Below are 226068 nucleotides of genomic sequence, written 5' to 3' on the forward strand. Positions count from 1 at the left end.
GCGAATGCGGCTGGCCGCAAAGGCCACGACGATATCGGCCAGGGTGTTCAGCACCACCGAGACGGTGCCCAGGGCCACGAATTGCAGCGCCACATTGCCCGCCGCGGTATCGATGAACTGGGGAATGAAGGCGAGGAAAAATGCTGCCGTCTTGGGATTGAGTGCTTCGACCAGCACCCCCTCGCGGAACGCCCGCCCGGCCCCGACCGCCGAAGCCACCAGCTCCCCGCCCAGTGCCACGCGGGCATCGCGCCGCGCCGCCTGGATGGTGCGAATGCCGATCCAGACCAGATAGGCCGCCCCGGCAAATTTCAGGGCGGTGAACAGCTCGGCGCTGGCCAGCACGATGGCCGATACGCCCAGCGCCCCAGCCAGAACATGCACCATGCCGCCCAGCCCATTGCCGAAGCTGGAGGCAATGCCCTCGGCGCGGCCGCCGGCCAGCGTGCGGGCGGCAACATAGAAAATACCCGGCCCCGGCGTGATCGCCAGCAACAGGCAGGCGCCGAAATAGAGGATCAATTGGCTGCTATCAGGCATGATTGGGTCCCGTCGGTATCATGGTGGCGACATCGCGGTCGCTGTTCCGCTCGCTGCCGGCAAGACCGGCCGCCACGCCGCTCCGGTCGGCCTCCGGGCGATTCTGGCTCATCTTGCGCTTGCCCTCGATACGGCTGATCGGCAAGCGCAGGCCGACAATGCCCCTCAACTGCGCGCGGATATATTCGGCGGGCGCATCGGTGACGGCCCAAGGCTTCTCTCGCGGCTGCTCATGCAGATGGGTGAGCCGGGAGACTGCGTCGAACAGGCGCGCTTCATCCTCGAAAAACTCGATCGGACCATGGGCGTGTACGGCCACGTAATTCCAGGTCGGAACGACTTTGCCATGTTCCTGCTTGGCGGCGTACCAGGACGGCGTGACATAGGCATCCGGCCCCGAAAAGATGACCAGCGCATCCCCGCTAACCGGCGCTTTCCACTGCAGGTTGGCCTTGGCCAAATGCCCATAAAGCACGCCATGCTCACCCTCATTCTCATCCAGAATAAGCGGTAGCGGCGTTGCCATCAGGCCCTCGGCCGTGGCGGTCACCAGCGTGGCAAGCCTGGTCTCGCGCATGATCTGGCGCAGGGCCTGGGGGTCGTCTTCACGAAAGGCGGGTGGTGTGTACATGCGGCAGCAATATCATCCCGGTTCGGCGTTCTCACGCGAAAAACGCGCAGAGCCGACATGCCCGCTCCGCGACATCGAAATGGACCAGGAATCAAAAAGCCGCGTAATCCAGAGATTACACGGCTTTTTTGAATATTTGGTGCGGTCGAGAAGACTCGAACTTCCACGCCCTTTCGGGCACAGCGACCTCAACGCTGCGCGTCTACCAATTCCGCCACGACCGCACGCTTGGTAGGCTCCGTTCCCGAAGGCCCGAAGCGAGTGGGGATGTAGCAAAGGTCTTACCCAACCTCAAGCGGTTAAATCGAGATTCCGCGAAAGCTGTGGATTGGGGGGCGCTCCGCCACCCTAGGCCGGCTGGCCGCTGGGCACGGGCTTGCTCAGCCTGATGGCCGCAACCGCCGCCAGCAGGCCCATGAACGAAGCCAGCAGCATCAGCCACAGCAGGAGCATGGGCGATGGCTGGCCGGACAATGCCAGCCCGGTCCCCGTCGTCATCAATGCCCCGCCCAGCACGGTCAGCGCGCCGATTATGCCCGCCGCGCTTCCCGCCAGCCGCGGCTGTACCGACATGGCTCCGGCATTACTGTTCGGCATGGTCATGCCATTGCCCAGGCCGACAAAGATCGTGGACCCGAAATAGAGGAGCGGCGACAGATGGCCCATAGCGACCAAGACCAGGCCCGCGGCAAGCCCCAGGCAGGCAAAGATCCGGCCCATCAGCATAATCGTCGCGGGCGAATACCGGCCGGCGAGACGCCCCGCCAGCCAAGCACCCGCGATGAAACCAGCCGTGATGCTGCCGACAAACATGCCGAGCTCGGCCGTGCCAATGCCGAAAACGGCGGTGGCAATCAGCGGGGCTCCGGCCAGGAATATGTAGAAGGCACCGGTCGAGAAGGCCGTGCATAGCGCATAGCTCCAGAACACTGGCTTGCCGAGCAGCGTGCTCAATCGTCTCTCGTCAGGCTTTGCAGAAGGCCGGATGGTTTCGCCCACATCTGTCCAGGCCAGGTATAGCAGCCCTGCCCCAGCTACGGCATAAAGCACGAAGATCATGCGCCAGCCGAAGGCTGCGTCCAGCACGCTGCCCAGCATCGGCCCCAACATGGGCGCCAGCGCCATGGCCATGCTGATGCGGCCCAGCAATCGCGCAGCATCGCTCCCTTCATTGGTGTCGCGAACGATCGCCAGCGACAGCACATAGCCAGACACCACCGCGGCCTGCAGCACGCGGAACGCCAGCAGCATCCACACATTCTGCACCATGGCACAGCCAAGCGAAGCGAGCGTGAACACGGCCAGCGCTACCAGCAAGACCGGCCGCCGGCCAATCCGGTCGGCAAGCGGTCCAACGCCGAGCTGGACGGCAGCCGTGACGGCGAGGTAGCCGCCTAGTGCGAGGCTGACCAGGGCATAGTCCGCATCCAGATCGCGCGCGATATTGGTCAGCGAGGGCACGATCATGTTCAGCGTTACCACGGAGGTCGCCGTGATCAGGATCAGCGTGGTCAGAGCCGGCGGGGCGCTTGCCTGGCGCATCGGTTTTCATCCTCCAAAAACAAAAAAGCCCCCGAACGATTGTTCGGGGGCGCATGGCGAACGGATATGGCTTCCGCTACCGGACCATGCACCTTTCACCTACGACGACGATATGGGATTGCAGCATCTGCGTATTTCCTTAAAGAGCCATCAAGCTAGTCCCGGACTGGCCCTGCGGCAAGTCCTAGCCCCGCTTGACGGCCTTTTGCGAGATCAGCACCCGCAGGTGGCCTTCTTCGACGCTGACCTCGCCATGGGCGATCAATGTGTTATTGGCGTAGATATTGAGCGGATCGTTTTCCATCGCGTCCAGCTCGATCACCGCGCCGCGGCCCATGCGCAGCAAATGGTGGATCGGCATGGTCGTCGCGCCAAGCTCGACGGTGATGTCCACTTCAATATTGTCTAATGTGCTCATAGATAAGTCAGCAACCTCGTCCGCAGCACGATAGGCGCGCGGAATCTCTGTCTCATGATCGTCAGGCATTTATGGTTATGGAAGCGTTAACGACACCTCCCGGCGGCTGCGAGAGCACCAGCAAACTCATCCGCGCCGACCACAAGCCGGTGGAATGGCTGATTTCGTCCGAACCCGTGCCCTATCCGGCAGCGCTTGCGGCCATGCAGGCTCGCGCCACGGCCATTGCAGCCGGCGAGGCGGGCGAAGCCGTGTGGCTGCTGGAGCACCCTGCCCTTTATACGGCCGGCACCTCGGCAGTGCCGGGCGATCTGCTGACGGACCGCCTGCCGGTCTATGATGCGGGGCGCGGCGGGCAATATACCTATCACGGTCCCGGCCAGCGCGTGGCCTATATCATGCTGGACCTGCGTGAACGCGGCCGCGATATCCGGTGCCTGGTGCAGGGGCTCGAGGGCTGGGTCATCGACACGCTGGCCGCCCACAATATTGCCGGCGAGCGCCGCGCGGGCCGCATCGGCGTCTGGGTCGACCGGCCGGACAAGGGCGCCGGCAAGGAAGACAAGATCGCCGCCATCGGCGTGCGCGTCTCCAAATGGGTGACCTTCCACGGCATTTCGCTCAATGTGGACCCTGATCTCACCCATTATGACGGCATCGTCCCCTGCGGCATTACCGACCAGGGCGTGACTAGCTTTGAGGATCTGGGTCAGCTCGTCTCCATGCCCGAAGTCGATTCGGTGCTGCGCCGGTGTTTCGAACAGCGCTTTGGGCCGACAATGAGTTCGGCAACGGAAAGCCTTGTTTCGGCTAGCTGACTTGCCCAAGTTGCGGTTAAGCTCGAATCGAGCCTCGGAAGGAGCCTGAAATGACCCTGGATGACCTGAAGCGCCTGTTTACGCGCCAAACCCTGTTCCGGCTCGACGCGATTCTGTCGCCAAAGCTGGTGCCGATTCTCTACGCATTGGGATTGGCCGGCATCCTGCTCTGGGCGGTCAGCCATTTGTTCTGGAGCTTCGGGTTCGGCTTCGGCAATGGCCTGTGGGGCCTGCTCGAGATCGCCGTGTTCGGCCTGCTCGCGCTGGTCAGCCTGCGCATTGCCTGCGAGGCGCTGCTGGTGTGGTTCAAGACCAATGAGGCGAGTGGAGAGACGGTCAATCGCTCGCGCTATTCGGCCTCGCTGCTCGATGAAGTGCGCGACGCCATTCGTGACCTCGCCGAGGAAGGCGAAGACGCCGACTATGCCGAGGCCGACGAATATATCACCCCGGCGACTGACCCGGCCCCCTATGTGCCGCCTGCGCAGCCCTCGCCCGATGCGCCCCGCGCACCGGCCACCAGCTCGGGCGAAGTGTTCAAGCCCCGCCGCACCGCCAAGCGCACCCCGCCGCCCAAGGATGCGAGCTAGAAGCGGAGTTCAAAGCACAAAAAACCCGCCGGGACCCATGTCCCGGCGGGTTTTTCATTACGTTTGCAAGCTTACTGCTTGTTGACGCTCCAGGCGCCCGGACCGGCAAAGACCAGATAGAGGAACACGAAGCAGAACAGGATTGCTGCATCGCCGCCATTGTTGACGGGGAAGAAGTTCATCGGCGCATGCACGATGAAATAGGCAAAAGCCATGGTGCCCGAAGCGATGAAGGCGGCCGGACGGGTGAAAAAGCCGATGGCAATCAGCACGCCGGTCACGATTTCGATGATCGCGGCAAACCAGAAGATCGAGAAAACGGGTGGGCTCATGTCGGTCGCGGGGAAACCCAGCAACTTCTGCGTGCCATGGGCGATAAACAACAGGGCGGCAATAATGCGCAGCACGGCGAGGGCCCGCGGCGCGTAGGCGGAGAGACGATCGAACATTCAGTGATCCTTGTGAGCGTTGAGTGCTGCGCAGGGAACGAATCCCGGTGACGCTTAGGCAAATTCTCCACTAACTCAACCGCTTGCAAGCGCAAACCCGAACAATGCCGGACGCACTGTTCACCTTTTCGCGTGTTCAAGATGCCGTGTTCGCCACGCCTGGCAGGTCAGCCCCGCGCGTGGCGAGGGACAGTCACATTGCGTAACCGTCAAACTTTCTATATGACGCGCCCAACAAATCCACGCATTGGAAATCCTGCTCACATGAGCCAAGCGCCAAAAATTGGCCTCGTCAGCCTCGGCTGCCCCAAAGCCCTCGTCGACAGCGAGCGCATCATGTCCACCCTGCGCTCGCAGGGTTATTCGTTTTCACGCGACTATGCCGGCGCCGATATCGTGCTGGTCAATACCTGCGGCTTCCTTGATTCCGCCAAGCAGGAATCGCTCGAAGCCATCGGGGAAGCGCTCAACGAAAACGGCCGCGTTATCGTCACCGGGTGTCTCGGCGTCGAAGAAGAGCTGATCCGAAAGACCCATCCGTCGGTGCTCGCCATTTCGGGCCCGCATCAATACGAAAACGTCGTCAACGCGGTGCATGAGCATCTGCCGCCGGTGCCGAACAAGTTCATCGACCTTGTTCCCGAGCAGGGCCTCAAGCTCACCCCGCGCCATTACGCGTATCTGAAGATTTCCGAAGGCTGCAACAATCGCTGCTCCTTCTGCATCATCCCCCAGATCCGTGGCGACCTGGCTTCCCGTCCCGCCGCCGGCATTCTCGGCGAGGCCGAAGGCCTGATCCGCGGCGGCGTCAAAGAACTCTTGGTCATCTCGCAGGATACCAGCGCCTATGGCGTCGATATCAAATACGCCGAGAGCAATTATCGCGGCCGCCCCGTCAAGGCCAAGTTCTACGACCTGGCCAAGGAACTCGGCCAGCTCGGCGCCTGGGTGCGCCTGCACTATGTCTATCCCTATCCGCATGTCGACGCGGTGATGGAGCTGATGGCCGAAGGCCTGGTTCTGCCCTATCTGGACATCCCCTTCCAGCACGCCTCCCCCAAGGTCCTCAAGGCCATGCGGCGCCCGGCGCATCAGGAAAAGACGCTGAATCGCATTCTCGACTGGAAGCGCCAAGTCCCTGATCTGACTGTGCGTTCCAACTTCATCGTCGGCTTCCCCGGCGAGACCGAGGACGATTTCGAGATGATGCTCGACTTCATCGAGGAAGCCGAGATTGATCGCGCCGGCTGCTTCAAATACGAGCCCGTGACAGGCGCCCCGGCCAATGAACTCGACGGCATCGTGCCGGACGACGTGGCGCAGGATCGCTGGGAACGGCTGATGGAAGTAGCGCAGAATGTCTCCGCCGGTCAGCTCGCCAAAAAGGTCAGCCGCACCATCGACGTGCTGGTCGACGACGTCGATCCCGACAATAACCGCGTTATCGCCCGCTCCAAGTGGGACGCCCCCGACATTGACGGCCAGGTCATCGTGGCCAAGGCCGATGGCATCAAGGTGGGCGATCTGGTTTCGGTGACGGTTACTGGTAGCGACGAATATGATTTGTTCGCTGAGCCAGCGAAAGTGCTGAACTAGCAGCGGGTTACGCTGGTTTTCGGACTCAAATGCAGAAGGCCGCTCCAGTCAGGAGCGGCTTTTTTCTATTTCTATCCGCCGCCACTGTGACGCCCACCCCACAGTGTCATTCCCGCGAAAGCGGGAACCTCCGTTCCGGGATGGTGAAGTAAACAGAGGTTCCCGCTTTCGCGGGAATGACACCACGTTGGGGGAAGCATCGGAGTGGAATGAGACCTCATGGTGAGCCCGTCGAACCACGAGGTCGCGCGAGTGGAGGCTTAGATGCCACGACCTCGTCCTTCGACAAGCTCAGGATGAGGTCTACTGGGAAGCTTCCACCAATTTCGCCAATTGCCCCATCACCGTCCCCCAGCCGTCATAAAACCCCATCTCGGCATGCATGTCCCGGTCGGCCCGGTCCTTGTGCATCACGTAGGACATATATTCCGTGCCCTCGGGATGATCGGCCAGGGTGATGATCGCGGTCATGAAGGGCTGCGCCGCCGGGCGCCAGCCATCCACCAGCGCATTGGTGAACACGATCCGCTTGCCCTCGTCCACCGCCAGAAAACACCCATTGATGTGAGCGCCAAACGCGGCGCCATCCTCGCTGATCTGCGTGGTGAACGCCCCGCCGGGCCGCAGGTCCATTGCCACCACTTTGCATAAGGCCGGCTCTGGCACCCACCATTTTTCAAAACGCGCCGGATCGGTCCAGGCGCGCCACACGGCGGCGCGCGGCGCCTTGATCACCCGCGTGATCGTCAGATCGAGTTCGGGGTTCTTTTTGCTCATTTTGCCTTGTCCTGTTCCGCGATAACAAATTGCTCCAGCCGGTCGGCGCGGCCTTCCCATAGCGCCCGCTGATCGGCCAACCAGGCCTCCACCGCCGCAAACTGCCGCTTGTCGATGGCGCAGGTGCGCACCCGCCCCGCCTTGTGGGTCTGGATCAGCCCGCTCCCCTCCAGAAACCGGATGTGCTTCATGAAGGAGGGCAGCGCCATGTCGAAGGGCCGCGCCAGATCGCTGATGCTCGCCGGCCCCTGCCCCAACCGGCTAAGCACCGCCCGCCGCGTCGGATCGGCCAATGCCTGAAAGATCCCATCGAGTTGCTGATAGTTTTCCATATGGCTAAGTATCATGGCGCGAACACTTAGCGCAAGAGCTAAGTATATACCGCTGGCGCCGCCCGCATCACCGGAACTTTATCGCGCCACTGACCACCGCTGCGCAACGTCTTTGCCCTACAGGACGAGGCTATAAATTACTGATCCAAACCAAGACTTTAGCCTTTGACGCCGCAATCGCTGCCATTGCATCAAACTGCCAATGCATACGCGCCTTTGGAGCTTCAGCGTCACATGAACAAGTTTCTCGCCACCGCCGTGGCCGTCCTGGCCCTCGGCGCGACCCCGACTTTCGCCCAGCCCACCGACATTCTCAACGCGTCCTATGACATTGCGCGCGAGCTGTTCGAGGCCGAAAACGCCGCCTATGCGGCCACGGGCGCCACGGTCACCGTCAACCAGTCCCATGCCGGCTCCTCCGCTCAGGCTCGCGCCGTGCTCGAAGGTCTTGCGGCTGACGTCGTCACCTTCAATCAGGTGACCGATATCCAGAAGCTCGTGGATGGCGGTTTCGTGGCGGCCGATTGGGCGACGCAGTTCCCCAATAATGCGGCGCCGTTCTATTCCTTCCCCGCCTTCCTCGTGCGTGCCGGTAATCCCAAGGGCATCAAGGACTGGGGCGATCTGGCCGCCGATGGCGTGCAGGTCATCTTCCCCAATCCCAAAACCTCCGGCAATGGCCGCTACACTTATCTCGCCGCCCGCGCCTGGGCGAATGAGGAATACAAGGGTGACGAAGCTCAGATCGAGGCGTTCCTCACCAAGCTGTTTAGCAATGTTCCGGTCTTCGAAACCGGCGGCCGCGCCGCAACCACCGCCTTCACCGAGCGCCAGCTGGGCGACGTGCTGGTCACCTTCGAGGCCGAAGTGCTCGGCGTGCGCAAGCAGCTTGGCGCAGACAAATATGATGCCGTGATCCCATCGGTCAGCTTCCTCTCCGAATTCCCCGTCGCCATCGTCGACAAGGTGGTCGATGCCCGCGGCAGCCGTGACCTCGCCAAGGCGTATCTGGATTTCCTCTTCACCCCCGAAGGCCAGGAAGTCGCCGCCGCCAATTTCCACCGTGTCCATAACGAAACAGTCGCCGCCGCCCACGCCGCCGACTTCCCCGCCATTCGCCTCGTCACTGTCGAAGACGCCTTTGGCGGCTGGGAAAAGGTTTCCGAGGAGCATTTCGCCGATGGCGGGCTGCTCGATAAGGTGTTCTTGAACCAGTAGGCATCGCCTCGCAGCTGCACAAATCCTGGCGTGGCCCCTTGCCACGCCAAAACCGTTTGAAGGACCAAGATGGCATCGCGACGCAGCAAGCACCTCCTGCCCGGCTTCGGGCTGACGCTGGGCGTCTCCATGCTTTATCTGACGATTATCATCGTGCTGCCGCTGCTGGCCATGCTGCTCAAGGTGGGCGGTATGGGGTGGCCCGAATTCTGGCGCATCGTCGCCTCCAACCGCTCGCTGGCCGCCTATCGCATCACGTTCAGTTCCGCGCTTGCCGCCACTGTTTTCAATGGCTTTTTTGGCCTGCTGCTGGCCTGGGTGCTCACCCGCTACAGCTTTCCCGGCAAGCGCCTGCTCGACGCCCTGGTCGACCTGCCCTTCGCCCTGCCCACCGCCGTTGCCGGGCTGGTCCTCGTGACGCTGTTCGCGCAAACCGGCTGGTATGGCCAATTCCTCGAACCCAACGGGTTCAAGGTCAATTACACCCAGCTTGGCATCATCATGGCCATGAGCTTCACCTCCATTCCCTTCGTGGTTCGCACCGTCCAGCCGGTGCTCGAAGACGTGGAAGCGGGCTATGAGGAAGCCGCCAAAACCTTGGGCGCCACCGGCTGGCAAGTCTTTGCTCGCGTCATCTGGCCCACCATCCTGCCCGCCTTCATGACCGGCTGTGTGCTCTCCTTCGCCCGCTCGCTCGGCGAATTCGGCGCCGTGGTTTTCATCGCCGGCAATCTGCCCGGCTTCACCGAAATCGTTTCTCTCTTGATCTTTATCCGCCTGGACGAATTCAATTATGAAGGCGCCGCCGCCTTGGCCTTCGTCCTGCTCCTCGCCGCCTTCCTGACACTGCTCGCCACCAATGCGCTGCAATCCTGGCAAGTGCGCTACGCCGACCGGAGCACGTGACCATGACAGTGCGCGTTCACACCCGCTCCCCTGCCGAAATTACCCTGATCAGCCTTGCCGTCGTTCTCTCGGCGCTGATCCTGGTGGTGCCGGTTGCGCTGATTTTCGCCTATGCCCTGCGCGAAGGCATTGGGGTCTATTTTGCCAATATCCTCGAGCGCACCACGCTGCACGCCATCGGCCTCACGGTGCTGACGGCGGTCATCGTCGTGCCGATCAATATCGTCATCGGCATCTGCGTGGCCTGGCTGGTGACTCGCTTCCGCTTTCGCGGACGGCAATTGATCATCACTATTATCGAGCTGCCCGCTTCGGTCAGCCCCATCGTGGCCGGCGTGGTCTATCTGTTCCTCTATGGCGGCCAGGGCCTGCTCGGGCCGGTGCTGCAAGGCATGGGCGTCCAGCTCATGTTCACTGTTGCGGCGATCGTGCTGGTCAGCCTGTTCGTCACCGCGCCGTTTGTGGCCCGCGAGCTCATCCCGCTGATGCAGCAGCAAGGCACCGAGGACGAGGAAGCCGCTCTCTCGCTGGGCGCCAATGGCTGGCAGATGTTCCGCTTCGTCACCCTGCCCAATATCCGCTGGGCGCTTCTTTATGGCGCGGTGCTGACCAATGCCCGGGTCATGGGCGAATTCGGCGCCGTCTCGGTCGTCTCCGGCTCCATTCGCGGCCAGACCAATACCCTGCCCCTGCAGATCAGCCAGTTGTTCAACGATTTCAACGTCACCGGCGCCTTCGCCGCCTCATCGACGCTCGCCCTCATCGCCGTGGTGACGCTGATTTTGAAGTCCACGCTGGAATCTCGCGGCTGGCAATGATGGCAGTGGGCGGCTAGGCTCCCGCTATGGCCGCTTCCGCATCCAGACCGCCCCGCATTGCCCGCCTCGTCACAGGCGTCGATGTCGTGTCACGCGCCAGAGTTGCATTGGCGGGCGGGGCCGAAATCATCGAAGTGGCGAGCGGGGACACGGCCAGCGTTCAGCGCGAGCTGGACTGCATTGTCCCGGCAATCGAGGCGTTAATCGCTGCAGGGATCGCAGCGCCAATCGCTATAGCCAGCCGCCGGGCCTTGGTGGTCGACCAGGCTATCGAAGCAGGCGCGACCCTTGTGTGTCCGCTGGAGGGTGAGGAAAGGGCCGAGATAGCCGAAATTGTCGCGCTGCATGGGGCCGAAGTGGTCGGCTAAGCCCGCAATGCATCCAGCACGGCTACGGCCGTGTCGAATTCGACCCGCCGCTGCGCCCGGCGGGCGGCTGCTTCCTCATCCTGGCCCCATAGGCCGATCTGGTAATCTTCATCGACATGCGCCGCCTGCCACACCTCGTCGGCGGTAAACAGCCGGTGCCACAGCCCGATGGCCAGTAGCCCCGATCCGGTGAGGCCGGTGACGTTGACCAGCGCGGTGAGGACAAAGAGATTTTCGCCATCCAGCGTCTCGGCCAACCGATCCAAACTCGCCTGCGGCTGGGCCTGATGGATGATGCCGATCGTGGGTTGGAACCGCACGCCGAAGTGCCGCGCCAGCTTGACCAGCGCCTTGTCCCACACCAATTCCTGCTCGCTGACCAATTCCTGCGGTGCATCGGCGCGATAGAGCATCAGATCGCTCGCGGCGAACTTGATGACCTCCTGGCGGAAGGCGGGAATGGTTTGCTCGCCACTTTCCACGGCCGAATTGATCAATCTGACCATGGGCATGGTCGCCGGATCAATGAATTCGCCCTGCGCCGCCCATTCTTCGGCCATCGTTGTAGCAATAGCCGCCGCGGGCACCACGACCGGCATTTTTCGGCCTGGCGTGTGCACCTGCCGGCCATCCAGCGTCACGACAAAGCCGCCATCGACCGGGGCTACGCCGACATCCTTGTAGAACCGCTTGGGCAGCTCCACCCGGTTGGCATGCTGCGCCCGGCCATAGCCGTCATCGATATGCTTGTGGGCATCTTCCAGCTGGTCGCGCATGGCCTACTCCAAAACCTTGCGGATCGCCGCATCAAGCTCGTCAAACCGGTCGATCATGATATCAGCGCCGGCCGCAATAAGCTCGGTCGGCTCATGATAGCCCCAGGTCACCCCAATGGCCCAGGCGCCCGCCGCCTTGCCCATTTCGATGTCGAATGTCGTATCGCCGATCATCACCGTCTCGGCCGGCAGCGCCCCGGTTTCGGCCATCGCGCGCAGCAACATGCCGGGATGCGGCTTGGACGGGTTGTGGTCCGGCGTCTGCAAGGTGACGAAGTAGTCGGCGATGTTGTGGTTACCGGTAATGCGGTGGACGCCGCTGAGGCCCTTGCCCGTGGCAATGCCCAAACGCATGCCATCCCACGTCCGCAGGCGCTGTAGCGCCTCCAGAGCGCCGGGAAACAGCCCTTCGCGGTCGCTATGCGTCAGCACGGAGGCGCGGTAATGGGTGCGATAGTCCTCGACAAGCTTGTCGATCAGCACCGGATCATCACTGCGCGCCAGCCGGGCCAAAGCCACCGGCAGCGACAGGCCGATAACCCGGCGCGACGCGGCGGGACTTGGTGCATCGAGCCCTGCCCCCTCAAAGGTCGTTGCCATATGCTCGGTGATCAGCGCCTGCGTATCGATCAGCGTGCCGTCCATGTCGAACATGACAAGCGTCATGCGCCGTCCTCCGGGTCCTTACTGACATCGAAGCGATCGGGGTCGAAGCCCAGGGCGTCAAAGCTCTCGCGCATATGCGGCGGCAGGGGCGCCGAAACATCGAGCCGCTTGCCATTGCGCAGCGGCAGGGCAATGCGGCGGGCATGCAGCTGCAGCCCTTCGCCCAGGCCGGGCGCACCCTGCCAGTTCTCGATATTAAAATAGCGCGGATCGCCAATGATCGGGGTGCCCAACTGGGCCATATGCACACGCAACTGGTGCGTGCGGCCGGTCACGGGCTTCAGCGTGACCCAGGCGAAGCGGCGGCTGGCCGTGTCGGTGGTCGAATAATAGCTCATCGAATGCTGGGCGCCCGGCGTGCCATTCTTGACCACCACCATCTGCTCGCCATCGGTCGTGGCCTGCTTGGCAAGGAAACACGAGATTTCGCCCTGGCGCGGGTTCGGATTGCCCGCCACGACAGCCCAATAAATCTTGCGCGCTGAACGCGAGCGGAACACTTCGCCAAAATGGCTGGCCGCCGACTGGGTCTTGGCAACCACGAGGCACCCGGAGGTGTCGCGGTCGAGACGATGGACCAGTCGCGGCGCCTCGCCAAGCTTGTTGGGCAGGCTTTTCAGCATGCCATCGAGATGGCGAAACGTGCCGCTGCCGCCCTGCACGGCCAGGCCATGGGGCTTGTTGAAGACGTAAATGTCCTCGTCTTCATAAAGGATGATGTCGCGCAGGAACTGCGCATCGCCCGAATTGACGCGCACCGGCTTGACCGTCTCGGCATCGTCGATCGGGGGAATGCGCACGGTCTGCCCGGCAGTCAGGCGCGTACTGGTCTGCACGCGGCCCTTGTCGACGCGCACTTCGCCATTGCGAATGAGCTTTTGCAGCCGCCCGAAACCGAGCTGCGGGAAATTCTGTGCGAACCAGCGATCGAGACGCATCCCGTCTTCGTCGCTGCTTACCTGCCGCTGTTGTACCGCACTCATGCCGGGCTGCCTCTGGTCACCAAAAGCCCGAGATAAAGGCCAATGAGACAAACCACAACCGACAACAGCACATAGAAGCCAGCTTGTACCATTTCGCCGCGCTCAATCAGCACGATTGTATCGAGCGAGAAGGAGGAAAACGTCGTGAAGCCGCCTAATACGCCTACGGCGACGAACAGCCGCGCCTCTGCCGCCCAGGGCGGCAGAGTGCGGGCGAGAATGCCGATGAGCAGGCCCATGGCGATGGAGCCGACAATGTTGATCAGCATCGTGCCGAGCGGAAAGCCATGCGGCCACACGCGCCCCACGCCGATGGACGCACCATAGCGCGCCATGGCGCCAATCGCGCCGCCCAGGCCGACAAGGAGGAAATTCTGCATGTGCCTGCCCTATTCCTCGCGCTTCTTCTCGGCCCGCAAGCGCTCGAAATAATCCATGCGCTTGCGCAGGTCGCGTTCAAAGCCGCGTTCGACCGGCTGATAAAATTGCTGCCGGCCGATCTTTTCCGGGAAATATTCCTGGCCCGAAAACGCCTCGGGCGTGTCGTGGTCATAGATATAGCCGTCACCATAGCCGGAGGTCTTCATCAGCTTGGTCGGCGCATTGAGGATGACCATGGGCGGGGTCGGCGAGCCGGTGGATTTGGCGATCGATGTAGCGCCCTTGAAGGCAGTGTAGACAGCGTTCGATTTGGGCGCGAGCGCCAGATAGACCACCACCTGCGCCAGGGCCAGTTCGCCCTCGGGCGAACCCAGCATCTGATAGGCATCGCGCCCGGCAACGGCCTGCGGCAGCGCCTGCGGATCGGCCAGGCCAATATCCTCCACAGCCATGCGGATCAGCCGGCGGGCGAGGAAGAGCGGATCTTCGCCGGCGTCGAGCATGCGGGCGAAATAATAGAGCGCCGCATCAGGATCGGAGCCGCGCACCGTCTTGTGCAGCGCCGAAATCAGATTGTAATGACCGTCCTGCGCCTTGTCATAGATCGGAGCACGGCGCTGGACCACGGTCAGCATGGTGGCGGCGTCGAGCACTTCGCCTTCCTTGGCCGAGGCCAGTACTTCCTCGACCAGCCCCAGCAAGGCGCGGCCGTCACCATCAGCCAGCGTCAGCAGCGTATGGCGGGCTTCGGGCTCAAGCGGTAGCGCGGCGCCAGTCAGTTCCTCGGCGCGCGTCACCAGCTTTTCCAGATCGTCCAGCGACAGCGACTCAAAACGCAATACCTGACTGCGCGACAACAAAGCCGCGTTCAGCTCAAAGGACGGATTTTCGGTGGTCGCCCCCACCAGCACCACCGTGCCGTCTTCCATCACCGGCAGGAAGCCATCCTGCTGTGCCCGATTGAAGCGGTGGATTTCGTCGACGAACAGCAGCGTCCGATGGCCGGACAGCCGCTCGAAGCGGGCCTTCTCGAACACCTTCTTGAGGTCGGCAACACCGGAGAACACCGCCGAAATCTGCTCGAACGTGTAGCCAATCTGATCGGCCAGAAGCCGCGCTACCGTAGTCTTGCCGGTGCCCGGCGGCCCCCACAGGATCAGCGAGCCCAGCCGGCCGGAGGCGATCATGCGGCGTAGCGTGCCTTCCGGCCCGAGCAGATGGCTCTGGCCGATCACCTCATCGAGCGAACGCGGCCGCAATTGATCGGCGAGCGGGCGCGCGCGGTCGGTTTCACTGGGGTCTGCGGCGAAAAGGTCAGCCATGCCTGATCAATCTCTGTGGAGGGCTCTGCCTAAGATAGGGCGGCGGCGCGAGCAACACAAACCGGCAGCGAATTGCCAAGACTGCGTTTGTCAGCATTAATGCGCGACCACAATTTCGAGGACGTTTCATGCATCGCTTCGCCACCGCATTCCTGCTCCTCGCCGCCATGGCGCTGCCGGCGAGCGCCCAGACCGACGCCATTGGTGCGCCGGGGCCGATTGTCTTCGAGGATGTCGAATTTGCCCTCGCCTGGACCAGCCACCCGGAAGAAACCTATTTCAAGCAGGAATATGTGCCGGCCGGCCAGACCGTCGAGCAGTTCGAAGACATGTTCATGATCGACGTGCTGACCAATGGCACCACGCCCGAAGCAGCGGCGGCCGTTATGATAAAGGGCCTTAGTGAGCGTAAAGGCAGCGATCCGGTGGTCAATTACGACGTGCTCCGCAACGAACAGACCGGCGAAATCATCCTCGACTTCCTGCTCAGCGATTCCAGCAGCGGCACCATGATCGTCGAATGGAACGCCTATCGCTATGCCCCGATCGAGGATGGCCTGGTGCTCTACGCCATCAGCCGGCGCGGCTATGGCGAAGAGGGTGCCAAGGCTCTGCTCACCGGTCTCAAGGAGCGGCGCCAGAGCGCGATCAACACCCTGGCGCAGATGGACGTGCCCGAAATCAGCCTCGACTAGCCGCTGACGATCGAGCGCGTCACGCGGCCGTCGCGCTGCAGGATGATCTGCCAGGTGCGGGCGCGCTGGCTTGCCGTCTGCGAGAATGCGGCGGCAGTGTCCATCGGTACGTCGTTGAGCGAGAGGATGATATCGTCCGTCTTAAGCCCCATCTGTTCGGCGGGCGAACCGGGCTCGACAGCGGTGACGATCACGCCCTTGGCGTCATAGGGCAGCCCCTTCATCTCGGCGAGTGCGGCATCAATCTGGCGCACGCTGGTGCCGGTGAAGCGCGATGAGCCGGTGATGGTGGCCACCATGTCGCCTGCCGCTACCGGCGCGGCTTCGATGGTGAAATTAACCACCTCGCTCTGCCCGGCACGGACGCGTTCAAGCGCCGTCACCTGCCCGATGGGCTTGGTGGCGAGGCGGAAATTGAAGGCGCTGGGGTCATCGACCGCCATGCCATCGACGCTCAGGATCACGTCGCCCGAGGCAAAGCCGGCGCGTTCTGCGGGACCGCCGGGCGCCACTTCAGTGATCAGCGCACCATGCGGCGCCGGCATGCCCAGGCTCTGGGCAATATCGGAATTGACCGCCTGCATCTTGGCGCCGAACCAGGGCCGCACGATCTGGCCGCCGCTGACGCCGGCCTGCGCCACCATCTTGGCCATATTGGCCGGAATGGCAAAGCCGATGCCGACCGAGCCGCCGGTTTGTGAATAAATGGCGGTATTAATGCCGACCAGATGCCCATCGAGATCGACCAGGGCGCCGCCCGAATTGCCGGGGTTGATCGCCGCGTCGGTCTGGATGAAGAATTCATAATCCGAGCTTTCCACACCGGTGCGGGCCAAGGCAGAGACGATGCCACTGGTCACCGTCTGGCCCACGCCAAACGGATTGCCAATGGCCAGCACCAGATCGCCCACTTCGAGGGAATCGGAATCGGCAAAGACGATGGCGGGGAAGACCGCATCGCCCGGCTGGCGCACGCGCAGCACGGCGAGATCGGTCTGCGCATCCTCGATGACGATATCGACGGCGAATTCGCGCCCGTCCGAAAGGGCGATGCGCACATCGGTCGCGCCTTCGATGACGTGGCGATTGGTGAGGATGACGCCGCCGGCATCCACGATCACGCCCGAGCCCAGCGATTGGGACTCGCGCGGCCGGCTCTGGAACTGGTTGCGCCCGAAGAAGCGGGAGAAGAACGGGTCATTGGCAAAAGGCGACACCGTCTGCTGCTCGATGCGGGTGGCGTAGACATTGACCACTGAGGGCGAGGCGGCTTTGACCACCGGGGAGAAGCTCAGCTTGATCTCGGCATCGCTGCGCGGCACTTCCACGGCTGGGGCCACCGGAGCGGGCGGCACGGGCGCGGGCGCCGTTACCTGGGCCAGGCTGGGCGCATTCCACGGCGAGAAGGCGAGCGTGCCTCCAACCGCCAGAACCGCCGCGGCACAGCTTGCCATAATCCATGAGCGCATCGACATCGAACCAACCTCCGGTCACCGCTTCTGCCCTGATGTGGCGTCCGCGCGGGGCAAGGCAAACGCCCGGATTCTGTCACGAAAAAGGCGTCACGCGCCCGTCGCAATTGGGGGCCAAATAAACGTTTGCGTGAGGGGGCACACGGCCCTATATGCAGCGCTCGTTTTCCGCATTTCTCCAGCCCCGAAAGGCAAGTCGTCCATGACCACTGAGCCGAAGCAGGTTTACCCGAATACCTCCGCACTCATAGCCGCGGAAGCCCCGGATTTCCCGGCTTTCCTGTTCTCCGAGCGCGAGCTGCACAAGGCCACAAAGGTGTTCAAGAAGGGCTTTGACGGGCTGTTGACCTATGCGGTCAAGTGCAATCCCTCACCGCACATCATCGCCCAGCTCCATCGCGAAGGTTTGAAGGCGTTCGACGTTGCCTCGAACACCGAAATGGAACTGGTGCGCGATCATGCGCCGGGCGCGGTGATGCATTACAACAACCCGATCAAGAACAAGCGCGAGATCGCTCGCGCCTATGAAGAGTTCGGCGTTCGCTCCTTCACCATCGACCATCCCCAGCAGCTCGACCAGCTGGCTTCCGTGGTCTCGCCTTCGCGCGACGTTGAAGTGACCACCCGCTTCAAGGCCGGCAAGGCGCTGAAATCCTATGATTTCGGCATCAAGTTCGGCGTCATGGAACAGGGCGCGGCCGAAATCGTCACCATGGTCGACCAGATGGGCTATACGCCCAGCCTGTGCTTCCATGTCGGCAGCCAGTGCGAAGACGCCTATGCCTATGAGCGCCACATCGCGGCGGCGTCCCGCATCGTCGAAGAGTCCAATATCCAGCTCAAGCGCCTCAATATCGGCGGCGGCTATCCGGCCCCCTACCCGACCAGCGAAGCGCCGCCGATGGACTATTATTTCGAGACCATCTCGACCGCAGTCAGCGACCATTTCGGCGACAAGAACAAGCCCGAACTGATCATCGAGCCCGGCCGGGCGCTGGTGACGTCGTCGACCTCGCTGCTGCTGCGCGTCAAGCATCAGCGCGGTGGGCAGTCGGTTTATGTCAATGACGGCGCCTATGGCAGCCTGATGGAAGTCAAGTTCATGCATTTCACCCCGCCCGTGCGGGTGTGGCGCGGTGCGCGGGTGCATGACAATGATGCTGAATTCTCCGAATTCACCATCTGGGGCCCCACTTGCGACAGCTATGACGTGCTGCCCCAGGTGTTCACCCTGCCGGCCGATATCGATGAAGACGACTGGATCGAGTTCGGCCTGATGGGCGCCTATACCCAGGCCTCGCTGACCCCGTTCAACGGCTTCGATCGCCGCGACCAATTCTGGGTCGACGAGGTCTATACCGGCAAGGATGTGCAGCCCGAATAGGCCTGCCGCCAGCTCGTAATCAGCTACTAATCCCCGCTACGGCGGGGATTTTTGTCTCTCCAACAAAGGATGCCGCCTGCCCTTCTTCGCTTTTCCACCCCGATCCCATCAAACCATATATCGGAACTGAAAATGCAGACCTTTCAACCACTTGCGACCTTCGGCCGCCGCATCGTCATCATGGGGCCAACCAATGCCGGCAAGTCGACGCTGGCCGTCGCCATCGGCAAGAAGCTCGATATTCCCGCCATTCATCTCGACCAATTGCGCCACTTGCCCAACACCGATTGGCAAGTCCGGCCCGATGCCGAATTCCATGCGTTGCATGACGCGGCAATCCTTGAGGCGGACTGGGTGATGGAGGGCAATTATTCCGTGCTCATGCCGCAGCGCTTTGCCCGGGCCACCGGAATCATTGTCGTGGACGACCATTACCTGCGCCGCTTCAGCCGGTATTTGCGGCGGACGCTGCTGGAAAAGCAGCGGGCCGGCCATCTTCCGGGCAATCGCGACAGCGTCAAATGGGAAATGATCAGCTGGATCTGGAAGACGCGGAACAGCGTCGGCCGCTACCACGGGTTTGCGAGACAAACTGATTTGCCGCTGGTTTTCTGTTCGTCGCTCCGTGAGGTGAAAGCGCTCGGACGGGCGTGGAATCTGTGAGCGGACTGCTAGCGTTGACGTGACATTTGGGCGCCAGAGGCTAGCGGACTGTTGGCATCGACCGCCGCGATTGCCCCATCACGCCATTCGGGCCTAAACTGGGTGCGAAGTGGAGGAGAGGATCATGCTGGGAGTGATGATGAAATCGCCGCGCCGTCGTCGGCTCGCCATGCTTTTGGTCGGACTGCTCTGCATGGGTCTGGGCGTGGCGCTGTTTTGGGGCGCGGTCTCCTGACCATGGGATGGGACGCACTTGGGCAATGGGGTGCCGATGCCGAACGCGTCGAGCGGCTGGCCGGTGGCTCTTCCAATGACGTGTGGAGCGTCCGTATCAACGGGCAGCTTGCCGTCGCTCGGCTGGGTAAGCGGAGCGATGCGGATCTGGCTTGGGAGGCCGCCCTGCTCCAGCATCTCGATCGGTCGGGTATGACTGTGCCGGTGCCGATCCCGACCATGGATGGCAGGCTGTTTGTCGACAGCCTGGTGGTGATGAAATATATGGAGGGCGGACCGCCCGAAACGGAGGCGGATTGGCGGCGTGTTGCCGATACGCTCCGGCAATTGCATCACCTGACGCAGGACTGGCCGCAGCGGCCGGGCTGGCGATCTTCAACTGACCTGTTGCAGGCCGATACGGGGACGCGGATCGACCTGACGGCAATGCCGGAAGAGGCCGTGGCGCGCTGCCGGGCGGCGTGGGCGCGGCTGGTCGGGCGGCAGAGCTGCGTGGTGCATGGCAATCCCACCAATCCCAGCAATATTCGCATGACTGCAGATCGGGTCGCGCTGATCGATTGGGACGAGGCACATGTCGATGTCCCGGAGCTTGACCTGGCCCTGCCCCACAATGCCGCCGGCTTTGATGCTGCAGAATTTGACATTGCGGCCCAAGCCTCGGCGGCATGGGAGGCTGCGGTCTGCTGGAAGGACGACTATTCCGTCGAACGGCTCGCCGAGGTTCGGGCGGTCTGAGCAAACGAAAAGGCGGCCCGCGTCGTCAAACGCGGACCGCCTTAAATCTTGAACCGAATATCGCTTACGCGGCTTCGGACTCGTCTTCGTCACGCACATGCACCGGGCCGCTATCGAGGCCCTTGGCATTGACGTCGCGATCGACGAACTCGATCACAGCCATCGGCGCATTGTCGCCATAGCGGAAGCCGGCCTTCATGATGCGGATATAGCCGCCCTGACGGTCCTTGTAGCGCGGGCCCAGAACTGCGAACAGCTTCTGCACCTGGCCTTCGTCGCGCATCTGAGCGATCGCCTGACGGCGAGCGTGCAGGTCGCCGCGCTTGCCCAGCGTGATCAGCTTCTCGACGATCGGACGCAGGTCCTTCGCCTTGGGCAGGGTGGTAACGATCTGCTCGTGCTTGATCAGCGCGGCGGACATATTGGCGAACATAGCCTTACGGTGGCTGGCGGTTCGGTTGAGCTTGCGGCCGGAATTACCGTGGCGCATGGTGGTCTCCTAAAGTGCTTGGCAGCGCGGGATCAATAGTGATCTTCGTAGCGCTTGGCGAGGTCATCGATATTCTCGGGTGGCCAGTTGTTGACGTCCATTCCGAGATGAAGCCCCATCTGTGCCAGGACCTCCTTGATTTCGTTGAGCGACTTGCGGCCGAAATTCGGGGTCCGCAGCATCTCGGCTTCCGTCTTCTGGATCAGATCGCCGATATAAACGATGTTGTCGTTCTTGAGGCAGTTGGCCGAACGCACCGAAAGCTCGAGTTCGTCGACCTTCTTGAGCAGCGCCGGGTTGAAGGCCAGTTCGGGAACGGCATCCTGTGCCTTTTCCTTGCTGGGCTCTTCGAAGTTCACGAACACCGACAGCTGGTCCTGGAGGATACGCGCAGCATAAGCCACGGCATCTTCCGGCGACACGGCGCCATTGGTTTCGACCTGCAGGGTCAGCTTGTCCTTGTCGAGGCTTTCACCCGCACGGGTGGCATCGACCTTGTAGCTGACGCGGCGAACCGGGGAGAACAGCGAGTCGACCGGGATATAGCCGATCGGTGCATCTTCCGGGCGGTTCTTGTCGGCGGCAACATAACCCTTGCCGGTATCGACGGTGAACTCGATATTGATTTCGGCGCCGTCGTCGAGATGGCAGATCACCAGCTCGGGGTTCAGCACTTCAATGTCGCCGGTGACCTTGATGTCACCAGCCGTCACGGCACCCGGACCCTGCTTGGTCAGGCCAAGGCGCTTGGGGCCTTCGCCGCCCATCTTCAACGCGATTTCCTTCACGTTGAGGACAAGGTCGGTCATGTCTTCACGCACGCCCGGAAGCGAGGAGAATTCATGCAGGATGCCGTCAATCTGGATTGCGGTAACTGCCGCGCCCTGAAGCGACGACAGCAGCACACGACGAAGAGCGTTACCCAGGGTAAGCCCATAACCGCGCTCAAGCGGCTCGGCAACTACCGAAGCCACGCGCGCGTTGTCGCTGCCCGAAACAATCTCCAGCTTGGTCGGCTTGATCAGTTCTTGCCAGTTCCTCTGGATCGTCACGGTAATGTCCTTTCAAAATCGCGGCTCCAGCCCGAGCCGCTCCGCCGCAAACGCAATAAGACTCCCGGCCCATTCAATCGGCCGGGAGCTCTTCAATCGCTCTAGATTAGACGCGGCGCCGCTTGCGAGGACGGCAGCCATTGTGCGGGATCGAGGTCACGTCACGGATCGAAGTAACGTTGAAGCCAGCAGCCTGGAGGGCACGCAGAGCCGATTCACGGCCCGAACCAGGACCACGCACTTCGACCTCAAGGGTCTTCATGCCGTGTTCCTGCGCCTTCTTTGCAGCATCTTCAGCAGCGACCTGAGCCGCATAGGGGGTCGACTTACGCGAGCCCTTGAAGCCCATGACACCCGAGGAGGACCACGAAATCGTGTTGCCCTGCATATCGGCAATGGTGATCATGGTGTTGTTGAACGAAGCATTCACGTGGGCAACGCCCGAAGTGATATTCTTGCGTTCCTTGCGCTTAACGCGCGTCGTTTCAGTCTTAGCCATTTAATTCCTCTGAACGATATCAGCGCTGCCGTCAGCCCTTTGGCCCCAGCAGCTACATCGAAGAACCCGAGACGGGTTCTTACTTCTTCTTGCCAGCGATTGGCTTTGCCGGACCCTTGCGAGTGCGGGCATTGGTGTGGGTACGCTGACCGCGCACCGGCAGGCCACGACGGTGGCGCAGGCCACGGTAGTTGCCCAGATCCATCAACCGCTTGATGTTCATCGCCACATTGCGGCGAAGATCACCTTCCACGACGTAGTCGCGGTCGATAGCTTCACGGATCAAAATCACTTCGGCGTCGGTCAACTCGTTGACACGGCGCTCGGCAGGAATGTTTGCCTTCTCAGTGATATCCTTGGCGAATTTCTCGCCAATCCCGTGGATATACTGCAGCGCGATGATCACGCGCTTATTGGTCGGGATATTGACGCCAGCAATACGAGCCACGTCTGCTCTCCTTCATTCAACACGGGTTACCATCAGGGGGCCGTGCCGTTAAACAACAAGGGACCGGATTTCGACCCCCAACACCTGGAGAACCGAATCCAGCCCAATAATCCATGAGACTGACGCGGTTCTTTAAGGACTAGATTCGGCAGAGTCAACTGCCAAACCCCTGCCCTGTTCTCAGCCTTCGATCGCAGACTTGATCGAAGAAGTGACTTTTTCGACCGGCTCCATGCCGTCGACTGCTTTGAGCAGACCCTTGTCGCTGTAGTAAGCGACGAGCGGAGCGGTCTGCTCCTTGTAGATATCGAGGCGCTTGCGCAGCACTTCCTCATTATCGTCGGCACGCGCGCCGCCGCTTTCCTTGCTGCGCTGGATCACCCGGCGCACCAATTCATCAGCATCGGCTTTGATCTCGATAACGGCGTCAAGCTTGACGCCCTTGTCGATCAGCATCTGGTCGAGCGCTGCGGCCTGCGCAATGGTGCGCGGAAAGCCATCGAGGATGAAGCCAGGCTTGCAATCCTCAGCGTCGAGACGTTCGGAGACGATACCGTTGACGATGGCGTCACTGACCAGATCCCCACGATCGACGATGGCCTTGGCTTCGAGACCCAGAGGGGTCTTGGCCGCAATGGCCGAGCGCAGGATATCGCCGGTCGAGAGCTGGGGAATACCATAGGCCTCGACAAGAATCTTGGCCTGAGTACCCTTCCCCGCTCCCGGCGGTCCGAGCAGAATTAGCCTCATCGACGCTTACCTCCCCCTAGACGGGACTTCTTCACGAGCCCCTCATATTGTTGCGCGATCAGGTGGCTCTGGATCTGGCTGACCGTATCGAGCGTCACCGTCACCATGATCAGCAGCGAGGTGCCGCCGATGAACTGGCTGACCGCCAGCTGGTTGTGGATGATCTCGGGAATCAGTGCCACCACCGTAAGATAGAGCGCACCGATAACAGTGATACGGGTCAACACATAGTCGATATGTGCCGCCGTCCGTTCGCCCGGACGAATGCCCGGAATGAAGCCGCCGGAGCGCTTGAGGTTATCAGCCGTCTCGGTCGGATTGAACACGATGGCCGTATAGAAGAAGGCGAAGAAGATGATGAAGAAGGCAAACAGCGCCAGATAAAGCGGCTGGCCGCGGCCCAGCAGAGCCGTAACCGTCTGCAGCCAGACCGGAGCGTTACCCTGCGCCGCAAAGGACGCAATGGTGGCCGGCAGCAGCAGCAGGGACGAGCCGAAAATCACCGGGATAACACCCGAGGTATTCAGCTTGAGCGGCAGATGCGAGCTTTCACCCTGGAACATCTTGTTGCCGACCTGGCGCTTTGGATACTGGATCAGCAGGCGTCGCTGGGCGCGTTCGAAGAACACAATGCCGGCGATGACCACGATGGACAGCACCACGATGCCAGCGGCAGCCAGCGGGGGCAGCGCGCCGGTACGGCTCAGCTCGAGCGTCTGCACGATGGTGGTGGGCAGATTGGCCACGATACCGGCAAAGATGATCAGCGAAATACCATTGCCGACGCCGCGCGTGGTGATCTGTTCACCCAGCCACATCAGGAACATGGTGCCGCCGACCAGCGTGATCACGGTCGAAATGCGGAAGAACCAGCCCGGATTGAGCACGACGCCCTGGCTCGCTTCCAGACCCACGGCAATGCCATAGGCCTGCACAGCGCAGAATACGACCGCCAGATAGCGGGTATACTGGTTCATCTTGCGACGACCGGCCTCGCCCTCTTTCTTGAGGGCTTCCAGACGCGGCGACGCGGTCGCAATGACCTGCACCACGATCGAGGCGGTGATGTAGGGGATCAGGTTCAGCGCAAAGATTGCCATGCGCTCGACAGCGCCACCGGCAAACATGTTGAACATGCCAATGATGCCCTGCTGCGACTGTTCGAACGTCGCGCGGAACGCATCGGGGTCAATGCCCGGAACCGGAATGAAAGTGCCCAGTCGATAGACAAGCAGCGCGCCCAGTGTGAACCAGATGCGCTGCTGCAGGGCTTTCGCCTTCGAGAAGGTCGAAAAATTGAGATTACGTGCCAGCTGTTCGGCTGCGGACGCCATGTATCGCTCCCTATGGCTTCAAGGCCAGGCGCGCTCGGAGCGGGTCGGACGCAGACCCGGCTGCAGCCCTAGCGCAACAAACCAAAAAAGGCGCACCCGACCAATGGCCGGGTGCGCCAAGCCGAAATTAACCGGCGTATGGGGTCTTCTTCCACGGCGCCTTTGCCGGGATGATATCGACCTTGCCACCAGCAGATTCAATAGCTGCAAGTGCGCCCTTGGTCGCATAATTGACGTTGAAGGTCACCTTCTTGGAGGTGAAGCCCTCAGAGCCGATCAGCCGGACGCCGTCCTTGGGACGACGGATCACGCGGGCAGCGATCAGCGCAGCAGCGTCGATCACCTTGGTCGCATCCAGCTTGCCAGCGTCGATATAGGCCTGCAGGCGATCGATGCGGACCTCGTTCCAGTTACCTGGATTGAGCGCATTGAAGCCACGCTTTGGCATACGCATGTGAAGGGGCATCTGGCCGCCTTCGAAGCCGTTGATTGCAACGCCGGAGCGTGCAGTCTGGCCCTTGCCGCCACGACCGCCGGTCTTGCCCTTACCGGAACCGATACCGCGGCCGATGCGGATACGGACCTTATTGGCGCCGGGATTGTCGCGAAGTTCGTTCAAACGGGTCATTTGAGGTTCTCTCTCACTCGCCGATGATACGGACGAGATGCGGCACCTTGTTGATCATACCACGCACTTCAGGCGTGTCGATCAGCTGACGCTGCTTGTTCATCTTGTTGAGCCCGAGACCGATCAGGGTCGCGCGCTGGCTCTTCTCACGGCGGATCGGCGAGCCGATCTGCTGCAGAGTAATGGTCTTTTGGGTAGCCATAATGCTTCTCCGTACCTGATCTATCAGGCTTCGACAGCAGTCTCGCCGCGGCGAGCTTGCAGTTCGGAAACCTTGAGACCGCGGCGGGCGGCAACCGAGCGGGGGCTATCAACGCGCTTCAGCGCATCGAAAGTGGCCCGCACCATGTTGTAGGGGTTAGCAGTCCCCTGCGACTTGGCAACGATGTCGTTGATGCCCAGCGTCTCGAAGACGGCGCGCATCGGGCCACCGGCGATGATGCCGGTACCGGGAACGGCGGCACGCAGGATGACCTTGCCGGCGCCGTGACGGCCCTGCACGTCGTGGTGCAACGTACGGGCATCGCGCAGCGGCACGCGGATCATGGTGCGCTTTGCAGCTTCGGTGGCCTTGCGGATCGCTTCTGGCACTTCACGGGCCTTACCGTGACCAAAGCCAACACGGCCCTTCTGGTCACCGACAACCACGAGTGCGGCAAAACCGAAACGACGGCCGCCCTTGACCACTTTGGCCACGCGGTTGATGTGGACCAGGCGATCGACGAATTCGCTGTCGCGTTCTTGAACGTCTCTGCTCATAATGTTTCTTTCCTTGTCCGTGCCTAGAACTGCAGGCCGCCCTCACGGGCAGCGTCTGCAAGGGCCTTCACACGGCCATGATAGATATACGCGCCGCGGTCGAAGATAACTTCGCCCACGCCCGCCTTGGTGCCGCGCTCTGCGATCAGCTTGCCGACCGTAGCAGCGGCCTCAGCCGAACCACCCTTGGTGGTGCCCTTGACGTCCTTGTCGAGGGTCGAAGCGGCGGCCAGCGTACGGCCGGTCGCATCGTCGATGATCTGAGCGTAGATATTCTTGTCCGAACGGAAAACCGACAGACGGGGACGACCGAAGGCACGAGCCTTGAGCGCCTTGCGGACACGAGCCTTGCGGCGGTCCGCACCTTTTGCACTGATAGCCATTGCAGGCGCTCCTTACTTCTTCTTGCCTTCTTTGCGGAAGACGAATTCGCCCGCATACCGAACGCCCTTGCCCTTGTAGGGCTCTGGCTTACGCCAAGCGCGGATGTTCGCCGCAACCTGGCCAACCTGCTGCTTGTCGGTGCCGGTGATGATGATTTCCGTCGGCGCCGGAACCGTCAGGGTGATGCCCTGAGGCGCCTGATAGATCACTTCGTGGCTGAAACCAAGCGACAGCTTGATATCCTTGCCCTGCATGGCAGCGCGATAACCAACGCCCTGGATCGCCAGCTTCTTTTCGAAGCCAGCCGAAACACCGGTGACCATGTTCTGGATCAGTGCACGGGTCGTGCCCCAGGCGGCGCGAGCCTCGCGGGTGTCATTGGCCGGCGTCACGACGAGACCGTCGGAGCCATTCTCCACATTGACAACATCCATGAGCTCGATGCTCAGTTCGCCCTTAGGGCCCTTTGCGGTGACGGTACGACCATTGATCGTGACCGTTACACCGCTTACCGGTGCAACCGGTTTCTTGCCAGTACGTGACATTCTAGTTCAATCCTTGAGTAATCGTCTTACCGCGTCTCTTAGAAGACGCGGCAGAGTACCTCGCCACCAACATTGGCAGCCTTGGCTTCGTGGTCCGCCATCACACCCTTGGGGGTGGAGAGGATCGACACACCGAGGCCATTGGCAACCTGCGGAATATTCTTGACGGAAGCGTAAACGCGACGGCCGGGACGCGAAACGCGCTCGATCGTGCGGATAACAGCCACGTCATCCGAGTACTTCAGTTCGATTTCGTACTCGGCAGCACCGTTTTCGAACTTGGTCTCCGAATAGCCGCGGATGAAACCCTCGGACTGGAGCACGTCCAGCACCCGACCACGAAGGGTCGAAGCCGGCGTCGAAACGGTATTCTTGCGGCGCATCTGTGCATTACGGATGCGGGTCAGCATATCGCCGATTGGATCGGAAAAGCTCATTTTCTGTTCTCCTTACCAGCTCGACTTAACCAAGCCCGGGATCAGACCCAGGTTACCCAGCTGACGCAGAGCGATACGGCTCAGCTTGAGCTTGCGATAATAGCCACGGGGACGACCCGAGACTTCGCAGCGATTGCGGACGCGAACCTTGGCCGAATTGCGCGGCAGTTCGGCCAGCTTGAGCTGAGCGGCGAAGCGCTGATCGGCCGGGATCGACTGATCCTTGGTCTGCGCCTTGAGCGCCGCACGCTTGCCAGCATACTGCTTGGCCAGAGCGGCGCGCTTGTTGTTTTTCTCGATGGAACTGGTCTTTGCCATATCCTGATCCTTTTTCCCTTCCCTATCCGCTTACGTGCGGAATGGGAAGTTGAATGCCTTGAGCAGCGCGCGCGCTTCATCATCGGTCTTGGCCGTCGTGGTGATCACGATGTCCATGCCCCAAACCTGATCGATCTGATCATAGTTGATTTCGGGGAAAATGATGTGTTCCTTGATGCCCATAGCATAATTGCCACGGCCGTCGAAGGAGTTCGGGTTCAGCCCGCGGAAGTCGCGAACGCGCGGCAGTGCGATATTCACCAGGCGGTCCAGGAATTCGTACATGCGCGTCTTGCGCAGCGTCACCTTGACGCCAAGCGGCATCTCTTCACGCACCTTGAAGCCAGCGATCGACTTACGAGCGTGGGTGATAACCGGCTTCTGGCCAGCGATCTTCTCCAGCTCGGCAGCAGCCGACTTGACCTTCTTGGTGTCGTTGACGGCTTCGCCAACGCCCATGTTCAGCACGATCTTGTCGAGCTTGGGCAGTTCCATGGTGTTCTTGTAGGAGAATTGCTCCTGCAGAACCTTACGGATGTTCTCTTCGTACTCGGTACGAAGACGCGGAACGTAAGCTGTATCAGCCATCGATCGAATCTCCGGTCGACTTGGCGACGCGCGTCTTCACGCCGTCCTTGATCTGGAAACCAACACGGCTGGGCTTGCCATCCTTGTCGGCGATCGCGAGATTGGACAGATGGATCGGCGCTTCCTTGGTGAAGATGCCGGCATCGGTCGACGCGGTCTGCTTGGTGTGGCGCTTCACCAGGTTGATACCCTGGACAAGTGCCTTGGTTTCGGTCGGGATGACGGACAGGACCTGACCGGTCTTGCCCTTGTCCTTGCCGGCCAGGACGACGACTTTGTCGCCCTTCTTAATCTTGGCGGCCATTACAGCACCTCTGGTGCGAGCGAGATGATCTTCATGTGGTTCTTGGCGCGAAGTTCGCGCGGAACTGGTCCGAAGATACGAGTGCCGATCGGCTCTTTCTGATTGTTGATCAGAACCGCGGCGTTCTTGTCGAAGCGGATCACGGTGCCATCGGGGCGACGGATGTCGAACGCGGTCCGAACGACCACGGCCTTCATGACCTGGCCCTTCTTAACGCGACCGCGCGGAATGGCATCCTTGACCGACACGACGATGATGTCGCCGACCGAAGCGTACTTGCGGTGCGAACCGCCCAGCACCTTGATGCACATGACACGACGGGCGCCGGAATTATCGGCAACGTCGAGATTGGACTGCATCTGGATCATGACTGAGCGCCTTCCTGCTGAGCCGCACCAACAACAAGCGTCCAGCGCTTATTCTTGGAGATTGGCGCACATTCTTCGATCCAGACGATCTGACCGACCTTCGCCACATTAGCTTCATCGTGCGCATGGTACTTCTTGGACCGGCGCACGGTCTTCTTCATCACCGGATGCGTGAAACGGCGCTCAACGCGCACCACGACCGTCTTTTCATTGGCGTCGGAGACAACAGTCCCCTGCAAAACGCGCTTTGGCATGGTCGCGGCTCCTTACTTCGCTGCGTTCTTTTCGCCAAGGATCGTCTTGATCCGCGCGATATCGCGGCGGACCCTTTTGACCTCGGTCGGCTTTTCCAGCTGCTGGGTAGCACGCTGGAAACGCAGGTTGAACTGTTCTTTCTTCAGGTCGACGAGCTGATCTTTCAGTTCGTCTGCGGTCTTAGCCCGCACATCACTGGCTTTCATGCTCGTGTTCCTTAGTCGGCAATGCGGGTAACAACCCGCGTCATGATCGGGAGCTTCATTGCGCCGAGGCGCAGGGCTTCCTTGGCAACGTCCTCGGGGACGCCGTCGATCTCGAATACGATACGGCCCGGCTTAACACGGGCGGCCCAGAATTCAACAGAACCCTTGCCCTTACCCATACGCACTTCGGTCGGCTTCTTGGAAACCGGCACGTCCGGGAAAATACGGATCCATACCCGGCCCTGGCGCTTCATCTCGCGAGTGATCGCGCGGCGAGCCGCTTCGATCTGGCGAGCAGTGACGCGCTCGGGTTCGGTTGCCTTGAGGGCATACTGGCCGAATGCCAGATCTGTACCGCCCTTGGCAACGCCATGGATACGGCCCTTATGGGCCTTGCGGAACTTGGTCTTCTTAGGTTGCAGCATAATGAACTAACCTTCTTATGCGCGTTCGCGGTCACGGTCGCCGCGCTCACGGCGCGGTTCACGTTCAGCGCGCTGACCGCCCTGATCGGCACCTTCGGTTGCGCGACGTTCGTGCGCAGTCGGATCATGCTCAAGGACTTCGCCCTTGAAGATCCAGACCTTGATACCAATGATGCCATACGTGGTTTCGGCTTCGGCAGTGCCGTAGTCGATATCAGCACGCAGGGTGTGCAGCGGGACGCGGCCTTCGCGGTACCATTCGGTACGAGCGATATCGGCACCGCCGAGACGACCACCAACATTGACGCGGATACCACCGGCGCCCATGCGGATTGCGGTCTGCACGGCACGCTTCATGGCGCGACGGAAGGCCACGCGGCGTTCCAGCTGCTGGGCAATGCCCTGGGCAACCAGCGTCGCATCGGTTTCCGGCTTGCGCACTTCAACGATGTTGATGTGCACTTCGCTGTCGGTGAACTTCTTCACCTTGGCGCGGATCTTGTCGATGTCAGCGCCCTTCTTGCCGATCACGATGCCCGGACGGGCGGTGTGGATCGACACGCGGCACTTGCGGTGCGGACGCTCGATGACGATCTTGGACACCGCAGCGGCCTTGAGGTCTTCCAGAAGAGCCGTACGGATCTTCAGGTCTTCCTGCAGCAGCGTGCCGTATTCGCCCTTATTGGCGTACCAGCGGCTGTCCCACGTACGGTTGATGCCGAGGCGGAAGCCGATTGGATTGATCTTCTGGCCCATTATGCGGCCTCCTCAACTTGCCGCACGACGATCGTCAGATGCGAGAACGGCTTTTCGATGCGCGACGACTTGCCACGACCACGAGCGGTGAACCGCTTCATGACCAGCGAGTTGCCGACAAAGGCTTCAGCAACGACCAGGGCATCGGTATCGAGGCCATGGTTGTTTTCGGCGTTCGCGATGGCGCTTTCCAGCACCTTCTTGACCTGGCCGGAGATCCGCTTGTGGCTGAATTCGAGATCGGCCAAAGCCTTCTCGACCTTCTTGCCACGGATCAACTGCGCGACGAGGTTCAGCTTCTGAGGGCTGATGCGCAGCATGCGCAGCACAGCCTTAGCCTCGTTGTCCTTGAGAGCGCGCTCAGTTTTCGGCTTGCTCATATTACTTCCTCTTGGCCTTCTTGTCGGCCGCATGACCGTAATAGGTACGGGTCGGTGCGAATTCGCCGAACTTGTGACCGATCATGTCTTCGGTAACGCTTACCGGGACGTGCTTGTGGCCATTGTGGACGCCGAAGGTGATACCCACGAACTGCGGCAGGATGGTCGAACGGCGGCTCCAGATCTTGACCACATCGTTGCGGCCAGACGAGAGGGCCTTCTCGGCCTTCTTGAGCATGTAGCCGTCGACAAACGGCCCCTTCCAGATTGAACGGGTCATGGCTTACCTGCCCTTCTTCACGTGACGGCTGCGAACGATGAACTTGTCCGTTGCCTTATTGCTGCGGGTCTTCTTGCCCTTGGTCGGCTTACCCCAAGGAGTAACCGGGTGACGGCCACCAGACGTACGACCTTCACCACCACCGTGGGGGTGATCGATCGGGTTCATGGCCACGCCGCGGGTGACGGGCTTGCGACCCAGCCAACGGCTACGACCGGCCTTGCCGAGCGAGGTGTTGGAGTGATCCTGGTTCGAAACGGCACCAACGGTTGCAAGGCAAGTGCCATGCACACGACGCTGCTCGCCCGAGTTCAGGCGAAGGATCGCCCAACCGGAGTCACGACCGACATACTGGGCATAAGCACCAGCCGAACGGGCAACCTGGCCACCCTTGCGGGGCTTCAGCTCGATATTGTGCACGATCGTACCGACCGGCATGCGCTCGAGCGGCATGGCATTGCCCGGCTTCACGTCGACGGTATTCATCGACGAGATGACCTTGTCGCCAGCCGACAAACGCTGCGGCGCAACGATGTAAGCCAGTTCACCGTCTTCGTACTTGATCAAAGCGATCCAGGCCGTACGGTTGGGGTCATATTCCAGGCGCTCGACGGTGCCAACCGCGTCAAACTTGACGCGCTTGAAATCGATCAGGCGATAGGTGCGCTTATGACCGCCACCACGATGGAAGGCAGTGATGCGACCACGATTATTGCGGCCACCGGACTTGGAGAGACCTTCGGTCAGAGTCTTGACCGGAGCACCCTTCCAGAGTTCCGAACGGTCAGTCGTCACGAGCTGGCGACGGCCTTCGGAGGTGGGATTGTAAGTTTTAAGAGCCATTTTTGTCTCTGTCCCTTAGAGGCCGGTCGAAATATCGATCGACTGGCCGTCGACGAGGGTAACAACGGCCTTCTTGACGTCGTTGCGCGTACCGATGTGACCACGGAACCGCTTCACCTTGCCCTTGCGGACCAGGGTGTTCACGGCCTTGACCTTGACCGAGAAGAGCTGCTCGACGGCAGCCTTGATCTCGGTCTTGTTGGCATCGATCGCCACGTCGAAAACGACCTGGTTATGTTCCGAAGCCATCGTCGACTTTTCGGTCACGACGGGGTTACGGACGATGTCATAAGCGCTGAGCTTGTTCATGCGAACCTCGCTTCCAGCGCTTCGAGCGCTGCCTTGGTCAGGACGAGCTTGTTGCGCTTGAGGATCGAAACAACGTTGATCCCCTGCACCGGCAGCACGTCGATATGCGGGATGTTGCGAGCGGCCAGAGCGAAGTTCTGGTCGACAGCAGCACCGTCGATGATCAGCGCGTTCAGCCATTCGAGCTTGCCGAAAGTGGTGCGCAGGGTCGCGGTCTTCGGAGCCGAAGTCGTGACGCTGTCCAGCACGATCAGCTCGCCGGCTGCGGCCTTGGCCGACAGGGCGTGCTTGAGAGCCAGAGCGCGAACCTTCTTGGGAAGATCAATCGCATGGCTGCGCGGGGTCGGACCGAATGCACGGCCACCACCACGGAACTGGGGAGCCTTGCGATCGCCGTGACGAGCGCCGCCGCCCTTTTGCTTCTTGAACTTCTTGCCGGTGCGAACGCCTTCCGAACGATTCTTGACGTCGTGCGTGCCGGACATTGCCTTCAGCTGCTGGTAACGAACCATGCGGTGCAGGATGTCCTGACGGACTTCCAAACCGAACACGTCATCAGCCAGCTCGATCTTGCCGACGGACTTGCCGTCGAGACTTGTAACCTGGAGTTCCATTATTTCGCTTCCCCTGCAACGTCTGCAGCGGCCTTGAACGAACCCGGGAACTGGGCGTCCTTGGGAGCAGGCTTCTTGACAGCGTCCTTGACCATGATCCAGGCGCCCTTGGCGCCGGGAACCGAACCCTGGATCATGATCAGGCCACGCTCGATGTCGGTCTTGACGACCTTCACGTTCTGCGTGGTGATGCGACGATCGCCCATGTGGCCCGGCATCTTCTTGTTCTTGAAGGTACGACCAGGGTCCTGACGACCACCGGTAGAACCGATCGAGCGGTGCGACACCGACACGCCGTGCGTTGCACGCAGGCCGCCGAAGTTCCAGCGCTTCATACCGCCGGCAAAACCCTTACCGATCGAAGTACCGGTGACGTCCACCAGCTGGCCTTCGACGAAATGGTCGGCCTGGAGCGTTGCACCGACCTCAATGAGGTTGGCTTCGTCTACGCGGAATTCAGCGACATGGCGCTTGGGCTCGACCTTGGCAACGGCGAACTGGCCGCGCTCTGCCTTGGTCGTGTTCTTGGCCTTGGCCTGTCCAGCGCCGAGCTGCAGCGCGACATAGCCGTCTTTATCAGCGGTCCGCTGGCCTACCACCTGGCAGTTCTGCAAGCTCAGCACGGTCACAGGAACGTGCGAGCCGTCCTCTGCGAAAATGCGGGTCATGCCCAGCTTCTGTGCGATCAATCCAGAACGCATCGGTTATTACCTTCTCTCTTGGCGCTGCACCGGGTCATGGCTTCAGAGGACCCTTTATTTGGTGAGCGCGGAAACTCTTAGTTTTAGAGCTTGATTTCGACGTCGACGCCGGCGGCGAGATCGAGCTTCATCAAAGCATCGACGGTCTGGGGAGTCGGGTCCACGATGTCCAGAAGACGCTTGTGGGTCCGAATCTCGAACTGCTCGCGTGCCTTCTTATCGATATGCGGCGAGCGGTTCACGGTAAATTTGTCGATTCGCGTCGGCAGCGGGATCGGCCCGCGAACCTGCGCGCCCGTACGCTTGGCCGTCGACACGATCTCGCGCGTGGAAGCGTCGAGAACGCGATGGTCAAACGCCTTAAGGCGGATGCGAATATTCTGACCGTTCATCTTGTAAATCCTGACGAAAATGGATCGCGGCGCGCGTTCATCCGCGCGCCGCGAATATCTTTATGGGCTTACTTCAGGATCTTCGCGACGACGCCGGCGCCGACAGTGCGGCCACCTTCACGGATAGCGAAGCGGAGCTTCTCTTCCATGGCGATCGGAACGATGAGCTGAACGTTCATGTTGATGTTGTCGCCCGGCATCACCATTTCCGTGCCTTCAGGCAGGGTCACGATGCCCGTCACGTCAGTCGTACGGAAGTAGAACTGGGGACGGTAATTGCCGAAGAACGGGGTGTGACGACCGCCTTCTTCCTTGGTGAGGATATAGGCCTCAGCAACGAAGTCGGTGTGCGGGGTCACGGAACCGGGCTTGCAGAGAACCTGGCCGCGCTCAACCTGAGTGCGATCGATACCACGGATCAGTGCGCCGATGTTGTCGCCAGCCTGGCCCGAGTCGAGCAGCTTGCGGAACATTTCGACACCGGTCACGGTGGTCTTCTGGGTTGCCTTGATGCCGACGATTTCGACTTCTTCGCCAACCTTGACGATACCGCGCTCGACACGACCGGTCACAACCGTACCGCGACCCGAGATCGAGAACACGTCTTCGATCGGGAGCAGGAAGGGCTGGTCAACCGGACGTTCCGGCTGCGGGATGTACGAGTCAACGGCAGCCATCAGCTCGAGAACGGCGTCGTGGCCGAGCTTCTTGTCCGAATCTTCGAGAGCGGCGAGAGCCGAGCCCTTGATGATCGGGATATCGTCGCCCGGGAATTCGTAGGACGACAGCAGCTCGCGGACTTCCAGCTCAACGAGCTCGAGCAGTTCCGGATCGTCGACCATGTCGCACTTGTTCAGGAACACGACCAGAGCCGGCACGCCAACCTGACGAGCGAGCAGGATGTGCTCACGGGTCTGGGGCATCGGGCCGTCAGCAGCCGACACGACCAGGATCGCGCCGTCCATCTGGGCAGCGCCGGTGATCATGTTCTTCACATAGTCGGCGTGGCCAGGGCAGTCCACGTGAGCGTAGTGACGATTGGTCGTCTCGTACTCGACGTGAGCCGTGTTGATGGTGATGCCGCGGGCCTTCTCTTCGGGGGCCGCGTCGATTTGGTCGTACGCCTTGAAGGTCGCGCCACCGGTCTCAGCCAGCACCTTGGTGATCGCTGCAGTCAGCGAGGTCTTGCCATGGTCAACGTGACCGATGGTGCCGATGTTGCAGTGAGGCTTATTGCGGGAAAACTTTTCCTTGCCCATCGCTTCTCTCCGTATTCGTTAGCCGCTCGGCCAACCTTGAGTTTCAGTTTATTATTTAGGCGTACTTGGCCTGGACTTCGTCGGCGACTGCCTGCGGAACCTGCTCGTAATGGTCGAACGTCATCGAGTACTGCGCACGACCCTGGCTCATGGAGCGCAGCGAGTTCACATACCCGAACATGTTCGCGAGCGGGACATAGGCATTCACAACCTGGAGGATGCCGCGGCTTTCAGTGCCGTGGATCTGACCGCGTCGGGAATTCAGGTCACCGATGACGTCGCCCATGTAGTCTTCCGGCGTCACAACTTCAACCTTCATGATCGGCTCCAGGATCTTGGGAGCCGCCTTGCGAAGGCCTTCGTTGAAACCTGCACGGCCGGCGATTTCGAATGCCAGCACCGAGGAGTCAACGTCGTGGTAGGCGCCTTCAGTCAGCGTCACCTTGACGTCAACGATCGGGAACCCGATCAGCGGACCGGCCGACATCACCGACTTCACGCCCTTTTCGACGCCCGGGATATATTCCTTGGGCACCGAACCGCCGACGACGGCGTTCACGAATTCCAGACCCTTGCCGACTTCGCTGGGCTCAACAGTGAGCTTGACGCGAGCGAACTGGCCCGAACCACCCGACTGCTTCTTGTGGGTATAGTCCACGGAAGCCGACTTGGTGATGGTTTCGCGATAAGCCACCTGCGGCTGACCGATATTGGCCTCGACCTTGAACTCGCGACGCATACGGTCGACGAGGATGTCGAGGTGAAGTTCGCCCATGCCCGAAATAATGGTCTGGCCGGATTCTTCGTCGGTCTTGACGCGGAACGTCGGATCTTCGGCAGCCAGGCGGTTGAGCGCGAGGCCCATCTTTTCCTGGTCGGCCTTGGACTTGGGTTCCACCGAGATGTCGATAACCGGCTCAGGGAAGATCATGCGTTCAAGGATGACCTGTGCGTTCTGCGGGCAGAGCGTGTCACCGGTCGTGGTGTCCTTGAGGCCAACGATAGCCACGATGTCGCCTGCATAGGCTTCCGTGATCTGCTCGCGGCTATTCGCATGCATCTGGAACAGGCGACCAACGCGCTCGCGCTTTTCCTTGACGGTATTCTCAAGCATCATGCCCTGCTCGAGCTTGCCCGAGTAGATGCGGCAGAAGGTCAGCGTACCCATGTGCGGGTCGTTGGCGATCTTGAATGCCAGCATGGCCAGCGGCTCGCTGTCGTCGGCATGACGCTCGATCGGCTGTTCCGTACGGGCATCGATGCCCTGGATGGCCGGAACGTCGCCGGGCGACGGCAGGAAGTCGATAACGCCATCGAGCAGGGGCTGCACGCCCTTGTTCTTGAAGGCCGAACCAGCGAACACCAGGAAGAACTTGGTGTCGATCGTGCCACGGCGCAGCAGGCGGCGGATGGTGTCATTGTTCGGCAGATCGCCGTTCAAATAGGCTTCCATCGCGTCGTCATCGATTTCGACGGCGGCTTCGATCATCTTTTCGCGGTATTCAGCAGCACGTTCCTTGAGATCTTCAGGGATCTCAACCACGTCCCACTGCGCGCCTAGCTCTTCGTTGCGCCAGACCAGAGCGTTCATCTCGATCAGATCGACAACGCCCTTGAACTCGTTCTCAGCGCCGATCGGCAGCTGAACGGGAACGGCCTTGGCGCCGAGGCGCGAGCCGATCATTTCCACGCAGCGGTAGAAGTCGGCGCCGATCTTGTCCATCTTGTTGACGAAGATCATGCGCGGAACGTCATACTTGTCGGCCTGGCGCCAGACGGTCTCGGTCTGGGGCTCAACACCGGCATTGGCGTCGAGCAGCGCTACCGCACCGTCGAGCACGCGCAGCGAACGTTCGACTTCGATGGTGAAGTCCACGTGGCCGGGGGTGTCGATGATGTTGAAGCGGTGCATCGTGCCATTACGATCCTTCCAGAAGGTCGTGGTGGCAGCAGACGTGATGGTGATACCGCGTTCCTGCTCCTGCTCCATCCAGTCCATGGTCGCGGCGCCGTCATGGACTTCGCCGATCTTATGGGACTTGCCGGTATAGTAGAGGATGCGTTCAGTCGTGGTCGTCTTGCCAGCATCAATGTGAGCCATGATGCCGAAGTTACGATACAGATTGATCGGATATTCGCGTGCCATAAAGCTCTCCTACTACCAGCGGTAGTGCGAGAAGGCACGGTTGGCGTCAGCCATACGGTGCGTATCTTCGCGCTTCTTGACGGCCTGGCCGCGACCATTGAGGGCATCCATGAGCTCGCCCGACAGGCGTTCACGCATGGTGTTCTCACCGCGCTTGCGGGCGGATTCGATCAGCCAGCGAATGGCCAGGGCCTGCTGACGATCGGTGCGAACTTCAACCGGGACCTGATAGGTGGCGCCGCCAACACGACGCGAACGAACTTCAACCGCCGGGCGGATGTTGTCGAGCGCGGTGTGGAACACCGTGATGGGGTCCTGCTTGGACTTGGCTTCGACGATATCGAAGGCACCGTAAACGATGCTTTCGGCAGCCGACTTCTTGCCGTCCTTCATGAGCGAGTTCATGAACTTGGTAAGGACCAGATCGCCAAACTTGGCGTCCGGGATAACGTCGCGTTTTTCTGCGCGGTGACGACGGGACATATCTCGATCTCCTTACTTCGGACGCTTCGCGCCGTACTTCGAACGGCGTTGCTTGCGGTCCTTGACGCTCTGCGTGTCGAGAACGCCGCGGAGCACGTGATAACGAACGCCGGGAAGGTCGCGAACGCGGCCGCCACGGATCAGGACCACGGAGTGCTCCTGCAGGTTGTGGCCTTCACCCGGAATATACGAGATCACTTCGCGCTGATTGGTCAGGCGAACCTTGGCAACCTTGCGCAGAGCCGAGTTCGGCTTCTTCGGGGTCGTCGTATACACACGAGAACAAACGCCGCGCTTCTGCGGGTTTGCTTCCATGGCCGGAACCTTGTTCCGCTTTGGCTTGCTGGCGCGTGGTTTGCGGATCAGCTGATTAATGGTGGGCATTGCGCTCTTTCCATCGTCCAAAATAGTTTTCGGTCTAGACAAGCAAACCAAAACGGCGCTCATCCGACCCCAATCAGGGGATACGGCGGCGCCTTTATTGCAGCGGACCACAGACCGAAACCGGCCGCAGTCATGCGCACAAGGATTTGCTTCGTCTAACTACCCGACAGTGTGTTTGAGTGTCCTGGATTCCCGCGCTAGATGGCAGGGACCCGGTGTGACATTCACGACCGACCGCTAAGGTAGGGGCTGTTTAGAGCCGATGACTCGCCCCGTCAAGGATTCTTTCATGAAAAATCCGTGGTGGAGCTATGCGCAGGCTTGCAATGGTTTGGCGTCCGTGACTGGGCGAATGAAAATCCATCCCTGCCCTGCCCCGGGTCAGCATTTTACCAAACGGTCATTTTCGGGTCACAACGAAACGTGTAGCATCCCCGCTTGATCGATATCGATCCCATTGAATCGCCGGCCGAACAGAGAGCCGGACAAGGGAGACTGCCATGAAATTTACCTCGATGATCGCCGGCACGGCCCTCGGCCTGGCTCTGACTGCGTCGGCGCAGGCCCAGGCGGTGACGGGCGCCAATACCGATGAAATCCTCAGCATCGCCAAGAACTATGGCGACGCCTCGATGACCAAGCAGTCCAATGGCGATCCGCAGATCACCGGCGAGATCAACGGGGTCGCCTATCAGGTCTATTTCCGCAATTGCACCAACAACAAGAATTGCGAAGACCTCAACTTCTATCTCGGCTTCCTCGATATCAAGCCGAGCCTGGAACAGATCAACGACTGGAACTTCAACAAGCGCTTCAGCCGCGCCTATCTCGACCAGGACAAGGACGCCTGCGTCGAAATGGACCTCGACCTGGTCCAGGGCGTCAGCGCCAAATACCTCGATTCCCAGTTCTCGCTGTGGAAGATGGTGGTCGAGCAGTTTGCCGACCATGTCGGCTATAAGAGCTGACCTCTCCGGCATAGCGACCAACGAAAAGGGGCCTTTCGGCCCCTTTTGCATTTTTGGCGCGCGCGGTGCGCTTACTCGGCTTTGAGGAAGTCGGCGACGTCGAGCAGGATATATTCGTTGTCGTCGGCACGGCCGGCTTCGCGGCCGGTCGAGCCGGGGTAGTTGTTGTCATTGGCGACGATGATCGTGGTCGGATCGACCAGGTCGACGTCTTCGATGGTGACGAAGGGGAAGGTGAATACGCCATCCTTGGTGCCGCGCGGCGCGATGCCATCGGGGTCCTTGATCGCCATCAGGTCGATATAGGCCAGCTTTTCCAGCACGCCATTGGCATCGGTCTTGGCCAGATCAACGAGATAGATGCGCTTGAAGGCAGCGGCCTTTTCGCGACCGTCGTCGCCTTCTCCATTGTCGCGTTCGATGATCAGCCCGCGGGTGCCATCAATGATGTTGAAATCGCCGATCGCGTGGGTGGCGTCGTCGAGCGGGTAGTAGCGAACCTTGTCATTCCAGCTGGCACTGGCGACGTCGAATTCCAGCATGCGCAGGACCGGCTTGCCGTCGATCAGTTCGAGAGCCTTGGCCTCTTCGTCGTAGAACGGCTTTTCCAGCAGCGGATAAAGCGTCTTGCCATCGATCGACTGGGCCATGCCTTCATAGCCGCCCGAGCGGCCGGTGTTCACGCCGGTCGGAACAGCGCCTGCAGCCGGGGTCGAGACGAACTGGTTGTCGGGCGACTTGTAATCAACGCCGCCCGGATTGGTGGCGATGACCTGCAGCACGACGCCGTTCGCATCGACTTCGATCAGCCAGGGGCCGAACTCCTCGCCGATCCAGTAGTTTTCGCCAACCGGCTGGATGGACTCCGGGTCGAAATCGGCGCCGGTCAGATAGCGGCTGTCGCTATGCTCGGTGACGATCGGGAATGGCACGACGCGGTTGGGATCCTTGAGGAATACGGTGCGTTCGATGCCGACTTTGCCGGTTTTCCAGTCCATCTTCAGGATGTTGAACATCAGCATGGCGTCGGACGAATTGGCCTTGTTGCCGAAGCCATTGTCGGTCAGCAGCAGGAAGCGATCATCGCCCAGCGAGCGGACGCCCGACATGCCTTGCAGCGGCTGGCCGGGAAACGGCATGGCAATGCCGGAGGCCGGATTGGCCCAGCCATAGGGCGTTTCGACCCGTGTGCCGGAGGTGAAGCGGCCCGACATGTTGAGGCTATGGGGCGCATCGGCCGGAGCCGGCACGAAAGTCTGCGCCGGCAACTCGGCGTGCGCCTTGAGGGTCGCGTCGAACTGGGTCTGGGCGAAGGCAGAGGTTGAAAGCATCGCGACGGCCAGCGCGGCAAGCAGCGTTTTCGTGGACATGGATCATCTCCGGAATAAGGAAGTGATCCGCTGCTAGCGCGGCTACGTGTCGGTCCGGCTACGGGCAAATGGCAGTTTGTTGACAATGCACAGGCCCAAAAGAAAAGGGAGCCTTGCGGCCCCCTTCCCTCAATTCACATATACCGCGTCGCTTATTCGGCGGCGGTCGGAGCCGGGATCGCCTGGGTGTTGGCCTGGCGGCGGCGCTCGTCGAGGATCAGGTCGTCGCGCTTGGTGGCGATCAACTTGGCCGACGAAATGCCAGCACCGGTACCAGCCGGGATCAGGCGGCCGACGATGACGTTCTCCTTGAGACCTTCGAGCAGATCGGCCTTGCCGGACACTGCCGCTTCCGTGAGGACGCGGGTGGTTTCCTGGAATGAAGCAGCCGAGATGAACGAACGGGTCTGCAGCGATGCCTTGGTGATGCCCAGCAGCACCGGATTGGCCGTCGCAGGCTTCTTGCCTTCAGCGACCAGAGCATCGTTGAGCTCGTCAAAGTCCAGCTTGTCGAGCTGCTCGTCCTTGAGCAGGCCAGACTCACCTGGATCCACGATCTCGACCTTCTGCAGCATCTGGCGAACGATCACCTCGATGTGCTTGTCGTTGATCAACACGCCCTGCAGACGGTAGACCTCCTGGATTTCATTGACGAGGTAACGAGCAAGCTCTTCCACGCCCTTGATGGCCAGAATGTCGTGCGGCGCCGGGTTGCCGTCGAGGATGTATTCGCCCTTTTCGATCGGGTCGCCTTCCTGAAGATGGAAGGGCTTGCCCTTCGGGATCAGGTATTCAACCGGATCTGCACCTTCTTCGTTCGGCTCGATGATGACGCGACGCTTGTTCTTGTAGTCGCGACCGAAACGGATCGTACCATCGATCTCGGCGATGATGGCGTGATCCTTGGGACGGCGCGCTTCGAACAATTCAGCCACGCGCGGCAGGCCGCCCGTGATGTCCTTGGTCTTGGCCGATTCCAGCGGAATACGGGCCAGCACGTCGCCGGGCGCGACCTTCTCGCCGGGCTCCACGTTGATAACGGCATCGACCGAGAGCAGGTACCGGGCGTCGCCGCCACGATCCACCTTGGCAACCACACCGCCGCGAGCAATCGCGAGGGCTGGCTTGAGGCCGTCACCACGCTGATTGGTGCGCCAATCGATGACAACGCGCTTGGTGAAGCCCGTTGCCTCGTCGGTGTTTTCCGCAACCGATGCGCCGTCAACGAGATCCTCGAACACGACCTCACCCTCGACTTCAGCGAGGATCGGACGGGTGTAGGGGTCCCATTCGGCAAGACGCTGGCCACGGCGAACCATGTCGCCTTCCTTGACCAGCAGCTTGGAACCATAGGTCACCTTGTGGGTGGTGCGTTCCTTGCCGTCGGCATCGAGAATGGCGAGCGACACGTTACGGGCCATGACGACAAGCTTGCCGCCCTCGACCTTGGCAACGTTGGGGTTGCGGATGGCGATCTTGCCTTCAGCACCCGATTCCAGGAACGAGCTGTCGACCACCTGAGCCGTACCACCGATGTGGAACGTGCGCATGGTGAGCTGCGTGCCGGGTTCACCGATCGACTGAGCGGCGATAACGCCGACAGCTTCACCCATGTTCACGGGCGTACCGCGAGCAAGGTCACGGCCATAGCAGGCCGCGCAGGTACCCTGGCGCATATCGCAAGTCAGCGGGGAGCGGATTCGGATCGACTGGATCCGGGCTTCCTCGATGATGTCGACATGCTTTTCTTCCAGCAACGTCCCCTTGGCAGCGATCAGATCGCCGGTCAGCGGATGGTTGATGTCGTCAGCTGCCGTACGGCCCAGCACGCGCTGGCCGATCGAAGCAACGATCTGGCCGGCATCGACGATGGGCTCCATGGTCAGGCCACGCTCGGTGCCGCAATCGGTGGCCACGATGATGGCGTCCTGCGCCACGTCCACGAGACGACGGGTCAGGTAACCCGAGTTCGCAGTCTTGAGCGCGGTGTCAGCCAGACCCTTACGGGCACCGTGGGTCGAGTTGAAGTACTCCAGAACGTTCAGGCCTTCCTTGAAGTTAGCCGTGATCGGGGTCTCGATGATCGAGCCGTCGGGACGCGCCATCAGGCCGCGCATACCAGCAAGCTGCTTCATCTGGGCCGGTGAACCACGGGCACCCGAATGGCTCATCATGTAAACCGAGTTGATCGGCTTTTGACGACCGGTTTCCTTGTCGATCTGAACGGCAGCAATGCCCTTCATCATCTCTTCGGCAACCTTGTCACCACACTTGGCCCAGGCGTCGACCACCTTGTTGTACTTTTCGCCCTGAGTGATCAGGCCGTCATTGTACTGCTGCTCGAACTCTTCGACCTGCTTACGGGCGGCTTCCACGATCGTGTACTTGGACGGCGGGATAACCATGTCGTCCTTGCCGAACGAGATGCCGGCGTCACACGCGTTCTTGAAGCCGAGCTGCATCACGCGGTCACAGAAGATCACGGTCTCTTTCTGACCGCAGCCACGGTAAACCGTGTCGATCATCTTGGAGATCATCTTCTTGGTCATCAGCTGGTTGGCCGTGGAGAACGGCACAGCAGGATGCTTGGGAAGAATCTGACCGATCAGCATACGGCCCGGGGTCGTCTCGACGATCTCGGTGGTCTGCTTGCCTTCCGCGTCAAAGGACACAACGCGGCCTTTGATCTTGGTGTGGAGCGTGACGACCTTGTTGTCGAGCGCGTGCTCGAGCTCAGCGTAGGAGCCGAACACCATGCCCTCGCCCGGCTCTTTCTCGTTCATGAGAGAGAGATAGTAGAGGCCCAACACGATATCTTGGGACGGCACGATGATCGGCTGGCCGTTTGCAGGGTGCAGGATGTTGTTGGTCGACATCATCAGGACGCGCGCTTCCAGCTGCGCTTCAAGCGACAGCGGAACGTGCACGGCCATCTGGTCACCGTCGAAGTCGGCGTTGAAAGCCGAGCAGACGAGCGGATGCAGACGGATTGCCTTGCCTTCGATCAGGATCGGCTCGAACGCCTGGATGCCCAGACGGTGAAGGGTCGGAGCGCGGTTCAGCAGAACCGGGTGCTCACGGATCACTTCGTCCAGGATATCCCAAACCTCGGGCTTTTCCTTCTCGACGAGCTTCTTGGCCTGCTTGACGGTCGAAGAGAAACCCTTCGCTTCAAGGCGGCTATAGATGAACGGCTTGAACAGCTCGAGCGCCATCTTCTTGGGCAGGCCGCACTGGTGCAGCTTGAGGTTCGGACCCACGGTGATAACCGAACGACCCGAATAGTCGACGCGCTTGCCGAGCAGGTTCTGGCGGAAGCGGCCCTGCTTGCCCTTGAGCATGTCGGACAGCGACTTCAGCGGACGCTTGTTGGCACCGGTGATGGTGCGGCCACGGCGACCATTGTCGAACAGCGCGTCCACAGCTTCCTGCAGCATGCGCTTTTCGTTGCGGATGATGATGTCAGGCGCACGCAGCTCGATCAGGCGCTTCAACCGGTTGTTGCGGTTGATCACGCGGCGATACAGATCGTTCAGATCGGACGTGGCAAAGCGGCCACCATCCAGCGGCACCAGCGGGCGCAGCTCGGGCGGAATGACCGGAATGACGGTCATGATCATCCATTCGGGCTTGTTGCCCGAAACGATGAACTGCTCGACGATCTTCAACCGCTTGGCGAGCTTCTTGGGCTTAAGTTCCGTGGTGGACTCAGCAATTTCCACGCGCAGGTCGGCCGCGATCTTTTCGAGATCGAGCGCGATCAGGATGTCGCGGATAGCCTCGGCGCCGATCTTGGCGGTGAAGCTGTCAGCGCCATATTCGTCCTGGGCGTCGAGGAACTGCTCTTCAGTCAGCAATTCATGCTGGGTGAAGGGGGTCAGGCCCGCATCGAGAACGACGTAGTTCTCGAAGTACAGGATGCGCTCGATGTCCTTCAGCGTCATATCGAGCAACAGCGCGATACGCGACGGCAGGGACTTCAGGAACCAGATGTGAGCAACCGGCGCAGCCAGTTCGATATGGCCCATGCGCTCGCGGCGAACGCGGCTCAGGGTGACTTCGACACCGCACTTTTCGCAGATGACGCCCTTGAACTTCATGCGCTTGTACTTGCCGCACAAGCATTCATAGTCCTTCACAGGGCCAAAGATGCGCGCGCAGAACAGGCCATCGCGTTCGGGCTTGAACGTACGATAGTTGATGGTTTCCGGCTTTTTGATCTCGCCGTAGGACCAGGACAGGATCTTTTCCGGACTCGCAATGGAGATCTTCATCTGATCGAAGGTCTGCACCGGAACGGCCGGATTGAACGGGTCCATGACGTGGGAATGATGGTTCATCAATTCTCTCCTCTTTCCATCGGGAGCGGGCTGCCGCCCGGCTCCCTCAGGAAGTGAATGGGGGTAGGAAGTGCCGGATTATTCCGCCGCTTCCTGAGGAGGTGCGAGCTCCGCTTCAGCTTCGCTGTTGAGGTCTTCGATCTCCCGGTTCTCAAGCTCGACATTGAGCCCGAGCGACCGGATTTCCTTGACCAGAACGTTGAAGCTTTCGGGGATACCCGCCTCGAAAGTATCGTCGCCACGCACGATGGCTTCGTAGACCTTGGTACGACCTGCAACGTCGTCCGACTTGATGGTGAGCATTTCCTGGAGCGTGTAAGCCGCGCCATAGGCCTCGAGAGCCCACACTTCCATCTCGCCGAAGCGCTGACCGCCGAACTGGGCCTTGCCGCCCAGCGGCTGCTGGGTGACCAGCGAGTACGGACCGATCGAACGGGCGTGGATCTTGTTGTCCACAAGGTGGTCCAGCTTGAGCATATAGATATACCCAACCGTCACCTGCCGATCGAACTGCTCGCCGGAACGACCGTCGAACACGGTGGACTGGCCGGAGGCCTTGAGGCCCGCCTTTTCCAGCATCACCACGATATCGGCTTCCTTGGCGCCGTCGAACACCGGGGTCGCGATCGACACGCCCTTGGAGAGGTGTTCGCCCAGACGCACCAGACCGTCATCGTCGAGGTCGGTGATGGATTCATCACCGGCAAACAGGTCCTGCACTTCCAGACGCAGCGGCTTCAGATCGCCATTGCGCTGATAGGCGCGAACCATCTCGTCGATCTTCTTGCCCATGCCGGCGCAAGCCCAGCCCAGGTGCGTCTCGAGGATCTGGCCCACATTCATGCGCGACGGCACGCCCAGTGGGTTCAGCACGATATCAACCGACGTACCGTCTTCGAGGTACGGCATGTCTTCCACGGGAACGATGCGCGAAACCACACCCTTGTTACCGTGGCGGCCGGCCATCTTGTCGCCCGGCTGGATCTTGCGCTTGGTCGCGATGAAGACCTTGACCATCTTCATTACGCCCGGCGGAAGTTCATCACCGCGCTGCAGCTTGTCGACCTTGTCGATGAAGCGCTGTTCGAGCAGCTTGCGGCTCTCTTCATACTGAGCATGAAGAGCTTCCATCTCGGTCATGACCTTGTCGTCATCGACCGCGAACTGCCACCACTTCGAACGGGGCTGAGCCTCGAACATCTGGTCATTGAGCTTGGTGCCAACGACATAGCCCTTCGGACCTGCCGTAGCGGCCTTGCCGAACAGCATTTCCTTGAGGCGAGCATAGACGTTACGGTCGAGGATCGACTGTTCGTCGTCACGGTCCTTGGCAAGACGCTCGATTTCCTCGCGCTCGATAGCCATGGCGCGCTCGTCCTTGTCGATGCCGTGGCGATTGAACACGCGCACTTCAACAACAGTACCAGCATCGCCCGGCGGCACGCGCAGGGAGGTGTCACGAACGTCCGAGGCCTTCTCGCCGAAGATGGCGCGGAGGAGCTTTTCTTCCGGCGTCATCGGCGATTCACCCTTGGGGGTGATCTTGCCAACGAGGATGTCGCCCGGCGCCACTTCGGCACCGATGTGCACGATACCGGCTTCGTCGAGGTTCTTCAGCGCTTCTTCCGAAACGTTCGGAATATCGCGCGTGATTTCCTCGGGGCCAAGCTTGGTATCGCGGGCCATCACTTCATATTCCTCGATATGGATCGAGGTGAAGACGTCCTGCATGGCGATCTTCTCGCTGAGCAGGATGGAGTCTTCGAAGTTGTAGCCATTCCAGGGCATGAACGCGACGAGCACGTTGCGGCCGAGAGCCAGATCGCCCAGCTCGGTCGAGGGGCCATCGGCAATGATGTCGCCCTGATTGACGTGATCGCCAACCACAACCAGCGGACGCTGATTGATGCAGGTCGACTGGTTCGACCGCTGGAACTTCATCAGATTGTAGATGTCGACGCCCGACTTGGACGCATCGGTTTCTTCGGTTGCACGAATAACGATACGGGTGGCGTCCACCTGGTCGACGATGCCCTTGCGCTTGGCAACGATAGCAGCGCCGGAGTCACGGGCCACGATCGCTTCCATGCCCGTGCCCACGAAGGGAGCATGAGCGCGCAGCAACGGCACAGCCTGACGCTGCATGTTCGAGCCCATGAGAGCACGGTTGGCGTCGTCGTTTTCGAGGAACGGGATCAGCGAGGCGGCAACGGACACCATCTGCTTGGGGGAAACGTCCATAAGGTCGACGTTTTCCTTGGGCGTCAGACCGTTGTCACCGGCGTGGCGAGCCACCACCAGATCGTCCTGCAGCGTGCCGTCCTTGTTGAACTGCACGTTGGCCTGGGCGACGTAGTGCTTGGCCTCTTCCATGGCGGAGAGGTACACCACGTCCTCGGTCAGCACGCCGTCCACGATCTTGCGGTACGGGGTCTCGATGAAACCGTACTTGTTGACGCGGGCGAAGGTCGACAGCGAGTTGATCAGACCGATATTCGGGCCTTCCGGCGTCTCGATCGGGCAGATACGGCCGTAATGGGTCGGATGCACGTCACGGACTTCAAAGCCGGCACGCTCGCGGGTGAGACCACCAGGCCCAAGCGCCGACAGGCGACGCTTGTGGGTGATTTCCGAGAGCGGATTGGTCTGATCCATGAACTGGGACAGCTGGCTGGAACCAAAGAATTCGCGCACAGCGGCAGCAGCCGGCTTGGCGTTGATCAGGTCCTGCGGCATCACCGTGTCGATTTCGACCGAGCTCATGCGCTCCTTGATGGCGCGTTCCATGCGGAGCAAGCCAAGGCGATAGGAGTTTTCCATGAGTTCGCCGACCGAGCGAACGCGGCGGTTGCCCAGATTGTCGATGTCGTCGATTTCGCCACGGCCATCGCGCAGGTCGACCAGCGTGCGGACGACTTCGACGATATCTTCCTTGCGCAGCGTGCGCATGGTGTCGGGCGCATCGAGCTCGAGGCGCATGTTCATCTTGACGCGGCCAACGGCGGACAGGTCATAGCGCTCGCTGTCGAAGAACAGCGACTGGAACATGGCTTCGGCGGTATCGACGGTCGGCGGCTCGCCGGGACGCATGACGCGGTAGATATCGAACAGCGCGTCTTCACGCGTCTCGTTCTTGTCCACGGCCAGCGTGTTGCGGATATAGGCGCCGATGGTGATGTGATCGATGTCGAGCAGCGGCAGCTCGTCAAAACCCAGCTCAAGCAGCTTGGTCAGGTTCTTTTCGTCGATCTCGTCACCTGCCTCCATGTAGACCTCGCCGGTCTTCATGTTGATCAGGTCTTCGGCGACATACATGCCATAGAGGTCTTCATTGACCGCCAGCAGGTGCGTCAGGCCGTTCTCGGCCAGCTTCTTGGCCTGGCGAGCGGACAGCTTCTTGCCACCCTCATGGACGACGTCGCCAGTCTTGGCGTCGATCAGGTCCATGGTCGGCTTGGCATTCTTCATCTTTTCCGCGTCGTATGGCTTCTGCCAGCCGGTCGCGGTCTTCTCGTAGGTCAGCTTGTTGTAATAGGTCTCGAGGATTTCCTCGGTATCCATGCCAAGCGCCTTGAGCAGGCTGGTGACCGGAATCTTGCGGCGACGATCGATACGGGCAAACACCACGTCCTTGGCGTCGAACTCGATATCGAGCCAGGAGCCGCGGTACGGAATGATGCGGCCGGCGAACAGCAGCTTGCCGGACGAATGGGTCTTGCCCTTGTCGTGGTCGAAGAACACGCCAGGCGAACGGTGCATCTGCGAAACGATGACGCGCTCGGTGCCGTTGACGATGAACGTGCCATTGGACGTCATGAAGGGCATGTCGCCCATATAGACGTCCTGCTCCTTGATGTCCTTGACGGAGCGGGCGCCGGTTTCTTCGTCCACTTCAAACACGATCAGGCGCAACGTCACCTTGAGCGGGGCAGCGAACGTGATGTCGCGCGCACGGCACTCGTCGATGTCGTATTTCGGCTGCTCGAATTCGTACTTCACAAATTCGAGAGAGGCCGTGTTGGAAAAGTCGGTGATCGGGAAGACCGAACGGAAGACGGACTGAAGCCCTTCGTCGGGACGCCCGCCCTTGGGCTCGTCCACGAGGAGGAACTGATCATAGGAGGCCTTCTGGACCTCGATCAGGTTGGGCATCTCCGTGACTTCGCGAATGGAACCGAAGGATTTACGAACCTTGCGGCGGCCGTTGAACGTGGTAGCCATGAAAGCTCCTGTTTGTGCGCTTTTTATATGCCGCGCCAGACGGAAAAGCGGGGGACGCTCTTCCACCAAACGCTGCAGTGCGATTGTCTCGGAGGCAGATATCCAAAAATCCGACTATCAGCCGTCGGGTCTCGGGATATATGCCTTGTTAGGCAGTTAGTGGGCTCAGCGACGCCTGTTGACCTTCCCCAGCCAAGGGAAGGAGGGCCAGAAACGCCAAACACCCCATGGTCAACAACCATGAGGTTTCGTGGACGTCAGCGTGCCTCAGACATCGAAATCGTCATATATTCCGCTAATTGGCGCCAGGGACCCATCCAATCGGTCCGGCGAATCGTCTCGTGAAAACGAGGATGCGAAATGGCACATAGCGCGCCATTTCGCAAATTTCAAGGGTCGAGACGAACTTACTTGAGTTCGACCTTGGCGCCGGCAGCTTCCAGCTTGGTCTTGATGTCAGCAGCTTCGGCCTTCGAAGCGCCTTCCTTGATTGCCTTGGGAGCAGCTTCGACCAGTGCCTTGGCTTCGCCCAGGCCCAGACCGGTGATGGCACGGACTTCCTTGATGACGTTGATCTTGTTCTCGCCGAACGAGGCAAGGATCACGTCAAATTCAGTCTTTTCCTCAACAGCAGCAGCCGGAGCACCGGCGGCAGCAGCAGCAGCAACCGGAGCGGCGGCGGAAACGCCCCACTTTTCTTCCAGCAGCTTGGAAAGCTCAGAAGCTTCCAGGACGGTCAGGGCAGACAGGTCGTCTACGAGTTTGGCGAGATCAGCCATTTGATAAATCTCTCTTTTTCAGGTGTTCAGTTTAAACCAGGATGGCCCCCACAAAGGGACCGATGGGGTTACGCTGCTTCGTTGCTCTTTTCCGCGTGAGCGGCCAACACACGAGCGATGCCACCAGCCGGCGCAACGATGACCGAAGCGATACGGGTCGCAGGCTGCTTGAGCATCCCGGCGAGCGTAGCGCGCAGTTCGTTGAGCGAAGGCATGGTCGCCAGCGCCTTGACGTTATTCGCGTCAAGCGCGGTCTTGCCCATGGCGCCACCAAGAACGACGTATTTCGCGTTCTTTTCAGCAAATTTCTGCGCCAGCTTCGGCGCAGTCATGGGGTCGGCCGCATAAGCGATGACGATCGGCCCGGTAAACAGGGCCGACATGTCCGCATTGTCGGTTTCTTTAAGAGCAAGCTTGGCAAGACGGTTTTTCGCGATCTTGACCTGACCACCGGCAGCCTTCACCTCACGGCGAAGCACTTCCAGATTGGCCACGGTCAGACCGGCATTTTGCGCGAGGACGATCGATCCAGCGCCCGAGAGGGCTGACTGAAGCGATGCGACAAGCTCACGCTTTTCCGCTCTTTCCACTGCTAGTCTCCACATTGAGCCCGACAAAAGTGCTGCCGGGCCATTGCCAATTGCTGCCCTCCGATCTCCCGAAGGAGGAGAGGAGCAACGGTTACATGCCTGTCAACCGTGCTGCCCAAAGGGCAACTGGCCTGGTTCAAACCGCAATCACCCTGCCCTATCAGGCAGGAAAACTTGGGTCTGCACCCCATCTATGCTGGCGTCTTGCGACATTAAGCTGAACCAGATCGTTCAGCACCGGCAGTCTCGGACAGGACTTATGCTCCCCTTGCGGGAAGCAATCCGGGCGGCTTGCGGCCGCCCGAAATTCTTACAGCGCCGAAGCGGGCTCGACGTGAACGCCAGGACCCATGGTCGAAGACACGGCAACGCGCTTCACATAGGTGCCCTTGGCGCCAGCGGGCTTGGACTTCTGCACGGCGTCGGTGAACGCCTTGATATTCTGCAGCAGGGCTTCGTCCGAGAACGACACCTTGCCAATACCAGCATGCAGGATACCGGCCTTCTCGACGCGATACTCGACAGCGCCGCCCTTGGCAGCCTTGACGGCACCAGCGACGTCGGGCGTAACCGTGCCAACCTTGGGGTTTGGCATCAGGTTGCGGGGCCCGAGGATCTTACCCAGGCGACCAACCAGCGGCATCATGTCCGGGGTGGCAATGCAGCGATCGAAATCGATCTTGCCAGCCTGGATCTGTTCCATCAGGTCTTCGGCGCCAACGATATCGGCACCAGCCTTGCGGGCTTCGTCTGCCTTGGCATCCTTGGCGAACACTGCCACGCGCACGGTCTTGCCGGTGCCGTTGGGCAGGCTCACCACGCCACGGACCATCTGGTCGGCGTGACGCGGATCGACGCCGAGATTGATGGCGATTTCGATGGTTTCGTCGAACTTGGCCGAGGCGCGAGCCTTGACCATCTTCACCGCTTCATCAAGCTTGTACAGCTTGTTGCGGTCGATGCCCTCACGGGCCTTGGTGATCTTCTTACCGACGTGTGCCATCTATCAGCCCTCGACCTGAATGCCCATGGAACGGGCAGAGCCGGCGATCATCGACACAGCAGCGTCGATATTGTCGGCGTTGAGATCCTTCATCTTCTTTTCGGCGATATCACGCAGCTGAGCCGTCGTGATGGTGCCGGCCGATTCCTTGCCGGGGAGCTTGGAGCCCGACTTCAGGTTCACGGCCTTCTTGATGAAGTAGGTCACCGGCGGCTGCTTCATCTCGAAAGTGAAGCTCTTGTCGGCATAGGCGGTGATCACGACTGGAATGGGCGAACCCTTTTCCATTTCCTGCGTGGCGGCATTGAACGCCTTGCAGAATTCCATGATGTTCAGACCGCGCTGACCCAGTGCGGGGCCAATCGGCGGGGAAGGCGTTGCGGAGCCCGCGGGCACCTGCAGCTTTACGTAGCCAACGATTTTCTTTGCCATAATCGTCCTATCTAGTTGCGCCCGCTGTCATGCGGACCGTTTGACGCTGTGGTAGGAGGTTTTCCCGGCAGCTTGGCAGCCACCGCCCTCTCCCACAGATTTCACCCGACCTAAAGCCGGGCGTATCTGGCTTACGCCAGAATTTTGTAATGGTTAGACCTTCTCGACCTGACCATATTCGAGCTCCACCGGGGTGGGACGCCCGAAAATCGACACTTCCACCTTGAGGCGGGCGCGTTCCTCGTCGACCTCTTCCACCACGCCATTGAAGCTGGCGAAGGGACCGTCCGACACGCGGACATTCTCGCCCACTTCGAAGCTGACGGAGGGCTTGGGATGCTCCACGCCTTCCTGCACCTGCTGCAGGATGGACATGGCTTCCTTCTCCGAGATCGGCATCGGCTTGTTGTCCGAACCGAGGAAACCGGTAACCTTGGGCGTATTCTTGATCAGATGGAACGCCTCGTCGGTCATATCCATCTTGACCAGGACATAGCCCGGGAAGAACTTGCGTTCGGCATCGACCTTGCGGCCGCGACGGATCTCGACGACCTTTTCGGTCGGAACGATCACGTCTTCAAACAAATGCTCGAGCTTTTTCTGCGCAACCTTCTGGCGAATGTCTTCCGCCACCTTGCGCTCGAAATTGCTGTAAGCCTGAACGATGTACCAGCGCTTGGCCATGCCGCGTCGCCGCTCCTAGTCTTGTGTCCGTGACCCGCTCAGCGGATCGAAAGCATCAGGCCCACGCCCCAGGAAATAACCTGGTCGGCCAGCAGGAAGAACAGGCTCGCCGCCGTAACCAGCACGAGAACCATGACCGTCGAGATCAGGACTTCGTTCCGGCTAGGCCAGGTAACCTTGGATGTTTCCTGCCGCACTTGCTGCAGAAACTGGATTGGGTTCGGTCGGGCCATAGGCGAATCTACTCTGGTGTTTTGGTGCAAAACCAAAGGCCGCGCAGGAATCCCGCACGGCTGGAATGCCGGTATCTATTCAATATGGGCAACGATTGCAACAGGCCGGGGCAAGAATCTGGACCAGGGCTTTGCGGACCACCGGACCCGTGGCCATTAACGACGAGTGTAAACATCGTGGTTTGTTGTTGCATCCCCGCTTGCAATGGCATTTGATCCAATTGCGACCAAAAAGTGGCAGCGGGAGGCTGGCACCATGGCATATAGTAATGCGTTGTTCGAGGTCAAAGCCTGCGAGGTCCGCTATTACGGCCCGCACAAGACGATTGCCGGCCGGGTAACCGGTGTCGTGCGCGTTACCATTCACGAGCGCTTCATGGGCAATGACACGACCTATCACCTGGACCTCAAGGTGCGGGCCGATGTGGGATCGGTCTCCTCAGCCGAGGTGCGTACCGCCCTGCTCGCTCACGCGGCCCATCAGCTCAATCGCCTCAAGGCACGCCATACCGACAAACTGCCCATGGCCGCCGAATAGGCACTTGTCTCAAGCGTGACTTGTGAATAGGCGCTGCGACCTCCATCTATAAGGACAGGAGGACGGCATGTTCAAATCCATCGCCCTGGCGACCGGCATTATCATCATCTCGACCGGACTGGCCCAGGCCGCCTGCCCCAGCCGCGTACCCGGCTCGACGCCCGACGCAATCGCCGCCAACCAGCAGCGCATTGCCTGCCTGCAGGATGAGGCGCGCCAGACTGGCCAGCAGCAGAACTACGATATCCAGCTCAAAAGCATGCAGAACACGCTCCGCGACATGCAATTGCAGCAGCGGCTGGACAGCCTGCCCAAATTCACGCCGCCGGTATTTCAGCCCAGGCCGACGTTTCCGAACAATTAGTGTCGCTGAGGCCGCATTCAAAGCAGATTGTCTGCCATGAACTTTACGAAGGCTTGCACCTTCGGGGAGAGATGGCGGCTGGAGGGCCAGAGAATGCGGAATTCACCGGCATCCTCCACATAATCTTCCAGGACGGAAACCAGCCGTCCATCGGCGATATGTTGTCCCACCGTGAAAAGCGGCAGGCACGCAATACCGAGCCCGGCTTCGGCAATGCTGATCAGGGGCTCCAGGGTGCTGGCCATCGATGATATCGGCAGGTCCAGCTTGCCTGCCGCAATGTCGTGACGCAGCGGCCAGCGCTCCAGCTTGCCCGACGAGGGATATTTGTGGTGCAGGCAGACATGCGCCGAAAGATCCTGCGGCTTTTCCGGCACACCGAACCGGGTGAAATAATCTCTCGACCCCACGATGCGATGCGAGAACTTGCCCAGGGTGCGCATCATCAGGCGGCTGTCGCTGACGTCCCCCGTGCGCACCACCGCGTCGAACCCCTCCTCAACAACATCGACCAGCCGATCCGTGAAATCGAGGTCGATCGTGATGTCGGGAAACATCTGCATGAACTTGGTGATCGTGGGCATGAAGAGCATGCCGGCCAGCGGCAGGCTCACGCGGATCCTGCCGCGCGGCGCCGCCATGGTCTGCGACAGTTCCCGCTCGGCAGCTTCTAGTTCGTCGAAAATACGCCGACACCGCTCCAGAAACATGGCGCCCTCGGCGGTGATCGCAATGCTGCGGGTGTTGCGATGAAACAGCCGTACGCCCAGACGCTGCTCAAGGCGAGCGATCGTCTTGCCAATGGCGGACGAGGACACCCCCAGCGCCTCGCCGGCCCGCACGAAACTACGCGCTTCGGCCGCGACGACGAAGGCATTCAAAGACCCGATGCTATCCATGCGGCGGCCTCCATTGCGGACATAAATGTCCGATATGTTTGGAGCATTAGCCTGTTTTTTCCGCCGCTGTCGCCGGCTAACTCTCAAGCCGCTGGCAGATCCCGCCGGCGACTTTGATTGGATATCTCATGACCTCTGCCCCTAAGGCCGAATTTGCCTTCGCTCCCCAGCCCACCGTGTTCGTCGTCAATGTCATCCATGCTCATCCCGGCAAGCAGGAGGAAGCATTCAGGATCATCCAGGACGTCGTGCACTATGTCGCGGAGCGAAAGGAGGGATTTTTGTGGAGCAGTTTGTCCAAGAGCACGGACGGCAAAACCGTGGTGAATATCGAGGCGATCCGCGATGAGAACAATGTCGACGAATTCTTCGCCGACCCGGCTTTCGTCGAGAAGTTCAAGATGCTGGATGCCGTCGCGGACAGCGAATTCCACATCTATAAGGTCAACGACCTTGTGCTTCCACGCCCGCTGAACGGGTGAATAGCTGAACGGGGGCGGCTTAAGTCATGGCGGCCCGCCATACGCCGCCACCCCACCAAAACAAAAAACCACCGGGCGATGAACGCGCCGGTGGCTCCTGATCGGTTGCGACCGCCATTGGCGGGCGCGATCCTTGAATTCGCTTAGAGCAGCGTCAGGTTCGTGGCCGAAACCTTGCCATCGCGGCCGGTCTCGAGCTCGTACGTCACCTTGTCGCCCTCATACAGGCCCTGCAGGCCCGACTTCTGCACAGCGGAGATGTGGACAAAAGCGTCCTTTTCGCCATTTTCGGGCGAAATGAAGCCGAAGCCCTTGGTGGTGTTGAAGAATTTTACGGTGCCAGTAGTGGCCATGTGTGTCGTTCTGCCATTTAAGGCCCATCCGCATATGCGTCCGGGCGGAGTTTCCCCAAGCAACATGCTTAGGGGAACCATAAATCGCAAATTATTGACCCGGAGTCAAACGGGGCCACGAGCAAAACGCCCGGCTGGCAGGGTACCGGGCGAAAAATAGTTCTAAATCAATGATTACGCCTGGCAGGGGCTGGGGGACTCGAACCCACGACCCTCGGTTTTGGAGACCGATGCTCTACCAACTGAGCTAAACCCCTGTAGGCGTGCGGCAGTGTCTAATGGCAAAGATCGCTTCGCGCAAGTACCTCAAGCAGGTTCATGACCAGATGTGTGGAACCAGTGGCACAGCCATCATCAGGCAGCCGAGCAAGCCCGCCAGGAAACACACGGAACGCCAGGGCGACAGGCCTTTTAGATAGCAATACAGATGGGCCGCGCGCGCCAGGAAATAGAGCCCGGCGCCGACCAGCGAGGCCCAGCCTTGCTCATTGTAGATGATGGACAGCACGGCCAGTGTCAGGAAAATGGGCAGCGTTTCCTGCAAGTTTGCCAGGGCTCGGCGCGAGCGGCCCAGCTCCTGCGTCGGCTCAGGCAGATCGTCACGCGGCCCGATCCGCGCCGCGACGCCCACCTGCTTGGTGAGGTAGCTGCCGGGCAATTGTACCGCCACGACCAGCAGTGCCAGCACCAGGAAAATCATCAGCAGCATTTGTTTTCGCCTCTTCTGTGGTGGGCCGGTGGTAGCGCGAATCCGTTTACAAACGCCGCCGCACAGCAATAAATACCCTTGCGAGTTACAGGAAGCGCCTCAGGCGGAAACGATCACTCAAGGGGCGGCGTCCCCGGAAGGATGACGATGCGTCTTATCATTGCCCTGGCCATATTGGTCCTCAGCCCCAGCCTCGCCTTTGCCCATACAGGGGTCGGCCACACGGCCGGGTTCTTCCATGGTTTTGAGCACCCGATCGGCGGGCTCGACCATATTCTGGCAATGGTGGCGGTCGGCGTGTTTGCCTATGTGCTGGGCGGCCGCGCCCTATGGCTGGTACCGCTGTCCTTTGTCGGGATGATGATTGTCGGCTTCATCCTGGGTGCGGCGCAGATCGATCTACCCTTCGTTGAGCTGGGCATTGCGCTGTCGAGCGTTGTCATCGGCGCAGCGGCGGCCTGGGGCCGGCCGATGCCGGTAGCAGCAGCCATGGCGCTGGTTGGCGTTTTCGCCGTGTTCCACGGTCATGCCCATGGGGCGGAAATGCCAGCGGATTCGAGCGGCATCGCCTATGCAGCGGGCTTCGCGGTTTCGACCGCCCTGCTCCATCTGGCTGGTATCGCGGCGGCTTTCGGCATTGCCCGCCTGATCGGCCGGCATGGCAAGCTCGCGGCACAGGTTGCGGGCGGCGCCTTCGCTATTGGCGGCGTTGGAATCCTGGCCGGCTGGCTCTGACCTTTCCAGGCTTTTTCGTGGCACGGCCCGCACCGTCAAGGCGCGGGCCGATTTGTTTTCTACAAGCCCTATTCGGAATCAAAGCTGCAGCTTTGCTCGGCAAATCCTTGTAATATTTCATTTTATTGACAGCTGCCGAACGTGCCGGACGCATGCGCTGGTCGCAGACCTGTTCCCCGGCCACTCGTATTGACCCCTTCCATCACGCCCGCGTTAACTAGCGCCACTGCTTCGACCGCCGCCTTCGGGTGGCCCCGGAGGGCGCAGTGTGCCCTTCGCCGTAAACCGAGTCACAGAAGTGATGACCGCTCGCGATCCGTCGCGGGCAGCAGCCTTGAATGAGCGCAAGTTGATAAAACTGACCTGGTGCATGGAGCGCTGCGAGGCCTAGGCCGCCTCAAATGCGCAACCCAGTGCCAGCGAGAGCCGGAATCGCGATCCATTCCTGGATCGTGGCGGGCCGGCAGGCAGGAGACGCAACGTTGCTAAGGGTACTTTACCTGGTTCCCAACCTGGCCGACCCAGCGGTCGGCCGCCGTATTGGCATGCTGAAGACAGGCGGCGCGGAAATCGCCGCTGCCGGCTTCCGCCGCTCCGGCGTCGCCATGCCCGATCTGCCGGTCACCCACGCCGTGCAATTGGGTGAAACCTTCGATGCGCGGTTCGCCCAGCGCATCATGGCGGTGGTGGGAGCGGCCATGTCGATCGTGCGGCGGCTGGCGCATTTGCCGCCGCCTGACGTCATCATCGCGCGCAACCTCGAAATGCTGCCGCTGGCCGGACGGCTGCAGGCGCATTGGGGCGGTACGATCCCAATCGTCTATGAATGTCTCGATATTCACCGCCTGTTGCTGCGCACCGACCTGATCGGCCAGGCCATGCGGGGCGCGGAACGGCGCTGGGCGCAGCCGGCATCCCTGCTGATGACCAGCTCGCCTGCCTTCATTTCCAACCATCTTGGCGGATTGGGCCCCCTGCCCGCGCTGCTGGTGGAAAACAAGGTGCCGCACAGCACCGAGCGCGGCAGCAATCCGGCGCTGGGATTGCCCGACAGCGGCGTGATCAAGATCGGCTGGTTCGGCGCGCTGCGCTGTCGCCGGTCGCTGGACGCGCTAGCGACCTTCTCCCGGGCGATGAGCGGGCGCGTGCAGGTGATCCTGCGCGGCCGTCCGGCGCTCAGTGAGTTCGAGGATTTCCACGGCTTTGTGGACGCCGAGCCATATCTGAGGTTCGACGGCGAATATCGCAATCCCGACGACCTGGCCTCGATCTATTCGGATGTGCACCTGGCCTGGGCCATCGACTTTTTCGAGGCCGGCAAGAATTCGCAATGGCTGCTGCCCAACCGCATCTACGAGGGCAGCTTTCACGGCGCCATCCCGGTGACGCTGGCCGGCACCGAAACCTCGGCCTTCACCCAGCGGCTGGGTATCGGCATCACCGTGCCCGATATCGAAGCGGGCACACTGGCCTCGGCCTTGGGCGAACTCGACGCAACCCGTCTGCAGGCGCTGGCTTCGGCCGTGTTGGAGCAGGACCCGGCCAATTTCTCGTTTCACGACGCCGATTGCCGCCAATTGGTGGAACGGCTGCAACAGCTTGGCAGCAACGCGCAGCCAGAACAGGAAGCCGCATGAGCTTGCCCACCGGCAAATGCCTGATCGCCGTGCCCACGCTCAATGAGGCCAAGCACATTGCCCACCTGCTCGAACAATTGCTGGTGGAAGCCAAGGCAATGGATTGGCCGGTGGTGGTAATTGACGGTGGCAGCACTGACGGCACGCCGGCCATTGTCGAGAGCTTCATCGCCCGGGGCGAGCCGGTGCAGCTGGCGCACAATCCCAAGCGCATCCAGAGCGCGGCGATGAACCAGGCGGTGGCGCAGTTCGGCGATGGGCTCGATTATGTGATCCGCATCGATGCACATGGCGAGTATCCGGCGGACTATTGCCGCGCCTTGGTGCTGGAGGCACAGACCATCGGCGCCGATAGCGTGGTGGTGCCGATGACCACGGTGGGCCAAAACACCTTTCAGCGGGCGGTGGCGACGGCGCAGAATTCGCTGGTCGGCACAGGCGGCTCTGCCCACCGCACGGGCAAGGGCGGCGCCTTTGTCGACCATGGGCACCATGCCCTGATGAGCATTCCGGCCTATTGCGCGGTCGGCGGCTATGACGAGACCTTCCGGCACAACGAGGATGCCGAACTCGACCACCGCCTGCGGCTGGCCGGCTATCGCATCTGGCTGACCGACGCGACCGAGATGACCTATTATCCGCGCTCGACCCCCTCGGGCCTGTTCAAGCAATATTTCGGCTATGGCCGCGGGCGGGCGCGCAATGTGCTCAAGCACCGCGTCATTCCGCGTATCCGCCAGATGCTGCCACTGGCCATCCTCCCAGCAGTGGTGCTGGCGGCGTTGAGTTTCGTGCATTGGGTGGCGCTGATCCCGCTATTGGCCTGGTGTGCGCTCTGTCTGGCCATGGGCTTTGTCGCCACGCGCAAGCATTTTGACGAATATGGCCTGCCCATGAGCGGCGCGCCGCTGGTGGGCTTTGCCGCCATGATCATGCACCTGGCCTGGTCCTCGGGCTTCTGGCTGCACCTGGCGCAAGCCGCCACTTCAGGTTTTGGAGCCAAGCGCGCATGACCAGCGTCGACATCTGCATCTGCACCTATCGCCGCCCCTATCTGGCCGAGACCCTGGCTTCGGTCGCCAGGATCGCAACCAATGGCGCCCGCATTCGCGTGATTGTCTCGGACAATGACACGACGCCATCGGCCGGCGCGATGGTCGCGGCGCTAGCGGCGGATTTCCCGTTCCCGATCCATTATGTGCATAGCCCCGCCTCCAATATCTCGATTGCCCGCAATGCGTGCCTCGATGCGGCGGACGCCGATTTCATCGCCTTTGTCGATGATGACGAGTTGGTCACCGAACACTGGCTGACGGCCCTGTTGGCGACAGCCGAGGCGGAAAAGGCCGATGTCGTGCTCGGCCCGGTTGAGGCCATCTATGGCGAAGACGCGCCGCAATGGATGGTCGAGGGGGATTTCCACTCCACACTGCCCGTCTATGTCGATGGACAAATCCGTACCGGCTATACCTGCAACGCCCTGATCCGCTGGATCGCGCCCTATAAATCGTTGCGCTTCGATCTGGCGCTCGGCCGCTCGGGCGGTGAAGACACCCAGTTTTTCTACGCCCTTTCCGGCATAGGTGGCCGTATCGCCTTTGCGCCCGACGCGCTGGTCACCGAGATTGTGCCGCCCAATCGCGCCGCCATGGGCTGGCTGGTGCAGCGCCGGTTCCGGGCCGGGCAAACCCACGGCACTCACCTAAGCCAAGGCGTCGTGGCCAATATCAAAGCTGCCGCGATTGCATCAGGCAAAGCGGCGTTTTGCGGGGTCATGACCATTTTGACCCTATTCTCGCCATCGCGCTGGAGGAAAAACCTGCTGCGCGGCGCCCTGCATGTCGGCGTCATCGGCGGCATTTTTGGCGCCAAACAGGCCGCTCTCTACGGCCAGCCAACGGAAGGAAGCCAGTCACATGCTTGAACGGAGCCAGTTGCCGGCCATGTCCGACCCTCACAGCTCCGATCGCGGGCTGCTCGATGTCGATCGCCTGTTCTCAATCCTGCGCCGGCAGTTGCGCGTGCTGCTGCTCTGCCTGGGACTGGGCCTGATGCTGGCGGTGATCTACCTGATGCTGGCGCCTAAGAGCTATGTGGCGACCAGCCAGATCCTGCTCGACAAGAATTTAAAGGATTCGGTCAGCGACATCGCGCCCCAGACCAGCGCCGTGGACCTTGAATCCGAAGTGCTCAACCAGATCGAGGTGATGCGCTCGAGCCGGATTGCCACTGCGGTGGCGCAAGCGGAAAACCTGATGACGGATCGGGAATTCCTCAATCCGCCGCCCTCATTCAGCGGACGGGTCAAGGGCATGCTGCTTGGCCTGCTGAGCCCGATCCTGGGTTCGCCCGAGGCTGACCCGGACGATTTGCAGGCCACGCCCGAGGAAGCCGCCGGCGCCTTGCGCGCCAATATGTTCGTCGAGCGTGTCGGCCGCAGCGCGGTGATCCGCGTCGGGTACGAGGCATCGAGCCCCGAACTGGCCCAGCGCATCGCCGCTGCCTATGCCAATGTCTTCGTGCAGGACCAGCTCAACGCCGATATCGACGCCACCAAGCAGGCCGCCGACTGGCTGCAGCAGCGGCTGACCGAACTGGGCGACAACCAGCGCCAGGCCACGCTTGCCGTCGAGGAATACCGCCAGCAGAGCGGCCTTTCGACCAGCGAGGACGAAAATCTCAGCAACCAGCGGCTGCAGGCGCTAACCGCCCAATTGGTCACGGCCCAGGCCGAAAGCGCTCGCGTTAACGCGCTGGCCGTGCAGCTGCAGGCCACGATCGACGCCGGGCCATCGGCTGCCGGCGCCAGCATTGCGCTGCTCAGCGGCTCGGGCGTTGACGACAAAACCATATCCGATCTGCGCATCCGCTATGCCTCGATCCAGAGCCGCATCAACGAAGTGTCGGCCACCTATGGCGAAGACCACCCGCAGGTGACCGCGCTCAAGGCGGAAAACCAGGCGCTGCAGGCCCAGATTTTTGCCCAGCTACAGGGGCTGAACGAGCAGTATCAGAGCCAGCTGACCATTGCCCAGCGGCAGGAAGCGAGCCTGCGCGACGCCATCGAGACCGAAGGCCAGCTCGCCTCCCAGACCAATCAGGCGCAGGTCAAGCTCACCGAATTGCAGCAACGTTCGACCACGCTGGGCGTGATCTACAATTCCTTCCTGTCGCGCTACGAAGAAGCGGTGCAGCGCCAGTCCTTCCCCATTCCCTCGGCTCGCATCATCACCGTGGCGCAGGCGCCCGAAAGCGCCTCGGGTCCGCGCACCCTGTTCGTGGCGGCCGGCGGCGTCATTTTCGGGCTGTTCCTGGGGCTGATGTTCGGCACGTTCAACGAATTGCGCGAACGCACCTTCCGCATTGGCGATCAGGTCGGGAACGAGCTGGGCCTGCGCTTCCTGGGCTATCTGCCCCGGCTGGGCCCCGATGCGCACAAGGGGAGTCGCGGCGATCAGACCAAGGCTGCTCTCGCCCTGCATGGCATGATCAAGAAGCAGGTGGAAGAACGCCGCGCCAACCGGCCGACCACGGCCTTTGTCGAAACGCTGAAATCGGCCAAGCTGGTGATGCGGGCGCGCGGTAAGCCGGACCGCAGCGCCGTTATCGGCGTGGTCTCGGTATTGCCGGGCGAAGGCAAGACCACCTATTCGGTCGCGCTGGCCGAAATGCTGGCCACCGATGGCGAGCGGGTATTGCTGATCGACGCCGATTTGCGCCAGGCCGCCTCGACGCGCCTGGTAGCACCCGGCGCCACCAGCGGGCTGATGGATATTGGCGGGACGATATCCTGGCGCGATGTCGTGCTGGCTGATCCGCGCAGTGGCCTGCATATCCTGCCCGCGCTGTCCTCCTCCGGCCAGAGCAGCGATTTCCTCTCCTCGGATGGCATGCAAAGCCTGCTCGAAGAGGCGCGGCAGAGCTACGACTATGTCGTCATCGACCTGCCCCCGCTCGGCCCGGTCATGGATGCCCGCGCCGTGCTGCCCTGGACCGATGGTTTTATCCTCGTCACCGAATGGGGCCGCACCCCGCGCCGGCTCGTCCGCTCGCTGATCGAGCACGAGCCCGAACTGGCCGAGGACATTGTCGGTGTCGTGCTCAACAAGGTCGATTTCCGCAAGCTCGCCCAATATAGCGATCCGGGCGGCGCCGAGCGCTATATGGGCTCCTATAGCCGCTATTATCAGGTGGACGCGACCGAGAAGGTCTGAGTGCCTGGGCTGTTGTCGATCTGACCCCTCCCCCTGCGGGAGGGGGACGATGGCTCTCAGTCCGAAGGGCCAGGCTGCTTGCGCAGGATCTTTTCCATGGGTCGGCCCTTGGCGAGTTCGTCGATCAGCTTGTCGAGATAGCGCAGTTCGCGCATGAGCGGTTCTTCGATGTCCTCCACGCGGTAACCGCAGATCATTCCGGTGATCAGTGTCCGGGCCGGGTTCAGCCTGGGCGCTTGCCCGAAGAAATCCTCGAAGCTGGTTTGCTTTGCCAGTTCCTCATCCAGCGTCTGTTGGCTATGCCCGGTCAGCCAGCAAATGATTTCGTCGACCTCGGCTTTGGTGCGCCCCTTTTTCTCTGCCTTGGCCAGATAGTGCGGATAGACGCTCGCGACGCTGATTGCGTAAACGCGGTGCTTTTTCATGCGCCCTCCCTGGCGGCACAACGGAGCGGTCTGCACCACGATAGCCGATGCGATCGGACCGAAAAAGGGGTTCAAACCGCCGCTTGGTACGTGGCGGCACCGGCACTGTGATCGCGCAGAATGTTTGTCGGATAAAGTAACCAGAAATACATAACTCTATTCATCAACTTTCAACTGATCTCGGGATAAAGGCGTACGTACGCCAACCTAAGCCGGCGAAGATTGTCGAAAGTTCAAACGACCATGATGACTGTGCTGGGCTGCGTATTTTATGACCACAATGTCTGGTTGGTGGCCGTAGCGGCACTGGTCTGCCTGGCCGGCTCTTCGGCCACTATTCGCCTGTTCAATCGCGCCGCCAATACCACCGGCCTGCAGCGGGCCGGCTGGCATTTCCTGACCGCGGTGGCGGCGGGTTCGGCGATCTGGTGCACCCATTTCATTGCCATGCTCGCCTATGATCCCGGCGCCCCGGTCGGCTTTGATCCGGTCATGACCATTGTATCGCTGCTGATCGCCATGCTGGGCGTGCAGCTGGGGTTTATCCTGGCGGCAAGCGGTTTAACGCGGCAGGCGCCGGCGCTGGGTGGAGCGGTTGTCGGGGCCGCAATTGTCGCGATGCACTATACCGGCATGATGGCCTATCGCGTGCAGGGTCTGGTGTCGTGGGACGTGGACTATCTAGTGGCCTCGATCGTGCTGTCAGTGGTGTTTTCCGCGCTGGCATTGCACCTGGCGATGCGGCGCGTCTCCTGGGCGGACAAGTATCTGGCAACAGGCGTGCTGGTGCTGGCGATTGTCAGCCTGCATTTTACCGGCATGACCGCGTTCCAGGTCTCCCCGATGCTGATCGACGGATCCTTCTCCAATCCGTCCGCCTTGCAGGCCCTGGCAATTGCCGTGGCGGGCGTCGCGCTGGTCATTCTGGGAGCGGGCGCGGCCAGCTACCTGATCGATGGCAGCATGCGTGCCGAATCCTACGAACAACTGCGCCATATGGCGATGAGCGACAGCCTTACCGGCCTGCCGAACCGGGCCAGCTTCAACGATCATCTCGACCACGAAATCGATCTGGCGGCCGAAACCGGCGGCAAGGTCGCCTTGATCGGCATTGATCTGGATCGCTTCAAGGAGATCAACGATCTGCACGGCCACGGCACCGGCGACGAAGTGCTGCAGGTGCTGGCGCGGCGCATGAACAAGCTGCTGGGCGAGGGCGAGTTTGCAGCCCGGCTCGGCGGCGATGAATTCGCAGCGATCTATCGCATGCAGGGACCGGCCGAGCTGCCCAATTTCCTGTCGCGGCTTGAGATGGCCCTGTTCAAGCCCATTCGTCTCGATGATTTCGAGGTCATTCCCGGCGCCAGCATGGGCGTGGCCATCTATCCCGATAATGCGGCCGACAAAGAAGCGCTGGTCAACAATGCCGATCTGGCCATGTATCGCGCCAAGGCCGATATCACCCGCGCCGTCTGCTTTTACGAGCGGTCCATGGACGAAATGGTCAGGGCGCGCCGCAATCTGGCAGGCGAATTGCGCGAGGCGCTGGAGAGCAACCAACTCGACGTGCACTATCAGGTGCAGACTTCGCTGACGACCGGCGAAATCCGCGGCTACGAAGCGTTGCTGCGTTGGGAGCATCCGCAGCGGGGCTTTATTCCACCGACCGAGTTCATTCCGCTGGCCGAGGAAAACGGGCTTATCCTGCAGATGGGCGAATGGGTATTGCGCACCGCCTGCGCCAAGGCCGCCTCATGGGAGCCGCCCTACAAGGTGGCGGTCAATCTTTCCCCGGTGCAGTTTGCCCATACCGACCTGCCCAAGCTGGTCATGGAAGTGCTGCGCGAAACCGGGCTGGCGCCGGACCGGCTGGAACTGGAACTGACCGAGTCGACGATCTTTGCCGACAAGGAACGTTCACTGCATATGCTGCGCCAGATCAAGGAATTGGGCGTGAACATCGCGCTCGACGATTTCGGCACCGGCTATTCATCGCTCGACACGCTGCGAGCTTTTCCCTTCGACAAGATCAAGCTCGATCGCTCATTCATGAGCGAGGTGGAATCGAGCCCCCAGGCCAAGGCCATTATTCGCGCCGTGCTGGCACTGGGCAAAAGCCTCGAAATTCCGGTTCTGGCCGAGGGTATCGAGACGCATGGTCAATTGGCGCTACTGACAACCGAGGGCTGCGATGAGGCGCAAGGCTATCTGTTTGGCCGCCCTGCCCCGCTGCAGCAGATCGTTACCAGCGGCCAGTTGACCCTGACCGGGCAGAACATGGCGGCACAGGCCGTCGTGGTGGTCCGCGCCGAGACCGTAGAAATGAATTTGATCGCTCGTTCGGCCTGATTTCATCTGATCCTTGGGGGTATCTGCATGACTTTGAACGCGACTGAACCTGGGCTCCAGCGAGGGCGACTTGAGAATGGTTTCATCGCCCTGCTCTGGATCATTCCGGTGCTGCTGGCAGGCCTGAACTGGCTGATCGGGGGCCCGCTGCCTTCGCTCCTCATGCTGGCAGGCGGCCTCCTAGCGGCTGCCTTGCCAACCTTCTACTGGCGCCGGCGGCGGCAGAATAACGCCGTGCCGGTAGTTTCCAGCATGGCACTGGCCGCTCAGATCGCGCTGCTGACCATGACCACCCTGCCGCTCCACCCCGAGGGCCTGCAGCTCTATAAGGACATGCATTTCTGGTTCTTTGCGGGGCTATGCCTGTGTGCATGCTGGCTCGACCGGCGCGCCGTGCTGGGCTTTTTCGGCATCGCTATTCTCTACCAACTCGCCGCCTATTGGCTGCTGGCGAATTTCTGGTTTGCCGCCGAAGACGACGTGGCACCGCAGTTCGTGCGGCTTGGCATATTCGTAGCTACGGCCGCAGCATTGTTCCTCCTGACATCACGCTGGGGCGCCAGCCGGTATCGCCAGCGAAACGCTTGACGGCCCGCTATCGGCCTCCGCCATGCCTGTCAGGCGCTGAGGCCGTTAAACGCGGTTCAGCTTAATTCTCCCAAGAATCTTCCAATGGGCACGGCGTTTTTCTACACGTCGGTGACCAACTAGAAAATTCGTTTGACACATCCTAGAGCAATGACAATTCTAAATATGCATAATGAGGTTATTACAGCACTGAACTGATATGACCGCTTACACCGCACCGCTACGAGAACTCGAAGAGCGCCTGAGGCAAGATCTAGGCTGGCTCAACCTGCCGGCCAAGCCTTGGGTTCCAGCCCGCGTGGAACGCGGCGAGCGAGTTCTTGACGTGGCGGTGATCGGTGCCGGCATGTTGGGCTTGGTTACCACTGCTGCGCTGCGCAATATCGGCGTTGATGCCGTTCAAGCCTTCGATCGCGCACCTGCCGGCCAGGAAGGTCCCTGGATCACCTCCGCCCGCATGGAAACGCTTCGCACCCGCAAGGATGCGGCCGGCCCGGCCCTCGGTGTGCCATCCCTCACCTTCCGTGCCTGGTTCGAGGCACAGTATGGCGCCCAGGCCTTCACAGATATGAGCCTCATTCCGCGCCCTATGTGGATGGAATACTTGGTTTGGTACCGGCAAGTGCTCGGCTTGCCGGTGCAAAACGATACCGCCATTACCGCCGTGACTCTGCGTGATGATGGCCTTGTCGCCTTGACGCTAGATAGAGCCGGCAGGCCAGATACCCTCCTCGCTCGGCGCGTCGTGCTTGCAACGGGCATCGACGGGCTGGGCACGCCTGGGCTGCCCGAGGTGGCAAAAGACCTGAAGGCCCGCTACCACGCCCACAGTTCCGAACGCATCGACATGGCGGCACTCAAGGGAAAGCGTGTCGCTGTAGTGGGCGCCGGCGCCTCCGCCATGGACAACGCAGCAGCTGCCTTGGAGGCGGGTGCGGCGCGAGTGGATATCTTCATCCGCCGTGCCGACATTCCGCGCGTGGACAAATTCAGCGGCGTCGGCAGCCGGGGCATGACCTATGGCTATCTCGGCCTGCCTGACGCGGCCAAATGGGCCTATGTGGTCGAAGGCGAGCGCGCCCAGATCCCCCCGCCGCGCCATAGCGTCTTGCGGGTCACCCGCCATTCCAACGCCCACTTCCATCTGGCGAGCCCCATTGAAAAGCTCGAAGAACATGGCGGGATGGTGGAAATCACCACTCCCAAGGGCAAGTACGCGACGGATTTCATCATTTTCGCCACCGGCTTTGCCGTCGATTTCGCCAGCCGGCCGGAATTTGCCACCATAGCGCCCTTCATTCGGCGCTGGGCAGACGCTTACCGGCCACCGGCCGGTGAGGCGCATCCCGGCCTTGCGGCCATGCCCTATCTCGGCCCAGGCTTCCAATTCCTGCCGCGCGACAACGCGCCGCCCGCCATTTCCAACATCTTCTGCTTTGCCTATCCGGCGGTTCTCACCCACGGCAAGATTACCAGCGGCATTCCGTCAATCGGCGAAGGCGCCACTCGTCTCGCCCAAGCGATCGCCCGCTCGCTCTTTATCGAAGACCGCGCCGTGCACCTGCAGGCGTTTCGCGACTTTGCCGTGCCCGAGCTGCTCGGTGACGAATGGATTGACGCTGATGAGGAGGTGCTGTCCGCATGAGCGAACCAGCCCTGCAGATATTTTACGGCATTTCCTCGCCCTGGGCCTATTTCGGCGCCCAGCGCGCCAAAAACATTGCCGAGGCGGCCGGCGCCAAATTGGTGCTGCGCCCCATCCGCATCATCGAGGCCAATGGCGGCATTCCACTGCGCACCAGGCCTGACAGCCGGCAGAACTACCACGCGGTCGAACTCGATCGTTGGCGCAAATTCCTCGATATTCCGCTCAACCTGACGCCCAGATTCTATCCCTGCCGCACCGTCGAGCCGGCCGCCCAGGCGGTGATATCAGCGCAGCAGGCGGGGCTGGATGCGTTTGCCTTCTCCTTCGCCATCCAGCGCGGCCTATGGGCCGAAGACCGCGACATTGCCGATCTCGATACCCTGCGCGAGCTGGCCCGGGCCACCATCGGGGCCGAAGGGGCCGCGTTGGTGCGAGACCCGCAACCCGAGGCCATCATTGCGCAGTGGCACGGCAATCTCGCCGAGGCCGAACGGCGCGGCATTTTCGGCACGCCGACCTATATGGTGGGCGACGAACTGTTCTGGGGCCAGGACCGGCTGGACTTTGTCGCCCGCGCTCTGGGCGCCACACAGCATTCCAAGGAAACCGTCTGATGAGCCAAGTCCCCGAACAAGCCCAAGCCCTGCATGATCGCTCGATCATCGTCGATGGCCTGCAGACCTCGCTCTGGGGCCGGCCGATCTTTGAGGAAATGCGCGCCGGCGGGCTCACCGCGGTCAATGTCTCGACTGTGCTGTGGGAGAATTTCCGCGAAGGCATCGACTATGTTTCGCAGTGGAAGCACTTCCTGCGCGAGCATGCCGATATCATCCGCCCGGTGCGCAGCGTAGCCGATATCCACGCCGCCAAGGCCGAGAACAAGACCGGCATCATCATCGGCTGGCAGAACACCTCCCCCCTCGAAGACAAGCTCGACTATGTCGAGATCTTCAAGGATCTGGGCGTCGGCATCATGCAGCTGACCTATAATACCCAGAACTATTCCGGCGCCGGCTATCTCGAAGAGAACGACAGCGGTCTCACCGGCTTTGGTCGCGAAGTGCTCGACGAAATGGGCCGCGTCGGCGTGCTGTGTGATCTCAGCCATGTCGGCGACAAGACCAGCGCCGATGCTATCGCCTATGCCAAGGGGCCGGTCTGCATTTCCCACGTGCTGCCGCGCGCCCTGCACAATGTGAAGCGCAACAAGCCCGATCACCTGTTCCAGGCCTGCGCCGAAAAGGGCGGCCTTGTCGGCATCAGCCTCTTCGCCCCCGGCCTTGCCGCCGGCAATGACGCCACGGTCGAAGACGTGCTCGACGCGATGGAGCATGTGATCAATCTGATCGGGGAAGATCATGTCGGCATTGGCACCGACTTCTCCCTCGATCGGCCCCGCCCCAGCGACTGGCTGCTCTGGGCCAATCGCGACAAGGGTACAGCCCGCACGCTGACCGAATTTGGCTCAGTCAAGATCAACAAGCCCGAGGGCATCCGCCGGATGACCGACATGCCCAATCTAACCGCCCGTATGCTGGCGCGCGGCTGGAGCGAGGCGACCATCGCAAAGCTGCTCGGCGGCAATTGGCTGCGCGTTCTCGGCGCGGCCTGGACACCACGCGGCTAACTGACATCCCTTGGAGACGACATCATGACCCGACCGACCATCCGCCACCTGACTGCCATCCTCGCCGCGGCAACCGCCTTCACCCTCGGCGGCATCGCCATGGCGCAGGACGCCACCACTGGCAGCGTCCACATTGTGGGCTTTTCAGGCGTCTTCGCCGACAATTATCAGAAGTTCATCATCGAGCCGTTCAAGGCCCAGCATCCGGGCATTGAAGTCACCTATGAGCAGTCCAAGAATTCGGCTGAAACGCTGGCCCTGCTGACCCTGCAAAAGGCCGACCCGACCGTCGACGTGGCGCTAATCGACGTTGCCGTCGCCATCAAGGGCAATGCCGAAGGCCTGTTTGCTCCGCTCGACCCGGCTGTGGTCACCAACCTTGCCGACACACCCGATTGGGCCCGGATCGGGGAAGACCGCAATATCGCCTTCTCGCAGGACAATCTGGTCATCCTCTACAATACCCAGACCGTCTCCGAGCCGCCCACCAGCTGGACCGATCTCAAGGACCCCAAATATCAGGGCCGTATTGCTGCGCGCCTCGCCGATACCCGTGGCGTGATCCTGATCCCCATTCTCGATAAGATTGCTGGCACCGATTACAAAGAAAGCATCGATCCGGCCATTGCCGCCATCAATGAATTTGCGCCCAATGTGCTGACCTGGGACCCGGCGCCCGATTGCTATGCCGTGGTCCAGAGCGGCGAAGTCGATCTCTCCATCTGCTGGAACGGCCGGGCCCAATATCTGCATGATACCCAGGGCGGCATTATCGGCATTTCCGCTCCCAAGGAAGGCAGCATCGGCCAGACCAATACGATCAATCTGGTCGAAGGCTCCAAGAACGCTGAAGCCGCCCAGCTCTTCATCAATTATGCGCTGAGCGCCGAAGCCCAGGCCACCTTTGCCGAACAGAGCTTCTATGGTCCGGTCAATTCCAAGGTGGAACTGACCGACGCAGTGGCCGCCCGCATCTATGGCAGCAAGGAAGCCCAGGCCGCCCAGACCAGCCTCGACTGGCCCTATATCGCCACGGTCTATTCGGACTGGATCCAGCGCATCAACCGCGAAGTCATCGCGTTTAACTAGGACTATTGAGCCGATGCCCGATTCCCACCTCATCGTCGAAAGCCTGACGAAGACCTATCCGGGCAGCACGGCCTCGTCGGTCGATCATGTCGACTTCAACCTGCAGAAGGGCGAAATGCTCGCCCTTCTCGGCCCTTCGGGCTGCGGCAAGACCACGATATTGCGCATGGTGGCCGGGCTCATCGCGCCCAGTTCAGGCCGCATCCTGCTCGAAGGGCGCGACATCGCCCAGTTGCCGGTCTATCGGCGCAATATGGGCATGGTGTTCCAGTCCTACGCGCTGTTTCCGCATATGAACGTGGCCGAAAATGTCGCTTTCGGCCTCGAAATGCGGGGCGTGCCCAAAGCCGAACGCGCCGACCGGGTGGCTCGGGCGCTCGATCTGGTCAAGCTTGCCGGCTATGGGGAACGCCGCATCACCCAGCTCTCGGGCGGTCAGCAACAGCGCTGCGCCATTGCCCGCTCGCTGGTCATCGAACCCGATCTGCTGCTGCTCGACGAGCCGCTGTCCAATCTCGACGCCAAGCTGCGCGAGGAAATGCGCGACGAAATCCGCGACATCCAGGCGCGCACCGGCGTCACCTCCATTTTCGTCACCCACGATCAGGACGAAGCGCTCTCCATGGCCGACCGCATGGCGGTGATGTCGGCCGGCCGTATCGAGCAGATCGGTACCCCGCGCGAAGTGTTTGACCGCCCCGCCACCGAATTCGTCGCCGGCTTTATCGGCGCCGGCAATTTCTTCTCCGGCAGCGCCAGCGATGGTCGGGCCGAGATCCCCGGCTTCGGCCGCCTCGCCTTTAGCGAGGCCGCTCCCGCCGGGTCGTCCGTGCGCTTGCTGGTCCGGCCCCACCGCATTGTGCTGGGCGACCAAGGTCCGAACCATTTCAGCGGCGTGGTTGAACATCTGGTCTATCGCGGCCAGTTGCTGACCCTCACCGTTCGGGTCGGCGAGCGCACCATCGTCGCTGACCTGCCCACCCATGCCGGCAAGCTGCCTGCGCTGGGCGAAACCGTGTCCCTCTCCATCGCGCCCGACGATGTGACCCTGATTGGCGAGGCGGCTTCGTGACCGGCAAAGCATCGCATCGCGGGCTGCTGCTCTGGCTCCTCTTGCCGGGCCTTCTGGCACTCGGCGTCAGCTTCATAATGCCCATGCTCTGGCTGCTGCGGGCCTCTTTTTCGACTTCGGCGTTTGGCGGGCCGAACGGGGAATGGACGCTGGCCAATTACAGCACGGTGATCTTCGACCCGTTCTATTGGCGGGTGGCGACCAATACACTGACCTATGGCCTGTCCGTCACCTTCTTCGCCGTGCTGCTCTCCTACCCCATCGCCCTGTTTCTTGCCCGCACCACCAGCCGATGGCGCGGCCTACTTACCGCCCTCGCCATCGCGCCGCTGCTCACGTCCGGCGTGGTGCGCACCTATGGCTGGATGGTGATCCTGGGTGATCGCGGCGTCATCAACGGCAGCTTGCAGGCGCTGGCGCTAACCGACGCGCCCATTCGCCTCGCCAATAATTTCCTCGGCGCTACCATCGCCATGATCGAAATCCTGATGCCCTACGCCATCCTCGCCATTCTCTCGGGCCTGGGCCGGCTCAATGCCCAGCTTGAAGAAGCCGCCGCCATGCTGGGCGCCAATCGTCTGAAGGTGTTCTGGCGCATCATCCTGCCGCTCAGCCTACCCGGCGTGCTGACCGCGGCTTTGCTGGTCTTCGTGCTCGCCATTTCCGGTTTCGTCACCCCGCGCCTGATGGGCGGCGGCCGCGTGTTCGTGCTGGGTACCGAGGTCTTCTCGGAAGCCACTGTGACGCTCAACTGGCCACTGGCCGCCGCTCTGGCGCTGTTACTGCTGATCATTTTCAGCTCGGTCATCATCCTCTATCGCCGCGCTTTGCGGGCTCTGGGGGCCTGAGATGAACCAGACCTCCCTGCTCGCTCGCTGGTCCTGGCGCATCCTGATCGCCGCGATCTACCTCTTCCTGCTCGCGCCCATCCTGATCGTCTTCATCGTCTCCTTCGACACGCGGCAATATCTGGCCTTCCCCCCGGAAAGCTATTCCCTGGGCTCCTATGCCCTGGTGTTCCAGAACGCCACGTTCATCGGCGCCTTCTGGCGCAGCCTGGGCATTGGCATCGTGGTCGGCTTCGGCGCCGTGGCGATCGGAACGCTGCTTTCGCTGGCATTGACCCGGCATCGCTTCCGGGGCGAAGGGGCGGTCAACTTCCTCGTCATCGCGCCCTTCATCGTGCCCAATATCGTGCTCGGTGTGGGACTGGTGCTGGTGCTGGCCAATTTCGGCCTGCTCGATTCCTATCCCGGTATTATCCTCGCCCATCTGGGCGTCACCATTCCCTATACGGTGCGCACGGTCAGCATGAGCCTGTCTTCGGTCGACCGACGCGTCGAGGAAGCTGCCATGGTGCACGGGGCTTCGCCGCTCAAGGTATTCTGGCGCATCACCCTGCCCCTGATCCGCCCCGGCCTCATTGCCGGATGGGTGATCGCCTTCCTCATCTCGTTCGACGAGACCACGATTTCGCTGTTCCTCGTCTCGGTCAAAGCCTCGACCCTGCCAACAGAGATTTATCGCTATCTCGAATATTCCACCGATCCGCAGGTTGCCGCGCTTTCGGTGATCCTGATCCTGATTTCGCTTGTCGTGGTGATCGCGCTCGAGCGCCTGATCGGGCTGCGCAAGGCCGTATAGGGAACCGCCAATGACCATGCTTACCCTGCCGGGCGGCACGATCGAAGGACTGGCCGAAAACGGCTACCTCTCCTTTCTCTCGGTGCCTTACGCCGCCCCGGTCACCCCGGCGCGCCGCTTCCTCGCGCCGCAGCCGGTCGAGCCCTGGTCCGGCATCCGCGACGCGACCAAGTTGGGGCCGGTCTGCCCGCAAATCGCCACCTATGGCCCGGTGGGGCGCAATGCCACGTCGGGCCTCGCCCATGGCATCGATTTTCTGACCCTCAATATCCGCACGCCTTCGCTTGATGGCGCCGCCCCGGTGCTGGTCTGGGTGCATGGCGGCGGCTATGCCGTGGGCTCGGCCAATGAACCGATCCTGCAAAGCGGCGCCTTCGCCGCCAGCGGCATAGTCGAAGTCACCGTCAATTACCGGCTCGGCGCACTGGGTTTTCTGCATATCCCGGAGCAACCCGACAATCGCGGCCTGCTCGACCTGCTCGCGGCGCTGAGCTGGGTGCGTGACAATATCGCCAGCTTCGGCGGCGATCCCGAGCGCGTCACCTTCGCTGGCCGCTCGGCCGGCGGTTTTGCCATTGCCGCCGTGATGGCCATGCCGGCTGCACGGGGTCTCTTCGCCCGCGCCATGCCGCAAAGCGGCGCCAGCACCGCTATTGCCACCATGGTTGACGCGCAAAAGCTCACCGCCCGCATGTGCGCGGCCCTGGGCACCAGTCCCGAGGGCCTGGTGAACATTCCCATCAATGACCTGCTGGTCGCCCAGCGCGATCTCTGCAACCAGAGCTACGAGCACCACGATTTCGACCGCGACGGTGCCGCCGCCATGCTGGGCGTGCCCTTCGTGCCCATCATCGATGGCATCACCCTGCTCGAACATCCCGAAACCGCCGCCGCTGCGGGAAGAACAGCCCGTGTGCCCATGATGATCGGCTGCACGAGCGCGGAATATCTCACCCATTCCAGCGTCCTGCCCGCAGAACTCGACTATGCCGGCGCCGCAAGCCTGCTGCATGAGCGCGTCCGCCCGCTGGGCCTGACCGGAGCGGACATTGTCGAGCGCTATCGCGCCGCCCTGCCCGCTCATTCCGCCCACGGCATCTGGCGGGCTGTCGCCGGAGATCTCGTCTTTCAGAATCCGGCCAGCCGCCTTGCGCGGCTCTGTTCCGCCCACCAGCCGGTGTGGAAATATCTCTATGGTCCAATCGCCGCCGACGAGACCGGAGCCGCTCATGGCGCCGAACTGGGCGCCGTCTGGTATCGCGATGGCATGGATCTGTCCCGCCAACCCGAGCGCCAGCGCGTCACCGATCCGGACTTCGCCGATCAGGTGCACGAAATCTGGCGCGCGTTCATTGCCGGCGCGGTGCCGGACGACTGGCCGCGCTTCTCCGCCGACAACCAGGTGGTGCTGCACGTGGCGCAGGGCGCAGTTGGCGTGCAAGCGGACATGTTTGCGGCGAGGCTGGGACTCTGGCAAAGGCCGTAGCAGGAGGGCGCAGACGATGAAATATTTCGAAACCAAACAGCTCGAGGCATTTTCTGCTGTCGTGTCTATCGGCAGCATGACCGGCGCCGCCAAGGCCATCGGCCGCTCGCAGCCTGTCATCACCCGGCTTATCCAGGATCTTGAGGCGGAAGTCGGTTTTGCCCTCCTCCATCGCAATGGCCCGCGCATCTCGCCCACGGCACAGGGCCTGGCCTTTTCAGAGCAGGTCGAAGTGTTTCTCTCCGGCCTGCGCGCTATCGGGGACCGCGCCGAGGCAATCGAAAAATCGGAACAGCTTCCTATTCAGATCGCTGCGGTACCCGCTCTGGCCAGTAGCCTGCTGCCCAGCACATTGGCCAACATTCCGCCAGACTTGCTACCCAACAAGATTCACATCCAGAGCATCTCGTCGGAGAACGTCGTTCAGGCCGTGATTGCGCGCACAGCTGAGATAGGCGTCGCAAGCTGGCCGCTCGACAATCCGGGCATCGAAGTACACTGGCAGGCGGAAGTCCAATGCAATGCTGTGGTCTCGGTCGATCACCCGCTGGCGGGCTTGTCGGCTATCGCCGCCACCGACCTCAAGAACCAACGCCTGATCGTCGCGGCCAATCCGTATCGCCTGAGAATGCCGATCGAGGAGGCCCTGACCGCACATAACATCGGCATGTCCTCGGTCATCGACTGCAACGCCACCTATGTGTCTTTGTCCCTCGCCCGCAAAAACCTTGGCGTCGCCATCGTCGAACCCCTGACCGCCATCGGACTCCCGCTAGATGGCGTCAGGGTCATTCCGCTCACCTTCCGAATACCGTTCCGCTGGAGCGTCATTACCGCAATCGGCCGGCCACTCTCGGCCGCCACCGAAGTGATTATCCGTGAAATGCGAAAAACCGCTCTCGCCGAAGTGCCGAGCGTCGTCACGATAGATTAATTGCAGGCACCCCCACATTGCTCCCTGCCATCGATCACGAATAGCGAATGCGTGGATCGAGCCAGGCGAGAAGCAGATCGGACAGCAGCGTTCCGATCACGGTGAGCACGCTCAGCATCATGATGAAACTGCCGGCCAGATACATGTCCTGGCTGATTAGCGCCTGCAGCAGCAGCGGGCCGGTCATGGGCAAATTGAGCACAACGGCAGTGATGGTCGCGCCGGACACCAGCGTGGGCAACACCCAACCCACGGTCGAAATGAACGGGTTGAGCGCGATGCGCACCGGATATTTCAGCAGCAACCGGTTCTCGGACAGGCCATAGGCGCGTGCGGTGACGACATAGGGCTTACCCAATTCGTCCAGCAGATTGGCCCGCAGGATACGGATCAGCGAGGCAGTGCCGCTGGTGCCGAGCACGATCGTCGGAATGATCAGGTGCGTTCCCAGATCGACGAGCTTGCCCCAACTCCAGGGCGCATTCTCATATTCAGGGGAGAACAGCCCGCCAATGCCGGTATTGAAATAGCGAAACGAGAAATACATCAGCACCAGTGCGAACAGGAAGTTGGGGATGGCCAGCCCTAGCACCCCCACGAAAGTCGCCAGATAATCCCCGATCGAGTTCTTGCGCACTGCGCTGTAAATGCCGATTGGCAGCGAGATCGCCCAGATGAAAAGCAGGGTGATCAGCGCCAGCACGAAGGTGAGGCCAAGCCGGTTCCAGAGCAGGTCCGCAACAGGCCGACGCCATTCCAGCGAATAGCCGAAGTCGCCGGCGAAGATGATGTTGGAAATCCACTTCCAATATTGCACATGCACTGGGTCATCTAGGCCGTAACGGGCCCGCAATGCCGCCATTTCAGCGGGATCGACAGTGGTCCCCTGCAGGTTGAGCTGGGCCACCATGGCCGTCACATAGTCGCCGGGTGGCAATTGGATGATGATGAAGGTCATGACCGAAATGGCCGCGATAGTCACCAGCATGTAGAACAAGCGGCGGGCGATAAAGGCGGTCATTTGGGTCATACTCCAGCAAAGCACCACCCGGCCCCGTGGGCCGGATGGCGGGATCGGGAGGGTTACGGGGCGGCGTAGTAGAACTGTTCAGGATTGGCAGCGCCTGGATGGGCATATTCGCTGCTGGCGAGCAGCACGCCTGGGAAATTGGCCATCCGCTTGTTGACGATGCCGTAGTCCGAAGTCGGCTGCATGACACCGATCGTATAGAATTCCTCTGCCGAGATCGCGAGCAGGTCCTTCATCAACGCCAGGCGTTTAGGAACATCGGTCGTGGCAAACACTTCCTGATAGAGCGCCATCTGTTTTTTGGCCGCCTCGGGCGGCTCTTCCGGATTGGTGTCCTTGGTGAACCACTGTCCCCACGTGGTGGCGTAGAACGCCGCCCATGACGAGGGGAAGTAGTATTTGGGATCGAACAGGGAGTCCGGGCCGCCAGAGGCCGACCAGACGGCCGAGTCATGCTCATTGGATTCGATACGCTGGTTGAGCGCGGTCGTGTCGGAGGTGTTGATCAGCAGGTCGACACCGATCTGCTTCCAATATCCCTTGATCAACTCGGCGCTATCGATCCAGGGCTGGCGGATTACCGAGATGTCCATGGTGAACTGCAACGGCCGGCCATCGGACAGCAGCCGAATGCCATTGCCATCCTTTTCCGTCAGTCCGATCCCGTCGAGCATTTCATTGGCTTTGGCAATGTCGAACTGGGTGAACTGGGTTGCCATTTCCTCGTCGAACAGCGGGGATTCTGGTCGCTCCACTGTCTGGTAGGGCAGCCCCTGCCCCAGCCAGACCAGTTCGATAACCTCGTCGCGGTTGATGGCCGTGGACAAGGCCTGGCGGAACGTCTTGTTGCCGAACACTTCGCGCAGGACCGGGTCCTTGTGCGTCATATTCAGCGAGATGATCATCAGGTTGGCACGGTTGGGCAGCACTTCGTAGAACTCGTAGCCACCGGATTCCTGGTTGTCGAAGAAGGTGCCCCGGTTTTCCGGAGTGGCGACGAAGCCGACATAGGAATCCAACATGTCAAAGTCGCCATTGGCGGCCTTGAGCAGGGTGACCTGGGGATCGGTGATGATGTCGACGGTGACCCCATCCATATAGGGCAGTTGATTGCCCGCGCTATCGACCTTGAAGTAATAGGGATTACGCTCGGCGATCACCTGAGCGCCGCTGCCTTGGCCGATGCCCTGGGTAATGATCCATGCATGCAGCCGTGGCAGCTCCGGGTTGCGCCACATGTCGGCTTTAGCGTGGAAATTCTGCACCCATTCAGCGCCGGCAGCAGCTTCATTATAGGTGGGATGGAACTGCTCGAGATAATGCCGCGGATACGCGAAGGGCTGGTTCTGCTCGGCGTCATTCGATGGCGTTGCCATATACTGAAGAAGCAGGCCATTGGGTCCGCCGAAGATGAACTTGACGGTCGTTTCGTCGATCTTCTCGACCACCAGAGGCTTGTCATTGCGCACCGACCATGTCGGCTTTGCCGGGAACAGTTCGGTGTTTGAGTAGACGTCGGTGTACCAGAACATCACATCGTCGGCCGTGTAGGGCTCACCGTCACTCCATTTGTGGCCCTTACGCAGGTGAAAGGTGTATTCCGATCCATCTTCATTGACGTCGACGCTTTCGGCGACGTTCATGATCACGTCCGGCACAATGTCGGCCTGCTCGACATCGGGCTGCCAGGTCACCGAGCGGACAAAATTCTCGTAGCCGATGGTGCGGGCCAGCGTGCCGATGTCGCTGGGCGAGCTCATCACCAGGCGCCAGGTGCCACCATATTGCCCAACGCTTTCGAACGGCTCGACCACCATCGGGGTTTCCGGCAGCCGGTCGGCCACTGGGGGCAAAGTGCCCGCAGCGACCTGGTCGGCCAATATGGGGGCTTCCTTGTAGTCCTGTGCGACGACGACGGCCGTGGACAGCAGGATTGCTGCGACGCCGACGAAGGGCGATAACCAACGTGAAGTCAGTGCGGCTTGCATGGGTTCTTCCTCCTCTAGCTTTATCCGGGCCGCGGCTTGTCGCCGCTTTGGTCCCGGCGCGAAAAAAAATCAGGCCGTCGTGAACTGGATTGCTTCGAATGCCTCGACGGGCGGCAGGGCGTACCAGACATAGCCGTCCTGATCGGCTTCCCCTTCGGGCATGATCGTCTTGCCAGACACCAGCGCGATTGCCTCGCCCTGCACACCACGCATAGCCAGCCGCAGGCCGTGTAGCGCGGGCGCATCTTCGTAGAGGTTGTTGCGCTGCCCGCCATAATTGACGAGGTGAACCAGCGTCTTGCCAGTGCCGGGCTGAGCCTGGATGGTCACTTCCAGCGCGCCGCGGCCTTCAACCTTGACCGGCGAAGCCGGTATGTTGCGGACCACGAGGTCCGTCAGGAAGGTGCGGGTATGGGGAAGGCTGTCGCGGTAGTAAAGCGCGTCGGCGTGCCAAGGCACGTAGATCGCCTTGCCCTTGCCGTGAGCGCCTGTGACGGCCCCCGGCAGGACGCTTTCATAATCGGGGAAGCACAATTCGGGCGGGCCGAAGCGTTGCGGAGGCAATAAAGTCAGCAGCGTTTCGGCGCCCTGCTTTGCCTGGGCCACATAATAGGTGTGGTCAAGCATCAGCAGCTTCACCTCGTCGCCAATGGGCAATTCGCCCGGCCGGACGCGGAAATATGAACCCTTCATATTTTGGCGCGGCATGGGCTTTCCGATGATCGGCAGGCTTTGCAGAACCGGTTTGTTCCGCGCCACGCCCTTTTCATCATAGAACCCGGTTTCGCCGGTCGCCAACAAGACGCCGCCTGCCTCAACCCAGGCATCGATGACTTTGGCCTCGGCATCGGAGAGACAGGTGACATTGGGCATGAACAGCGCTTCATACTGAGCAAGCACCTTGGCGCCATCCTTGCCAGTGATGACTTCGTCCACCACCAGATCGAACGGCAGGCGTGCTTCGAGCAAAGCGCGATATGCGCCACGGAATGCGGCCTCCGCGTGCTTGCCGCTGGCCGGGCGCTTGGAATAGCCCCCGGCACCATGTCCGGGCACCACGGCATGGGAATGATAGAGCGCGATCTTGGAAGCGGGCTTCAGCCCCGCATAGTTTCGCTCATTGGCTTTGTGCCACTGGAACAGTTTGGACGTGTCGGCAAAGGCCGATTTGTCGTCCTGATCCATTACCCCCAGCAGATAGAAGTCGAGCGTGGCCCCACTGGCCAATTGCTGGGCCGCGCGGGCGAGCTGATAGGCGCCGGTTTCCGACACGAAGCGCCAGGCAAAATCGATGAAATTGGCCGAGGTAGACGAGACGGTCTTGCCCTGGCCATAGGCCTGGCCCCAGCGTGCCTGCTCGCCGGCCTGATAGGGCCATTCCGGCTGCGGCCGATCCACTGCGCGCTGCGTTTCCATGCGGATCAGGTCGCTATCGCCGCGGTGCCCGGTCATCGCCACTTTCGGCGCGACCTGCTTGATGTGCTTATAAACCTTGGACCGCAACTCAAGCGACGTGCGATCCTTGAATTCCAGATAATCCGCATAGGACGGGTCGGAAAAGTCTTCTTTAAGCGGCAGCGGCTTGCCGTACATGTCGTGGAAACGGCGGCGGCAATTGTCGCACACGCAGGTGCCGAAATAATGCCCCGAATAGGTGAAGTTGGTATAGCCGAACATGTTGAAGAACACGCCGTCCACATCGTACTTGCCCAGGGACTCGCTGATGATGTCGCGCGCATAATCCTGATACCAGCCGCCATTAACGCAGGCCTGATAGGTCCCGTTGTATTCGAGAGCCTCGCCCTTGGCATTGTGCACGAACCACTCGGGATGTGCCTCATAGCCAAGCCGAGTTGCCTTGGACATGTCGAAGCGGCCAACCAATGCGATGCCTTCGGCATGCGCGGCTTCGATTGCATCGCCCAGCGCATCACCCTTCATCATCGGGTTTATGGCCTGCAGCGGCAGTTTGGTGGGATAGAAGGCGTAGATGCCGCCGATATTGTAGAGCAGCACATCGGCGCCGAATGCCTTGATCTCCTGCGCCAGCTTGCGCTGATCGTAAAGCGCATCGGGTTGTCGCAGGTTCGTCTGCACCATGCGGTATGGCCGCTGCCACCAGGTCTTGGTGTCAGTGGCGCCTGACGCCGAGCTCGGTTCATGGTCATGCAGCATCGGCGTTCACTCCCTTAAGATCGAGGCTGTCGGCAAAATGGCAGGCCACATCGGACGAGCCGACCGAGCGCAATTGCGGGTCTTCGGCGCGGCAAAGGTCCGTGGCGAATGGGCAGCGTGGATGAAAGGCACAGCCGCTGGGGCGATTGGCCGGATCAGCCACTTCCCCCTTGAGCCGCATATGCTTGCGCATCCGGGCACTGCGCGGATCGGGCCGAGGCACCGAGGCCAGCAGCGCGGCGGTATAGGGGTGGCGTGGCTTGGCAAAGAGCGGTTCGGTGTCGCTCAACTCGACGATCCGCCCAGCATACATCACCGCCACACGGTCGGAGATATATTCGACCACGCTCAGATCGTGGCTGATGAAGACGTAGGTGAGCGCAAACTCTTCCTGCAGATCCTGCATCAGATTGAGCGTCTGGGCCTGAATGGAAACGTCGAGGGCCGAAACGCACTCATCGGCAACAACAAGCCGCGGATGAACCGCCAGTGCCCTGGCAATGCCGATGCGCTGCCGTTCGCCACCCGAAAAGGCATAGGGATAGCGGCTCATATATTCGGGCCGCAGGCCGACCTTCCGGAGCAGCGTGGCGACGCGGGCCTCCACATCACGCTCGTCGGTCACGCCAAAATTGCGCAGCGATTCCCCGATAATGTCGACGACGCGCCGCCGCGGATTGAGCGACGCGAACGGATCCTGAAAGATCATGCGGATATCGGAACGGTAGCGCCGCAATTCGGTTTCCCCGAGATGGGCGATATCGGCAGGCCCTTCGCCTACCTTGCGATATTCGATACTCCCAGCGGTGGGCTCGAGCACGCGCACCAGCGCCTGTCCCAACGTAGTCTTGCCGCAGCCGCTCTCGCCCACAATGCTGAGCGTCTCGCCCGAACGTATGTCGAGACTGACACCATCGACAGCCCGGACATGGCCAACCGTGCGCTTGAGCACGCCACGCTTGATCGGGAAATGCACCTTGAGGTCACGCGCCCGCATGAGCAGGCCGCCTTCGTCTGCCGGCGTAACGCTCATGCCAACACCTCGGTCCGCAGTTGCGCCACTTCGGGATCCCGCATGTGGCAAGCGACGAAATGGCCCGGCTCCAATTGCAAATTGCGCGGATCAACGACGTCGCACAGCCCTGCCCTTGCCTCCGGGCAGCGCGTATTGAACGGACAACCCGCTGGACGGTTGAGTGGATGGGGCACCATGCCCTCGATCGCGTGCAGGCGCTGCCCCTTGGCCCGGCGGGCTCCGAGCTTTGGGATCGAAGATAACAAAGCCAGCGTATAGGGGTGCTGCGGATTGTAGAAAATATCGTCGACGCTGCCGCGTTCGACGACGCGACCCAGATAGACGACCGCGACCTCATCGGCGATTTCGGCCACGACGCCGAGATCGTGCGTGATGAAAATTACGCCCATGCCGAACTCGTCCTGCAAGCCGGCAATCAGATCGAGAATATTGGCCTGGGTGGTGACGTCGAGCGCCGTTGTGGGTTCGTCGGCTATGAGCAGGGCCGGCTGGCAAGCCAGCGCCATGGCAATCATGACGCGCTGCCGCATGCCGCCGCTCAGCTCGAACGGATAATTGACCAATCGCTGCTTGGGATTGGGGATGCCAACCTTATCCAGCGCATCGACGGCACGATCGATTGCGGCCTTCTGACCGATCTTATGATGCAGCAGGATTTTCTCGACGAGTTGATCGCCAATGCTGTGGACCGGCGACAGCGAATTCATCGGTTCCTGGAAGATCATCGCGATATCGCGGCCCCGAATGGCCCGGATCGGCTTTCCCTTCGGATCGAGCTTGGCAATGTCCACCGGCGCCTGACCGGGGCGGCGGAACATGATTTCGCCGCTGGTCACCCGACCGGGCGGGGAAACGATCTGCAGGATCGAGCGGGCCAGCATCGACTTGCCCGACCCGCTCTCGCCCACGATACACAGCGTCTTGCCTGCATGCGCCTCAACATCGACGCCATCCACCGCTCGGATCAGCCCTTCGCGCAGTTTGAAGTGCACGTTGAGGCCACGAATGCTCAAAAGGGGGTCGGTACTCATGAATAGGGGTCCGCCGCGTCGCGAAGGCCATCGCCAAGGAAATTAAGGGCAAGCACGGTGATGATGACGAGTACGCCGGGCGCCAGCAGCCAGGGTGCTTCCGCCAGCGAGCGAATGTTTTGCGCCTCCTGCAGCAGCACACCCCAGCTCACGACCGGCGGCCGCAGCCCAATGCCCAAGAAGGACAATGAGGTTTCGGCAATGATCATGGCCGGTATGGCCAGCGTTACCGACGCGATGATGTGCGAAATGAAGCCCGGGACAAGATGACGTCCGATGATCGTCATCTGACTGGTGCCATCGAGCCGAGCAGCTGTGACGAATGGCTCGTTCCGCCAGGACATGAAGCGCCCGCGCACCTCACGCGCCAGCGAGGTCCAGCCGATCAGCGAGATGATCATGGTTATGATGAGATAAACCAGCACCGGAGACCAGGTCACCGGGATCGCCGCCGCCAGGCCCATCCACAATGGAATTGTGGGCACCGACATGATGAATTCAATCACGCGCTGGATGAGGTTATCGACCACACCGCCAAAATAGCCAGAAATACCGCCCAGGATCACGCCAAGCACGAGGCTGACGGCAACTCCGATCAGGCCGATGGAGGTCGATATGCGGGTCCCGTAGATCACCCGGCTGAGCACATCACGACCCATGCGATCCGAGCCCAGCAGATAGAATGGCTGGGCAGGATCGACCGGCCCAATCAGATGGATATCACCCGGAATGAAGCCCCACATCCGATAGGGCTGCCCCTTTACGAAGAACGATACCGGCACACGGATCGATTCATCGGCCGTGAACACGCGGCGGAGCGTTGCCGGGTCGCGTTGCGATGAAAAGCCGGTGACGTGCAGGCCGAACTGAGTGGCGCCGTTCTCATCGGTATAGAAGAACTTCAGTGGCTGAGGCGCCAGCATTGTATAGGCGGAATCGTAGTGGTCCGGTGTGCGGGGTGCCACGAACTCGCAAAATGCGCCGATCAGATAAATGAGCGCGATAACCACAAGGCTGACCACGGCCGGTTTGTGCTCGGTAAATTTGAGCCACACCAGCTGGCGCTGACTGGCCAGACCCACCTGGTCTGCGGCCGGCACTTTTGCAGCCTGCTGGACCTCAACAATGGCCATGCGCTCTCAACCCTCGCCCTTCGGCGAGTCCCTCCCCTGCCGGCAAGTTAACCTTGCCTCCGCATTAAAAGTGCGTTGTTATCTCTTTTGTTATCCAAACTGACCATACGAAAACACGAAGGTCAACCCATAATTTTTGTTGTTTGTTTTGCATCTTCAAAACGACTTTAGGAGAACGAACCCGACAATACTTTGAATTTCAAAGAGATTTTGAAGGTGACAAGCCTGCCAAGCAATCTCAAAAGGCTACAAAACGGACGATAGAGAGCAATTCACATTGACACTGCAAAAGGCGCAGCCTAACAAAAATAAAAATAACGAGAGGATGTGCCTTCGGGCGCGCGCCATGAAGCGGGTAACGATCCAGCAAATTGCCGACCATTTGGGTATTTCCAAATTTGCCGTTTCCCGCGCGCTGAGTGGGAAGCCCGGGGTGAGCGAGCCGACGCGGCACCTGATCGTGGATACGGCTGCCGCCCTTGGCTACAACGCCCGACGCCAAGGTGCCGGCCAGAACATTGAGGTGATCTTCAAGAACCGGGCGACAGCCAGCCGGGAATTATGGGTCGACGTACAGAACGGCATCGACCACGAAGCGACCGCCCACGGTTGTGTCATGTCGGTGCGTTGGTTGGATGATCCAGCCGAGCTACCGCGCATTGAGAACGGCGCCATTGGCTATATCCTGGTGGGACCGCAGACGCCGGCGATGCTTGAGACGGCCCTGAGCAGCGCGCTACCGGCCGTGGTGGTCAATCACATCGTTCCGCCCTTGTGGCAGAAGGATCAGGTGAGCGCGGCGGACGTAGAAGCAGGTGTTTACGTTGCGCACCATTTGCAATCCCTGGGCCACCGCCGCGTCGTCTACGCGCATGGACGGCTGGGATATCCGGGGCGGCTGGCGCGCCTCGCCGGCTTTGCCGATGCAATCGCTGAAGTAGAAGACATGGAGCTGCGTGAGATTGGCTTCTCTGACGATCGGGCGGCCGGCGACCTGCGCGAGGCTGTAACCGCCATGGCGGCAGCCGGTTTTGAGCCCACGGCGTTCTTTTGCGGCAGCGACATTGTCGCCGTGACGGTAGTGTCCGAACTGATGCGGCTTGGACTACGCATTCCAGAGGATGTCTCCGTCGTTGGTCATGCCGATTATGCGATCGCCACGCAGATATCGCCCCAGCTGACCACCGTACACATGCCCCACCGCGAAATGGGTATTGCAGCGGTCAGAGTGTTGCTGTCCCGCGCGGGGCAGTCGCCATTCATGAATGAATTGCCACCCCAGCGGATCAACCTTGTCCCCCATCTGGTCGAGCGGCAATCAAGTGGCCCGGCAAGTCATGAATCATGGCGGCACCGTTTGCGCGGAGCGCCCAGCTCTGCATGAGGCCGCCCCGCCCGCTGGGCGTTCGGCAATGTGCGGCCCGCCGCATTCCCTAAATGGAGACCATTGTGAACACTTCTGGAGCGCCTGAGGCGGCCCGTCTCTTACTGGATGCCCGCCAAACGGGAACGACGCTGCCACACTTGCCCGAGCATTTGCGGCCACGATCGCAGGCCGATGCCCACCGCATTCAGGATGCGATTATCGCCCAGCTTGGCCCGGTGGGAGGCTGGAAGATATTTGCTGGTGATGAACCGGCGCCCTTTCTGTCGCCTCTGCCAGCACGTCTGGTCTTTGACCAGGGCCATCAGGCACCCAAGAGCCCGTTGCCGATTGTCCTTGTCGAGCTGGAAATCGCCCTCACTCTTGGCCAGGATCTGCCAGCGAGGGACATTCCCTATGATGTCCCAACCGTCCGCGAGGCCATTGCAAGCTTTCACCCCCTGCTCGAACTCATCTCCTTTAGTTGGACGGACCGGGACCAGGTAGACAGGCTGACACAGCTGAGCGACCTGCAGAATAGCGCCGGCTTCGTCGTTGGTGACGGGAGGGCGGACTGGCAGGCTTTCGACCCGGCCGGCGCCGGATCAGCGCTGCAGCTCGATGGCGTCGAAGTGGCTACGACCTCGACCGGCTGCGACCTTCACACCATCCTGCGCACATTGGCGTTGTTGGCAAATCATGCCGCTACACGTGGCGTCTCCTTGCGCAAGGGACAGGTGATTACGACAGGCTCGCGCTTAGTCGCACCAATCGGCCGCGCCAAATCTATCCATGGCGAAATCGGCGGCCTTGGCTCCGTCTGGGCCGCGCTCACCTAATTTCCCCTCAGACCCTGATGCGGCTTAGCGGAATGCCGGGATGACTTCGCGGCCGTAGCGGGAGATGATTTCTTCCTCATCACCGGAGTCGAGATAGATGTTGAACTGGGTGACGCCGGCCGCTTCGAGGTCACGGATCTTGGCGATGTGGTCCTGCGGTTCGCCCAGCACGCAGAAGCTTTCCACGATGTCATCGGTGATGAAATCAAGGAACGGGTTATCGGCCTGGCCGTGTTTGGAATAGTCGTAGCCACGGCGCTTTTCGACATAGCTGGTGAGGCTTTTGGGCACCTGATCGGAATCGGCGCCGTATTTTTCGACGATATCAGCGACGTGATTGCCAACCATGGCGGGGAACCATTTGACCGCCTCGATCGCCTTTTTCTTGTCGCCGAAATAGGCGGGGGCCGCCGCCATTGAGCGGAAATTGGACATGTCCTTGCCGGCAGCCTTGCCCCCTTCGAGGCACTGGTCGGTAAACCATTTGCAGAGGCCCGGATCGGCAATCTGCAAGACCACGCCATCGGCAGATTCGCCGGCGGTCTTGAGCGCCAGCGGGCCATAGGCGGCAATCCAGCTGGGGATTTCGTGGCCGACGGCCCAGGGAAATTTCACCGGCGCGGGGATTTCGCCATAGGAAACTTCCTCGCCGCGGATCATGGCTTTGGTCTTGGTGATGAAATCGGCGACGCGGGCCAGGGTCGCGGGCTTCTTGCCCATGACGCGCATCGAGCTATCGCCGCGCCCGACAGCAAGATCGAAGCGCCCGCCGCTCTGTTTGGACAGCGAGCCGAAGATGGAGGCTGCGACCGACCAGTCGCGCACATCGGGATTGGTGACCAGCGGGCCGAAGCGCATCTGCTCGGTATGTTCCATGCACATGGCGATGGCGGCGTAGCAATCGCGCCAGAGAATGTGGGAATCGTAGAACCAGCAATAGGTAAAGCCGGCATATTCGGCCGCTCGCACCAGATATCGAGCCCGCTCGGCGTCGACAAAGCCTTTGAAAGTAATCCCGAATTCCATGGCTGCGCGCTCCCCGCACTGAAATTTGACCAGACGATCAAATTTTGGCTGACAGCTCGCTATTGTCAATCGGAATTGACGGCGGAATCGTAAATGACGATGGGATAGTCCCTGCCAGGCACGTTCACGATCGTCGACTGCACGCCATAGACCCGCAACAGCAGGTCCGGGGCCAGCACATCAGCCGGTGTCCCCTCGGCTGCTGTCCGTCCACTATCGAGCACCACGAGATGATCGCAATAGCGGGCGGCCAGATTGAGATCATGCATGGCCACGAGGATGGTACAGCCTGCCTGGGCCCGCTGCCGCAAGACTTCCAGCACCAGCAATTGCGCCTTGATATCGAGATGGCTGGTCGGCTCGTCGAGCAGCAGGAGCTGCGGTTCCTGCGCCAGCGCCCGGGCGATCTGGATACGCTGTTGCTCGCCGCCTGACAGCCGGTGGTAGAGCCGGTCGCCGAAGGCGGACATGCCCAGAGCCTCGATCGCGTCCGTCACCATGACGTCGTCATGGGACGAGGGCACGGCCTGCCAGTCTGACTGAAAGGGCACGCGGCCCAGGGCCACCACATCGCGCACGCTGAGCCGCTCGGTGGTGGTGGCGAATTGTTCGACATGGGCGCATAGCCTGGCCCGCTCGGCGGCTCGCGTTCCGGGCAGGTCAATGCCATCAAAGGCAATCGTGCCACCGGACAGACGCCGCTGGCCCATCACGGCGGCAATCAGGGTCGACTTGCCTGCGCCATTGGGGCCGATCAGCCCGGTGACGGCACCAGCGGGGGCCGAAAAACTGGCATCGGCCAAAATGGTCCGTTCGCCTGCCCGTACAATGGCGTTCTTGATGATCAGCCCACTCATGTCACCCGCCGGTAGCGTAGCAGGATGAGCAGGAATGCCGGCGCGCCCACCAGCGCGGTGACGATGCCGACTGGCAGTTCACGCGGATCGAACAGGCTGCGCGCGGCAGTGTCGCTCCACAGCATGAAAATGGCGCCGACCAGCATCGACATGGGCAGCAGCACGCGGTGGCGCGAGCCCACGGCAAGCCGGACCGCGTGGGGGACGACAAGGCCGACAAACCCGATGGCGCCGCCGATGGCGACCATGACGCCGGTCAGGAGCGCCGTCGCGGCCAAAAGCGTCCAGCGCTGCCTTGTGACATCGATGCCCAGGCCGGCAGCGGCCGTCTCGCCGAAGGCAAAGGCATCAAGCCCTCGCCCGGACAGCAGGATGACGGGCGCGCAGAGCAGGAGTCCCAGGGCCACCAGGCCCGTATCGCTCCAGGAGGTGCCGCTCAGTGAGCCCATGAGCCAGCTCAGGATTTCGCGGTAGGAATCCCCCGTTGCCGACCAAAAGATCAGCAGCGAAGTGCCCGCCGAGGCGAGCGCGGCAATGCAAATGCCGGCGAGAATGGCGCGCGATGGTGTAGCGCCACCCAATAATCTGGCGATCAACAGGGCCAAAGCGAGCGCGGTAAGGCTACCGATAAAGGCGCCCAGCGGCATGAGCAGCGCCGCTCCGGCGAGCAGGAAAATCACCGCGCCTAGTGCCGCGCCGGAGGACAGGCCCAAAAGATAGGGGTCCGCCAGCGGATTGCGGGTCAACACCTGCATCACCGTACCCGCCAGCGCCAACCCGGCGCCAACGCCTAGGGCGGCCAGCACGCGCGGCAACCGCAATTCCCAGACAATGGCGTCGCGCAGGCGCGATATCGTGCTCTCTCCGGCCAGCCCCAGATGGTGCAAAATGGTCTGCCAGACCTCACCGACCGAGATGTCAGCCGGCCCGAGAGTAACCGCGATAGCCACGCTGGCCAGCAACAGAACCCACAGGCCCGCATAGGCGAGACCATAGGATGCTCTGGGCGCCATCACGGGGTCGGCAGATCAAGCGCCGTCAGTTGGCGCGCCATGTCGAGCGTGGCCGGCACATTGCGCACGCCAGCCTCGGACGCCGGGAACGCAATGACGAGGTAGCGCTGGTTGATCACCGCATCGAGCTGGCTGGTGATCGGATTTTCCGCCAGCAGCTTCTTCTTCTGCGCGGCCGAATTCCACGCAGCATCGACCAGGACGATCACGTCGGGATTGGCATCGACGACGGCTTCCCAGCTCGCCGAAATCCAGCCGTCATCGACATCGCCAAAAATGTTCTTGAGGCCGAGCGCCTCCATCACCATGGCCGGGGCATTGTTGCCTGCGCCCACGTAGGGGGCCTTGGTGCCCGAGGAATACCACACGGCGGTGAGGCCGCGCGGACCGGGCTTTAGAGCGGCAAGGCTGGCCTTCTGGGCGTCGACCAGCGTGGTCGCGGCAGCTTCGACGTCAAAAATGGCGCCCATCTCTTCGAACTCGCCAAAGATGGCATCGAAGGTCAATTTCGGTGGCTTGACGCTGCGGCAGGCGGTTGGCGCCACGTAGCTGGCCACACCCAGAGCGGCCAGGGTCGGCCGCTCGCCGGCGCCATCGGCCGCGAAATTGCTTTCCCAGCCGCCATAGACAAAATCGGGCTCGGTCTCGAGCACCACTTCCTGGGATGGCAGCTTGTCCGACAGAACGCTCAGATGACCGCCCGCCGCAGCCAGCTCGTCAGGCAGGGGTCCATCCTGAAACCCGACGCCGACAATGCGATCAGCCAGGCCGAGCGACAGCAGCAGTTCGGTCGCGGTTGACTTGATACTGACGACGCGCGTGGGAGCTTTGTCGAAGGTCACGGCCATGCCGCAATTCTGCAGCGTCAGCGGATAGGTGGTGGCGGCGAGGGCCGGATTGACGGCCAATGCAGGCAAGACTGTGGCGAGTGCGAGCGCGAAAAGGCGCATGATCAATTTCCCTGTCTACCCGCGTGCGGCGTGGCGGCGGCGCCGCCCTCAAATTCCGCCCGCGCTGTGTCATAACCAAGCTGGTAGGCTTCCGCCGAACCGAAGCGGAACATGTCCTCCTCGAGCGAGCGCACGAGCGATCTCGCACCCGGCGCATCGAGCCCGGTGACCAGCCGATCCAGCCCGCGCACCACAGCAACCGGCAGGCCGCCGGCCTTGCCCTTGACCAGATCGGCGGCACCGGCGATTTCATCAGCCACCACGGCGATAGTGGCATGCAGCGGGCGTCCATTGGCGTCATTGCCGCCACGCATGTCTTCGGTCAATTGCAGGCCGGCCGCGCCGATGGCCACATCGGTCTGGCCGACGCGCCAGGGGCGGCCGAACGTGTCGGTGATGATGATGCCCAGCGAAATCCCCAGGCGCTCACGCAGGGCGGCGCAGAGCTGTCGCGCGGACAGGTCGGGGTCCTCGGGCAGGCGCAGCGCAAAGCCGTCCGGCACATTGGACATATCGATGCCCGCCGCTGCCATGATCAGCCCCTGCCGTGTTTCCACGATCCGCGTGACGCCACCGGCATGGACCCGCTCTGCCACGACACGGACGGTGTCTTCAGTGATCGCCTTTTCGCGGTCCGTCGCCGGGACCAGGCGCCCCTCCGCCTTGGCGATGATCTTGCTGGCGACGACAAGAATATCGCCCTCGGCGAGCGCGAGTTCGGCGTCGCCCAAGGCCTGCTTGTCCACTGCGTCGCAGATCAGTGTGGCCAGATCGTCGCCGTCGTGTACTTCGGGAATACCGGTCACGGCCCAGGCGGAAAAGCGCGGCAGCCTCATGATGGCGAGCCCGCCGTCAGCTGGCGCAAGCGCGGCAGGATTTCCTTGGCGTAAAGGGCAAGAAACCGGCTTTGGTCGGTGCCCGGCGCATGGAAGACCAGATGATCGAAGCCATAATCGATATAGGTCTTGATCGCGGCGACATGCTCGTCGGGATCGCTGGACACAATCCAGCGCTTGGCGACCCGCTCGACCGGCAATTCCAACGCCAGGCGTTCCATTTCAGCGGGGTCCTGCACCGAATGCTTTTCTTCGGCCGACAGGGAGAGCGCGGCCCAATGGCGCGTGTCATTCAAGGCCCGGTCGGGATCGGTATCGAACGACACCTTGACCTCGATCATGCGCTCGAAGGGTTTTCCCGCCAGCTCGGACTCGGCCCGGCCGATTTCGACATTGGGCAGCAGCTGATCGACATAAAGCTCGGGGCCCTTGCCGGACGTGCAGATAAAACCGTCGCCGGCCCGGCCTGCATATTTGGCGTTGAGCGGGCCACCGGCCGCGATATAGATCGGCACCGGCTCGGCCGGCTTGTCGTAGATCGTGGCGTTGACGGTCTTGTAATATTCGCCCTCAAAGCTCACGCGGTCCTCGCTCCAGAGCAAGCGGATCAGCTTGACCGCCTCGCGCAGGCGCGCCGAGCGCTCCTTGAGTTCGGGCCATTCGAGGCCAGTCGCCGGCACTTCATTGAGGGATTCACCCGTGCCGACGCCCAGGATCACCCGGCCGGGAAACATGGCGCCCAGCGTGCCGAAGGCATGCGCCACCACCGAGGGATGCATCCGAAAGGTCGGCGTCAGCACCGACGTGCCCAGCACGATGCGCTCGGTCCGCGCCAGCACTGCCGCAATCCAGGCCGGCGCAAACGGGGCATGGCCATCGGTATGTTTCCAGGGCTGGAAATGATCGCTGACGAAAACGCTGTCAAACCCGGCCTGCTCCGCCTCCACGGCGAAGCCAAGCAGGGCACTGGGAGCAAACTGCTCTGCCGATGCCTTATACCCGAAGCGCATGTTCAAAATTCTCCCACGACCCGTTTATTTGATCGTTTGGTCAAAATTCAAAGCAAGTCAATTGCCAATCGGAAAAGTCGCTCGCCGCCTTTCCGATTGCAGCCCAAACACGCGGGGCCTGATCAGCGGGCGGTGAGTTCAATCACCGGGATGATATCGCGGGTCGTCACTTCTTCGTATTTGGCGAATTGCGGAAAGCGGCGGGCCTGTTCGGCATAAATGGTGTCGCGTTCGCTGCCCTCGACAACCCGCGCACGGACCGGGATTTTCTCGATAGTCGTGCCATCGCCAACGGAGATTTCGACATCGGGGTGCGCCAGCAGGTTACGGAACCATGCGGGGTCTTTGGGGGCGCCGCCATAGGAGGCAAAAATATACCAGGGACCGTCGTTCTGCAGGCGAAGATACATGAGCGGCTGAACCCGCTCCAAGCCGGACTTGGCGCCGATAGCGTGCAGCAGCAGCACCGGAGCGCCCGCAAACATGCCACCGGGATGCCCCCCGTTCTGGTTGAAATCGGCAATCACCTGATCATTGAAGTCGCTCATGCTGTGCTCCTCTTGGGGTCCGCTTCGCCGTTTAAGTTGAATTCGGCTCGGCCGTTCCAGTGCCTCTAGACACGATCCATATAGGTATTCCGCCCATATAGGTATTCCGCGCCGCAGATCACCATGCCCCGCGCCAACACTTCGAGCAATGGCGGGTGGAAATAGGTTCCGTGCGGATTCACGCAGCAGGGGCGGCACGAAGCCGAGAAATCGCCACCCTTGGCCCACACCCGCTGGTGTGAAATTTTCACCTCCGCAAGGAATTGCAAAATAAATTACAGTCGATAGGCTCCGTACCATCCCCCACACACACTTTCGGAGCCGCCTCGTGCCAAAACAATGCCGCATCATCCTCGATGTCGACACCGGAATCGACGACGCCATGGCGATCCTCTATGCCGTCAATCGGCCCGGCATTACGCTTGAGGCGCTGACCACGACCTATGGTAATATTGACGTTGCCGCTGCGACGCGGAACAGCCTGCAAATTCTGGAAGCAGCAGGATGCCCGGAAATTCCCGTGGCCTCGGGTGCCTCGCGCGCCCTGACCCGCCCCTTCACCAAGCTCGGCAGTCGCATCCATGGGGCAAACGGCATCGGCAATGTCGAACTGCCCGCCCCCAAGGCCAAGGCGCTCGACATCTGGGCCCCCGATTTCATCATCGAGCTGGTCCGGGCCAGTCCAGGGGAATTGACCCTGGTCCCGGTGGGTCCAATGACAAATGTGGCCCATGCCCTGATGAAAGCACCCGATATTGCCGAAAAACTCGCCGGCATCGTGCTCATGGGTGGCACGATCTGGCATCCAGGGGTGCCCGGCATTCCGAGCCCTGTAGCAGACGCCAATTTCTTCAACGATCCTGAAGCCGCCCGCATCGTGCTCAAGTCCGGTGCCAAGATCACCATGGTTGGCATGGACGTCACCATGAAGACCAAGCTGACCGCTCCGATGATGGACGACATTGCCACCCGCGGCGGTCCGGCAGCCGGTATCGTTATGCAGGCAGCGCGCTTCTATCTGGCTGCCTATCAGGCGCAATATCCGGACATCACCTATTGCGCCCTGCACGATCCTCTGGCGGTGGCCGTGGCGGAATATCCCTCCATCGTGTCCCTCGAAGCCATGCAGGTCGATGTCGAATGCGTGGGCGAACTGACCCGCGGCCAAGTCATCCCCGATCGGCGGCGCACTGGCACGACGGTGCCCAATGCCGAGGTGGCCGTCGCCGTCGAGGCCGAAAAGTTCGAAGCCCTGTTTGTAGAAACCATGGTGATGGGTACCTGAAGCGCCTACCGACCTTCCGGCGTAATCAGCCAGGGATAGGCGAAGTCCGCAAATTTCTGCGCGGCATCCGCAGCACCCGGTGACTTGGCCGCCACCCCGGCAGCCAAGGCTTCGAGCATGGCGAGAATGGCAGTGTCCGAAGTCGAACTATAGGTGCGGCGGGCGCGCACATAGAGCGTGAGCGTACCCAACCGTGCCAGTGGCGAAGTCTGGTTGTCGGTAATCGAGAGGACAGGGATGGACCGCCGATGCGCGGCCGTTGCCAGTTCCACCGTCTCACGCATATAGCGCGGAAAAGCGATCGCGATGACCAGATCGTTCTCGTCGTAGTGCGAAAGTGCGCGCGAAGCCGACAGCATGCCGCCACCATTGTCGATCGTGCGGGCGTAGTGGCCAGCCAGTTCGAGCCGATGGGACATGACGTTGGCCAAGGCCGCCGCGGCATCGAAGGCGATGAAGAAGATGTTGCGCGCGGCCAAAATCATGTTGACGGCCTGCTCGATGCGCGTGGTGTCGAGCCCCTGCATGGTCTCACTGAGGTTGCGCAAGTCCTCCTCGAGAGAGGCCAACACCGCATCCTGTACGCTTGAGCCCTTCGACAGTGTCGTCCTCAGCCGTTCGACCGGCTCGAAGATGGACTCAAAACCTCGGATCACCTCCCCGCGAAACTGCGCATACCCCTCAAAGCCAAGCTTGCGCGCAAACCGGTTGGCCGTTGCCACCGAAACCCCGGTTGCCTGCACGGTCTCGTTGATCGACATATGGGCAATGCGGATTGGCTCACTCAGCACAAAATCTGCAAACGTCTGAAGGGCTTGCGACATCTCGGGATAAGCCGCCTCGATGCGCTCCGCCACGACCGAACCGGCGGGCAAATAGCCAGTTGCCGCTTTTTTATGCATCACCATTTTTTGCCTCAAAACAATCTTGTAAAAGATATTACGTGTGGTAGCGTCACTGTAACAAGAGATTGCAAGGGAAGAAACTTGCAAGCAGAGCGGGAGGTCAGTTGATGCCAAGGGAACGTCAAAAGTGCCGAAGAACAGGGATTTTGAACTAACCCGGCGCCACCTGCTAATGGCAGGGGCAGCGGGCCTTCTCGCTGGTGGGCTGCCCCGTCCGCTATTCGCCCAGGAAACAGCCGGTATCACCACCGCCTTTGGCTGGATCTCCAATGTTGAATATGCCGGCTTCTGGGCCGCGCTCGACCAGGGCTATTTCACCGAGGAGGGCCTGGATGCGCCCTACCTCGCCGGCGGACCCAACGCCCCTGACGTCCTGGTTTCCCTTGCCTCCGACGCGGCCCAAGTCGCCTTTGCCAATTGGATGCCCTTGCTTGACGCCATCGGCAAGGGCAACGATTTTCAAATTCTCGGTTCTGCCTGGGCAAAGAGCCCCTCGGGATTGCTGTCTCTCGCCGCTAACCCGGTGCGCACGCCGCAAGACCTCGTGGGCAAACGCATTCTCGCCCAGAACCCATCCGACACCTCCATCTTCGACGCAGTGCTGGCCAAGGCAGGCTTGCCGCTCGACTACGAAGTCATCCCCACGGGCTTCTCCCCCGAACCACTGCTGGCCGGCGATGGCGACGTCTATCTCTGCTTTGCTACCAACCAGCCGATCACGCTTGAAAATATGGGCATGGTGCAGGGCCAGGACTTCATCGTGACGCTCTTCGACGACATTGGCTATGTCGTGAAGGCTGGTCTAATGGTGGCCAAAAAGGACTACGTCGCGGAAAACCGCGAGACGCTGGTCAAATACACGCGTGCCATGATCAAGGGCTGGGAATACGCCTTTGCCGACCCCGCCTATGCGGCGCAGATCGTTGTTGACAATTACGGTGCCGATCTCGGCCTCGATCTGGCCCAGCAGACCCGTCAGATGGAACTCCAGATCCCGCTGATGAAGCCAGCGCCGGACTATAAGCTCTATCTGTTCGATCCCGCCGACATCACCGGCAACATGACGGAAGCCGCTCAAGCAGTCGGCCGTACGGTTCCGCCGCTTGCCGATCTCGTCGATTTCAGCATCGCCGAAGAGGCTTACGCGACGCTCTGATCTGCTGCTGGACAGGCCCATCGGCTCCTCTCCCCAAGCACGGGACGTTGAGGAAAATCGCCAAGAGGTCATCGCCATTCCGCCCAACGCCGTCCGGCATCCTCCGGACGGTCAATGCCTTCGCCTGTTCCAACGGAAATTCCGGAGTCTGCCACGATGCAAAGACGCACTCTGCTCAAATCCGCCGCCCTTGGCCTGGCTGCCGCCGGGCTTCCCCGAGGCCTCTTCGCTCAGGACTTGACGCCGCTGCGCGTGCAATTGGGCTGGATCTCCAATGTCGAATATGTCGACCATTGGCTCGCCCTCGAAAATGGCTATTTCGCCGAGGAGGGGCTCGACGTCACCGTCATGCCGGGCGGTCCCAACGCCCCCGATCCCTTGACCATGGTCGCCGCTGGCAGCGCAGAAATCGGCTATACGAGCTGGATGCCTTTCCTTGACGCCGTGGGCAAGGGCAATGACTTCGTCATCATTGCCGCGCGTATGCAGACCTCGCCACTTGGTATCATCTCGCTCGCTACCGCACCGATCCTCGAACCCAAGGACATCGTGGGCAAGAAAATCCTGGCCCAGGGTCCTGCCGAGCAGACCTCTATTGAGGCGACGCTGAGCCTCAATGGCCTGCCCAATGACTGGGAAATGGTCACCGCCGGCTTCTCGCCTGAGCCCTTGGTGGCCGGCGATGGACAAGGCTACACCGCCTTTGCCACGAACCAGACAATCACGCTCGAACAGATGGGCTTGGTGCGCGACAAGGACTTCTTCTTCCGGTCCTTCGACGAACTGGGCTTTCCCGGCTATGCCGGCATCGCTTTCGTCTCCCGGGCCTATCTCGAAGCCAATCGCGATGCGCTGGTCAAATATACCGCGGCCATCATCAAGGGCTTCAAGGCCGACGAGGCCGACCCCGCCCTTGGCGCCAAGATCACGGTCGACAAATATGGCGCCGATTTCGGCCTCGATGTCGATCAGCAGACCCGCCAGAACGAATTGCAAATCGGCTTCATGCGGCCCGGCGGCGATCCGGACTTCCCGCTCTACGCCCTCGACCCCGCCAAAATGGAAGGTCCGATGTATGACGCGGCGCGCGCTACCGGCCGCACCGACCTGCCGCCCATCGGCGACATCATCGACACATCGATCGTCGCAGACGCGCTCAAATTGGCCTGACCCTGCCGCCCGCGCCGGCATTCACGGCGCGGGTCTCTGCCTTTGATTTTAGGATTTTCAGATGACCCAGACCCAGGAACCCCAAGACGTCGACCTTCTCGTCACCGGCGCCAAAATCGTCACGCTCGACAAGGAGAACCGCGTCATCCGCGACGGCGCCATCGCCGTGGACGGCAACCGGATCGTCTGGATGGGCCCAACCAATGAAGCGGGGCGCTACAAGGGCAAGACGGTCATCAATGGCAATGGCCGCATCATCCTGCCGGGCCTAATCGACGCACATTTTCATACCGGCCAGCAATTGCTGCGCGGCAAGTTGCAGGACATTGCCCGCGGCCGCCCGCTCAAGCTGCCCGTCTGGAAGAACTATCTCATCCCATGGGAAAGCTGCCTCGACCCCGAAGACGTCTATCTCTCCGGCCTCGTGGCCTATTCCAACATGCTTCAGGTCGGCACCACCTGCTTTGCCGAAGCCGGCGGGCCGCATCCGGACGAAATGGGCCGCGCCGCCATGGACGTGGGCATTCGCGGCTTCATCGCGCTGTCCACGATCGACCAGAGCGAGACTATCGGCGCCGAAGTTCCGGCCAACATGCTGATGAGCCATGACGAAGCGCTGGAGCGCAATGTGGCGCTGGTCGAACGCTGGAAGAGCAATGGCCGCGTCTCGGCCTGGCTCTCGCTCCGCCAGGTGATCGTCTGCTCGCCTGACCTCATCCGCGACATTGCCGCAGCGTCGCGCACGCTCGATGTAAAGATCCACACCCACCTCTGCGAGGGCAGCTACGAGATCGACTACACGCTCGAAAAATTCGGCAAACGCCCCACCGAATGGCTCGACCAGATCGGTGTCCTCAGCCATCACCTCCATTGTGCCCATTCGGTCCTGCTCTCCCCCCGGGAGGTGGACCTTTACGAAAGGCACCGGCTTTCGGCCTGCCATTGCGGCTTCAACAATTATTCGATCGGCTCGCCCCGCCTCATCGAAATGTGGCGCCGTGGCATCGACATCGGCCTCGGCACGGACGGTCCCGGCGCGGGCGGTACGCTCGACATCTTTCAGGTCGCCCATGTGGCCCGCGTCGGCCAGCAGGCTGTCAACAGCGCCGTCTATCACGAACGCGAGCCGATTTCGGCCGAAGAACTACTCAAGATCGGCACCCAGGGTGGCGCACGGGCGCTCGGCATTTTCGATCAGGTCGGTAGTCTGGAAGTGGGCAAGAAGGCTGATTTTATCCTCTGCGACACCTCCATGATGGATGCGGCTCCCCTCTACGATCCCCTGTTCATAGCCGCGAGCGTATTGGTGGGCAGGGACGTCGAGACGGTCGTCGTCGACGGCAAGGTGGTGATGAAGGATCGGGAACTACAGGGGATCGATGCCGAAGCCATCAAGGCCAAGCTCAAGCAACGCCTGCCTGTAATAACCGAGCGCTTCGAAAAATTGGTGGCCTGACCATGACGAAATTCGAGACTATCCAAAGCAGGGGTCCCCTCCCCATCCGTGAGCCGGCGATCTTTCCGGTCCATGCCGGCAAGCGCTTCATTGTCACCGGCGCCGCAGGCGGCCTCGGTAAGGCCATTGCCAACCTCTTGATCGGACAAGGCGCAAAGGTCGTCGTCGTCGACCTCCGCCAGGATGCGGTCGATGCAGCGGTGACCGAACTGGGCGGCAGCACCAACAATGTCTTCGGCTATGCGCTCGATGTGGCCGACGAAGCTGCCAGTGCCCAATGTGCCTCCAAATCCATCGAATGGCTCGGCGGTTTGGACGGGCTCGTCAATTGCGCCGGCATTGTCCTGCATGCCGATCCGCTCGCCATTTCCCGCGCCGATTGGACCCGCCAGTTCGAAGTCAACCTCTTCGGCGCCTATGACCTCGCCCGGCTCGCTGCCCGGCAGATGATCGCCGACGGTGTTCGCGGCGCCATCGTCAATATCGCTTCGGAAGCGGGCAAGAAGGGCCATGTCGATTCCATGGCCTATAGCGCGAGCAAAGCGGCCTTGATCAACCTCACCCGGACCCTGGCCGAGGCGCTCGCGCCTTATGACATCAACGTCAACTGCGTCTGCCCCGGCGGCATGGCTACGCCGATGTTGCGCGAAGTGGCCGCTGTCTATTCCGGGCTCACCCAGACGCCCGCCGATGACGTCTTTGCCCAGATGCAGAGCGCAACCCTGGGGCGCCACACCGAACCGCGCGAAGTGGCGCGCATCGTGTCATTTCTGCTCACCGACGACGCCATGATGATCCGTGGCCAGGCGGTCAATGCCGATGCCGGCGACACCCCTTATTGAACTCGAGACGCCGATGAACGCTCCCATCTCCCCTGCCCCCACGTCTACCGTCGAAGCCTGGGCCATCAATGTCGATCACGTCGGCAAGACCTTCACGCTCGATGGCGGCCAGGAACTCAAGGCCATCGACGATGTCGACATCAAGATCGGGCAAGGCGAATTCGTCGCGTTGCTGGGCCCTTCCGGCTGCGGCAAGAGCACTATCCTGCGCCTCGTCGCAGCACTTGAAGATGCCAGCACCGGTCGCATTACCGTGGAAGGCAGCAATCCCACCGACCTGTCCAAGGCCCACCGCCTCGGCGTCGCCTTCCAGGACCATGCCCTGCTGCCCTGGCTGACGATCCGCGACAATATTGCCCTGCCCTATAAGGTCGCCGGCCGTCCGGTGGACGACAAGCGCATCGCCGAACTTCTGGCCCTTGTTGGACTGTCCGGCTTCGAAAAGGCCCGCCCCCGCCAGCTTTCGGGCGGCATGCGGCAACGCGTTTCCATCGCCCGTGCTCTGGCGCTCAAGCCCGACGTCCTGTTGCTCGACGAACCCTTCGGCGCCCTCGATGCCGTTACCCGGCGCCACATGAATGTCGAACTGCAGCGCATCTGGAGCGAGCAGCGGATCACCACGCTCCTCGTCACGCACTCGGTGGAAGAGGCGCTTTTCCTTGCCGACCGGGTGATCGTCATGAGCGGCCGCCCGGGCCGCATCATCAAGGAGCTTCAGGTGCCCTTCGCCCGGCCGCGCAGCCCCGATGTGCAGCGCACCACGGAGTTCCATCACCTGGCCGACGAACTCACCCTCGCCCTCGAACCTGAAGGGCACCATTGATGAAGATGACCGCCGAGCGCTGGCAATCGCTGACCTTGGGCATTGTCGGCATCGCCCTGTTCCTCGCAGCGTGGGAAACGATCGGCGCCAATCGCCTTGCTGGCCTGACCTGGCCGCCGCTGAGCGCGGTGTTCCAATTCATGTTCGAGCCTTCCCGCGCCCCGCTTTTCGGCCGGGCCATGGCAGCAAGCTTTACCATGGTGGCGCTGGGCTATGCTGCAGGCAGCGTTGCCGGCATCGGCTTTGCCGGTCTGGTCCATGTGCTGCCCGTCATGCGCCCTGGCATGGATCGGCTGGCCAGCGTCATCCACGCCATCCCGGCCATCGCGCTGGCCCCGCTCTTCATCGTGCTGATCAATCGCGAATTCACCGGCATGGCGATTGCCGCGCTCAACGTCTTCTTCATCCTCTATGTGTCGACGACCTCGGGCCTCAACAATTCGACCACCGGGCACCGGGATCTGTTCCAGGTTCTCGGCTCCAGCCGCATGACGCGTCTGCTCCGCCTCGATCTGCCCGCTGCCCTACCAGCCATCGTCAGCGGCCTGAAATACTCGGTGCCGGCGGCTTTCATCGGCGCCATCCTGGGCGAGTGGTTCGGCTCCTCGCGTGGCCTGGGCCTGCTCATGGTCAGCGCCATGCAGAATTTCCAGATTCCCCTGCTCTGGAGCGCCGTATTGATTGCCTCGACCGCCTCCCTGATCGTCTTCGGCCTCATGGGCCTGCTCGAACAGTTCGTTTACGGACGGTACAAATGAACCAGTTATCGCAAACCAAGGGCCCGCTCGACTGGGTAAAGACCCTCGTTTCCCGCTATTGGGGCGTCGCCGGCGTTCTCATCGCCTGGCAGGCATGGGTGACGATCACGGGCGTCAACTCCATCGTCATTCCGCACCCGATCAGCGTTGTGGGCGACATTGTCTTCAATCCGGGCGTTTATCTCGCCAATGCCGGCCAGACCCTGTTTCTGGCTGCAGCCGGTCTGATCCTGGGCATGGCGCTCGGCACCATGGTGGCGATCATCGCCTGGTCGTCGCGCATCCTGAGCGGCATTCTGGTGCCGCTCGGGCTAATCTTCTCATCCGTGCCCGTTGTCGCCTTGATCCCGGTTCTCGCCCGCCTGCTGGGCTATGACATGAAGACGGTACTGGGCATCGTCATCATCATTTCCTTTTTCCCCGCCTTCGTTTTCACCGCCGCCGGCCTCAACGCGCTTCCTGCCGGCAGCAGCGATCTCTTCAAGGTGCTCGGGGCCAATCGCTGGCGTCGGTTCGTCCATCTGGTCCTGCCTTCGGCGGTGCCCAACTGGATGATTGCCCTGCGTCTTTCGGCGCCGCCAGCGGTGCTTTCGGCCATGCTGGCCGAATTCCTGATGGGCAAGAGCGGCCTCGGCTTTCTTTTCCGCCAATCGGCGACCGAATTTGCGACGGAACGGGCCTTCGGCACCAGCGTCATCGCCACGGTAATCTCGGTGCTATGCTTCACCTCGGCGGTGGCCGCCGAGAAGTTCGTCAACGACAAGTGGAAATGAACCGATGCCGCACAAAATCGAAGACCTTAAACCCTGTATCGCCACCGTGCAGGTGGACAATGAACAGGTCAGGGTGACCCGCTATACCTTTCCACCCGGCACCGACACCGGCTGGCACACCCATGGCCATGACTATGTCGTTGTCCCAACCCGCGCCGGCACGCTGACCATCATCGACAAGGATGGCTCCACCCGCGACGTCGACTATGTCCCGAGCGAATCCTATTTTCGCACCCTCGGCGCCGAGCACGACGTCGCCAACCTCTCAGACAACACTGTCGAATTCGTCGAAATCGAACTCAAGTAGGACCCAGATGAGCACTAAAGTAACTCTCCCGCCCGATCCCTGGCAGAACGTCAAGACCTTGCATGGCCTGCCCGCCGACGAGGTGATCTCCGGCCTTCAGAAGAGCCTGCGGCGTGGCCTCTCCGAAACCGCCCTGCTCATCGCCTATGAGATGTACATGACGAGCGCGGAAATGGAGGAAATGCTCTGGTCCCGCCTTATCGTGATTGCGGTCGAAGACGTCGGCTACGGCAACAAGGACCTGATCGTCACCATCGACGCGCTCTATCGCAACCACGCGCGCTATCCGCGTCCGATCGGCGATCGCTTCCTTTTCGCCGCCCACGCCATTCGTCTGATCGCCGACAGTCCCAAGGATCGTACGACCGACGACATGGTCAATTTCGCCAAGCTCGAAAACCAGGTGCGCGGCAAGGGACCGGAGGTGCCGGACTTCGCCATCGACATGCACACCAAACGAGGCTGGGAAATGGGCCGGGGCTACGAGCACTTCATGAACGAAGCCAGCCGCGTCGAAAACAAGGTCACGGACGTCGACACCTCCTATCGCGACCGCATCATGGCGGCCATTGCTGCGGGTGAGCTTGCCTGATGAAAAAGGTTTATATTGCCGGTCCCGAAGTCTTCTTTTCGGATGGGGCCGACATCATCGCCCGCAAGGGTGCCTTGGCCCGACAATATGGGTTTGAAGCCAATAGCTTTGAATCGGGCGACTTTCCCGCAGAAAAGTTCGCCTTCGGCATGGCCATCAGCAAGGCCAATGAAGAGGTGATGCGCGGCTCCGATTTCGTTCTCGCCAATATGACGCCTTTTCGCGGGGTGTCGGCCGATGTCGGAACGGCCTACGAGATCGGCTTCATGTGCGCCCTGGGCAAGGATGCCTTCGCCTATACCAATGACCCACGCTATTACGATGTCCGTTTGACCCAAGACTATTATGCCGGTCAGGTCGGGCCGGCTGCCGACGGCATGGTGCGCGGTCATAGTGACGGCTGGATGGTCGAGGACCACGCCATGATGGACAACCTCATGCTTGACGGGGGGATCATCGCCCGCGGCGGCCTCGTCGCCCGCGCGCCCGCTGGTGCTGCCCTGCCCTGGAGTGACCTTTCGGTGTTCGAGTTGGCCCTCAAGGCCGCCCGGGATTGGTACGACAAAGCACCATGACCGTGAACAAGGATGCCACCGCACTCGCCGCGGACCTCGCGACGGGTGTGCTCTCGGCAAGGGACCTCACGGAAACAGCGATTGCCGCCATCGAGGCCAAGGACGGCGCCATAAATGCCGTGGTGGTCCACGACTTTGACCGCGCCCGCCGCGCCGCGGTAGAAGCCGACAAGCGCCTGGCCGCCGGCGAGCGCCTGCCGCTGTTGGGCGTACCCGTTACGATCAAGGAATCCTTCGACACCGCCGGTCTGCCAACCTCCTGGGGTCTCGAAGCCTTCCGCCACGCCATTGCGGCCGAAGACGCTGTTGTCGTCGGCCGCCTGCGCGCTGCCGGTGCGATTATTCTTGGCAAGACCAATGTGTCCGAGGGTCTGAGCGGCTGGAACGCCACCAATGCCGTCTATGGCCGTACCGACCATCCTCTTGCACCCGGCCACACGCCCGGCGGCTCGTCCTCGGGCGCCGCCGCCGCCATTGCTGCCGGTCTCTCCGCACTCGACATCGGCTCCGACCTTGGCGGGTCCATCCGCGGCCCCGCCCACTTCTGCGGCATCTTCGGGCACAATTCCACCGCCGGCCTGCTACCCCTGCGCGGGCATGTTCTCGCTGGGCGCAAGGCCCGCCTCGACATGTCGGCGCCTGGCCCCATGGCCAACAGTGCCCGCGACCTTGCGCTAGGCCTTTCCATCATGGCCGGTCCGGACCTTGACGAAGCCACCGGCTACCGCCTCGCTCTTCCCGCAGCCCGGCATGATACGGTTTCCGATTTCCGCGTCCTGGTGCTGCCCGAACATCCGCTCGTGCCCACCGAACCCTGCGTTCGCCAAGCCGTCGAAACCTTCGCCCTGGCCCTCGCCCGCCGCGGCGCCTCGGTACAATCGGCGCTCGGCATCATTCCCGATCCTGCCCAAAGCACATCCATCTACATGGCGCTGCTGGGCGGAGCCCTGGGCCTGGGGCAGACAGCAGAAGCGGCCGAACAAGGCCGCGCAAAAGTCGCGGCCCTCCTCCCCGAAGATCAATCCATATCTGCCATGCGCCTGCGTGCCAGCGTCATCTCGCATGCCGACTGGCTGGTGGCCAACGAAGCCCGCGTAAAATTGCGCCGGGCCTGGCGGGAACTCTTCAAGCCCTATGATGCCGTGATCTGTCCGCCCACCTCGGTCCCTGCCCTAACCCACGCCGACGCGGCCGCTACCCATATCGAGGTGGACGGACAAACGATCGACGCCGGAGATACCGTCGCCTGGGCGAGCCTTGCCACCGCCGCCGGCCTTCCGGCCACAGTGATGCCTGTCGGCAAAACCCCGGACGGCCGCCCGCTCGGGGTACAGATCATCGGCCCATATCTTGAAGACTACACACCGATCCGCCTTGCCGAACTGATGAGCCCTGCTGAAGCAAATTGAAACCATCGAACTATCGATGGCCAACTACCCCCGTGCAGATCACCACTGCGGCGTCCCTGCCAAAATCGTCTCCATCAATCGTACAACATTATTGTCTTTGGCTTTCGCCAAGCGAGGAGAACAAGGTATCGTTCGGCGTGGCCGGAGCTTGCAATCGGCCCTTCGTTTGAAAGGCCGCTGAGACCGTGATCAAAGTCGTTACCATTGGCGAAATCGTCGTCGAGATCATGGCCGTTGCGCCGGGCAAGGGTTTTCGCGAGCCCATCGAGTTGGTTGGTCCTTACCCCTCGGGAGCTCCAGCCATCTTTATCGACCAGCTTGCCAAACAGGGACAGCCCTGCGCCATGGTCAGTTGCGTAGGCAATGACGATTTCGGCTGGCTCAATATCGAGCGACTGCGGCAGGACGGGGTCGATGTCTCGGCTATTCGTGTGCATGAAGACGCGGTGACCGGCAGCGCTTTCGTGCGGTATCGCACGGATGGGCAGCGCGATTTCGTGTTCAACATCAAGCACAGTGCCAATGGACAGATCGGGCTGACGGAGGCGGCAAAGGCTGTCATCGCATCGGCGGGGCATTTGCATGTCATGGGGTCCTCGCTGGTGTCGCCGGGGATTATCGAGGCGGTTTTGTTCGCACTCGAACAGGTCAAGGTGCGCGGCGGCACGGTGTCGTTTGACCCCAATATCCGCAAGGAAATGCTGGGCTTTGCAGGGTTACGGGAGGCGCTGGACAAGGTGCTGGCGCAGACTGATTTGTTCATGCCGAGCGGGCCGGAAGTGCTGCTGTTTTCCCCGGAAACCACCGAAGAAGCAGCGGCCAACGACATTCTGGCACGCGGCGTTCGCGCCATCGTGCTCAAGCAGGGCGCTGCGGGGGCACGTTATCTGGATGGCAGGGACGATCTGTTCGTGCCAGCCTTCGCGGTCGAGGAGATCGACCCGACCGGTGCCGGTGACGCCTTTGGCGCAACCTTCCTTGCCGGCTGGCTGGCCGGTCTTGATGCGGAAACCAACCTGCGCCGCGCCAATGGTGCCGGCGCCCTGGCCGTGGGCCGCAAGGGGCCGATGGAAGGGACGTCCACCCGAGCCGAACTCGATGTTTTTCTCAGCCAACAGGTGGCTGCATGAGCACCGCAATCCTGTTGGACCTGCCCAGGCAACACCGCGCCGGCAAGCACGCCGGCATTGTATCGATCTGTTCGGCGCATCCCCTGGTGATCGAAAGCGCGCTGATTGCCGGCCGCGATAACCAGCAGGCGGTGCTGATCGAGGCCACCTGCAATCAGGTCAACCAGGATGGTGGCTATACCGGGATGACGCCGCTGGGCTTCCGACAATTTGTTGAGGGGATTGCTGCCAAGGTTGGCTTCGATCCGGGCAAGCTAATCCTGGGCGGGGACCATCTCGGGCCCAATCCCTGGAAGCACCTGCCCGCTGGCGAAGCGATGGAGAAATCGCGGGTAATGATCGCTGCTTTTGCTGCGGCCGGTTTTACCAAGCTGCATCTCGACACCAGCATGGGCTGCCGGGATGAGCCTGTCGCCCTGCCGGATGAGACCACTGCCGAACGTGCGGCGTTGCTGGCGCAAGCGGCCGAGGGCGCCCTGCCCGCTGGTGGCGACAAGCCGGTCTATATCATCGGCACCGAAGTGCCGGTCCCCGGTGGCGCGCTGGAAGCGCTGGACCATTTGCAGATCACCACGCCGTCGGCGGCGCTGGATACGATCGAGGTGCACCGCAAGGCATTCGCAGCGCGCAGCCTGGAGGATGCATTTGCCCGCGTGGTTGGGATCGTCGTGCAGCCGGGCGTCGAATTCGGCAATGAAGACCTTGTTGTCTATGATCCGGCTAAGGCGCAAGCGCTGAGCGCTGTGCTGCGCCAGGTGCCGCAATTCGTCTTCGAAGCCCATTCGACCGACTACCAGCCTGAGACAGCCCTGGCGGGTTTGGTGGCCGACGGATTTTCGATCCTCAAGGTTGGCCCGGCATTGACCTTTGTGCTGCGTGAAGCAATCTATGGACTTGACCAAATTGCCGTTGCACTGGGTCTGCTTGCCCCAAACCAGACGGTCGCCCTGGCGATGGAAGAGCTGATGCTGCGCGAGCCGCTGCACTGGCAAAAATACTATCACGGCGATGATACTGCCCTGCGGGTACAGCGCCATTTCAGCTATTCGGACCGCATCCGGTATTACTGGCCGCATCCCGACGCGATTGGGGCCGTGGACCGGCTCATGACCGCACTTGGGGAGCGCGAGATTCCCATGCCGCTGATTAGCCAGTTTCTTGGCACATTGCATGCGGCGGCGGCGAAAGGGCAAAAAACAGATGCCCGCTCACTGCTGCTGCTCGCCGTACGGCAACAGACGGCCCTCTATTCGCGCGCTGCCGGGGTACTGTAATCAGCGTACGGCAATGCCGGCGGTCAAACCACCATCGATGCGGTGGTCGGCCCCGGTGATGAAGGCGGCGCGGGACGAGGCGAGGAAGGCGACCAGCTCGGCGACTTCCTCGGGCTCGCCAATGCGGCCCAGCGGATGGGCGGCGCCGAAGCGGGCGAAGGCTGCTGCAATATCAACATCCTGGCCATCGCTGTGGCGCGCGGCGCGCTCGAGAATGGGCGTGCGGACCGAGCCGGGGCTGACCGAATTGACGCGGATATTGTCGCCGGCGAAGTCGAGCGCCATGGCGCGGGTCAGCGCATGGATGGCGCCTTTGGAGGCGGCATAGGCGGCCACGTTATTCTGGCTGGCATGGCCCTGGACGCTGGAGATACTGACGATACTGCCGCCGCCGCGCTGGCGCAGAAGCGGCACGCCGAAATGGGCGGTGAGGTGGATCGATCCGACATTGACGGCGAGGCATTGCGCGAAGGTTTGCGGGCTGGTCGTGACGCAATCGCCATAGGGATGGATGGCGGCGGAATTGACGATGATATCGAGGCCGCCGAAGCGGGCGACGGTTTCGGCGATGGCGGCTTGAACCTGTTCGGGCACGGAGACATCGGTCAGGCGCGTGGCGATGTTGGCGTGGGTGGCGAGCTCGGCATTGCCCGCTGTGTCTAGCCCCAAGGCCATGACCTGGGCGCCCTCGGCGGCGAGTTTGAGGGCGGTGGCCCGGCCAATGCCGGTGGTGCCGGTGACCAGTGCGACCTTGCCGGTGAAATCAGCCATTGCTTGGTTCCTTTATGATGAGGTCGGCAGCCTTTTCGGCGATGCAATAGGTGGCGGCGACCGTGTTGCCGGAGACGATTGTGGGCATGATCGAGGCGTCGACGACGCGCAAGCCGGTGACGCCGTGGACGCGTAGATTGGCTGGATCGACGACGGCGTCGGGGCCTGTGCCCATGGCGCAGGTGCCCACGGGGTGGAAGAGCGTGCCGACGCTGCGGCGTATGAAGGCGTCGAGGGCGCCATCGCTTTGCTCGTCCGGGCCGGGATCGACTTCGCGGTCCAGATGCGGGGCGAAGGGGGACTGGGCGATGATGGTGCGGGCGAGGCGGATGCCGGCGCGGAGACTGTCCATGGCGCCATCGTGGCGCAGGAAATTGTAGAGGATTGAGGGCTTGGCACGGGGATCGGCACTGGTGAGGCTGACGCGGCCGATGCTGCGGGGGCGGAGCTGGCAGACATGCATGAGAAAGCCGTGGCCGGTGAAACCGCCGGCGTTTTGCGTGTTGCCAACGGCCGTGCAGAAGAAGAGCTGGATATCGGGGCGGGATTGGCCGGGCACGGTTGAGATGAAGGCGCCGCCCTCCCCGGTGGTGGAGGCGAAGAGGCCGCGGCGGCGAAAGAGCCAGTCCAGGACGTGGAGGATATTGCGCGGGAGGGCGCGCCAGGAAATGCCATAGGGCGCGGTGGATTTGGCGCGATATTCCAGGGTGACGTCGAGATGATCCTGCAGGTTTTCGCCGACGCCGGGGAGGTGCTGGATGGGGGCGATGCCGTGGCGTTGCAGCTGGGCCGTGTCGCCTATGCCCGAGAGCAGGAGCAGATGGGGCGAGACGAAGGAGCCGGCGGAGAGGATGACTTCACGCGCGGGGAGAGTGCCCTGCCCTGATGCGCTGTCGTAGGCGATGCCGGTGGCGCGTTTGCCGTCGAACAGGATTTTGGTGACGGTGCGTTCGCTCAGGATGTGCAGATTGGGGCGGTGGCGGATGGGGTCGAGATAGGCGCCTTCGGCGGTGACGCGTTCGCCATTGCGCTGGGTGAAGGTGTAGAGGCCGGCGCCGGCTTGATTGGCACCGTTGAAATCGGGATTGAAGGGAATGCCGGCTTGGGCGGCGGCTGCGAGATAGACGCGGGCCATTGGGTTGACGCTGCGCAGGGGGGCGACGGTGAGGGGGCCATTGGTGCCGTGGAAGGCGGGATCGACCGGGCTGGTGGGATCGAGTTCGAAACGCTCGAGTTTGCGGAAATAGGGCAGTAGGTCGTCATAGCCCCAGCCGGGATTGCCCAGGTCGCGCCAGTGGTCGAAATCCTCGCGCTGGCCGCGGATGAATATCTGGCCATTGACATTGGTACTGCCGCCGCTGCCCTTGCCGCGCGGCAGGGCGATCTGGCGCCCTTGCAGGCCCGGCTCCGGGTCGGTGGTGAACCAGGACATGAATTTGGAGCCGCCGAGAAAGGCCAAAGCGGGGGCCATGAAGGTGACCATGGCCAGGGGCATGCGGATGATGGTTTTTCGCGCATTGTGATCGGGGCCGGCTTCGACCAACGCGACACGGACATTGGGGTCGGCGGAGAGCCGGTTGGCGAGCACGCAACCGGCGGCGCCGGCGCCCACGATGACGTAGTCGTAGGGCTGCATCAGATATCCTGGTTCTGCGGCAGGATGACCAGATCGCGGATGGTGACATGAGGCGGGCGGGTCAGCATGAAGAGCACGGCGTCGGCGACATCCTGCGAGCGCAGGCCCTCATGGGCGGCGACCTTGGCGTCGATCTCATTGGGATCGTCGTAGCCCCAGAGTTCGTTGAGCACGACGCCGGGCGCAACGGCGCCGACCCGCACATTGTCCGGCGCAACCTGGCGGCGCAGGCCATGCACGAAGGACTGAATGGCGTGTTTGGAGGCGGAATAGACCGGCTCCCACTGGATGGCTTGATGGCCGGAAATCGAGCTGGTGACGATGATATCGCCAGAGCGCTGGGCGATCATGCCGGGCAGCACGGCCCGGATCAGGCGGAAGACGCTGCTGACATTGACCTGCATCAGCTCGTCCCAGGCGTCGGCATCGCCATCGGCCACGTCGCCGGGAATGTAGAGGCCGGCATTGGCGAGCAGGATATCGACGCGGCGGAAATGGGCGAGGGTTTTGGCAGCGACGGTTTCGACGGCAGTTGCGTCAGCCAAATCGGCGGGGAGGACGAGGGCCGTGGGGCCGACGAGGTTGGCGACGTGTTGCAGGCGGTCTGCCGAGCGGCCGACCAGGGCGACGCTGGCGCCGGCCTCGGCAACGGAGAGCGCCAGGGCCCGGCCGATGCCGGAGCTGGCCCCGGTGACCAGCACGACCTTGCCGGCGAGATTTTGGCTCATGTGGTTCTCCCTGCCCGGCGCGTTGGTGCGCTTCTGGGTGGGATGACGGTAAGAGAGATTGCTTCGGCTCGTCAATATATATGTTTGCTTGCGTAAAAATTCTCGCTGAGCGGCCAGCTCTCACATCACCATGGCCGCCGCGCCGACCAGTCCTGCATTCTCCCCCAGCGCTGCCGGGACAATCGGGACATCACGAAACGCCGGCATGGCATTGGCCTGGACGCGTCGCCGAATACCCGGGAGTAGCAGCGAAAAACCGTTGGCTATACCGCCGCCGAGGATCACGGTTTGGGGGCTGAAGAGGTGGAGCAGGTTGGCGATGCCGATACCGAGCCAATCGGCCTCCTCAGTGACGAGTTGGAGGGCGAGGGGATTGCCTGAGGTAGCCGCGGTGAAGGCGGATTTGGGGTTGGGGAAATGGGGGGCGATGCGGCGGGCGAAGGCGGTACCGGAGGCGTAGGCTTCCCAGCAGCCGCGATTGCCGCAGGCGCAGGGGGCGCCGTCGCGGGCTACGGTCATGTGGCCGATATGGCCAGCCATGCCCATTCTCCCGTGCAGGACTTTGCCATCGAGGATGATGCCGCCGCCAATGCCGGTGCTGATGGTGACATAGACCAGATGGGAGAGGCCCTGCCCGGCGCCGAATTTCCATTCGCCGATGGCGGCGGCGATGGCGTCGTTTTCGAGGCGGACGGGTAGGCCCAGCGCGGTCTGGATCATGCCGGCGATGGGGATATCGGACCAACCGACGAGGGTTGGGACGCCCAGAGCCAGGCCGCGTTCGGTGTCGATGGGCCCGGGGGAGGAGATGCCGGTGCCGGTTATTCCGCTGCGGTCGGGGGCGATTTTGGCGACGAGGTCGGCGATCTGTTGGACGACGGCCTGGGGGCCGGCTTGCGCGAGGGTGGCGGTTTCTTCGCGGGCCAGGATGCGGCCGGAGCTGTCGACCAGGGCCGCGCGCAGGCTGGTGCCGCCGATATCGATGCCGATGGCGCGGGCGCTGGTCATGGCTAGAGCGCGTGTAGCCAGACCATGCGGGCGGCAAGGTCTGGCGCGCCGAAGGCTAGCGAGCCCAAGACGACAGTTTGTGCGCCGGCGGCGCGCAGCAGGGGGACGGTGGTGTCGCGAATGCCGCCATCGGCGGCGAGGACGATGTTGCGGTTCGATTGGGCGATCAGGGCTTTGGCCTCCTGCAGGCGGGGGCCGGCGGTGGGGTCGAGCCCCTGCCCTTTTACGCCGATGGCGGTGCCGAGTAGGGTCACGAAATCCAGGCCGTCGAGATAGGGCGCCAGATTGGCGACGGGGGTTTCGATGCGGGCGACCATGCCGCTGGCCACGTTGCGGCTGGCGAGCAGGGACAGGGCTGCGTCGGCCACGGCAGCGTTTTCGACGTGGATGCTGATCAGGTCGGCGCCGGCATCGGCGAATTGGGTGATCTGCTCGAGCAGGACGGCATCGGCCACCATGAGGTGGACATGGATGGGCCTGGTGGTGGCGCTGTGCATGCGGGCGACGAGGTCAGGGAAGAACAGGAGCGCGGGGGCGAAATGGCCGTCGGCTACGTCGATATGGAGCAGATCGGCATGGGGTTCGATGCGGGCCAGATCATCGGCAAGGCGAATGAGGTCGGCCGACCACATGGAATATTCGGCGAGGAGCCGATGGCGCGGCAGATCGGCAAGCCAGGTTGGGCTGGGCATTTCAGATTTCCTCGGAGAAGGCGGCGAGCGCGGTGTGAAGGTCGGCCAGATAGCCGGGTTTGTCGATGGATTTGGGTGTGGTTTCGAGCAATTTCGCGCCGGAAATGAGGACGGCAAGACGCTCTGCCATAGGCAAGGGGTGGATGGCGTCGTGCTGGGTGCCGATGACGAGAGTGGGCACGGTCAGCGCGGCCAAATCGGGCTCGGTGATGCCGGGGCCGTCGGCGGCGATGGCTTGCAGCAAGGCGGCAGTGGTGGCGATCGGTTGGCGCTCGAAGAAGCTGAGCAGGGAAGCGAGATTGTCGGGCGCGGTTTTGGCGAGATGATCGTAAGTGGGGCTGGCGTGGAAGGTGGCGCGGGCGGCGTCTGCGGGCATTTGGGCGAGGAGCGCACCGACCTCCGCATTGGGCTGCATATTGGGTGGCGCGGCAGCGGCGATCCAGGCGGGCCGGACTAGAGCGAGGGCGCGCACCAGATCGGGGCGGTGGACGGCGAGGCGCGTGGCGATGGCGGCGCCCATGGAGATGCCGCCGAGGATGATGGGGCCGAGGCCCAGTTCGGTGATGAGGGCGGCGATGTCAGCGGCGAAAGTGGCGATGGAGAGGTTTTCCAGCGGGCCGGCTTCGGAGGCGCCGTGGGCGCGGCATTCGAGAGTGATGAGGCGGAGGCCGGTGGGGATGGCTTCGCGGGTCTGGTTGATGTCGCCGCAGAGGCCGTGTTGGAAGAGAATGGGCGTGGCGGAGCCGCCGCTGTCGTACCAGGCGAGGGAGACGCCGTCGCGGACGAGGGTCTGGCGTTTCATGACAAGGCTTGTCGCAGGAAGGTGGCGACGGCGGAGGCTTCGTCCGCTTCGAGGCCGTGGGCGATCAGGTCGCCCCTAAAGCCGATGGCGCGGAGGCGGGCGATATAGTGGAGGTAGTCGAGGACGCCGGTGCCGGCTGTGGTGAAGGCGCCATCCACGGTGCGGTCTTTGGCGTGGCCCATGACGATGCGGTCGGCCAGAAGATCGACGGCATGGGCGATGATGTCGCGCTGTTCGGGCAGGGTTACGTGTTCGAACAGGTTCGCCGGATCGAGCACGATGGCGAGGGATGGGCTGGCGATGGCGTCGAGCAACTGGCGGGCGCGGACAGCCGAGTCCACGACATTGGCGAGTTCGGGCTCGATGCCGAGGCGGACATTGTAGCGCTCGGCAATGGCGGTGGCTTTTTCCATTTCGGTGAGCAGGTCGCGCCAAGCTTCGGGGCTGTCATTGTCGGGGTGGCGGCGCCATTGGTCGTGGGGGTCGCGGGTGCCAGTGCAGAGGGTGATCAGGGTGGTGCCCATGGCGGCGCTGGATGCGGCGAGGATTTCGAGGCGGGCTAGGCCCTTGGCGCGGATGGCGGGATCGGGGTGGATCATATTGTAGGTGCCCGAGACCGCGGCGATGGCGAGGCCGGTTTGCTCGGCAGCATGGTGGACGGCTTGGGCCTGTGCGGGGGTGATGGCGTCGGGCATCGAGGGGAGGCCCGAGCAGGCCATGTTGTATTGCACGGAGGCGAAGCCGGCAGCTTTGGCTTGGGCGAGGACCGTTATGGGATCGGCGCCGGGAAAGGTTTTGGCGAAGATGCCCAGGCGCATCAGAGGGCTCCCGCGACGTCGGCGAGGCGGACGGGCTGGCCTGACTTAACCGAGTGGGCGATGGCGACCATGGCGCGGACCGAGGCGATGCCGTCTTCGATATCGGCGCCGGTCTGGGGGGCGCCGGTCAGGATGGTATCGGCAAAGGCTTCGAGCTGGCGGCGGTAGAAATGGCCATCGGCGCCGAGGGTGCGCGAGCTGGCGCCGGTTGCTTCGTCGAAAATGTCGACCTCGCTGGTTTTATAATACCAGGGATTATAGGTCTTGCCGAGAATGGAGCCGTTTTCGCCATAGATCTGGAAGCCCTCGTGCCAGTCCATGCGGACGGCGACGGTGAGATCGAGATGGCCCAGCGTGCCATTGGCGAATTCGACATCGATGAACCAGCAGCGCATGCCGGCGCGATTGGAGAGGCGCGCATGGACGGCGGTGATTTCGCCGGCGAAGTAGCGGGCCGTGTCGACCAGATGGCTGCCATGGGCGAGCATGTAATAGCGGTCGAGATCGGCTTTGGGGTTTTCGGCGGGCTTCTTGGCGGCGGCGCTGGCGATGATCAGGGGCTGGACGGCGTCGGTCATAGGATAGCGATGGGTGCTGTCGCAATACCAGGCCTTGAGGGCGACGAGTTGGCCCATGCCATTGTCGATGAAGGATTTGGCGGCCTCCAGGCCCGCGTCGAAGCGTTTCATGTGGCCGACCTGGAGGCGTTTGCCTGAGGTGGCGACGGCGGCACGCAGGCTTTCGGCCTCCTCGATGGAGGTGGCGAGGGGCTTTTCGCAGAGCACATGCTTGCCGGCTTCGAGGGCGCGAAGGGCGGCGGGGACGTGGAAGGCATCGGAGGTGGCGATGATCACGGCTTCGAGGTCGGGATCGGCCAGCATGGCATCATAGTCGGAAAAGCTTTTTTTCGGGGCGTGGGTGGCTGCCATGCGGTTGCGCAAATCGTCGGCCACGTCGCAGATAGCGTAGAGCTCGGCGTTTGCCGCCTTGGTGCAGCTTTCGAAATGGGCTGCCTGGGCGATGGCGCCGCAGCCCAGCACGCCGACACGCAGCAGCCGCTCCTGCTTTTTGGGCATTTTCGATGTGCTCCCGCCGCTCGTCGAATACGCCATTGCCGGGCGGTTCGATAATTTGTTAACTTAAGAAACATAATGGCGACGGAGTTGTGCTGTCAACATGGCGCCGCTAGAGCTTGGTGAGTTTTACGCCGTTACGGAAACCGGAAATATGGCCAATCAGTCGCTGGTGCGGCACATCAATGAACGGCGGCTGCTCGGCATTTTGCGGGTCAGCGGGCCGGTGTCGCGGGCAGAACTGGCGCGGCGGCTATCCCTCACGCGGGCCTCGATCACCGGGATGATCGATGACCTGCTGGCGCGCGGCATGGTCAGCGAGAGGGCGCGCGAGGACAGTCCCGAGCGGCGCGATGTGGGGCGGCCGGGGATCGATATCGCGCTGGAGCCGAAAGGGGCTTATTTCTTCGGCGTGGAAATCGGGGTGGGCGTGCTGCGCTTTGCTCTGCTCGATCTGGCAGCGGGCGTGGCCGAGACTGACGAGATGCCGTTTGATCGGGGGCTGGCGCCGGACCAGGTGGTTGCGCTGGTGGCGGACAAGCTGGCGAGCCTGACGCTCTATCGCGACACTATCCGGGCGATGGGGGTGACCGTGCCGGGGCTGGTGCGGCGGGATGGGCATGTGATCAACCTGCCGATTCTGGGGTGGAAGGACGTGAACCTCGGGGCGCTGATTGCGGCGCGGATCGATTTGCCCTGCCATGTGGAGAACAATGCCAATGCGGCGGCGTTTGGGCATATTTATTCGGACCCAAGGCCGCATCATGGGGTGGTGGTTTACCTCAAGATCGGGACCGGTTGCGGCGGCGCGGTGATCATTGACGACAAGCTGCTGCGCGGGGGCAATGGGCTGGGGACGGAGTTCGGCCATTTGCGGATTGCGGCGGATGGGCCGCTGTGTAGCTGCGGGCAGCGCGGGTGCATGGAGACTTTTGTGAATTTGAAGGCGCTGCAGCGCTACGCGACCAATCAGGATGTCGATGAGGCGGCGACTGATCCGCAATTGCCGGCGCAGGTGGCGGCGGGGCTAGCCAAGGGGGACCCGGATGCCGAGCGGGCGGTGACCACGCTGGCGGGGCATTTGACCGAGGGACTGGTGGATATCACCAATATTTTTGACCCCGATGAGGTGGTGCTGGGAGGGGCCATGCTGCCGGTGCTGGATGCCGTGGTTGAGCGGGTGGCGGGGCCGCTGGGGCGGCGCATGGTGCCGGGGATGAGCCTGCCGCTGCTGACGGTGTCGCGGATTGGGGCGTTTGAATGTGCGATCGGGGCGGCGGCCTTGGCGCATCATGAGGAGTTTGATCTTTCCAACCTCGATTTGCGGACCTAACCCAAATCTTTCCTGTAAAAATTGTTCTTTGCCGCGCGTCAAACAAGATTTGACATGGCTGGCTGCTGGTGGCAGCAAGGAGCGGACAGTGCAGAGGAAAAACACAGATGACGCGCATGGCAATTCGGACGATGGAAGAGTTTGCCAAGGCGGTGGGGCTGTCGCGGCCGACGGTTTCGAAATATTTTCAGGACCCCAGCTCGGTGCGCGTCAAGGTGCGCGAGAAGATCGATGCGGGGCTGGCCGAGACCGGGTTCCGGCCCAATCTGTTTGCGGTCAATCTCAACCGGCGGCGGTCCAAGATTATCGGGCTGGTGTTTCCCAGCTCGCTCGACCCGTTTTACATGGGGCTGCGGCGGCGCATCGAGGCGGAGGCCACGGCCGCTGGATATTTGCCCTTTGTGTTCAGCTCGGACGGCCGCGGGGAGCTGGAGGCCGAGGCGATCGAGACGCTGACCTCGCTTAATGTGGCCGGAGTGATCATGGCGCCAGTGGGCGGGCACGGCGCACACCACGACAAGGTGCGGGCGCTGGCGCGCAATATTCCCATCGTATTCATCGACGCGCCATTTGACGCCGAGGAAGCGTTTGTCGGCACCAATAATGCGCAGAGCATAGCGCTGATTACCGACTATCTGACACGGTCGGGCGACAGGCCGGCCTATTTCGACATGCCGGTGGTGAACAGCAATACCATGGAGCGGCGCGCGAACTATATCGCCACGATGCAGCGGCGGGGCCTGGAGCCGTTGCTGATCCCGGTGGAGCGATCGGAGACCTGGGAATTTGAGCGCTATGCGTTCGAGCAGACCAATAAGGTGCTGGCAGCGGGCGGGTTTCCCAGCAAGACGGTGTTGTGCGGCAATGACCGGGTGGCGTTTGGCGTGTTGGCGGCGGTGAACCAGGCGGGGCTCAAGGTCGGGATCGGGCCGGATTGTGATCTACGGGTGGCGGGGCATGATGACCAACCGCTGAGCGAATATATCTGGCCGCCGCTGACCACCGTGTCGCAAAACACCACAGAGATGGGGCGGCTGGCGATTATGCTGCTGCTGTCGAAACTGGACAATTCGCGAGTGTTTGATGACCCCCGCATGCAGGGGCAGCATATTTTGTTGAATGCGGAACTGGTGTTGCGGGCTTCAGCTTAGACGGGGGGTTAGCCCCCCACCATCAGCTTGACCACCTCGTCGTGGGTTGTTTCCGAGATTTTGCGCTCGCCCGCCTGTACCCCGCGCCGCAGCACGACGATGCGGTCCGACACCGCAAAAATGTCCTGCAGATTGTGCGAGATGAAGATCACCCCCCTGCCCTGCGCCTTGAGTTGGTGGATCAGCGAGATGACCTTGCGCTGTTCGGGGACGCCGAGGGCGGCGGTGGGTTCGTCCATGATGAGGATTTGGGCGTCCCAATAGACGGCGCGGCCGATGGCGACGGCCTGGCGCTGGCCGCCGGAGAAATTGCTGACCGGGGCTTCCATGCGGTTCACATGGAAATCGAGCAGGGCCATGGTGGATTTGGCGGCGTCGGCCATTTTCTTGCGGTCGAGCACAGGCAGGAAGCCGAAGGCTTTGCGCATGGGTTCGCGGCCGAGAAAGATATTGGCGCCGATGGAAAGATTATCGGCCAAAGCCAGGTCCTGGTAGATGGTCTCGATGCCCTTGTCGCGCGCCTCTTGTGGGGTGGCGAAGCTGACGGGTTCGCCGCGCAGGCGGATTTCGCCTGAGGATGGCTTGTAGACGCCGGAAATGGCCTTGATCAGTGTGGTTTTGCCCGCGCCATTGTCGCCGGCCAGGGCCACGACTTCGCCGGGGCGGACCACCATGGAGAAGTCCTTGAGGGCCTGCACAGCGGCGAAGTTTTTCGAAAGATTGCGGACGTCGAGCAGGGGTTCGGCTGCATTATTCATCGATGCGCCCTCCGGTGAAGCGGCGTTGCGCCTGGTCGATGAGGACCGAGATGATGATGACGACGCCGACACTGATGAACTGCCAGAACGGTTCGACATTGACGAAAACCAGACCGTATTGAATGACCGCGATGACCAGCGCGCCGGCCACGGTGCCGAAAATGGTGCCCGAGCCGCCGAACAGGCTGGCGCCGCCAATGACCACGGCGGCCACGCAATCGAGCAGCAGGGGTTCGCCGGCCTGGGCGGCGCCGGCACTGAAGCGGGCGGAATAGACCACGCCAGCAAGGCCCGCGCACATGGCGGACAGGATATAGAGCCGCAGCAAGTGCCATTTGATGTCGATGCCGGCGCGGCGGGCCGCCTGGGCATTGGCGCCGATGGCGTAATTGTGCTGGCCGAAGCGGGTCTGGCTCAGCACGTAATGCATGGCGACCACGAAGATTGCCGTGATGATGACGATGTAGGGCACATTGAGGAACTTGCCATTGCCGATGGCGGCGAAGAACTCGTTGCGCACGGGAACGGTGGTGCCGCCGGCCAGCAGAAACGCGACGCCGCGGGCTACGCCGAACATGCCCAATGTGCCGATAAAGGGCGGCACGCGAAGGCGGGAGACGAGCAGGCCATTGACCACGCCCGGCAGGCCCGCGACGAGCACGGCGACCAGCGCGCCGAACAATACGGCGAGTGGGAAGCCCATGCCGGGCGTAGCCCAGTTGATGACATGGGCAGCAACAACCGCCGCCAGTCCCATGATGAAGCCCAGCGACAGATCGATGCCGCCCGAGATGATGACGAAGGTCTGCCCGGTGGCGAGCAGGAGCGGGGCGACCGCGAAAATAGCGATGGACTGGATGTTGAACGGATTGAGAATGAATGTGCCGCCGAAGCTGACACGGGCCCAGATTTCAAAGCCGATGATCAGCGCAGCAAGGAAGAGCCAGGCGCGCAGATTGGCGATGCGCTGCATCCAATTGAGCGCGCGTTCAGCGTGATCGGCTTGCGGGGCTATATGAGTGGAAGCAGACTGAGCCTGCGGAACTGAAGCGGTCATGGTGTCACCTGATCCGGCGTCGACGCAGGTTGCCCCGCGGACTGTGCGTTATGGCAAGGCGGCCCGCGGCATTGCCGCAGGCCGCCCCGGTGAGGCGTTACTCGTTGTAGAGATACTTGGCGATTTCAGGATCGGCGATATTGGCCTTGTCCATGATGGTAAAGCCGGTGCCGATCGAAACCGGGATTGACTGGCCCGTCAGATGGGCAAAGGCCGAGACCACGCCGTAATAGCCGATTTCGGCGGGGTGCTGGGCAATGGCCACGTCAACGAGCCCGGAATTGATGTTGTCGACGATGCTGACGGGGGCATCGAACGCCACCACCTTGATGGTGCCGCTCTGGCCGGCCTGCTGGACGCCATTGGCGGAGCCGAGGGCGGAGAACAGATTGGCCCCGAACACACCTTTGAGATCGGCATTACGGGCGAAGACGGCCTGCAATTGGCTGGCCGCATTATTGGCGTCGTTCTTGTTGAACTGGGTTTCGAGCACTTCCACTTTGGGGAAGTTCTCGGTCATTTCCAGCTTGAAGCCTTCCTCGCGCTGATCGGTGGTGGAAATGCCCGGATTGACGTTGGAAACGAAGACCTTGCCTTCCCCGCCAATGGCATTGGCGAGGGCACGGGCGGCGATGCGACCGCCAAGTACGTTGTCAGACGCGATGTAGGAGAGCGGGAAATCCGCGTCGCCAGCGCCGGTCTGGTAGGAGCCCGTACCAATGAAGGTATCGACCGTGATCACCGGAATGCCGGCTTCATTGGCCTTGCGCAGCGGTTCGATCAGCTGGGTCGTGTCGGTGGGGGCGATCAGAATGGCGTCGGGTGCGCGGGCGATGATGGCATCGAGCACCGGCACCTGGGTGACGGGGTTGAAATCGGGCGCGCCCTGAAACACCAGCTCTACGCCAAGGGCGTCAGCGGCCGCCTGGGCCCCTTTGCGCATGGTGATGTAGAAGCCATCAGTGGTCAGGCCCGGGATCAGCGCGATGGTGAATTTCTTGTCCTGGGCAAAGGACGGGCCGGCGGCCAGGCTGATCGTGGTGACCAGCGCGGCAGCGGCTACGGCCTTGAGAATAGAACGGCGCTCCATGGTTTTCCTCCCTCATTGAGCTGTTCGTTGACAGTCATTCGGCTGGCCAAACTGATTTGTTTGTCCAGTTAACATATCTCATCCCGACGCATCGAAACCGTCAAGTGAAATTTTCTTCTGCAATTTACTTCACACAAAGCAGCCGTCAAGACCTGTCGCATTTTGCGACGCCGGGCATGCGGATGATCGGTAAAGCTTCTGTCCTCCGCGGCTCCGGTTGTTCCGGATACCGCCCGTATAGACTTCACGGCAGGGCCGCCGTGTCAACACGGTTTAGGCGCGCAAATATCAATTTTTACGCGGAGAAAGATTAGAAGCCCGTTGCCACCACGTTTGCGGTCATTCCGGCGGGGGCCGGAATGACTTTGTGGATGGGACGGACTGGGAGTACTGCCCGAAGCGGAATCTAGCCCAGCGTATCGAGGATTGCTTCCGCCGTGCGGGCATCCGTGACCAGCGCGCTGATGAAGCCGGCTTTGGCGGCGCCGATGATGGCGCCGACTTTGTTTTCGCCGGCAGCGACGCCGATGACCAGGGGGGCGGCGCGGAGTTGGGCGGGGGAGGCCGCGATCATGCGGGACTCGCCTTCCCACTGGATCAGTTTGCCGTCGCGGTCGAAATAATGGCGGATCACGTCGCCAACGGCATTGCTCAGCGATTGCTCGCTGGGCGTGGCGGCGCTGGCTTCGGGGGCGTTGACGGCGTGCGGCAGGCCGACGCCGACAATGGCGGCGTCGATGCGGTCCCACAGGGCGACGCTATCGGCGATGGACGGATCGGCGAGGAAAGCAGCGCGGGTTTCGGCCGAGGGCAGATAGGGCGCGTGGATGAAATGGGGCGTGCCGCCCATGTGCCCGGCAGCGAGGCGGACGAATTCGTTGACCTGAAAATGCGACGCATGCTGCTGCATGCCGCCCGTCGCGGGCACGGTGATGATGCCCGGCAAGGGCGGAAGCCCAGCCTGCATGACGGCACTGACCGCCCTGCCCCAGCCGATGGCCAGCACGGAGCCGGCGCCCAGGCCCACTTCCTTGAGCAGATCACCCAGAGGTGTAGCCAAGGCTTCGAGCACGCCGGCGGCAGGAGCGTCGATAACAGCGGCCCGCTCGAGGCCCAGCCCGGCGATCAGCCGATCGCGCAGGGCTTCGGGGGCGACGATGTCGCGGATTTCGATGCGCACAATGCCTTCAACGCGGGCGCGCTGCAGCAGGCGTGAAATTGTGGCCGTCGACACGCCCATGCGCTTGGCGATGTCGACCTGGCTCATATCGCTCTCGTAATGCAGCTTGGCGACCGCATGCATCATGGAGCGGGAAACGCCTGCATCCCCGGACTGCGAAGACAGCTTGAAATTCCTTTCAGCAATGTGTTACATCGTCGGCAACGATAACCCTTATCGCCCAAACCCCGCTGTTAGGCAATTGCCGCGCAAAACACCGTTTTGCGTGACCGGAGCCTCTTTGTCGCAATTTATGAGGAGCATATTCGACATGGCACGCATGACCACCGCCGAAAAACGCGGCTACCACCAGATTTGTGGACAAGATGGCGCGATGATGGTGATCGCCTGCGACCAGCGCGGGGGTATGCGCACGCTGCTGGCGCCGGACACGGAGGCGCAGGCCAGGATCAGCAATGAAATGCTGGGCAATACCAAGGCCGATATCACGCGTTACCTGGCCAGCCAGGCGTCTTGCGTGCTAGTGGACCCGATCTGCGCGGTGCCGCAGGTGGTGGATGAGGGCGTGCTCTCGCGCGATACTGCACTGCTGATCGGGCTGGATGCATCGGGGTGGGATGTCTCGCCCGAAGGCTACCGGATTTCCAAAATGGTCGATGGTATCACGGCCCGCCGGGTGCGTGAGCTGGGCGGCACGGGCGGCAAGATCATGATCTATCTGCGCTCGGACACGCCGGCCGCCAACACACAGAACATGGCGACGCTGGAACGGGTTATTGCCGATTTCGCCAGCGAGGACCTGTTGCTGGTGGTGGAATTTCTGACCTATGCGTTCGAAGGGGAAAGCAAGGAGGCCTACGCGGCCAAGATTCCTGAGCTGATCCAGGGCGGCACGCGGCTTTGCCTCGATGTGGGTTCCAAGGTGCTCAAGCTCCCCTACCCCGGCTCGCCCGAATCCTGTGCTGAGGTCACCCGGCTGTGCGGGGAAGTGCCGTGGGCGATCCTGTCGGCGGGGGTGGATCACGCAACCTTCTTGCAACAGGTCGAGATCGCCATGCACAATGGCGCCTCGGGGGTGATTGCGGGGCGTTCCTTATGGAAAGACTGTATCTCGCTTGATCGGGCCGAGACCAAGCAGCGGCTGGAGACCATTGCCGTGCCACGCCTGCGCGAAATTCAGGCGGTGATTGCCCGCTATAGCGCCCATAAGACGCGGGTCGCCTGAGCGTTGGGAGCGTGCCATGGGGCAGACGGCTATTGGCGTCGATATCGGGGGCACGCATGTGCGCGCCGCCCGGGTCAGCAACAGCGGACAGATATTGGCCAGCGTGCGGGCGCCGAGTTCGGCTGATCCGCAACAGGTGCTGGCCACCACGATCGATCTGATCGGCCAATTGATGGTCGATGGCATTGCCGGCATTGGTGTCGGCGTGCCGGGGCGGGTCGATGGCAGCACGGGGACGGTGTTTTCGGGCGGCTATGTCGATCTGTCGAAGCTGCCCTTCGCGCAGCTATTGCGCGAGGCGACCGGGCAATTCGTGGCGCTGGAAAATGATTGCAGCATGGCGCTGCTCGGCGAGGCAGCGTTTGGCGCTGGGCAGGGCAAGCAGAACCTCGTCATGCTGACCATCGGCACCGGCATTGGCGGGGCCGCACTGGACCATGGGCATTTGCTGCGCGGGCGGAGTACGGCCGGGCAGTTCGGACATGTGGTGGTGGCGCCTGATGGGCTGCTCTGCGCTTGCGGGCGGCGGGGGTGTGTGGAGACACTGAGCTCCGGCACGGCGTTTGGCCGGCATGTCTGCGAGGCGGGGCTGCCGCCCGGCACCAATGCCGACACATTGCTGGAACGCCGCGACCAGGGCGATGCGCAGGCATCGGCGGTGTTGACTGCCTGGGCGGGGCCGCTGCGACGGGCCATTGATGGGCTGGTGGCGACGCTTGATCCTGATCTGGTGCTGCTGGGTGGTGGCATGGGCGGACGGGCTGTGGCGGCGCTGGCGGGGATTCCGGCGGAGAATTGCTGGTATCAGAGCCCCATTGTGGCGGCGCAATTGGGCGACGACGCTGGCGTGATCGGGGCGGCGCGTTGTGCCATGGACAGGTTTGCTGCGCGCGGGCGCAAGCGCGCCGTGCTGGTCAATGGCGTGCCGGCGAGCGGCAAGAGCCAGGTGGCGCATGCTTTGTCGGCACAAACCGGATGGCCGTTGCTGACGCTCGATACGGTCAAGAACCCGTTTCTTGAGGTGATCGAGGGGGTGGGCCGGGAGTTCAACCGCACGCTGGGCAAGGCGAGCTACAAGGCGATCTGGTCGCTGGTGGCCGATGCACCGGCGGGGACCACGGTGATCGTGGATGCCTGGTTCGGGTTTCAGCCGCGGGACTTGCTGGAGAGCCATCTGGCCATGGCGGGGGTGAGCGAGACGCTGGAAATCTGGTGTTCGGCACCGGCCGACGTGGTGGTGGAGCGCTATGCCAGCCGGTTGGAGGATCGGCTGCCGGGACATCCGGGGGCGGCATATTTGCCCGAATTAGCGGCGCTGGTGACACGGGCCGAACCCGTGGGGCGTGGACCAGTGTTTGACGTGGACACGACCAAGGCGACCGATATAGGGGCGATGGCGAGCTGGATTGCGGGGCATTGGCCGGAGGCGCTTTAGGTTTGTTTGATATTCGCGCGGAGCAGATTACCCGAGCAACGGCGCTTGTCGGTACCGCGACGGGTCGTCCTGATCGGGCAATATCTCCGCTCCCGCGATCGGCAGCACCACCCTCCGCCACTCCACGCCATTAGTGCTAGTCCTAAAGTTGATTTGCCGCCGCTTGTGGCGGGGCGGTGAACGCTATATAGCGTTTCTATTGTGTGAAGCCGCCAGAGCAATAAGGCGGTGAGGTTTTCGGTATTTTGTGCAAGTCGTGGCACTGGAAACGCTGTCGTGCGTTTACCAGTTGCTTGAACTCATCCATTGCTGAAAATTTCACTATAGACGTTAGGGTAGTTTTCCGAGGTTTGCGATAGACGGCGCGGAGTTGCCAGTATCGCAACGTTTGGGGCAGGAGCCAGAACATGAGCCAGGACGGACACGACAAGAAAGGCGCCGCAGAAAATGGCGTCGGGGCACCCGTCGCCAATCTTCGGAGCCAAATCTGGAGCCGTTGGCCTACTGGCATGACCGCGCTGGCCGTGATCGTCCTCGCCTGGGTCGGCGTCTACCTGCTGTGGAACGGCATTATCTTCGTCTTCGCGCGATAACCCTCCGCCTCCCATCCTGCCAATTGTGATCATCTCATGATCACGTGCCCGCATGACAGCCATGCGCGTACGCTGTTGCCTGCCCCACATAATCGTGATCATTTTGATCCCGCAAACATGCGCTTGATTTGCTTTTGAGCGAACCGCGCCTTTGCAGGACCAAACCGACAGAAGTCGGCAAACATCAAGCGTTTGCTACGAACCCTCGCAGCGGAGACATCCGGGCGGGACTGCGGTAATCACGGCCCCCCGCCCTGCGGCACCGGGGCATCATCGCAAACCATTACAGCTGGACACGAAAAGCACAGTAGCAACTCGAACTACGTTCAACATGGCGGGTGAACAAAAATGTCGATAGTCAACGCAGGCCTCGATCTCTCGGGCATCGAGACCCAAACCAAGTCGCCCAAGGGCGGCGCGCTGAAACGAGCATTCGATGTCACGATTGCATCCATCATGCTCTTTTGCGCGCTTCCGGCGATCTTTTTCATCATGGTCACCATGTTCTCGATTGATCGGGGACCGGTATTTTTCTCCCATGAACGGGTCGGACATCGCGGCAAAAAGTTCCGCTGCCTCAAGTTCCGTTCCATGATCGTCAATTCCAAAGAGGCGCTGGAACGGCACCTCGAAATGTTCCCGCTGGCCCGCGAAGAGTGGGAAGCGACCCAGAAGCTGCGCAACGATCCGCGCATTACACCGCTGGGCAAGTTCCTGCGCGACACCAGCCTCGACGAATTGCCCCAATTGATCAACATCATCCGCGGCGACATGAGCCTGGTGGGGCCCCGTCCCATCGTGCAGGACGAAATCGTTCGCTATGCCAATGACATCACCGCCTACGCCAGCATGCGTCCGGGTCTGACCGGCCTGTGGCAGGTTAGCGGCCGCAGCGACGTAGACTATGAACAGCGCGTCCGACTCGATGCCGAATATGCTCGTAACTGGTCCTTCATCGGTGACATTGTTATTATGCTGCGCACCGTCAAGGTCGTGCTGATGCGCACGGGCAGCCGCTAGACTACAGGAGGCGATGAATGGCTTCGATCCTTTCCGTCGGCACACGCCTCTTCCGCACCCGTGATCCTTCGCGCGACGCCAGCACCGACAAGGACCGTTTCATGACGGTTCGCCGCTCGCTGCTGGCGGCAATCGAGGGGGCCCAGCGGGAACGCGAAGGCCTGCAGACACGCCTCGACGTCTACTATGCCCAAGCCACCAATCTTATCGACAATTCGGGCGAGTTCGGCACCCGCTCGGAAGAAGACGAAGGCGCCATCGAGGATGCCGAGCGCAATGCCGCTGCGGCCCGCCTCAGGATCGGCCAGATCAGCGAGCATATGCAACAGCTCAAAACCGTGCTGGCCACTCTCGACGCTACGGCGCCGCAGGCCTGACGGGACAAGCCGGCGCCTCCTGGCGCCTGGCAATCTTTCGAACCGGAGCTCGCCATGCAGCCCACGCGCGCACAGCAGGGGATTCCGACGGTTTCCGTCATCATGGCGAATTACCGCGGCGGCGCGACATTGGCGCGTGCGCTGGAATCCGTGCTGGCCCAGACCATGGGCAATCTCGAAATCATCGTTGCAGACGACGCTTCGCCCGACGATAGCGTGTCGGTAGTAACCTCCATCATGGCGCGCGACGAGCGCGTGCGGCTGCTCGCCTCGCCGCAGAATGGCGGCCCGGCCCGCACGCGTAACCTGGCGCTGGCGCGGGCGCGCGGGCAATGGATCGCCATCGTTGACTCCGACGATATTGTGCACCCCGAGCGGCTCGAACGGCTGCTGGCAGCGGCGGAGCATTTCAGGGCCGATATCGTGGCCGATGACTTGTTGCATTTCCATGAGGACGGCAGCCCGCCGACCCTGCTGTTGGCCGACCACGACAAACCATTACCCGTCAGTGCCGAAGCCTGGGTGACCGCCGGCATGGACGGCAAGTTGCCCGCGCTCGGCTACCTCAAGCCGCTGATCCGTGCCGAGGCGCTGGGTCTGCTGCGCTATGACGAAACCCTGCGGATCGGGGAAGACTACGACTTGCTGCTGCGCACGCTGCTGGCCGGCGCCAGCATGTGGATCGTGCCCGAGCCCTGGTATCTTTATCGCCGCCATAGTGGTTCGATTTCTCACCGCCTATCGGCCAACGATGTTGACGCCATGCTGGCCAATCAGGCGCAATTGCTGGCTGGGATCAAGCCCGAGGCCGGCCTGGCCCACGCCTTTGCGCAGCGCCGCGATGCCTTGCAAGGCGCGCTGGATTTCGGCCGTCTGGTGGAGGCGATCAAGGCTCGTTCACCGGGCACCGTCCTCAAAATCATTGCGCGGCGCCCTGCCCTGTTGCGGCGGCTATGGAACTCGTTCACCCAAGGCCGGCAGCGCCGTGCTGCCACGCCGCAGATCGCGGCGAGCACCGGGCTGCTGAACCTCGATAAACATGCCGCCCTGCCGACCTACGTGCCGAGCCAGGATGTGGATTGGAGCTGCTTCCGGCGCGATCCGACTTGGCTGGCGCTCGCCACCCAAGGCGTAAGCGCTCACCAGATCATCGCCAAGGACGCTGCCGCCCGCTATGCCGCCGGATTCATTCCGGCGGCCGCTGCGCCCACGCCGATCCGTAACCAGCTCGCGACCAATGCGCCGGCGGTGGCGACATGACACGGCTACTGCGCCGCCGCGGCATTGCCGGGCCTCTGGTCGATATCGATCTTGCCGCCACCTTCACCGTGCTGGCCCTGTCCGGGCTGGTGCTGAACGCCTTGGTCGGCTCGTTAGCCGCCATGGCATTCCTCGGCTTTGGCGGGCTGCTGCTGATCAGCGACCCGCAGCAAAGCATCACGCTGATTGCCCGCTGGTGGTTCCTGCTGCTGCTGCCGGCCTATTGCATGCTGTCGACGTTGTGGTCGCAATATCCCGAGATCACGCTGCGGGCCTCGATCCAACTGATGATCACACTCGCCATCGCCGTAGTAATGGCCGGACGGGTTAAACCGACGACTCTCGTGCGAGCTCTCTTCGTCGTCTACGCCGTGGGGATATTGGCCAGCGTCACCATCGGCAATCGGCCGTCCGGGGCGCCCTGGCTGGGCATTTTTGGCAGCAAGAACGCCTTTGCGGCCCATATCGCCGTCTTCGCCTTGACCTCGCTGGCGGTCGTCGTCGATCGCCATGCCGGGCTTTTGCTGCGGCTGGGGGCTCTGGCCGGCCTGCTGATTTCCGGGCCTTTGATGGTCCTGGCGCAATCGGCTGGCGCCATCATGATGGTCGTGCCCTGCGTCGCCGTCATGGTGCTGCTGCTGCTGACGGGGCGCCTGACCGGCAACCAGAAGCTGTTCATGACGCTGGGCGTCATCATCGTCGGAGCGGCCTTGGGCCTGTTCATCATGGCCAATGGCCAGACGCTATTGTCGGAAATTCTCGAAGGTTCGGGCAAGGACCCCACGCTGACCGGACGTACGGACCTGTGGGCCACAGCCTTCACCTTCATCGCCGAGCGACCGCTGCAAGGCATTGGCTTCCGCGCCTTCTGGGTGGCCGGATTTGCGCCCGCCGAACAGCTCTGGGCCATGTTCCTCGTGCCCTCGGGTTCGGGCTTCAACTTCCACAACACCTATATTTCCAACGCCGTGGAAATCGGCCTGATCGGCGTCGGGCTGCAGGCTTTCCTCATCTATGGCGGCTTCCTGCTCATCATTGTGGCCACCATCCTGCGGCCCAATCCGCAAAACGCGTTTCTGGTCGGCCTGCAATTGCTGGTCATCCTGCGCAGCTTCATCGAGGTCGAAGTGTTCTTCGAGTTTTCGGTGCGCTCGATCCTGGTGGTCGTGACCTTCATCTATGGCGCCCAGGGCGTGCTGCATGAATTGCGCGCCAATCGCCGCTCTCCCCTGCCCGCGTCGCGGCAGGTGTATATTCGCCCCATCGGAGTCCAACCATGACTGAAACTAATTCCGGCCTGGTCCAGATTCGCACGCCCACCTACAAGCGCCCCGTCGCCCTGCAACGCGCGCTGCAATCTATGATCGACCAGACCTGGGCCAATTGGGTCTGCGATGTCTATGACGACGATGCCGCCCAGGCGGGCAAGGCAGCGTGCGAGAGCTTCAACGATCCGCGCATCCGCTATCACCACAATGCGCCGCAGCGCTTTGCCTCCAAGAATATCGACCACTGCTTCACGGCCGAAAATCCCAATGACGCCGACTATTTCTGCGTGGTGGAAGACGACAATCTCATCCTGCCGGATTTCCTCGCCGAAAACATGCGGATCTGCCGCGAGGACGGCGTCAATGTCGTGCTGCGCAACCAATATGTCGAGCACAAGAGCGGCACCACGGCGGCTCATTTGAGCGTCGGCGGCGTGCTCGATGACCTGTTCGTCGAAGGGCTCTACCAGCCCGACGAATTCCGCCTGTCGCTGCTGATGGGCATTGGCGTGTCCAATGGCGGGCTGTTCTGGTCGCGCAATACGGCATGCCAGCTCGAGATCGGCTTTGGCTGCACCGCGACACTGCAGGAATATATGCGGTCGTTCTCGATCGTCGAGCCGATCTATGTGGCTATGACGCCGCTGGCTGTGTGGGCGGAAAACGCCGAACAGACCACGCGTAATGCCGAACTCAAGGCCTCTTATCTGCGGCGCGAGCTTGATTTGAAGCGCTCGGTGCAGGAATTGCAGCGGCTGGCCTGGCAGACCGCCCCCAAGGGGCTGCGCGACGGCTTCATGACCAATCCAAAATGGGCAGCCCAGGCGCCGACGCGGGCCAGTGGCCTCGCCAAGGCGCTGATCATGGACGGCGCCTCATCGGCCATTGCCTTCAAGGACGCGCTGCGCCTGCGGGCGCGTGGCCTCGCCATACGCCTCTTCGGCCGCACCACACCGGATTTCCACGCCTTCGTGCAATCGCGGCTGCCGGCCGTGCAACGTTGAGTAATTCCGCCCCCACGGGCAGCAAATAACCGGCCCGTATCGAGTAAATATGAGTGTTACCAATGAGATCGGTCGCGGCCCTGTGCTCGACCATGTCCGCACCAACCGCTCCGGCGCAGCCATTCGTGGCGTGCTGTGGTCGGTGGTCAACAGCTTCGCGCCGGCCGCGCTGGGCATCCTGGTCTTCATGGCGACCTCGCGCGTGCTCTCGCCGGCCGAATTCGGCATTGTCTCCTATGCCGCCAGCATCGCCATGCTCGGCACCGCCATCGCCCCCGCCGGGTTCAGCGAAGCCATTATCCAGCGCAGCAAAATCGAGCCGCGCCATCTCGATACGGTGTTCTGGCTCTGCACCGGAGCGGCGCTGCTGATTTATGCCGGGCTGTGTTTTGCCGCCTTCCCGCTGGCCAATCAGCTCAACGAACCCATTCTCACCGCCCTCCTCCCCTTTATCGGCATCAGGGTGATTTTCGACATGGCGGCAGCGGTGCCCAATGCGCTGCTGGTCCGCTCCATGTCGTTCAAGAAGCTGGCGATGCGGACCACCGTCGCCTCGGTCGTGGCGGCGCTGCTGTGCCTGGCGCTGCTATGGCTGGGATTCGGTCTCTGGGCACTGGCTTTCTCCCAGCTCGCCACGGCCATCACCACCTGTATCGGCGCGCTGGTCTCAGTACGCTGGCTCCCCAAATTCCGCTTCAGCTTCCAGGCCCTGCGCGAGCTGGCCAGCTTTGGCCTCTTTGCCTCTGGCAATCGCATCATCACCCTGGTCAGCATCGATCAATTGCTGATCGGCACGTTACTCGGCCCCGCCGGGCTTGGCATTTACAGCTTTGCCCGCCGCATTTTCCAGATATTGACCGACCTCATCACCGGCGCGCTGAGCTCGGTGTCCTACGCGCTGCTATCCTCGCTGCAGAACGAGCGGGACAAGTTGCGCGAGGCCTATTTCCTCGGCACATTTGCTTCGTCGGTGCTGTCCTTCCCCGTCTTCATGGGCTTGGCACTGATCGCCGACGATTTCGTGCCCCTGGCCTTTGGGCACAATTGGGTGGAAGCGGTTCCTGCTGTGCAGGCCTTTTGCCTGCTGGGCCTGATCACCAGCATCGGCGTGCTGCAGTCCTCGCTGGTCAAGAGCCAGGGCCAGGCCGATTTGTGGTTCTATTACCTGATCGGCAAGCAGGTCACGACGGTGCTCTACGTCGTGCTGTTCTACAAATGGGGCGTCAACGCACTGACGCTGGCCCTTGTCATCCAGAACTTCATCATGTGGCCGCCCTCGGTGCACATGGTCATCCGCATCCTGCGGGTATCGGCCTGGGCCTATCTGGGGACCTTCGCCACGCCCGTGCTGGCGACAGCGCTGATGATCGGCGCGGGAATTTTTGTGAAGCTGGAGCTGGTCGACGCCCACCCCGTGCTGCGGCTGGCGGCAACAGTGGCCGTGTGCGCGGCAGTGTATGGCGGTGCAATCCTGGTGCTGGCCCGCAAGCGCCTGCTGGCGGTCAAGGGCATGGTGCTGAAGAAGCGCAAGGCGAAAGCGTAGGGGGAGCCCCGAGCTGCACCCTCCCCATCGAGGGGGAGGTGCTAGGCCGCGGGTAACCCAAGTTCCAGTTCTACTCACGGTGTCATTCCGGCGCAGGCCGGAATCCATGCTGAAGGCCCTCCACGGATAGCTGTAGTGGAGAGTTCACAGAATGGATTCCGGCCTGCGCCGGAATGACATTGTGGGTGGGGCGGTTGAGTGCCCCATTGTTAACGGCCCGTCGGCGTAGCTAGCGGTTTACCTAGCTCACCGCCAACCGCGACCGCACAAACCCGTCCACGGCCGCCGCGGCCTTCTCCGTCACCTCAGCAATCTTCGCATCACTGCTCAGCTGGGGCTCATACGTCGCCATTCTCTGCAGATGCCGGGCCGCCGAATGCGTCAAAAGCGCATTGGGGATCGCCGCCAATGGGCTGCGGCTCAGTGCGCCGATCTTGCCGGCGGGACCGCCGCGGCCGGTGCGGCCGATATAATATTCGAGCACGCTGGATGGCTTGAGTTCATGCATGCGCAGCTCGATATCGAGTGCGCCGGACCAATCGAGCCACTTCATATGATGCCCGGCAAAGATCGGCTTGGCGCCGATCCAGGGGGTACGCAGCGCGTCGGCCACGATGGCGCCATGCATGGCCTCGGTGATCAGCACGCGAGCGCCCTTGATCTCGGCAATGACTTTTTCGAGTGGATCGGTGGCGTCGATCAGCTTGATGCCGGCCAGCCGGCAGGCTTCGTCCCAAGGGCCGCGCTCGAGGCTTTCGTAATGCGGCATGAAGGCGACGTCGATGCCGGTCGCGGGTTTGGCCAGTTCCATCTGGCGTAGCAGGATGGCGCTGTCGCAAATGGCCAGATCAGGTGAAATCTTGAGCTTTTCGGCGGTCTTGGGACCGCGCACAAAGCGGATGTCCCAAGTGCCGTCATGCACATCGGGCAGGCCCATATAGCCGGCATAGCCCGAGCCCATCACGAACTTGCGGGACGTCTCGGGCAAATGCGTGCCGATGATCGAGCCGATGCCGACAAACAGCTCGCTTTCGTCTTCGTCCAGAAACCTTTCCGGCAAAATCTGTGGCCAGACATAGGTATTAAGCTCATCACCGAAATTCGGCACCTTGCCGCGGAAGAACACCAGCTTCATTCAAAATCCCTTTTCTGATTGGCCGGCGGCCAGCTATTGCAGCGCGCAAAGCACCGATTGCGGAAAAGCGCAGCTTTCGCCCTGCGCCGTGAAGGCAACCCAGTCCACGTCCATGGCGATCGGCCCGCTGGGCGGCGCGAACGAGCCCATCCACTCGCTCAGCGTATCGGTGCCCCACAGGCTGAAGAAAATGCGCATGGCATTGTTGGGCACCTGATAGCTTTCGGTCATGGTGCGAACGAGCTGGTTGTTGATGTAGTAATCCAGTCGTCCCGGCGTCCATGTGACAGCGAAATTGACGAAATCGGAGTCTGAACTATAGGGCAGCTGATGAGACATGCCGCTGCCCACTTCGCCGTCGCCGCTGACGCCATTGACGAAACTGGTGGTCTCGACAACGCTCGTGTCCTTGAGCAGGATTTCGAAATCCAGCTCATCATGCGGCTTGCCCTGTTGCGGGCCGATATAGGTGAAAAACGCGGCGTTGAGGCCAGAGCCGGCCGGCGTCTTGAGGCGGGCTTCGAACGTGCCGTAGCCGAACGCCGTCTTAGTCTGGATTTCCCCACAGGCATATTTGCGGCCACCAGCGCCGCTGCTCGGGGCAAAGCCCACCTTGAGCCTGCCGTCCTGCGTCTTCACCTGCCCGGCAGACCAGGTGCAATTCTGGTGCGCGCCATTGGCCCAGCCATCCGAAACATACCAACGCTGGCCATTGAGCGTATCAAAATCGTCAAAGAAGCTGGCGCTTTGGGCGAGAGCGGGCGTGGCAAGGCAACACAGAGCGACAATTGCGGAGGCTGCAAGGCGGCTGACGCTGGGCATGGGCTTTACTCCAATCACTAAAACGCAAAACTACTCGGCAACAATCAGGCGGACCTGGACGACATCGCCGGACAAAACCGGCGTCGACATTTCGGCGGGGATTTCCTCGCCGTCGCGGACAATGCTGTAGGTGTAGCTGGCGAGCGAGCCGGCCGTGCCCGGCGCAACGCCGGAATAGGCTACAGCCTCGCGCACCAGACCCTGCTGGGTGGCGAGCTTGAGATTGACCTCGGCCAATTGCGCCTCGACCTCCTGCCGCTCGACAGTGAGTTGGGAAGCGTGACTATCGGCCAGGTCGGTGCGGCGAATCTCGGCATCGCCAATGGCCTGCTGCGCCTGCAACTGGGCCATATCGATATCGAGCAGGCGCGTTTCGTAATCGGCCACGCTGGTTTCCAACGAAGCGACACGCGACACCACGGCCAGGCCGTCATTGGCCAACGAGCGCACATTGGTCAGTTGCTCCTGGGCCACCGACAATTGGCGTTCGGTGGCGGTTCGCTTTTGTCCAAAAGTCTCGATCTGCCGCTGCAGCACGGTGGTCTGGCTATCCAGCGCCGTGCTTTGCGAATTGAGTGCCTTGAGATTGGCTACCAGTACGGCTTGCTCGTCGGCCAGCAGCGGCTCGACGCCCTCGACCCCGGCGAACTGCTCGGGGGGCACGATCGTGTCCTGTCCGGCGAGTTCGGCATCGATGCGCGCCCGCTTGGCCAATAGCCGCAGTTGTTCATCCTGCAGCACCTGATAAGCGCCGCTAACGGTAAGCACATCGCGCTCGGCCCGGGAATTGGCATCGGCGCCGCGGCGCTCGCCCCCGGCAAGGCTGAGCGCCTTGATCAGGGTCAGTCCCGGCAGGAATTTGTATTCACCCGGCGCTTGCACATCGCCCGCCACATAGATCGGGGCGAACTCGGCAATTTCGATGCTCACATTGGGCGAGACCACCAAGCCAAGCGATTGCTTGAGGCCATCGGCCAATTCACGCGCCAGATCCTGCGAGGTTTTGCCGGCGCTTTCGACGTCCCCCACAAAGGGGAATGCAGTGGTGCCCGCTGGGCCCACGACATATTCCCCGCCCAGAGCCGTCCATTCCTCGAAGGTGGATTCGGCCGCCTTCCATTGGACCACGCGAACGTTGATCTTGTCGGAGACGTTGAGCGTGTAGGGTTCCGCAGCAGCGGACGCCGCACTCAGTGCGACGACCAAACCCATTGCCAGAGCGCCTCGGCGCAAGACATTGGGCCGGAACGGAGTCGCTTTCTTCATGGGCCAAGCCTCGTGATTGAGCTTCCGGAACGATCGGTAAAGGCCCTGTTTCCGGGCCGTACGCGCCAGCCTCTTCTTGGCTGCGGGGAGAACAACGGTGCCGCACACCGGTCCATCCCTAAAACGTTATCAGCACCCTAGCATGGTTCGCGCGCTTGGCTCGCCCGCCCGGCTCAACCCAGCCCTGCGCTCAAAGGGAAACTGCCGCCGCAAAAAAGCCGCGCTACGCAGGACGAAAACGGCGTGTTCGCTAAGCAACGCCAGGCAAAAGAAAATTTGCCGCCTGCGCAGGTTCTGGACTCATGGCCCAGCCTCGATTTAAGACAGTTCGCTGGCTTGATCGAGGCGTAACATGCGTATTCTGGTTGCCGTTTTGGCACTCGTTTTGTCCATTGGCCCGGCTTTTTCGGCCGGTTTCGCGCGTCAGGGCGCCTTCATCGTGCCCGGGGCCGGCTTCGATTTCGCCATTCTGGCGGGCGACATCAGCAATCAAACGCCCGACGACTTCAAGGCCGTGCTGGCCAGCCAGCCCAATATCAAGACGCTGGTACTCTCCAGCGACGGTGGCACCATGGCCGGAGCGCTATTGCTGGCGGACGAAGTCTACCGGCGCGGTATCAACACCTATATCCCGCCCAATTCCATCTGCCAGTCCAGTTGCGCCTACGTATTTCTCGCAGGGGCGGCGCGGCTCGATCAGGGCGAACTGGGCGTGCATCACTTCTACGGCGGGGACAGCAATGCCGCCTCCCAGCTCGGGGTGACCGACATTATGGGTATTCTGACCGGCTTCGGCACACCGCAAGCCGTCATCAACCGCATGCTGCGCACCCGCGCGGACCAGATATATGTCTTTAGCGCCGACGAGGTCGCGCAGCTGCGCATCGACCGCAATCCCAACCAGCTCGACACCACGCTCGCCCAGTTCCGCCAATTGCCGCAAGATGTGCTCACGGCCATAGGCACAAGCCCCCGCTCCGAGCCTGAAACCACCACGGCAAGCAGTGGCGGCGGCAATACGCCATCGCAAAGCGTAGCGCGCTTCGCCATCTATGAAGGCCTCGATTTCTATGGCGCCGATGTCGACAAGATTCGGGCCGAAACGCTCGAGCAATGCTTCCAGGCATGCGTCGACAACCAGCAATGCTCGGCCATGACCATCAATCTGAACCCCACCATCAAGACCGGCCCCAACTGCTTCCTCAAAAGCGGCATGGGCCGCACCGAGCCCTATGAACACGCCATTTCCGGCGCCTTCCTGGCGGCCGGCTTCGATGGCGTGCTTGATGTCAACGGCACCAAGGTGGCGCCGACCGAGGTGATCCCGCTGGAGTAGGCCATCACGGGGCTTGCCATTAAGCCCCCTGTCGGGCTAATCGATCACTGCTTCGGATCACTCCGACCGGGCGGGTATAGCTCAGTGGTAGAGCAGCAGCCTTCCAAGCTGAATATGCGGGTTCGATTCCCGCTACCCGCTCCAAAACTCCCCTCTTTACGCCCTGCCCGTTGCCGCTTTTGTGTGGCAAGAGTGCTGCATAGAGTCCGTGACGGATCGAGGAGGAAGCATGCAGGTCGGCATCAATTTGCTCTGCCTTAGCGGGTTTATCGAAGAGCAGCACCTGCCCCAGATTCGGCGGCTTAAAGAACTCGGCTATGATGGGGTGGAAATCCCGATCCTGCGCGGCAGCGTGGCGCATTACCAATGGCTCGGGCGCCAATTGGACGCTATCGGCCTGCGCCGCACCAGCACCTCGGTGATCCCCTCCATCGCCGCCAACCCGATCAGCAGCGATTCCGAGATCCGCAAGGCGGGCATGGACCATCTCGATTGGGCGCTGGACTGCGCCATTGCCCTGGGCTCCGAAAGCGTTGGCGGGCCGATCCACGCGCCGATCGGACATTTCACCGGCTTCGGGCCGACCGAGGATGAGCTGCGCTATGGCGCCGAGGCCCACCATGCCCTGGCCGACCGCGCCCGGGCCAATGGCGTCTATCTTAGCCTGGAACACCTCAACCGTTTCGAGACCTATTTCCTCAACACCATGGCCCAGGCCCGCGCCTATGTGGATAGAGTTGACCACCCCACCTTCCACATCATGTACGACACGTTCCACGCCAATATCGAGGAACAGAGCCAATCCCGCGCCATCGCCACGCTGGGCAAGCATATGGGCGTGCTGCATGTTTCCGAGAACGACCGGGGCATTCCCGGCCGCGGCCAGATCAACTTCGCCGAAGTCTTCACCGCCGTGCGCCAGACAGGCTTTGATGGCTGGGTCGTGCTGGAAGCTTTCGGCGCCGGCCTGCCCGAGCTCGCCGCCGCCACCCGCGTCTGGCGGCCGCTCTTCCCCGATTTCGAAACATTGTTCGCGGAAGGCGTGACGTTTATTCGCAAGAGCTGGGCGGCGGGGGCTTAGGAAGCATCCCCTGGAAAAATCAGATACTTTTCCCCTGCCTAACCGATTTCTTGCGGGCAATGGCGGAAGGGGTGTTGACACTGTTGTCACAGACCACCATAAACCGCCCGACGAAACGCCTAGCGCTTCGTTGTCCCGCTCGCGCGACGTTGTCAGTGGAGGGGTGGGAGAGTGGTTAAATCCATCAGACTGTAAATCTGACCGCTTAGCGTACACTGGTTCGAATCCAGTCCCCTCCACCAACGCCCCCCTCGAAAAACACACGGTTTAGAGCGCGCCGCGGCGCCCCGCTTGCTGGCGCGCCGCAAAGGCGATACCCCTGCCCTATGAGCATCAATAAATTTCCGCCAAAGCCGCGTTACAACCCTGATGACGGCCCGGTTTATCTCTATGGCCTGCACACGGTGCGCGCCGCGCTGGACAACAAGAATCGCATCAAGAAAGTGCTCTTGGCCACGCCCAATGCGCTGATGCGGCTCAAGGACACCGGCGAAATCGGCAAGGTGACCGTCAAGGAAACCACGCCCAAGGAGCTCGACCGCCTGCTGGGCGACGATGCCGTGCATCAGGGCGCAGCGCTCGAAGTCGATCCGGTGAGCCGGTTTGGCCTTGATGACATCAAGCCGCTCAGGCTCGTGGTCGTGCTCGACCAGATCACCGACCCGCATAATGTCGGCGCGATTCTGCGCACTGCCTGCGCCTTCGGCGCCGACGCCGTGATCACCACCGCCCGCCACTCGCCGCGCGAAACCGGCGTAATGGCCAAATCGGCCTCCGGCGCGCTTGATCTGGTGCCGATGATCGAGGTGCGCAACCTGGGTGACGCCCTGCAAAAGCTCAAGGATCGCGGTATGTTAGTGCTGGGTTTTGATTCTGAATCAGAACATCAGCTCAAGCCACGCAGTGGCGATCAGCCGCTGGCCATCGTGATGGGCGCCGAGGGCAAGGGGCTGCGCCAGCGCACTCGCGAACTCTGCGACGAAATGGTCAAGCTGGACATGCCCGGCCCGATCAAATCGCTGAACGTTTCCAACGCCGCCGCCATTGCTCTGTTTGCGGCCACTGCCGGACGATCCTGATGACTAGCTTCGAGCCCTTCGCCATCGCGCTGCGCCTGTCGGGCGTTACCGTCACGCAATACGAACTCGATGCGGCGCTCAAGCAATTGTGCACCCGCTTCGAGCCCGAGGACGCCGAAGACAGCCACTATGCCCAGGTGGATATCGCGGTCAAAAATCCGGTCCGTTCGCTGCTGGAACTGGCCGAGCGCTCCGGCCCCGCCATCGCCGCCATGCTGGACGACCGCCGCATCGGCAAGGCCGTGCTCGACATCGCCTTCGACTACCCCGAGAATGGCGAAGCCATGTCAGCCCGCCTGCCCGCCCACATGGCCGCAGCAATCGCCGCCTACGGCATCGACATCGAAATCTCGGTCTATCTCACCGATGTCGAGGACGACGAGGAATAGAGACTACTTGCAGGTGTTGCTAGCGATACGGATTTTCCAAAGCTTGCTCGCCTGTAACACATACTCGCAGTATTCAGAGGTTTAGGTCTGATTGGGTGTCCGTTGTGTCGATATCGGACCTGCCAAGTATCAAGTCGCAGGAGTAGCCCGTCTAGGGGGAAAATAGCTTGGGTAGCAGTTAAAACCTGCTGCCATTGGGCGCCTTTGGCCCGCGCATTGCCTACTTCCCGGCCGGCAGTACCCTGGCCCGGTGGTATCCGGCAGTACCCTGGCCCGGTGGTATATTGACATGCTCGAAGCCAAGGAAGACCCATCGCCGATTTCGATACGCGCCGCCAAGATGCCGAACAGGATGACGGGCTCGTTGACCGCTCCGACATTGAGGGCCCTCGTAGTCGGCCCTCCTCTGCGGGAGATGCTCGTCACCCCACTCCCGCTGATGATGCAATCGTGTTGTGCAGGGGTGAAATGCCGTGGATCGTAGTCCACTTCGCGGTGACCAATCTGCCGGCCTCGCAGGTCATAGTCGAGTGCGACAAGGTCATCGACTGACCTCCCTGTAATGGGCCGTACTGATTGCGACGCTGGAGACCAACAGGCTTGGAAAGCTCGGAAAGTGTGGTCGAAACGGCGCGCTATGAGGACGAGATGGCCGAAGGCCCAGCACGGGCGCGCAGGCGACCAACAAGGGCGAGAGGCAAGAGCGAAAGCGGGGGAGCCCCCACCCCAAGGGACGCCGAAAATCCACGCCTCCGGGTTCTCGGCGCCTCCTGCAACGGAGGCCAACGGCCGGAATGAAGGATGGAAAAAGGCCTTACGATTGAAGAAGGCATCTTCGTCTTCTGGAGGTCGGTCAGATCAACATGCAGAACGTGGGTTCACTCAGAACTCGTGTTATTCAAGGCTTGTACCTGTTCCATATGAGCAGCAACTAACTTGAAATTCGTCGACAGGAGTTGCCGGGAACGAATTTTGGGCTCAGCACGAAATCCTGCGGCGGGTCGATCGCGGCATCCGAATTGGTGATGCGGTGCAGCAGGCGGCGCGCGATGATGCCGCCGAGCTTGAGCGTGTCTTGCACCACCATGGTGATGCGCGGGGTGATGACATTGCTCCAGGCCACATCATCGATCATCGCCAGCGAAATATCGTTGGGGCAGTTGAAGCCCAGTTCCTGCATGGCCTGAAGGGCAGCCAGGGCGACGGCATTATTGGCGCCCAGGATTGCGGTGGGTCGCTCGGGCTGGATAAGCAGGCGCATGGCCGCGCCATAGCCCCCCGAGCGGGTGAACTGGCCGTCGACCACGTAATTGGGGTTCACCTCGACGCCGGCGCTGGCCATGGTCTCGGCAAAGCCGCGATAGCGCTCCGAAGCGGTGTGCATATGCTGCGGGCCGGCGATGAAGGCGATGCGCCGGTGGCCCAATTGCAGCAGGTGCTCAGTCAGCATGGCGCCGGCCAAGTAGTTATCCGAACCGACGAAATCGCGCTCAATGCCCGCGACCTTCTGGTCGAAGCAGACCATCGGCACCTTGAGGCTCTGGATGAAATTCACGTATTCCGGACCAAAGCTTGACGGCGCCAGCGCCAGACCGGCGATCTTGAGGCCGATGAGGTGCTCGACCAATGCCTGCTCGCGGTCTGGGTCACCCGAGGAATCGGTGATGAGCACGAAGTGGTTGTGTTCGAGGGCGTAGTTTTCGAGCTCCCGCCGGATGTCGCCGAAAAACGGATTGCCCACATTGCCGACGACGAAACCGATCATGCGGCTGCGGCCACGGGCCAGACTCTGAGCCAAAGGGTCGGCGACGTAGCCCACGGCGGCAACCGCCTGGCGAATACGCTCAAGGGTTTTCGCGCTGACGCGGCCCGGATTGCTGAGCGCCAAAGACACTGTCGAGACCGACACTTCGGCAAGTTTGGCAACATCTCGGATGGTGGCCATCGAATCTTTCTCGAACCGCTTCTACACTCCAAACCGTGCTCGCAGCATGGCTCTGTTGTCGTATCTCGTCGCAATAGCTACCATTTTTCGTCTCCTGCGCAATGCAAATGTAGCATCGCACCGGGTTAACGATTTTGGCTTGACTTCGGCGACCCATCAAAAGAGGATAATTATCGAACCGGTTCGATAATATCGGAAGAGGAGGAATCAACGTTGGATAGCGCTCTCACTTTTGGCGGTGGTATTGACACGACGCCGGGCAAGGCCTGGTTCACGGATGACCGTTTCGGAATGTTCATCCACTTTGGTCTCTACGCCTTGGGCGCGCGGCATGAATGGCTGCAGCATCGCGAGGAAATCGCCCCGGCGGACTACACCAAATATTTCGAGAACTTCGATCCGGACCTCTACGATCCGCGCGAATGGGCGCGGCGCGCCAAGCAGGCGGGGATGAAATATGTGGTGCTGACCGCCAAGCACCATGAAGGTTTCTGCCTGTGGGACAGCAAGTTCACCGACTACAAGGCGACCAACACCCCCTATGGCAAGGACCTGCTCAAGCCCTATGTCGAGGCCTACCGGGCCGAGGGGCTCAAGGTCGGTTTCTATTATTCGCTGATCGACTGGCACCATCCCGAATTCCCGATCGACGGCATCCACCCGCTGCGCAACTATCCCGATGCGATCGAGATGAACAAGACGCGCGACGTCGGCAAATATGCGGAATATATGCGTAACCAGGTCACCGAATTGCTGACCGATTTCGGTGATATCTCCGTCATCTGGTTCGACTTCAGCTACCCCAAGCGCGAATATCGCGGCATGCCCGGCAAGGGCCGCGATGACTGGCAGAGCGAAGAGCTGATTGGCCTGGTTCGTCAGTTGCAGCCCAACATCATCGTCGGCGACCGGCTTGACCTGCCGACCGACGGCAATTTCCCCAAGGACCTGGCGACGCCGGAACAATACACGCCGCGCGTGGCGCCGACGGTGAACGGAAAGCCGGTACGCTGGGAAGTGTGCCACACCTTCAGTGGCTCCTGGGGCTATCACCGCGACGAGAGCACCTGGAAGGACGCCGGGCAACTCATCAATATTCTCATCGATACGGTGTCGCTGGGCGGCAACCTGCTGATGAATGTGGGGCCCACGGCGCGCGGCACCTTCGATAGGCGGGCAATCACCGCGCTCGAAACCTATGGCGAGTGGCTGCGGCTCAACGGGCGCTCGATTTATGGGGCTGGGCCATCGGCCTTCACGGCGCCCAATGGCACCAAATTCACCCAGAAGGGCAACCGGCTTTATCTGCATGTACAGAACTGGCCGTTCCGCCATATCCACATCGATGGGCTAGGCGGCAGGGTGAAGTACGCACAATTCCTGCATGACGGCAGCGAAATTCACTGGCTCGATCCCAAGGCCGAGGTGGATTCCAATATCGGGGTGGCCGTCGGCGAGAGCATGCTGACGCTGGAACTGCCGGTGATCAAGCCGGACGTCGTGGTGCCGGTGATCGAACTGATCCTCAAGGATTGAGGCGGTGCTCGAGCCCGACACCGGCGCACTGGATCGCGAGGCCGACCTCATTGCAACGATGACGCCGCTGATCGCCGACCTCGCCGAGAACGGCAATGGCGCCGTAGCTCTGGCGGGGTCGCGTGGCAAGGGGCGGTCGGATGAGCAATCGGACTATGATTTTCGCGTCTATGCGGATGCGTATCGCGGTCCTGACATCAGGCAGACCGAGCAGTGGCAGCGGTTCGAGCGGGCCATGCGGGAATGGGAAGCTCGGGGCTTTCGCATGGATGGCGTGTGGATGCGCAGCTATGCCGGCGTGCGGCGCGATCTTGATGCGTGGATCGGCGGCGCTGCCGTGCCCAAGACGTTCGAATGGACGATATGGGGCTATCATTTGCCGACCGACTTGGCCAACCAGCAGATCACTTTCGATCCCGAGGGGGTGTTGCGCGGTTGGAAGCAGCAGCTTGCTGTCTATCCCGAGGAGCTCGCGACCTCGGTGCTGCAGCAATATTGGGAGGTGCTGCAATACTGGGCCCAGGATTACCATTATGAGAGCAAGGTCGCGCGCCGCGATCTGGTGTTTCTGGTGGGGCTCACGGGCAAGCTCGCCAATGCGATCCTGCAGGTCGTGTTCGCGCTCAACCGCGCCTATTTCCCGGGCGATGGCTGGAACCTGCCGATGGCGGCAGAACTCAAGCGCCTGCCGCCGGATTTCGTTTCCCGCATGACATCGATCCTGAGTGCCGGCAGTGACGCAGATGCCCTCAAACGGCAGCGCCAGGACTTCATTGCCATGATCGCCGATCTGGAACTGCTGGTGGCGGCCTGACAAAGGCTGCCAGCTTTATGCCGGGGCTCAAGAACTCCGGACGAACAAAACGACAAACCGAACGATATCAGAGGAGAGACTATCGTGAGACTTTCGCTTGTTCTGGCTGCTGCGGCTCTGGCCGGCAGTTCACTGATTGCCACGGCCCATGCCCAGGAACAGGTCAACCTGACCTGGCAAATGTGGGGCGACGAGAACGATACCGCGCTCTTTACGAGCCTGGCCGATCTCGTCACGGCCGAATATCCCAACATCACGGTGACGCCGCAGTTTTCAGGCTGGACCGACTATTGGACCCGCCTCCCGGTGCTGGCATCGTCGGGCCAGATCGCCGATCTGGTGGCGATGCAGTCCATGCGCATGCCGAGCTTTTATTCGATCCTGGAGCCGCTTAATTCGTACATGGAGGCCGACGGGCTCGACACTGCCGAATTCGAATCCTCGATCATTGCCGGGCTCGGCCATGACGGTACCCAATATGCCTTGCCTTATGATGTGGGTCCCTGGCTGGTCTACTATAATCGCGACAAGTTCGCGGCGGCGGGACTGAAAGAGCCAGCACTGGACTGGACCTTCGACGACTTCAAGTCCGCGGCGGATGCGCTGACGGAGGGCGGGAATTACGGCTACGCCGTGCAGGCGTTCGACTTCATTGCAGGTCCGGTCGCCTTGGGTGCGGAATATTTCAATGCTTCCAACCAGTTCGACATCACCAATGCCGGCTATGTCGATGCGGTAACCAAATTCTCCGATCTCGTTGCGGTCGACAAGGCCTCACCGGTCTTTGCCTCGGGCACGGGCGCCATTACTGGCAGCGGCCGCTTCGCTGCCGGCAGCGCGGCCATGTATATCGACGGCCCCTGGGTGTTGCTGCAGACCAAGGACAGCGTCGATTTCGACATTGGCGTTGCACCATTGCCGCGTGGCGAGGGCGAATCCCGCTTCATTACCGCCGGGTCCGGTTGGGGCATTGCCGCCGCGAGCCAACACAAGGAAGAGGCCTATAAGGCACTAAAGGTGCTGACCGGCCCCAAGGCGGCGGAAATCCTGGCTTCGGCTGGCCGCGCGTTACCCGGTCGTCTCGCCGAGCAGACCTATTGGTACGATGTCGCGGCCAAAGATGTGGCCGGCACACGCGAAACGCTGCAGTACATGTTCGAGCACTCCACCCCATTCCGCCTCAACGAATATTGGAATGAGTTCGAAAACCTGGTGACCCAGTACATGCCGCTGGCCCTTAACGGCGACAGCACCACCGAAGAAGTGCTGGCCAATATCCAGAGCCAATTGCCGATGTAAAGCCAGGAGGCCCGGCCACCTCTCCCTTTCGAGGGAGAGGTGGGGAGGAGGACTTAATGACGATTGCGCAAGAGACTGCCATAACGGTGAGCCGGCCGGCCGCACGCCGCCGCAACCGGCTAGACGTGAAAGAAGGGCGCACCGCTTTCTTCTTCCTGCTGCCCAGCTTGATCGGCGTGATCCTGTTTCTCGTGCTGCCGATCATCGCTTCGGTGGTGTTGAGTTTCACCAACTGGAAGCTGCTGGGCCAGCCTGCCTTTGTTGGCTTCGCCAACTACACCCGCCTGTTTACTGCCGATCCGCAATTCTGGCCGGTGCTGCGCAATACGCTGTTCTTCACGGCCGAATATCTGGTGCTGAACCTGATCATTTCGCTGGGACTGGCGGTCTGGATATCCAGCCTCAAGGTCGGGCAGAAGTGGTTCCGGGTGATCTTCTTTCTCCCGACCTTCACGCCGGGCATTGCCGTCGCCATCGTGTGGATGCTGATTTTCGCGCCGGACGGCTTCTTTGACTTCGTCATGGGCACATTGTCGATCCACGTGCCGAGCGTGCTGACCGACCAGACACTGGCCATGCAGGCGGTGATCGTGGTCACGCTCTGGGCGGGTGTGGGCTACAATACGGTGCTGTTCAATGCAGCGCTCGACATGGTGCCGCAAAGCTATCTCGAAGCGGCGCGCATTGACGGTGCCACGGCCTGGGACCGATTTTGGAAAATCCGGCTGCCAATGATCTCGCCGACGCTGTTCTTCGGCACGGTGATGACCGCGATCACCTCCCTGCAAGTGTTCGACCAAATCTATGTGATGACGCGCGGCGGGCCGGGCAATGCCACGGCGACGCTGGGTTATGCCATCTACCAGAAGGGCTTCCAGAATTTTCAGATGGGCTACGCCTCGGCCATCGCCTGGGTGATGTTCGCGATAATCATGGCGCTTACCGCGATGCAATTCTGGCTCCAGCGCAAATGGGTGCACTATGACAATTAAGGCCAAATCCCGCGGCGGTGCGCTGGCGCTCGACATCCTCAATCACGGCGCGCTGGCGCTGGTGGCGCTGCTGTTTCTCTTCCCGTTCTTCTGGATGGTGTCGAACGCGGTGCGCAGCAATGCCGAAGTGTTGGCCATTCCCGTGCGTATCCTGCCCAACGTGTTCGAGTGGCACAATTTCGCCGCGGCGTGGACGCAGCTGCCGTTTGGGCGGTTCTTCCTCAACAGCATGATCGTCTCGGTCAGCGTCACGGTCATCACCGTGGTCGTCTCGTGCCTCTCGGGCTACGCTTTTGCGCGGCTTAAATTTCCGGGGCGCGATGCGCTGCTCATGGGCTATCTCGCCACTCTCATGGTGCCCGGCATCATGTTGATCATCCCGCTGTTCCTGATCGTCAACAATCTGGGCATGGTCAATACCTTCCAGGGCGTGATCCTGCCGGTGGCGTTCGGCACGTTCGGTTCGTTCCTGTTGCGCCAGTTCTTCATGTCCATCCCGACCGAACTGGAAGAAGCGGCACGGATCGATGGCGCCTCGCGATTGCGAATCCTGGTCAGCATCATCGTGCCATTGTCGATGCCGGCAATCGGGCTGCTGTCGCTCTTCACCTTCATCGGGCAGTGGAACAACTTCCTCTGGCCGCTGATCGTGATGACCGGCGCCGACAATGCCACGCTGCCGGTGGGCCTCACCCTGTTCCAGACGCAGCAAGGCACCGCCTGGAACTACATCATGGCCGGCGCCACGCTTTCCATGCTGCCAGGCATCATCCTCGCGATCCTGCTGCAGAAGCTCATCTATAATTCCATCGCCCTCAATGCCGGCATGGGTGGGCGCTAGACCCTCAGAATTACGGAGCAATTGAATGGCCAGTATTACCATCCGCAATGCCGTTAAGGCCTATGGTACCGCCGAGGTCCTTCACGGCGTCTCCCTGGCCGCGCGCGACGGTGAATTCGTAGTGCTGGTGGGCCCCTCGGGCTGCGGCAAGTCGACCCTGCTGCGGATGATCGCGGGCCTTGAATCCATAACCGATGGCGAAATCGAGATCGGCGATCGCGTGGTCAACGACCTCGAGCCCAAAGAGCGGGACATTGCCATGGTATTCCAGAGCTATGCCCTTTATCCGCATATGACGGTACGCGACAACATGGCCTTTGCGCTCAAGCTGGCCAAGCGCAGCCGGAACGAGATCGAGGCCGAGGTCAACCGCGCCGCCGGCATTCTCGATATCGGCATGCTGCTTGATCGCTATCCGCGCCAGCTTTCCGGTGGCCAGCGGCAGCGCGTGGCCATGGGCCGCGCCATCGTGCGCAATCCGGCGGTGTTCCTGTTCGACGAACCGCTGTCCAACCTCGACGCCAAGCTGCGGGTGCAGATGCGCAGCGAGATCAAGGCCCTGCATCATCGGCTCGGCGCCACGATGATCTATGTGACGCACGACCAGATGGAAGCCATGACCATGGCCGATCGCATCGTGGTGATGCGCTCGGGCAATATCGAGCAGGTCGGCACGCCGCTCGACATCTACGACACCCCGTCCAATAGCTTCGTCGCCGGCTTTATCGGTTCGCCGTCCATGAACTTGATTAAAGGCGTCGTGATCGATGCCGATAGTGCTCCCGCCTTACAGACCGCAAATGGCGTTCTCTGGCCCCTGCCCCCGCTTCCGGCGAAATATGATGGCAGATCCATCCAATTGGGCATCCGCCCCGAGCATATCGAGCTGACTTCGGACGGCATTGCCGCCAGCGTCCGCAGCATCGAACCGACCGGAGCGGAAACGCACTTGCAGCTCGAGGCCGGCGACGACAATGTCGTTGCTGTATTAGGCAATCGACCTAAGCTCGCCACAGGTGAGCCGATCAGCTTTAGTTATGACGCCGCCAACATCCTGCTTTTCGACATGGAGACTGGCATTCGGTTGACCGACCATCAAGAGGTCTATCGCCGCATCGATCCCCGCGTCGAGGCCAAGACCGCCCGCGACTAAAGGCGTCCCGGCGATCCCGACACAATCGACACCCTGGCCGATTTCGGCGTCGGCAACGGTGTCCGTCGGCCCGACGGAGCGGCTGGCTGCCAATGCAGTCCCGATCTCCTATCAGGACGACATGTATGTCGACGCGGCGCTCTCGCTCGAAATGGCTGCTCTGGACCTTAAGTCCGCCGACGCGAATGGCAGCTTTGGGAATTTCTCGGATCGATTACGACGACCGGAATGGGGCATTCTGCGGACCGCCGAATACGATCCCATGGCAGCCGCGACAATACCAAGCTGACTGACCGGATTTACGAGATTGCCCGGCATCGGCCGTCAGATGCCGCTCTTGGCGCCGACCGCTTCGGGCAAGGCGCCCGTTTCGATCATACCGGCCGTCCAGGACCGGTTGCCGACGCGCTGCTGGAGGGTTTCACGCTCGTTGAAACTCTGCAGCATCGCCGCATAGGCCTCGTAGACCGGAGCTCCGGCCTGATAAAGCGGCCCCGTCGGGGTAGTCCCATTGATCAAGGCGGACCGCAAGTACCAGTCACCATCTGTAGGCGTGCTGACGCTCCCTTGATACAGGCGATAGGCGTACCGTCGTCATCGCCATGCTGTCACAGCGCCAGCAAAGCAATCGCGCTGTTCGCGCGGCCTTGGCAGCTGCTCAAATCACCGTAGCCGGATGCCATCGGCGCCAAAGAACAGGATTTCCTGCCGCTCGACGCGAACCTCGATCATTTCCCCGTCCCCGGCACGACTCTTGCCGCGCTGCTCGACCAGCACTTCCTGCCCGTCCGGCAGGCGGGCATGCACGATCGAGCTGGCGCCCAGATTTTCGACGACCTCGACCGCGAGCTTGAGCACGACGCCATCATGCTGGGCCTCGAACTGTTCGGGCCGGATGCCGATCGTCACCGGACCGGCGGGCGGCGGCGCGTTCAACGATGGCTTAAACTGCATAGCGCCAAGCGACACGCTCTGCCCGTCAGAGACAGCAGACAGCAGGTTCATTCGCGGCGAGCCGATGAACCCCGCGACGAACACATTGCCGGGATTGGTATAGAGTTCGGCGGGTGAGCCCACCTGCTCCACCACGCCGGCGCGCAGCACCACGATCTTGTCGGCCAGCGTCATGGCTTCGACCTGATCATGGGTGACGTAGATCATGGTCGCGCCGAGATCGCGATGCAGTTTGGCAATCTCGACCCGCATGGCGACGCGCAATTCGGCATCGAGATTGGACAATGGTTCGTCGAACAGAAATGCCTTGGGCTGGCGCACGATGGCACGGCCGATCGCCACCCGCTGTCGCTGTCCGCCCGACAGCTGGCTTGGCCTGCGGTCCATGAGACTGTCGAGTTGCAGGATGCGCGCGGCTTCCACCACTCGGGCTTCGGTCTCCTGTTTGGAGTGCCCGGTCATCCGCAGCCCGAAGCTCATATTCGCCTTGACGCTCATATGCGGATAAAGCGCATAGGACTGGAACACCATCGCGAGGCCCCGCGCCGAGGGCTCGACATCGTTGACCACCCGGCCACCCAGCTCGACCGTGCCGCCGCTGATATCCTCAAGCCCCGCAATCATCCGCAGCAAGGTCGACTTACCGCAGCCCGAGGGTCCCACGAACACGCAGAACTCGCCCTCCCCGACCTGCAGATCGACCCCATGAATGACTTCGGAGCCGCCATAGCTCTTGCGGACCTGTTTGAGGACGATCTCGCTCATGCGCGCACCCTTTCCCACCAGGAGAGTACATCGGCCCCCGCAACCTCCGGCGCCGCAGTGCCCTCGCCCGACACGTAGTTGGCGAGTGCGACCCGCAACTTGGCGGCGACCGGCCGCTGGTCCAGATCGGTTTCGATATCGGCCGCACAGAGTAGCAACCGTCCCTTGCCGATCCGTATTTCGGCCACCAGCGCCAGGTCGCGGTTCTTGTTCCAGTCGTCGATGACGCGGATGATGTGGCGGGCCGGCAGCTCACTTACATCGAATGCCCTGCGGCCATGCGTCAGCTCCCATTCATGCCAGCTGCTGTGCTCCAGAGCGGGGAAGCTCGCGAACACCGGATGGTCGAGATCGTTGATCAGGCCAAGCGTGTGCGGCGGCTGATCGCGGGTCCATAGCGTGTTCCAGAACAGCACGGTGTGGCCAAGTTCGGCATTGGGAACCATGCTTTCGGGAGCCGCCGCCAGAACAAGGCTCCGCCCCGCCGCGACCTGGGCAAGCAGATCGGCATCAAGGTCATGCACGATATCGAGCGCCGCCTGGCCGCTGGCCGCCAGCACCGCCAATTCATAGCGGTTGGCAAAGCCATTGCCGGTGATAAGCACTTCATGCAGCCCCTCGGGCAGCGTCGCGGTGGGAATCTCCACCTTGCCAATATCATGCAAGGCACCGGTGGCGAGGTCCCGCAACGGCAATGACCATTCGCCATGCTGGTGCCCGGCATTGTCCACCACCCGCACCGACACCTGACTCGCAGGCAGGGCGCCGGTGGCATAATGGGCAATCTGCAGATCGGCGACAAAAACCTCGCCCTGGCGCATCACGAAGCCATCGGCACGCAACAGCGGCACGGTGGGCGCACAGAATTCGTGGAACCGCTTGGGCGTGACATAGGGCTTTTCGTCCCAGAAGGCGTCGACCACGCCAACCAGCGCCGTGCCCTGGCCAGGGAAATCCTGCAGGCCCAGCAGCTGGAAACCGGCAAAATCGGGGGTACGGAGCGCCGCCTCGATGTCTTCCTTGTAGAGCATGGTCTGCAGCGCCCCGCTATTGCGCATGAAGCTATCGGCTTGGTCCAGCATGCCCTTGGCGGCGAGGTCGTCGCGCACCAGCATGAAGTTCCGCGCCTCGACCACGCCGGTATATTTGGCGATTTCCTGGAGGTCCGGGTAGACACACCATTGCCCGATCTCGTGGCTGACCAGCGCCATGGGCACTTTCTCCACCCATTCCGACCAATCGGTGCGCGTTTCCAGCGGCCGCGCGTTGAGGCGGCTTCCAATGCCCTCGCCCCAGCGATGGCTGCGCGGCTCGGGCTTGCTGACATATTGCGCCCGCTCGGTGGTGGGCCAGCCCGAACCGCCATTATAGATGCGCCGGTCGTCGCGGCTACGCCAGCCTTCGACGAACCGCTCGAGGAAGGCATGCATGCGCCCGCCATAAACCTCGTTGCCGACGGCAAACATCAGGAAGCTCGGATGATTGCCATACTCGGCCACGATGCGGTCGGCCTCGGCATGGATATAGCGATCGAGCGCCGGATCGGTGCCCAAAAACGCCCAAATGGGCGTCTCGACGTGCAGGATCAGGCCCAACTCGTCCGCCACTTCGAATGCCGCTTTGGGCGGGCAATAGGAGTGAAAGCGGATATGGTTGAGCCCATAGGCCTTGGCCGTGCCCATGGCTTTGCGCCAACCATCCCTGTCAGTGGGCGGATAGCCGGTCAGCGGGAAAATGGCGCAATCGAGCGTGCCGCGCAGGAAGATACGGCGTCCATTGAGCAGGATATGACGCCCCTGGGTGGTGATCGACCGGATGCCGAATTGGCTCGTCGCCCGATCGAGCGCCTGTCCATCCCGCAGCCACTCGGCGTCGATCTGGTGCACCACGGGATCGAACTCATCCCATAGCCGCGCAGCCTCCGGCAGGTCCAGCGTGATCGTCGCATGCGTCAGCGCCGAAGTGATCTGCACCGGATGATCGACGACGAGCTGTTCCTGCCCGGCGAGCCGCAGCGTGAACCGGACAATGTCACTGTGCTCACCCTTCCAGAAAGTCGGCCAGAAGGTTTCGGTGTCATAGGCCTCTAGCTCCAGCTCGATCCGAATCGACCTTGACGGCGCAAAAACCGCCAGCCGCGCAATGCCCGCGGCCTGCGACTGCAATTCGAGGCGCCCCACCACACCATTCCAATTAGTCTGGGTATGATCCGATTTGGAATGGGCGACATCGGGATTGCGCGGCAGGTGAGAATCGCCAACCGCCTCGAACCGGCTATTGTCGATCTGCATGGTCAACACATGCTCGCCCACAGCGAGCTTGCCCAGGAAGAAGCGGTTGGGCGTCGACAGGCTTTCGTCACGCGCCACCTTGATGCCATCGACATAGAGGTCGACCTGCCCATGCGGACGTTCGAGGAACAGCCAATGGAAAAGCTCGCCCTGCTCGGCGGCAATGGTGATCGTGCGCTGATACCAGGCCTTGCCGATATAGGGGTGGCGTCGGCTGAGATAGGCCATGGTCGCGGTCGTGGTCAGCGGCGTCTTTTCGGCCTCGTCGACACTGCCGGGCAGCGCGATCGTATCGGCAAGTTGGCTTGCGGCCCAATCCTGTTCGAGGCCCACCCCCTTGGGATCAAGCGCGAAGGACCAGGTACCGGAAAGATCGAGGCTGAACAGCATGAAACGTCTCGTGCGATAGAGATTGAGGAATTGGGCGGCGGGAGACCCACCGCCCTGGAAATTCAAAGCCGCGCGGCGACTTCGGCCTTGGCCTGTTCCAGCGCCTGCTCGGGCGTCGAGACGCCCTGGACGATATTGTTGACCACCGTCTGCATGGCGGCGCTGACCACGCTGTCATCCGTATTGAGCGTGGCGGGGATCAGATTGGCCTGAACCTGGGCAAAAACCTCGTTGACGTTCTGGCCGTCGTAATAGGGGTCCGCGAAGTTGATCCAGTCAGTGGTGCCCGCCGGCGTCCAGGCCGGATAGAGGTCGTCGTTCTGGTATTGCTGCTTGAGGCTTTCGCCATCGGTCACCACCCAGCTGATAAAGGCCCAGGCGGCTTCCTTGTTCTGCGAAGTTTCAAGAATGCCGATATGATCGCCCCCGGCGTTGAAGGAGCGATTGCCGGTGCTATCGGCGGGAGCCGCAGCCACCCCCCACTTGCCGTCATCGTCAGGCGCGAAGGCGCGCTTGAGCAAGCCGCCGAACCAGTTGCCGGACATGATCGTGGCGATCTGGCCGCGGCCGAAGGCGCCCTGCCATTCCGGCGACCACATGGCAAAAGGCGAGATGAGACCGGCATCGGCGGCCCTGTCCACCACCTGCAGCGCCTCGAGCACCACCGGATTGTCCAGCTGTAGCTGACCCTCGGCATCGAACCAGTTGACGCCGCGTTGGGCCATCATCGTCGACACGATTTCCATGCCATTGGCGATGAGCCAGCGCTCGTTGGGTTTGACCACCTTCTGGCCCTCTTCGATGAAGGTGTTCCAATCGGAAAACAGCGCCTCGACATCCGCCGGCGCATTGGCGAGGCCCGCTTCCTCGAAGATATCGCGCCGGTAGAACAGCCCGCCGGGGCCGGTATGCTTGGGTAGCGCGACGACCTTGCCATTGGGCCGGGTGACATTGGCGGCGGCAAAGGGCGCGAACTGGCTCATCAACTCGTCCGCATTATAGGGGTCCTGTGCCAGGTCCACCCACTGCGGCCGTTCGCGCAACAGCGCGAGCACCCCGATCTCGATCATGGCAACGTCCGGGCCGGAATTGCTCAACAAAGCGCGTTGCAGCGTATTGAGATATTGGCTGTCGGCATTGGGAAAGCCCTGCACCTCGACCTTGATATTGGGATAGGCCGCGTTGAATGCCGGCATCAGCGCCTGGAAGGTGCGGTCATTATTGGGCCAGGTCCACACCTTGATGGTGCCCGACGTTTCGGGGCCCGGACGATACGGCGCCGCCTCCTGCGCCATGGGTGCCGATGCCAGGGCCAGGGCGGCCATGGCCGAGAGAAGAGCAGTCTTAATTGGTCGCATGAGTTCCCTCCTTGAACTTTGCATTGCCACGATCAGGATTTGACCGCGCCGGATGTCAGCCCCGCGATGAATTGTCGGCTGAGCAGGGCGAACAGGACGAACACCGGCACGAGCCCCATGAGCGTTGAGAGCATCACGGCGGGCGTATCGGAATAGTGAGTGGTCGACAGCGTCGTCAGTGCCAGCGGCACGGTGAAACGGGTGCCATCGCCCAAAACGACCAAGGGCAGTTGGAAGTCATTCCAAGTGCCGATCACCGTCCACACCGCCAGGGCGGCCAGACCCGGCCGTATGATCGGCAGGACGACGAAGAAGAACGTAGCAAAGCCCTTGGCGCCATCCATTTCGGCCGCCTCGTACAATTCGCGCGGCACGGTCGAGCCGATATAAGTGTACATCCAGATGACCCCGAACCCCGAGGCGACAGCCGGCACGATCAAGGGCCAGAAAGTATTGAGCCAGCCGATCCAGCTCATCTGCAAAAAGAACGGAATGAGCGCCAGCGAGGGCGGAAAGAACAGGGTGGCAAAGGTCGCCGCCAGCAGGAACCCGCGCCCGGGTGCCCGCACATAGCGGGCAAAACCATAGCCCGCCAAGGCGCTCACCAACACCAGGCCGAGCGTTTTTGGCACGGCCACGATCAGGCTGTTGATGATCGGCCGGAACGGAGGAAACACCGCCTCGATCCGCGCATAATTGTCGAACAGCGCATCGCCGAACCAAATTGGCGGCGGAAACTGGAAGACCTCGCTCAGCGTCCGCGTCGCAAACACCGCCGTCCAATAGAGCGGCAGCACGAAGATCAGCGACACCACAAACAGCGCCAGTGTCACCAGCAGGTTGAAGCGGCGCTCGCGATTGGCCAGCAGCTTGATCATGCCGACACCCCCAGGCGCTGGTTGACCGCGCGGCTGAGCAGGGTAAAGCCAACCACCGCCGCAAAAATATACCAGCTGACCGCCGCGCCCAGCCCGAAATCGAACTGCGTGAACGCGGTGGCATACAGATACATGCCCAAAGTGGTGGTGGAATTATTGGTGCCACCCTGCCCCTGCGTGAGCACGAACGGCTCGTCGAACATCTGCAAGCCGCCCAGCGTCGCCGTAACGATGGAAAAGACCAGCGAAGGCACGAGCAGGGGCAGCGTGATGCGCGAGAATATCGCCCAGCGCCCGACACCCTCGAGGCGAGCCGCCTCGTAGATGTCGCGCGGAATGGCCTGCAGACCGGCGAGGAAAATGATCATGTGCCAGCCGGTCCAGCGCCAGATCACCAGCAGTGTCACCAGCGGCTTGATCCAGGCCTCCGAGGCCAGCCAGTTGAAATAGCTCGGCTGCCCCTGCGCGGCGCCCATCAGCATGTTCACGATGCCGCCATTGGAGGTGAAGAACACCCGCAGGATGATGGCGGCGATCGCCGGCGCCACCAGCAGCGGCAGCAGGAAGACCAGCCGGAAATAGGTTCGCCCACCGATCACATGGTCATTGACCAGCACGGCCAGCGCCAGCGCCAGCCCCACGGTGAACAGGGTCGACCAGAACCACAGATAGAGCGTGTTCCAGATCGCCTTCTGGAACACCGGATCGTTCAGGGCCCGGCCATAATTGGCCAGCCCGACGAAGTGCGGATCGCTGAAACCGTCCCAGTCGGATAGGCCCAGATAGAACGAAAAGGCGACGGGGAAAATGGAAAATGCCAGGAAAATCAGGAAGAACGGGGCAATGGACGCATAGAAGGCGCCATTCCTACGAACCCCATTCCAAGCCGAACTGGAAACCATGCAGCGCTCCTCCGTCTCCGCTTTTAATAATCTGATGAATGATTGCCGTCAATATTATGATTAGCCGCTTAGGTGCCTTGACAGGCGAGTAGCAGCTCGGCACAAGTCACAATAATCAGATGATAGGCAAGTTTAAGAATGAAGATCACGGCCATCCATACCCGTGTGGTCAATGCCGAAATGCGCAATTGGGTGTTCGTCAAGGTCGAGACCGACGAGCCGGGCCTGTTCGGCTGGGGCGAGGCGACACTGGAGTGGAAAACCCGCGCCGTCGCGGGCGCCATTGAAGACCTGACGCCGCTATTGCTCGGCCGCGACCCGCGCGACATCGAGCAGGCCGTGCGTGTCATGACCAAGCAGAGCTTCTGGCGATTGGGCGCCATCGGCATGAGCGCGGTATCCGGCATCGAGCTGGCGCTGTGGGATATCCTGGGCAAGCATCTCAATGTACCGGTCTGGCGGCTGCTCGGCGGCAAGGTGCGCGACAAGGTCGGGGTCTATACCCATCTGGGCATGGGCGACATGCGGGCCGTCTACGAGACCGACTCCATCGAGCCGCTGGTCGAGCGCGCGCGCGAAGTGGTCGAGAACGGCTATCGCGCCTTCAAGGCGGTCTTCGTGCCCTATACCCATTACCATGCCCCCCTGCCCGAGGTAGACAGGGTCGCCCGCATGATGGAAGCGATGCGCGCGGCGGTGGGCAATGACATCGAGATCATGGTGGATTTTCATGGCCGCCCCGCCTCGGCCGGCGCCGCCCTCGCCTATATCGAGGCCCTGGCGCCGGGCCGGCCGATGTTCATTGAGGAGCCCGTGCCCCCGGGCGATTTCCAGAGCCTGGCACGCCTGACGCAGCGCACCAATGTGCCCTTGGCAACCGGGGAGCGGCTGATCGATCGCACCGAATTCGATGCACTTTTTGCCACCGGCGCCATCGATATCGTGCAGCCCGATATCTGCCATTGCGGCGGCTTGCTGGAAGCCAAAAAGATCGCTGCCCGCGCCGAGGCCCTGGGCATCGGCGTCGCCCCGCATAATCCGCTAGGTCCCATTGCCGGGGTCGCCGCATTGCATTTCGCCATCTCGACCCCCAACCACGTCATCCAGGAAGAAATGGTCGGCGCAGTGCCTTGGTATTTCGACGTGGTGCAAGGCCCGATCCGCCGCGTGGACGGCTTCTGGCAGGTGCCCGACGCGCCGGGCCTCGGCATCGTGGTAGACGAGACGGAATGCGCCCGGCACCCCTATAAGCAGGAAGTGCTGCACACGCAGAATGCGGTGCTGGCGGATGGGACCATAGTGGATTGGTAGACATGCGGCTCAACGGCAAGATCGCGATCATTACCGGCGCAGGCCGCGGCATCGGCGCCGCCATAGCCGAGGCCTTTGTGCGCGAAGGCGCAATCGCCGTGATCGCCGAGCGCGACAATGCAACGGGCACGGCAACGGCCGAACGGCTGGGCGAGAATGCCTTTTTCATCGAGACCGACGTCACCGACCAGGCCTCGGTGGACGCGGCCATTGGCATGGTACGCGAGCGGTTCGACCGCATCGATGTGCTGGTCAACAATGCCGGGATCAATGTCTTTCACGAACCGCTGCAAACCAGCGATGCCGAATGGCAGCGCTGCATGGCGGTCGACCTTGAGGGCGTGTGGCGCATGTGTCGGGCAGCATTGCCCGCCATGCTGGAGCGCAATGCCGGCAGCATCGTCAATATCGCTTCCTCGCACAGCTCAACTATCATCCCCGGCACTTTCCCCTATCCCGTGGCCAAGCACGGCCTACTCGGCCTGACCCGGGCCTTGGGCATCGAATATGCGGCGCGCAATATTCGGGTGAATGCCATTGCGCCGGGCTATATCGAGACCGAACTGGCATTGGACTATTGGAATACCTTCCCCGATCCGGCGGCCGAGCGGCAGCGCACCTATGATCTGCACCCGCCCAAGCGCATCGGCAAGCCGGAAGAGGTAGCCATGACGGCGGTCTTCCTCGCCAGCGACGAAGCCCCCTTCATCAATGCCACCTCGATCGCCATCGATGGCGGCCGCTCGGTGCTCTATCATGAGTGAGCGCTTGGCGCCGCCGCCAGACCCCTGTTAAGGCTTGCCCCAGAGCAGACGAAAAGGATCCCTCCCTTGTCCATGGCCGAAACGAGCAAGCCCCTGCTCAAGCCGCGCGTGCATCGCCATGTCGTCAAGACCCTCGCGCAGCGCATCCTGAGCCTGCAATATCCGCCCGGCAGCGCGCTCCCCCCTGAACCCGATCTCTGCGAAACCTTCAGCATCAGCCGCAGCGCGGTGCGCGAAGCCATCAAGGTGCTCGATAGCAAGGGCATGGTCACGACGAGGCCACGCATCGGCACCGTGGTCCGCGCCCGGGAGGACTGGAACCTGCTCGATCCGGACGTGCTGGCCTGGTCCATGGAATTGCAGCCCAGCGCCGAGCTAGTACTGAGCCTGATCGAAGCGCGGCAGGTCATCGAGCCGGCAGCCGCCCGCTTTGCCGCATTGCGGGCAACCGCCGGCGAAATCGCGCCTCTCGAGGACGCCTTTGCCCGCATGAGCCGCTTCAAGTCGGTGCAGGATTTCGAAGCCTTCAATAAGGCCGATATCGATTTCCACACCGCCCTGCTGCGGGCCAGCGGCAATATCGTCTTCCAGCAATTGTCCAATACGATCGGCGCGGCGCTGGCCTATTCGTTCCGCCTGACCATTTCTCGCGCCCGGGAGCCCGGCGCCTCCCTGCCCAATCATGGCGAAGTGATCGAACGCATCCGCATGCGGGACAGCATCGGCGCCTTCGAAGCGATGACACGGCTGCTCAACATTGCCATTGTCGATGTGGGTTTGCATCAGGGATAGCTGTCCGCGCAGCGTGGACTTTGCCCTGGCGGTACCTATCGGCTCGGCCTGCATTCATCGTTTCCGGACCGGCCCATCGGCCAAAGCGGCAACCTACCGGGCGGCGGGTGCCGCCCCCATTTCGGCCATTCGGATCCTCAGTACGATTTTCCAAATGCCGACGTTCGCCGTCACAGGGCAACACCAGCCTCGCGCCCCCGTTCGGTCGATGGGCGGACCTGATCCGGGTCCTGAAAGCGGACGTCATCCCTAGCGTCCTTGGTGCAGCCGTGTGCCTGTGGGTTGCAACCATCAGGCTGGCGGCAATTATCTGACGAATGGCGCAGCCGCGAACCATTCATCCGACGCAAGCTGATCAATCATCGCCGCCGCAACCGCGGCGTAGGACGAAATCGTATGGACCGGCGGCGGGTCCAGTGAGAGCGTGTAGTTGCCATTGAACTCGCCCTGCATCAGAGGCGCCCTAATCACGGTCCAGTCGAGCTCTGAATCCTCAAGCGCTCTCATATGCTCCTCACCATCGATCACCAGTTCCGGGATGACCCGCATCAGCTGCTCGCGGCGCGCATGTAGAAACGGATGCGGCGACCTGCGCTCGTTGTCCCGACACGCTGCTGAACCAGTCACCGAAACAATTCGTCGAACGCCAGACGCCGTCATCGCTGGAATGACGTGCCGCATCGCGTTTGACGTCACGCGTTTCGGCGGGGCGGCCGCACTGCTCAGCGCCGAGACAACCCCGTCAACGCCCTGAATGGCGGCGCCCACCCCCACTCCGTCCTGGACATCGCCGCGAAACACCTCAAGCTGGCTGTGAGAGGCAAGAACGTTGTTGCTGTGAATGAAGGCGAGCACGCTATGGCCCCGACCCAGCAGGCCACCGACGATGTGTCGACCAAGTCGACCACTTGCGCCTAGAACAAGTACTTTCATCGTGCAGACCTGACCAAAGCAGCTACTGCGACGAATTCTCGAGGGGTTCCTGCCCGTGCGCCGATCGGGAGAACAGCACCTTGCCGGCTCACGGGTGCACCTCGTTCGCGGGATTGGCGGTCAAGAAGCGTTCGATCGGGGCGATCGCGCGGTCACCGAGTTCTTCCGGGACATGATGGCCGACGTCGGCGTACCGTTCGGTCGTATGACGCCGAAAAGCGCCTTCCCATTGTGCGAGCACATCGCCCGTTAACCCCGCGTCCTTCATCCCCCAAAGCAGCAGCAGGGGCAGCTTCGAAAGCGTCTCACGACGCTGCCAGAGCCCATCAAGCCACTCGCTCTCCCCGATAATTGCTCGAGGAAACACCCATGTTCCCTTGCGTGAGCGAGGCGTGGGAAAAGGCGCTACAAAGTGGCGGCGAGCGATATCCGACAGGTTCGCCTTGTCGCCGAACGAAGCCGGCATCACCACACGCGGGAAAGCATTGAGATAGCGGCACAAAAAGCGACCAACCGGCCCGCCAACCAAATCGCTGAAAGCTCGGATGGCCTTTTGATCCTGGACCGACCAGCACCAACTGTTGTGCACGATCAAGCGCGAAACCCGTTCCGGGTGATCCAATGCCCACGACATGCCGATCGGGCCACCCCAATCGTGCATAACCAGCGTCGCTCTGTCGAGTTCGAGCGAATCCAGCAGCAATGCAAGATTTTTCGCGTGGTACTGCGGGAGATAGGACGCTTCATAGGGCTTATCAGACAGTCCAAAGCCAATGTGATCGGCTGCGATGCAGCGATAGTCGTTCCTGAAATGCGCGATCAGTCGACGATACTCGAATGACCAACTCGGGTTGCCATGGATGAATACGAGCGTTTCACCCTTACCCTCGTCGATGTAATGCATCCGTCCGCTGGGCGTCTGGAAGTATCGCGAGGTGAAGGGATACTCCGTGCGGTCGAGCCAGGTCGGGGGATTGAGGTATCTCGGATCGGTATGTAGCATTGCCATAAGTGCCTGATTGTTTAGCCTTACCGTAAGGGCCCGATAATGGCGGAAGTCATCAACGCACCGCGAGGTAACCTCCCGGCTCGGATCGCGGACGAACACCTCGATGCGGCCTTCCCCGAAGCCGCATCGACCTGCCCGGTCGAGGCGGCAATCGAGGTGATCGCGGGCCGATGGAAGTTGCTGGTCTTGCGGTCGCTATTCCTGGGCGGCGCACAGCGCTTCAATCGCTTGCTCCACTCGATTGAGGGAATCAGCGCAAAGGAGTTGACGCGGAACCTGCGTGAATTGGAGAACGCCGGACTGGTTGAGCGTGGGGCGACACTGACCCGCCACGAAGGCGCCGAAGCCTATGTCTTGTCGGAGTTGGGGCAGAGCTTATTGCCCGTCTTTAGCGAGATCGGCTCGTTCGGCGAGAGGCTGAAAAATAGCAGGGTGTCACGACGGTCGTTAGGGTCAGCCTTGGAGGAGGCATGACCGTAACCGCCCCAATCCGCCATCAACTAATGGCTGCTTTTCTGACCAGCTGACAAAAAGTTGTTGGTCCGCTTCCCGATTACCGTTATTGGGCACCTCCGATTTCACTCAGGCCTAAAAACTCGATGAAATCCGTTCAATTTGGACGTTCCGAATTACTCTCTACACTACTGTAGGACAGGACCTGGATGCGGAGCACCCGGCCGCAGCGCCCCGCCGATTACCGGAGCATCAGCCGTGATCACGTCGCGACCGAAGACACCGCTATCCTTGGGCACGAGGCGCACAACACTGTAGCCCTTCTGCTCGAGCTGGGCGAGGAAGCCGGGCAACATGTCGACTGTGCGCTGGTGGATGTCGTGGAACAGGATGATGCCGCTGCCGCGCGCTTCCAGCCGCGCCATGGTGCGGGCGGCGACTTGTTCGCTGGTATCGGAATAATAGTCCTTGCTGTCGATATCGACGTCGAGCACCACCATATTGCCCAGCATGAGATTAGTGCGCAGGAAGCCGGTCTGCGCCAGGTAGGGAAAGCGGAAAAACGGCGACAGCACCTGCCCCGACTGCGCCAGCGCCGCCGAAATGGCGCGCTCGCCTTGGGCGATGTCGTCCAGCGCCTCCTGATGGGTCTTGCCCGACAGATCGGCATGGTCATAGGTGTGGCTACCCACCGTGTGCCCAGCCAGCGCAACGCTGGCGGCGAGCTTGGGATTGGCCGCGGCAGCGCGGCCCAGCATGAGGAAGGTCGCTTTGACCCCGAACGCGTCGAGCGTGTCCAGAATAGCCGGTGTCTTGCCCGGTCGCGGGCCATCGTCAAAGGTCAGGATGACTTCGCCAGGACGCAGGATGATGTCGGCTGTCGATGCCACGGCCAGGGTCCGGCCCGCTAGGTGGCCCGAGGTAAAAATCCGCTCGGGCATAGGCTGGTCGGTGACCGGCTTTGACCCGGCAAAGATGGAATTGGTGATCGTGCGGTCCGTCGCCTGATAGGCATGCGGCGCGAGGTCGGCACTGGTGGTGAGATGGCTGGGCGGCTTGGCGCAAGCTCCCAGAGACGCACCGACAAATACGAGACAAACAGCAAAACGCGTAAGCGACACGACCTGAACTCTGCACAACCACAGCTGAGTTCACTTTTTGCTATTATGGTTAATATTCCCCTCGCGAGACCTTAACGACTACTTACCCGCAGCCGCTTTCGCCTTGCGTCCCAAAGTATCGAGCGCACTCAAAAAAGCCGAGCGATCAGCCGGGCGGAAGCCGGGATTATAGCCCTTGATCTCCCCGGTCTCGCGCAGATGTTGCTTGAGATCGCGCATAGCCAGCGCCATGCCGATCGAGGCCGGTGTGAACGGCTTACCGGTGAATCCGAGCACGTGGCAGCCCTTGTCGATGGCGCGGCTCGCCAGTGGAATATCTGCCGTCAGCACGATGTCATTGGCGTGCGCTTGTTCCACGATCCAGTCGTCAGCCGCATCGGCGCCGGCAGCGACCACTACGACACGCACCATTGGATCGCGCGATGGGCGCACGCCGCCATTGCTGACGAAAGTGACCACCAGACCAAGGCGCTCGGCGACCCGCATTGCCTCGTCTTTCACCGGACAGGCATCGGCATCGACGAATATGGTTGGGTCAGGCATTGGCGATGACATCTCTCACAAAGGCCAGCCGCTCGGCGACGGGCACCTTTGGCAGTTCGACAATGCGATAGCCCAGTTCGGCATAAACGTCACGCATCGGCGCGTAGATGCTTACGGCATGCTCCCACCCCTCTATGCGCTCGGCATCCGTCACGAAAATCTCACGCCAGGGCGGAGCAAAGAAGACGATGCGATTGCAGCGATAGAGCTCCGCGGCACGCCGGAAATGCGCATCGTATGCGAGCGGAAACATGCGGGCATAGGCGACAAGATCGGGAATACCACGGTCGCTCAGCGTTGGTTCGGCCGATGTGCTCAATGCCTGAAAGGTCTGGATATCGCGGTCGAGCATGAGTTCGGCGAAAAGCGCCTTGTCCCGCCAGTGCATAGCGGGTCCATCAATGGCGGTCTGTGACTGGATGATAGCCCGGGCGGCCTCGCGCCCGACGCGAATGCCGGCCGCGGAGGCGGCGTCGAGCAGCGTGGTCTTGCCGGCGCCGGGACCACCGGTGATGATGAAGATGTTGTCGGCGTGGATGGTCATGATGCGTCCTTTGACATGAAGAAGGGGCGACGCTGCCGAAGCGGTCGTCGCACGGATTACGGGAGAGGGAAATGGCTGGAAAAGTGATCGAGCGCACGGCGTGGGCTTACCCCGCTTCGCCAGCAGATCGATGGTCAGGAGAGTGGGAGGGCGGGCCAGATGGGGCCGGCATTTCGGTGATCTTCAATCACACCGAGGCAGTCGGGGGTGGGCCGCGGCTGCACAGCCATCCCTACCCCGAAACTTTCATCATCCGCAAGGGCCGGGCGCGCTTCACCGTCGGCGGCGACGTGTTCGAAGCGGTGGAAGGGCAGATCGTCGTTGCGCCGGCAGGCGTGCCACACAAATTCGAGAATGCCGGCCCCGGTCCCCTCGAGAATATCGATATCCACGAGGCCGGGCTGTTTGAGACGACTTGGCTGGAATGAGCGGCGGTGAAAGCCACCCTCACGCCACCATTTCTCAGACAACAGCCCGGGAATCAGGCAGCTTCCGACGCCAGTTTCCATGAGCGAGCAGAAAATGACGAACACGATTAGCTTCCGTCAACAAGAGCGCAGGCGCGTGATCGCAATAGGTCTGCTCTATCTCGCCGCCCTGCTCGCTTTGGTGTTCTTCGTCTTTGGCATCGACGCCTCAGCCGAATTTGTGAATAGCGGCGCCGAGGGCGGCATTGGCCGCTTTGCCTTTGTGATCGGCATCATCGTGCTCTTGCCCGTAGCTTTGCTGCTGCGCTTCATGAGCACGCCGATGCAGGTCAGCTTCGACGACGATAACCTGCTGATAGAACCCAAGGGCAAGCCAAGCACGCGTATCGCCCTGGCCGACATCAAATCGCTGGTCACCAACAAGCCCTCGGTCAACGGGCTTTATCTCTATGGCGCAGCCGGCCAGCGCCTATATGCATTCACCCCGCAAAACGGGGAAGCAAGCGAACTGCTGAAGGCAATCCTCCAGCACAAGCCATTCAAACTCGTCAGCGAGTCACCCGCCTTCAAAGGGCGGGTGATGCAAAAGCGGTACGAGAGTCGATAACCGGCGTCAGTAAACCACGACGCTGCGGATGCTTTCGCCTGAATGCATCATCTCGAAGCCCTTGTTGATGTCTTCGAGGCGCAGCGTGTGGGTGATCATGGGATCGATCTCGATCTTGCCATCGAGATACCAATCGACGATTTTCGGCACATCGGTGCGCCCCTTGGCGCCGCCGAAAGCCGTGCCCATCCAGGTGCGGCCGGTGACGAGCTGGAACGGGCGGGTCGAGATTTCCTTGCCGGCCCCGGCAACACCGATCACCACCGACTTGCCCCAACCGCGATGGCTGGCTTCCAGCGCCTGACGCATAACCGTGGTGTTACCGGTGCAATCGAAGGTGTAATCGGCCCCGCCGATCAGATCGCCCCGGCGCTTGGTGAGGTTGACCAGATAGGGCACGATATCGCCCTCGATCTCCTTGGGATTGACGAAATGCGTCATCCCGAAGCGCTCGCCCCAGGCCTTCTTATCATTGTTCAGATCAACACCGATGATCATATCGGCGCCGGCCAGCCGCAGACCCTGGATGACATTGAGGCCAATGCCGCCCAGCCCGAACACCACCGCCGTGGCGCCGATTTCGACCTTGGCCGTATTGATCACCGCGCCAATGCCGGTAGTGACGCCGCAGCCCACATAGCAGACCTTGTCGAAGGCGGCCGAGGCATCGATCTTGGCGACCGCAATCTCAGGCAGCACGGTGTAATTCGAGAAGGTCGAACAGCCCATATAATGGAAGATCGGCTTGCCTTCGAAGGAGAAGCGCGAGGTGCCATCGGGCATCAGCCCCTGCCCCTGCGTGGCGCGGATGGCCGTGCACAGGTTAGTCTTGCCCGAGCGGCAGGAATAGCACTCGCGGCATTCAGGCGTGTAGAGCGGGATGACGTGGTCGCCCTTTTTGAGGCTTGTGACCCCGAGCCCCACATCGACCACCACGCCCGCGCCTTCATGACCAAGAATGGCGGGAAACAGGCCTTCCGGGTCCGCGCCCGACAGGGTGAAGTCATCGGTGTGGCAAATGCCCGTCGCCTTGATTTCGATCAACACTTCGCCCGCCTTGGGGCCATCAAGATCCACTTCGACGATTTCGAGCGGCTTTCCAGCCTGGAACGCGACGGCGGCGCGGGTCTTCATGGCAGATTCTCCTTGGGGCATGTCTTTGGCGATGGTGTTGCACAAAGCGGGCCGGGGCGGCAACCGCCCAAGGTGTCACCCCGCCCCAACGGCCACCGCGACATTGACCGTAGCCGCCACGATCAGCGTATTGAAGAAATACGAGAACACCGAGTGCACCAGCACGAATTTACGCATCTTGGCTGAGGTGACGCGGATGTCGGACACCGCAAAGGCCGTCCCGATCACATAGCCGAAATATAGGAAAGCCAGGCCATCGGGGCCGTCGCCCTCGGGAAAATCCAAGCCCCCCGCCACCGCGTCGCCACCCTCCACCGCGCGCTCATAGAACTCATAGGCGTAGTGCAGCGACGCCATGGTGTGGACAACGAGCCAGCTCAACAGCACCGACACGATGCTCAGGCTGACCTCGACGACCCGCGGCCCTTCACTGCCGTTCAGCGCCATGAACAGCGTGGCACTGCACACGGCAACCACGCCGATGACAACGGCAAAGATCAGCCCGGTCGGCGTGTCGGCCTCATCCGCGCGCGAGCGCAGGAATTCCGAGTTCAACAGCGGCAGCATCAGTGCCACCAGAACCAGATAGGTCATGAATAGCGCGATTGCGCCGAACACCACGGCAAAGACCGGCGCCAGCCAGAGGCTGAGCAGCAGCACGACGGATCCGACCACCAAAGCGATGAAGAAAGTGCCATGCCGCGGCAAATGCCGCGATGCTATCCACACGGCCAAGGCATGTGCCTTGCCGCTGGATGTACGCCTTGCCCTGCGTTTGGCCAATATTCGCTCCCCCTATTGGGGTGAGCCTAGCGAGTTGGTTGAGGGAAGCAAGGCGGCTTTGAAAGCGGGAGGGCGCAGCGCGCCTTCCCCGACTCGTAATAATCCGGCCTTAAAACCGCAGCAAGCCGTGCAGCTGATCCGCCAGATCAAGCGGTTCATGCTCGGCGCCATGCAGCACCAACTCCGGGTTGGTTGGCGCTTCAAACGGGGAGTCGATACCAGTGAAATTCTTGATCTCGCCGGCCCGGGCGCGCTTGTAGAGCCCCTTGGGGTCACGCGCCTCGCACACCTCGATGGGGGTATCCACATAGACCTCGGTGAAGGTGATATCGCCGGCGATTTCACGCGCCAGCCGCCGCTCCTTCTCGAAGGGTGAGATGAACGAGACCAGCACGATCAGCCCGGCATCGGCCATTAGCCTCGCAACCTCGGCCACACGGCGGATATTCTCCACGCGCGCCGCTTCGGTAAAGCCGAGATCCTTGTTGAGCCCATGGCGGACATTGTCGCCATCAAGGATATAGGCGTGCTTGCCCTCAGCCGTGAGGCGCTTTTCCAGCAGATTGGCGACCGAGGATTTGCCCGAGCCGGAAAGCCCGGTGAACCACACGATCTGCGGCTGCTGCCCCTTCATATCCGCGCGAACCTGCCGATTCACATCGAAGGACTGATAGGTCAGGTTCTGCGCCCGGCGCAGGCCGAATTCCACGGTTCCAGCGCCCAGCGTAGCATTGGAAATCCGGTCGACCAGAATGAAGCCACCGGTAACGGCATTGGCCGCATAGGGATCAAAGGCAATGGCCCGGTCCGTTGCGATGGTAACCGTTGCCACCTCATTGAGGTCCAGCTTGGTCGCCGCCGTCTGTTCCAGCGTATTCACATTGGTGCGGAACTTGAGATCGGTGATCGTCGCGGGGACGATCTGCGAGCCGATCTTGAGCAGATAGGAGCGCCCCGGATAGGCCGGCTCCTCATTCATCCACACCACGCGGGCCTGGAACTGATTGGAGAATTCCGGCGTCTCGCCCGCATGGGTGAGCACATCGCCACGCGACACGTCCACCTCGCGGTCGAGCACTAGCGTCACCGCCTGCCCCGCCACCGCCTGATCGAGTTCGCCATCCATGGTGACAATGGCTTTGATCCGTGCCGGCTTGCGCGAGGCAGCCACCAGCACGTCATCGCCCACCTTGACCACGCCCGCCGCTACCGTGCCGGAAAAACCACGGAAATCCAGGTTCGGCCGGTTCACCCATTGCACGGGGAACCGGAATTTCTGGCTGGCGCGGTCATCGGCAACTTCGATGCCTTCGAGATAGGGCACGAGGCCCGGCCCGCGATACCACGGCGTATTGGCGCTCTGGCCCAGAATATTGTCGCCCCGCAGCGCCGAAACCGGCACGGCCGCCAGCGTCTTGAAACCCAGCGGCTCCGCAAAAGCGCGATATTCGGCAACTATTCTATCGAACACGTCCTGGCTGTAATCGACCAGATCGATCTTGTTGACCACCAGGACGACATGCTTCACGCCGATCAGCGACAGGATGAAACTATGCCGCCGGCTCTGCGTCAGCACGCCCTTGCGGGCGTCGATCAGCAGCAGCGCCAGATCGGCATTGGAGGCACCGGTCGCCATGTTGCGGGTATATTGCTCGTGGCCGGGCGTGTCCGCGACGATGAATTTGCGCTTGTCGGTCGAGAAAAACCGATAGGCCACATCGATCGTGATGCCCTGCTCCCGCTCGGCGGAAAGACCATCGACCAGCAGCGAGAAATCGATCCCCTCGTCACCCGTGGTGCGATTGCGGCTTTCCTTCTTGAGGCTGGCGAGCTGGTCATCGAGGATCAGCTGGCTGTCATAGAGCAGCCGCCCGATCAGCGTTGATTTGCCGTCATCCACGCTGCCGCAGGTGAGAAAGCGCAGCAGGGATTTGTCGGTTTGTTGATCTAGCCAGAGATCGATATCGGTGTCAGGCGTGGCCATTGGCAGGGTCATCGTCAGAAATAGCCTTCCTGCTTCTTCTTTTCCATCGAGCCGACCTGATCGCTGTCGATCAGGCGTCCCTCGCGCTCCGAGGTGCGGCTCGCCTGCATTTCCATGATGATTTCGGGCAGGCTCGTCGCCGTCGAACGCATCGCGCCGGTCAACGGATAGCAACCCAGTGTGCGGAACCGCACCAACTCGTGCCGCGGCACTTCATCCTTGCCCAGCGGCATGCGGTCGTCATCGACCATCAGCAGCGTGCCGAACCGTTCCACCACCGGCCGTTCCCGGGCGAAATAGAGCGGCACGATCGGGATATTTTCCGAATAAATGTAGGTCCAGATATCGAGCTCGGTCCAGTTCGACAGCGGGAACACGCGCATGCTCTCGCCCGGATTAAGGCGGGTATTGAACACCCGCCACAGCTCGGGCCGCTGGTTCTTGGGGTCCCACGCATGGCCAGCATTGCGATGGGAGAAGACCCGCTCCTTGGCGCGGGACTTTTCCTCGTCGCGCCGCGCCCCGCCAATGGCCGCATCATACTGGCCGGCGTTGAGCGCTTGCCGCAGGGCAGCAGTCTTCATGATGTCGGTATAGCGCGAGGAGCCGTGATCGAACGGGTTGATGTTGTCACGCACACCATCGGCATTGGTGTGGGTGATGAGATCGAAGCCGTAATCCTCGGCCATCTTGTCGCGAAACGCGATCATCTCGCGGAACTTCCACGTCGTATCGACATGCAGCAGCGGGAACGGAATTTTGGACGGATAGAACGCCTTGCGCGCCAAATGCAGCAGGACGCTGGAATCCTTGCCGATGGAATACATCATCACCGGACGCTCGAAACTGGCCGCGACCTCGCGCAGGATTTCGATGCTCTCGGCTTCCAGGGTCTGCAGATGCGTCAGTCGATTGCTGGTCACAGCAGCTATGCTCCATAGCCGCTCAACACGGCACTCGCTTAGGCTGATTGGTTAGGCCCGGAACGCGGCAGCATCAAGCCAGAAAATGGCGGAAACCCTTGCTGCGCAAGGGCTTGAGGCACATTCGTCTCCCTCGGGAACAAGACGCGTTATAGAAAAGCCAAGGCGCGATCAGATGGCGTTTGAATGTGCGCCACGACAGGAAAACGCAGAAAAATAGTTCCAGCCACCGTTACCAGCGGTCAATGCGCTCGCCCAGTTCGGCTATCCCCTTGCCCCATTTCTGGCGCGTCAGCATCAGCATGGCCGCATGCGGGCTGGTGGTGAGATAGCGGAACAGCAGGCGCCGGGGCTCACGCCCCATGCGGTAAACCCATTCCAGGCCATTATCCTGCATCCATTGCGGCGCCCGCGCGGCTGAAGCGGAGAGGAAATTAAACAGCCCGCCACTGGTCTTGATCAGCCCGACATTGGGCATGGCATGGGCAAACCGCATATAGAATTCCTGCTCGCGCGGCACGCCCAGTCCCAGCCAGACGATGTCGGGTCCGAGCCGGTCGATGTCGCGCACCACGCTTATCCACTGCCGATGCGTACGATAACCGTGCCCCTGCCCCACAATGCGCAGATGCGGATAGCTATCGCGCACCGCAGCCACTGCCCGCGCATTCTCACCCTCGGTGCCGCCCAGGAAATACATGCTGACCACCCGCTCACGCGCCGCCGTCACCACGTCGTGAAACAGATCGGTCGTCGCCACCCGCTCCGGCAGCGCAAAGCCGGTCACCCGCCGGCTCGCCATCACCAGCGGTTGCCCGTCACAACTGATCACGTCGGCAAAACGCACCGCCTCACGCAAGGCCGGCTGGCGCGCCGCCTCTGACAGCACCTGGCCATTAATGCTGGTGGCAATCCAGGGCCGGTCGCGGCGGCGATATTTCACCGCCAGATCGATCAACAGGCGCGCGGTCTGCTTACGATCAAGCCGCGCCACCGGCAGCCCGCCGATTTCCACCGATTCAAAGCGCGGATAAATCCGCGCCGGCAAAGCTGGCGGCCCACGCCGCACCGGCCGGAAAGCGAGCGGTCGCAAAATCCGCCGCCTCATGACCGCACACTGGCGCGGCGCGTCATTCTGAATCGGCAGATTGGTCGTCCAGGCCCATCAAAACGCTTCAACATCGGACTACCCAGAATTGAACTGGCCTACACTCTTAGGTCCGAAAAGAAGAAACAGGAATTTCAACAGCTTATTTACGTTAAGCCTGCGGGCAATGCCTTACGCAGCCCCACGGATAACCGGCCATTTTTGCATCTGAGCCAGGTGCTATCACCGACGCCAAGCCGCGCTTCCAATCAACCCCGTTGCCCATGAGCCCCTTCGATGCTAGATGGCATCGCGCGCCGGTATAGCTCAGTTGGTAGAGCACCTGATTTGTAATCAGGGGGTCGCGGGTTCGAACCCTGCTGCCGGCACCATTCCCCCCCCAATTGGCACCTTGATCCACACGGCCTGGACGCCGAAGGCTTGGCGAACACTTCGGCCGCCATCGCGCACCGGGACGATCCATGAGAGATTGTCGAAACAAATACGAAATACAAAAAGCTTTAATTAAGTAAATATCGAAACTATACGAAATCAATTGCGTAAATTTAAATATTTACTTCCAATGAAACTGAATATTCAGTAGAATATTGCCAATTATTCCTGATCTTTATTGCCGCAGTTGAACATAACTTTTCTCCGGCAACAGCAGCAGTCTGGGAAAACGACCGGGCTCCTCATCCTGTCCATGTGGGATGAGCGGCGGAGAGGGGCAGTGTCCCTGCGGCGGAAAGCGCTGCCCCCTCGGCCTACCTAGCCAGTAGCGCCAAGTGTATTGACCGGCACGGGCAAAGCACCGCTATTGGCGCGGTGAATATATCCCAGTGCAATCCCGAGCGGTCACGATGAAACTTGAGCTTCGCGGTGCCGTCACCATACTGGCGGTTCTGGCCATGCTTGGCCTCGTCGCGGCGAGCTTTGACCTGCCCGTGCCCAATCCGGATGTGCTGCAATCGCTGCGCTTTCATCTGGCGGCGGCGTGTCTGGCCCTGCCGATCGCGCTCTTCATGCTGGGCGCCCGCTGGCGCGGCGTGGCGGTGCTCGCGCTGATCCTCGTCAGCATCGGCCAAGGCGCCTATCTCATCCACCAGCAGCAGGAAACACGGTCGCTGCTGGCCGAAGCCGTTGATCCCAACGGATTTACAGTGATGAGTTTCAATGTCCTGGCAACATCGGAACGCGGCCAGGACGTTGCCGATTACATGATCGAGCGAGCGCCCGATATTGCCGTGATCATGGAGACCCCTGGCATCGAGCGTTCGCTGGAGCGCCTTGCCACCACTTTCCCTTATCGCATTGGCTGCACCGATACCCTGACCTGCGATTTGTCGCTGTTTTCGCGCACGCCATTGGTCAATGGCCAGATGCACCTGCTCGGCCCCATGCAGCGCGAGCGCCTGATAACGGCCCGGACGACGATCAACGGCCACTCCGTGACCATCATCGCACTGCACCTGAGCAAACCCTATTTCGATGGCATTTCCATCGATGAACTTTGGGAAATCAGCCACGTGCTGCGACAGATCGACGGCCCAATGCTGCTGACCGGCGATTTTAACAGCGCGTCTTGGTCGCGCAGCGTCCGTCAGTTCGTCAACCGCAACCAATTAATGCCCCCGCCCCGCTATCCTTCGACTTGGCCAGTGCGGTTGGGCGAATGGGGTATACCGATCGACAACATGTTCACCCGCGGCGGATTGCGCATCGACGAGATAGGCGCCATGCCATCCAATTTAGGCTCAAACCATCGCGGCCTATTGGCCCGTGTCGGCTTCGCAACCGAACTGGCGACGCCCGCAAACTGACAGTCAGCACCCATCGAGCCGTCCGTCCAGCGCGCCCCATTCCTGCCGCCACAAAGCAATGTCCTGCAGGACGACGACAACGCGCTTGAAACCGTAGAGATCCGACATCTGCTCGGCATAGTCGAGCGCCACACCGACATCCTCGAATGGTCCCTCCGTTCGCGGTTCGATCGGTTCGCCCTGGTGCAGGGTCGCCGGCCAATAGACCCAGGCGCTGGGCGTCCCGAATTCCAGTCCGGCAATCTTGAGAATACGCGTGTCGCTGCCGATACTGACTGTGACAGCGTCCACGGCGACATGGTCCTCATCATCGGTCCAGGCATAGCCACGAGCCAATCGCGATCCTCCTTCTGCAGACTCTGGATGCCGCAACGCCCGCCGGCAGACCAAGCGACATCGCGCAGCAACCCTGCACCTTGTTCAGCGGATTAGTGTTTTTCGCGACCCATTGCTCAGAAATACCCACATTGGCTCCAACAACAATAGTCATACTGTATTCATATAAATCCAGAGGCAATAATACCGGATATTCTAAATCACGATATGCTTACAATAAAATCCGCGCATCTTAGATATTCCGATAACGCAGATAAATAGATCGAACGTCATATAGCCGCCTCAACCCACTTACTGTATCGTATTTGCTGGGCTCGATATCAGTATCGACATCGACGGGACGTCGATGGGCAGCATTCTTCCGCCGCAACGGGTGCTGCCCGCCTCTTTTCCCAGTCCACGACGACATGGCGCCGCTGTTTTCGCCGCAGCGCTACTTATCTGCCGGTTGAGACCTGGTATTCACGCGCACCTCGCTCACAAAAATTCCATTGGACATCCCATCCTCGAGCCCCCGCTGTGCTTGTGCCGGGGCCTTGTTTGGATAATGTCACAGCAATCTCTACGAAGCTGTCAGACGCGCCGCCGTCAGATTTATCTGACGCGTCCAATCTGGCTCTTGTCACGGTGGAATTGCGATGGCGCCAGCGTTTGATGCAGGCTTGAACTTCACGATCAAGCACGGAACGATCGAAGCCGCCCAGCCGAGCGCTGAAAAACAGCTCTATCGGGTTTTCACCGAGATCAGCTTCACCGATGGCGATGGTTTCCGTCGCGTCGCCGCCGATTCCGCGCTGGCTGAATTTGTTGCGACCGATCGCTCCGGGACCTTCTATTTTTATGACGCAATGGGACGCGGAGCCTTGTTGGCCGCCGATATCTATGGCGTCGGCTGGAGCTTTTCCGATCCGGCCATCTGGTACTCCGCCTGCAACCGCAAGATCACCTGGCTCCTGGCATTCGCGGTCGCCACTCTGGTCTTTGTGGCCATCGCCGTAAGTGCGCAAATCTGGCCGGCATGGATCGCAGCCTTCGCCTTTTCGGCAGTCGCGGCCATGCATTGCTGGTCGGCACTGCGCCTGGCCCGCACAGCGGCTGCGGCCCAGCGTATTCGGCGATCGCTGGCGCCCACCGAGAAGCCGAGCCCGCGCCAGGTCTCCAATACCGGCCGGTTTGACAATGCTGGCCGCACCGGCAATTCCTACTGCCTGGCGGTCTGATCTGCCGACATTAATCACACCTTGGTTTGAGGCTTGAATCCTTGTTCCTCGGCAGTCAAGGTCCAGCGTCGCGCCGGAGTGTATCCCCAATGCCGCAACAAGTATGCTTTCGCTGATACGGCGCCTGCTGCCGCAGCGCCAGCCCGATCCGGCGCCGCAGGGGCGTGAGCGCCTGGTTGCGCAGCAATGGCCTCGTGCCGTCTATGCTATCGGCGATATCCATGGCTGCTTGCCCGAATTACAGCACCTTGAACAGCTAATCCTCGAGGACGCCGCCGGTGCCAGTGGCGAAATCTGGCTGGTTTATCTCGGCGACTACGTGGATCGCGGCGCCAATTCCGCTGGCGTTATCGACTATCTGCTCTCGCCGCCGCCGCCGGGCACGCGCCGCATCTGCCTCGCCGGCAATCACGAAGAACTCATGCTCGCCTATTGCCGCAATCCGGTCGCCGGTTCGCAATGGCTCAAGCTGGGCGCAGCCGAAACCTTGCAATCCTATGGCGTGCCTATGGCCGGCTTTACCACCGCCAGTGTGCAGGCGCGGCTCGGCCGCCTGCGCAACCACATCCCGTTCGGCCATCTGGAATTCCTCGAAAGCCTGCCCGTCTCGCTCAGCCTGCCCGGCGTCGTGCTGGTGCATGCCGGCATGAAGCCGGATCTGCCGCTCGACCAACAAAGCGACGATATCCTGCAATGGATGCGCTATGACCCTACCAACACGGCCCCTTGGCCGCCCAACCTTTTGGTGGTGCACGGCCACACGCCCGCCGCCGAGCCCTATATTTCGCCCGGCCGCATCTGCATCGATACCGGCGCCTATGCCACCGGCAGGCTGACGGCCATTCGCCTCGTCCCCGGCGAGGTCCCCCACCTGCTCACGGCCACCGCGCACGGCCCGGCCGAGTGACGCACCATCGGCGTTGCGTCTGGCACCGTTTTGGCTTCTATGCTACGGCCCGAACGCGCCAACTGCCCTGCCGGAGAATACGAATTGAGCGTCCAGACAGATCGGGTTGGCTTTGTAACCAACGGCACCGCCGAAGCCGACACGGCAGCCGCGCGCCTGCGCGAGCGCTACGGCGCTACCCCGTTCGACGAGGCCAATGTCATAGTGGCGCTTGGCGGCGACGGCCTGATGCTGCAGACCCTGCACCAGGCCATGGGGCGCAACGTACCCGTCTATGGCATGAATTTCGGCTCCGTCGGCTTTCTGATGAATGTCTTTTCCGAAGACACGCTGGCCGAACGCCTTGCAGTGGCGCAGGCCACCCGCATCTATCCGTTGTCCATGACTGTGCTCAGCACATCGGGCGTTACCCAGACGGCGCTGGCGCTCAATGAAGTGTCGTTGTTCCGTTCCACCTACCAGGCCGCCAAGCTCCAGATCGTGGTCGATGGCGAAACCCGCCTCGACGAGCTGATCTGCGACGGCGTGCTGCTCTCCACCCCGGCCGGCTCCACCGCCTATAACCTGTCCGCGCACGGTCCGATCCTGCCCATCGATTCCCCCCTGCTGGCGCTGACCCCAATCTCCCCCTTCCGCCCCCGCCGCTGGCGCGGCGCCATCCTGGGCAATCGGGCCGAAGTCAAATTCATCACCCGCGAAGCCGCCAAGCGGCCGGTCAGCGCCGTCGCTGACAATGTGGAATTCCAGAACGTCCTCGAAGTCACCATCCGCGAAGATCGCGACTCTGGCGTCACCCTGCTCTTCGATCCTGGCACCAGCCTCGAAGAGCGCGTACTGAGCGAACAGTTCCGGTATTGAGATACTAATCGGTGGTAACAAAAGCTGAAGCCGAAGTGGCAATCCGTCATCTTGCAACAATTTGGGCCGACGAAACGGGATACGTATCCAAGCCAGGCCACTATCCAAGCTTTTCCGATTTCCAAAGCTGGCTGGGTGGCAAGGGCCACAGCCGATACATCACTTTCCGTTCTTCTACGGATGCTAGCTACGTTGCTGAGGGTTGGTTCGAATCCGAACTCAAAAACTGGGCACGCTCACGTCAACGAACCTAGACACAACGAATTGCGGCGTTGTGCCCCCGACGAATAGCGATTGGTCCTAAGCCGCCGGCAAGGCCACCTGCTCATCCCAATCCAGCGCCACTATGCGACGTTCGCCCGCTTCCTGCGCAAAAGCCGACATGACGCCCTCTGCTGCCTTGCGGGCCAGCGCCACATTCTGCTCGCTGAGATAGGCAAACGCCTCCTCCAACTCCTCGGGAATGACCCCGCCATATTCGGCGATCAGCCCCTCGGTCAGCGCCGACACCACCAGATGCCGCGCCGCCGCGTCGTCAGCCAGATCGGTCGCCCGGGCATGACCGATCAGCCGTATCACCAAGTCCCGCATCGCCGGCCCCATGCCGCAACGCACCAACAGGGCATTGATCGCCACCCGGCTGCCCGCCTCGAGCACACTAAACACCTTGTCGCGCGGCGATTGACTGAGTTCGGCCACGCAATTGGCAAAGAACATCACATGGCCCGTGACCATGGCATGCAGCAGCACGCGCATATTGAGCCGGTCGCTGGCAATCAGCTCGGCGGCATAGCCGGTTCCCGGATTGATCGCCTCGCGCTCGCCAATGGCCGAAATCGCCGTATCGACGCTATCGCGCAGCAGGCGATTGAGCCTTTCCGGCGCCACCGCGCCCTTGACGATGCGGGCGCCGCGCATGGCCTCCATGGCCTGTTGCACCAGCAGTAGCCGCGCCCCCGCCGGCAGGTCCTGCCGCCGCAGCAAAGCCCCACGCATCTGCGCATCTGCGCCATGAGCCATCACCAGCCGGTCAAGGCACGCCGCGCCAATCGATAAATCCGTCCGTGCCAGCAATTTCAGTGTCATCTGCCGATGCTCGCGACCGATCAACGCATCGACCAACCGCGTACTGAGCTTTTGCCGCTGGCTAATGGCAATCAGCAGGTCCGCCTCGCCTTGGCGCACCACCGGCATCATGTCCGCATCGATCAGCACCGGCGAATATTGCAGCACGGCCCGGGCAATCACGCCGCTATCGTGCAGCAGCGCCATGATGATCGGGCGCGGCGCCTCGGCCGAATGCAGCAGGCCATAGGCCAGCGCGGCACGCACCTTGACGGAGGGGTCTTCGAGAAACCGGAACAGCACGGCATAAAGCGCGGCATGCTCATCGGCAGGACCGTGGTGATTGAGATAGGCGCTCGCGGCCATATAAGCCGCCTGCCCGCGCTCTTCGCTATCGGGCGACTGCGCCAGCCAGAGGAACTCATTATACTCAACCATGCCACACCCCGGAGCAACTCTGGGTAAGACTAAGCGGCAAGTTTTAAGGAACGGTTCACCATAACGCTGCTGGTGCGTTCAAACACCCAAGATAATATCGGTAATCAGAGAATGTTGGAGGCCAAGTCGAACAGGCTCTTCGCGGTATATCCTGCGGCTACAACGAACAACCAGGCGGCAATTGCCATTCCGGTGATCATCCAGCCTCTTGGTATGCCGCGCCCCGTTTCGACTTCCCCCCGAGTAGTCGATCTGGCCATCTTTCGATCCATCGGTTCGCTAGCGCCCGAATTGTTTTAGAATCGCTCAGCTACAGCAGATTCATCCCAACCGGATTGCAGTGCAATCACTCTCACCCCCAATGACTGACAAATTCTAAATGCGCCAACCAGGGACCTGTTCCGCTATGATATGCCGCTGATTCGAGGCGTTGGCTTCGGCAGGCCAGGCGGGCCTATCCCTACCGCGCATAAAGCTGTGTGAAAAACGCTGCCCCTTCCTCTGGCAAATTCAGCGGCGACTTCGCCGCTCCCTCTGCCTCGGTGCGGAACAATCCCGTAAACGACATGTTCTCCGGCGAGAACCGCGAGGCAATTACCGGCGCGTCCGGCTTAGTCCCACTCATCTGCTGCGCGGTAAACGTCGCCGCCGGCTGGCTGCCATCATGCTTGGCCACCAGCGATTGATAGACCTCACGAATCGTCCGCGCTCTTCCATCGCTGTAAAAGATCGCCTTGTTGGCCGCCGCCTGCTTGGGAAACAGTTGCGCCGCAATCTGGTCCGGGTTCTGCAGCCCGGCGGTAAACATGCGCTCCGCCCCCTGCGCCCCCAGAAAATGCGCAATATACAGCTCGCCTGCGCTCGGCATCCGCCCGAACCGTGCGCTCAGATAATCGCCATTGCTCTTGGTGAAAGCCGCCGCCAGATCCGCCGCCATTTGTGGATCTTCGCGCAGCTTGAGAATGGTCGCCTTCTGCGCCGGGTCGCGCACGGTGTAATCCCCGTTCGCGTTCACTTCGATGGCATTGGCATATTGGCCATAGCCCAGCCGCGGCCCCTCTTGCTTGAGCACCTGCAGCCAGGTCGATTCAAGAAACTGGAACAGCCCGACCGCCGAAGACGTCTGCGCCTTGGCCTGCGGGTTGAGGCTGCTTTCGCGCATGGCGGTCTGCAGCAGATAGTCGAAATCCACCCCATTCCTGTCGCCCGCAGCGGTCAGGACATAGGCCAGGCTTTGCGGCACTGAAATGGGTTGCACGCCCATCCAAAACTCACCCGGGGAATCGCTCGCGTTTAGAAAGCGCTAATTCGGGTTAATGCCGCGTTAACTATTATTGGCCCGACCAATAGGTCACGACATCGTCAAGCGCGGGGCGCGGCCGATCTTCGATCCGCGTCGTGGGCGTGCCGATATGCACAAATCCGACAAACCGCTCGCCTGGCCTCGCCCCCAGCGCCTGCGCGGCCTCGGCGTCATAGGCATACCACCGGGTCACCCATTGCGCCGCATAGCCCAGCGCATTGGCCGCATGCACCAGGTTGAATGCCACATTGCCCGCCGAGATCAGTTGCTCGAATTCGGGAATCTTGGGGTGCTCTGCCGCCGCCGAAATCACCCCAATCGTCAGAGGCGCCGGCAGAAAGCGCTGCCGCTCCACATCCAGTTCAGCGTCAGTAAGGGCAGGATTCTTGGTCTTGGCGATATCGGCCAGCACGGTCCCTGCCCGCCGCCGCTCATCGCCCACGAACAGCACCAGCCGCCACGGCGCCAGCTTGCCATGGTCGGGCACGCGCGTACCGATGGTCAGCAGCGTTTTGAGTTCGTCCGCACTCGGCCCCGGCTCGACCAGAAAGGCCGGGCCGACCGAACGGCGCGTCAGCAGGTAGTCAACAAGGGCGGCATTGGCAGGCATGTTCATCTCCTGATCGTGCCGGAGCAATACAAGTCGCAGCCCGTCGCGGCCAGCCCATTCACATAAAATCGCTTGGCGCAGAGCCTCGCCGGTTCCCAATTGCACTGGGCTGTGACACAGCTTCTCCCCAATCGCTGCCTATCACGGCCCGATTGCGAGTCGGTGGCAGCGCACTAAGTTACGCCGCCTTGCTGACCGCTGCTGGGGTATTCGATATGCGTTTTGGGCCATTGATGGCGATCCTGCTGGGTGTTTTCGCATTGGCGCAGCCAATTGTGCCGCTCGCCATCGCACCGGCATTCGCTCAGGACGCCGAAATACCGCCCATGCCGCGACCACGGCCGGATCGCGACGGCCGCCCGGCCATCACGCCGCCCGAGGTCTCGCCCGATAATCCCGCCACCGAGGCCATCACGGCCATCACCTCGGCACCCCAGCCGGTGACCCTCACCGCGCTCATCACGCCCGACAGCGCCCCCATCACCGAGGGGCTGGTTTGGCGCATTTTCGATGCGACACCTGCCGCCAATGGCGAAATCGCCATGGCTGCCAAATCCGAGGATGGCACCGCCAGGCTCTCCCTACCGCCCGGCGAATATCTCGTGCACATCGCCTATGGCCGCGCCCAGATCAGCGACACGCTCACCGTCAACCCCGGCGACAATCAGAAAACCTACATCCTGGAAGCCGGCGCCCTGCGCCTCAACGCGGCTGTCACCGGCGACATTCCCATTCCGCCCGATCTGCTGAGCTTTGAAATCTTTACCTCGGGCGACGAAGCCACTCGCACCCCAGTCGCGCAGGGCGTGCAGCCCAACGAGATCGTCACCATCAATTCGGGCACCTACCACGTGGTGTCCCATTTCGGCGCCATCAATGCTGTGGTGCGCGCCGACCTGCAGGTCGAGCCGGGCCAATTGACCGACGCCACCCTCTACCACCTGGCGAGCCAGGTCTCGTTCAAGCTGGTGTCCGAAGCCGGCGGCGAGGCCATCGCCGATGTCGACTGGACCATCAAGACCAGCGATGGCGCCACCATCTTCACCGAACTGGGCGCCTTCCCCACCACTGTGCTCGCCGAGGGCACCTATCTCGTCCTCGCCAAGCAGGGCGACCAGGCGTTCAACCGCGAATTCGAGGTCAAACCCGGCCCGCCGCAGGACATTGAAGTTCTGACGACGGCGTTCTGATCGGAATATCCGACCGCTTCAGCGGCAAGTCCGCACCGGCGTTTACTTGTACTTTCAGAAAATTACTCGCCGAGATAAAAAAACTTGTCGCAAGAACGGCAAGATCGAAATTCTTCATGGCAAAACCCAAAATGAAATGCCATCATCAACCTACGTTACAAGGAAGTAATTGTCTTCCAGTGGAAGTACATCCCTAAACCTCCACAATAATACAGAATTGACATCATTGTCGCATCTGGAGCGAAAGTGTGCCGCATGTCGATCTTAGCGCAGCAAATGCTGCGGACCTTGGCGCACGATGGGACGTTTGTGTCATCGGCGCCGGCCCGGCGGGCATAGCCGCAGCGACGCGGCTGGCCCAGCGCGGCAAACGCGTCATCGTTCTCGAAAGTGGGCACTCCGCGCCAACCCCGGAGGCGGCAGCCCTTAATTCCATTGAGACCCCGGCCACCGACTATGGCGGTGCGCTAAGGGGACGTCAGCGCGGTCTGGGCGGCACCTCAGATCTCTGGGGCGGCCGGCTTATCGCCTTGACGCGGCATGATCTTACTGCCCGCGACTATGTCGGCGTCCCCGCCTGGCCGATCGCCTATGACGATATCTATCGTTATACCCGTGATGTCGAAAATCTCTTCGACATGCCGCATCGCGACTTCGAACAATTGCCCCAAGGCCGCCCAGAGAGCCTGGTTTCCATCGGCCGGGTCGATGGGGTCGAATGTCGGCTGCCCAAGATCGTCCCGTTCCGCAACCGAAACGTTTATCTGCAACTGGCTCCCGAGATCGCCCGCAATAGCAATATCACCGTCCTCTCCAATGCAACGGCAGTGGATTTCGACCTGTCACCCGAGGGCAATCGCATCGCTTTGGTCCGCGCCACCGGCTTTCACGGCCACAGCATCTCCATCGCAGCCGATCAGTTCGTCTTTGCCGCCGGCACGCTGGAAAGCACCAGGTTACTGCTATTACTCGCCCGCAAGGCCAATGCCGACGCCAGCTCCACCGGACCGATTGGCGAACATTTCGTCGATCATCTGGCAGCCAATGTCGGCAGGGTGTTTCGCTTCACCCCCAATATGATTGCCTATCTCGTCGGCCATGCGCGCACCGAAGGACAGCGTCACGCCACCCATTTCGAGCTGCTGCCGGCCCCTCAGCGGACCGGCAGCATCGGCTCGGCCTATCTTTGCCTCCGCCTCGACATGAAGGACGAGGAGGTCAACGTGGTACGCGACCACCTGCGCCGACGGCTCGACAAGTCCGACGCCAGTCTCGGCTCTACCCTGGCCTCCGGCCGCAAGATTGCCCATGCCGCTGCTTGGCGTTTGGCGCATTTCGATTGGCTCTTGCCGCCTTCGGTGGAGATTCATGCCGAAATCCGCACTGAACAGCTCCCGGCCGCCGCCAGCCGCATCAGCCTTTCCCAGAGCACAGATCCCTTCGGTGTCCCAAGGGCCAAACTCGATTGGCAGATTCTCGATAGCGACCTCAGAACCGCCGATCAGGCCCTCGCCATCTACCGGCGGATGTGGGAGGGGCATGATCTGCAAAGTGCATGCCAGATCGAATGGTCCGTGCCCCCTGATGCGCCTCTGCGGGAAAGCGATTTCCGCGACGTCTTCCACCCCTCGGGCAGCACGCGCATGGGCTTGAGCGCCGCCGACAGCGTGGTCGACGAGCAATTGCTTTGCCACGCCTTCCCCAATGTGCGGATATTGTCGCCGTCGGTCTTCCCCAGCTCCGGCAGCGCCAATCCAATGCTGACCCTGCTATGCCTGGCCTATCGAATGGCCGACCAGATGTGACGGCAAGGCCGCCCATCTCGATCAAACCATCATTCGGCAGCGCTGGAAATGACTTCGATCGTTTCGCCGTCATTGGGCCGGCCGACGCTTGAATAGGCAAATCCGGCCGCTTCGACTTCGCTCGGGCGGTAGACATTGCGCAGGTCGACCAGAACCGGGCTGATCATCAAATCCTTGATCCGCGCCAGGTCGAGCGAGCGGAACGCGTTCCACTCGGTCACCAGTACCAGGCAATCCGCGCCCTTGGCCGCGTCGTAGGCATCCTCGCAATATTCCACATTCTCCAGCACGGACTTGGCCGCTTCCATGCCTTCGGGATCATAGGCACGTACACGGGCTCCGGCATCCACCAGCGTCTGAATGACGGCAATGGAGGGCGCATCGCGCATATCGTCGGTATTGGGCTTAAAGGTCAGCCCCAGCACGCCCACCGTCTTGCCGCGGGCCTTGCCCTGCAGTGCCGCCACCACCTTGCGGCCCATGGCTCGCTTGCGCTGGTCATTGATGGCGATCGTGGTTTCGACGAGCCGCAGGGGCGTGCCGTAGTCCTGCCCGGTCTTGGCCAGCGCCAACGTGTCCTTAGGGAAGCACGAGCCACCATAGCCCGGCCCGGGATGGAGAAACTTGCTGCCAATGCGGTTGTCGGCGCCAATTCCCCGGGCCACGTCCTGAACATTGGCGCCGGTCTGCTCGCACAGATCGGCAATCTCGTTGATGAAAGTGATCTTCATGGCGAGGAATGCATTGCCGGCATACTTGGTCAGCTCGGCCGTGCGGCGCCCCGTGAAAATCAGCGGCCCCTGGTTGAGATAGAGCGGCCGATAGACCTCCTCCATCACAGGCCGGGCGCGCTCGTCCTCCAGTCCTACCACGATGCGGTCGGGGCGCTTGAAATCCTCGATCGCAGCGCCTTCGCGCAGGAATTCTGGATTGGACACCACCACCACATCGGCATCCGGATTGGTCTCGCGGATGATGCGTTCCACCTCGTCGCCCGTACCCACCGGCACGGTGGATTTGGTGACTACAACGGTGAAGCCTCGCACCGCCTGCGCGATTTCCCGCGCGGCGGCATAGACATAGCTCAGATCGGCATGGCCATCACCACGCCGCGAGGGCGTGCCCACTGCGACAAAGACTATATCCGCCTGGGCCACGGCGGAGGGCAAATCACTGGTGAACTTGAGTCTTCCGGCGCTCGCATTGTTGGCGACCAGCGCATCGAGGCCTGGCTCGAAAATCGGAATTTCGCCGCGCTGCAGCGCCGCAATCTTGGCCTTGTTGAGATCGACGCAGACCACGTCATGTCCGAAATCCGCAAAACAAGCCCCGCTGACGAGGCCCACATAGCCGGACCCGATCATTGTTACCCGCATCGTTCAATCTCCTTCGCCGCGAACTGTTATGCCTCACCGCCGGACGAAGTCGACCTTAGCCCAAAACCATCACCTGTACAGTGAACATTTTTGCAATACTTAAGATCGCAACGATCTGCAAAATTCCAATATTTAACAATTGTGACAGATCGAACAAAGACTACAAATACAGCCGCGCAAGATAGTACAACGCCAAGACCACGCTCCACGCCGCCAATGCCAGAATGAGGATCATGGAACCGCGGCGGCGATAGGGCGTCACACTCCGTTGCGTCTCGGCTTTGTGTCGCGATATCCTTCGCGCGCTCAGGGTCAGCCCCTCGCTATGCACATCGAGGTCATGCATCGAACTACTCTCTTTCTCAGCAAGCTGAGATTACAAAAATGCCAATTAGTGACCATAAAAAGGCCAGTAATACACTTTTCCGACGCCTATTTACCGTGCAGAGATAGTGCAATACTATTTTAAGCAACAGAAACACTAACATAGGCGTTGTATACGCCGATTGCCGCGCCGTTCATATTTCAGTCCACAAAAGACCACCGGACGCATGACGTATTATTGTTTGAGAGCGCGATGAAGAAGGTTGTCTTTGTCATCAACTCGCTGACCGGGGGCGGTGCGGAGCGCATTATGACGCGCCTGCTCGGCAATTCCACCGCAGAAGCCCAAGGCGCCGAGTTGCACTTGATCCTGCTTGATGTGGAGCCCGCCGCCTATCCGGTGCCCCCCTCCATCATCGTCCACCAGCTCGACACCAAAGGCTCGCTGATCGGCGGATTGGTACCCCTCTGGCGCAAGATCAATGAACTGGCGCCTGATATCTGCGTGAGCTTCCTCACGCGCTCCAACCTGCTGTCCATCCTGATCTGCCGCCTCAAGGGTATCCGCTGCGTCATCAGCGAGCGCGTCAATACTACCAGCCATCACCCCCACAACGCAGCCGGCTACATGGCCCGCTTCCTCACCTATGTCGGCTATCGCCACGCCAAACGAGTAATCGCGGTGTCCTCCGGTATCGCCAAGGACCTTTCGGAAAATTACGCCGTACCCATGGCCAATATTTCGGCCATTCCAAACCCGATCGACGGTGACATGATCCGCAGGAACGGTGATGTTCCGGCCGACCTGCCCTATGCCAGACCGCTCATCGTAGGGATGGGGCGCCTAGTGCCCAATAAGAATTTCGCCATGCTGATCGAGGCCTTCGGATTGTTTGGTGCCAGCGGCACCCTGCTCATCATGGGAGAAGGCCCCCTGCTCGCGGATTTGCAGAGGCAAGCGAACGAACTCGGCCTGGCCAAGCAGGTGATCTTCGCCGGCTTCCGCGAAAATCCCTTTAGCGTCATCAAATCAGCCGATTGCTACGTCCTACCCTCAAATGGCGAGGGCTTCCCCAATGGTTTGGTCGAGGCCATGTGCCTGGGCACTCCAGTCATTTCCACCAATTGCCATTCCGGCCCCTCGGAAATCCTGGACGACCGCCCCTATTTCCCGGTCGAGAGCGCCACCGAGTGCAAATATGGCCTGCTGGTTCCAACCAATGATGCGGCAAGTCTGGCCGAAGCGATGAAGCTCGCCCTGCAACCCGACCAGCAACGGGACCGCCGTACCCTCGCGCTGGAAGGCGCCCGACGCTACGCGCTCGATGCCACTATCAAGCAATACTGGCAGGCGATCAGGGGCTGAGAACGGCCATCCGCGCCTGCAACGCTGGCGCCGCTTCGCAATAAACATCCAGCGTCTGCTGCGCCACGATGGGCCAGCTATAGCTCGACATGACTTCAGACCAGTCATGTGCCGGAACATCCTGGTGGCCGTGGCCATCTAATGACTGCGCAATCTTGTCCGCAAGATCCTCCACCGATCCCACCTTGTGATAGCAGTTCGCGGGAAGATCGAGGTCCATATTCGCAGCGATGTCGCTGAGCACCACCGGGCGGCCCAGGCTCATAGCCTCAAGCGCAGCGATCGGCATGCCCTCGTGACTGGATGGCAGCGCGAACACTGCCGCATTACCCAACAATTGCACCAGCGCCTCGCCCTTCTGGAAGCCGGTCATGACAACACCTGGCGTCGCGGCGGCCAGCGCCTTGAGTTCTTTGGAATAGGCACTGGCATGGTCCACGCCGCCCACCAGTACCAGCTTTAGGTCCGGCCGCTGCAGCCGGGCAAAAGCGTGGATCAGGTCGTCCTGCCGCTTTTCCGGCACCAGCCGCCCCACGTGAACGATATACCGGCCCGCCTCCAGCCCGAACTTGTCCAGCGCTTCTCGGCTGCGCGTCGCCTGAGGTAGGTTGACAGCATTAGGTATGTAATTGAATTGGCGGCCAAACCGATCACTCAGCGACCGCGCCAATCCGCGCGACACGCAGATGCGGCCATTCGCCATATGTCCCTGGCACCACTCGCCAAACCGCAGCACCGCCTTGGCCATGCCGCCCCATTTTTCCCGGTCATAGTCGCTGCCATGGTGCGTGCAGACGACCCGCAGGCCCATGGCACGGGCCAGCGGCACCACCATGCTGGGGCCAATGGCATGCACATGCAGCACTTTGGGGCGCACTAACCCCGCCCACAACGTCGCGAGCACGCTATGGACTGGCGCCTCAAGCGACACATTTCGCGGCGCCCACATGGCCCGCGTAAAACTGTTCCTGCCGAGTTGCACCGAGCCTTCCGGCGCGTAGCGGTGTCGCACGACCGTGCAGGTGCGCAGACCCAGAGATTCAAATTCCTCCACGAGCGCGCCGACATGCCGCTCGACCCCGCCTTGCGCGCCATTGACCGAACGAAGCCCGATGAACATCACATCCACCACGCCTAGTTCGAAGCGTTTCCAGCTTCCCACCGCCGCGCCGCGCTGCGTGGCGTCCCCGCCATGCCTCGCCTGCACCCACCGGAGTGGGGTCAAAAAAGGCGCCATTACCGTCTCCCTTAGTCAAGCAGTGTAAAAGCAAGTCTCTCGAAATTCGACCTGCTGGCGCCGCTGCACAAGCCGAACCCCAAACTAATACGCAAGGAACCCTCAGATAGCAATTCGCTAAAAGGCAATAACTAACCACACTATCGACATATCAGCCGCTCCAAAACTGTATATCTCACCTACAATAAATCGGAATTAACTTATTATGGCTCTGCCTCGGCGTTTTTGTACTAACATTTGAAATACATCAATATTCAACGAACAAATGGACAAACCAGTTATTTAAAACCTATGATGACGGCGATGATCAATAATCCAAATCATCTGGAGGCACATGTTGGCGAAGCCAATAACGCGACGCGGCGAAAATCAGCAGTCGCCGCACGATTTCCTGTCCAACCAGCCGCGCTCGACGCATCCCGTCCATCGCAACGCTGTTGGCTGGCGCCTGGAGGCAGTCCGGCAGGTTAGGCTGCTTATGGGCCAGGGCTATCGGCGCTTTGCCGCCCAACACGAGATCGCCAGCCAACTCGGCCGCACCATCGATGAGATGCAGGAATGGGAACGCGACCTGCTACGCTCGCCCGATTACGAGAACGATCTGTTGTGCAGCGAACTGGCGGGGGAGTTTCTCGAGCGGCTGGTGGGCGGTCACTATACCAACGTCCCCCAGTACAAATCCTTCGGATCATACAAGGGCGTCTACAATTTCGAGCGCGCGGCCAATATCGCCAAGGCCCGCCGCCAGAGCTCCATGACCGAAATCCGCACCGCGCTGAAGGCGTCGCCCCGCCCTTCACTGCTGAAGTAGCGGGTGCCGATCGTCCTCAGTTCTCGCTGGCCCGCGGACCGTCTGAATCTCCTCCGGAGAACAAGCTGTCATTGTTGGGCGTGGCAATTGCTGCCGTAACCACGAAGTCACACGCATTGACGGTCTGGTAGATCAACCGGATCTGGGCTTGCTGTGCATCGGTGCGCGCCGATTGGCCGGCCAGCCGTATAGCCACCGCAACTTCGCTCTCAACCCTGCAGAACGGGGTGAACAGCAGATTCGTCAAATCGACGACTAGGTCAGCGACCGATTGGTCAAAGTCGATACCCGGAGCACGCTGCAAGACCGAAAGATACTGCGCCGTTGCGCCAATGCAGGCACCGTTTTGGCTGACCTGCTCGTCGCGCTCCATGCGCACCACGTCCTTGCAGACGCTGACGACCGCATCCCGAGTGGAAAACTCTTGCGCCATACTCCCCTGCATTCCGCCCGCGCTCAACAGCGCGACGCCTGCAGCCAACGCCAATACTCTCATCACATTTATCCTACTACTAGCCGCAAGAATATTAAATTCCTCCGCGGGTAGTTAGTCAAACGAATAATACTTTGTTAAGTAAATACTATTGGTAAACGGCAGTGTTAAAGTGCTTGTGCAAAGCAAAATTCACTCAGATTAGTCAAAGGTCCACCAATTAAGCAGCCCTCCGCGCGAACTGCTTTCGATGCGGTAACCGGTGTCCGCCAGCAGCTTTACGCTGGTGCTGAGATTGTCGAGCACGAATTCGCCTGCGCCAGTCTGCACGATCAGTACCACATGCCCTTCCCCTTGCCGGGTCCTGGTATAGCCGATGCGCAGCGCCCCGCTCGGCACGCCTTGCTCGACAAGCGCGGCCCGCTTGGCCAGGACATAATCCTCGCAGTCGCCTGAGTTGCCCGTAGCCCCCCAGCGATCGAGACTTCCATCCGCGCGCGGCGTGATGGCCCGGTTTACCCGCCGGTTGACGGTCTGCACCAGCTGCACCAGCCCTTGCGAGGCGGCCACCGTGCTCTGCCCTGTTGCCTGGCATTGCTCGCTATGTTGCAAGCAAAACAATTGCAGGCCCAATGGCGGTCGCGACCCTGCCGCCTGCACTGGCGATGAAACAACAAAACCAAGAACAAACGTCGCAAGACACGCTGCGAGCATACTATTTCTGCGAATTTCTACATTTTGCATTTGTATTGACTCAGCAAGAATTCCGCATAACTCTCACCATCAACCAATTAATAATTTGATAAGGTTTGCCGGCGGCGGCTCGGTGAGTAAGGACTAGGGATCCGGCCATGCCCCGCACTCAACATCTGGATCAGGCTAACGCCACCAATCCCTGGATATTTGCCGCGACAGGCGTCGCCTTGATCATTGTCGGGCTTTGGGGCGCCACCCAGGAGGCACCGCCGTTTTTCGCTGACGGCTGGAGCGAACGCACCATTATCGCCGCCGTGCAGACCGACACTATCCGTCCGGCGCCCTCCATTCAGTCGCAACTGAGCTATCTGTTCAATTGCCAGGTTGCCCTCACGTCGCTGTCTGGCCGGGCACAACCCACGCAGGCGCGGCAACAGTCTGCGCAGAAATGCCGCGACGGCGCTGATCAGATTACCAATTCGGCGCCCACATTTTCGGCGGCCTGGCACACGGGCGCGCTTGCTGCTGCCGCCATGGAAGATTGGCCCGGTATGAACTGGCGCCTGCGCCAGTCCTATAATACCGGACGCAACGAGCAATGGCTGGCCGAGCGCCGCATCGATCTGGCGCAAGCCAACCTGGATCGGCTCGATCCGGATCTGCTGCCGAGCAATGACCGCGACTTGCTCTTGCTGCTGGTAGTTGATGGCGGCCGGCAATTTCTCGCACCCCGCTATCATGCCCTGGCCGATCTGCGGGCGCGCATCGATGGGCTACTGCCCAGTCTTGCGGCGGACGACCGCACCCGGTTCCAGAGCATCACGGCCCGGCTGGCCGTGGAACGGTCGCGCAGCAATGGCCGCTGATACCTGGTTAGACGACAACGCTGATGAGCAAGATCAGCCCGCCCAGCGCGGTTCGCTTTCAGGCTACGTATTGTGCTGGGGCCTGATGTTGTTTCTGGCCTGGGTGCCCGTGCCTATGGGCAGCAACCGGGCCATATTTTGGGCCATGAATACCGTTCTGGTTGGTGCGGCGGGCGGCGTGTACTTCGGCTGGCTGGGTCGCAGAGGCACCGCACCCCGGGTCAGTTTGGATCAGCTCGCCCCCCTACCCATCCTTTATGTCTTGCTCATCTTCTATCTTATCGTGCAGCTCATCCGTTTTCCGGTTGCCGGGCTCGACCCCATCTCCATGGCGCCGGGCGCCACACTATGGATGCTGCTGCGACTGGTGACCTATGGCATGCTGTTCTTTCTCGTGCTCCAGGCAACGCGAAACCGCGAACGGTTCAACCTCTTCCTTACCGGCATGCTGACGATCGGCACACTGCATGCCGCCGGCGCTCTCGCTATGCTGCGTATGGGCGATACGCTGCTCGGCTACGAGAAATGGGCTTATCTGGGCTCGGCCACCGGCACTTTCGTCAATCGAAACTCCTTTGCGACCTTCATGGCCCTCAATTGCTGCCTGGGCGCCGCCCTGCTGATCCGCGCCCTGCTGGAAAAGCGCAACGAGGATTACCGCTACGATTATTATTGGCTGCGCCTGGCGCTTATAGGATCAGCCTTGATGATCGTCATGGCGGCGCTGGTCGCCAGCCAGTCCCGCATGGGCGCGCTGGCCGCGGCCTTGGGCACACTCACCACGGTCTTTTTCGCCCTCTTGGCGACATCCCAGCGCAAGCGTACCTTCTTCGTTGCTGCCGGCGTAGTACTGGCGAGTTGCCTCGCCATCGGCTGGCTCTATGGCGAGCAATTGCTGAATCGAATGCTGGATGTAGAGGAGTCCTGGTCCATCCGGGCCGCCCTCTACCACCAGGTTTTGGAGCTGATCGCCCAGCGCCCTTGGACCGGCTTCGGTGGCGGCAGCTTTGAAATCGTCTTCCCCACCGTTCACGCGCCGCCCGTCGGGACGGACCGGCTATGGGACAAAGCACACAACAGTTATCTGACACTATGGTCTGAGCTGGGTGTGATCGCCGGGAGCCTCATTCCGCTGCTTTTGGCCGTCATCGGGTGGAAGTTCTCTGCCGCCTTGCGCCGAAACCGGCGCCTCTGGCTACCCGCTGCAACCGGTCTTGGCTGCCTCATCGCCGTCGCCACGCATGCCTTGGTCGATTTCAGCATGGAGATTCAAGCAGTGGCTTTCTGGTTGGTGGCCATTCTGGCTGCGGCGAGCGCGCAATGCTTGCCACAGTCCGTCAGCACCTGAGATCATCGCGAACATACAAAGAACAAACCATGGCCTTCGTGAGACTCACGGTATCCCAAAATAGTGCCATGGGGACAACTACGCAAAAATTGCAAAGAACAAACGAGAACCTTAAAGAAACAATTGTGGAAACGCGAAAGACTCAGGATGACTCAACACTCTATCCTCCAAATTGCATGATTTTACTTAAGTACTTCAAATTATTTCATCGCTGAAATTACAAATGAAGAAAAATTCAATTGACCAAGAATCGACGACCCGCCGTTCATCGCCGCTCGATTTAACCAGCACGTCGGATACTCGCTAAAAATGAAAAATCCGACATAGCCAATTGTCTTGGTTCAAGTGTAGAGTGAATTGTCATGCTCTATTGTGTGGCTCAATAACGCGTTCAGTACATTGAATATTTCTGGTGGTACATGCACGAGCAAGAATTCGGCCTTCGCAATATATTGGGCACCATTCGTCGGCAATTGGGTCTAATCCTTGCAATCCTGATACTGGTATTGGGAATCTCTGCGCTCCTGATCATCTCGCTCACGCCGATGTATCGCGCCACGACATTGATTCTTGTCGACCCATCCGAGAAGAATCTACTGAACCCCACCAATTCCAACTCGAGTTCGGCCTCGGACAATGCCCGGGTTGAGAGCGAAGTTTCCATCGCCCAATCCGAAAAAACCGTGGAACTCGTCCTCGACGCATTGCGGCTGACGGAGGACCCCTCTTTCCAGCCACAGCCGGGTCTTCGTGAACGTGCTGCCACTTTGCTGCGTATTGCCCCGCCCGAGACCTACACGCCCGAGGAGCTGCGCCAGGTCGCTATCGGCAAGTTGCAGGAATCCATTACTGTCGAGCGCCAGGGGCTGACTTATCTGATTACTATCTCTGCCAACGCCAATTCTCCGGAAAAGTCGGCGCAGATCGCCAATACGATGGCCGAGAAATATATCCAGTCCCAACTGCAGTCCAAAATCAACGGCGTGCTCTCGGGCCGCAACGTCATGGAGCAGCGTGTCAATGAGACGCGAACTGGCCTGGTCGGCGCCGAGCGCTCGTTTAATGACTTCATCATTTCCAGCGCCCGCACCATCGCCGAGCAGTCCGGTCGCACCGATATCGACCAGATGCGGATCGAGCTGGAAAAGGTCGTTAGCGATCGCGAAACTGCATCCAGCACACTGACCCTGGCTGAAACCGGCCTGTCTCAGAACAACTGGGCCCAGGTCGCCGATACCCTTAATACCCAGACGCTGCGGGATTTGCAGCAGCGCGAGCGTGAAATCAATGAGCAACTGACGAGCGTCGTCGACGGCTCCGAACAGGCCGATGCCCTGCGCGCGGAATTGGTCGGCGTGCTCGACAATTTCCGCACCCAGGCCAATGCTCAGCTCGAACAATTGCGCCAGGAGATCGCCGCCAACCGCGCCGTCGAAACCGACCTGCAATTGCAGCTCCGCTCCAATATCCTCACCAGCAACCTGCCGCCCGAAGTCCTGGCGACCATGTATGAGCTGCAACAGAACGCCGAGATTGCGCGCACGCAATATCAGCAGATGCTCGTGCGCCTGCGTGATATCGAGGCCCAGGCCTATCTTCAGCTTGCCGACAGCCGCATCGTCTCCGAGGCAACGCCGCCATCCAGCCCCGCCTTCCCCAATACGCGCTTCCTGTTCATGGTCGCCGGTATTCTCGGCCTGCTGCTGGGCCTCACGGCCGCTTTCCTGCGCGAGCAATTCATTGGCGGCATCATCAGCACCGACCAGCTTGAGGGCATTGTCGGCCCGACCCTGGTTACCAGCCTTCCCAGCCAGAAACGGCTGGGTCGCAACCAGGAGGGCAAGGCGGTCAAGAGCCTCACCGAGTTGATTGCTACCCAGCCCTATTCCCGGTTTGCCGAAGCGGTGCGCCGCCTCATGATCAGCACCGATCAGGCACTGCGCCGGGTGCGCGGCGATGATCTGTCCGATGCAGCCTCGATCATCATGATCACTTCGGCTAACGCGGGCGAGGGCAAGACCACTGTGGCGGTGTCGCTGGCGCGGTCCTACGCGATTTCAGGCCAATCGACGATCCTGATCGATGCCGATCTGCGCCGTCCCGCCGTTCACAAGGAACTTGGCCTTGAACCTTCCGATGCGCTCGCCGATTATCTGGCATCGGCTGGTACACCGGGCGACGACATTGCCCCGCTCATGCTCACCGACGGGCTGAGCAAGGCCAAGTTCATCATCGGCAGCAATATCCGCGGCGCCGCGGCAGGCCAGGTCGTGTCCGGCGAACGTTTCGCCAAGCTGCTCAACAATGCCTCGCGCCTGTTCGACGTGGTCATCGTCGATACCCCCCCGGTCGGGGCGTTGGTGGATGCGCTCTATCTCGCCCAACATGTCGACGTCATCGTCAATGTCGTTCGCTTTGGCACCACGTCCCAGAAGGAGGTGCGCGCCACCCTGCGCGAACTGGTGGAAGCTAAGCAGGACAATGCCGAAGTCGTCGCCCTGCTCAATGCCGAACCCCAATCCCAGACGGAAACCCGCCGGCGCTTCGGCAGCTATTACGTCCAGGGCTAACAGTTGGGCAAGGGTGTCGAAATGGTGATTTTTGAGAGCCGGAGCGCAGCATACTTTTGGCTATGCGAGCACCGCAAATGCAGAAAGTCGCCATCGGCAGGCCGCTATTACCTCGCTGCCCACGCAACGTAACCAGCGAAAGGGCAAAAGCCATGTTGGAGGACTCCCCGGGGATGCCCCTGCCCCTTTTGGTGGTAGGAACGGGCATCTGGCTGGTACTGGTCTGGATCCTGCTGCCACGCCTGCGTGGCCCGGCCGCGCTGCTGTTTATGGTGCTCTCGGCCCGCTACCTGGTCACCTTCTACCATGACTATACCACCCGTCCGCTCTTTGGCGGACAGAGCCTGAATTCCTTCATCACCCTAGGCATCACGGCGGCATGCCTGTTCTATTCCCGCCGCGACCTCATCCGCTATCGGGCCATCCTGCCGGTCTATGGGGTGATCGTCGCCCTTTTGGTCAGCGGCCTGCTGAACATGGATTTCACCGGTACTCTCAACGCACTGATCCGGCAGTTCCTATTTCTGGGCCTGATGATCCTGGTCGCCACCGCCATAGATGCCGAACCCAATGATGGCAGTGTCAGCCGCCTCATGCTGGCCGCCTTCGTGGTTCCCCTCTGCTATCAGCTGATGTCTGTGGTGTTCCGCCTCGGCAAGGCCTCCGAAAGCGACGGCTCGATCAGCTATATGGGCGGCTATGTCCATGAGGGCGTATTCTCGATCCTGCTACTGACAGCCCTCACCATCATCGCCTTGTCGGGCGGGCTTACCTGGAAGCGCCGCACGGTCTACATGGCGGTCATCTTCGCGGCTCTGTTCCTTGCCAATTACCGCACTTCGGTGATCGCGGCGGCGCCGATCCTGCTCATGCACATTGTCTTTGGCAGCGCCAACACGGCCCGGGCGGGTCTCGCCAATTATGTGCGGGCCGGCGCGTTTATGCTCGCGGTCATCTTTGGCGCGCTGATGGCCGTCCTGCTGTCCCAGCGCATGGCAGATCTGGGTACCCTGCTCACCTCTGGCGGGGGCCTCATCAAACCACCGTCCGAGTTCGGCACCGAGGATCGCGGCCTGCTATCGGGCCGCATCCTGATCTGGAGCGATTATATCTACACCACGCTCCGCTCGGACGTATCGCACCTGATTTTCGGCTTCGGCCCGGATTCCTGGCAGCAGGTCTTCTCGATCTATGCCCACAACGTCTATATCTCGTACATCTACGAGATCGGCTTTGTCGGCACCGCGCTTTTTCTCTATATGCTCGGCCATTTCCTGTGGCTGGCCTTTTCGGCACGCCCAGACAAACGCTGGTACCTGGTGGGTGCACATCTCTGTTATGGCGTATTGTGCCTGGGCACCATGCCCACATTTTCCATTGAAGGCGTGCTGTTCTACGCCGTCATCTGCGGCTACACGCTTTACTATTATCTGGCCGAACGCGTGCAGTCCAAGCACGTCATGCCGCGCAACAATGTCCGGCCTTTCCGCCTCGCCCGTGCCCGCTCTCTGCGTCGCCCGCGTGGTCTGCCCGACGGCACGCGCCCGGTTGCACCCACCAATGCGCGCAAACGTACGCCGGTGCGCTAACATCCAGAACCGCCAGAAGTGCAAACTGATGGAACGGCCCTAACGTCCGCGCAGCAACGCCCGTGACTTATGCACGCCGCGCGCCACCGCCGAACCGACGCGGTTGGACAAGGCCCGCAGCATGAAAAACCGGAACGGATCGGTATCGCCATCGAAGTCTGCCCAGCTATGAGGTTTGAGTCCCTCGGTTCTGGCACTGACCATGGCGTAGTTGAAGATTTCCCGGTTCTTCAATTGCCGCAGCAATCCAGCAATGCGCGGCGGTTCGCCGGCCATGATCTGGTCCACGGTCTGCACGATGCAAGGCACGGTGTTCGCATAGCCCTTCTTGGTCGTCATGTTGACCGCATCGCGATAGTAATTAGCCGTAATGGCACCCGTATAAACTGCCTGCCCTAGATGGGCGACGCGCAACCAGGTATCCTTGTCCCCACCACGCCGGCAGCGCCCTTCGGGAAACAGCCCGGCTTCCAGCAACGCCACCCGCCGGCAGGCCGTGGCCGAGGTCCAGATCGGGGAAGCGTTCAGCGCTACCCAATGCTGCAGCAGCGCGCGAAAATCCATCTCCACGGCGCGGCCGGCAAAATGGCGGGTAAAGGGATCGATCTCGTGCCGGTCGCCCGGATAGATGTCCTCATAACCGGAAAAGAGCGTCACCACCCGGTCTGGCTCCTTTGCCTTCCCCAGCGCGGCGGCCAAGGCCGCTAGGTGATCGACGCGCCATTCGTCATCCGCATCAAGAAACGCGATCCAGTCGCCATGCGCCATTTCAATGGCTCGGTTGCGCGCAGCATACCCGCCGGGCCCCGGCGCACCGCGCTGCTCGTGCCGGATCAGGCCATTGGACTGCGCCTTGACCCATTCATAACCGCCGTCGCTCGAGCCATCATCGACCACGATGATCTCGACCGGCGCAAGACTTTGCCTCAATACGGAAGACAGCGCTCGCTCGATATGCGGGCCCTTGTTGTAAAGCGGCACGACAACTGAAAAAGTAGCGACCACCTATTTCACCCGTAACCAAATTGAGCCAAGTATCGCGTGAAATCCTCGCCAGAGGAAGCGTCGGCGCGGCAAAACGCGGTCAGAACGTCTCACCCAGCGCCCCCAACCTGGCCTACGACGAGCGTTGATGCCAAACACATTGCCACCCCGAGCCGCGTGGTTTCTCCGGGCCAGGCAGCTTGGCTGCAGCGTGTACAGATTCATGATGTTGTTGATTATCGTGGCCGGAGCAGCAAGCAGGCTGGTGTCGGTGGATTGTTCGGCGGATCGGCGGCCGAAATAGCCACCCGGATTTTCACCGGGTCCGTGCGATTAATTTCAGCTTGAACCATTGAGCAAAAAAATCAAGCATCCAAATTCGAGAAATCAACGATCAAGTTCACATCATTTTCGGCATTAATACTCAAAAGACAATTTCATCAAGGAAACACAACTTGTGTGTTGACTAATCATACGCCACCATAAATTCTTAAGAAGATAAACGGTTCAAGTTGCGTAGATTTATGCCTCTGAAATAGGAATACTTGCATGAGTTCTGCAGCAAAAATCGCTTTCGTTACAGTGCTTTGCCTGTTTGTTGGTCCAGAATGGAGCATCGCGCAGGAAACAGCGCCCCAAACCGCGGGCGAAATACCGGCTGTGACCTCGTTCGATGCCTTGCTGCAATCTGCCACGCAGGATCTTGAGGCCAGCGCCGCGGACTCCGGGGCCATGGCCAATATGGCGTTGGCTCGGGTAGCCTTTTCCTCCACTGATCCTGCTATTCAGGTCACGGGCATCCCCTTAGCCGAGAAGGCCGCCGAGCTCGGCGCTGTCGAGGCCAATCTGCTGCTCGGCGATATCTATCGCCGCGGCGGCTATGGCGCCGCCCCCGATCTGGTTCGGGCCAAGGCCTATCTCGAGGCTGCCTTCAAGGATGGTTCCCTCCAGGCGGCAGTTGCCCTGGGCACGCTTTATTTCGACAGCGACTTCACTCCCGAAGGTCGCAAGCGCGGCCTCGAACTGCTGACGGCCGCTGCCAATGAAGGCAGTGTCGAAGCGGCCAACGCATTGGCCAATGTTTATCTCCAGGGCAAGGGCGTACCCATCGACACCAGCAAGGCTCTGCACTATTTCGGCGTTGGCCTCGTCTCCAACAGCAATAATTCGATCGTCGCCTTGGGCGATGTACTGCGCGGCGGCGCGGCCAATCTGCAACCCAATCCCCAAGTCGCCATGGAATTTTTCGAGCGCGCCTCCAAGCAAGGCGATCTCGGCGCTGGCCGCCGCATTGCCGACATGCATCTGCGCGGCGAGGCCGTGACGCAAAGCGTCCCCCAAGCCATCGCCATGCTGACTGATCTAGCCCAAAAAGGCGACGCCAATTCCTATATAGCCTTGGGCGATATCTTCACGCGGGGAGAGTTCGTCGCCACCGACGGCGCCCGCGCGATCGAATATTTCAAAAGCGCCCAGGCCTTGGGCAACACCACCGGCATGATCCGGCTGGCCGAACTTTACATCAATGGCCTGCCCGGTACGCCCGTCGATATCGGCCAGGCCATGGACCTCTATGCCAGTGCCGCCGAGCTGGGCAACACATCAGCCAAACGCGCTCTGGGCCGGGCTTTCCTCACAGGGCAATTCGGCACCACCGACCCACGACGCGCTATAGCCCTGCTCGAAGACGCGGCCCGTCTGGGCGATGGCCAGGCGGCCAAGGACTTGGCCGTACTCTACGCCACCAACGACCCCTTCCCCGCCAATTATGACGAGGTCAAAACCTATCTCGATCTGGCGCTGGCTGTCGGCAATACCGGTGCGGCCCTCGAGGTCGCCTCTGCCATTGCCACCGGCCCGCTGGCCCGCACCCATCGCGAAGATGCGCGCCTCCTGCTAAACGGAGCAATGGATGGCGGCGTGCCCGGCGCGGCCGCCACACTGGCGCGCCTGCAGCTTGATGGCGCCTTCCCGGCCGAAGGCGTCGGCGGCGTTATCAGCATGCTCAACAATGCCGCCAAGAGCGGCGATAACGACTCCGCCCGCTTCCTGATCGGCCTTTACCGCGACGGTTATGGCTTGCTGTTGCCGCCCGATCCGGCCGCCGCCAACGACTTCCTCAATTCGGTCGCGGCCAGCATCGGCCCCGAAGCGACCACCGTCGAGCGCATCCATCTCGAGGCTCTCAAAAACGAAGATGTCGACACTCTGGCCAGCGTAAGCGAGCAGATCTCCACCCTGTCAAAAGCCAGCGCCATCCAGGTGCTCGATATCCTGCGCCGGAAGAATGCGCGGGCTTATGTCTATGTCCTGCAACAAGGCCTTTCGAGCCGTGGTCAATATAGCGGCCCGCTTTCTGGCACACTCGACGCCACCACGATCCGGGCATTCAACGCCGTCTGTTCCGCGCTGAATGCCGAACGTGCCTGTGCCCCAGGTCCCCTAACGCGCGGCGCGTTGCTGACCTTGGGTAATTACGTCCTGCAACCCGCGACCTGACATTGGGGCGGTCCCGTTCCCATGCCAGCATGTCTGCAACAAGGAGGGTTCGACTATGACACGCATTTCGCCGCTTCACGCCGCCACAATCGCCCTTGGCCTCAGCCTTTTGGCCGCCCCCGCCGCCATGGCGCAAGCATCTACCTGCGCTAGTCCCGGCACTTATGCGTTCAGCAATATTACGCTGGGTAGCAAGGATTTCCTGCCCAGCATGTCCAAACAATTCGCTGCAGCCGGCCTCATGGCCCAGCGCGGCAATTGCACCGTCGAAGTCATCTGCCCGCGCGCCGATGACACCCAGCTAGGCCGTGACGCGGCCGCGCTCACCTGCAGGGCCGCCCGAGACATTGTCGTGCGTGGTGGCAGTGCCGCCAGTTTCAGCTTCGACGACGTCAAGAATACGCGCCCCAGCCCCGGCAAGGGCATGAACGCCGGCAGCATCTATATCACCCTCAAATAAGCTCAGCCCGCGTGCCTGGGACGAAGACTTGGAGCTATCGCTATGAATTTGACGCGCCGGCATTTTTTGGCTGCCGCCACCGGCCTTGTCGCCAGCCAGGCCGCAGGCCGCGTATTGGCCGCCAGCAACGTTGCCTATGTCACACCGAACGGCCAGGGCAACGGCACCTCATGGGAAGATGCGGCCAGTATCACCAACCTGCCCGCGCTGATTAAAATGGTCGGCGCTGGCGGGCTCATCGCCCTGCTCGCCGATGGACAATACAAGGTCGACAAACCCATTGAGATTTTCGGGGATAGCGGCGGCGAAGTCACCATTTTCGGCTCCAGCAGAAATCTTGGCCCACGCACCGCCCGCATTGTCGGCACCCGTCGCGGCTGGACCTCCGGCAAGGTCAACGCCTCCCAATTCGGCGGCAATACCCTGTTCGAACTCGGCCAGAACGGCTCCAATCTGCGCCTGGCCAATCTCGACATCCGCAATATGGGCCGCGTGCTCGATATGAGCGACCGCCGCGCCCGCAACATCACCATCGAAAACGTCGCCTTCACCAATATCCGCGACGGCATCTACACCAATGGCGGCTCGGCCATCAGCAATGTGACGATCCGCAATTTCAGCGGCCGCGGCTTTTCGAAAAAAGCCATTCGCTTCCATGGCCGGTGCTCGAACTGGCTGGTCGAAAATTGCGAACTCGATAGCGGCCAGCAATATGGCGACAGTTTCGCCGTCGGCATCGAATGCCATGACAGCGCCAATGGCCTGCGGGTCGTCGGCGGCTTCACCGCCAATTGCATGGAACAACACAATGACGGCGATAAATACTGGAATGGCGACGGCATCGCCAGCGAGCGCGGCAATTCCAACATCCTGATCCAGAACCACCGCTCCTATGGCAATTCCGATGGTGGCTATGATCTAAAATCCGAAGGCACCAAACTGGTCAATTGCGTCTCGCAAGACAATAAGCGCAATTACCGCATCTGGGGCGGCACCGGCCGCCGGCCCGTAGAATTGCAGGGCTGCTCCAGCATAGCGCCACGCAATCGTGGCGGCGTTGGCGACACTCACCACATGTGGCTACGCGGCGCCGAAGGCAATGAACGCTGGGCCGCCAGCGTGGTCTGGAGCAATGGCGTGCTCGCCGGCGGCAGCAACGACATCGCCATCTATGCGGAAGGCGCCAATGTCGCCGTCCACCTGGTCGATACCGACACGTCCCGCCTGTCAAAATCCACCAAGCTGTTCTCCGCCACCGCGGAAAGCTCCAAAATCGTCGTTGGCTCCGCTGCCGATACCGGTGTCGATCAGGTATTGACCGAAAGCCCGATCCTCGCCATTGCCGGCGCCCATCTGACCATTCCCCTCAAGGCCGATGGCGACGTCACCTGGCGCGTTGCCGAGAAAGACGGCAGCCTGCTCCCTGAGCTCGACGGCCAAACCGTCAGCCTCGACGTGCCAGACGGTAGCCGGGGAGGCCAGTTGATCCTGCAGGCCCGCGATAGCCGCGGCATTGCCATCGAAAAAGAGCTGACCGTCGAGGCCAAGGAAAACCCCGTCGGCGCCGGTGCAGTTCTTGCCCTGGCCTTCGCACCGGGCGCACAAACCGACGCCGTCACCGATGCCGTCGGCCTCAATCAGCCCGTCCTCACCGGCGCCGCCGATTTCCAGGATGGCGGCCTGCGCTTTTCCGGCAAGGACACCTATCTCGAAATCCCGAGCTCCGCCAATTTCGCCCTCGATGGCCCTTTCTACATCCATTTGCGCTTCAGCCTTGATGCCGACAACGGCACGGACGAGCTCAATGTCCTGAGCAAATGGCAATCCTCGTCCAACCAGCGCGCCTTCCTGTTCCGCCTGGATCAGGAGCGCAAGCTGAGCTTTGTCTGGTCGACCAACGGCCGCTCGCAGGACGAGAACGTCATAGCCGGCCCCCAACTCGCCTTTGAGCGCGTCTATGACGTGGTCGTCAGCAAATCCGCCGATGGTTATATCGAGCTGATCGTCGATGGCGTCACCGCCGGCCGCTCGCCCAGTCCCGTCGAAGCCCTCAATGCCAGCCCCGCCCCGTTGCGTGTATCCGGCCGCGCCGGCGGAGACGCCGCAGGGAAAGGCACGCTCTATGCGCTCGATATCTATCGTGGCCACAGCTATCAGCCGCCCGCCTGAAAGCGGGCGACCTAACCTTGCAATGATCGGGACCGCATGAGCTCGCATCGCCGTTTCGTAACGAGCGTCGCCTGGTCCATGCTGGGCAATGCCGCCAACAATCTGGTCGGCTTCGCCGTCTTTGCAGTGATCGTGCGACTGGTCGAGCCGTCGGCAATTGGCGTATTGGCTTTTGCCGTGGTCTTCGTCGACATGGGCAAGATTTTCGTCTCTGCCGGCGTGCCCGATCTCATCGTGCGCCAGAAAGAGTGGAGCGACGATTACGCCAATATGTGCTTCTGGCTGAACATGCTTGTGGGTGCGTTATCCGCCCTCGTTGTCGTGTTCATCGTCGGCCCCCTCGCCGACATCAATTTCGCCCCCGGCACCACCCAAATCCTGGCCGTTCTCGCCACTTGCTTCCTCATCGACGCCGCCCGCGTCGTGCCAGAATCCCGCCTGCGCCGGGAGTTTAACTATCGCGCTCTCGCCCGGCGTGGCCTCATCGCCAATATCCTCTCGGGCGTGCTTGGCATCGGCATGGCCCTCACCGGCTGGGGCATCTGGGCGCTGGTGGCGCAGCGCGTCTCCAGTTCCTTGCTCACCACCACCCTCACCCTGGCCGCCGCCGGATGGTCCCCGCATCTCAAGGTCTCGTTCACAGGCGCCAGAAGCGCCACCGCCCACGGCATGGGCCTGGCCGGCGCCGCCTTGCTGAAGCTCCTCACAACCCGCCTCCCCGATCTCATGCTCGGCCTCTTCCTCGGCCCGGTCCCCGTCGCGCTCTATCGCGTCGGCGCCCGTGGCTTCGAGGCCCTGTTCCAGCTGGCCGTCAACCCGATCAGTTCGGTGTCCCTCAGCAGCTTCGCGCAAAAGGAACACGAGGGCATTCTGGGACAAGCCTATCTCGGTACACTCCGGGTGCTCGGCATCCTCATCTTCCCGGTCTTCCTCGGCGCCGCAGCATTGGCCGGGCATTTCGTGATCCTGATCTTTGGCCCCAATTGGGACGATTCCGCCGTGGTCATGGGCATTCTATGCGCCGCCGCCCCCGCCGCGATGGTGTCGACCTTGCTTCACGCGGCCCTCTCCGCCGCCCGCAACACCAAGCTGATCTTTTCGCTCTACGTCGTCTCCGCGGCCTCGACCGTGCTCGTCCTGCTCGTGACCATCCCCCTCCACGGCCTCGTCTGGTCGGCCGCCGCGCTGGCCATCCGCAGCTATCTGGGCACCATCTTCAGCACGATCCTGGCAGCCAAAACCATAGGCATCACCGCCACAAAAGCGCTCCGGGCCGCCTTCCCATCCCTGCTCTCCAGCTGGATCATGCTCGGCGCCCTGCTGGCCCTGTCAACGCTTCTGCAAAACCAGCACATGCTGGTGCAGATCCCGCTGCTCATCGCCGCAGGCATCGCCATCTACGCATTCATGATGGGCGTGATCTTCCGCCGCTCAACCCTGGCGGCCCTCTCCGGCGCAGCGGAAATCTTCCCCCAATTGGCCAAGCTGCAACTCCCCGCCGCCTGGACCAAGCTACTGGACCGCGCCCATCTGCGCGGCCACAAAGCCGGGCTCGGGAGCTAGTTGGTCCAGCGCAGCCCATCCGTAAGCTGTTTGTTAGCGATATGCCGCTCCAGCACCTTGAGCCGGATCAATTGCGAACTGCGGAAATCCGCATCCGAAAAATCGATCCCGCGCAAGCCGCTGACCAATTGCTCGATCGATTGCGCCAGCGTCACCTGCGGCTGATGCTTGGGCGCTAGCCCCGCAAACTTGTCGAAATTGACCCGATACGAGCGGCTATCCGCCGGCGCATCCGTATTGATGCTGACTTCGGTGCCCGGCACGGCCTTGGCCACCGCATTGGCCAGGTCCCGCACCTGATAATTGCGGTCATTCGAGCCGGTATTGCACACCAGATATTGCCCGCCATTATCGGCGCTGCGATGGATCGCCCAATCCATGGCCCGCGCCATGTCCTGCACATCGATCAGCGGCCGCCAGGGCGTCCCGTCGCTCAACACAGTGATCTTGCCCTGGCTCAGCGCACAGGCGACAAAATCGTTCAGCACCAGATCAAGCCGCAACCGGTCCGACATGCCACAAGCCGTCGAAAACCGCAGGCTGGTGATCGTCATATCGGTATCGAGCGCGCTCAGCGCTTCCTCGGTCCCGATCTTGGATTTGGCATAGGCCGTCACCGGGTTGAGCGCGTCGGTCTCCTTGCGCGGCCCGCCCTCGGCCACGCCATAAACGCTGCAGCTCGAGGCAAAAACGAAGTTCTTCACCCCCGCCTTGCTGGCCATGCCGGCCACCGCCGTCGTCGCCCCCTGGTTGATCTCGGCGGTCACCGCCGCATAGCGGTCCCCCATCGGATCGTTGGAAACCGCCGCCAGCTCCACCACCGCATCATAGCCCTCAAGCTGCTGGGGCTTCATGCTGCGCACATCGCCAAAGAATTGGCTGTCCAGATGCCGCTCCGGCAGGCCAGAACGCGAGGTCAGGCTATGAGCGAAATAAGCATTGTCGAACCCATCGATAATATAGTCGGGGTATTTCGCGCGTAATGTCCGAGCGACGACCGGACCGATGTAACCCATATTGCCGACAATCAAGATCTTCATCATATCACCATTCCGGTTCTGGTCTTGGCGCCGCTATCTCTGTTCTACCGCGCCCATACACAGCGCAGAAGATTTATTCTCGTTTCAGGCCGCAACACGCGCATCGCTCAGCAACATTTCGCGCACCACCCGCCCAATCGCCAGCGCCGAGGTCAGCCCCGGTGACTCGATCCCGAAGAGATTGACCAGCCCGAACAGGCCATGCTCACCCTCCCCCGAAATGACGAAATCCGCCGCCGACTCCCCCGGCCCCGATAGTTTCGGCCTGATGCCGGCAAAGCCCGGCCGCAACCGGTCCGGGTCGATCTCCGGCCAGATGCGCCGCGCCGCCGCATAGAATTTGCCATGCCGGTTAGGATCGACCTTGTAGTCGATGCCCGATATCCACTCGACATCGGGCCCAAAGCGGATTTGCCCGGCCAGATCGAGCGTCAAATGCGTGCCCAGCCCGCCCGGCTCCGGCACCGGATAGATCAGCCGCGAAAACGGGCTCGCCCCCGAATAGCTGAAATAAACGCCCCGCGCATAATGCAGTGGCGGCACAAAAGCCACATCCAGCCCCTCGACCATCCCGGCCACAGCATGCGCCGTCAGCCCCGCCGAATTGACCAGGAACGGCGCCACCACCACCGGCTCGTCATCCCCGCCAACGTGAATGGCCCAGCCGTCCTTTTGCCGCGAAATCCGCGTCACCGCGCTCTCGGCCGCATAAATGGCTCCATGCGCCTCCGCATCCGCCAGCAGCGATTGCATGAAAGAATGTGAATCCACGATCCCCGTCGAGGGCGACAACAAAGCCTCGTAGCTCTTCAGCGCCGGCTCCATCGCAGAAACCTCGGCACCACTCAGCCGCACCAGATCGTCCACCCCGGCATCGACAGCGCTGCGCGCAATCTTGTCCAACTCGCCCGTCTCATTGGCCGTATGCGCGAAAATCAGCTTGCCACATTGCCGATGCGGCAAGTCCCGCGCCCGGCAATAGGCATAAAGCTCATGACGCCCCTCGACGCACAACGACGCCTTGAGCGATCCCTTGGGATAATAAATTCCTGCGTGAATGACCTCGCTATTGCGCGCGCTGGTCCAGGTGCCGAAATGGCTCTCCCCCTCGACAATCACCGTCTCGAGCCCGGCCATGGCCAGCGCCCGGCCCACGGCCAGCCCCACCACCCCTGCTCCGATAACGATGGCGCCGACCGCCTGCATGGCTCAAATCTCGATTCTGCTCGTGTCGCCGATCAGCGGCCATGCAGCATCCTTATCGGACAGCGTGGTCACCTCCAGCGGCCAGGAAATCCCAAGCTTGGGATCATTATATCGCAGCCCCCGCTCGGCCGCGGGCGTGTAATAGCCCGACACCAGATAGGTAACCTCCACGTTATCCGTCAGCGTCTGGAAGCCATGCGCAAAGCCGCGCGGCACATAGAGTTCGTGCTTGTTGTCTTCATTCAGCTCGAACGCCTCATGCTTGAGGAAACTGGCCGAACCGGGCCGCAAATCGACGATGATATCGACAATGGCCCCGCGCACGCAGCGGATCAGCTTGGCCTCGGCATTGGGCGCCAGCTGATAATGCATGCCGCGCAATGTGCCCTTCTGCGCCGACGCCGACATGTTCTGCTGCACATAGTCCAGATCCATGCCTTGGGCCTTGAACTCATCCCTGCACATGGTCCGCGCGAAGAAACCGCGGCTATCCCCGCGCATCTGCAGCTCAATCAGCTTGGCATCGACCAGGCTCGTCTCATGAAAGATCATAATCGTCGTTCCAACTATGCAAAGACCGCTTCTTGCTCGGCATAAAGCTTGTCCACGAGCCGTCCCTGCGGAAACACCACATCATCCCAGGTCAGCGGCGTATCCTTGGTCACCGGCCGGGCAATCGAGCAGCCCAAAGCCAGCCCGATCGGCAGCAGCTTCTCGGCCCGGATCGGCTCGATATTCTCCGCCACGCCATAGACTTCATAGCCGCCGAAATCCGCGATGACCTCGCCGGCTACCAGGTCTTTCTTGGCCACCGCAATCACCCCAACGCTCGGCCCGCCGACCGGCGTCAGCACCGGATCATTGAACAACACAGCCCGCGCCACTGAGGTCGGCACCTCGAAATGGCAGAGATGATAGGGCGTGTAGAAACAATAATACGGCCCCGTCCCGAGCTTGTAGAGATTGAGAAAATGCTTCTGTCGCTCGTTCTCGATGGCCCCGAGCACGAACACGCCCGGCCCCGGCCGCGCGCCCACCACATAGTCCACCAGCCCTGGTCCCGCCGGATCGAGATGCTCGTTGAATGCGGCGACGGTTTCTTCCAGCGGCTTGAGCGGCGCCGTCGGATCGCCACCCGAAAAATCCGGCCCCAACATGCCGCGCCGCGCCACCTTCATGCCGGTGCCATTGGCGACGATGGCCTGCTCGAACGAAATCTTGGTGCCATCGGCAAAGGAAGCCACCATGGCCGGCTTCTGCCCCCACTTCTCGGCGAACGCCTTCTGCGTCGTCGGGTTGCGATAGGGATCGTGCAAACCCTTTATATTGCCCGCCAGCACCGGCTTCACCCCGAGCCCCGCGACAAACCGGATCAGGTTCATCTGCACGCCGGGCTGGTCGCCGTCGGAAAAGCTATAGATCACGCCCTTGGCGTCGGCCTTGCGCTTGAGGATCGGTCCTATTGTCCCATCCAGTTCGGCATTCATCTGGATCGCATGCTTGCCGCTCTCGATTGCCGCCAGCACCACCTGCGCCGCATGCTCGATGGAACCCGTCACCTCGACTATGGCGTCGAGCCCATCCGCCTCCGCCAACGCCACCGCATCCTCAGTCACCACCGGCGTGCCGCTGGCAATCGCGGCGTTCAACTCGGCCGCGTTATGCGCCACCTTTGGCGTAATTCCCGTCTGCCCGAAAGCGGCAATGGCGGGCTCGATCCGCCGGTTGGCAATGGCGCATAACACCATGCCCTTCGTCGCCGTCAAAATCTGCAGCGCAATGCCCGCGCCCTGAAAGCCCGCTCCTACCAGCCCAACCTTGATCGGCCGTCCCTCGGACTCCCGCTTAGCCAGCGCTGTATCGACGATAATCATGCAATGTCTTCCCTAACGCGCACAAAAACTGGATTGGGACGAAACCAAAATGGAGCGCAGAAGACCGCCATTTGCAGACCGCCCTCACCCAACTCAGTCGGCCCAAACCTTCCACGGTGCCTTGCCGGTCGCCCAGGCCTCTTCCAGGATATTGCGATCGCGCAAGGAATCCATGGATTGCCAATAGCCCTGATGGTGGTAGCTGCCGAGCTTGCCCTTGGCGATCATCCGGTCCATCGGCTCGCCTTCCCACACCGTCTGCGGCCCGTCGATCAGGTCGAACACTTCCGGCTCGCATACGAAGAAGCCGCCATTGATCAACCCGCCATCGTGAGCGCCCTTCTCGCGGAACCCGTCCACGCGCCCGTCTTCCTGCATACGCAGCGCGCCATAGCGCCCCGGCTGGGTCACTGCGGTCAGCGTGCAAAGATTGTTCTGCCGCTTATGCAGGTCGATGACCGCATTGACGTCGACATTGCTCACGCCATCGCCATAGGTCAGGCAGAATGTGCCATCGGAGAGATAATCCCGCGCCGCCCGCAAGCGGCCGCCGGTCATTGCGTCATCACCCGTATCGAGCACCGTGATCGTCCAGTCTTCGACGGGTTTGCCTAGCCATTTGACGTCACCGCTGCGCAGGGAAACCGTAAAATCGGTCAGCTTGGCGCGATAATTGAGGAAGTAATCGCGGATCACGTCGACCTTGTATCCACCCAGGATGACAAAGTCGGTCAGCCCGTGATGGGCATAGATCTTCATGATGTGCCAGAGGATCGGGTAGCCACCCACATCGACCATGGGCTTGGGCCGGATGGCGGTTTCCTCGCTGAGACGCGTGCCGAAACCACCCGCAAGAACTGCTACTTTCATGCCCCCACCCGCTTACTACGCAATCTTCATTCTTGTTTGCAGCCCACAAAAGAACGCACAAAACCTATCGCGCCGAAGACCTCAGCTCGCCAAGCGCGGTGCATTTTATTTTACGGACTATTTACACTTGAGGAGAAACTAGCGCATCCGATCGCTATTGCAATACAAAAACAACAGTAGTTTCTGTTAGATCAATTGCATATTTATCGATTAACGTGTAGAACCAAAGTCAATTTTGGAAGTTTCGGCAGCTTGCCAAGCCAATCCCCCATATATTGCATGGTATGGTCCCTGAATATTACGACCATGATCAACAGATAGAGTACGGCGCCAAATGCCACCGAAATCCCCAGCGCGATGATCTCGGGATACCCCGACAGCGTATAACGATCGAGCGCCAGCACCGACGTCAACGTCACCGCACTTCCCGCCAGCGCCGGCAGCAGCACCACGATCACCGGCCAGGGCCGCATGCCGATCACCGGGCTGGTCACGGCGATATTGAAGATCATGCCCAGATAGCTGCGGATGGCGAGCGCAACGGTCGCCCCTACCAGCCCGAACAGCGGCACGCAAACCAGCAAGGTTACAAAGGTCGTGGCCGCCGCCACCGCGTTGAGGCCAAAAATCAGCTTGGTATCATGGTTGGCCGACAGCGCCGATTGCAGCATCGCCCCCAGCAACAAGGGCGGACTTGCCATGCACAAGACCTGCATGATCACCGCCGAACTGCGCCATTGCTCGCCAAAGATCAGCACCACGAATGGCCGCGCCACACTGGCCGCGCCGAAAAACAGCGGGAATGTCAGCATGGATATGACGGCCAGCGAATTGATCACACTCTCCCCAAGCCGCCCGCTATGGGCGCGTTGGGCATAAGCCGATAGCGAGGTCGATCGCACCGGATTGATGGTCAATTGCACCAGCGCGTCGAAGCCGCGCGAACCGACCCGAAATACCGCCACGGGCACCGGCCCCAGCGCTAGGCCCAGCATCAGGTCGGGCAGTCGCTCCGACAGCAATTTCAGCAGCGCCGCCCCGACCAGCCCCACGGAATGGCCGATCACGCTCCATAATCCCTCCACACTGCCCCAGGTGGTGGGCACCCATCGGGCGGCCACCAGGGTAAAGACTGTCGTCAGCAACGAGCTGCAGATCCGCTGGGCAACCAGCGCCCAGATGCCCCAGCCCGTCAGCGCCATGGCCACACCCAATATGCCGGAAAGGACATTGGCGCCCACGCCGCGGCGGGCCAGGGTCTTAAAATCCAGATCGCGCCGCAGCCTGGCCTCCGGCACCACGCGAACGCTATCGATAATGAAGCAGGACGAGAGTACGGCCAACACCAGCACGGTGCCCTGGGCGAAGTAGATATCGACCAGCGGCCCGACAATGCCAACAACCAGGAGCGCCGTAATTGCAGCAGCTGCAAGGTTCAGCCAGAAGCACATCATGGCAAAGCCATCGCTCCATACCTTTTGCCGCACTATAAGATCGGGAACCCCCGCATAGACGAAGATCTTGCCCATCTCGACAAAGATCAGCGCCACGGCCATGACGCCGATCACCCGTGGCTCGACGACCCGAACCACCAGGGCAAAAACCAGAAAGCTGACCAGGTTGTTGCCGACACTCCCCAGTGTCGACCACGCCACGCCTCGGCGAAATTTCCCGGCATAGCTCATCGATGATGCAGAAATTGAGCTGATCGACACCCAGGGATCCGCAAGATCAAGAGCATCCGAGCTCGATCGGAAAAGGGAAACACAGCAAATACCTGCGCACTGAACAAAGAAGCCGCGTTTTATTTATGATGAATGCATAACTGAAGTTAACCTACAATACAGAATCATCACGAGCCAAATTCTTGCCAGTTACGAACCTGCAAAAGAAAAAATGAACCAGAAGGACAAATATTGAGGCAAACATTGTTGATTTCTTGCAACACAATTGCGCGTGTTCAGGAAATTTTCCTAAGTACATCAACGGCATGACGAAGTGTTCACATTGCACTCCCCCTATTGCCAGGATTCAAGCCTCATGCGATCATTAACAGACTATTAATGCCACCGCAGCGGCGGGCGCATGGCGGGTTCGTGAGGGTGAAGACTATGTCGTTCGACAGTAGCAATCCGCATCTGCTGCAAGACTATTCCGCTTCTGCAAATAATAATGACGTGCCTGCACTTCCTTATCCTCAGATTTCCGCGCGCCTGAGCGAGCGGTCTGCCAATGGCTTGCGCTCGTTTTGGACGGGCAAGTATCCGGCTGACCTGACAATGACGTCGCGCCGCCAGCTTGAGCTGACGCTCAAGCGCGCATTCGACATTGTTGTGTCCCTGCTGGCTCTCGCCTTCCTGCTGCCCCTGCTGATGATGGTAACGCTGGCCATTCGTTTGTCCGATCCCGGGCCGGCATTGTTCCGCCAGCCGCGCGTGGGCCAGGGCGGCCGCATCTTCACGATTTTCAAGTTCCGTTCCATGTATATGGAGCGCTGTAATACCGATGGGGTCGACCAGACCGTGGCTGAGGATGAGCGCATCATGCCGCTCGGCCGCTTCCTGCGCCGCACCAGCATTGACGAGCTTCCCCAATTGCTCAACGTGCTGCGGGGCGACATGTCCCTGGTGGGGCCGCGTCCCCATGTCGAGGGGCAATTGGCCGCTGGCCTGCCCTACGAGCATCTGGTGCCCTACTACAGCTATCGCCGCCATATGCGTCCGGGCCTGACCGGCTGGGCGCAGGCCAATGGCTATCGCGGCCCCACCTCGCAAAGCGAGCAGGCCATTGGCCGGATCGATCACGACGTCGCCTATATCCAGAATTTCTCGCTGCTGCTGGATTTGCGCATCATCCTGATCACCATGCACCGCGAATTCCTGCGCGGCACGGGCTCCTGAGCCCGCTGCGATCTCGTCCGGGCGCGATCTGCCGCGCTCGGTTAGGCCCCCATGGCCTCCCAGTCCTGAAGCAGGTGTCGCCGCCATGACACTGGCCGCCCGCAACGGACAATTCGCCTCTCCTTTGGCTATTGAAGCAATCGGCTCAATGCCGCAGATTGCGCGCCAAACGAACCGCGAGAAAATTGATGATGATAAGCCCGACTTCCCGGCAGCGCCTCGGCGCCGTGGCCGCCGCCTGCCTGCTGAGCGTGGCCCTGCCCGCTGGCACCGCCTGGGCGCAGAAGGTCAAGACCCCAGCCCAGGCTCCCGCGCCCGTCACCGAATTCACCGTGGAAATCCCCACTGTAGACGCCGTCGATTCCAATCTCGATGAAGCCATTCTGCGCGACATTTTCAGCGGCAATGTCACCGATCACGCCGAGGAACTGGCGGGCCTGAGCGCCACCAGCATCACCATTCCCGAAATCCTGGTCAACGTCACCACCACTATTGGCGAAGAAACCAACGACACGGTCATCACCTTCACCGATCTGGTGCTGAGCGACGTCGTCGACGGCGTTGCCGGCTCGGTCAAGCTGGCCGAATCCGGCTTTGACAGCGGCGACAAGGGCTCGGCCGATATGGGCCCCTTCTCCGCCAGCAACTTCAATATTTCGGGCGTCCTGGGCATGTATGGCCTGGTCGACGCCGCCGGCCAGACCGAACTCGAAACCATCTATACCGATCTCAAATTCGAGGGCGGTACTGTCGCGGCGTCCGATATGTCCTGCACGTTCGGCCCGATGATGGCAGCCGAATTCAAGGCGCGCCCGTTGAATTTCAGCTTTGCCGATTTCATCGCCCTCAGTGAAGCCACGGAAAATGAGGCCGAAACACCCTCGCCTGAGACCATCGGCAAGCTGATGCATCTTTATGCCGATATGTTCACCGCCTTTGAATCCTCCCCCGTGGAATTCGGCGGCTTCGAGTGCAGCGGCGTCGATGACCAGGATCGCCCCATAAACTTCTCGCTCGACAGCATGACCATGGCCGGCATGCGCCCCGGCATCTATCCCGCCATCACCTTGAGCGGGCTGGACGTCACCGTCGAGGGCGACGGCAAGGTCGGTGTCGGCTCCATCGCGATCAAGGAAACCGACCTAAGCGGTCCCATTGCCGTGGTGCAGGCCGCGCCTGAAATCATCGATCAGGCTTGGCTCGAAGCCAATGCCCGCTCCCTGATCCCCGCCTTTACCGGCTTCTCCTTCGCCGATGTCGCTGTGGACGTGCCCGATCCCGAAAATGCCGGTGGCCGCATCGCCGCCAGCATCGGCGCCTTCGATCTGACGCTGGGCGCCTATCGCAACGGCATTCCCACCGATTTGCTCACGTCGGCCAGCAATATCGTCGTCGATCTGCCCAAGGACAGCGACGATGAGCAGATCCGCCAATTGGCCGAACTTGGCGTCACCACGATCGACGCCGGCTTCACCGTCGACGCCTCCTGGAACGAGGCCGAAAACACGATCGACATCAATGAGGTCTCGATCACCGGCGCCGATCTGGCCAAAGTCCTGCTCACCGGCACCCTGACCAACGCAACCGAAACCCTGTTCGGCCTCAACGAAAATGCTGCCATGACGGCAGCCATGGCCCTGGCCATCAATCATCTGCGGGTCGATGTGACCGATGCCGGCCTCTCCGACATCATCCTTGCCACCGTCGCCAAGGAACAGGGTACCGACGCCGCCGCCATGCGCCCAATCTTTGCCGGGCTGGCCGAAGGCACCGTGGTGGGCTTCCTTGCCGGTGCCGCCGAAGCGCAGAAAGTGGGCGCCGCCATCAATAGCTTCGTCAGCGGCAAGGCCAAGCAACTCACCATCGACATGACCGCCAAGGCCGAACCCGGTCTGGGCCTGTTCGACTTCATAGCCGCCGAAAACGACCCCGCCTCCCTCATCGGCAAGGTCAACATCGAAGCCGTCGCGAAGTAAAAACAAAAAGGCCGCTCCCCATGGAGCGGCCTTTTCCGTGACACCCAAAGCTCTACCGCACCTGCTGCGCCGCCGCCTTCATCCCCCAGTCCAGCAGCCCCCGCGCCACCTCGGCCGTGCTCCCCTCCACATAACACCGCAGCTCCGGCGCATTCCCCGACGCCCGGAAATGCACCATGTCTCCCGACAGCGTGCGGAACTGCAGCCCATCGATCGTCGACAAGTTCGCAATCCCATGGGGCGCAAAAAACGCCTCGGCAAAAGCGGCATCCTCACCCAATCGCCGCAAGAACGCCCCGCTTTTCTCCGCTGGAACATCCTGCAGCCGGTCCGCCAGCGCATATTGCAGCGGTAGCTCCGCCACGATCTCACTCACCCCAACGCCCCGACGCGCTGCCAGCCCCAATGCACACAGCAGCGGCAGCACCGCATCCCGCGTCGGCAGCGGCTCCAGCGCCTGTCCATCCACCACGATGCCGTCGCCGACAAACGTGCCGCCATTGGCCTCAAAGCCAACCACGCCGCCGGACGCCGTTTCCATGGCCTCGATCACATAGGGTGAGCCCACCTTGGTCCGCAGCACATTCTCGAAAAACCCCGTCCGCTCCAGCGCCGAATTGGACGTTACCGGCGTCACCACCGTCCCCGCCCCCAGTAATTGCGCCGCCAGCAGCCCCAGCACGTCGCCGCGCACAAACTCACCCCTGCTATCCATCAGCAGCGGCCGATCCCCATCGCCGTCCGACGACACAATCGCATCGAGCTTTTCGCTCTCGATCCACCCCTTGAGTGGGCCAAACACCGCGTCGCCAAACGCTTCGGTATCCACCGCCACGAATTCTTCCGTGCGCCCCAGGCTTACCACCTCGGCGCCCGCCTGCCGCATGACCTGCCCCAGCACATCCCGCGCCACGCTGGAATGCTCAAACACCGCAACCCGCAGCCCCGTCAGCGCTCCTTCCGGCAGCAGCCCGGCATACCGCGCAACATAACGCTCCACGACGAGATCAAATTCGTCGCGCATCCCCGCCGCGCTATCCGGCACGTCTTCATCCCGCAGCGCCGCAACAATCCCCGCCTCATCCGCCTTGCTGATTTCCCCGCCCGGCACATAGAATTTCAGCCCATTCCGGTCCGAGGGAATATGGCTGCCGGTGATCATGATGGCACAACATCCCGCCGCCATCGCATGCAGCGCCAGCGCCGGCGTCGGCACCGTCCCGCAATCCACCGCCTCAAGCCCGAATAGCCCGATCGCCGCCGCGCAATCCTGCGCAATAGCCGGGCTCGAGGGCCGGAAATCCCGCCCGATAAACACCTTGCCGCCGCCCAGCTGGCCCAGTGCCTGCACATGCCGCAAAAACGCCGCCACATACCGCCGCGCCGCCTGCCCCTCCAGCTCCACCGCCAGGCCACGCAGGCCACTCGTCCCAAATTTCAGGCTGGAAATAGTCAAATCGCTTCTCTCAATTCACGCCATAATAATGCCGATACCACTCGACAAACCGCGCCACACCCACCTCGATAGGCGTCTCCGGCAGCACCCCAATCAATTCATGCAATAGCGCGGTATCCGACTGCGTCGCCACCACATCGCCCTGCTGCATCGGCAGCATATTGTGCTTGGCTGGCCGCCCCATGGCGTTCTCGACCGCCGCGACAAACGCCATCAACTCGCTCGGCTTGCCCCCCGCGATATTGACCACCCGATAGGGCGCCACCGCCGAAAGACTGTCGCCCTTCACTGGTTGCCCCTTCACCGGGGGCGTCCCCGCCAGCCGCACCAGCGCATCGACCAGATCGTCGACATAGGTGAAGTCGCGCCGCATCTTGCCTTCGCCATAAATGTCGATGGCCTTGTCCTGCTGCATCGCCGAAACAAACTTGAACAGCGCCATGTCGGGCCGGCCCCAAGGCCCATAAACCGTGAAAAACCGCACGCTGGTCGCCGCAATCCCCCATAGATGGGAATAGGAATGCACCATGGCCTCGCCCGATTTCTTGGTCGCGGCATAAAGCGATACCGGGCTGTCGGCCCGGTCGGTCTCGGCAAAGGGTATCTTGGTATTGCCGCCATAGACCGAGCTGGTCGAGGCAAAAATCAGATGTTCCGGCGGCGTCTCCCGCGCCGCCTCGAGCAGGTTCGACGTCCCCACCAGATTCGACTGCACATAGCTCTGCGGATGCTCGATACTGTAGCGCACCCCCGCCTGCGCACCGAGGTGAAACACCCACTGCGCCCCGCTTTCCGCCAGTGCCTGCTTCAGCCGCGCCCCATCCTCCAGCATGGCCTCGACAAAGGTGAAATTCGGCTGCTCCGCCAATAGCGCCAGCCGCGCGCGCTTCAGGCTCACGTCGTAATAATCAGTCACCCCATCATAGCCGGTGACAACATGCCCATCGGCCAGCAGCCGCTGCGCCAGGTGAAACCCGATAAACCCAGCCGTTCCCGTCACGAAGATACGCTTAGGCTCCATCGAGGTCCGGCCTTCTGTTTCTGAGGGACTTGGTGCTCGAGCGGATGGCCTTGCCCTCCAGCCGCCGCTGTTTGGATGCAAATGTCGGCCGCGTCGCCACCCGCGCCTTGGGCACATGCGCCCCCGCCACCAGCAAATCCACCAGCCGCTGCTGCGCATCCGCCCGGTTCATCGGCTGGTCGCGATAGGCATTGGCGGTGATGACGATAACGCCATCCTTGGTCAGTCTTTTGCCGGCCAGCACAGCCACCCGCCGCTTCATCGCCTCGGGAATATTGGGCGACGCCATCAGGTTGAACCGCAGCTGCACCGCGCTCGACACCTTGTTGACATTCTGCCCGCCCGGCCCGGCCGAGCGCACGAACGTCTCCTCGATTTCCGAGGGATCGATGCTCACATTGCGGGTGATGACGATGGGATCAGGCATTGTCTCAACTCTACCGCAAGAGCGTCCCGCTGCGAACGCCCACATCCACCACGGTGTCATTCCCGCGAAAGCGGGAACCTCTGTCTATCTTTTGCACATCTGCAAACAAAGGTCCCCGCTTTCGCGAGGACCTCCGGTATACTTATTTGCGCAGCCGCCCCGCAAAGATGATCTCACCCTCGTGGATGGTCAGCCCCTTGATGGTCGCCCGGTATTTACCGGGCAGCCCCTCGGCCGGCACAACCCAGCCCTTCTTGAGCATACCGGCGAAAACCTTCTCGCCGATATCCTTGAAGTCGCCGGGTCCCAACGCATTCTCTTCCCCGAGATGCGTCAGCGCCTTGATCTCGCGATTGGACGGCCGCTGCGGCATCAGGCAGCAGCCTTCGCCTTGAGATCAGGCGCGGTCGCTTCGGCCATCAGTGCCACCAGGGCATCCATGAACGGAATGACCTTCTGCCCCTCGGTTCCGAGCCGGCGAACCGACACGGTGCCTTCTTCGGCCTCGCGCTTGCCCACCACGAACATCAGCGGCACCTTGCCCACCGAGTGTTCGCGCACCTTGTAGTTGATCTTCTCGTTGCGCACGTCGATCTCGGCGCGAATACCGGCGTCCTTGAGCTGGCGCACCAGCTTTTCGGCATAGCCATCCGCTTCCGACACAATGGTCGCCACAACAACCTGGGTCGGCGCCAGCCACATCGGCATCCGCCCGGCATAGTTCTCGATCATCATGCCGATAAACCGCTCCAGCGACCCCAGGATCGCCCGGTGCAGCATCACCGCATATTGGCGCGAGCCGTCTTCGGCGACATAGGTCGCGTCCAGCCGCTCGGGCAGCACATAGTCCAGCTGCAGCGTCCCCACCTGCCAGGAGCGCCCGATAGCGTCCTTGAGGTGGAATTCCAGCTTGGGTGCATAAAATGCCCCCTCGCCTTCCGCGATCTCGAAATCATAGCCGGTCGCGCGCAGGGCATCGCCCAGCGCCTTCTCGGCCGCATCCCAGCGCTCGATCGTGCCACCGAACTTTTCCGGCCGCGTCGCCAGCTTGATGACCACATCGGCAAAGCCCATATGCTCATAAACCGAATAGAGCAGATGCACGAAATGCTCGGTCTCGGCCTGGATCTGGTCTTCACGGCAGAAAATATGCGCGTCGTCCTGCGTCATCTGTCGCACGCGCATCAGCCCGTGCAGCGCACCATGCGCCTCATTGCGATGGCAACAGCCAAATTCCGCCATCCGCAGCGGCAGATCGCGGTAGCTCTTGATGCCCTGGTTGAAGATCTGGATATGGGCCGGGCAATTCATCGGCTTGAGCGCCATCAGGTCGCCCTTGCCGCTCAGAACCGGCCCTTCCTCTTCCGTCCCCGGCACTTCGTCCGGCACCACGAACATGTTCTCGCGATACTTGCCCCAGTGCCCCGAAGCCTCCCAGAATTTGGAAGACATCAGTTGCGGCGTCTTCACCTCGACATAGCCGGACGAATTCAGACGGCGGCGGATATAGGCCTCCATCTGGTTGAACAGCACATAGCCCTTGGGGTGCCAGAATACCGATCCCTGCGCCTCGGGCTGGAAGTGGTACAGGTCCATCTCCTGCCCGATCTTGCGGTGATCGCGCTTTTCCGCCTCTTCCACCATGTGGAGATACGCGTCCAGCTCTTCCCGGGTCGCAAAGGCCGTGCCGTAAATGCGGCTCAGCACCGGATTATTGCTGTCGCCACGCCAATAGGCGCCGGCCACCTTGGTCAGCTTGAACGCATTGCCGATATCCTTGACCGAGCGCATATGCGGCCCCCGGCAAAGGTCGATCCACTGGCCCTGCTTATACATCTTGAGCGACTGGTCTGCTGGAATGGCATCGACCAGCTCGACCTTGAAGGCCTCGCCCCGCGTATTGAAGAAGGCCTTGGCTTGGTCGCGCGTCCAGATTTCCTTGGTGAACGCAGCGCCACGGTCGATGATCTCGGCCATCTTCTTCTCGATGACCGGGAAATCCTCTTCCGAAAACGGCGTATCGCGCTTGAAGTCGTAATAAAAGCCGTTCTCGATCACCGGGCCGATCGTCACCTGCGTATCGGGCCATAGCTCCTGCACGGCTTCCGCCAGAACGTGCGCCGTGTCATGCCGGATCAGCTCCAGCACGTCCTTGGACCCGCTGTCGCGCGTGACAAATTCAATGCGGCCGTCGTCCTCCAGCGGATCACTGAGATCGCTGAGCACGCCGTTCCAGCGCATAGCCACCGTCTTCTTGGCCAGGCTCTTGGAGATGCCCTCGACCACGGTGGTCCCAGTGGTGCCACGCGCATAGTCGCGAGCTGCACCGTCGGGGAACGTCACCTTGATCGTCATTTTAGGTCTCCAGAAATTGGGATCATGTCTGCGTTTTGCAAACAAGGCGGCCTGTCTAGCACGCTTTTTGCCCTGTGCCAGCCGCTGAACGTCTCAAAAACGCGATGGCGGCTTCCCCACAATGTCATTCCCGCGAAAGCGGGAACCTCCGTTTACCGAGCCATCCCCTGCCCGGCCCTCTCCCCTCCATCGTCACCACCCGGCTCGTCCGGGTGGTAAACCTCTCCTCCGCACCAAGCCGACGATGGATTGCCCGGACAAGCCGGGCAATGACGAAGGAATGGAGATCACCACAGTAGACCTCATGGTGAGCCTGTCGAACCACGAGGGCGTGGCACGATCACTTCCACCGCCCATACCCCCACGGCGTATACCACCGCGCCCCCACCGGCACCGCCTCCGGCAGCGGATCATAGCCATGCGTTCCACCCGGCCGACACCGCACAAACCGCGCCAACCCCATCCAGCCCCCCGGCCAAAACCCGAACCGCCAGATCGCGTCCCGCGTATATTCCGAGCAGGTCGGCAAATGCCGGCAGGTCCGCCCCACAAAGGCCGAGAGCGTGTAGCGATAGAGCGTGATCAACAACACCGCCGCAATCTTGAACGGCAGGTCCACGACACGCCAGAACAGCGCAATGACTCGATCCATCAAGAACGGGCCGTAACCGATTCAGCCGACTCGATCTTTTCCAGCGCCGCCTCCACCGCATCGAACACCAGCAGCGTAGACATATGCCGCGCCGTATAGTCCCGCACTGGCTCCAGATATTTCAGATCGCTCCACTTCCCCGCCGGCGGCTCGCCCCCGGCCTTGAGCATGGCATGCATCTGCCCCCGCACCGTCCGGAACTCGTCCACCGGCGTCCCCACAATCTCCCGCGCCACCACAGCCGCCGAAGTCTGTCCCAGCGCGCAAGCCGAAATCTCATGGCCGTAATCCACGATCACCCCATCCCGCACCACCAGGTCCACCTCGATGGTCGAGCCGCACACCCGGCTGGTTTTGCGCGCGCTGGCATCCGGCGCAGCCAGCCGCGGCGGCTGGCGGGCATTTCCTGCAAGATCGAGGATTTTATCGGAATAGAGATCGCTGAGTTCCATGAAACGAACAATTCTGTTTCTTGTCGGCCTGTGTCCAGCCTCCTATATAGGTGCTCGCACCCGGGCTGTCAGGACATCGCTCACGTCCCACTGGTCCAAATTCGCTATTGCAGCCTTTCAATGCGGTGCCACAAGGAGCCGACCAGATGGATGCCAGCGTCAAGCCGCCCTTTCCCTTGCCTCGCATGGCAAGCGCCCCGGTTCGCCCCACGCGCGAAGAAGCCGAAGCCGCCGTCCGCACGCTGATCGCCTGGGCCGGCGACGATCCGACGCGCGAAGGCCTGCTCGACACCCCGCGCCGCGTCGCCAAAGCCTATGGCGAACTCTATGCCGGCTACGACCAGGACCCCAAAGCCGTCCTCGACCGCACCTTCAAGGAAGTCGGTGGCTATGACGATATCGTTCTGGTCCGCGACATTCCCTTCAGCTCCCATTGCGAACACCACATGGTGCCCTTTGTCGGCAAGGCCCACATCGCCTATCTGCCGCACGATGGCGTGGTCGGCCTCTCCAAGCTCGCCCGCCTCGTCGAAGTCTTCGCCCGGCGCCTGCAGACCCAGGAAAACCTCACCGCGCAGATCATCGATGCGCTGAACGAAAACCTTGGCCCCCGCGGCGCCGCCGTCATGCTCGAAGCCGAGCATATGTGCATGTCCATGCGCGGCGTGCACGCCCACGGCGTCTCCACCATCACCCACCGCTTCACCGGCGTCTTCGCCGAAGACCGCCAGGAACAAGACCGCTTCTTCGCCATGGTCGGCAAGCGCTAACACCCCTGCTCTCGGCCACGAGATCGGATTAAACTCGCCACTGCATGCGCGATCAAATGCGCCTGCGCGGCCCGTGTCATACAGATCGGGCCTTGTTGCGAGTACGCCAATGTCCGCTGTCGCCAAAATGCTCTGGGTCATCGAAAGCCGCTTCCGCGAGCCGCTGACGCTCGACGATATCGTCGAGGTCACCGGCAAGTCGAAGTCCTATCTGTCGCGCGCCTTTCCGCTCGTCACCGGCTATTCGGTCTCGGCCTATCTTCGGGCCCGGCGGCTGACCGAGGCGGCAAAAGAGCTGGCCGATGGCGCTCCCGATATTCTCTCGGTCGCGCTCGACGCCGGCTATGGCTCCCATGAGGCATTCACCCGCGCCTTCCGCGATCTGTTCGGCATCACGCCCGAAGAGCTTCGCCGGCGGCGCTGCCTGGACAGCATCCAACTCGTGGAGCCTCAACGCATGGATACCAATACACACGTCACCGTCGCCGAACCGCGCATCGAAAAGCGTCCACGCATGCATCTGGCGGGCTTGGGCCAACGCCACGGCATGAACAAGGCCGCCGGCATTCCCGCCCAATGGCAGCAATTCTACCCCTATATGGGCAATATCACGGGCACAATTCCCGGCGTCGCCTATGGCGTCATCGGGGAAATGGCCGAAAGCTGCGACGATTTCGAATATCTGGTCGCCGTGGAAGTCCGCGAAGGCAGCGACGTGCAGCCCGAGCTCAAGCAGATCACCATTCCCGCCCTCACCTGGGCCCGCTTCACCCATGACGGCGACGTCACCACCATCCGCTCGACCATTGGCGCGGCCTCCGAATGGCTGGCCCACTCCAATCGCGACCTCAGCGACGCCCCCTTCAGCTTCTTTGAGTATTATGGCCCCCAATTCGATCCTATTGCCGGCCGCGGCAGCATCGAAATCTGGTTCGCCCTCAAGGACTGACGCTGGCAAAACCCGATGGGGCGGTCTATTTTCCGCCCCATGAGCACCACCATCAAGGCTTCAAGCAAGGATAAGCCGATGCTCGCCCCGCCGCTCCCCCCAGCAATAGAGCAGGCCCTCACGCGCTATTCCGAGCCAATGCGCCAGCGCCTCCTCGATATCCGCGAGCTGATCTTCGTCACCGCCTCGGAAACCACCGGCGTCGGCCCCCTCACCGAAACGCTCAAATGGGGCGAACCCGCCTATCTCACCGAAGCCAGCCGCAGCGGCTCGACCATCCGCCTCGGCATGGTCCGCTCGGCGCCCGACAAATGCGCAGTCCTGTTCAACTGCCAAACGACCCTGATCGACACCTTCCGCGCCCATTTCGCTGACGATTTCACCTTCGATGGCAATCGCGCGCTCCTTCTGCCCGCCGCCTCGCCCCTCCCGGCCGCCCCGCTCGCCCTTTGCCTCCGCGCCGCCTTGACCTATCACCTAGCGCAAAAGCCGCGCCCGCGCTAAAACCCGCGCCATGAGCATCACCTTCGCCGATCCCGCCGCCCTCTCCCACGAGCAACTGGAAGAAGGCACCCTCTTTGCCCCGCGTTTCGACGCTGCGGGCCTGGTCACCGTCGTCACCATCGAGGCATCGAGCAAGGACGTGCTGATGCTCGCCCATATGAACGCCGAGGCCTTGTCCCTGACGCTCGAAACCGGCATCGCCCACTACTGGTCCCGCTCGCGCAACAAAATCTGGAAAAAGGGCGAAACCTCCGGCGAATTGCAGAAGCTGGTCGCCCTCCGCACCGATTGCGACCAGGACGCCCTGGTCATGACCGTCGAACAAACCGGCCGCGGCGCCGCCTGCCACACCGGCCGCAAATCCTGCTTCTACCGCCAGGTAGAAATAACGGGCGAAACCGCCTCCCTCAAAGACACCGGCCTGCCCCGCCTGTTCGATCCCACCAAGGTTTACTAGGTCCGGGCGTCATCCCGTTTTCCCCACGGTGTCATTCCCGCGAAAGCGGGAACCTCCGTTTGCTTTCTTGTGCAGCGGATACCCCCACCTAGCCTCCCCCTGATAGGGGGAGGAACCGCCTTGTGGTCGGAACTCGAACTCACTCCAACAGTGGAGAGATCCCTCCCCCTATCAGGGGGAGGCTAGGAGGGGGTACTCCGATGCCCGAAGCCCTACCGCCCCTTCCGCTCGAACAACCCCACCAGCAAAATCCCGGCGAAGAACCCGCCCAGATGCGCCTGCCAGGCCACGCCGATCGCCGTCCCCGTCAGCAGCGGCAGCAGCGGCACCGCAGCATTCAGCACCACCCAGATCACCACGAACATCCGCGCCCGCGCATCCTTCATCAGGTCGCCAAAACTGGCCAGATGCCGCCCCACAATCACCCGCTCGCCCGTCTCGGGATGCTGCGCCACGATCACCGGCTGGAAAATGAACCGCACCGCCGCCCCGGTCAGCCCGGAAACGCCCCCCGAAGCCCCGATCAGATACGTCCCTGAATACAGCGTCGTCGCCGCAAAGAACGCCGCCCCCGCTGCCGCCGAGATGAAAAAGATCGCCAGCATCGGCCCGGCCCCATAGCGCCGCGCCACCGGCGTCGCGAAAATCGCCAGCCACGCCACATTGATCAGCAGGTGATCCCAGCCCCCATGCATCAGCGCATGGCTGAACGGGGTCCAGATTAGGGGGATAGCTTGGGCCGGATCGCTCCCCGCCACCACGAAACGCAGCGGCAAAAATGCGAACCACAGGATGAAGTCGTTATAGCCCTGCTGGTTAAGCACGAAGGTTGATGCGGCGTGAATCACCACCATCACCCCCACCAAAGCCGTCACCGATCCCGGCAACAGGAACACCGGCTCGCGCCCCGGCTGGCCTGGTGTCTGCCCTTGTTCGACCATCACTTCACCCCGACTCGCTGGCGCCGCGCCGCTTTGGCTCTTCTTTTCCACATTGGGACAGCCGCGTTAACCTTAACTATCCTTTAAGGGCGCTTTTGCCCCAGCCATTTGCGAATGTGGAGTCGCGGCTTGTGCCTTTTCCAAAAGGCGGGGAGCGGTCGCATGGCCATCGGCGGAACAACAGCAATGCAGCAGACCAGCACTCGGACCCTCTACGATTATTGGAACGCCATCCGGGGGTCCCGCAGCGCGCCAGACCGCAAGGATATCGACCCCACGCGCATCCGCGAAGCGCTCGCCAATACTTTTATTCTCGAATTCGACGAGGCAGAGAAGTTCTCTTTCCGCCTCGCGGGCTCGCACCTGTGCACAAGTTACTGCCGCGAGCTCAAGGGCCGCTCGTTCAACGATCTCTGGCATGAGCGCGACCGCGACGCCATGGACACGCTGATCCGCGCCGTCACCGAGGATCACGCCGTGGCCTTGGTCACCTTCCAGGGCACAACAGCGCTGCACACCAAGGTGTCCTTCGAGACAATCCTGATGCCGCTGCGCCACAATGGCTCCACCCACACCCGCCTGCTCGGCGCCATGTCGGCACTCGAAGAGCCCTATTGGCTCGGCGTGCAGCCCATTCTCGAGCAGCGCATTACCGGCCTGCGCCTGATCTGGCCCGATGATGTGGCCATGGAAGAAACCGTGCGCGAAGTCGCCACCAATGTGGGCAATGACGTCAGCTATATGGGCGTCAGCCCCCACATGCCCATGCCCGCCACCGTCTATGGTCGCAGCGCCCGGCGCTATGCGCACCTGGCCGTTATCGACGGCGGCCGCAGTAAGTAAACTGCCAAGGCTTTTGCCGGCATTTTAGCCCACTTGACTTGGTATTGGCGACAAATCCCAATACCAAGCGTTAACCAAACCCGGTTAGCTTATTGTGGAAACACAGTGCGACCGGCGGCAATGCTCAGCGACGACATCCAATCACCGCGATTCATTGCCCCCGCGCGTACGCGCGCCGACTCGGCACGCTTTCAGCGCGTCAAAGTCTCGGTCCTGGGCCGCTACATGCTGGCCGACCGCCGCGAATTTCCCTGCCAGGTCATAGAGATGTCCCCCGGCGATGCCATGGTCATCGCTCCAGTTGCCGGCGTCGTCGGCGAACGCGTCATCGCCTATATCGACCATGTCGGCCGCATCGAGGGCACTATCCTGTCCCAGATGGATGGCGGCTTTGAAATGGACATCGCCGCCTCCCCGCGCAAGCGCGACAAGATGGCCGCCCAGCTCACCTGGCTCGCCAACAAGGATATCCTCAACCTGCCGGAAGACCGCCGCCACGAGCGTGTCGTCCCCGATATCCGCCACTCCACCGTCGTCCTCGACGATGGCCGCCGCTACAATTGCAAGATCATCGACATCTCGCTTTCCGGCGCCGCCATCGAACTCGACGTGCGCCCCGCCATGGGCACGCCCGTCACCCTGGGCCGCATGCGCGCCCGCGTGGTCCGCCACTTCCAGAACGGCGTCGCAGTAGAATTCGCCTCGGCCCAGGAAATGCTCACCGTCGTCCAGCAAAACCTGCGGATGAACTAGGGCTCCAAGCCCTCCCACCACTGAGCTTCCCCTCGCCATCCACGGAGCCGTCCCTCGCCCCTTGTGGGACTTCGATCCGTCCCGCAGGGCAAATCGCTCCAGTGGAGCGATTTGAGGTGAGAAGGCCATGAGAGCTACGCTCGAATGGCAATGACAGATCATTCTTCGTCCAGAAGAATGATCAGGGTGAGGGGTCCTGCGCCTTCCCATGCCAGTGTCCAGGAAAGCCCCCTCATCCGCCCTGCGGGCACCTTCTCCACAAGGGGAGAAGGTCCCACCCCCGCATAGTAAACCACCCCTGAATCCATTCGATAAAACTTGCATAAAAACTGCATTGCAGTTTTCGGATCGACGAAATCGGCAGTCCGTAACGTGGTTTCCATCAGGGAGACCACACAATGTTTTTCACCAACAAGGCAATATTCGGCGCACTTCTCGCCCTCGCCGCCATCGCCGCCCCGGCCCAGGCCCTCGACTTGACCAATGTCGCCTTCGTGCAGGTCGTCGATGCCCCCGCCAGCATCCCGGTCGGCCATGCCGAGTTCTGCAAGTCCCGCCCCGCCGAATGCCGCCGCAACGACAATGTCGTGTCCGCCGTGCCGCTGGACGAAACCCGCTGGTCCGAGCTGCTGCAGATCAATGCCAACGTCAACGGCAACGTCACCCCGGTCTCCGACCTCGACCTCTACCAGGTCGACGAATTCTGGACCTATCCCAATGGCTATGGCGATTGCGAAGATATCGCGCTGGCCAAGCGCCGCGACCTGATCAATGCCGGCTGGCCGGTCAGCACCCTGCTGATGGCCATCGTCAAGCAGGCCGATGGCGAAGGCCACGCCGTGCTGATCGTCCGCACCGACCGCGGCGACCTCGTGCTCGACAACCAGGATGGCGCCGTGCGCCTCTGGAGCGACACGCCCTACCACTATGTCAAGCGCCAGTCTCAGGCCAATGCCGGCCAGTGGGTCGACATGATCGACAGCCGCCAGATCGTGGTCGCCACCACCGCCGGCATCAACTGATCACCGCTTTCCGGACCCCGCCCGAGCCGCAACGCTCACGCCTAACCCTGATAGGGGTCTGAAGAATGAAGCCAGCTTCCCCGGAAGCTGGCTTCATTGTTTTTGACCGTGCAACGGCCGTGTTCTCCCACAAATACCAACACACCCACGGTGTCATCCCCGCGAAAGCGGGGACCTCCGTTTAACGATGCCAGCAAGAGAAACCGAGGTTCCCGCTTTCGCGGGAATGACATTGTGAATGCTGACTGATTGCGGGAGGCGTCAGTATCTAATCGCGACGTACATGCCCATGAACAGCATCCCCGTCACAAATGCCCAGCCGAACGCCACCACCGAGGCCACCAGCATCGAGGTCATCGACAGCGTGCTGTTGTCCTCGTGCTGCCAGCCCAGCTGCAACATGATGTAGGGCCCGCAGATAAAGCTCATCGCCAGATGCCCCATCGCGGTCACGTAGGTCTTGCCGTCAAAGCGCAAAATGGCCTGCTGCCGCGCCAGCCATTGGTAGAGGTGCGTCCCCGCCCCTGCCACGCATAGCCCGATCCCGATGAGAAACGCCGCCAGCAGCAATTCCTTGGCCATGCCCAACCGCCCTGTTCCGCGCCGGCATTATTGTACCGCGCGCCTGAAATTAACCCTTCATTAAGCATATTGACCGCCCTATCGATTGTCACCTCCGCTCGCCAAATCTGGTTAATGCTGGTCATGAGCTCGCAATCGGCGCCCGCTACGCCCCGCCACCCTCCCGCCTCCCTGGGTTTCAATCTGGCCGGCATCGCCATGCTGGCTTTGCTGCTGGCCGTGGGTGCCGCCTATCTGCTCGATGAAATGGGCCGCACCTCGCGCACGCCGACCCCCGCGCTCGAGGATGGCAATCCCATCGTGCAAACCATTTCCGGGCGCGAGCTGACCATTCCCACCGCCTGGTTCCGCTATGGCGAGCAAATCCGCGACGGCTTCACCAACCAGATCGACCTGACCCTGATGTTCGCGCCCGAGGGCGCTACGCCCCTGCCCGTGCAAGTCATGCTGCTGCCCCGCAGCCGTGCACGCACCAGCAGCGCCCTGCTCGACGCCGTCTATCTGCATCAATTTGGTGATGAAACATTGGCCGGCATTCCCGGCCTCGTCGGCAAACCACTCGGCGCCGCAGCCGGCTACGAAGGCGAACGCATCTGGTACGACCCGCTCTCGGCCAATGCCTTCGTCGCCAAATGCATGGCCCCCATCGAGCCCGGCGCGCCCGAACAATGCGTACGCACCGTCTACCTGCCCAGCGGCATCGCCGTCGTCTACGTCTTCGACGCCAAAGCCCTGCAATCCTGGCGCCAGTTCGACACCCAGATGAAGCTCTGGCTCGAAAAAATCGGGGCTTGGTAAGATTCTGTCTTCCCCTCGCCCCTTGAGGGAGAGGGACAGAAATTCTGCGTTCAGCAGAATTTCAGGGTGAGGGGTACTGCGCCATCCCATCGCTTCAATGCCAATGGAGACACCCCCTCATCCCGAAATTCGCCTTCGCGAATTCGGTGCCCCAAGCGGGGCACCTTCTCCCTCAAGGGGAGAAGGAAAACCCGGGCGAGCGCACAAAACCTCAGACTTCGTCCAGATCGATATCCAGGATCGACATATTGAAGATGTACGACTTGTCGCCATCCTCGTCGTCCAGATGAATAAGCCCGATCGATTCATCGCCAATGAACACTTCGACGGAGTCATTCAGCTTGGCGCGCGGCCGCACGTCGATATTCTTGTTGTTGAATTTGAGTTGCAGGAATTTCTGCAGCTTGATGATCTCGGGATGGTTCACGATGCGTATCCTGCTGATTTGGGTTGAGGCGGCAATCTAGTCACCCGCTAAACGCAAACAACCCCTGTTCCGTCCCATTTTAGCGGTGACAAGCCCCGATGACCAGTTGCAGCACCGCAAAGCCAACGCGCCCGGCTCATCCTGCCCGCCCCACAGGGCAAAACCCATCCTCCCCACAACGTCATCCCGGCGCAGGCCGGGATCCATGCTGAAGGCCAAGCGGTCACGCCCACCGGCCACCCACCCACAATGTCATTCCCGCGAAAGCGGGAACCTCTGTTTGCGGTGGCAGAAAGTAAACGGAGGTTCCCGCTTTCGCGGGAATGACACCGTGTTTCAATGCAAATTCAGAGCAAGCAGCCCAACAGCCCAGCTACCCAGTAGACCTCATGGTGAGCTTGTCGAACCACGAGGTCGTGGCACCTTGCAAAGGACGTTCACCAATCAAGCCTCAGTCAGCACTGAGCGGGTTGAGTTTCCGGTCAGGCCGAGACGAAACCGGTGGTCGGCGAGAACCGGAGCGGAGCGTACTTTTTGTACGTGAGCACCGGAAGCGCAGACGAGTGCCGGTTGCAGGCCGGCATCACCGGAAAATCGACCCGCTCAGCTGTTCAGATCGTGGACTAGGAATTCCTGATCCATCACCAGCGCCGGCTGCGCGCATCCAGCCTCGCCAATCACCTTGGCCGGCACACCCGCCACGGTCACCCGCGGCGGTACTTCCTTGAGCACCACCGAACCCGCCCCGATCCGCGAGCAATCGCCAATGCGGATATTGCCCAGCACCTTGGCGCCGGCCCCGATCAGCACGCCATTGCCGATCTTGGGGTGACGGTCCTGGTCGGATTTGCCCGTGCCGCCCAGCGTCACATTCTGCAGCATTGACACATTATCGCCAACCGTCGCGGTCTCCCCGATCACCAGCCCCGTGCCATGGTCGAGCATAATGCCCTTGCCCATCGGCACTGCCGGATTGATATCGACCTGGAATACCTGGCTAGCCCGGCTTTGCAGGTACAGCGCAAAATCCCGCCGCCCCGCCAGATACATGGCATGGGCAAAGCGATGCGTCTGGATCGCCTGATAGCCCTTGAAGAACAGCAGCGGCTCGACCGCCCGGTGGCAG

General features: G+C 61.5%; 229 protein-coding genes, 5 tRNA genes, 1 pseudogene and 1 other annotated feature (2 of these 236 only partly in view). Of the genes and pseudogenes, 104 read left to right on the forward strand and 131 right to left on the reverse strand.

The window, feature by feature from the left end; all coding sequences use genetic code 11:
* The 5 genes from ACI3KW_RS06090 to ACI3KW_RS06110 form a co-directional block, all read right to left on the reverse strand.
* On the reverse strand, positions 1–540 hold the 5' portion of the coding sequence (locus tag ACI3KW_RS06090; protein WP_404847347.1) for a LysE family translocator. It extends 108 nt beyond the left edge of the window; 540 of the gene's 648 nt are visible here — the first part of the coding sequence; the start codon lies at positions 538–540; its stop codon lies off the left edge, out of view.
* The gene (locus ACI3KW_RS06095) at positions 533–1171 is read right to left on the reverse strand and encodes an FMN-binding negative transcriptional regulator (protein WP_404847348.1); all 639 of its coding nucleotides are present in this window, start codon (positions 1169–1171) and stop codon (positions 533–535) included. The genes ACI3KW_RS06090 and ACI3KW_RS06095 overlap by 8 nt, the downstream gene beginning before the upstream one ends.
* 137 nt (positions 1172–1308) lie before the next feature.
* A tRNA-Leu gene (locus tag ACI3KW_RS06100) sits at positions 1309–1395 on the reverse strand.
* Between the two features lie 124 nt (positions 1396–1519).
* Entirely contained in the window at positions 1520–2713 is a 1194-nt protein-coding gene (locus ACI3KW_RS06105; protein ID WP_404847349.1) for a multidrug effflux MFS transporter, read from the reverse strand.
* Positions 2714–2897: 184 nt separating this feature from the next.
* Entirely contained in the window at positions 2898–3131 is a 234-nt protein-coding gene (locus ACI3KW_RS06110) for a FliM/FliN family flagellar motor switch protein (protein ID WP_404847350.1), read from the reverse strand.
* 77 nt (positions 3132–3208) lie between these two features.
* Between ACI3KW_RS06110 and lipB the strand changes: the two genes are divergently transcribed.
* Both lipB and ACI3KW_RS06120 read left to right on the forward strand, forming a co-directional pair.
* Positions 3209–3949 carry a lipoyl(octanoyl) transferase LipB gene (gene lipB / locus ACI3KW_RS06115; RefSeq protein ID WP_404847351.1) on the forward strand — a complete coding sequence of 247 codons (741 nt, stop codon included), beginning with the start codon at positions 3209–3211 and terminating at the stop codon, positions 3947–3949.
* A 50-nt stretch (positions 3950–3999) separates the two neighbouring features.
* Positions 4000–4539, forward strand: a complete 540-nt coding sequence (locus ACI3KW_RS06120) for a DUF4282 domain-containing protein (RefSeq protein ID WP_113122096.1) — start codon at positions 4000–4002, stop codon at positions 4537–4539.
* A gap of 71 nt (positions 4540–4610) precedes the next feature.
* Here the strand turns inward: ACI3KW_RS06120 and ACI3KW_RS06125 are convergent, their stop codons facing one another.
* Positions 4611–4988, reverse strand: a complete 378-nt coding sequence (locus ACI3KW_RS06125) for a DoxX family protein (protein WP_404847352.1) — start codon at positions 4986–4988, stop codon at positions 4611–4613.
* A 222-nt stretch (positions 4989–5210) separates the two neighbouring features.
* On the opposite strand from ACI3KW_RS06125, the gene rimO reads away from it, so the two are divergent.
* On the forward strand, positions 5211–6584 hold the full coding sequence (gene rimO / locus ACI3KW_RS06130) for a 30S ribosomal protein S12 methylthiotransferase RimO (protein ID WP_404847353.1): 1374 nt from the start codon (positions 5211–5213) through the stop codon (positions 6582–6584).
* A 303-nt stretch (positions 6585–6887) separates the two neighbouring features.
* On the opposite strand, the gene ACI3KW_RS06135 is transcribed toward rimO, so the two are convergent.
* Positions 6888–7361 carry an SRPBCC family protein gene (locus ACI3KW_RS06135; RefSeq protein WP_404847354.1) on the reverse strand — a complete coding sequence of 158 codons (474 nt, stop codon included), beginning with the start codon at positions 7359–7361 and terminating at the stop codon, positions 6888–6890.
* Positions 7358–7693, reverse strand: a complete 336-nt coding sequence (locus ACI3KW_RS06140; protein ID WP_404847542.1) for an ArsR/SmtB family transcription factor — start codon at positions 7691–7693, stop codon at positions 7358–7360. Before ACI3KW_RS06140 ends, ACI3KW_RS06135 begins: the two co-directional genes overlap by 4 nt.
* Positions 7694–7927: 234 nt before the next feature.
* On the opposite strand from ACI3KW_RS06140, the gene cysP reads away from it, so the two are divergent.
* The 4 genes from cysP to ACI3KW_RS06160 all read left to right on the forward strand — a co-directional run bounded on the left by cysP (position 7928) and on the right by ACI3KW_RS06160 (position 11003).
* Entirely contained in the window at positions 7928–8911 is a 984-nt protein-coding gene (cysP, locus tag ACI3KW_RS06145) for a thiosulfate ABC transporter substrate-binding protein CysP (protein ID WP_404847355.1), read from the forward strand.
* A 69-nt stretch (positions 8912–8980) separates the two neighbouring features.
* Entirely contained in the window at positions 8981–9817 is an 837-nt protein-coding gene (gene cysT / locus ACI3KW_RS06150; protein WP_404847356.1) for a sulfate ABC transporter permease subunit CysT, read from the forward strand.
* A gap of 2 nt (positions 9818–9819) precedes the next feature.
* Positions 9820–10635 carry a sulfate ABC transporter permease subunit CysW gene (gene cysW, locus ACI3KW_RS06155; RefSeq protein ID WP_404847357.1) on the forward strand — a complete coding sequence of 272 codons (816 nt, stop codon included), beginning with the start codon at positions 9820–9822 and terminating at the stop codon, positions 10633–10635.
* Positions 10636–10661: 26 nt separating this feature from the next.
* A complete protein-coding gene (locus tag ACI3KW_RS06160; protein ID WP_404847358.1) occupies positions 10662–11003 on the forward strand; it encodes a dihydropteroate synthase in 342 nt (113 codons plus the stop codon).
* On the opposite strand, the gene ACI3KW_RS06165 is transcribed toward ACI3KW_RS06160, so the two are convergent.
* From ACI3KW_RS06165 to ACI3KW_RS06185, 5 genes are read right to left on the reverse strand one after another with little or no spacing between them, the layout of a single operon-like run.
* Positions 11000–11779 carry an ATP12 family chaperone protein gene (locus ACI3KW_RS06165; protein ID WP_404847359.1) on the reverse strand — a complete coding sequence of 260 codons (780 nt, stop codon included), beginning with the start codon at positions 11777–11779 and terminating at the stop codon, positions 11000–11002. The genes ACI3KW_RS06160 and ACI3KW_RS06165 overlap by 4 nt on opposite strands.
* A gap of 3 nt (positions 11780–11782) precedes the next feature.
* Positions 11783–12445 (reverse strand): HAD-IA family hydrolase, encoded by a 663-nt coding sequence (locus tag ACI3KW_RS06170; RefSeq protein ID WP_404847360.1) that lies wholly within the window; start codon positions 12443–12445, stop codon positions 11783–11785.
* Positions 12442–13428 carry an RluA family pseudouridine synthase gene (locus ACI3KW_RS06175; protein WP_404847361.1) on the reverse strand — a complete coding sequence of 329 codons (987 nt, stop codon included), beginning with the start codon at positions 13426–13428 and terminating at the stop codon, positions 12442–12444. Before ACI3KW_RS06175 ends, ACI3KW_RS06170 begins: the two co-directional genes overlap by 4 nt.
* Complete coding sequence (crcB, locus tag ACI3KW_RS06180; RefSeq protein ID WP_404847362.1) at positions 13425–13808, reverse strand: fluoride efflux transporter CrcB; 384 nt, start codon at positions 13806–13808, stop codon at positions 13425–13427. The genes ACI3KW_RS06175 and crcB overlap by 4 nt, the downstream gene beginning before the upstream one ends.
* 9 nt (positions 13809–13817) lie before the next feature.
* Complete coding sequence (locus ACI3KW_RS06185) at positions 13818–15131, reverse strand: replication-associated recombination protein A (protein ID WP_404847363.1); 1314 nt, start codon at positions 15129–15131, stop codon at positions 13818–13820.
* A gap of 128 nt (positions 15132–15259) precedes the next feature.
* Between ACI3KW_RS06185 and ACI3KW_RS06190 the strand changes: the two genes are divergently transcribed.
* Positions 15260–15826 carry a hypothetical protein gene (locus ACI3KW_RS06190; protein ID WP_404847364.1) on the forward strand — a complete coding sequence of 189 codons (567 nt, stop codon included), beginning with the start codon at positions 15260–15262 and terminating at the stop codon, positions 15824–15826.
* Here ACI3KW_RS06190 and ACI3KW_RS06195 read toward each other — a convergent pair.
* Positions 15823–17301 (reverse strand): DegQ family serine endoprotease, encoded by a 1479-nt coding sequence (locus ACI3KW_RS06195; RefSeq protein ID WP_404847365.1) that lies wholly within the window; start codon positions 17299–17301, stop codon positions 15823–15825. The genes ACI3KW_RS06190 and ACI3KW_RS06195 overlap by 4 nt on opposite strands.
* Before the next feature lie 199 nt (positions 17302–17500).
* On the opposite strand from ACI3KW_RS06195, the gene ACI3KW_RS06200 reads away from it, so the two are divergent.
* The 3 genes from ACI3KW_RS06200 to ACI3KW_RS06210 all read left to right on the forward strand — a co-directional run bounded on the left by ACI3KW_RS06200 (position 17501) and on the right by ACI3KW_RS06210 (position 20317).
* Positions 17501–18682, forward strand: coding sequence for a type III PLP-dependent enzyme (locus tag ACI3KW_RS06200; protein ID WP_113122082.1), 1182 nt, complete (start codon positions 17501–17503; stop codon positions 18680–18682).
* Positions 18683–18814: 132 nt separating this feature from the next.
* Positions 18815–19345 carry an AAA family ATPase gene (locus tag ACI3KW_RS06205; protein WP_404847366.1) on the forward strand — a complete coding sequence of 177 codons (531 nt, stop codon included), beginning with the start codon at positions 18815–18817 and terminating at the stop codon, positions 19343–19345.
* Between the two features lie 237 nt (positions 19346–19582).
* On the forward strand, positions 19583–20317 hold the full coding sequence (locus tag ACI3KW_RS06210) for a phosphotransferase enzyme family protein (protein ID WP_404847367.1): 735 nt from the start codon (positions 19583–19585) through the stop codon (positions 20315–20317).
* A 64-nt stretch (positions 20318–20381) separates the two neighbouring features.
* Here the strand turns inward: ACI3KW_RS06210 and rplQ are convergent, their stop codons facing one another.
* From rplQ to rpsL, 31 genes are all read right to left on the reverse strand, one after another.
* Positions 20382–20807, reverse strand: coding sequence for a 50S ribosomal protein L17 (rplQ, locus tag ACI3KW_RS06215; RefSeq protein WP_113122079.1), 426 nt, complete (start codon positions 20805–20807; stop codon positions 20382–20384).
* 32 nt (positions 20808–20839) lie between these two features.
* A complete protein-coding gene (locus tag ACI3KW_RS06220) occupies positions 20840–21865 on the reverse strand; it encodes a DNA-directed RNA polymerase subunit alpha (protein ID WP_284392828.1) in 1026 nt (341 codons plus the stop codon).
* 100 nt (positions 21866–21965) lie between these two features.
* Positions 21966–22358 carry a 30S ribosomal protein S11 gene (rpsK, locus tag ACI3KW_RS06225; protein ID WP_035102656.1) on the reverse strand — a complete coding sequence of 131 codons (393 nt, stop codon included), beginning with the start codon at positions 22356–22358 and terminating at the stop codon, positions 21966–21968.
* A 79-nt stretch (positions 22359–22437) separates the two neighbouring features.
* Entirely contained in the window at positions 22438–22806 is a 369-nt protein-coding gene (rpsM, locus tag ACI3KW_RS06230) for a 30S ribosomal protein S13 (RefSeq protein WP_035102654.1), read from the reverse strand.
* Between the two features lie 180 nt (positions 22807–22986).
* Entirely contained in the window at positions 22987–23556 is a 570-nt protein-coding gene (locus tag ACI3KW_RS06235; protein ID WP_404847368.1) for an adenylate kinase, read from the reverse strand.
* Positions 23553–24890, reverse strand: coding sequence for a preprotein translocase subunit SecY (secY, locus tag ACI3KW_RS06240; RefSeq protein ID WP_404847369.1), 1338 nt, complete (start codon positions 24888–24890; stop codon positions 23553–23555). The genes ACI3KW_RS06235 and secY overlap by 4 nt, the downstream gene beginning before the upstream one ends.
* 127 nt (positions 24891–25017) lie before the next feature.
* Positions 25018–25518 (reverse strand): 50S ribosomal protein L15, encoded by a 501-nt coding sequence (gene rplO / locus ACI3KW_RS06245; protein ID WP_404847370.1) that lies wholly within the window; start codon positions 25516–25518, stop codon positions 25018–25020.
* A 13-nt stretch (positions 25519–25531) separates the two neighbouring features.
* Complete coding sequence (gene rpmD, locus ACI3KW_RS06250) at positions 25532–25720, reverse strand: 50S ribosomal protein L30 (RefSeq protein ID WP_404847371.1); 189 nt, start codon at positions 25718–25720, stop codon at positions 25532–25534.
* Positions 25721–25743: 23 nt separating this feature from the next.
* Positions 25744–26277, reverse strand: a complete 534-nt coding sequence (gene rpsE / locus ACI3KW_RS06255) for a 30S ribosomal protein S5 (RefSeq protein WP_404847372.1) — start codon at positions 26275–26277, stop codon at positions 25744–25746.
* A 23-nt stretch (positions 26278–26300) separates the two neighbouring features.
* Positions 26301–26660, reverse strand: a complete 360-nt coding sequence (rplR, locus tag ACI3KW_RS06260; protein WP_404847373.1) for a 50S ribosomal protein L18 — start codon at positions 26658–26660, stop codon at positions 26301–26303.
* 12 nt (positions 26661–26672) lie between these two features.
* Positions 26673–27206 carry a 50S ribosomal protein L6 gene (gene rplF / locus ACI3KW_RS06265; RefSeq protein WP_404847374.1) on the reverse strand — a complete coding sequence of 178 codons (534 nt, stop codon included), beginning with the start codon at positions 27204–27206 and terminating at the stop codon, positions 26673–26675.
* Positions 27207–27244: 38 nt separating this feature from the next.
* Positions 27245–27643: a 30S ribosomal protein S8 gene (gene rpsH, locus ACI3KW_RS06270; protein ID WP_113122072.1), complete on the reverse strand. Its 399-nt coding sequence runs from the start codon at positions 27641–27643 to the stop codon at positions 27245–27247.
* A gap of 12 nt (positions 27644–27655) precedes the next feature.
* Positions 27656–27961, reverse strand: coding sequence for a 30S ribosomal protein S14 (gene rpsN / locus ACI3KW_RS06275; RefSeq protein WP_113122071.1), 306 nt, complete (start codon positions 27959–27961; stop codon positions 27656–27658).
* Positions 27962–27991: 30 nt separating this feature from the next.
* Complete coding sequence (gene rplE, locus ACI3KW_RS06280) at positions 27992–28549, reverse strand: 50S ribosomal protein L5 (protein WP_113122070.1); 558 nt, start codon at positions 28547–28549, stop codon at positions 27992–27994.
* Positions 28542–28853 (reverse strand): 50S ribosomal protein L24, encoded by a 312-nt coding sequence (rplX, locus tag ACI3KW_RS06285; RefSeq protein ID WP_092184714.1) that lies wholly within the window; start codon positions 28851–28853, stop codon positions 28542–28544. Before rplX ends, rplE begins: the two co-directional genes overlap by 8 nt.
* Entirely contained in the window at positions 28853–29221 is a 369-nt protein-coding gene (gene rplN / locus ACI3KW_RS06290) for a 50S ribosomal protein L14 (protein WP_035102635.1), read from the reverse strand. Before rplN ends, rplX begins: the two co-directional genes overlap by 1 nt.
* The gene (gene rpsQ, locus ACI3KW_RS06295; RefSeq protein WP_035102633.1) at positions 29218–29475 is read right to left on the reverse strand and encodes a 30S ribosomal protein S17; all 258 of its coding nucleotides are present in this window, start codon (positions 29473–29475) and stop codon (positions 29218–29220) included. The genes rplN and rpsQ overlap by 4 nt, the downstream gene beginning before the upstream one ends.
* Before the next feature lie 12 nt (positions 29476–29487).
* Positions 29488–29682, reverse strand: a complete 195-nt coding sequence (rpmC, locus tag ACI3KW_RS06300) for a 50S ribosomal protein L29 (RefSeq protein ID WP_113122069.1) — start codon at positions 29680–29682, stop codon at positions 29488–29490.
* A gap of 11 nt (positions 29683–29693) precedes the next feature.
* Positions 29694–30107, reverse strand: a complete 414-nt coding sequence (gene rplP, locus ACI3KW_RS06305; protein ID WP_035102630.1) for a 50S ribosomal protein L16 — start codon at positions 30105–30107, stop codon at positions 29694–29696.
* 15 nt (positions 30108–30122) lie between these two features.
* Positions 30123–30863 carry a 30S ribosomal protein S3 gene (gene rpsC / locus ACI3KW_RS06310; RefSeq protein ID WP_035102628.1) on the reverse strand — a complete coding sequence of 247 codons (741 nt, stop codon included), beginning with the start codon at positions 30861–30863 and terminating at the stop codon, positions 30123–30125.
* Positions 30863–31243 (reverse strand): 50S ribosomal protein L22, encoded by a 381-nt coding sequence (gene rplV, locus ACI3KW_RS06315; RefSeq protein WP_035102626.1) that lies wholly within the window; start codon positions 31241–31243, stop codon positions 30863–30865. The genes rpsC and rplV overlap by 1 nt, the downstream gene beginning before the upstream one ends.
* A gap of 1 nt (position 31244) precedes the next feature.
* The gene (gene rpsS / locus ACI3KW_RS06320) at positions 31245–31523 is read right to left on the reverse strand and encodes a 30S ribosomal protein S19 (RefSeq protein WP_113122068.1); all 279 of its coding nucleotides are present in this window, start codon (positions 31521–31523) and stop codon (positions 31245–31247) included.
* Between the two features lie 3 nt (positions 31524–31526).
* On the reverse strand, positions 31527–32366 hold the full coding sequence (rplB, locus tag ACI3KW_RS06325) for a 50S ribosomal protein L2 (RefSeq protein WP_035102623.1): 840 nt from the start codon (positions 32364–32366) through the stop codon (positions 31527–31529).
* 15 nt (positions 32367–32381) lie between these two features.
* A complete protein-coding gene (locus ACI3KW_RS06330) occupies positions 32382–32675 on the reverse strand; it encodes a 50S ribosomal protein L23 (protein WP_113122067.1) in 294 nt (97 codons plus the stop codon).
* Entirely contained in the window at positions 32672–33289 is a 618-nt protein-coding gene (gene rplD / locus ACI3KW_RS06335) for a 50S ribosomal protein L4 (protein WP_035102621.1), read from the reverse strand. The genes ACI3KW_RS06330 and rplD overlap by 4 nt, the downstream gene beginning before the upstream one ends.
* Entirely contained in the window at positions 33289–33990 is a 702-nt protein-coding gene (gene rplC, locus ACI3KW_RS06340) for a 50S ribosomal protein L3 (RefSeq protein ID WP_035102619.1), read from the reverse strand. Before rplC ends, rplD begins: the two co-directional genes overlap by 1 nt.
* An 83-nt stretch (positions 33991–34073) precedes the next feature.
* A complete protein-coding gene (gene rpsJ, locus ACI3KW_RS06345; RefSeq protein WP_035102617.1) occupies positions 34074–34382 on the reverse strand; it encodes a 30S ribosomal protein S10 in 309 nt (102 codons plus the stop codon).
* 68 nt (positions 34383–34450) lie between these two features.
* Positions 34451–35641 (reverse strand): elongation factor Tu, encoded by a 1191-nt coding sequence (gene tuf / locus ACI3KW_RS06350; RefSeq protein WP_035102615.1) that lies wholly within the window; start codon positions 35639–35641, stop codon positions 34451–34453.
* A 55-nt stretch (positions 35642–35696) separates the two neighbouring features.
* Entirely contained in the window at positions 35697–37787 is a 2091-nt protein-coding gene (gene fusA / locus ACI3KW_RS06355; protein WP_404847375.1) for an elongation factor G, read from the reverse strand.
* Between the two features lie 12 nt (positions 37788–37799).
* Positions 37800–38270, reverse strand: a complete 471-nt coding sequence (rpsG, locus tag ACI3KW_RS06360) for a 30S ribosomal protein S7 (protein WP_035102613.1) — start codon at positions 38268–38270, stop codon at positions 37800–37802.
* Positions 38271–38282: 12 nt separating this feature from the next.
* The gene (gene rpsL, locus ACI3KW_RS06365) at positions 38283–38654 is read right to left on the reverse strand and encodes a 30S ribosomal protein S12 (protein WP_035080811.1); all 372 of its coding nucleotides are present in this window, start codon (positions 38652–38654) and stop codon (positions 38283–38285) included.
* A 500-nt stretch (positions 38655–39154) separates the two neighbouring features.
* On the opposite strand from rpsL, the gene ACI3KW_RS06370 reads away from it, so the two are divergent.
* Complete coding sequence (locus tag ACI3KW_RS06370; RefSeq protein WP_404847376.1) at positions 39155–39622, forward strand: YbjN domain-containing protein; 468 nt, start codon at positions 39155–39157, stop codon at positions 39620–39622.
* 71 nt (positions 39623–39693) lie between these two features.
* Here ACI3KW_RS06370 and ACI3KW_RS06375 read toward each other — a convergent pair whose 3' ends face one another.
* From ACI3KW_RS06375 to secE, 9 genes are all read right to left on the reverse strand, one after another.
* Positions 39694–40992, reverse strand: a complete 1299-nt coding sequence (locus tag ACI3KW_RS06375; RefSeq protein ID WP_404847377.1) for an esterase-like activity of phytase family protein — start codon at positions 40990–40992, stop codon at positions 39694–39696.
* Between the two features lie 152 nt (positions 40993–41144).
* Positions 41145–45332 (reverse strand): DNA-directed RNA polymerase subunit beta', encoded by a 4188-nt coding sequence (gene rpoC / locus ACI3KW_RS06380; RefSeq protein WP_404847378.1) that lies wholly within the window; start codon positions 45330–45332, stop codon positions 41145–41147.
* A gap of 78 nt (positions 45333–45410) precedes the next feature.
* Complete coding sequence (rpoB, locus tag ACI3KW_RS06385) at positions 45411–49553, reverse strand: DNA-directed RNA polymerase subunit beta (RefSeq protein WP_113122062.1); 4143 nt, start codon at positions 49551–49553, stop codon at positions 45411–45413.
* 407 nt (positions 49554–49960) lie between these two features.
* Positions 49961–50332: a 50S ribosomal protein L7/L12 gene (rplL, locus tag ACI3KW_RS06390; protein ID WP_113122061.1), complete on the reverse strand. Its 372-nt coding sequence runs from the start codon at positions 50330–50332 to the stop codon at positions 49961–49963.
* A 68-nt stretch (positions 50333–50400) separates the two neighbouring features.
* Positions 50401–50922, reverse strand: coding sequence for a 50S ribosomal protein L10 (rplJ, locus tag ACI3KW_RS06395; protein ID WP_113122060.1), 522 nt, complete (start codon positions 50920–50922; stop codon positions 50401–50403).
* Between the two features lie 310 nt (positions 50923–51232).
* Complete coding sequence (rplA, locus tag ACI3KW_RS06400; protein WP_113122059.1) at positions 51233–51925, reverse strand: 50S ribosomal protein L1; 693 nt, start codon at positions 51923–51925, stop codon at positions 51233–51235.
* A 3-nt stretch (positions 51926–51928) separates the two neighbouring features.
* Entirely contained in the window at positions 51929–52357 is a 429-nt protein-coding gene (gene rplK / locus ACI3KW_RS06405) for a 50S ribosomal protein L11 (RefSeq protein ID WP_035102606.1), read from the reverse strand.
* A 153-nt stretch (positions 52358–52510) separates the two neighbouring features.
* Entirely contained in the window at positions 52511–53041 is a 531-nt protein-coding gene (nusG, locus tag ACI3KW_RS06410; protein ID WP_035102605.1) for a transcription termination/antitermination protein NusG, read from the reverse strand.
* Between the two features lie 38 nt (positions 53042–53079).
* Positions 53080–53274 carry a preprotein translocase subunit SecE gene (gene secE / locus ACI3KW_RS06415; RefSeq protein WP_113122058.1) on the reverse strand — a complete coding sequence of 65 codons (195 nt, stop codon included), beginning with the start codon at positions 53272–53274 and terminating at the stop codon, positions 53080–53082.
* A gap of 256 nt (positions 53275–53530) precedes the next feature.
* Between secE and ACI3KW_RS06420 the strand changes: the two genes are divergently transcribed.
* The gene (locus tag ACI3KW_RS06420) at positions 53531–53812 is read left to right on the forward strand and encodes a hypothetical protein (RefSeq protein ID WP_262167426.1); all 282 of its coding nucleotides are present in this window, start codon (positions 53531–53533) and stop codon (positions 53810–53812) included.
* A gap of 67 nt (positions 53813–53879) precedes the next feature.
* Positions 53880–54176: a hypothetical protein gene (locus ACI3KW_RS06425; protein WP_113122056.1), complete on the forward strand. Its 297-nt coding sequence runs from the start codon at positions 53880–53882 to the stop codon at positions 54174–54176.
* Positions 54177–54193: 17 nt separating this feature from the next.
* Here ACI3KW_RS06425 and ACI3KW_RS06430 read toward each other — a convergent pair whose 3' ends face one another.
* A complete protein-coding gene (locus tag ACI3KW_RS06430; protein WP_404847379.1) occupies positions 54194–55075 on the reverse strand; it encodes a LysR family transcriptional regulator in 882 nt (293 codons plus the stop codon).
* Between the two features lie 128 nt (positions 55076–55203).
* On the opposite strand from ACI3KW_RS06430, the gene ACI3KW_RS06435 reads away from it, so the two are divergent.
* Positions 55204–55557 (forward strand): antibiotic biosynthesis monooxygenase, encoded by a 354-nt coding sequence (locus ACI3KW_RS06435; RefSeq protein WP_404847380.1) that lies wholly within the window; start codon positions 55204–55206, stop codon positions 55555–55557.
* Positions 55558–55700: 143 nt separating this feature from the next.
* On the opposite strand, the gene ACI3KW_RS06440 is transcribed toward ACI3KW_RS06435, so the two are convergent.
* The 3 genes from ACI3KW_RS06440 to ACI3KW_RS06450 all read right to left on the reverse strand — a co-directional run bounded on the left by ACI3KW_RS06440 (position 55701) and on the right by ACI3KW_RS06450 (position 56619).
* Positions 55701–55910, reverse strand: coding sequence for a cold-shock protein (locus ACI3KW_RS06440; protein ID WP_035102601.1), 210 nt, complete (start codon positions 55908–55910; stop codon positions 55701–55703).
* 181 nt (positions 55911–56091) lie between these two features.
* Positions 56092–56167: transfer RNA gene (locus ACI3KW_RS06445), tRNA-Trp, on the reverse strand.
* 59 nt (positions 56168–56226) lie between these two features.
* A complete protein-coding gene (locus tag ACI3KW_RS06450) occupies positions 56227–56619 on the reverse strand; it encodes an MAPEG family protein (protein WP_404847381.1) in 393 nt (130 codons plus the stop codon).
* Between the two features lie 147 nt (positions 56620–56766).
* On the opposite strand from ACI3KW_RS06450, the gene ACI3KW_RS06455 reads away from it, so the two are divergent.
* The 5 genes from ACI3KW_RS06455 to ACI3KW_RS06475 all read left to right on the forward strand — a co-directional run bounded on the left by ACI3KW_RS06455 (position 56767) and on the right by ACI3KW_RS06475 (position 63205).
* Positions 56767–57354, forward strand: a complete 588-nt coding sequence (locus ACI3KW_RS06455; protein ID WP_404847382.1) for a HupE/UreJ family protein — start codon at positions 56767–56769, stop codon at positions 57352–57354.
* A gap of 482 nt (positions 57355–57836) precedes the next feature.
* Entirely contained in the window at positions 57837–58991 is a 1155-nt protein-coding gene (locus ACI3KW_RS06460) for a glycosyl transferase family 1 (protein WP_404847383.1), read from the forward strand.
* On the forward strand, positions 58988–60004 hold the full coding sequence (locus tag ACI3KW_RS06465) for a glycosyltransferase family 2 protein (RefSeq protein WP_404847384.1): 1017 nt from the start codon (positions 58988–58990) through the stop codon (positions 60002–60004). The genes ACI3KW_RS06460 and ACI3KW_RS06465 overlap by 4 nt, the downstream gene beginning before the upstream one ends.
* Entirely contained in the window at positions 60001–60915 is a 915-nt protein-coding gene (locus ACI3KW_RS06470) for a glycosyltransferase family 2 protein (RefSeq protein WP_404847385.1), read from the forward strand. Before ACI3KW_RS06465 ends, ACI3KW_RS06470 begins: the two co-directional genes overlap by 4 nt.
* A complete protein-coding gene (locus ACI3KW_RS06475; protein WP_262167412.1) occupies positions 60908–63205 on the forward strand; it encodes an AAA family ATPase in 2298 nt (765 codons plus the stop codon). Before ACI3KW_RS06470 ends, ACI3KW_RS06475 begins: the two co-directional genes overlap by 8 nt.
* Before the next feature lie 56 nt (positions 63206–63261).
* Here ACI3KW_RS06475 and ACI3KW_RS06480 read toward each other — a convergent pair whose 3' ends face one another.
* Positions 63262–63630, reverse strand: coding sequence for a DUF2200 domain-containing protein (locus ACI3KW_RS06480; RefSeq protein WP_404847543.1), 369 nt, complete (start codon positions 63628–63630; stop codon positions 63262–63264).
* A gap of 222 nt (positions 63631–63852) precedes the next feature.
* Between ACI3KW_RS06480 and ACI3KW_RS06485 the strand changes: the two genes are divergently transcribed.
* The 11 genes from ACI3KW_RS06485 to ACI3KW_RS06535 all read left to right on the forward strand — a co-directional run bounded on the left by ACI3KW_RS06485 (position 63853) and on the right by ACI3KW_RS06535 (position 76067).
* A complete protein-coding gene (locus tag ACI3KW_RS06485; protein ID WP_404847386.1) occupies positions 63853–65979 on the forward strand; it encodes a putative bifunctional diguanylate cyclase/phosphodiesterase in 2127 nt (708 codons plus the stop codon).
* Between the two features lie 27 nt (positions 65980–66006).
* The gene (locus ACI3KW_RS06490) at positions 66007–66567 is read left to right on the forward strand and encodes a hypothetical protein (RefSeq protein ID WP_404847387.1); all 561 of its coding nucleotides are present in this window, start codon (positions 66007–66009) and stop codon (positions 66565–66567) included.
* 199 nt (positions 66568–66766) lie between these two features.
* Positions 66767–68212, forward strand: a complete 1446-nt coding sequence (locus ACI3KW_RS06495) for an NAD(P)-binding domain-containing protein (RefSeq protein ID WP_404847388.1) — start codon at positions 66767–66769, stop codon at positions 68210–68212.
* Positions 68209–68829, forward strand: a complete 621-nt coding sequence (locus ACI3KW_RS06500; protein ID WP_404847389.1) for a 2-hydroxychromene-2-carboxylate isomerase — start codon at positions 68209–68211, stop codon at positions 68827–68829. The genes ACI3KW_RS06495 and ACI3KW_RS06500 overlap by 4 nt, the downstream gene beginning before the upstream one ends.
* Positions 68829–69842: a dipeptidase gene (locus tag ACI3KW_RS06505; RefSeq protein WP_404847390.1), complete on the forward strand. Its 1014-nt coding sequence runs from the start codon at positions 68829–68831 to the stop codon at positions 69840–69842. The genes ACI3KW_RS06500 and ACI3KW_RS06505 overlap by 1 nt, the downstream gene beginning before the upstream one ends.
* 24 nt (positions 69843–69866) lie before the next feature.
* Entirely contained in the window at positions 69867–70931 is a 1065-nt protein-coding gene (locus ACI3KW_RS06510; RefSeq protein ID WP_404847391.1) for an ABC transporter substrate-binding protein, read from the forward strand.
* A gap of 13 nt (positions 70932–70944) precedes the next feature.
* On the forward strand, positions 70945–72003 hold the full coding sequence (locus tag ACI3KW_RS06515) for an ABC transporter ATP-binding protein (protein ID WP_404847392.1): 1059 nt from the start codon (positions 70945–70947) through the stop codon (positions 72001–72003).
* Positions 72000–72851, forward strand: coding sequence for an ABC transporter permease (locus ACI3KW_RS06520; RefSeq protein ID WP_404847393.1), 852 nt, complete (start codon positions 72000–72002; stop codon positions 72849–72851). The genes ACI3KW_RS06515 and ACI3KW_RS06520 overlap by 4 nt, the downstream gene beginning before the upstream one ends.
* Before the next feature lies 1 nt (position 72852).
* The gene (locus ACI3KW_RS06525; RefSeq protein ID WP_404847394.1) at positions 72853–73647 is read left to right on the forward strand and encodes an ABC transporter permease; all 795 of its coding nucleotides are present in this window, start codon (positions 72853–72855) and stop codon (positions 73645–73647) included.
* 10 nt (positions 73648–73657) lie between these two features.
* Complete coding sequence (locus ACI3KW_RS06530; protein WP_404847395.1) at positions 73658–75133, forward strand: carboxylesterase/lipase family protein; 1476 nt, start codon at positions 73658–73660, stop codon at positions 75131–75133.
* Between the two features lie 16 nt (positions 75134–75149).
* Positions 75150–76067 (forward strand): LysR family transcriptional regulator, encoded by a 918-nt coding sequence (locus ACI3KW_RS06535; protein ID WP_404847396.1) that lies wholly within the window; start codon positions 75150–75152, stop codon positions 76065–76067.
* A gap of 34 nt (positions 76068–76101) precedes the next feature.
* On the opposite strand, the gene ACI3KW_RS06540 is transcribed toward ACI3KW_RS06535, so the two are convergent.
* The 6 genes from ACI3KW_RS06540 to ACI3KW_RS06565 form a co-directional block, all read right to left on the reverse strand.
* Complete coding sequence (locus ACI3KW_RS06540) at positions 76102–77088, reverse strand: ABC transporter permease (protein WP_262167395.1); 987 nt, start codon at positions 77086–77088, stop codon at positions 76102–76104.
* Positions 77089–77150: 62 nt separating this feature from the next.
* Positions 77151–79085: an ABC transporter substrate-binding protein gene (locus ACI3KW_RS06545; RefSeq protein WP_404847397.1), complete on the reverse strand. Its 1935-nt coding sequence runs from the start codon at positions 79083–79085 to the stop codon at positions 77151–77153.
* Positions 79086–79154: 69 nt separating this feature from the next.
* Positions 79155–81260 (reverse strand): hypothetical protein, encoded by a 2106-nt coding sequence (locus tag ACI3KW_RS06550; RefSeq protein WP_404847398.1) that lies wholly within the window; start codon positions 81258–81260, stop codon positions 79155–79157.
* Positions 81250–82293: an ABC transporter ATP-binding protein gene (locus ACI3KW_RS06555; RefSeq protein WP_404847399.1), complete on the reverse strand. Its 1044-nt coding sequence runs from the start codon at positions 82291–82293 to the stop codon at positions 81250–81252. Before ACI3KW_RS06555 ends, ACI3KW_RS06550 begins: the two co-directional genes overlap by 11 nt.
* Positions 82290–83327: an ABC transporter ATP-binding protein gene (locus tag ACI3KW_RS06560; protein WP_404847400.1), complete on the reverse strand. Its 1038-nt coding sequence runs from the start codon at positions 83325–83327 to the stop codon at positions 82290–82292. The genes ACI3KW_RS06555 and ACI3KW_RS06560 overlap by 4 nt, the downstream gene beginning before the upstream one ends.
* Positions 83324–84460: an ABC transporter permease gene (locus ACI3KW_RS06565; protein ID WP_404847401.1), complete on the reverse strand. Its 1137-nt coding sequence runs from the start codon at positions 84458–84460 to the stop codon at positions 83324–83326. Before ACI3KW_RS06565 ends, ACI3KW_RS06560 begins: the two co-directional genes overlap by 4 nt.
* A 277-nt stretch (positions 84461–84737) precedes the next feature.
* On the opposite strand from ACI3KW_RS06565, the gene ACI3KW_RS06570 reads away from it, so the two are divergent.
* A complete protein-coding gene (locus ACI3KW_RS06570; protein ID WP_404847402.1) occupies positions 84738–85844 on the forward strand; it encodes a LacI family DNA-binding transcriptional regulator in 1107 nt (368 codons plus the stop codon).
* Positions 85845–85897: 53 nt separating this feature from the next.
* Complete coding sequence (locus ACI3KW_RS06575) at positions 85898–86662, forward strand: 2-keto-4-pentenoate hydratase (protein WP_404847403.1); 765 nt, start codon at positions 85898–85900, stop codon at positions 86660–86662.
* Between the two features lie 24 nt (positions 86663–86686).
* On the opposite strand, the gene ACI3KW_RS06580 is transcribed toward ACI3KW_RS06575, so the two are convergent.
* From ACI3KW_RS06580 to ACI3KW_RS06610, 7 genes are all read right to left on the reverse strand, one after another.
* Entirely contained in the window at positions 86687–87688 is a 1002-nt protein-coding gene (locus tag ACI3KW_RS06580) for a TIGR03842 family LLM class F420-dependent oxidoreductase (protein ID WP_404847404.1), read from the reverse strand.
* A 65-nt stretch (positions 87689–87753) separates the two neighbouring features.
* Positions 87754–88545 (reverse strand): ABC transporter ATP-binding protein, encoded by a 792-nt coding sequence (locus ACI3KW_RS06585; RefSeq protein WP_404847405.1) that lies wholly within the window; start codon positions 88543–88545, stop codon positions 87754–87756.
* Positions 88542–89558, reverse strand: coding sequence for a putative F420-0 ABC transporter permease subunit (locus tag ACI3KW_RS06590; protein WP_404847406.1), 1017 nt, complete (start codon positions 89556–89558; stop codon positions 88542–88544). Before ACI3KW_RS06590 ends, ACI3KW_RS06585 begins: the two co-directional genes overlap by 4 nt.
* Positions 89558–90508, reverse strand: a complete 951-nt coding sequence (locus tag ACI3KW_RS06595) for a putative F420-0 ABC transporter substrate-binding protein (RefSeq protein ID WP_404847407.1) — start codon at positions 90506–90508, stop codon at positions 89558–89560. The genes ACI3KW_RS06590 and ACI3KW_RS06595 overlap by 1 nt, the downstream gene beginning before the upstream one ends.
* Positions 90509–90510: 2 nt before the next feature.
* Positions 90511–91344, reverse strand: coding sequence for a coenzyme F420-0:L-glutamate ligase (gene cofE / locus ACI3KW_RS06600; RefSeq protein ID WP_404847408.1), 834 nt, complete (start codon positions 91342–91344; stop codon positions 90511–90513).
* Complete coding sequence (gene fgd, locus ACI3KW_RS06605; RefSeq protein WP_404847409.1) at positions 91341–92354, reverse strand: glucose-6-phosphate dehydrogenase (coenzyme-F420); 1014 nt, start codon at positions 92352–92354, stop codon at positions 91341–91343. Before fgd ends, cofE begins: the two co-directional genes overlap by 4 nt.
* Before the next feature lie 122 nt (positions 92355–92476).
* Positions 92477–92902: a nitroreductase family deazaflavin-dependent oxidoreductase gene (locus ACI3KW_RS06610; RefSeq protein WP_404847410.1), complete on the reverse strand. Its 426-nt coding sequence runs from the start codon at positions 92900–92902 to the stop codon at positions 92477–92479.
* A gap of 328 nt (positions 92903–93230) precedes the next feature.
* Here ACI3KW_RS06610 and ACI3KW_RS06615 point away from each other — a divergent pair, with 328 nt between their 5' ends.
* Entirely contained in the window at positions 93231–94187 is a 957-nt protein-coding gene (locus ACI3KW_RS06615; RefSeq protein WP_404847411.1) for a nucleoside hydrolase, read from the forward strand.
* Between the two features lie 5 nt (positions 94188–94192).
* On the opposite strand, the gene ACI3KW_RS06620 is transcribed toward ACI3KW_RS06615, so the two are convergent.
* Positions 94193–95095, reverse strand: a complete 903-nt coding sequence (locus tag ACI3KW_RS06620; protein ID WP_404847412.1) for a MurR/RpiR family transcriptional regulator — start codon at positions 95093–95095, stop codon at positions 94193–94195.
* Between the two features lie 124 nt (positions 95096–95219).
* Here ACI3KW_RS06620 and ACI3KW_RS06625 point away from each other — a divergent pair, with 124 nt between their 5' ends.
* From ACI3KW_RS06625 to ACI3KW_RS06685, 13 genes are all read left to right on the forward strand, one after another.
* Positions 95220–96248, forward strand: coding sequence for an ABC transporter substrate-binding protein (locus ACI3KW_RS06625; RefSeq protein WP_404847413.1), 1029 nt, complete (start codon positions 95220–95222; stop codon positions 96246–96248).
* 156 nt (positions 96249–96404) lie between these two features.
* Positions 96405–97418 carry an ABC transporter substrate-binding protein gene (locus ACI3KW_RS06630; RefSeq protein ID WP_404847414.1) on the forward strand — a complete coding sequence of 338 codons (1014 nt, stop codon included), beginning with the start codon at positions 96405–96407 and terminating at the stop codon, positions 97416–97418.
* Positions 97419–97479: 61 nt separating this feature from the next.
* Positions 97480–98874, forward strand: coding sequence for an amidohydrolase family protein (locus ACI3KW_RS06635; RefSeq protein WP_404847415.1), 1395 nt, complete (start codon positions 97480–97482; stop codon positions 98872–98874).
* A gap of 2 nt (positions 98875–98876) precedes the next feature.
* Positions 98877–99716 carry an SDR family NAD(P)-dependent oxidoreductase gene (locus ACI3KW_RS06640; protein ID WP_404847416.1) on the forward strand — a complete coding sequence of 280 codons (840 nt, stop codon included), beginning with the start codon at positions 98877–98879 and terminating at the stop codon, positions 99714–99716.
* A 13-nt stretch (positions 99717–99729) separates the two neighbouring features.
* A complete protein-coding gene (locus ACI3KW_RS06645) occupies positions 99730–100539 on the forward strand; it encodes an ABC transporter ATP-binding protein (RefSeq protein WP_262167361.1) in 810 nt (269 codons plus the stop codon).
* Entirely contained in the window at positions 100539–101297 is a 759-nt protein-coding gene (locus tag ACI3KW_RS06650; protein ID WP_404847417.1) for an ABC transporter permease, read from the forward strand. The genes ACI3KW_RS06645 and ACI3KW_RS06650 overlap by 1 nt, the downstream gene beginning before the upstream one ends.
* On the forward strand, positions 101294–102070 hold the full coding sequence (locus tag ACI3KW_RS06655; protein ID WP_404847418.1) for an ABC transporter permease: 777 nt from the start codon (positions 101294–101296) through the stop codon (positions 102068–102070). The genes ACI3KW_RS06650 and ACI3KW_RS06655 overlap by 4 nt, the downstream gene beginning before the upstream one ends.
* A gap of 4 nt (positions 102071–102074) precedes the next feature.
* Positions 102075–102377, forward strand: a complete 303-nt coding sequence (locus ACI3KW_RS06660; protein ID WP_404847419.1) for a cupin domain-containing protein — start codon at positions 102075–102077, stop codon at positions 102375–102377.
* A gap of 7 nt (positions 102378–102384) precedes the next feature.
* On the forward strand, positions 102385–102969 hold the full coding sequence (locus ACI3KW_RS06665; protein ID WP_404847420.1) for an AAA family ATPase: 585 nt from the start codon (positions 102385–102387) through the stop codon (positions 102967–102969).
* A complete protein-coding gene (locus ACI3KW_RS06670; protein WP_404847421.1) occupies positions 102969–103544 on the forward strand; it encodes a nucleoside 2-deoxyribosyltransferase in 576 nt (191 codons plus the stop codon). Before ACI3KW_RS06665 ends, ACI3KW_RS06670 begins: the two co-directional genes overlap by 1 nt.
* Positions 103541–104953: an amidase gene (locus tag ACI3KW_RS06675; RefSeq protein WP_404847422.1), complete on the forward strand. Its 1413-nt coding sequence runs from the start codon at positions 103541–103543 to the stop codon at positions 104951–104953. Before ACI3KW_RS06670 ends, ACI3KW_RS06675 begins: the two co-directional genes overlap by 4 nt.
* 185 nt (positions 104954–105138) lie before the next feature.
* Positions 105139–106083, forward strand: coding sequence for a sugar kinase (locus ACI3KW_RS06680; RefSeq protein ID WP_404847423.1), 945 nt, complete (start codon positions 105139–105141; stop codon positions 106081–106083).
* Entirely contained in the window at positions 106080–107357 is a 1278-nt protein-coding gene (locus ACI3KW_RS06685; protein WP_404847424.1) for a D-tagatose-bisphosphate aldolase, class II, non-catalytic subunit, read from the forward strand. Before ACI3KW_RS06680 ends, ACI3KW_RS06685 begins: the two co-directional genes overlap by 4 nt.
* On the opposite strand, the gene ACI3KW_RS06690 is transcribed toward ACI3KW_RS06685, so the two are convergent.
* From ACI3KW_RS06690 to ACI3KW_RS06725, 8 genes are all read right to left on the reverse strand, one after another.
* Positions 107358–108128: an SDR family NAD(P)-dependent oxidoreductase gene (locus ACI3KW_RS06690; protein WP_404847425.1), complete on the reverse strand. Its 771-nt coding sequence runs from the start codon at positions 108126–108128 to the stop codon at positions 107358–107360.
* On the reverse strand, positions 108121–109764 hold the full coding sequence (locus tag ACI3KW_RS06695; RefSeq protein ID WP_404847426.1) for a GMC family oxidoreductase: 1644 nt from the start codon (positions 109762–109764) through the stop codon (positions 108121–108123). The genes ACI3KW_RS06690 and ACI3KW_RS06695 overlap by 8 nt, the downstream gene beginning before the upstream one ends.
* Positions 109764–110492 (reverse strand): SDR family oxidoreductase, encoded by a 729-nt coding sequence (locus ACI3KW_RS06700; RefSeq protein ID WP_404847427.1) that lies wholly within the window; start codon positions 110490–110492, stop codon positions 109764–109766. The genes ACI3KW_RS06695 and ACI3KW_RS06700 overlap by 1 nt, the downstream gene beginning before the upstream one ends.
* Positions 110493–110612: 120 nt before the next feature.
* Positions 110613–111500 carry an ROK family protein gene (locus ACI3KW_RS06705; protein WP_404847428.1) on the reverse strand — a complete coding sequence of 296 codons (888 nt, stop codon included), beginning with the start codon at positions 111498–111500 and terminating at the stop codon, positions 110613–110615.
* 2 nt (positions 111501–111502) lie between these two features.
* Positions 111503–112192 (reverse strand): ribulose-phosphate 3-epimerase, encoded by a 690-nt coding sequence (locus tag ACI3KW_RS06710; RefSeq protein WP_404847429.1) that lies wholly within the window; start codon positions 112190–112192, stop codon positions 111503–111505.
* 1 nt (position 112193) lies between these two features.
* Complete coding sequence (locus tag ACI3KW_RS06715; RefSeq protein ID WP_404847430.1) at positions 112194–112994, reverse strand: alpha/beta fold hydrolase; 801 nt, start codon at positions 112992–112994, stop codon at positions 112194–112196.
* On the reverse strand, positions 112991–113812 hold the full coding sequence (locus ACI3KW_RS06720; RefSeq protein WP_404847431.1) for a sugar phosphate isomerase/epimerase family protein: 822 nt from the start codon (positions 113810–113812) through the stop codon (positions 112991–112993). The genes ACI3KW_RS06715 and ACI3KW_RS06720 overlap by 4 nt, the downstream gene beginning before the upstream one ends.
* Positions 113812–114888, reverse strand: a complete 1077-nt coding sequence (locus ACI3KW_RS06725; RefSeq protein ID WP_404847432.1) for a Gfo/Idh/MocA family protein — start codon at positions 114886–114888, stop codon at positions 113812–113814. Before ACI3KW_RS06725 ends, ACI3KW_RS06720 begins: the two co-directional genes overlap by 1 nt.
* A gap of 151 nt (positions 114889–115039) precedes the next feature.
* Between ACI3KW_RS06725 and ACI3KW_RS06730 the strand changes: the two genes are divergently transcribed.
* Both ACI3KW_RS06730 and ACI3KW_RS06735 read left to right on the forward strand, forming a co-directional pair.
* Positions 115040–116218, forward strand: coding sequence for an ROK family protein (locus tag ACI3KW_RS06730; protein ID WP_404847433.1), 1179 nt, complete (start codon positions 115040–115042; stop codon positions 116216–116218).
* 131 nt (positions 116219–116349) lie between these two features.
* Positions 116350–117369: a LacI family DNA-binding transcriptional regulator gene (locus ACI3KW_RS06735; RefSeq protein WP_404847544.1), complete on the forward strand. Its 1020-nt coding sequence runs from the start codon at positions 116350–116352 to the stop codon at positions 117367–117369.
* Between the two features lie 8 nt (positions 117370–117377).
* Here ACI3KW_RS06735 and ACI3KW_RS06740 read toward each other — a convergent pair whose 3' ends face one another.
* From ACI3KW_RS06740 to ACI3KW_RS06755, 4 genes are all read right to left on the reverse strand, one after another.
* A complete protein-coding gene (locus tag ACI3KW_RS06740; protein ID WP_404847434.1) occupies positions 117378–118127 on the reverse strand; it encodes an ATP-binding cassette domain-containing protein in 750 nt (249 codons plus the stop codon).
* Positions 118120–119184: an ABC transporter permease subunit gene (locus tag ACI3KW_RS06745; protein ID WP_404847435.1), complete on the reverse strand. Its 1065-nt coding sequence runs from the start codon at positions 119182–119184 to the stop codon at positions 118120–118122. The genes ACI3KW_RS06740 and ACI3KW_RS06745 overlap by 8 nt, the downstream gene beginning before the upstream one ends.
* 97 nt (positions 119185–119281) lie before the next feature.
* On the reverse strand, positions 119282–120274 hold the full coding sequence (locus ACI3KW_RS06750) for an ABC transporter substrate-binding protein (RefSeq protein WP_404847436.1): 993 nt from the start codon (positions 120272–120274) through the stop codon (positions 119282–119284).
* Between the two features lie 406 nt (positions 120275–120680).
* Positions 120681–121580: a sugar-binding transcriptional regulator gene (locus ACI3KW_RS06755; RefSeq protein ID WP_404847437.1), complete on the reverse strand. Its 900-nt coding sequence runs from the start codon at positions 121578–121580 to the stop codon at positions 120681–120683.
* A 184-nt stretch (positions 121581–121764) separates the two neighbouring features.
* Between ACI3KW_RS06755 and ACI3KW_RS06760 the strand changes: the two genes are divergently transcribed.
* The 9 genes from ACI3KW_RS06760 (at position 121765) to ACI3KW_RS06800 (ending at position 131179) form a co-directional block, all read left to right on the forward strand.
* On the forward strand, positions 121765–122679 hold the full coding sequence (locus ACI3KW_RS06760) for a tagatose-bisphosphate aldolase (RefSeq protein ID WP_404847438.1): 915 nt from the start codon (positions 121765–121767) through the stop codon (positions 122677–122679).
* Positions 122680–122695: 16 nt separating this feature from the next.
* The gene (locus ACI3KW_RS06765; protein ID WP_404847439.1) at positions 122696–124114 is read left to right on the forward strand and encodes an ROK family protein; all 1419 of its coding nucleotides are present in this window, start codon (positions 122696–122698) and stop codon (positions 124112–124114) included.
* 407 nt (positions 124115–124521) lie between these two features.
* On the forward strand, positions 124522–124707 hold the full coding sequence (locus ACI3KW_RS06770; RefSeq protein ID WP_113121993.1) for a hypothetical protein: 186 nt from the start codon (positions 124522–124524) through the stop codon (positions 124705–124707).
* Between the two features lie 348 nt (positions 124708–125055).
* Complete coding sequence (locus ACI3KW_RS06775) at positions 125056–125727, forward strand: sugar transferase (protein ID WP_113121992.1); 672 nt, start codon at positions 125056–125058, stop codon at positions 125725–125727.
* Between the two features lie 17 nt (positions 125728–125744).
* Complete coding sequence (locus ACI3KW_RS06780; RefSeq protein ID WP_113121991.1) at positions 125745–126104, forward strand: hypothetical protein; 360 nt, start codon at positions 125745–125747, stop codon at positions 126102–126104.
* 54 nt (positions 126105–126158) lie between these two features.
* Positions 126159–127364, forward strand: coding sequence for a glycosyltransferase family 2 protein (locus tag ACI3KW_RS06785; protein WP_404847440.1), 1206 nt, complete (start codon positions 126159–126161; stop codon positions 127362–127364).
* Positions 127361–128644 carry an O-antigen ligase family protein gene (locus ACI3KW_RS06790; RefSeq protein ID WP_404847441.1) on the forward strand — a complete coding sequence of 428 codons (1284 nt, stop codon included), beginning with the start codon at positions 127361–127363 and terminating at the stop codon, positions 128642–128644. Before ACI3KW_RS06785 ends, ACI3KW_RS06790 begins: the two co-directional genes overlap by 4 nt.
* On the forward strand, positions 128641–129636 hold the full coding sequence (locus tag ACI3KW_RS06795) for a glycosyltransferase (RefSeq protein ID WP_404847442.1): 996 nt from the start codon (positions 128641–128643) through the stop codon (positions 129634–129636). The genes ACI3KW_RS06790 and ACI3KW_RS06795 overlap by 4 nt, the downstream gene beginning before the upstream one ends.
* 49 nt (positions 129637–129685) lie before the next feature.
* Positions 129686–131179, forward strand: coding sequence for a lipopolysaccharide biosynthesis protein (locus tag ACI3KW_RS06800; RefSeq protein ID WP_404847443.1), 1494 nt, complete (start codon positions 129686–129688; stop codon positions 131177–131179).
* 241 nt (positions 131180–131420) lie between these two features.
* Here ACI3KW_RS06800 and ACI3KW_RS06805 read toward each other — a convergent pair whose 3' ends face one another.
* The 3 genes from ACI3KW_RS06805 to ACI3KW_RS06815 are packed head-to-tail and all read right to left on the reverse strand — an operon-like array spanning position 131421 to position 134348.
* Positions 131421–132314, reverse strand: a complete 894-nt coding sequence (locus ACI3KW_RS06805; RefSeq protein ID WP_404847444.1) for a polysaccharide pyruvyl transferase family protein — start codon at positions 132312–132314, stop codon at positions 131421–131423.
* A gap of 33 nt (positions 132315–132347) precedes the next feature.
* Positions 132348–133136: a family 16 glycosylhydrolase gene (locus tag ACI3KW_RS06810; protein ID WP_404847445.1), complete on the reverse strand. Its 789-nt coding sequence runs from the start codon at positions 133134–133136 to the stop codon at positions 132348–132350.
* A 30-nt stretch (positions 133137–133166) separates the two neighbouring features.
* On the reverse strand, positions 133167–134348 hold the full coding sequence (locus ACI3KW_RS06815) for a polysaccharide biosynthesis/export family protein (RefSeq protein ID WP_404847446.1): 1182 nt from the start codon (positions 134346–134348) through the stop codon (positions 133167–133169).
* A 406-nt stretch (positions 134349–134754) separates the two neighbouring features.
* On the opposite strand from ACI3KW_RS06815, the gene ACI3KW_RS06820 reads away from it, so the two are divergent.
* The 6 genes from ACI3KW_RS06820 to ACI3KW_RS06845 all read left to right on the forward strand — a co-directional run bounded on the left by ACI3KW_RS06820 (position 134755) and on the right by ACI3KW_RS06845 (position 138287).
* Positions 134755–135738, forward strand: coding sequence for a PAN domain-containing protein (locus ACI3KW_RS06820; protein ID WP_404847447.1), 984 nt, complete (start codon positions 134755–134757; stop codon positions 135736–135738).
* A gap of 70 nt (positions 135739–135808) precedes the next feature.
* Positions 135809–135882: transfer RNA gene (locus ACI3KW_RS06825), tRNA-Gly, on the forward strand.
* 85 nt (positions 135883–135967) lie between these two features.
* A complete protein-coding gene (locus ACI3KW_RS06830) occupies positions 135968–136819 on the forward strand; it encodes a sugar phosphate isomerase/epimerase family protein (RefSeq protein WP_404847448.1) in 852 nt (283 codons plus the stop codon).
* 157 nt (positions 136820–136976) lie between these two features.
* A tRNA-Tyr gene (locus tag ACI3KW_RS06835) sits at positions 136977–137061 on the forward strand.
* 84 nt (positions 137062–137145) lie between these two features.
* Entirely contained in the window at positions 137146–137898 is a 753-nt protein-coding gene (rlmB, locus tag ACI3KW_RS06840) for a 23S rRNA (guanosine(2251)-2'-O)-methyltransferase RlmB (RefSeq protein WP_404847449.1), read from the forward strand.
* Positions 137898–138287: a hypothetical protein gene (locus ACI3KW_RS06845; protein ID WP_262167310.1), complete on the forward strand. Its 390-nt coding sequence runs from the start codon at positions 137898–137900 to the stop codon at positions 138285–138287. Before rlmB ends, ACI3KW_RS06845 begins: the two co-directional genes overlap by 1 nt.
* Before the next feature lie 931 nt (positions 138288–139218).
* On the opposite strand, the gene ACI3KW_RS06850 is transcribed toward ACI3KW_RS06845, so the two are convergent.
* Positions 139219–140232, reverse strand: a complete 1014-nt coding sequence (locus tag ACI3KW_RS06850) for a LacI family DNA-binding transcriptional regulator (protein WP_404847450.1) — start codon at positions 140230–140232, stop codon at positions 139219–139221.
* A gap of 213 nt (positions 140233–140445) precedes the next feature.
* Here ACI3KW_RS06850 and ACI3KW_RS06855 point away from each other — a divergent pair, with 213 nt between their 5' ends.
* From ACI3KW_RS06855 to ACI3KW_RS06885, 7 genes are all read left to right on the forward strand, one after another.
* On the forward strand, positions 140446–141768 hold the full coding sequence (locus tag ACI3KW_RS06855) for an alpha-L-fucosidase (RefSeq protein ID WP_404847451.1): 1323 nt from the start codon (positions 140446–140448) through the stop codon (positions 141766–141768).
* A gap of 4 nt (positions 141769–141772) precedes the next feature.
* Entirely contained in the window at positions 141773–142582 is an 810-nt protein-coding gene (locus ACI3KW_RS06860; RefSeq protein ID WP_404847452.1) for a DUF4037 domain-containing protein, read from the forward strand.
* Positions 142583–142666: 84 nt separating this feature from the next.
* A complete protein-coding gene (locus tag ACI3KW_RS06865) occupies positions 142667–143881 on the forward strand; it encodes an ABC transporter substrate-binding protein (protein WP_404847453.1) in 1215 nt (404 codons plus the stop codon).
* Positions 143882–143937: 56 nt separating this feature from the next.
* Positions 143938–144873 carry a carbohydrate ABC transporter permease gene (locus ACI3KW_RS06870; protein WP_404847454.1) on the forward strand — a complete coding sequence of 312 codons (936 nt, stop codon included), beginning with the start codon at positions 143938–143940 and terminating at the stop codon, positions 144871–144873.
* A complete protein-coding gene (locus ACI3KW_RS06875; protein ID WP_404847455.1) occupies positions 144863–145714 on the forward strand; it encodes a carbohydrate ABC transporter permease in 852 nt (283 codons plus the stop codon). The genes ACI3KW_RS06870 and ACI3KW_RS06875 overlap by 11 nt, the downstream gene beginning before the upstream one ends.
* 25 nt (positions 145715–145739) lie before the next feature.
* A complete protein-coding gene (locus ACI3KW_RS06880; protein WP_404847456.1) occupies positions 145740–146867 on the forward strand; it encodes an ABC transporter ATP-binding protein in 1128 nt (375 codons plus the stop codon).
* A gap of 58 nt (positions 146868–146925) precedes the next feature.
* Complete coding sequence (locus tag ACI3KW_RS06885) at positions 146926–147156, forward strand: hypothetical protein (protein WP_404847457.1); 231 nt, start codon at positions 146926–146928, stop codon at positions 147154–147156.
* A gap of 98 nt (positions 147157–147254) precedes the next feature.
* On the opposite strand, the pseudogene ACI3KW_RS06890 reads toward ACI3KW_RS06885, so the two are convergent.
* The 6 genes and pseudogenes from ACI3KW_RS06890 to ACI3KW_RS06915 all read right to left on the reverse strand — a co-directional run.
* A pseudogene (locus ACI3KW_RS06890) lies at positions 147255–147455 on the reverse strand (autotransporter outer membrane beta-barrel domain-containing protein); the annotation flags it as partial.
* 75 nt (positions 147456–147530) lie between these two features.
* Positions 147531–148586, reverse strand: coding sequence for an ABC transporter ATP-binding protein (locus tag ACI3KW_RS06895; protein ID WP_404847458.1), 1056 nt, complete (start codon positions 148584–148586; stop codon positions 147531–147533).
* The gene (locus ACI3KW_RS06900) at positions 148583–151267 is read right to left on the reverse strand and encodes a sugar-binding domain-containing protein (protein WP_404847459.1); all 2685 of its coding nucleotides are present in this window, start codon (positions 151265–151267) and stop codon (positions 148583–148585) included. Before ACI3KW_RS06900 ends, ACI3KW_RS06895 begins: the two co-directional genes overlap by 4 nt.
* A 62-nt stretch (positions 151268–151329) precedes the next feature.
* Positions 151330–152625, reverse strand: coding sequence for an ABC transporter substrate-binding protein (locus tag ACI3KW_RS06905; protein ID WP_404847460.1), 1296 nt, complete (start codon positions 152623–152625; stop codon positions 151330–151332).
* 32 nt (positions 152626–152657) lie between these two features.
* Positions 152658–153503, reverse strand: a complete 846-nt coding sequence (locus ACI3KW_RS06910; protein WP_262167294.1) for a carbohydrate ABC transporter permease — start codon at positions 153501–153503, stop codon at positions 152658–152660.
* The gene (locus tag ACI3KW_RS06915) at positions 153500–154405 is read right to left on the reverse strand and encodes a carbohydrate ABC transporter permease (protein ID WP_404847461.1); all 906 of its coding nucleotides are present in this window, start codon (positions 154403–154405) and stop codon (positions 153500–153502) included. Before ACI3KW_RS06915 ends, ACI3KW_RS06910 begins: the two co-directional genes overlap by 4 nt.
* A 138-nt stretch (positions 154406–154543) precedes the next feature.
* On the opposite strand from ACI3KW_RS06915, the gene dgoD reads away from it, so the two are divergent.
* From dgoD to ACI3KW_RS06930, 3 genes are all read left to right on the forward strand, one after another.
* Complete coding sequence (dgoD, locus tag ACI3KW_RS06920) at positions 154544–155716, forward strand: galactonate dehydratase (RefSeq protein WP_404847462.1); 1173 nt, start codon at positions 154544–154546, stop codon at positions 155714–155716.
* Between the two features lie 2 nt (positions 155717–155718).
* The gene (locus tag ACI3KW_RS06925; protein WP_404847463.1) at positions 155719–156480 is read left to right on the forward strand and encodes an SDR family oxidoreductase; all 762 of its coding nucleotides are present in this window, start codon (positions 155719–155721) and stop codon (positions 156478–156480) included.
* 72 nt (positions 156481–156552) lie between these two features.
* Positions 156553–157272 carry a FadR/GntR family transcriptional regulator gene (locus ACI3KW_RS06930; protein WP_404847464.1) on the forward strand — a complete coding sequence of 240 codons (720 nt, stop codon included), beginning with the start codon at positions 156553–156555 and terminating at the stop codon, positions 157270–157272.
* A 306-nt stretch (positions 157273–157578) separates the two neighbouring features.
* On the opposite strand, the gene ACI3KW_RS06935 is transcribed toward ACI3KW_RS06930, so the two are convergent.
* Complete coding sequence (locus ACI3KW_RS06935; protein WP_404847465.1) at positions 157579–158205, reverse strand: NAD(P)-dependent oxidoreductase; 627 nt, start codon at positions 158203–158205, stop codon at positions 157579–157581.
* Positions 158206–158293: 88 nt separating this feature from the next.
* Entirely contained in the window at positions 158294–159109 is an 816-nt protein-coding gene (locus ACI3KW_RS06940) for an alpha/beta fold hydrolase (RefSeq protein ID WP_262167285.1), read from the reverse strand.
* Positions 159110–159253: 144 nt separating this feature from the next.
* Between ACI3KW_RS06940 and ACI3KW_RS06945 the strand changes: the two genes are divergently transcribed.
* A complete protein-coding gene (locus ACI3KW_RS06945; protein ID WP_262167283.1) occupies positions 159254–159688 on the forward strand; it encodes a helix-turn-helix domain-containing protein in 435 nt (144 codons plus the stop codon).
* Between the two features lie 167 nt (positions 159689–159855).
* On the opposite strand, the gene ACI3KW_RS06950 is transcribed toward ACI3KW_RS06945, so the two are convergent.
* From ACI3KW_RS06950 to ACI3KW_RS06960, 3 genes are all read right to left on the reverse strand, one after another.
* Positions 159856–160788 carry a polysaccharide deacetylase family protein gene (locus ACI3KW_RS06950; RefSeq protein WP_404847466.1) on the reverse strand — a complete coding sequence of 311 codons (933 nt, stop codon included), beginning with the start codon at positions 160786–160788 and terminating at the stop codon, positions 159856–159858.
* Between the two features lie 78 nt (positions 160789–160866).
* A complete protein-coding gene (locus ACI3KW_RS06955) occupies positions 160867–161331 on the reverse strand; it encodes a YaiI/YqxD family protein (RefSeq protein ID WP_404847467.1) in 465 nt (154 codons plus the stop codon).
* Positions 161324–161875 carry an AAA family ATPase gene (locus ACI3KW_RS06960; RefSeq protein WP_404847468.1) on the reverse strand — a complete coding sequence of 184 codons (552 nt, stop codon included), beginning with the start codon at positions 161873–161875 and terminating at the stop codon, positions 161324–161326. The genes ACI3KW_RS06955 and ACI3KW_RS06960 overlap by 8 nt, the downstream gene beginning before the upstream one ends.
* A 71-nt stretch (positions 161876–161946) precedes the next feature.
* On the opposite strand from ACI3KW_RS06960, the gene ACI3KW_RS06965 reads away from it, so the two are divergent.
* Positions 161947–162303: a cupin domain-containing protein gene (locus ACI3KW_RS06965; RefSeq protein WP_404847469.1), complete on the forward strand. Its 357-nt coding sequence runs from the start codon at positions 161947–161949 to the stop codon at positions 162301–162303.
* Positions 162304–162382: 79 nt separating this feature from the next.
* The gene (locus ACI3KW_RS06970; protein WP_404847470.1) at positions 162383–162910 is read left to right on the forward strand and encodes a hypothetical protein; all 528 of its coding nucleotides are present in this window, start codon (positions 162383–162385) and stop codon (positions 162908–162910) included.
* 6 nt (positions 162911–162916) lie between these two features.
* On the opposite strand, the gene ACI3KW_RS06975 is transcribed toward ACI3KW_RS06970, so the two are convergent.
* The 5 genes from ACI3KW_RS06975 to ACI3KW_RS06995 form a co-directional block, all read right to left on the reverse strand.
* On the reverse strand, positions 162917–164044 hold the full coding sequence (locus tag ACI3KW_RS06975; RefSeq protein WP_404847471.1) for an S-(hydroxymethyl)glutathione dehydrogenase/class III alcohol dehydrogenase: 1128 nt from the start codon (positions 164042–164044) through the stop codon (positions 162917–162919).
* 75 nt (positions 164045–164119) lie between these two features.
* Entirely contained in the window at positions 164120–164827 is a 708-nt protein-coding gene (locus tag ACI3KW_RS06980; protein WP_404847472.1) for a DUF1345 domain-containing protein, read from the reverse strand.
* Positions 164828–164936: 109 nt separating this feature from the next.
* Complete coding sequence (cysN, locus tag ACI3KW_RS06985) at positions 164937–166823, reverse strand: sulfate adenylyltransferase subunit CysN (RefSeq protein WP_404847473.1); 1887 nt, start codon at positions 166821–166823, stop codon at positions 164937–164939.
* A 2-nt stretch (positions 166824–166825) separates the two neighbouring features.
* Complete coding sequence (cysD, locus tag ACI3KW_RS06990; protein ID WP_113121959.1) at positions 166826–167734, reverse strand: sulfate adenylyltransferase subunit CysD; 909 nt, start codon at positions 167732–167734, stop codon at positions 166826–166828.
* A gap of 232 nt (positions 167735–167966) precedes the next feature.
* Positions 167967–168827, reverse strand: a complete 861-nt coding sequence (locus ACI3KW_RS06995) for a WecB/TagA/CpsF family glycosyltransferase (protein ID WP_262167268.1) — start codon at positions 168825–168827, stop codon at positions 167967–167969.
* A gap of 310 nt (positions 168828–169137) precedes the next feature.
* Here ACI3KW_RS06995 and ACI3KW_RS07000 point away from each other — a divergent pair.
* Together ACI3KW_RS07000 and ACI3KW_RS07005 are read left to right on the forward strand one after the other, a co-directional pair.
* Positions 169138–169213 (forward strand) — tRNA-Thr (locus ACI3KW_RS07000).
* Positions 169214–169684: 471 nt separating this feature from the next.
* Positions 169685–170644: an endonuclease/exonuclease/phosphatase family protein gene (locus tag ACI3KW_RS07005; protein ID WP_262167266.1), complete on the forward strand. Its 960-nt coding sequence runs from the start codon at positions 169685–169687 to the stop codon at positions 170642–170644.
* A gap of 3 nt (positions 170645–170647) precedes the next feature.
* Here ACI3KW_RS07005 and ACI3KW_RS07010 read toward each other — a convergent pair whose 3' ends face one another.
* On the reverse strand, positions 170648–170980 hold the full coding sequence (locus tag ACI3KW_RS07010; RefSeq protein WP_404847474.1) for a hypothetical protein: 333 nt from the start codon (positions 170978–170980) through the stop codon (positions 170648–170650).
* Between the two features lie 662 nt (positions 170981–171642).
* Between ACI3KW_RS07010 and ACI3KW_RS07015 the strand changes: the two genes are divergently transcribed.
* From ACI3KW_RS07015 to ACI3KW_RS07025, 3 genes are all read left to right on the forward strand, one after another.
* The gene (locus tag ACI3KW_RS07015; protein ID WP_262167264.1) at positions 171643–172200 is read left to right on the forward strand and encodes a hypothetical protein; all 558 of its coding nucleotides are present in this window, start codon (positions 171643–171645) and stop codon (positions 172198–172200) included.
* Between the two features lie 103 nt (positions 172201–172303).
* Positions 172304–173107 carry a metallophosphoesterase family protein gene (locus ACI3KW_RS07020; RefSeq protein WP_262167263.1) on the forward strand — a complete coding sequence of 268 codons (804 nt, stop codon included), beginning with the start codon at positions 172304–172306 and terminating at the stop codon, positions 173105–173107.
* A gap of 84 nt (positions 173108–173191) precedes the next feature.
* Positions 173192–173965: an NAD kinase gene (locus tag ACI3KW_RS07025; protein ID WP_262167262.1), complete on the forward strand. Its 774-nt coding sequence runs from the start codon at positions 173192–173194 to the stop codon at positions 173963–173965.
* 300 nt (positions 173966–174265) lie between these two features.
* On the opposite strand, the gene ACI3KW_RS07030 is transcribed toward ACI3KW_RS07025, so the two are convergent.
* The 3 genes from ACI3KW_RS07030 to ACI3KW_RS07040 form a co-directional block, all read right to left on the reverse strand.
* Complete coding sequence (locus ACI3KW_RS07030; protein WP_404847475.1) at positions 174266–175468, reverse strand: DUF2336 domain-containing protein; 1203 nt, start codon at positions 175466–175468, stop codon at positions 174266–174268.
* Between the two features lie 460 nt (positions 175469–175928).
* A complete protein-coding gene (locus ACI3KW_RS07035; protein WP_404847476.1) occupies positions 175929–176732 on the reverse strand; it encodes a transglycosylase SLT domain-containing protein in 804 nt (267 codons plus the stop codon).
* 67 nt (positions 176733–176799) lie between these two features.
* Positions 176800–177381, reverse strand: a complete 582-nt coding sequence (locus ACI3KW_RS07040; protein ID WP_404847477.1) for a nitroreductase — start codon at positions 177379–177381, stop codon at positions 176800–176802.
* Positions 177382–177596: 215 nt separating this feature from the next.
* Between ACI3KW_RS07040 and ACI3KW_RS07045 the strand changes: the two genes are divergently transcribed.
* Positions 177597–178571, forward strand: coding sequence for a hypothetical protein (locus ACI3KW_RS07045; protein ID WP_404847478.1), 975 nt, complete (start codon positions 177597–177599; stop codon positions 178569–178571).
* Positions 178572–178819: 248 nt separating this feature from the next.
* Entirely contained in the window at positions 178820–180376 is a 1557-nt protein-coding gene (locus tag ACI3KW_RS07050) for a GMC family oxidoreductase (RefSeq protein ID WP_404847479.1), read from the forward strand.
* Positions 180377–180405: 29 nt separating this feature from the next.
* On the opposite strand, the gene ACI3KW_RS07055 is transcribed toward ACI3KW_RS07050, so the two are convergent.
* Positions 180406–181752: a UDP-glucose dehydrogenase family protein gene (locus ACI3KW_RS07055; protein ID WP_404847480.1), complete on the reverse strand. Its 1347-nt coding sequence runs from the start codon at positions 181750–181752 to the stop codon at positions 180406–180408.
* 577 nt (positions 181753–182329) lie between these two features.
* Between ACI3KW_RS07055 and ACI3KW_RS07060 the strand changes: the two genes are divergently transcribed.
* Positions 182330–183442 (forward strand): glycosyltransferase, encoded by a 1113-nt coding sequence (locus ACI3KW_RS07060; RefSeq protein WP_404847481.1) that lies wholly within the window; start codon positions 182330–182332, stop codon positions 183440–183442.
* On the opposite strand, the gene ACI3KW_RS07065 is transcribed toward ACI3KW_RS07060, so the two are convergent.
* The gene (locus tag ACI3KW_RS07065) at positions 183432–184679 is read right to left on the reverse strand and encodes a glycosyltransferase family 4 protein (RefSeq protein WP_404847482.1); all 1248 of its coding nucleotides are present in this window, start codon (positions 184677–184679) and stop codon (positions 183432–183434) included. The genes ACI3KW_RS07060 and ACI3KW_RS07065 overlap by 11 nt on opposite strands.
* Positions 184680–185013: 334 nt before the next feature.
* Between ACI3KW_RS07065 and ACI3KW_RS07070 the strand changes: the two genes are divergently transcribed.
* Positions 185014–185490 (forward strand): hypothetical protein, encoded by a 477-nt coding sequence (locus tag ACI3KW_RS07070; RefSeq protein WP_262167248.1) that lies wholly within the window; start codon positions 185014–185016, stop codon positions 185488–185490.
* A 16-nt stretch (positions 185491–185506) separates the two neighbouring features.
* Here the strand turns inward: ACI3KW_RS07070 and ACI3KW_RS07075 are convergent, their stop codons facing one another.
* Both ACI3KW_RS07075 and ACI3KW_RS07080 read right to left on the reverse strand, forming a co-directional pair.
* Entirely contained in the window at positions 185507–185986 is a 480-nt protein-coding gene (locus tag ACI3KW_RS07075; RefSeq protein WP_262167246.1) for a hypothetical protein, read from the reverse strand.
* Positions 185987–186124: 138 nt separating this feature from the next.
* Positions 186125–186667 (reverse strand): transglutaminase-like cysteine peptidase, encoded by a 543-nt coding sequence (locus ACI3KW_RS07080; protein ID WP_404847483.1) that lies wholly within the window; start codon positions 186665–186667, stop codon positions 186125–186127.
* 107 nt (positions 186668–186774) lie between these two features.
* On the opposite strand from ACI3KW_RS07080, the gene ACI3KW_RS07085 reads away from it, so the two are divergent.
* From ACI3KW_RS07085 to ACI3KW_RS07100, 4 genes are all read left to right on the forward strand, one after another.
* Complete coding sequence (locus tag ACI3KW_RS07085) at positions 186775–187485, forward strand: hypothetical protein (protein WP_262167242.1); 711 nt, start codon at positions 186775–186777, stop codon at positions 187483–187485.
* Entirely contained in the window at positions 187475–188833 is a 1359-nt protein-coding gene (locus ACI3KW_RS07090) for an O-antigen ligase family protein (protein ID WP_404847484.1), read from the forward strand. The genes ACI3KW_RS07085 and ACI3KW_RS07090 overlap by 11 nt, the downstream gene beginning before the upstream one ends.
* A 419-nt stretch (positions 188834–189252) precedes the next feature.
* Positions 189253–191403 carry a GumC family protein gene (locus tag ACI3KW_RS07095; protein WP_404847485.1) on the forward strand — a complete coding sequence of 717 codons (2151 nt, stop codon included), beginning with the start codon at positions 189253–189255 and terminating at the stop codon, positions 191401–191403.
* 173 nt (positions 191404–191576) lie between these two features.
* Positions 191577–192992 (forward strand): O-antigen ligase family protein, encoded by a 1416-nt coding sequence (locus tag ACI3KW_RS07100; RefSeq protein ID WP_404847486.1) that lies wholly within the window; start codon positions 191577–191579, stop codon positions 192990–192992.
* Positions 192993–193031: 39 nt separating this feature from the next.
* On the opposite strand, the gene ACI3KW_RS07105 is transcribed toward ACI3KW_RS07100, so the two are convergent.
* Positions 193032–193997: a glycosyltransferase family A protein gene (locus ACI3KW_RS07105; RefSeq protein ID WP_404847487.1), complete on the reverse strand. Its 966-nt coding sequence runs from the start codon at positions 193995–193997 to the stop codon at positions 193032–193034.
* A 253-nt stretch (positions 193998–194250) separates the two neighbouring features.
* Positions 194251–194306, reverse strand: a sequence feature (sul1 is cis-regulatory element that is thought to sense ions involved in sulfur or methionine metabolism; They are found in Alphaproteobacteria).
* A gap of 219 nt (positions 194307–194525) precedes the next feature.
* Between ACI3KW_RS07105 and ACI3KW_RS07110 the strand changes: the two genes are divergently transcribed.
* From ACI3KW_RS07110 to ACI3KW_RS07125, 4 genes are read left to right on the forward strand one after another with little or no spacing between them, the layout of a single operon-like run.
* On the forward strand, positions 194526–196475 hold the full coding sequence (locus ACI3KW_RS07110) for a tetratricopeptide repeat protein (RefSeq protein ID WP_404847488.1): 1950 nt from the start codon (positions 194526–194528) through the stop codon (positions 196473–196475).
* A gap of 55 nt (positions 196476–196530) precedes the next feature.
* Entirely contained in the window at positions 196531–196935 is a 405-nt protein-coding gene (locus ACI3KW_RS07115; RefSeq protein ID WP_404847489.1) for a hypothetical protein, read from the forward strand.
* 42 nt (positions 196936–196977) lie between these two features.
* Entirely contained in the window at positions 196978–199104 is a 2127-nt protein-coding gene (locus ACI3KW_RS07120; RefSeq protein ID WP_404847490.1) for a right-handed parallel beta-helix repeat-containing protein, read from the forward strand.
* Positions 199105–199140: 36 nt separating this feature from the next.
* Positions 199141–200667 carry an oligosaccharide flippase family protein gene (locus tag ACI3KW_RS07125; protein WP_404847491.1) on the forward strand — a complete coding sequence of 509 codons (1527 nt, stop codon included), beginning with the start codon at positions 199141–199143 and terminating at the stop codon, positions 200665–200667.
* On the opposite strand, the gene ACI3KW_RS07130 is transcribed toward ACI3KW_RS07125, so the two are convergent.
* The 6 genes from ACI3KW_RS07130 to ACI3KW_RS07155 all read right to left on the reverse strand — a co-directional run bounded on the left by ACI3KW_RS07130 (position 200664) and on the right by ACI3KW_RS07155 (position 207372).
* Complete coding sequence (locus tag ACI3KW_RS07130; RefSeq protein WP_404847545.1) at positions 200664–201707, reverse strand: NAD-dependent epimerase/dehydratase family protein; 1044 nt, start codon at positions 201705–201707, stop codon at positions 200664–200666. The two genes, ACI3KW_RS07125 and ACI3KW_RS07130, sit on opposite strands and share 4 nt — an antisense overlap.
* Positions 201708–201791: 84 nt before the next feature.
* On the reverse strand, positions 201792–202913 hold the full coding sequence (locus ACI3KW_RS07135) for an NAD(P)/FAD-dependent oxidoreductase (protein ID WP_404847492.1): 1122 nt from the start codon (positions 202911–202913) through the stop codon (positions 201792–201794).
* Positions 202914–202916: 3 nt separating this feature from the next.
* Positions 202917–203465, reverse strand: a complete 549-nt coding sequence (rfbC, locus tag ACI3KW_RS07140) for a dTDP-4-dehydrorhamnose 3,5-epimerase (RefSeq protein ID WP_404847493.1) — start codon at positions 203463–203465, stop codon at positions 202917–202919.
* 14 nt (positions 203466–203479) lie between these two features.
* Entirely contained in the window at positions 203480–204787 is a 1308-nt protein-coding gene (locus ACI3KW_RS07145) for an NAD(P)H-dependent oxidoreductase (RefSeq protein WP_404847494.1), read from the reverse strand.
* A gap of 93 nt (positions 204788–204880) precedes the next feature.
* A complete protein-coding gene (rfbF, locus tag ACI3KW_RS07150) occupies positions 204881–205657 on the reverse strand; it encodes a glucose-1-phosphate cytidylyltransferase (RefSeq protein WP_404847495.1) in 777 nt (258 codons plus the stop codon).
* A 203-nt stretch (positions 205658–205860) separates the two neighbouring features.
* On the reverse strand, positions 205861–207372 hold the full coding sequence (locus tag ACI3KW_RS07155; protein ID WP_404847496.1) for an oligosaccharide flippase family protein: 1512 nt from the start codon (positions 207370–207372) through the stop codon (positions 205861–205863).
* 396 nt (positions 207373–207768) lie between these two features.
* On the opposite strand from ACI3KW_RS07155, the gene ACI3KW_RS07160 reads away from it, so the two are divergent.
* Positions 207769–208557: a sugar transferase gene (locus tag ACI3KW_RS07160; protein ID WP_404847497.1), complete on the forward strand. Its 789-nt coding sequence runs from the start codon at positions 207769–207771 to the stop codon at positions 208555–208557.
* A gap of 188 nt (positions 208558–208745) precedes the next feature.
* Positions 208746–210533: a hypothetical protein gene (locus tag ACI3KW_RS07165; RefSeq protein ID WP_404847498.1), complete on the forward strand. Its 1788-nt coding sequence runs from the start codon at positions 208746–208748 to the stop codon at positions 210531–210533.
* Between the two features lie 52 nt (positions 210534–210585).
* Here the strand turns inward: ACI3KW_RS07165 and ACI3KW_RS07170 are convergent, their stop codons facing one another.
* From ACI3KW_RS07170 to ACI3KW_RS07200, 7 genes are all read right to left on the reverse strand, one after another.
* A complete protein-coding gene (locus ACI3KW_RS07170; protein ID WP_404847499.1) occupies positions 210586–211989 on the reverse strand; it encodes a phosphomannomutase in 1404 nt (467 codons plus the stop codon).
* A gap of 10 nt (positions 211990–211999) precedes the next feature.
* Complete coding sequence (locus tag ACI3KW_RS07175; RefSeq protein ID WP_404847500.1) at positions 212000–213010, reverse strand: NAD-dependent epimerase/dehydratase family protein; 1011 nt, start codon at positions 213008–213010, stop codon at positions 212000–212002.
* The gene (gene arfB, locus ACI3KW_RS07180) at positions 213000–213437 is read right to left on the reverse strand and encodes an alternative ribosome rescue aminoacyl-tRNA hydrolase ArfB (RefSeq protein ID WP_404847501.1); all 438 of its coding nucleotides are present in this window, start codon (positions 213435–213437) and stop codon (positions 213000–213002) included. Before arfB ends, ACI3KW_RS07175 begins: the two co-directional genes overlap by 11 nt.
* Before the next feature lie 142 nt (positions 213438–213579).
* Positions 213580–213810: a hypothetical protein gene (locus tag ACI3KW_RS07185; protein WP_113124148.1), complete on the reverse strand. Its 231-nt coding sequence runs from the start codon at positions 213808–213810 to the stop codon at positions 213580–213582.
* Positions 213810–215792 carry a threonine--tRNA ligase gene (thrS, locus tag ACI3KW_RS07190; protein ID WP_404847502.1) on the reverse strand — a complete coding sequence of 661 codons (1983 nt, stop codon included), beginning with the start codon at positions 215790–215792 and terminating at the stop codon, positions 213810–213812. The genes ACI3KW_RS07185 and thrS overlap by 1 nt, the downstream gene beginning before the upstream one ends.
* A 340-nt stretch (positions 215793–216132) precedes the next feature.
* Positions 216133–216444 (reverse strand): membrane protein insertion efficiency factor YidD, encoded by a 312-nt coding sequence (yidD, locus tag ACI3KW_RS07195; RefSeq protein ID WP_404847503.1) that lies wholly within the window; start codon positions 216442–216444, stop codon positions 216133–216135.
* The gene (locus ACI3KW_RS07200) at positions 216444–216896 is read right to left on the reverse strand and encodes an iron-sulfur cluster assembly scaffold protein (RefSeq protein WP_404847504.1); all 453 of its coding nucleotides are present in this window, start codon (positions 216894–216896) and stop codon (positions 216444–216446) included. Before ACI3KW_RS07200 ends, yidD begins: the two co-directional genes overlap by 1 nt.
* Positions 216897–217042: 146 nt before the next feature.
* Between ACI3KW_RS07200 and folE the strand changes: the two genes are divergently transcribed.
* The 4 genes from folE (at position 217043) to hisI (ending at position 219576) form a co-directional block, all read left to right on the forward strand.
* Positions 217043–217666 carry a GTP cyclohydrolase I FolE gene (gene folE / locus ACI3KW_RS07205; protein ID WP_262167196.1) on the forward strand — a complete coding sequence of 208 codons (624 nt, stop codon included), beginning with the start codon at positions 217043–217045 and terminating at the stop codon, positions 217664–217666.
* Positions 217667–217775: 109 nt separating this feature from the next.
* On the forward strand, positions 217776–218615 hold the full coding sequence (locus tag ACI3KW_RS07210; protein ID WP_404847505.1) for a helix-turn-helix domain-containing protein: 840 nt from the start codon (positions 217776–217778) through the stop codon (positions 218613–218615).
* Positions 218616–218693: 78 nt separating this feature from the next.
* Positions 218694–219119, forward strand: coding sequence for a DUF1801 domain-containing protein (locus tag ACI3KW_RS07215; protein ID WP_404847506.1), 426 nt, complete (start codon positions 218694–218696; stop codon positions 219117–219119).
* A gap of 10 nt (positions 219120–219129) precedes the next feature.
* Complete coding sequence (gene hisI / locus ACI3KW_RS07220) at positions 219130–219576, forward strand: phosphoribosyl-AMP cyclohydrolase (RefSeq protein ID WP_404847507.1); 447 nt, start codon at positions 219130–219132, stop codon at positions 219574–219576.
* Positions 219577–219788: 212 nt separating this feature from the next.
* Here the strand turns inward: hisI and ACI3KW_RS07225 are convergent, their stop codons facing one another.
* Positions 219789–220517 carry a rhomboid family intramembrane serine protease gene (locus ACI3KW_RS07225; protein ID WP_404847508.1) on the reverse strand — a complete coding sequence of 243 codons (729 nt, stop codon included), beginning with the start codon at positions 220515–220517 and terminating at the stop codon, positions 219789–219791.
* Between the two features lie 186 nt (positions 220518–220703).
* Between ACI3KW_RS07225 and ACI3KW_RS07230 the strand changes: the two genes are divergently transcribed.
* The 3 genes from ACI3KW_RS07230 to ACI3KW_RS07240 all read left to right on the forward strand — a co-directional run bounded on the left by ACI3KW_RS07230 (position 220704) and on the right by ACI3KW_RS07240 (position 223135).
* Entirely contained in the window at positions 220704–221360 is a 657-nt protein-coding gene (locus ACI3KW_RS07230; protein ID WP_404847509.1) for a PAS domain-containing protein, read from the forward strand.
* 120 nt (positions 221361–221480) lie between these two features.
* Positions 221481–222113 (forward strand): PilZ domain-containing protein, encoded by a 633-nt coding sequence (locus ACI3KW_RS07235; RefSeq protein ID WP_113124051.1) that lies wholly within the window; start codon positions 221481–221483, stop codon positions 222111–222113.
* A gap of 398 nt (positions 222114–222511) precedes the next feature.
* Positions 222512–223135 carry a transglutaminase-like cysteine peptidase gene (locus ACI3KW_RS07240; RefSeq protein WP_404847510.1) on the forward strand — a complete coding sequence of 208 codons (624 nt, stop codon included), beginning with the start codon at positions 222512–222514 and terminating at the stop codon, positions 223133–223135.
* Between the two features lie 261 nt (positions 223136–223396).
* Here the strand turns inward: ACI3KW_RS07240 and ACI3KW_RS07245 are convergent, their stop codons facing one another.
* On the reverse strand, positions 223397–223717 hold the full coding sequence (locus tag ACI3KW_RS07245) for a DUF6949 family protein (protein WP_404847511.1): 321 nt from the start codon (positions 223715–223717) through the stop codon (positions 223397–223399).
* A gap of 123 nt (positions 223718–223840) precedes the next feature.
* Here ACI3KW_RS07245 and ACI3KW_RS07250 point away from each other — a divergent pair, with 123 nt between their 5' ends.
* Positions 223841–224515: a hypothetical protein gene (locus ACI3KW_RS07250; protein WP_404847512.1), complete on the forward strand. Its 675-nt coding sequence runs from the start codon at positions 223841–223843 to the stop codon at positions 224513–224515.
* 211 nt (positions 224516–224726) lie between these two features.
* Here ACI3KW_RS07250 and ACI3KW_RS07255 read toward each other — a convergent pair whose 3' ends face one another.
* Together ACI3KW_RS07255 and cysE are read right to left on the reverse strand one after the other, a co-directional pair.
* A complete protein-coding gene (locus ACI3KW_RS07255; RefSeq protein WP_035101906.1) occupies positions 224727–224942 on the reverse strand; it encodes a DUF3126 family protein in 216 nt (71 codons plus the stop codon).
* A 603-nt stretch (positions 224943–225545) separates the two neighbouring features.
* On the reverse strand, positions 225546–226068 hold the 3' portion of the coding sequence (cysE, locus tag ACI3KW_RS07260) for a serine O-acetyltransferase (protein ID WP_404847513.1). The gene runs 305 nt beyond the window's last position; only the last 523 of its 828 coding nucleotides appear in the window; the start codon falls outside the window, past its right edge; the stop codon is at positions 225546–225548.

Source organism: Devosia sp. ZW T5_3 (genome assembly GCF_044987315.1).
Classification (GTDB): Bacteria; Pseudomonadota; Alphaproteobacteria; order Rhizobiales; family Devosiaceae; genus Devosia.

Bases quoted from the DNA above. Each gene is read 5' to 3' on its own strand.
- ACI3KW_RS07200 (WP_404847504.1), bottom strand. From the start codon at position 216,896: ATGGAACTCAGCGATCTCTATTCCGATAAAATCCTCGATCTTGCAGGA.
- ACI3KW_RS07125 (WP_404847491.1), top strand. From the start codon at position 199,141: ATGAGCTCGCATCGCCGTTTCGTAACGAGCGTCGCCTGGTCCATGCTG.
- ACI3KW_RS06670 (WP_404847421.1), top strand. From the start codon at position 102,969: ATGAAAAAGGTTTATATTGCCGGTCCCGAAGTCTTCTTTTCGGATGGG.
- rpoC (WP_404847378.1), bottom strand. From the start codon at position 45,332: ATGAACCATCATTCCCACGTCATGGACCCGTTCAATCCGGCCGTTCCG.
- rplK (WP_035102606.1), bottom strand. From the start codon at position 52,357: ATGGCAAAGAAAATCGTTGGCTACGTAAAGCTGCAGGTGCCCGCGGGC.
- rpsN (WP_113122071.1), bottom strand. From the start codon at position 27,961: ATGGCAAAGACCAGTTCCATCGAGAAAAACAACAAGCGCGCCGCTCTG.
- rplB (WP_035102623.1), bottom strand. From the start codon at position 32,366: ATGGCTCTTAAAACTTACAATCCCACCTCCGAAGGCCGTCGCCAGCTC.
- lipB (WP_404847351.1), top strand. From the start codon at position 3,209: ATGGAAGCGTTAACGACACCTCCCGGCGGCTGCGAGAGCACCAGCAAA.
- ACI3KW_RS07095 (WP_404847485.1), top strand. From the start codon at position 189,253: ATGCACGAGCAAGAATTCGGCCTTCGCAATATATTGGGCACCATTCGT.
- ACI3KW_RS06440 (WP_035102601.1), bottom strand. From the start codon at position 55,910: ATGGCCACTACTGGCACCGTAAAATTCTTCAACACCACCAAGGGCTTC.
- ACI3KW_RS06175 (WP_404847361.1), bottom strand. From the start codon at position 13,428: ATGAGTGCGGTACAACAGCGGCAGGTAAGCAGCGACGAAGACGGGATG.
- ACI3KW_RS06590 (WP_404847406.1), bottom strand. From the start codon at position 89,558: ATGGCGCCCAGAGCATCCTATGGTCTCGCCTATGCGGGCCTGTGGGTT.
- ACI3KW_RS06635 (WP_404847415.1), top strand. From the start codon at position 97,480: ATGACCCAGACCCAGGAACCCCAAGACGTCGACCTTCTCGTCACCGGC.
- ACI3KW_RS06745 (WP_404847435.1), bottom strand. From the start codon at position 119,184: ATGACCGCTTCAGTTCCGCAGGCTCAGTCTGCTTCCACTCATATAGCC.
- ACI3KW_RS06110 (WP_404847350.1), bottom strand. From the start codon at position 3,131: ATGAGCACATTAGACAATATTGAAGTGGACATCACCGTCGAGCTTGGC.
- ACI3KW_RS06525 (WP_404847394.1), top strand. From the start codon at position 72,853: ATGAACCAGACCTCCCTGCTCGCTCGCTGGTCCTGGCGCATCCTGATC.
- ACI3KW_RS06750 (WP_404847436.1), bottom strand. From the start codon at position 120,274: ATGGAGCGCCGTTCTATTCTCAAGGCCGTAGCCGCTGCCGCGCTGGTC.
- folE (WP_262167196.1), top strand. From the start codon at position 217,043: ATGGATGCCAGCGTCAAGCCGCCCTTTCCCTTGCCTCGCATGGCAAGC.
- ACI3KW_RS06820 (WP_404847447.1), top strand. From the start codon at position 134,755: ATGCGTATTCTGGTTGCCGTTTTGGCACTCGTTTTGTCCATTGGCCCG.
- ACI3KW_RS06425 (WP_113122056.1), top strand. From the start codon at position 53,880: ATGTTCAAATCCATCGCCCTGGCGACCGGCATTATCATCATCTCGACC.
- ACI3KW_RS06235 (WP_404847368.1), bottom strand. From the start codon at position 23,556: ATGAGGCTAATTCTGCTCGGACCGCCGGGAGCGGGGAAGGGTACTCAG.
- ACI3KW_RS06965 (WP_404847469.1), top strand. From the start codon at position 161,947: ATGGCTGGAAAAGTGATCGAGCGCACGGCGTGGGCTTACCCCGCTTCG.
- fgd (WP_404847409.1), bottom strand. From the start codon at position 92,354: ATGCGCTTCGGGTATAAGGCATCGGCAGAGCAGTTTGCTCCCAGTGCC.
- ACI3KW_RS06740 (WP_404847434.1), bottom strand. From the start codon at position 118,127: ATGAATAATGCAGCCGAACCCCTGCTCGACGTCCGCAATCTTTCGAAA.
- ACI3KW_RS07245 (WP_404847511.1), bottom strand. From the start codon at position 223,717: ATGGCCAAGGAATTGCTGCTGGCGGCGTTTCTCATCGGGATCGGGCTA.
- ACI3KW_RS07030 (WP_404847475.1), bottom strand. From the start codon at position 175,468: ATGGTTGAGTATAATGAGTTCCTCTGGCTGGCGCAGTCGCCCGATAGC.
- ACI3KW_RS06910 (WP_262167294.1), bottom strand. From the start codon at position 153,503: ATGATCAAGCTGCTGGCCAATCGCGAGCGCCGCTTCAACCTGCTGGTG.
- ACI3KW_RS07120 (WP_404847490.1), top strand. From the start codon at position 196,978: ATGAATTTGACGCGCCGGCATTTTTTGGCTGCCGCCACCGGCCTTGTC.
- rplD (WP_035102621.1), bottom strand. From the start codon at position 33,289: ATGGAACTCCAGGTTACAAGTCTCGACGGCAAGTCCGTCGGCAAGATC.
- ACI3KW_RS06195 (WP_404847365.1), bottom strand. From the start codon at position 17,301: ATGTCGATGCGCTCATGGATTATGGCAAGCTGTGCCGCGGCGGTTCTG.
- ACI3KW_RS06560 (WP_404847400.1), bottom strand. From the start codon at position 83,327: ATGAGTACCGACCCCCTTTTGAGCATTCGTGGCCTCAACGTGCACTTC.
- cysW (WP_404847357.1), top strand. From the start codon at position 9,820: ATGACAGTGCGCGTTCACACCCGCTCCCCTGCCGAAATTACCCTGATC.
- rpsE (WP_404847372.1), bottom strand. From the start codon at position 26,277: ATGAGCAGAGACGTTCAAGAACGCGACAGCGAATTCGTCGATCGCCTG.
- ACI3KW_RS06675 (WP_404847422.1), top strand. From the start codon at position 103,541: ATGACCGTGAACAAGGATGCCACCGCACTCGCCGCGGACCTCGCGACG.
- ACI3KW_RS06770 (WP_113121993.1), top strand. From the start codon at position 124,522: ATGAGCCAGGACGGACACGACAAGAAAGGCGCCGCAGAAAATGGCGTC.
- rplX (WP_092184714.1), bottom strand. From the start codon at position 28,853: ATGGCCGCCAAGATTAAGAAGGGCGACAAAGTCGTCGTCCTGGCCGGC.
- ACI3KW_RS06785 (WP_404847440.1), top strand. From the start codon at position 126,159: ATGCAGCCCACGCGCGCACAGCAGGGGATTCCGACGGTTTCCGTCATC.
- ACI3KW_RS07185 (WP_113124148.1), bottom strand. From the start codon at position 213,810: ATGCCGCAGCGGCCGTCCAATCGCGAGATCAAGGCGCTGACGCATCTC.
- rplE (WP_113122070.1), bottom strand. From the start codon at position 28,549: ATGGCTGATACAGCTTACGTTCCGCGTCTTCGTACCGAGTACGAAGAG.
- ACI3KW_RS06535 (WP_404847396.1), top strand. From the start codon at position 75,150: ATGAAATATTTCGAAACCAAACAGCTCGAGGCATTTTCTGCTGTCGTG.
- ACI3KW_RS06200 (WP_113122082.1), top strand. From the start codon at position 17,501: ATGACCACTGAGCCGAAGCAGGTTTACCCGAATACCTCCGCACTCATA.
- fusA (WP_404847375.1), bottom strand. From the start codon at position 37,787: ATGGCACGCGAATATCCGATCAATCTGTATCGTAACTTCGGCATCATG.
- ACI3KW_RS07045 (WP_404847478.1), top strand. From the start codon at position 177,597: ATGCGTTTTGGGCCATTGATGGCGATCCTGCTGGGTGTTTTCGCATTG.
- ACI3KW_RS06795 (WP_404847442.1), top strand. From the start codon at position 128,641: ATGACTGAAACTAATTCCGGCCTGGTCCAGATTCGCACGCCCACCTAC.
- ACI3KW_RS07080 (WP_404847483.1), bottom strand. From the start codon at position 186,667: ATGCAAAATGTAGAAATTCGCAGAAATAGTATGCTCGCAGCGTGTCTT.
- rpmC (WP_113122069.1), bottom strand. From the start codon at position 29,682: ATGAAAGCCAGTGATGTGCGGGCTAAGACCGCAGACGAACTGAAAGAT.
- rplP (WP_035102630.1), bottom strand. From the start codon at position 30,107: ATGCTGCAACCTAAGAAGACCAAGTTCCGCAAGGCCCATAAGGGCCGT.
- ACI3KW_RS07065 (WP_404847482.1), bottom strand. From the start codon at position 184,679: ATGGCGCCTTTTTTGACCCCACTCCGGTGGGTGCAGGCGAGGCATGGC.
- ACI3KW_RS06790 (WP_404847441.1), top strand. From the start codon at position 127,361: ATGACACGGCTACTGCGCCGCCGCGGCATTGCCGGGCCTCTGGTCGAT.
- ACI3KW_RS07175 (WP_404847500.1), bottom strand. From the start codon at position 213,010: ATGGAGCCTAAGCGTATCTTCGTGACGGGAACGGCTGGGTTTATCGGG.
- cysT (WP_404847356.1), top strand. From the start codon at position 8,981: ATGGCATCGCGACGCAGCAAGCACCTCCTGCCCGGCTTCGGGCTGACG.
- rfbC (WP_404847493.1), bottom strand. From the start codon at position 203,465: ATGATCTTTCATGAGACGAGCCTGGTCGATGCCAAGCTGATTGAGCTG.
- ACI3KW_RS07215 (WP_404847506.1), top strand. From the start codon at position 218,694: ATGCTCGCCCCGCCGCTCCCCCCAGCAATAGAGCAGGCCCTCACGCGC.
- rplC (WP_035102619.1), bottom strand. From the start codon at position 33,990: ATGCGTTCTGGATTGATCGCACAGAAGCTGGGCATGACCCGCATTTTC.
- ACI3KW_RS06465 (WP_404847384.1), top strand. From the start codon at position 58,988: ATGAGCTTGCCCACCGGCAAATGCCTGATCGCCGTGCCCACGCTCAAT.
- ACI3KW_RS06105 (WP_404847349.1), bottom strand. From the start codon at position 2,713: ATGCGCCAGGCAAGCGCCCCGCCGGCTCTGACCACGCTGATCCTGATC.
- ACI3KW_RS06660 (WP_404847419.1), top strand. From the start codon at position 102,075: ATGCCGCACAAAATCGAAGACCTTAAACCCTGTATCGCCACCGTGCAG.
- ACI3KW_RS06435 (WP_404847380.1), top strand. From the start codon at position 55,204: ATGACCTCTGCCCCTAAGGCCGAATTTGCCTTCGCTCCCCAGCCCACC.
- rpsJ (WP_035102617.1), bottom strand. From the start codon at position 34,382: ATGAACGGTCAGAATATTCGCATCCGCCTTAAGGCGTTTGACCATCGC.
- arfB (WP_404847501.1), bottom strand. From the start codon at position 213,437: ATGCCTGATCCCATCGTCATCACCCGCAATGTGAGCATCGATCCCTCG.
- ACI3KW_RS06925 (WP_404847463.1), top strand. From the start codon at position 155,719: ATGCGGCTCAACGGCAAGATCGCGATCATTACCGGCGCAGGCCGCGGC.
- ACI3KW_RS07165 (WP_404847498.1), top strand. From the start codon at position 208,746: ATGATGATAAGCCCGACTTCCCGGCAGCGCCTCGGCGCCGTGGCCGCC.
- rpsC (WP_035102628.1), bottom strand. From the start codon at position 30,863: ATGGGCCAGAAGATCAATCCAATCGGCTTCCGCCTCGGCATCAACCGT.
- ACI3KW_RS06880 (WP_404847456.1), top strand. From the start codon at position 145,740: ATGGCCAGTATTACCATCCGCAATGCCGTTAAGGCCTATGGTACCGCC.
- ACI3KW_RS06705 (WP_404847428.1), bottom strand. From the start codon at position 111,500: ATGACCAGCGCCCGCGCCATCGGCATCGATATCGGCGGCACCAGCCTG.
- ACI3KW_RS06540 (WP_262167395.1), bottom strand. From the start codon at position 77,088: ATGACCGCCTTTATCGCCCGCCGCTTGTTCTACATGCTGGTGACTATC.
- ACI3KW_RS06205 (WP_404847366.1), top strand. From the start codon at position 18,815: ATGCAGACCTTTCAACCACTTGCGACCTTCGGCCGCCGCATCGTCATC.
- ACI3KW_RS06505 (WP_404847390.1), top strand. From the start codon at position 68,829: ATGAGCCAAGTCCCCGAACAAGCCCAAGCCCTGCATGATCGCTCGATC.
- ACI3KW_RS07040 (WP_404847477.1), bottom strand. From the start codon at position 177,381: ATGCCTGCCAATGCCGCCCTTGTTGACTACCTGCTGACGCGCCGTTCG.
- ACI3KW_RS07225 (WP_404847508.1), bottom strand. From the start codon at position 220,517: ATGGTCGAACAAGGGCAGACACCAGGCCAGCCGGGGCGCGAGCCGGTG.
- rplR (WP_404847373.1), bottom strand. From the start codon at position 26,660: ATGGCTATCAGTGCAAAAGGTGCGGACCGCCGCAAGGCTCGTGTCCGC.
- ACI3KW_RS06930 (WP_404847464.1), top strand. From the start codon at position 156,553: ATGGCCGAAACGAGCAAGCCCCTGCTCAAGCCGCGCGTGCATCGCCAT.
- ACI3KW_RS07085 (WP_262167242.1), top strand. From the start codon at position 186,775: ATGCCCCGCACTCAACATCTGGATCAGGCTAACGCCACCAATCCCTGG.
- ACI3KW_RS06190 (WP_404847364.1), top strand. From the start codon at position 15,260: ATGCATCGCTTCGCCACCGCATTCCTGCTCCTCGCCGCCATGGCGCTG.
- rpoB (WP_113122062.1), bottom strand. From the start codon at position 49,553: ATGGCTACCACGTTCAACGGCCGCCGCAAGGTTCGTAAATCCTTCGGT.
- rplV (WP_035102626.1), bottom strand. From the start codon at position 31,243: ATGAGCAAGCCGAAAACTGAGCGCGCTCTCAAGGACAACGAGGCTAAG.
- ACI3KW_RS06725 (WP_404847432.1), bottom strand. From the start codon at position 114,888: ATGCCCAAAAAGCAGGAGCGGCTGCTGCGTGTCGGCGTGCTGGGCTGC.
- ACI3KW_RS06815 (WP_404847446.1), bottom strand. From the start codon at position 134,348: ATGGGTTTGGTCGTCGCACTGAGTGCGGCGTCCGCTGCTGCGGAACCC.
- ACI3KW_RS06805 (WP_404847444.1), bottom strand. From the start codon at position 132,314: ATGAAGCTGGTGTTCTTCCGCGGCAAGGTGCCGAATTTCGGTGATGAG.
- ACI3KW_RS06120 (WP_113122096.1), top strand. From the start codon at position 4,000: ATGACCCTGGATGACCTGAAGCGCCTGTTTACGCGCCAAACCCTGTTC.
- rplN (WP_035102635.1), bottom strand. From the start codon at position 29,221: ATGATCCAGATGCAGTCCAATCTCGACGTTGCCGATAATTCCGGCGCC.
- secE (WP_113122058.1), bottom strand. From the start codon at position 53,274: ATGGCCCGACCGAACCCAATCCAGTTTCTGCAGCAAGTGCGGCAGGAA.
- ACI3KW_RS07135 (WP_404847492.1), bottom strand. From the start codon at position 202,913: ATGCAGGCGGTCGGCGCCATCGTTATCGGAGCAGGGGTGGTGGGGCTG.
- ACI3KW_RS06780 (WP_113121991.1), top strand. From the start codon at position 125,745: ATGGCTTCGATCCTTTCCGTCGGCACACGCCTCTTCCGCACCCGTGAT.
- ACI3KW_RS06095 (WP_404847348.1), bottom strand. From the start codon at position 1,171: ATGTACACACCACCCGCCTTTCGTGAAGACGACCCCCAGGCCCTGCGC.
- ACI3KW_RS06915 (WP_404847461.1), bottom strand. From the start codon at position 154,405: ATGGTTTCCAGTTCGGCTTGGAATGGGGTTCGTAGGAATGGCGCCTTC.
- dgoD (WP_404847462.1), top strand. From the start codon at position 154,544: ATGAAGATCACGGCCATCCATACCCGTGTGGTCAATGCCGAAATGCGC.
- rpsH (WP_113122072.1), bottom strand. From the start codon at position 27,643: ATGAGCTTTTCCGATCCAATCGGCGATATGCTGACCCGCATCCGTAAT.
- rpmD (WP_404847371.1), bottom strand. From the start codon at position 25,720: ATGGCTACCCAAAAGACCATTACTCTGCAGCAGATCGGCTCGCCGATC.
- ACI3KW_RS07210 (WP_404847505.1), top strand. From the start codon at position 217,776: ATGTCCGCTGTCGCCAAAATGCTCTGGGTCATCGAAAGCCGCTTCCGC.
- cofE (WP_404847408.1), bottom strand. From the start codon at position 91,344: ATGAGGCTGCCGCGCTTTTCCGCCTGGGCCGTGACCGGTATTCCCGAA.
- ACI3KW_RS06730 (WP_404847433.1), top strand. From the start codon at position 115,040: ATGGCCAATCAGTCGCTGGTGCGGCACATCAATGAACGGCGGCTGCTC.
- ACI3KW_RS06755 (WP_404847437.1), bottom strand. From the start codon at position 121,580: ATGATGCATGCGGTCGCCAAGCTGCATTACGAGAGCGATATGAGCCAG.
- rfbF (WP_404847495.1), bottom strand. From the start codon at position 205,657: ATGAAAGTAGCAGTTCTTGCGGGTGGTTTCGGCACGCGTCTCAGCGAG.
- ACI3KW_RS06975 (WP_404847471.1), bottom strand. From the start codon at position 164,044: ATGAAGACCCGCGCCGCCGTCGCGTTCCAGGCTGGAAAGCCGCTCGAA.
- ACI3KW_RS06160 (WP_404847358.1), top strand. From the start codon at position 10,662: ATGGCCGCTTCCGCATCCAGACCGCCCCGCATTGCCCGCCTCGTCACA.
- yidD (WP_404847503.1), bottom strand. From the start codon at position 216,444: ATGGATCGAGTCATTGCGCTGTTCTGGCGTGTCGTGGACCTGCCGTTC.
- ACI3KW_RS06655 (WP_404847418.1), top strand. From the start codon at position 101,294: ATGAACCAGTTATCGCAAACCAAGGGCCCGCTCGACTGGGTAAAGACC.
- ACI3KW_RS06375 (WP_404847377.1), bottom strand. From the start codon at position 40,992: ATGTCCACGAAAACGCTGCTTGCCGCGCTGGCCGTCGCGATGCTTTCA.
- ACI3KW_RS06905 (WP_404847460.1), bottom strand. From the start codon at position 152,625: ATGCGACCAATTAAGACTGCTCTTCTCTCGGCCATGGCCGCCCTGGCC.
- ACI3KW_RS07020 (WP_262167263.1), top strand. From the start codon at position 172,304: ATGCTTTCGCTGATACGGCGCCTGCTGCCGCAGCGCCAGCCCGATCCG.
- rplQ (WP_113122079.1), bottom strand. From the start codon at position 20,807: ATGCGCCACGGTAATTCCGGCCGCAAGCTCAACCGAACCGCCAGCCAC.
- rplF (WP_404847374.1), bottom strand. From the start codon at position 27,206: ATGTCACGTACTGGCAAGAAACCGGTTGCACCGGTAAGCGGTGTAACG.
- rpsQ (WP_035102633.1), bottom strand. From the start codon at position 29,475: ATGCCAAAGCGCGTTTTGCAGGGGACTGTTGTCTCCGACGCCAATGAA.
- ACI3KW_RS06735 (WP_404847544.1), top strand. From the start codon at position 116,350: ATGGAAGAGTTTGCCAAGGCGGTGGGGCTGTCGCGGCCGACGGTTTCG.
- ACI3KW_RS06640 (WP_404847416.1), top strand. From the start codon at position 98,877: ATGACGAAATTCGAGACTATCCAAAGCAGGGGTCCCCTCCCCATCCGT.
- ACI3KW_RS07235 (WP_113124051.1), top strand. From the start codon at position 221,481: ATGCTCAGCGACGACATCCAATCACCGCGATTCATTGCCCCCGCGCGT.
- ACI3KW_RS07160 (WP_404847497.1), top strand. From the start codon at position 207,769: ATGTCGTTCGACAGTAGCAATCCGCATCTGCTGCAAGACTATTCCGCT.
- ACI3KW_RS06665 (WP_404847420.1), top strand. From the start codon at position 102,385: ATGAGCACTAAAGTAACTCTCCCGCCCGATCCCTGGCAGAACGTCAAG.
- ACI3KW_RS07035 (WP_404847476.1), bottom strand. From the start codon at position 176,732: ATGGGCGTGCAACCCATTTCAGTGCCGCAAAGCCTGGCCTATGTCCTG.
- ACI3KW_RS06500 (WP_404847389.1), top strand. From the start codon at position 68,209: ATGAGCGAACCAGCCCTGCAGATATTTTACGGCATTTCCTCGCCCTGG.
- ACI3KW_RS06945 (WP_262167283.1), top strand. From the start codon at position 159,254: ATGGCGGAAGTCATCAACGCACCGCGAGGTAACCTCCCGGCTCGGATC.
- ACI3KW_RS07230 (WP_404847509.1), top strand. From the start codon at position 220,704: ATGCAGCAGACCAGCACTCGGACCCTCTACGATTATTGGAACGCCATC.
- ACI3KW_RS06715 (WP_404847430.1), bottom strand. From the start codon at position 112,994: ATGAAACGCCAGACCCTCGTCCGCGACGGCGTCTCCCTCGCCTGGTAC.
- rplO (WP_404847370.1), bottom strand. From the start codon at position 25,518: ATGACCCGTTTGAACGAACTTCGCGACAATCCCGGCGCCAATAAGGTC.
- ACI3KW_RS06455 (WP_404847382.1), top strand. From the start codon at position 56,767: ATGCGTCTTATCATTGCCCTGGCCATATTGGTCCTCAGCCCCAGCCTC.
- ACI3KW_RS06545 (WP_404847397.1), bottom strand. From the start codon at position 79,085: ATGCAAGCCGCACTGACTTCACGTTGGTTATCGCCCTTCGTCGGCGTC.
- ACI3KW_RS06720 (WP_404847431.1), bottom strand. From the start codon at position 113,812: ATGCGCCTGGGCATCTTCGCCAAAACCTTTCCCGGCGCCGATCCCATA.
- crcB (WP_404847362.1), bottom strand. From the start codon at position 13,808: ATGCAGAATTTCCTCCTTGTCGGCCTGGGCGGCGCGATTGGCGCCATG.
- ACI3KW_RS07145 (WP_404847494.1), bottom strand. From the start codon at position 204,787: ATGATTATCGTCGATACAGCGCTGGCTAAGCGGGAGTCCGAGGGACGG.
- ACI3KW_RS06970 (WP_404847470.1), top strand. From the start codon at position 162,383: ATGAGCGAGCAGAAAATGACGAACACGATTAGCTTCCGTCAACAAGAG.
- ACI3KW_RS06900 (WP_404847459.1), bottom strand. From the start codon at position 151,267: ATGCTGTTCAGCCTCGATCTTTCCGGTACCTGGTCCTTCGCGCTTGAT.
- rplA (WP_113122059.1), bottom strand. From the start codon at position 51,925: ATGGCACACGTCGGTAAGAAGATCACCAAGGCCCGTGAGGGCATCGAC.
- ACI3KW_RS06565 (WP_404847401.1), bottom strand. From the start codon at position 84,460: ATGGCCATTGTTGAGGTCCAGCAGGCTGCAAAAGTGCCGGCCGCAGAC.
- ACI3KW_RS06515 (WP_404847392.1), top strand. From the start codon at position 70,945: ATGCCCGATTCCCACCTCATCGTCGAAAGCCTGACGAAGACCTATCCG.
- ACI3KW_RS06695 (WP_404847426.1), bottom strand. From the start codon at position 109,764: ATGCAGCCCTACGACTACGTCATCGTGGGCGCCGGCGCCGCCGGTTGC.
- ACI3KW_RS07060 (WP_404847481.1), top strand. From the start codon at position 182,330: ATGAAGAAGGTTGTCTTTGTCATCAACTCGCTGACCGGGGGCGGTGCG.
- ACI3KW_RS06765 (WP_404847439.1), top strand. From the start codon at position 122,696: ATGGGGCAGACGGCTATTGGCGTCGATATCGGGGGCACGCATGTGCGC.
- ACI3KW_RS07100 (WP_404847486.1), top strand. From the start codon at position 191,577: ATGCCCCTGCCCCTTTTGGTGGTAGGAACGGGCATCTGGCTGGTACTG.
- ACI3KW_RS06490 (WP_404847387.1), top strand. From the start codon at position 66,007: ATGACTTTGAACGCGACTGAACCTGGGCTCCAGCGAGGGCGACTTGAG.
- ACI3KW_RS06480 (WP_404847543.1), bottom strand. From the start codon at position 63,630: ATGAAAAAGCACCGCGTTTACGCAATCAGCGTCGCGAGCGTCTATCCG.
- rpsS (WP_113122068.1), bottom strand. From the start codon at position 31,523: ATGACCCGTTCAATCTGGAAGGGGCCGTTTGTCGACGGCTACATGCTC.
- ACI3KW_RS06185 (WP_404847363.1), bottom strand. From the start codon at position 15,131: ATGGCTGACCTTTTCGCCGCAGACCCCAGTGAAACCGACCGCGCGCGC.
- ACI3KW_RS06575 (WP_404847403.1), top strand. From the start codon at position 85,898: ATGGAGACCATTGTGAACACTTCTGGAGCGCCTGAGGCGGCCCGTCTC.
- ACI3KW_RS06595 (WP_404847407.1), bottom strand. From the start codon at position 90,508: ATGCGCCTTTTCGCGCTCGCACTCGCCACAGTCTTGCCTGCATTGGCC.
- ACI3KW_RS06430 (WP_404847379.1), bottom strand. From the start codon at position 55,075: ATGGATAGCATCGGGTCTTTGAATGCCTTCGTCGTCGCGGCCGAAGCG.
- cysP (WP_404847355.1), top strand. From the start codon at position 7,928: ATGAACAAGTTTCTCGCCACCGCCGTGGCCGTCCTGGCCCTCGGCGCG.
- ACI3KW_RS07075 (WP_262167246.1), bottom strand. From the start codon at position 185,986: ATGAGAGTATTGGCGTTGGCTGCAGGCGTCGCGCTGTTGAGCGCGGGC.
- ACI3KW_RS06810 (WP_404847445.1), bottom strand. From the start codon at position 133,136: ATGCCCAGCGTCAGCCGCCTTGCAGCCTCCGCAATTGTCGCTCTGTGT.
- ACI3KW_RS07055 (WP_404847480.1), bottom strand. From the start codon at position 181,752: ATGCGGGTAACAATGATCGGGTCCGGCTATGTGGGCCTCGTCAGCGGG.
- ACI3KW_RS07110 (WP_404847488.1), top strand. From the start codon at position 194,526: ATGAGTTCTGCAGCAAAAATCGCTTTCGTTACAGTGCTTTGCCTGTTT.
- rpsL (WP_035080811.1), bottom strand. From the start codon at position 38,654: ATGCCCACCATTAATCAGCTGATCCGCAAACCACGCGCCAGCAAGCCA.
- ACI3KW_RS06580 (WP_404847404.1), bottom strand. From the start codon at position 87,688: ATGGAATTCGGGATTACTTTCAAAGGCTTTGTCGACGCCGAGCGGGCT.
- ACI3KW_RS06690 (WP_404847425.1), bottom strand. From the start codon at position 108,128: ATGGCTGATTTCACCGGCAAGGTCGCACTGGTCACCGGCACCACCGGC.
- tuf (WP_035102615.1), bottom strand. From the start codon at position 35,641: ATGGGCAAGGAAAAGTTTTCCCGCAATAAGCCTCACTGCAACATCGGC.
- ACI3KW_RS06585 (WP_404847405.1), bottom strand. From the start codon at position 88,545: ATGAGTGGGCTGATCATCAAGAACGCCATTGTACGGGCAGGCGAACGG.
- ACI3KW_RS06470 (WP_404847385.1), top strand. From the start codon at position 60,001: ATGACCAGCGTCGACATCTGCATCTGCACCTATCGCCGCCCCTATCTG.
- ACI3KW_RS07070 (WP_262167248.1), top strand. From the start codon at position 185,014: ATGTTGGCGAAGCCAATAACGCGACGCGGCGAAAATCAGCAGTCGCCG.
- ACI3KW_RS07130 (WP_404847545.1), bottom strand. From the start codon at position 201,707: ATGAAGATCTTGATTGTCGGCAATATGGGTTACATCGGTCCGGTCGTC.
- ACI3KW_RS06935 (WP_404847465.1), bottom strand. From the start codon at position 158,205: ATGAAAGTACTTGTTCTAGGCGCAAGTGGTCGACTTGGTCGACACATC.
- rlmB (WP_404847449.1), top strand. From the start codon at position 137,146: ATGAGCATCAATAAATTTCCGCCAAAGCCGCGTTACAACCCTGATGAC.
- ACI3KW_RS06875 (WP_404847455.1), top strand. From the start codon at position 144,863: ATGACAATTAAGGCCAAATCCCGCGGCGGTGCGCTGGCGCTCGACATC.
- hisI (WP_404847507.1), top strand. From the start codon at position 219,130: ATGAGCATCACCTTCGCCGATCCCGCCGCCCTCTCCCACGAGCAACTG.
- ACI3KW_RS06210 (WP_404847367.1), top strand. From the start codon at position 19,583: ATGGGATGGGACGCACTTGGGCAATGGGGTGCCGATGCCGAACGCGTC.
- rpsG (WP_035102613.1), bottom strand. From the start codon at position 38,270: ATGTCCCGTCGTCACCGCGCAGAAAAACGCGACGTTATCCCGGACGCC.
- ACI3KW_RS06510 (WP_404847391.1), top strand. From the start codon at position 69,867: ATGACCCGACCGACCATCCGCCACCTGACTGCCATCCTCGCCGCGGCA.
- ACI3KW_RS06555 (WP_404847399.1), bottom strand. From the start codon at position 82,293: ATGAGCGTTACGCCGGCAGACGAAGGCGGCCTGCTCATGCGGGCGCGT.
- secY (WP_404847369.1), bottom strand. From the start codon at position 24,890: ATGGCGTCCGCAGCCGAACAGCTGGCACGTAATCTCAATTTTTCGACC.
- ACI3KW_RS06800 (WP_404847443.1), top strand. From the start codon at position 129,686: ATGAGTGTTACCAATGAGATCGGTCGCGGCCCTGTGCTCGACCATGTC.
- ACI3KW_RS06170 (WP_404847360.1), bottom strand. From the start codon at position 12,445: ATGACGCTTGTCATGTTCGACATGGACGGCACGCTGATCGATACGCAG.
- ACI3KW_RS07090 (WP_404847484.1), top strand. From the start codon at position 187,475: ATGGCCGCTGATACCTGGTTAGACGACAACGCTGATGAGCAAGATCAG.
- rimO (WP_404847353.1), top strand. From the start codon at position 5,211: ATGACGCGCCCAACAAATCCACGCATTGGAAATCCTGCTCACATGAGC.
- ACI3KW_RS06940 (WP_262167285.1), bottom strand. From the start codon at position 159,109: ATGCATTACATCGACGAGGGTAAGGGTGAAACGCTCGTATTCATCCAT.
- ACI3KW_RS06955 (WP_404847467.1), bottom strand. From the start codon at position 161,331: ATGCCTGACCCAACCATATTCGTCGATGCCGATGCCTGTCCGGTGAAA.
- ACI3KW_RS07115 (WP_404847489.1), top strand. From the start codon at position 196,531: ATGACACGCATTTCGCCGCTTCACGCCGCCACAATCGCCCTTGGCCTC.
- ACI3KW_RS06760 (WP_404847438.1), top strand. From the start codon at position 121,765: ATGGCACGCATGACCACCGCCGAAAAACGCGGCTACCACCAGATTTGT.
- ACI3KW_RS06135 (WP_404847354.1), bottom strand. From the start codon at position 7,361: ATGAGCAAAAAGAACCCCGAACTCGATCTGACGATCACGCGGGTGATC.
- ACI3KW_RS06610 (WP_404847410.1), bottom strand. From the start codon at position 92,902: ATGAGCGACTTCAATGATCAGGTGATTGCCGATTTCAACCAGAACGGG.
- ACI3KW_RS06710 (WP_404847429.1), bottom strand. From the start codon at position 112,192: ATGCCCAGCCCAACCTGGCTTGCCGATCTGCCGCGCCATCGGCTCCTC.
- ACI3KW_RS06650 (WP_404847417.1), top strand. From the start codon at position 100,539: ATGAAGATGACCGCCGAGCGCTGGCAATCGCTGACCTTGGGCATTGTC.
- nusG (WP_035102605.1), bottom strand. From the start codon at position 53,041: ATGGCCAAGCGCTGGTACATCGTTCAGGCTTACAGCAATTTCGAGCGC.
- ACI3KW_RS06960 (WP_404847468.1), bottom strand. From the start codon at position 161,875: ATGACCATCCACGCCGACAACATCTTCATCATCACCGGTGGTCCCGGC.
- ACI3KW_RS07250 (WP_404847512.1), top strand. From the start codon at position 223,841: ATGAGCTCGCAATCGGCGCCCGCTACGCCCCGCCACCCTCCCGCCTCC.
- rpsK (WP_035102656.1), bottom strand. From the start codon at position 22,358: ATGGCTAAGACTGAAACGACGCGCGTTAAGCGCAAGGAACGCAAGAAT.
- ACI3KW_RS06530 (WP_404847395.1), top strand. From the start codon at position 73,658: ATGACCATGCTTACCCTGCCGGGCGGCACGATCGAAGGACTGGCCGAA.
- rplL (WP_113122061.1), bottom strand. From the start codon at position 50,332: ATGGCTGATCTCGCCAAACTCGTAGACGACCTGTCTGCCCTGACCGTC.
- ACI3KW_RS06330 (WP_113122067.1), bottom strand. From the start codon at position 32,675: ATGAACAAGCTCAGCGCTTATGACATCGTCCGTAACCCCGTCGTGACC.
- ACI3KW_RS06830 (WP_404847448.1), top strand. From the start codon at position 135,968: ATGCAGGTCGGCATCAATTTGCTCTGCCTTAGCGGGTTTATCGAAGAG.
- ACI3KW_RS07240 (WP_404847510.1), top strand. From the start codon at position 222,512: ATGTTTTTCACCAACAAGGCAATATTCGGCGCACTTCTCGCCCTCGCC.
- ACI3KW_RS06895 (WP_404847458.1), bottom strand. From the start codon at position 148,586: ATGAGCGAGATCGTCCTCAAACAGGTCCGCAAGAGCTATGGCGGCTCC.
- ACI3KW_RS06450 (WP_404847381.1), bottom strand. From the start codon at position 56,619: ATGCTGCTGATGATTTTCCTGGTGCTGGCACTGCTGGTCGTGGCGGTA.
- ACI3KW_RS06630 (WP_404847414.1), top strand. From the start codon at position 96,405: ATGCAAAGACGCACTCTGCTCAAATCCGCCGCCCTTGGCCTGGCTGCC.
- ACI3KW_RS06420 (WP_262167426.1), top strand. From the start codon at position 53,531: ATGGCATATAGTAATGCGTTGTTCGAGGTCAAAGCCTGCGAGGTCCGC.
- ACI3KW_RS06125 (WP_404847352.1), bottom strand. From the start codon at position 4,988: ATGTTCGATCGTCTCTCCGCCTACGCGCCGCGGGCCCTCGCCGTGCTG.
- ACI3KW_RS06620 (WP_404847412.1), bottom strand. From the start codon at position 95,095: ATGGTGATGCATAAAAAAGCGGCAACTGGCTATTTGCCCGCCGGTTCG.
- ACI3KW_RS06370 (WP_404847376.1), top strand. From the start codon at position 39,155: ATGAAATTTACCTCGATGATCGCCGGCACGGCCCTCGGCCTGGCTCTG.
- ACI3KW_RS06475 (WP_262167412.1), top strand. From the start codon at position 60,908: ATGCTTGAACGGAGCCAGTTGCCGGCCATGTCCGACCCTCACAGCTCC.
- ACI3KW_RS06165 (WP_404847359.1), bottom strand. From the start codon at position 11,779: ATGCGCGACCAGCTGGAAGATGCCCACAAGCATATCGATGACGGCTAT.
- ACI3KW_RS07005 (WP_262167266.1), top strand. From the start codon at position 169,685: ATGAAACTTGAGCTTCGCGGTGCCGTCACCATACTGGCGGTTCTGGCC.
- cysN (WP_404847473.1), bottom strand. From the start codon at position 166,823: ATGACCCTGCCAATGGCCACGCCTGACACCGATATCGATCTCTGGCTA.
- ACI3KW_RS06845 (WP_262167310.1), top strand. From the start codon at position 137,898: ATGACTAGCTTCGAGCCCTTCGCCATCGCGCTGCGCCTGTCGGGCGTT.
- ACI3KW_RS06495 (WP_404847388.1), top strand. From the start codon at position 66,767: ATGACCGCTTACACCGCACCGCTACGAGAACTCGAAGAGCGCCTGAGG.
- ACI3KW_RS06550 (WP_404847398.1), bottom strand. From the start codon at position 81,260: ATGCTGCATGACCATGAACCGAGCTCGGCGTCAGGCGCCACTGACACC.
- ACI3KW_RS06870 (WP_404847454.1), top strand. From the start codon at position 143,938: ATGACGATTGCGCAAGAGACTGCCATAACGGTGAGCCGGCCGGCCGCA.
- ACI3KW_RS06775 (WP_113121992.1), top strand. From the start codon at position 125,056: ATGTCGATAGTCAACGCAGGCCTCGATCTCTCGGGCATCGAGACCCAA.
- ACI3KW_RS06850 (WP_404847450.1), bottom strand. From the start codon at position 140,232: ATGGCCACCATCCGAGATGTTGCCAAACTTGCCGAAGTGTCGGTCTCG.
- ACI3KW_RS06685 (WP_404847424.1), top strand. From the start codon at position 106,080: ATGAGCACCGCAATCCTGTTGGACCTGCCCAGGCAACACCGCGCCGGC.
- thrS (WP_404847502.1), bottom strand. From the start codon at position 215,792: ATGACGATCAAGGTGACGTTCCCCGACGGTGCAGCTCGCGACTATGCG.
- ACI3KW_RS06700 (WP_404847427.1), bottom strand. From the start codon at position 110,492: ATGAGCCAAAATCTCGCCGGCAAGGTCGTGCTGGTCACCGGGGCCAGC.
- ACI3KW_RS06645 (WP_262167361.1), top strand. From the start codon at position 99,730: ATGAACGCTCCCATCTCCCCTGCCCCCACGTCTACCGTCGAAGCCTGG.
- ACI3KW_RS06140 (WP_404847542.1), bottom strand. From the start codon at position 7,693: ATGGAAAACTATCAGCAACTCGATGGGATCTTTCAGGCATTGGCCGAT.